218 protein-coding genes, 1 tRNA gene, 3 rRNA genes and 1 pseudogene (2 of these 223 running past the window's edge) are annotated in these 227425 nt (G+C 69.4%); 162 read left to right on the forward strand and 61 right to left on the reverse strand.

Annotated elements, in window-relative coordinates:
• The 4 genes from thrC to prfA all read left to right on the forward strand — a co-directional run.
• On the forward strand, window positions 1-49 hold the final stretch of the coding sequence (gene thrC, locus FBY40_RS07955; RefSeq protein WP_141937823.1) for a threonine synthase. The gene continues 1040 nt to the left of window position 1, outside the view; the window shows 49 of its 1089 coding nt (coding positions 1041-1089); the start codon falls outside the window, past its left edge; the stop codon is at window positions 47-49.
• Complete coding sequence (gene thrB, locus FBY40_RS07960) at window positions 46-984, forward strand: homoserine kinase (RefSeq protein WP_141937825.1); 939 nt, start codon at window positions 46-48, stop codon at window positions 982-984. The genes thrC and thrB overlap by 4 nt, the downstream gene beginning before the upstream one ends.
• Before the next feature lie 178 nt (window positions 985-1162).
• Window positions 1163-3331: a transcription termination factor Rho gene (rho, locus tag FBY40_RS07965; protein ID WP_200829953.1), complete on the forward strand. Its 2169-nt coding sequence runs from the start codon at window positions 1163-1165 to the stop codon at window positions 3329-3331.
• Window positions 3332-3357: 26 nt separating this feature from the next.
• On the forward strand, window positions 3358-4437 hold the full coding sequence (prfA, locus tag FBY40_RS07970; protein ID WP_141940087.1) for a peptide chain release factor 1: 1080 nt from the start codon (window positions 3358-3360) through the stop codon (window positions 4435-4437).
• A gap of 7 nt (window positions 4438-4444) precedes the next feature.
• On the opposite strand, the gene FBY40_RS07975 is transcribed toward prfA, so the two are convergent.
• Window positions 4445-5842 carry an amidase gene (locus tag FBY40_RS07975; RefSeq protein WP_141937827.1) on the reverse strand — a complete coding sequence of 466 codons (1398 nt, stop codon included), beginning with the start codon at window positions 5840-5842 and terminating at the stop codon, window positions 4445-4447.
• Between the two features lie 94 nt (window positions 5843-5936).
• Here FBY40_RS07975 and FBY40_RS07980 point away from each other — a divergent pair, with 94 nt between their 5' ends.
• The gene (locus FBY40_RS07980) at window positions 5937-6368 is read left to right on the forward strand and encodes a hypothetical protein (RefSeq protein ID WP_141937829.1); all 432 of its coding nucleotides are present in this window, start codon (window positions 5937-5939) and stop codon (window positions 6366-6368) included.
• 6 nt (window positions 6369-6374) lie between these two features.
• Here FBY40_RS07980 and epsC read toward each other — a convergent pair whose 3' ends face one another.
• The 3 genes from epsC to cysK (FBY40_RS07995) are packed head-to-tail and all read right to left on the reverse strand — an operon-like array spanning window position 6375 to window position 8873.
• Window positions 6375-6953: a serine O-acetyltransferase EpsC gene (gene epsC / locus FBY40_RS07985; RefSeq protein WP_141937830.1), complete on the reverse strand. Its 579-nt coding sequence runs from the start codon at window positions 6951-6953 to the stop codon at window positions 6375-6377.
• Window positions 6950-7903 carry a cysteine synthase A gene (gene cysK, locus FBY40_RS07990; RefSeq protein WP_141937832.1) on the reverse strand — a complete coding sequence of 318 codons (954 nt, stop codon included), beginning with the start codon at window positions 7901-7903 and terminating at the stop codon, window positions 6950-6952. Before cysK (FBY40_RS07990) ends, epsC begins: the two co-directional genes overlap by 4 nt.
• Before the next feature lie 31 nt (window positions 7904-7934).
• Window positions 7935-8873, reverse strand: a complete 939-nt coding sequence (gene cysK / locus FBY40_RS07995) for a cysteine synthase A (RefSeq protein WP_141937834.1) — start codon at window positions 8871-8873, stop codon at window positions 7935-7937.
• 87 nt (window positions 8874-8960) lie between these two features.
• Between cysK (FBY40_RS07995) and prmC the strand changes: the two genes are divergently transcribed.
• From prmC to yaaA, 13 genes are all read left to right on the forward strand, one after another.
• Complete coding sequence (prmC, locus tag FBY40_RS08000) at window positions 8961-9839, forward strand: peptide chain release factor N(5)-glutamine methyltransferase (protein WP_141940088.1); 879 nt, start codon at window positions 8961-8963, stop codon at window positions 9837-9839.
• A gap of 71 nt (window positions 9840-9910) precedes the next feature.
• Window positions 9911-10606, forward strand: coding sequence for an L-threonylcarbamoyladenylate synthase (locus tag FBY40_RS08005; protein ID WP_141937837.1), 696 nt, complete (start codon window positions 9911-9913; stop codon window positions 10604-10606).
• Window positions 10607-10622: 16 nt separating this feature from the next.
• Window positions 10623-11783, forward strand: a complete 1161-nt coding sequence (locus tag FBY40_RS08010) for an MraY family glycosyltransferase (protein WP_124292834.1) — start codon at window positions 10623-10625, stop codon at window positions 11781-11783.
• Entirely contained in the window at window positions 11780-12295 is a 516-nt protein-coding gene (locus tag FBY40_RS08015) for a hypothetical protein (protein WP_235014696.1), read from the forward strand. Before FBY40_RS08010 ends, FBY40_RS08015 begins: the two co-directional genes overlap by 4 nt.
• 135 nt (window positions 12296-12430) lie before the next feature.
• On the forward strand, window positions 12431-13225 hold the full coding sequence (gene atpB, locus FBY40_RS08020) for a F0F1 ATP synthase subunit A (RefSeq protein WP_179559124.1): 795 nt from the start codon (window positions 12431-12433) through the stop codon (window positions 13223-13225).
• A 46-nt stretch (window positions 13226-13271) separates the two neighbouring features.
• Entirely contained in the window at window positions 13272-13508 is a 237-nt protein-coding gene (gene atpE, locus FBY40_RS08025; protein ID WP_124292836.1) for an ATP synthase F0 subunit C, read from the forward strand.
• 28 nt (window positions 13509-13536) lie between these two features.
• On the forward strand, window positions 13537-14115 hold the full coding sequence (locus FBY40_RS08030) for a F0F1 ATP synthase subunit B (RefSeq protein ID WP_141937839.1): 579 nt from the start codon (window positions 13537-13539) through the stop codon (window positions 14113-14115).
• Window positions 14115-14906 carry a F0F1 ATP synthase subunit delta gene (locus FBY40_RS08035; RefSeq protein WP_124292838.1) on the forward strand — a complete coding sequence of 264 codons (792 nt, stop codon included), beginning with the start codon at window positions 14115-14117 and terminating at the stop codon, window positions 14904-14906. The genes FBY40_RS08030 and FBY40_RS08035 overlap by 1 nt, the downstream gene beginning before the upstream one ends.
• An 84-nt stretch (window positions 14907-14990) precedes the next feature.
• Complete coding sequence (gene atpA / locus FBY40_RS08040; protein ID WP_124292839.1) at window positions 14991-16628, forward strand: F0F1 ATP synthase subunit alpha; 1638 nt, start codon at window positions 14991-14993, stop codon at window positions 16626-16628.
• Window positions 16629-16647: 19 nt separating this feature from the next.
• Entirely contained in the window at window positions 16648-17544 is an 897-nt protein-coding gene (locus FBY40_RS08045; protein WP_141937841.1) for a F0F1 ATP synthase subunit gamma, read from the forward strand.
• Window positions 17545-17567: 23 nt separating this feature from the next.
• Window positions 17568-19031, forward strand: coding sequence for a F0F1 ATP synthase subunit beta (atpD, locus tag FBY40_RS08050; RefSeq protein WP_141937843.1), 1464 nt, complete (start codon window positions 17568-17570; stop codon window positions 19029-19031).
• Between the two features lie 2 nt (window positions 19032-19033).
• On the forward strand, window positions 19034-19294 hold the full coding sequence (locus FBY40_RS08055) for a F0F1 ATP synthase subunit epsilon (RefSeq protein ID WP_124292842.1): 261 nt from the start codon (window positions 19034-19036) through the stop codon (window positions 19292-19294).
• Window positions 19295-19411: 117 nt separating this feature from the next.
• A complete protein-coding gene (gene yaaA, locus FBY40_RS08060; protein ID WP_141937845.1) occupies window positions 19412-20164 on the forward strand; it encodes a peroxide stress protein YaaA in 753 nt (250 codons plus the stop codon).
• A gap of 6 nt (window positions 20165-20170) precedes the next feature.
• On the opposite strand, the gene FBY40_RS08065 is transcribed toward yaaA, so the two are convergent.
• On the reverse strand, window positions 20171-20635 hold the full coding sequence (locus FBY40_RS08065) for a DUF4282 domain-containing protein (RefSeq protein WP_141937847.1): 465 nt from the start codon (window positions 20633-20635) through the stop codon (window positions 20171-20173).
• A gap of 167 nt (window positions 20636-20802) precedes the next feature.
• On the opposite strand from FBY40_RS08065, the gene FBY40_RS17450 reads away from it, so the two are divergent.
• The 7 genes from FBY40_RS17450 (at window position 20803) to FBY40_RS08100 (ending at window position 31890) form a co-directional block, all read left to right on the forward strand.
• Window positions 20803-21552, forward strand: a complete 750-nt coding sequence (locus tag FBY40_RS17450; RefSeq protein WP_200829954.1) for a large exoprotein — start codon at window positions 20803-20805, stop codon at window positions 21550-21552.
• A gap of 69 nt (window positions 21553-21621) precedes the next feature.
• The gene (locus tag FBY40_RS08075; RefSeq protein ID WP_141937851.1) at window positions 21622-22605 is read left to right on the forward strand and encodes an aldo/keto reductase; all 984 of its coding nucleotides are present in this window, start codon (window positions 21622-21624) and stop codon (window positions 22603-22605) included.
• 117 nt (window positions 22606-22722) lie between these two features.
• Window positions 22723-24453 carry an ABC transporter ATP-binding protein gene (locus tag FBY40_RS08080; RefSeq protein WP_141940089.1) on the forward strand — a complete coding sequence of 577 codons (1731 nt, stop codon included), beginning with the start codon at window positions 22723-22725 and terminating at the stop codon, window positions 24451-24453.
• Window positions 24450-26435 (forward strand): ABC transporter ATP-binding protein, encoded by a 1986-nt coding sequence (locus tag FBY40_RS08085; protein WP_141937853.1) that lies wholly within the window; start codon window positions 24450-24452, stop codon window positions 26433-26435. The genes FBY40_RS08080 and FBY40_RS08085 overlap by 4 nt, the downstream gene beginning before the upstream one ends.
• Before the next feature lie 68 nt (window positions 26436-26503).
• Window positions 26504-27322 carry a PP2C family protein-serine/threonine phosphatase gene (locus FBY40_RS08090; protein ID WP_141937855.1) on the forward strand — a complete coding sequence of 273 codons (819 nt, stop codon included), beginning with the start codon at window positions 26504-26506 and terminating at the stop codon, window positions 27320-27322.
• 105 nt (window positions 27323-27427) lie between these two features.
• On the forward strand, window positions 27428-30316 hold the full coding sequence (locus FBY40_RS08095; RefSeq protein WP_160141379.1) for an FtsK/SpoIIIE domain-containing protein: 2889 nt from the start codon (window positions 27428-27430) through the stop codon (window positions 30314-30316).
• A gap of 32 nt (window positions 30317-30348) precedes the next feature.
• Window positions 30349-31890 carry an APC family permease gene (locus FBY40_RS08100; protein WP_141937859.1) on the forward strand — a complete coding sequence of 514 codons (1542 nt, stop codon included), beginning with the start codon at window positions 30349-30351 and terminating at the stop codon, window positions 31888-31890.
• A 9-nt stretch (window positions 31891-31899) separates the two neighbouring features.
• Here the strand turns inward: FBY40_RS08100 and ald are convergent, their stop codons facing one another.
• A complete protein-coding gene (gene ald / locus FBY40_RS08105; protein WP_141937861.1) occupies window positions 31900-33015 on the reverse strand; it encodes an alanine dehydrogenase in 1116 nt (371 codons plus the stop codon).
• A gap of 32 nt (window positions 33016-33047) precedes the next feature.
• Window positions 33048-34037: an asparaginase gene (locus FBY40_RS08110; RefSeq protein ID WP_141937863.1), complete on the reverse strand. Its 990-nt coding sequence runs from the start codon at window positions 34035-34037 to the stop codon at window positions 33048-33050.
• A gap of 59 nt (window positions 34038-34096) precedes the next feature.
• Here FBY40_RS08110 and FBY40_RS08115 point away from each other — a divergent pair, with 59 nt between their 5' ends.
• Window positions 34097-34612 (forward strand): OsmC family protein, encoded by a 516-nt coding sequence (locus tag FBY40_RS08115; RefSeq protein ID WP_141937865.1) that lies wholly within the window; start codon window positions 34097-34099, stop codon window positions 34610-34612.
• Here FBY40_RS08115 and FBY40_RS08120 read toward each other — a convergent pair.
• The gene (locus tag FBY40_RS08120; protein ID WP_141940090.1) at window positions 34581-35291 is read right to left on the reverse strand and encodes a lysophospholipid acyltransferase family protein; all 711 of its coding nucleotides are present in this window, start codon (window positions 35289-35291) and stop codon (window positions 34581-34583) included. The genes FBY40_RS08115 and FBY40_RS08120 overlap by 32 nt on opposite strands.
• Before the next feature lie 216 nt (window positions 35292-35507).
• On the opposite strand from FBY40_RS08120, the gene FBY40_RS08125 reads away from it, so the two are divergent.
• Both FBY40_RS08125 and dxr read left to right on the forward strand, forming a co-directional pair.
• Entirely contained in the window at window positions 35508-36458 is a 951-nt protein-coding gene (locus FBY40_RS08125; RefSeq protein ID WP_141937867.1) for an FKBP-type peptidyl-prolyl cis-trans isomerase, read from the forward strand.
• A gap of 37 nt (window positions 36459-36495) precedes the next feature.
• A complete protein-coding gene (dxr, locus tag FBY40_RS08130) occupies window positions 36496-37584 on the forward strand; it encodes a 1-deoxy-D-xylulose-5-phosphate reductoisomerase (RefSeq protein ID WP_141937869.1) in 1089 nt (362 codons plus the stop codon).
• A 20-nt stretch (window positions 37585-37604) separates the two neighbouring features.
• Here dxr and FBY40_RS08135 read toward each other — a convergent pair whose 3' ends face one another.
• The 3 genes from FBY40_RS08135 to FBY40_RS08145 all read right to left on the reverse strand — a co-directional run bounded on the left by FBY40_RS08135 (window position 37605) and on the right by FBY40_RS08145 (window position 40714).
• Window positions 37605-39260, reverse strand: coding sequence for a Mur ligase family protein (locus FBY40_RS08135; protein WP_200829955.1), 1656 nt, complete (start codon window positions 39258-39260; stop codon window positions 37605-37607).
• 50 nt (window positions 39261-39310) lie between these two features.
• Window positions 39311-40015 carry a DUF1775 domain-containing protein gene (locus FBY40_RS08140; RefSeq protein ID WP_141937871.1) on the reverse strand — a complete coding sequence of 235 codons (705 nt, stop codon included), beginning with the start codon at window positions 40013-40015 and terminating at the stop codon, window positions 39311-39313.
• A 111-nt stretch (window positions 40016-40126) separates the two neighbouring features.
• Window positions 40127-40714 (reverse strand): hypothetical protein, encoded by a 588-nt coding sequence (locus FBY40_RS08145; protein ID WP_141937874.1) that lies wholly within the window; start codon window positions 40712-40714, stop codon window positions 40127-40129.
• 188 nt (window positions 40715-40902) lie between these two features.
• On the opposite strand from FBY40_RS08145, the gene FBY40_RS08150 reads away from it, so the two are divergent.
• Window positions 40903-42303, forward strand: coding sequence for an HNH endonuclease signature motif containing protein (locus tag FBY40_RS08150; protein WP_141937875.1), 1401 nt, complete (start codon window positions 40903-40905; stop codon window positions 42301-42303).
• Between the two features lie 76 nt (window positions 42304-42379).
• Entirely contained in the window at window positions 42380-43708 is a 1329-nt protein-coding gene (locus FBY40_RS08155) for a M50 family metallopeptidase (protein ID WP_141937878.1), read from the forward strand.
• Window positions 43709-43729: 21 nt separating this feature from the next.
• On the opposite strand, the gene FBY40_RS08160 is transcribed toward FBY40_RS08155, so the two are convergent.
• Window positions 43730-45700: an anthranilate synthase family protein gene (locus FBY40_RS08160; protein ID WP_141937880.1), complete on the reverse strand. Its 1971-nt coding sequence runs from the start codon at window positions 45698-45700 to the stop codon at window positions 43730-43732.
• A 196-nt stretch (window positions 45701-45896) separates the two neighbouring features.
• Between FBY40_RS08160 and ispG the strand changes: the two genes are divergently transcribed.
• On the forward strand, window positions 45897-47048 hold the full coding sequence (gene ispG / locus FBY40_RS08165; RefSeq protein ID WP_200829956.1) for a flavodoxin-dependent (E)-4-hydroxy-3-methylbut-2-enyl-diphosphate synthase: 1152 nt from the start codon (window positions 45897-45899) through the stop codon (window positions 47046-47048).
• A 49-nt stretch (window positions 47049-47097) separates the two neighbouring features.
• Here ispG and FBY40_RS08170 read toward each other — a convergent pair whose 3' ends face one another.
• Window positions 47098-48117: a 1-aminocyclopropane-1-carboxylate deaminase gene (locus FBY40_RS08170; protein ID WP_141937882.1), complete on the reverse strand. Its 1020-nt coding sequence runs from the start codon at window positions 48115-48117 to the stop codon at window positions 47098-47100.
• A gap of 101 nt (window positions 48118-48218) precedes the next feature.
• Here FBY40_RS08170 and FBY40_RS08175 point away from each other — a divergent pair, with 101 nt between their 5' ends.
• Window positions 48219-50018: a proline--tRNA ligase gene (locus tag FBY40_RS08175; protein ID WP_141937884.1), complete on the forward strand. Its 1800-nt coding sequence runs from the start codon at window positions 48219-48221 to the stop codon at window positions 50016-50018.
• On the opposite strand, the gene FBY40_RS08180 is transcribed toward FBY40_RS08175, so the two are convergent.
• The gene (locus FBY40_RS08180) at window positions 50005-50832 is read right to left on the reverse strand and encodes a DUF1206 domain-containing protein (RefSeq protein ID WP_141937886.1); all 828 of its coding nucleotides are present in this window, start codon (window positions 50830-50832) and stop codon (window positions 50005-50007) included. The genes FBY40_RS08175 and FBY40_RS08180 overlap by 14 nt on opposite strands.
• Before the next feature lie 52 nt (window positions 50833-50884).
• Window positions 50885-52396 (reverse strand): alanine/glycine:cation symporter family protein, encoded by a 1512-nt coding sequence (locus FBY40_RS08185; protein ID WP_141937888.1) that lies wholly within the window; start codon window positions 52394-52396, stop codon window positions 50885-50887.
• Between the two features lie 99 nt (window positions 52397-52495).
• Here FBY40_RS08185 and FBY40_RS08190 point away from each other — a divergent pair, with 99 nt between their 5' ends.
• From FBY40_RS08190 to rbfA, 5 genes are all read left to right on the forward strand, one after another.
• Complete coding sequence (locus FBY40_RS08190; RefSeq protein ID WP_235014699.1) at window positions 52496-54325, forward strand: lipase family protein; 1830 nt, start codon at window positions 52496-52498, stop codon at window positions 54323-54325.
• Between the two features lie 93 nt (window positions 54326-54418).
• Window positions 54419-55408: a transcription termination factor NusA gene (gene nusA / locus FBY40_RS08195; RefSeq protein WP_141937891.1), complete on the forward strand. Its 990-nt coding sequence runs from the start codon at window positions 54419-54421 to the stop codon at window positions 55406-55408.
• 49 nt (window positions 55409-55457) lie between these two features.
• Window positions 55458-55715 (forward strand): YlxR family protein, encoded by a 258-nt coding sequence (locus FBY40_RS08200; protein WP_257021357.1) that lies wholly within the window; start codon window positions 55458-55460, stop codon window positions 55713-55715.
• Between the two features lie 56 nt (window positions 55716-55771).
• Window positions 55772-58555 (forward strand): translation initiation factor IF-2, encoded by a 2784-nt coding sequence (gene infB, locus FBY40_RS08205; protein WP_235014703.1) that lies wholly within the window; start codon window positions 55772-55774, stop codon window positions 58553-58555.
• 129 nt (window positions 58556-58684) lie between these two features.
• Complete coding sequence (rbfA, locus tag FBY40_RS08210; RefSeq protein ID WP_141937893.1) at window positions 58685-59116, forward strand: 30S ribosome-binding factor RbfA; 432 nt, start codon at window positions 58685-58687, stop codon at window positions 59114-59116.
• On the opposite strand, the gene FBY40_RS08215 is transcribed toward rbfA, so the two are convergent.
• Complete coding sequence (locus FBY40_RS08215; RefSeq protein ID WP_141937896.1) at window positions 59088-59981, reverse strand: A/G-specific adenine glycosylase; 894 nt, start codon at window positions 59979-59981, stop codon at window positions 59088-59090. The genes rbfA and FBY40_RS08215 overlap by 29 nt on opposite strands.
• Window positions 59982-60041: 60 nt before the next feature.
• Between FBY40_RS08215 and FBY40_RS08220 the strand changes: the two genes are divergently transcribed.
• Genes FBY40_RS08220 through FBY40_RS08255 form a run of 8 tightly spaced genes read left to right on the forward strand, consistent with a single transcriptional unit; the run spans window position 60042 to window position 66850 of the window.
• Window positions 60042-60728: a uridine kinase gene (locus FBY40_RS08220; protein WP_141937898.1), complete on the forward strand. Its 687-nt coding sequence runs from the start codon at window positions 60042-60044 to the stop codon at window positions 60726-60728.
• Window positions 60728-61609, forward strand: a complete 882-nt coding sequence (gene truB, locus FBY40_RS08225; RefSeq protein WP_141937900.1) for a tRNA pseudouridine(55) synthase TruB — start codon at window positions 60728-60730, stop codon at window positions 61607-61609. Before FBY40_RS08220 ends, truB begins: the two co-directional genes overlap by 1 nt.
• Entirely contained in the window at window positions 61606-61974 is a 369-nt protein-coding gene (locus FBY40_RS08230) for a hypothetical protein (RefSeq protein ID WP_141937902.1), read from the forward strand. The genes truB and FBY40_RS08230 overlap by 4 nt, the downstream gene beginning before the upstream one ends.
• A 37-nt stretch (window positions 61975-62011) precedes the next feature.
• Window positions 62012-62458: a hypothetical protein gene (locus FBY40_RS08235; protein ID WP_200829957.1), complete on the forward strand. Its 447-nt coding sequence runs from the start codon at window positions 62012-62014 to the stop codon at window positions 62456-62458.
• Window positions 62455-63432, forward strand: a complete 978-nt coding sequence (locus tag FBY40_RS08240; RefSeq protein WP_141937907.1) for a bifunctional riboflavin kinase/FAD synthetase — start codon at window positions 62455-62457, stop codon at window positions 63430-63432. The genes FBY40_RS08235 and FBY40_RS08240 overlap by 4 nt, the downstream gene beginning before the upstream one ends.
• 46 nt (window positions 63433-63478) lie before the next feature.
• Window positions 63479-64486, forward strand: a complete 1008-nt coding sequence (gene deoC, locus FBY40_RS08245; protein ID WP_124292874.1) for a deoxyribose-phosphate aldolase — start codon at window positions 63479-63481, stop codon at window positions 64484-64486.
• Between the two features lie 43 nt (window positions 64487-64529).
• Window positions 64530-65975, forward strand: a complete 1446-nt coding sequence (locus FBY40_RS08250; RefSeq protein ID WP_200830049.1) for an aldehyde dehydrogenase family protein — start codon at window positions 64530-64532, stop codon at window positions 65973-65975.
• Window positions 65976-65986: 11 nt separating this feature from the next.
• Window positions 65987-66850 carry an aldehyde dehydrogenase family protein gene (locus FBY40_RS08255; protein WP_141937911.1) on the forward strand — a complete coding sequence of 288 codons (864 nt, stop codon included), beginning with the start codon at window positions 65987-65989 and terminating at the stop codon, window positions 66848-66850.
• Here the strand turns inward: FBY40_RS08255 and FBY40_RS08260 are convergent.
• The gene (locus tag FBY40_RS08260) at window positions 66843-68225 is read right to left on the reverse strand and encodes an MFS transporter (protein ID WP_200829958.1); all 1383 of its coding nucleotides are present in this window, start codon (window positions 68223-68225) and stop codon (window positions 66843-66845) included. The two genes, FBY40_RS08255 and FBY40_RS08260, sit on opposite strands and share 8 nt — an antisense overlap.
• A 70-nt stretch (window positions 68226-68295) precedes the next feature.
• Here FBY40_RS08260 and FBY40_RS08265 point away from each other — a divergent pair, with 70 nt between their 5' ends.
• The 3 genes and pseudogenes from FBY40_RS08265 to FBY40_RS08280 all read left to right on the forward strand — a co-directional run bounded on the left by FBY40_RS08265 (window position 68296) and on the right by FBY40_RS08280 (window position 72485).
• Window positions 68296-68937, forward strand: coding sequence for a hypothetical protein (locus tag FBY40_RS08265; protein WP_141937912.1), 642 nt, complete (start codon window positions 68296-68298; stop codon window positions 68935-68937).
• Window positions 68938-69169: 232 nt separating this feature from the next.
• Window positions 69170-71352 (forward strand): annotated as a pseudogene (locus FBY40_RS08275) (DEAD/DEAH box helicase).
• Window positions 71353-71456: 104 nt separating this feature from the next.
• Entirely contained in the window at window positions 71457-72485 is a 1029-nt protein-coding gene (locus FBY40_RS08280; RefSeq protein ID WP_141937916.1) for an ATP-dependent 6-phosphofructokinase, read from the forward strand.
• Window positions 72486-72548: 63 nt separating this feature from the next.
• Here FBY40_RS08280 and FBY40_RS08285 read toward each other — a convergent pair whose 3' ends face one another.
• Both FBY40_RS08285 and FBY40_RS08290 read right to left on the reverse strand, forming a co-directional pair.
• Window positions 72549-74663, reverse strand: a complete 2115-nt coding sequence (locus FBY40_RS08285; protein WP_141937918.1) for a S9 family peptidase — start codon at window positions 74661-74663, stop codon at window positions 72549-72551.
• Window positions 74664-74704: 41 nt separating this feature from the next.
• Complete coding sequence (locus FBY40_RS08290) at window positions 74705-76330, reverse strand: MFS transporter (RefSeq protein ID WP_141937920.1); 1626 nt, start codon at window positions 76328-76330, stop codon at window positions 74705-74707.
• A 270-nt stretch (window positions 76331-76600) separates the two neighbouring features.
• Here FBY40_RS08290 and FBY40_RS08295 point away from each other — a divergent pair, with 270 nt between their 5' ends.
• The 5 genes from FBY40_RS08295 (at window position 76601) to FBY40_RS08315 (ending at window position 81286) form a co-directional block, all read left to right on the forward strand.
• Window positions 76601-77863, forward strand: coding sequence for an inorganic phosphate transporter (locus FBY40_RS08295; protein WP_141937922.1), 1263 nt, complete (start codon window positions 76601-76603; stop codon window positions 77861-77863).
• Complete coding sequence (locus tag FBY40_RS08300) at window positions 77860-78192, forward strand: peptidase (RefSeq protein WP_141937924.1); 333 nt, start codon at window positions 77860-77862, stop codon at window positions 78190-78192. The genes FBY40_RS08295 and FBY40_RS08300 overlap by 4 nt, the downstream gene beginning before the upstream one ends.
• Window positions 78193-78258: 66 nt before the next feature.
• Complete coding sequence (locus FBY40_RS08305; RefSeq protein WP_141937926.1) at window positions 78259-79167, forward strand: phosphodiesterase; 909 nt, start codon at window positions 78259-78261, stop codon at window positions 79165-79167.
• Window positions 79168-79291: 124 nt separating this feature from the next.
• A complete protein-coding gene (locus FBY40_RS08310; protein ID WP_141937927.1) occupies window positions 79292-80764 on the forward strand; it encodes an aspartate ammonia-lyase in 1473 nt (490 codons plus the stop codon).
• A 99-nt stretch (window positions 80765-80863) separates the two neighbouring features.
• Entirely contained in the window at window positions 80864-81286 is a 423-nt protein-coding gene (locus FBY40_RS08315; protein WP_235014705.1) for a DUF4190 domain-containing protein, read from the forward strand.
• Window positions 81287-81345: 59 nt separating this feature from the next.
• On the opposite strand, the gene FBY40_RS08320 is transcribed toward FBY40_RS08315, so the two are convergent.
• The gene (locus FBY40_RS08320; protein ID WP_141937930.1) at window positions 81346-82212 is read right to left on the reverse strand and encodes a fumarylacetoacetate hydrolase family protein; all 867 of its coding nucleotides are present in this window, start codon (window positions 82210-82212) and stop codon (window positions 81346-81348) included.
• A 68-nt stretch (window positions 82213-82280) separates the two neighbouring features.
• Between FBY40_RS08320 and FBY40_RS08325 the strand changes: the two genes are divergently transcribed.
• Together FBY40_RS08325 and FBY40_RS08330 are read left to right on the forward strand one after the other, a co-directional pair.
• Window positions 82281-83516: a PrsW family intramembrane metalloprotease gene (locus FBY40_RS08325; RefSeq protein ID WP_141937932.1), complete on the forward strand. Its 1236-nt coding sequence runs from the start codon at window positions 82281-82283 to the stop codon at window positions 83514-83516.
• A gap of 183 nt (window positions 83517-83699) precedes the next feature.
• Complete coding sequence (locus tag FBY40_RS08330; protein WP_141937933.1) at window positions 83700-84068, forward strand: FKBP-type peptidyl-prolyl cis-trans isomerase; 369 nt, start codon at window positions 83700-83702, stop codon at window positions 84066-84068.
• On the opposite strand, the gene FBY40_RS08335 is transcribed toward FBY40_RS08330, so the two are convergent.
• Window positions 84052-85008, reverse strand: coding sequence for a DMT family transporter (locus FBY40_RS08335; protein WP_235014707.1), 957 nt, complete (start codon window positions 85006-85008; stop codon window positions 84052-84054). The genes FBY40_RS08330 and FBY40_RS08335 overlap by 17 nt on opposite strands.
• Window positions 85009-85218: 210 nt before the next feature.
• Here FBY40_RS08335 and rpsO point away from each other — a divergent pair, with 210 nt between their 5' ends.
• Entirely contained in the window at window positions 85219-85488 is a 270-nt protein-coding gene (rpsO, locus tag FBY40_RS08340) for a 30S ribosomal protein S15 (protein ID WP_017830938.1), read from the forward strand.
• Between the two features lie 314 nt (window positions 85489-85802).
• A complete protein-coding gene (locus tag FBY40_RS08345) occupies window positions 85803-87317 on the forward strand; it encodes an asparaginase (RefSeq protein WP_160141380.1) in 1515 nt (504 codons plus the stop codon).
• Window positions 87318-87417: 100 nt separating this feature from the next.
• Here FBY40_RS08345 and FBY40_RS08350 read toward each other — a convergent pair whose 3' ends face one another.
• Window positions 87418-88434, reverse strand: coding sequence for an isopenicillin N synthase family dioxygenase (locus tag FBY40_RS08350; RefSeq protein WP_141937934.1), 1017 nt, complete (start codon window positions 88432-88434; stop codon window positions 87418-87420).
• 88 nt (window positions 88435-88522) lie between these two features.
• Window positions 88523-89710 carry an acyltransferase family protein gene (locus FBY40_RS08355; RefSeq protein WP_141937936.1) on the reverse strand — a complete coding sequence of 396 codons (1188 nt, stop codon included), beginning with the start codon at window positions 89708-89710 and terminating at the stop codon, window positions 88523-88525.
• A 213-nt stretch (window positions 89711-89923) separates the two neighbouring features.
• Between FBY40_RS08355 and FBY40_RS08360 the strand changes: the two genes are divergently transcribed.
• From FBY40_RS08360 to FBY40_RS08370, 3 genes are read left to right on the forward strand one after another with little or no spacing between them, the layout of a single operon-like run.
• A complete protein-coding gene (locus tag FBY40_RS08360; protein WP_141940095.1) occupies window positions 89924-91111 on the forward strand; it encodes an LLM class flavin-dependent oxidoreductase in 1188 nt (395 codons plus the stop codon).
• A 1-nt stretch (window position 91112) separates the two neighbouring features.
• Window positions 91113-91757, forward strand: coding sequence for an FMN reductase (locus tag FBY40_RS08365; protein ID WP_141937937.1), 645 nt, complete (start codon window positions 91113-91115; stop codon window positions 91755-91757).
• The gene (locus FBY40_RS08370) at window positions 91754-92527 is read left to right on the forward strand and encodes a fructosamine kinase family protein (protein WP_141937939.1); all 774 of its coding nucleotides are present in this window, start codon (window positions 91754-91756) and stop codon (window positions 92525-92527) included. Before FBY40_RS08365 ends, FBY40_RS08370 begins: the two co-directional genes overlap by 4 nt.
• A gap of 10 nt (window positions 92528-92537) precedes the next feature.
• Here FBY40_RS08370 and FBY40_RS08375 read toward each other — a convergent pair whose 3' ends face one another.
• Window positions 92538-93134, reverse strand: a complete 597-nt coding sequence (locus FBY40_RS08375) for a DedA family protein (RefSeq protein ID WP_141937940.1) — start codon at window positions 93132-93134, stop codon at window positions 92538-92540.
• A 141-nt stretch (window positions 93135-93275) separates the two neighbouring features.
• Here FBY40_RS08375 and FBY40_RS08380 point away from each other — a divergent pair, with 141 nt between their 5' ends.
• Window positions 93276-95273 (forward strand): glycosyltransferase, encoded by a 1998-nt coding sequence (locus tag FBY40_RS08380; protein ID WP_141937941.1) that lies wholly within the window; start codon window positions 93276-93278, stop codon window positions 95271-95273.
• Here the strand turns inward: FBY40_RS08380 and FBY40_RS08385 are convergent, their stop codons facing one another.
• Together FBY40_RS08385 and FBY40_RS08390 are read right to left on the reverse strand one after the other, a co-directional pair.
• The gene (locus FBY40_RS08385; RefSeq protein WP_141937943.1) at window positions 95274-95954 is read right to left on the reverse strand and encodes a response regulator; all 681 of its coding nucleotides are present in this window, start codon (window positions 95952-95954) and stop codon (window positions 95274-95276) included. It lies immediately after the preceding gene.
• Window positions 95951-97210 carry a sensor histidine kinase gene (locus FBY40_RS08390; protein ID WP_141937944.1) on the reverse strand — a complete coding sequence of 420 codons (1260 nt, stop codon included), beginning with the start codon at window positions 97208-97210 and terminating at the stop codon, window positions 95951-95953. The genes FBY40_RS08385 and FBY40_RS08390 overlap by 4 nt, the downstream gene beginning before the upstream one ends.
• 177 nt (window positions 97211-97387) lie before the next feature.
• Between FBY40_RS08390 and FBY40_RS08395 the strand changes: the two genes are divergently transcribed.
• A complete protein-coding gene (locus tag FBY40_RS08395) occupies window positions 97388-98830 on the forward strand; it encodes a cation:dicarboxylate symporter family transporter (protein ID WP_141937946.1) in 1443 nt (480 codons plus the stop codon).
• Window positions 98831-98894: 64 nt separating this feature from the next.
• Here FBY40_RS08395 and FBY40_RS08400 read toward each other — a convergent pair whose 3' ends face one another.
• Complete coding sequence (locus tag FBY40_RS08400) at window positions 98895-99089, reverse strand: hypothetical protein (RefSeq protein WP_235014709.1); 195 nt, start codon at window positions 99087-99089, stop codon at window positions 98895-98897.
• 333 nt (window positions 99090-99422) lie between these two features.
• On the opposite strand from FBY40_RS08400, the gene FBY40_RS08405 reads away from it, so the two are divergent.
• The 3 genes from FBY40_RS08405 (at window position 99423) to FBY40_RS08415 (ending at window position 103616) form a co-directional block, all read left to right on the forward strand.
• Complete coding sequence (locus FBY40_RS08405) at window positions 99423-101681, forward strand: polyribonucleotide nucleotidyltransferase (protein ID WP_141937947.1); 2259 nt, start codon at window positions 99423-99425, stop codon at window positions 101679-101681.
• 198 nt (window positions 101682-101879) lie between these two features.
• Window positions 101880-102917 carry an aldo/keto reductase gene (locus FBY40_RS08410; RefSeq protein ID WP_141937949.1) on the forward strand — a complete coding sequence of 346 codons (1038 nt, stop codon included), beginning with the start codon at window positions 101880-101882 and terminating at the stop codon, window positions 102915-102917.
• A gap of 96 nt (window positions 102918-103013) precedes the next feature.
• On the forward strand, window positions 103014-103616 hold the full coding sequence (locus FBY40_RS08415; RefSeq protein WP_141937950.1) for a histidine phosphatase family protein: 603 nt from the start codon (window positions 103014-103016) through the stop codon (window positions 103614-103616).
• Between the two features lie 43 nt (window positions 103617-103659).
• Here the strand turns inward: FBY40_RS08415 and FBY40_RS08420 are convergent, their stop codons facing one another.
• Window positions 103660-104130 (reverse strand): GNAT family N-acetyltransferase, encoded by a 471-nt coding sequence (locus FBY40_RS08420; RefSeq protein ID WP_141937952.1) that lies wholly within the window; start codon window positions 104128-104130, stop codon window positions 103660-103662.
• 37 nt (window positions 104131-104167) lie between these two features.
• Here FBY40_RS08420 and dapB point away from each other — a divergent pair, with 37 nt between their 5' ends.
• Both dapB and FBY40_RS08430 read left to right on the forward strand, forming a co-directional pair.
• Window positions 104168-104980: a 4-hydroxy-tetrahydrodipicolinate reductase gene (gene dapB, locus FBY40_RS08425; protein ID WP_141937953.1), complete on the forward strand. Its 813-nt coding sequence runs from the start codon at window positions 104168-104170 to the stop codon at window positions 104978-104980.
• Entirely contained in the window at window positions 104977-105429 is a 453-nt protein-coding gene (locus FBY40_RS08430) for a tetratricopeptide repeat protein (protein ID WP_141937955.1), read from the forward strand. Before dapB ends, FBY40_RS08430 begins: the two co-directional genes overlap by 4 nt.
• 36 nt (window positions 105430-105465) lie before the next feature.
• Here the strand turns inward: FBY40_RS08430 and FBY40_RS08435 are convergent, their stop codons facing one another.
• The 4 genes from FBY40_RS08435 to FBY40_RS08450 form a co-directional block, all read right to left on the reverse strand.
• Window positions 105466-106416: a TIGR01777 family oxidoreductase gene (locus FBY40_RS08435; RefSeq protein WP_141937957.1), complete on the reverse strand. Its 951-nt coding sequence runs from the start codon at window positions 106414-106416 to the stop codon at window positions 105466-105468.
• Window positions 106409-106834, reverse strand: a complete 426-nt coding sequence (locus FBY40_RS08440) for an OsmC family peroxiredoxin (RefSeq protein WP_141937959.1) — start codon at window positions 106832-106834, stop codon at window positions 106409-106411. The genes FBY40_RS08435 and FBY40_RS08440 overlap by 8 nt, the downstream gene beginning before the upstream one ends.
• Window positions 106835-106958: 124 nt before the next feature.
• Entirely contained in the window at window positions 106959-107453 is a 495-nt protein-coding gene (locus FBY40_RS08445; protein WP_141937961.1) for a DUF4395 domain-containing protein, read from the reverse strand.
• On the reverse strand, window positions 107446-107910 hold the full coding sequence (locus FBY40_RS08450; protein ID WP_141937963.1) for a TlpA family protein disulfide reductase: 465 nt from the start codon (window positions 107908-107910) through the stop codon (window positions 107446-107448). The genes FBY40_RS08445 and FBY40_RS08450 overlap by 8 nt, the downstream gene beginning before the upstream one ends.
• Window positions 107911-107985: 75 nt before the next feature.
• Between FBY40_RS08450 and thyX the strand changes: the two genes are divergently transcribed.
• From thyX to dapF, 16 genes are all read left to right on the forward strand, one after another.
• A complete protein-coding gene (gene thyX / locus FBY40_RS08455; RefSeq protein ID WP_141937965.1) occupies window positions 107986-108729 on the forward strand; it encodes an FAD-dependent thymidylate synthase in 744 nt (247 codons plus the stop codon).
• Between the two features lies 1 nt (window position 108730).
• On the forward strand, window positions 108731-109492 hold the full coding sequence (locus FBY40_RS08460; protein WP_141937967.1) for an SDR family NAD(P)-dependent oxidoreductase: 762 nt from the start codon (window positions 108731-108733) through the stop codon (window positions 109490-109492).
• A gap of 221 nt (window positions 109493-109713) precedes the next feature.
• A complete protein-coding gene (dapA, locus tag FBY40_RS08465; protein ID WP_124292911.1) occupies window positions 109714-110691 on the forward strand; it encodes a 4-hydroxy-tetrahydrodipicolinate synthase in 978 nt (325 codons plus the stop codon).
• A 60-nt stretch (window positions 110692-110751) separates the two neighbouring features.
• Window positions 110752-112428 (forward strand): ribonuclease J, encoded by a 1677-nt coding sequence (locus FBY40_RS08470; protein ID WP_141937969.1) that lies wholly within the window; start codon window positions 110752-110754, stop codon window positions 112426-112428.
• A gap of 40 nt (window positions 112429-112468) precedes the next feature.
• A complete protein-coding gene (locus tag FBY40_RS08475) occupies window positions 112469-112963 on the forward strand; it encodes a GNAT family N-acetyltransferase (protein WP_141937971.1) in 495 nt (164 codons plus the stop codon).
• Between the two features lie 78 nt (window positions 112964-113041).
• Complete coding sequence (locus tag FBY40_RS08480; RefSeq protein WP_141937973.1) at window positions 113042-115693, forward strand: FtsK/SpoIIIE family DNA translocase; 2652 nt, start codon at window positions 113042-113044, stop codon at window positions 115691-115693.
• Entirely contained in the window at window positions 115693-116265 is a 573-nt protein-coding gene (gene pgsA, locus FBY40_RS08485; RefSeq protein ID WP_141937975.1) for a CDP-diacylglycerol--glycerol-3-phosphate 3-phosphatidyltransferase, read from the forward strand. Before FBY40_RS08480 ends, pgsA begins: the two co-directional genes overlap by 1 nt.
• Window positions 116262-116774: a CinA family protein gene (locus FBY40_RS08490; RefSeq protein WP_141937977.1), complete on the forward strand. Its 513-nt coding sequence runs from the start codon at window positions 116262-116264 to the stop codon at window positions 116772-116774. The genes pgsA and FBY40_RS08490 overlap by 4 nt, the downstream gene beginning before the upstream one ends.
• Window positions 116775-116924: 150 nt before the next feature.
• The gene (locus FBY40_RS08495; RefSeq protein WP_124292917.1) at window positions 116925-117233 is read left to right on the forward strand and encodes a helix-turn-helix domain-containing protein; all 309 of its coding nucleotides are present in this window, start codon (window positions 116925-116927) and stop codon (window positions 117231-117233) included.
• A 13-nt stretch (window positions 117234-117246) separates the two neighbouring features.
• The gene (locus FBY40_RS08500) at window positions 117247-117471 is read left to right on the forward strand and encodes a DUF3046 domain-containing protein (RefSeq protein WP_141937979.1); all 225 of its coding nucleotides are present in this window, start codon (window positions 117247-117249) and stop codon (window positions 117469-117471) included.
• Between the two features lie 229 nt (window positions 117472-117700).
• On the forward strand, window positions 117701-118747 hold the full coding sequence (recA, locus tag FBY40_RS08505; RefSeq protein WP_124292919.1) for a recombinase RecA: 1047 nt from the start codon (window positions 117701-117703) through the stop codon (window positions 118745-118747).
• Window positions 118747-119451, forward strand: a complete 705-nt coding sequence (locus FBY40_RS08510; RefSeq protein ID WP_235014713.1) for a regulatory protein RecX — start codon at window positions 118747-118749, stop codon at window positions 119449-119451. The genes recA and FBY40_RS08510 overlap by 1 nt, the downstream gene beginning before the upstream one ends.
• A 72-nt stretch (window positions 119452-119523) precedes the next feature.
• The gene (miaB, locus tag FBY40_RS08515) at window positions 119524-121074 is read left to right on the forward strand and encodes a tRNA (N6-isopentenyl adenosine(37)-C2)-methylthiotransferase MiaB (protein ID WP_141937980.1); all 1551 of its coding nucleotides are present in this window, start codon (window positions 119524-119526) and stop codon (window positions 121072-121074) included.
• A 32-nt stretch (window positions 121075-121106) separates the two neighbouring features.
• Window positions 121107-122030, forward strand: a complete 924-nt coding sequence (gene miaA, locus FBY40_RS08520) for a tRNA (adenosine(37)-N6)-dimethylallyltransferase MiaA (protein WP_141940097.1) — start codon at window positions 121107-121109, stop codon at window positions 122028-122030.
• Complete coding sequence (locus tag FBY40_RS08525) at window positions 122027-122452, forward strand: GNAT family acetyltransferase (protein WP_141937982.1); 426 nt, start codon at window positions 122027-122029, stop codon at window positions 122450-122452. The genes miaA and FBY40_RS08525 overlap by 4 nt, the downstream gene beginning before the upstream one ends.
• A 44-nt stretch (window positions 122453-122496) precedes the next feature.
• On the forward strand, window positions 122497-123348 hold the full coding sequence (gene dapF, locus FBY40_RS08530) for a diaminopimelate epimerase (RefSeq protein ID WP_141937984.1): 852 nt from the start codon (window positions 122497-122499) through the stop codon (window positions 123346-123348).
• Between the two features lie 10 nt (window positions 123349-123358).
• Here dapF and FBY40_RS08535 read toward each other — a convergent pair whose 3' ends face one another.
• A complete protein-coding gene (locus tag FBY40_RS08535; RefSeq protein ID WP_141937986.1) occupies window positions 123359-124000 on the reverse strand; it encodes a class I SAM-dependent methyltransferase in 642 nt (213 codons plus the stop codon).
• Between the two features lie 122 nt (window positions 124001-124122).
• Here FBY40_RS08535 and hflX point away from each other — a divergent pair, with 122 nt between their 5' ends.
• Window positions 124123-125658, forward strand: coding sequence for a GTPase HflX (gene hflX, locus FBY40_RS08540; protein ID WP_141937989.1), 1536 nt, complete (start codon window positions 124123-124125; stop codon window positions 125656-125658).
• A 25-nt stretch (window positions 125659-125683) separates the two neighbouring features.
• Here the strand turns inward: hflX and FBY40_RS08545 are convergent, their stop codons facing one another.
• Complete coding sequence (locus tag FBY40_RS08545) at window positions 125684-127663, reverse strand: prolyl oligopeptidase family serine peptidase (RefSeq protein WP_141937991.1); 1980 nt, start codon at window positions 127661-127663, stop codon at window positions 125684-125686.
• A gap of 90 nt (window positions 127664-127753) precedes the next feature.
• Complete coding sequence (lexA, locus tag FBY40_RS08550) at window positions 127754-128428, reverse strand: transcriptional repressor LexA (RefSeq protein WP_141937993.1); 675 nt, start codon at window positions 128426-128428, stop codon at window positions 127754-127756.
• Window positions 128429-128728: 300 nt separating this feature from the next.
• Between lexA and FBY40_RS08555 the strand changes: the two genes are divergently transcribed.
• From FBY40_RS08555 to FBY40_RS08580, 6 genes are read left to right on the forward strand one after another with little or no spacing between them, the layout of a single operon-like run.
• Window positions 128729-129094 (forward strand): LysM peptidoglycan-binding domain-containing protein, encoded by a 366-nt coding sequence (locus tag FBY40_RS08555; RefSeq protein WP_141937995.1) that lies wholly within the window; start codon window positions 128729-128731, stop codon window positions 129092-129094.
• A gap of 31 nt (window positions 129095-129125) precedes the next feature.
• Window positions 129126-130220: a histidinol-phosphate transaminase gene (locus FBY40_RS08560; RefSeq protein ID WP_200829959.1), complete on the forward strand. Its 1095-nt coding sequence runs from the start codon at window positions 129126-129128 to the stop codon at window positions 130218-130220.
• Window positions 130217-130825, forward strand: coding sequence for an imidazoleglycerol-phosphate dehydratase HisB (gene hisB, locus FBY40_RS08565; protein ID WP_141937999.1), 609 nt, complete (start codon window positions 130217-130219; stop codon window positions 130823-130825). The genes FBY40_RS08560 and hisB overlap by 4 nt, the downstream gene beginning before the upstream one ends.
• Window positions 130822-131472, forward strand: coding sequence for an imidazole glycerol phosphate synthase subunit HisH (hisH, locus tag FBY40_RS08570; protein WP_141938001.1), 651 nt, complete (start codon window positions 130822-130824; stop codon window positions 131470-131472). The genes hisB and hisH overlap by 4 nt, the downstream gene beginning before the upstream one ends.
• A 52-nt stretch (window positions 131473-131524) precedes the next feature.
• Window positions 131525-132271 carry a bifunctional 1-(5-phosphoribosyl)-5-((5-phosphoribosylamino)methylideneamino)imidazole-4-carboxamide isomerase/phosphoribosylanthranilate isomerase PriA gene (priA, locus tag FBY40_RS08575; protein ID WP_141938003.1) on the forward strand — a complete coding sequence of 249 codons (747 nt, stop codon included), beginning with the start codon at window positions 131525-131527 and terminating at the stop codon, window positions 132269-132271.
• On the forward strand, window positions 132255-133040 hold the full coding sequence (locus FBY40_RS08580; protein WP_141938004.1) for an SseB family protein: 786 nt from the start codon (window positions 132255-132257) through the stop codon (window positions 133038-133040). The genes priA and FBY40_RS08580 overlap by 17 nt, the downstream gene beginning before the upstream one ends.
• Window positions 133041-133058: 18 nt before the next feature.
• Here the strand turns inward: FBY40_RS08580 and FBY40_RS08585 are convergent, their stop codons facing one another.
• Window positions 133059-133454 carry a DUF1844 domain-containing protein gene (locus FBY40_RS08585; RefSeq protein ID WP_141938006.1) on the reverse strand — a complete coding sequence of 132 codons (396 nt, stop codon included), beginning with the start codon at window positions 133452-133454 and terminating at the stop codon, window positions 133059-133061.
• A gap of 241 nt (window positions 133455-133695) precedes the next feature.
• Here FBY40_RS08585 and infC point away from each other — a divergent pair, with 241 nt between their 5' ends.
• The 11 genes from infC (at window position 133696) to FBY40_RS08640 (ending at window position 144157) form a co-directional block, all read left to right on the forward strand.
• Window positions 133696-134328 carry a translation initiation factor IF-3 gene (gene infC / locus FBY40_RS08590; RefSeq protein WP_124292936.1) on the forward strand — a complete coding sequence of 211 codons (633 nt, stop codon included), beginning with the start codon at window positions 133696-133698 and terminating at the stop codon, window positions 134326-134328.
• Between the two features lie 88 nt (window positions 134329-134416).
• Window positions 134417-134611, forward strand: a complete 195-nt coding sequence (gene rpmI, locus FBY40_RS08595; protein WP_124292937.1) for a 50S ribosomal protein L35 — start codon at window positions 134417-134419, stop codon at window positions 134609-134611.
• A gap of 33 nt (window positions 134612-134644) precedes the next feature.
• Entirely contained in the window at window positions 134645-135028 is a 384-nt protein-coding gene (gene rplT / locus FBY40_RS08600) for a 50S ribosomal protein L20 (RefSeq protein WP_124292938.1), read from the forward strand.
• A gap of 80 nt (window positions 135029-135108) precedes the next feature.
• Entirely contained in the window at window positions 135109-135918 is an 810-nt protein-coding gene (locus FBY40_RS08605) for a TrmH family RNA methyltransferase (RefSeq protein ID WP_141938008.1), read from the forward strand.
• Between the two features lie 184 nt (window positions 135919-136102).
• Window positions 136103-136822: an amino acid ABC transporter ATP-binding protein gene (locus tag FBY40_RS08610; protein WP_235015075.1), complete on the forward strand. Its 720-nt coding sequence runs from the start codon at window positions 136103-136105 to the stop codon at window positions 136820-136822.
• A gap of 124 nt (window positions 136823-136946) precedes the next feature.
• Complete coding sequence (locus FBY40_RS08615; RefSeq protein ID WP_141938012.1) at window positions 136947-137852, forward strand: glutamate ABC transporter substrate-binding protein; 906 nt, start codon at window positions 136947-136949, stop codon at window positions 137850-137852.
• A 63-nt stretch (window positions 137853-137915) separates the two neighbouring features.
• Window positions 137916-138572 carry an amino acid ABC transporter permease gene (locus tag FBY40_RS08620; RefSeq protein ID WP_141938014.1) on the forward strand — a complete coding sequence of 219 codons (657 nt, stop codon included), beginning with the start codon at window positions 137916-137918 and terminating at the stop codon, window positions 138570-138572.
• Window positions 138569-139483: an amino acid ABC transporter permease gene (locus FBY40_RS08625; RefSeq protein ID WP_141938017.1), complete on the forward strand. Its 915-nt coding sequence runs from the start codon at window positions 138569-138571 to the stop codon at window positions 139481-139483. Before FBY40_RS08620 ends, FBY40_RS08625 begins: the two co-directional genes overlap by 4 nt.
• 41 nt (window positions 139484-139524) lie before the next feature.
• Window positions 139525-140574: a phenylalanine--tRNA ligase subunit alpha gene (gene pheS / locus FBY40_RS08630; protein WP_141938019.1), complete on the forward strand. Its 1050-nt coding sequence runs from the start codon at window positions 139525-139527 to the stop codon at window positions 140572-140574.
• Complete coding sequence (pheT, locus tag FBY40_RS08635; protein ID WP_141938021.1) at window positions 140574-143105, forward strand: phenylalanine--tRNA ligase subunit beta; 2532 nt, start codon at window positions 140574-140576, stop codon at window positions 143103-143105. Before pheS ends, pheT begins: the two co-directional genes overlap by 1 nt.
• 65 nt (window positions 143106-143170) lie before the next feature.
• Window positions 143171-144157, forward strand: coding sequence for an NAD-dependent epimerase/dehydratase family protein (locus FBY40_RS08640; RefSeq protein WP_141938022.1), 987 nt, complete (start codon window positions 143171-143173; stop codon window positions 144155-144157).
• 29 nt (window positions 144158-144186) lie between these two features.
• Here the strand turns inward: FBY40_RS08640 and FBY40_RS08645 are convergent, their stop codons facing one another.
• Genes FBY40_RS08645 through FBY40_RS17550 form a run of 4 tightly spaced genes read right to left on the reverse strand, consistent with a single transcriptional unit; the run spans window position 144187 to window position 146789 of the window.
• Window positions 144187-144939, reverse strand: coding sequence for an ABC transporter permease (locus tag FBY40_RS08645; protein WP_141938024.1), 753 nt, complete (start codon window positions 144937-144939; stop codon window positions 144187-144189).
• 13 nt (window positions 144940-144952) lie between these two features.
• On the reverse strand, window positions 144953-145858 hold the full coding sequence (locus FBY40_RS08650; RefSeq protein WP_141938025.1) for an ABC transporter ATP-binding protein: 906 nt from the start codon (window positions 145856-145858) through the stop codon (window positions 144953-144955).
• The gene (locus FBY40_RS17545; protein WP_235014715.1) at window positions 145855-146154 is read right to left on the reverse strand and encodes a transcriptional regulator; all 300 of its coding nucleotides are present in this window, start codon (window positions 146152-146154) and stop codon (window positions 145855-145857) included. The genes FBY40_RS08650 and FBY40_RS17545 overlap by 4 nt, the downstream gene beginning before the upstream one ends.
• A complete protein-coding gene (locus FBY40_RS17550; RefSeq protein WP_235014716.1) occupies window positions 146151-146789 on the reverse strand; it encodes a hypothetical protein in 639 nt (212 codons plus the stop codon). The genes FBY40_RS17545 and FBY40_RS17550 overlap by 4 nt, the downstream gene beginning before the upstream one ends.
• 269 nt (window positions 146790-147058) lie before the next feature.
• Between FBY40_RS17550 and argC the strand changes: the two genes are divergently transcribed.
• The 8 genes from argC to FBY40_RS08695 all read left to right on the forward strand — a co-directional run bounded on the left by argC (window position 147059) and on the right by FBY40_RS08695 (window position 155573).
• On the forward strand, window positions 147059-148111 hold the full coding sequence (gene argC / locus FBY40_RS08660; protein ID WP_141938029.1) for an N-acetyl-gamma-glutamyl-phosphate reductase: 1053 nt from the start codon (window positions 147059-147061) through the stop codon (window positions 148109-148111).
• Window positions 148108-149265 (forward strand): bifunctional glutamate N-acetyltransferase/amino-acid acetyltransferase ArgJ, encoded by a 1158-nt coding sequence (argJ, locus tag FBY40_RS08665; RefSeq protein ID WP_141938031.1) that lies wholly within the window; start codon window positions 148108-148110, stop codon window positions 149263-149265. Before argC ends, argJ begins: the two co-directional genes overlap by 4 nt.
• Window positions 149262-150161 carry an acetylglutamate kinase gene (gene argB, locus FBY40_RS08670; protein ID WP_141938033.1) on the forward strand — a complete coding sequence of 300 codons (900 nt, stop codon included), beginning with the start codon at window positions 149262-149264 and terminating at the stop codon, window positions 150159-150161. The genes argJ and argB overlap by 4 nt, the downstream gene beginning before the upstream one ends.
• The gene (locus FBY40_RS08675) at window positions 150158-151390 is read left to right on the forward strand and encodes an acetylornithine transaminase (protein ID WP_141938034.1); all 1233 of its coding nucleotides are present in this window, start codon (window positions 150158-150160) and stop codon (window positions 151388-151390) included. The genes argB and FBY40_RS08675 overlap by 4 nt, the downstream gene beginning before the upstream one ends.
• Window positions 151387-152310 carry an ornithine carbamoyltransferase gene (argF, locus tag FBY40_RS08680; RefSeq protein ID WP_141938036.1) on the forward strand — a complete coding sequence of 308 codons (924 nt, stop codon included), beginning with the start codon at window positions 151387-151389 and terminating at the stop codon, window positions 152308-152310. The genes FBY40_RS08675 and argF overlap by 4 nt, the downstream gene beginning before the upstream one ends.
• The gene (locus FBY40_RS08685) at window positions 152289-153431 is read left to right on the forward strand and encodes a heparan-alpha-glucosaminide N-acetyltransferase domain-containing protein (RefSeq protein ID WP_141938038.1); all 1143 of its coding nucleotides are present in this window, start codon (window positions 152289-152291) and stop codon (window positions 153429-153431) included. Before argF ends, FBY40_RS08685 begins: the two co-directional genes overlap by 22 nt.
• Complete coding sequence (argH, locus tag FBY40_RS08690) at window positions 153323-154852, forward strand: argininosuccinate lyase (protein WP_141938040.1); 1530 nt, start codon at window positions 153323-153325, stop codon at window positions 154850-154852. Before FBY40_RS08685 ends, argH begins: the two co-directional genes overlap by 109 nt.
• A 76-nt stretch (window positions 154853-154928) precedes the next feature.
• Window positions 154929-155573: a SatD family protein gene (locus FBY40_RS08695; RefSeq protein WP_141938041.1), complete on the forward strand. Its 645-nt coding sequence runs from the start codon at window positions 154929-154931 to the stop codon at window positions 155571-155573.
• Window positions 155574-155576: 3 nt separating this feature from the next.
• On the opposite strand, the gene FBY40_RS08700 is transcribed toward FBY40_RS08695, so the two are convergent.
• Entirely contained in the window at window positions 155577-156170 is a 594-nt protein-coding gene (locus FBY40_RS08700) for a hypothetical protein (RefSeq protein WP_141938043.1), read from the reverse strand.
• Window positions 156171-156279: 109 nt separating this feature from the next.
• Here FBY40_RS08700 and tyrS point away from each other — a divergent pair, with 109 nt between their 5' ends.
• The 6 genes from tyrS (at window position 156280) to FBY40_RS08730 (ending at window position 165771) form a co-directional block, all read left to right on the forward strand.
• Window positions 156280-157584, forward strand: a complete 1305-nt coding sequence (gene tyrS, locus FBY40_RS08705; RefSeq protein ID WP_235014722.1) for a tyrosine--tRNA ligase — start codon at window positions 156280-156282, stop codon at window positions 157582-157584.
• Window positions 157585-158281: 697 nt separating this feature from the next.
• Window positions 158282-159803, forward strand: a 16S ribosomal RNA gene (locus tag FBY40_RS08710).
• Between the two features lie 384 nt (window positions 159804-160187).
• Window positions 160188-163294 (forward strand): 23S ribosomal RNA (locus tag FBY40_RS08715).
• Between the two features lie 101 nt (window positions 163295-163395).
• A 5S ribosomal RNA gene (gene rrf, locus FBY40_RS08720) occupies window positions 163396-163512 on the forward strand.
• The 16S, 23S and 5S rRNA genes sit together here, the layout of an rRNA operon.
• Before the next feature lie 544 nt (window positions 163513-164056).
• On the forward strand, window positions 164057-164734 hold the full coding sequence (locus FBY40_RS08725) for a hypothetical protein (RefSeq protein WP_235014724.1): 678 nt from the start codon (window positions 164057-164059) through the stop codon (window positions 164732-164734).
• Entirely contained in the window at window positions 164734-165771 is a 1038-nt protein-coding gene (locus FBY40_RS08730) for an HAD-IIA family hydrolase (protein WP_141938048.1), read from the forward strand. The genes FBY40_RS08725 and FBY40_RS08730 overlap by 1 nt, the downstream gene beginning before the upstream one ends.
• A gap of 20 nt (window positions 165772-165791) precedes the next feature.
• Here FBY40_RS08730 and FBY40_RS08735 read toward each other — a convergent pair whose 3' ends face one another.
• From FBY40_RS08735 to FBY40_RS08745, 4 genes are all read right to left on the reverse strand, one after another.
• The gene (locus tag FBY40_RS08735; RefSeq protein ID WP_141938050.1) at window positions 165792-165974 is read right to left on the reverse strand and encodes a hypothetical protein; all 183 of its coding nucleotides are present in this window, start codon (window positions 165972-165974) and stop codon (window positions 165792-165794) included.
• A gap of 17 nt (window positions 165975-165991) precedes the next feature.
• On the reverse strand, window positions 165992-166582 hold the full coding sequence (locus tag FBY40_RS17555) for a glycosyltransferase (protein ID WP_235014726.1): 591 nt from the start codon (window positions 166580-166582) through the stop codon (window positions 165992-165994).
• Window positions 166579-166917 carry a glycosyltransferase gene (locus tag FBY40_RS17560; RefSeq protein ID WP_235014727.1) on the reverse strand — a complete coding sequence of 113 codons (339 nt, stop codon included), beginning with the start codon at window positions 166915-166917 and terminating at the stop codon, window positions 166579-166581. Before FBY40_RS17560 ends, FBY40_RS17555 begins: the two co-directional genes overlap by 4 nt.
• Window positions 166918-167134: 217 nt before the next feature.
• Entirely contained in the window at window positions 167135-168688 is a 1554-nt protein-coding gene (locus FBY40_RS08745) for a helix-turn-helix transcriptional regulator (protein ID WP_141938052.1), read from the reverse strand.
• A gap of 148 nt (window positions 168689-168836) precedes the next feature.
• Here FBY40_RS08745 and FBY40_RS17455 point away from each other — a divergent pair, with 148 nt between their 5' ends.
• The 15 genes from FBY40_RS17455 (at window position 168837) to FBY40_RS08815 (ending at window position 183224) form a co-directional block, all read left to right on the forward strand.
• Window positions 168837-169013: a hypothetical protein gene (locus FBY40_RS17455; protein WP_200829960.1), complete on the forward strand. Its 177-nt coding sequence runs from the start codon at window positions 168837-168839 to the stop codon at window positions 169011-169013.
• A complete protein-coding gene (locus FBY40_RS08750; protein ID WP_141938054.1) occupies window positions 169010-169810 on the forward strand; it encodes a TlyA family RNA methyltransferase in 801 nt (266 codons plus the stop codon). The genes FBY40_RS17455 and FBY40_RS08750 overlap by 4 nt, the downstream gene beginning before the upstream one ends.
• Complete coding sequence (locus tag FBY40_RS08755; protein ID WP_141938056.1) at window positions 169807-170775, forward strand: NAD kinase; 969 nt, start codon at window positions 169807-169809, stop codon at window positions 170773-170775. Before FBY40_RS08750 ends, FBY40_RS08755 begins: the two co-directional genes overlap by 4 nt.
• A complete protein-coding gene (recN, locus tag FBY40_RS08760; protein ID WP_141938058.1) occupies window positions 170772-172511 on the forward strand; it encodes a DNA repair protein RecN in 1740 nt (579 codons plus the stop codon). The genes FBY40_RS08755 and recN overlap by 4 nt, the downstream gene beginning before the upstream one ends.
• On the forward strand, window positions 172498-174186 hold the full coding sequence (locus FBY40_RS08765) for a CTP synthase (RefSeq protein ID WP_141940099.1): 1689 nt from the start codon (window positions 172498-172500) through the stop codon (window positions 174184-174186). Before recN ends, FBY40_RS08765 begins: the two co-directional genes overlap by 14 nt.
• Window positions 174179-174775: an NUDIX domain-containing protein gene (locus FBY40_RS08770; RefSeq protein ID WP_141938060.1), complete on the forward strand. Its 597-nt coding sequence runs from the start codon at window positions 174179-174181 to the stop codon at window positions 174773-174775. The genes FBY40_RS08765 and FBY40_RS08770 overlap by 8 nt, the downstream gene beginning before the upstream one ends.
• A 34-nt stretch (window positions 174776-174809) precedes the next feature.
• A complete protein-coding gene (gene xerD, locus FBY40_RS08775) occupies window positions 174810-175733 on the forward strand; it encodes a site-specific tyrosine recombinase XerD (RefSeq protein ID WP_141938062.1) in 924 nt (307 codons plus the stop codon).
• Between the two features lie 57 nt (window positions 175734-175790).
• Window positions 175791-176696, forward strand: a complete 906-nt coding sequence (locus FBY40_RS08780) for a ParA family protein (protein ID WP_124292968.1) — start codon at window positions 175791-175793, stop codon at window positions 176694-176696.
• Window positions 176680-177525, forward strand: coding sequence for a segregation and condensation protein A (locus FBY40_RS08785; protein ID WP_141938064.1), 846 nt, complete (start codon window positions 176680-176682; stop codon window positions 177523-177525). Before FBY40_RS08780 ends, FBY40_RS08785 begins: the two co-directional genes overlap by 17 nt.
• Window positions 177515-178129 (forward strand): SMC-Scp complex subunit ScpB, encoded by a 615-nt coding sequence (gene scpB / locus FBY40_RS08790; RefSeq protein ID WP_141938065.1) that lies wholly within the window; start codon window positions 177515-177517, stop codon window positions 178127-178129. Before FBY40_RS08785 ends, scpB begins: the two co-directional genes overlap by 11 nt.
• Window positions 178126-178890: a pseudouridine synthase gene (locus FBY40_RS08795; RefSeq protein WP_141938067.1), complete on the forward strand. Its 765-nt coding sequence runs from the start codon at window positions 178126-178128 to the stop codon at window positions 178888-178890. The genes scpB and FBY40_RS08795 overlap by 4 nt, the downstream gene beginning before the upstream one ends.
• Complete coding sequence (locus tag FBY40_RS08800; protein ID WP_141938069.1) at window positions 178887-180020, forward strand: prephenate dehydrogenase; 1134 nt, start codon at window positions 178887-178889, stop codon at window positions 180018-180020. The genes FBY40_RS08795 and FBY40_RS08800 overlap by 4 nt, the downstream gene beginning before the upstream one ends.
• Window positions 180013-180702, forward strand: a complete 690-nt coding sequence (cmk, locus tag FBY40_RS08805) for a (d)CMP kinase (protein WP_141938071.1) — start codon at window positions 180013-180015, stop codon at window positions 180700-180702. The genes FBY40_RS08800 and cmk overlap by 8 nt, the downstream gene beginning before the upstream one ends.
• On the forward strand, window positions 180692-182245 hold the full coding sequence (der, locus tag FBY40_RS08810; RefSeq protein ID WP_141938073.1) for a ribosome biogenesis GTPase Der: 1554 nt from the start codon (window positions 180692-180694) through the stop codon (window positions 182243-182245). The genes cmk and der overlap by 11 nt, the downstream gene beginning before the upstream one ends.
• A 64-nt stretch (window positions 182246-182309) precedes the next feature.
• Window positions 182310-183224 (forward strand): NUDIX domain-containing protein, encoded by a 915-nt coding sequence (locus FBY40_RS08815; protein WP_141938075.1) that lies wholly within the window; start codon window positions 182310-182312, stop codon window positions 183222-183224.
• Here the strand turns inward: FBY40_RS08815 and FBY40_RS08820 are convergent, their stop codons facing one another.
• The 3 genes from FBY40_RS08820 to FBY40_RS08830 are packed head-to-tail and all read right to left on the reverse strand — an operon-like array spanning window position 183225 to window position 184920.
• Entirely contained in the window at window positions 183225-183812 is a 588-nt protein-coding gene (locus FBY40_RS08820) for a GNAT family N-acetyltransferase (RefSeq protein WP_141938077.1), read from the reverse strand.
• Between the two features lie 41 nt (window positions 183813-183853).
• Window positions 183854-184222 (reverse strand): RNA-binding S4 domain-containing protein, encoded by a 369-nt coding sequence (locus tag FBY40_RS08825; protein ID WP_124292976.1) that lies wholly within the window; start codon window positions 184220-184222, stop codon window positions 183854-183856.
• Entirely contained in the window at window positions 184219-184920 is a 702-nt protein-coding gene (locus tag FBY40_RS08830; protein WP_141938079.1) for a lysoplasmalogenase, read from the reverse strand. Before FBY40_RS08830 ends, FBY40_RS08825 begins: the two co-directional genes overlap by 4 nt.
• A 97-nt stretch (window positions 184921-185017) precedes the next feature.
• On the opposite strand from FBY40_RS08830, the gene FBY40_RS08835 reads away from it, so the two are divergent.
• Window positions 185018-185091: transfer RNA gene (locus FBY40_RS08835), tRNA-Pro, on the forward strand.
• A 219-nt stretch (window positions 185092-185310) separates the two neighbouring features.
• Here the strand turns inward: FBY40_RS08835 and FBY40_RS08840 are convergent.
• On the reverse strand, window positions 185311-186399 hold the full coding sequence (locus tag FBY40_RS08840; RefSeq protein WP_141938080.1) for an oxidoreductase: 1089 nt from the start codon (window positions 186397-186399) through the stop codon (window positions 185311-185313).
• A gap of 150 nt (window positions 186400-186549) precedes the next feature.
• Between FBY40_RS08840 and FBY40_RS08845 the strand changes: the two genes are divergently transcribed.
• Window positions 186550-186759 carry a multidrug transporter gene (locus FBY40_RS08845; protein WP_141938082.1) on the forward strand — a complete coding sequence of 70 codons (210 nt, stop codon included), beginning with the start codon at window positions 186550-186552 and terminating at the stop codon, window positions 186757-186759.
• A 13-nt stretch (window positions 186760-186772) separates the two neighbouring features.
• Here FBY40_RS08845 and FBY40_RS08850 read toward each other — a convergent pair whose 3' ends face one another.
• Window positions 186773-187627 carry a MerR family transcriptional regulator gene (locus FBY40_RS08850; protein ID WP_235014729.1) on the reverse strand — a complete coding sequence of 285 codons (855 nt, stop codon included), beginning with the start codon at window positions 187625-187627 and terminating at the stop codon, window positions 186773-186775.
• A gap of 67 nt (window positions 187628-187694) precedes the next feature.
• Between FBY40_RS08850 and FBY40_RS08855 the strand changes: the two genes are divergently transcribed.
• Both FBY40_RS08855 and FBY40_RS08860 read left to right on the forward strand, forming a co-directional pair.
• On the forward strand, window positions 187695-187961 hold the full coding sequence (locus tag FBY40_RS08855; RefSeq protein WP_141938083.1) for an ArsR/SmtB family transcription factor: 267 nt from the start codon (window positions 187695-187697) through the stop codon (window positions 187959-187961).
• Window positions 187962-187973: 12 nt separating this feature from the next.
• Complete coding sequence (locus FBY40_RS08860; protein ID WP_141938085.1) at window positions 187974-188369, forward strand: VOC family protein; 396 nt, start codon at window positions 187974-187976, stop codon at window positions 188367-188369.
• A 26-nt stretch (window positions 188370-188395) separates the two neighbouring features.
• On the opposite strand, the gene FBY40_RS08865 is transcribed toward FBY40_RS08860, so the two are convergent.
• A complete protein-coding gene (locus FBY40_RS08865; protein ID WP_141938086.1) occupies window positions 188396-188911 on the reverse strand; it encodes a DUF2231 domain-containing protein in 516 nt (171 codons plus the stop codon).
• A gap of 143 nt (window positions 188912-189054) precedes the next feature.
• Here FBY40_RS08865 and FBY40_RS08870 point away from each other — a divergent pair, with 143 nt between their 5' ends.
• The 7 genes from FBY40_RS08870 to FBY40_RS08900 all read left to right on the forward strand — a co-directional run bounded on the left by FBY40_RS08870 (window position 189055) and on the right by FBY40_RS08900 (window position 194467).
• Entirely contained in the window at window positions 189055-189375 is a 321-nt protein-coding gene (locus FBY40_RS08870) for a YchJ family protein (RefSeq protein WP_235014733.1), read from the forward strand.
• 40 nt (window positions 189376-189415) lie between these two features.
• Complete coding sequence (locus FBY40_RS08875) at window positions 189416-189985, forward strand: mismatch-specific DNA-glycosylase (protein ID WP_141938087.1); 570 nt, start codon at window positions 189416-189418, stop codon at window positions 189983-189985.
• A gap of 41 nt (window positions 189986-190026) precedes the next feature.
• Window positions 190027-190950: a L,D-transpeptidase gene (locus FBY40_RS08880; protein ID WP_235014734.1), complete on the forward strand. Its 924-nt coding sequence runs from the start codon at window positions 190027-190029 to the stop codon at window positions 190948-190950.
• Between the two features lie 74 nt (window positions 190951-191024).
• Complete coding sequence (locus FBY40_RS08885; RefSeq protein WP_141938090.1) at window positions 191025-192017, forward strand: aldo/keto reductase; 993 nt, start codon at window positions 191025-191027, stop codon at window positions 192015-192017.
• Between the two features lie 75 nt (window positions 192018-192092).
• Window positions 192093-192590, forward strand: coding sequence for a prepilin peptidase (locus FBY40_RS08890; protein WP_141938092.1), 498 nt, complete (start codon window positions 192093-192095; stop codon window positions 192588-192590).
• Window positions 192591-192699: 109 nt separating this feature from the next.
• Window positions 192700-193779: a YihY/virulence factor BrkB family protein gene (locus tag FBY40_RS08895; RefSeq protein ID WP_141938093.1), complete on the forward strand. Its 1080-nt coding sequence runs from the start codon at window positions 192700-192702 to the stop codon at window positions 193777-193779.
• On the forward strand, window positions 193751-194467 hold the full coding sequence (locus tag FBY40_RS08900) for an NAD(P)H-hydrate epimerase (RefSeq protein ID WP_141938095.1): 717 nt from the start codon (window positions 193751-193753) through the stop codon (window positions 194465-194467). Before FBY40_RS08895 ends, FBY40_RS08900 begins: the two co-directional genes overlap by 29 nt.
• A 10-nt stretch (window positions 194468-194477) precedes the next feature.
• On the opposite strand, the gene FBY40_RS08905 is transcribed toward FBY40_RS08900, so the two are convergent.
• Both FBY40_RS08905 and glgP read right to left on the reverse strand, forming a co-directional pair.
• Window positions 194478-195218 (reverse strand): glutamine amidotransferase, encoded by a 741-nt coding sequence (locus tag FBY40_RS08905; RefSeq protein ID WP_141938096.1) that lies wholly within the window; start codon window positions 195216-195218, stop codon window positions 194478-194480.
• A complete protein-coding gene (gene glgP, locus FBY40_RS08910) occupies window positions 195215-197776 on the reverse strand; it encodes an alpha-glucan family phosphorylase (protein WP_141938097.1) in 2562 nt (853 codons plus the stop codon). Before glgP ends, FBY40_RS08905 begins: the two co-directional genes overlap by 4 nt.
• A 73-nt stretch (window positions 197777-197849) precedes the next feature.
• Here glgP and FBY40_RS08915 point away from each other — a divergent pair, with 73 nt between their 5' ends.
• The gene (locus FBY40_RS08915; RefSeq protein WP_141938099.1) at window positions 197850-198068 is read left to right on the forward strand and encodes a response regulator; all 219 of its coding nucleotides are present in this window, start codon (window positions 197850-197852) and stop codon (window positions 198066-198068) included.
• Window positions 198040-198678 (forward strand): CYTH domain-containing protein, encoded by a 639-nt coding sequence (locus tag FBY40_RS08920; protein ID WP_141938100.1) that lies wholly within the window; start codon window positions 198040-198042, stop codon window positions 198676-198678. Before FBY40_RS08915 ends, FBY40_RS08920 begins: the two co-directional genes overlap by 29 nt.
• 5 nt (window positions 198679-198683) lie before the next feature.
• Here FBY40_RS08920 and lpdA read toward each other — a convergent pair whose 3' ends face one another.
• Together lpdA and FBY40_RS08930 are read right to left on the reverse strand one after the other, a co-directional pair.
• Window positions 198684-200081: a dihydrolipoyl dehydrogenase gene (gene lpdA / locus FBY40_RS08925; RefSeq protein WP_141938102.1), complete on the reverse strand. Its 1398-nt coding sequence runs from the start codon at window positions 200079-200081 to the stop codon at window positions 198684-198686.
• Window positions 200082-200090: 9 nt separating this feature from the next.
• Complete coding sequence (locus FBY40_RS08930) at window positions 200091-200747, reverse strand: copper resistance CopC family protein (protein ID WP_160141381.1); 657 nt, start codon at window positions 200745-200747, stop codon at window positions 200091-200093.
• A gap of 103 nt (window positions 200748-200850) precedes the next feature.
• On the opposite strand from FBY40_RS08930, the gene FBY40_RS08935 reads away from it, so the two are divergent.
• A complete protein-coding gene (locus FBY40_RS08935) occupies window positions 200851-201249 on the forward strand; it encodes a hypothetical protein (protein WP_124292993.1) in 399 nt (132 codons plus the stop codon).
• 19 nt (window positions 201250-201268) lie between these two features.
• On the opposite strand, the gene FBY40_RS08940 is transcribed toward FBY40_RS08935, so the two are convergent.
• Complete coding sequence (locus FBY40_RS08940; RefSeq protein ID WP_200829961.1) at window positions 201269-201607, reverse strand: hypothetical protein; 339 nt, start codon at window positions 201605-201607, stop codon at window positions 201269-201271.
• Window positions 201608-201787: 180 nt separating this feature from the next.
• On the opposite strand from FBY40_RS08940, the gene FBY40_RS08945 reads away from it, so the two are divergent.
• From FBY40_RS08945 to FBY40_RS08955, 3 genes are all read left to right on the forward strand, one after another.
• Window positions 201788-202279 carry an FHA domain-containing protein gene (locus FBY40_RS08945; protein ID WP_124292994.1) on the forward strand — a complete coding sequence of 164 codons (492 nt, stop codon included), beginning with the start codon at window positions 201788-201790 and terminating at the stop codon, window positions 202277-202279.
• On the forward strand, window positions 202279-202974 hold the full coding sequence (gene ftsR / locus FBY40_RS08950) for a transcriptional regulator FtsR (RefSeq protein WP_141938106.1): 696 nt from the start codon (window positions 202279-202281) through the stop codon (window positions 202972-202974). Before FBY40_RS08945 ends, ftsR begins: the two co-directional genes overlap by 1 nt.
• Window positions 202975-203089: 115 nt before the next feature.
• Entirely contained in the window at window positions 203090-203635 is a 546-nt protein-coding gene (locus FBY40_RS08955) for a MerR family transcriptional regulator (protein ID WP_141938108.1), read from the forward strand.
• Window positions 203636-203679: 44 nt separating this feature from the next.
• On the opposite strand, the gene FBY40_RS08960 is transcribed toward FBY40_RS08955, so the two are convergent.
• Window positions 203680-204489: a ParA family protein gene (locus FBY40_RS08960; protein ID WP_124292997.1), complete on the reverse strand. Its 810-nt coding sequence runs from the start codon at window positions 204487-204489 to the stop codon at window positions 203680-203682.
• A gap of 74 nt (window positions 204490-204563) precedes the next feature.
• Between FBY40_RS08960 and FBY40_RS08965 the strand changes: the two genes are divergently transcribed.
• The 3 genes from FBY40_RS08965 to FBY40_RS08975 are packed head-to-tail and all read left to right on the forward strand — an operon-like array spanning window position 204564 to window position 210181.
• Window positions 204564-207971 carry a pyruvate carboxylase gene (locus tag FBY40_RS08965; RefSeq protein WP_141938110.1) on the forward strand — a complete coding sequence of 1136 codons (3408 nt, stop codon included), beginning with the start codon at window positions 204564-204566 and terminating at the stop codon, window positions 207969-207971.
• A gap of 58 nt (window positions 207972-208029) precedes the next feature.
• Window positions 208030-209679, forward strand: coding sequence for a MinD/ParA family ATP-binding protein (locus tag FBY40_RS08970; RefSeq protein WP_200829962.1), 1650 nt, complete (start codon window positions 208030-208032; stop codon window positions 209677-209679).
• A 10-nt stretch (window positions 209680-209689) separates the two neighbouring features.
• Window positions 209690-210181, forward strand: a complete 492-nt coding sequence (locus FBY40_RS08975; protein ID WP_141938113.1) for a peptide deformylase — start codon at window positions 209690-209692, stop codon at window positions 210179-210181.
• A gap of 57 nt (window positions 210182-210238) precedes the next feature.
• Here the strand turns inward: FBY40_RS08975 and FBY40_RS08980 are convergent, their stop codons facing one another.
• The gene (locus FBY40_RS08980) at window positions 210239-212065 is read right to left on the reverse strand and encodes an AMP-dependent synthetase/ligase (RefSeq protein WP_141938115.1); all 1827 of its coding nucleotides are present in this window, start codon (window positions 212063-212065) and stop codon (window positions 210239-210241) included.
• Between the two features lie 134 nt (window positions 212066-212199).
• Here FBY40_RS08980 and FBY40_RS08985 point away from each other — a divergent pair, with 134 nt between their 5' ends.
• The 3 genes from FBY40_RS08985 to FBY40_RS08995 are packed head-to-tail and all read left to right on the forward strand — an operon-like array spanning window position 212200 to window position 215227.
• A complete protein-coding gene (locus FBY40_RS08985) occupies window positions 212200-213135 on the forward strand; it encodes an ROK family glucokinase (RefSeq protein WP_141940104.1) in 936 nt (311 codons plus the stop codon).
• Between the two features lie 6 nt (window positions 213136-213141).
• On the forward strand, window positions 213142-213885 hold the full coding sequence (locus FBY40_RS08990; protein WP_141938117.1) for a lysophospholipid acyltransferase family protein: 744 nt from the start codon (window positions 213142-213144) through the stop codon (window positions 213883-213885).
• Window positions 213886-213889: 4 nt separating this feature from the next.
• Window positions 213890-215227, forward strand: a complete 1338-nt coding sequence (locus FBY40_RS08995) for a class II 3-deoxy-7-phosphoheptulonate synthase (protein WP_141938119.1) — start codon at window positions 213890-213892, stop codon at window positions 215225-215227.
• Window positions 215228-215284: 57 nt separating this feature from the next.
• On the opposite strand, the gene pknB is transcribed toward FBY40_RS08995, so the two are convergent.
• Together pknB and FBY40_RS09005 are read right to left on the reverse strand one after the other, a co-directional pair.
• Window positions 215285-217225, reverse strand: a complete 1941-nt coding sequence (gene pknB / locus FBY40_RS09000) for a Stk1 family PASTA domain-containing Ser/Thr kinase (protein ID WP_141938121.1) — start codon at window positions 217223-217225, stop codon at window positions 215285-215287.
• 64 nt (window positions 217226-217289) lie between these two features.
• Entirely contained in the window at window positions 217290-218321 is a 1032-nt protein-coding gene (locus FBY40_RS09005; RefSeq protein ID WP_141938124.1) for a lytic transglycosylase, read from the reverse strand.
• A gap of 126 nt (window positions 218322-218447) precedes the next feature.
• Between FBY40_RS09005 and FBY40_RS09010 the strand changes: the two genes are divergently transcribed.
• Window positions 218448-218795, forward strand: a complete 348-nt coding sequence (locus FBY40_RS09010) for an Rv2175c family DNA-binding protein (protein ID WP_124293005.1) — start codon at window positions 218448-218450, stop codon at window positions 218793-218795.
• A 10-nt stretch (window positions 218796-218805) separates the two neighbouring features.
• Here FBY40_RS09010 and FBY40_RS09015 read toward each other — a convergent pair whose 3' ends face one another.
• Window positions 218806-219909 carry a polyprenyl synthetase family protein gene (locus FBY40_RS09015; RefSeq protein ID WP_141938126.1) on the reverse strand — a complete coding sequence of 368 codons (1104 nt, stop codon included), beginning with the start codon at window positions 219907-219909 and terminating at the stop codon, window positions 218806-218808.
• A gap of 62 nt (window positions 219910-219971) precedes the next feature.
• Between FBY40_RS09015 and FBY40_RS09020 the strand changes: the two genes are divergently transcribed.
• From FBY40_RS09020 to murD, 8 genes are all read left to right on the forward strand, one after another.
• Entirely contained in the window at window positions 219972-220340 is a 369-nt protein-coding gene (locus FBY40_RS09020) for a DUF3040 domain-containing protein (RefSeq protein WP_141938128.1), read from the forward strand.
• 212 nt (window positions 220341-220552) lie between these two features.
• A complete protein-coding gene (gene mraZ, locus FBY40_RS09025) occupies window positions 220553-220984 on the forward strand; it encodes a division/cell wall cluster transcriptional repressor MraZ (RefSeq protein WP_141940105.1) in 432 nt (143 codons plus the stop codon).
• A gap of 101 nt (window positions 220985-221085) precedes the next feature.
• The gene (gene rsmH / locus FBY40_RS09030) at window positions 221086-222042 is read left to right on the forward strand and encodes a 16S rRNA (cytosine(1402)-N(4))-methyltransferase RsmH (RefSeq protein ID WP_141938130.1); all 957 of its coding nucleotides are present in this window, start codon (window positions 221086-221088) and stop codon (window positions 222040-222042) included.
• The gene (locus FBY40_RS09035) at window positions 222039-222647 is read left to right on the forward strand and encodes a hypothetical protein (protein WP_235014737.1); all 609 of its coding nucleotides are present in this window, start codon (window positions 222039-222041) and stop codon (window positions 222645-222647) included. Before rsmH ends, FBY40_RS09035 begins: the two co-directional genes overlap by 4 nt.
• A gap of 5 nt (window positions 222648-222652) precedes the next feature.
• Window positions 222653-224440: a peptidoglycan D,D-transpeptidase FtsI family protein gene (locus tag FBY40_RS09040; protein WP_141938132.1), complete on the forward strand. Its 1788-nt coding sequence runs from the start codon at window positions 222653-222655 to the stop codon at window positions 224438-224440.
• A gap of 18 nt (window positions 224441-224458) precedes the next feature.
• A complete protein-coding gene (locus FBY40_RS09045) occupies window positions 224459-225871 on the forward strand; it encodes a UDP-N-acetylmuramoyl-tripeptide--D-alanyl-D-alanine ligase (protein ID WP_141938134.1) in 1413 nt (470 codons plus the stop codon).
• Window positions 225868-226980 carry a phospho-N-acetylmuramoyl-pentapeptide-transferase gene (gene mraY / locus FBY40_RS09050; RefSeq protein ID WP_141938136.1) on the forward strand — a complete coding sequence of 371 codons (1113 nt, stop codon included), beginning with the start codon at window positions 225868-225870 and terminating at the stop codon, window positions 226978-226980. Before FBY40_RS09045 ends, mraY begins: the two co-directional genes overlap by 4 nt.
• Window positions 226962-227425, forward strand: the start of a protein-coding gene (gene murD, locus FBY40_RS09055) for a UDP-N-acetylmuramoyl-L-alanine--D-glutamate ligase (protein WP_141938138.1). It continues 1099 nt past the right edge of the window; the window shows 464 of its 1563 coding nt (coding positions 1-464); its start codon is at window positions 226962-226964; the stop codon falls past the right edge of the window. The genes mraY and murD overlap by 19 nt, the downstream gene beginning before the upstream one ends.

A 227425-nucleotide genomic window follows, 5' to 3' on the forward strand; every position in this document is an offset into this window, starting at 1 on the left:
CGAGGTCGCTTCGGTGCTCGAGCTCGCCCCCGTCGCGGCGCCGGCGTGAGCGGGGTGCCCGTGGGGCGAGAAGTCGTCGTGCGGGTGCCGGCGACGAGCGCGAATCTCGGTCCGGGATTCGACACTCTCGGCCTCGCCCTGAGCGTCTACGACGAGTTGACGGTCACCGCCCTCGAACCGGGCCGCCTCGAGATCGAGGTCGAGGGGGAGGGCGCCGAGGGTGTCCCGCGGGATGCCTCGCACCTCGTGGTGACCGCCATCCGCTACGCGTTCGACGCGGTCGGGCGCGAGATGCCGGGGCTGCGTCTTCGCGCCGTCAACGTCATCCCGCACGGGCGTGGACTCGGTTCCTCGGGAGCGGCGGTCGTGTCGGGCCTGCTCGCGGCGAAGGGGCTGCTCGCCGGCGACGTCGACCTCGACGACGACACCCTGCTGCGCCTGGCCACCGAGATGGAGGGCCACCCCGACAACGTCGCCCCGGCCCTCTTCGGCGGGCTCACGATCGCCTGGGTCGACGACGGGCGTCCGCAGCACAAGAAGCTGCTCGTGCACCGCGGGGTCGCGCCGCTGGTGTTCGTCCCCGAGTTCACGATGTCGACCTCCGTCGCGCGGAGCCTGCAGCCGCTTCAGGTGCCGCGGGAAGACGCCGTGTTCAACGTTTCGCGGTCGGCGCTGCTGATCGCGGCGCTCACCCAGAGCCCTGAGCTGCTCCTGGCGGCCACCGAGGACAAGCTGCACCAGAACTATCGCGCGCAGGCGATGCCCGACACCGACAAGCTGGTGCGGGCGCTGCGCGCGGTGGGGTTCGCCGCGGTCGTCTCCGGGGCCGGTCCCAGCGTCCTCGTGCTCGCCGACGGGCCCGGTCGGCGCCTCGAAGCGGTGGCCGTCGCCGAACGCGCCACCGACACCCCGTGGGAGGCCCTCATGCTGGCCGTCGACGTCAAGGGTGGTACAGTGAAGGAGTACGCGGAGGGTTCCACGTGATACGTGAATCTGGCCTCCGTCGCAATTCTGCGAAACCACCGCACACCTCTCGTCCTGACGAAGCGCTCTAGCCACGCCAGGTCGCCGGGATCCGGACGAGATTCTGCTTTGCCGCGCGTGCGGTCATCGTGCACCGTCTGACATTCATCTGCCTGCAATCTGCTGACAAGGAGAACTCGTGGAGTCCATCTCCGAGGTCCACACCCCTGACGACACCACCGACGAGCGCGCCGACGCGCCCGAGGCGGTCGCCACGGACCCGAACACCACCCCCGACAACCCCGCCGAGGCCGCCGAGGCCGAGGGCGCCGCTCCGGCGGACGCCGAGGAGAGCGCGGATGCCGTCGCTGAAGCGACGCCGGCCGACGCCCCCGCTGCGGAGCCCGCCGATGCCGCTGCCGAGGCGCCGGCCGCCGACGCCGCGGAGGCGCCCGCCGACGCTTCTGCCGAGGAGGCGCCTGCCGAGACCGCGCCGCGCAAGCGTGCGCCCCGCCGGGCCAAGACCGAGGGCGCAACGGCGACCACCCGCCCCAAGCGCACTCGCGCCACCAAGGCCGAGAAGACCGCCGCGGCGGACGACGCGCCGGCCGCGGACCAGCCGACCGTCGAGCAGTCCGCCGTCGAAGAGGTCGCTGCCGCGGCGCCCGAGACGGTGGCTCCCGCCGACGACGCCGACGCGGCGCCCAGCGAGAGCACCGCCGACGCCGCGCCCAGCGAGAGCGCCGCCGACACCACGACCTCCCCGGCCGAGACGCCGGCCGCCGACAGCACGTCCGAGGGCGACACCGCAGCGCCTGCCGCCGAGCAGTCCGATGATGCGTCGTCCTCGTCCGAGGGTGACGCCGACGCGGGCACGCGAGACGACGCCGACGAGACCCCGTCGCGTGGCCGGAGCCGCAGCCGCAACCGCAACCGCAACCGCGGTGGCCAGAACCCGAACGCACAGGAGGCCGGCAACGGCCAGGGCGGCCAGAACCAGGGCGGCCAGAACCAGGGCGGCAACGGTCGCGGCGCGCAGAACCAGAACACCGCGACGAACGTCGGCCCCGAAGCATCCGATGACGACACCTCCGCGGCGGGCGGCCGTGGGCGCCAGCGCAACAAGCGTCGTGGCCAGGGGCCGGTCGACGAGTTCGAGACCGAGATCAGCGAGGATGACGTCCTCATCCCGATCGCGGGCATCCTCGACGTGCTCGACAACTACGCGTTCGTGCGCACCACCGGCTACCTTCCCGGACCGCAGGACGTCTACGTCTCGCTGGGGCAGGTGAAGAAGTACAACCTGCGCAAGGGCGACGCCGTCGTCGGCTCGATCAAGCAGCCGCGCGAGGGCGAGCAGTCCAGCCGCCAGAAGTACAACGCGCTCGTGAAGGTCGACGCGGTCAACGGCCTGTCGGTCGACGATGCCGCCGAGCGCGTCGAGTTCGGCAAGCTCACCCCGCTCTACCCGCAGGAGCGCCTGCGCCTGGAAACGGCGCCCGAGAAGCTCACGCAGCGCATCATCGACCTCGTCGCCCCCATCGGCAAGGGTCAGCGCGGTCTCATCGTCGCCCCGCCGAAGGCGGGCAAGACGATCGTGCTGCAGCAGATCGCCAACGCCATCGCGATCAACAACCCCGAGGTGCACCTGATGGTCGTGCTCGTCGACGAGCGCCCCGAAGAAGTGACCGACATGCAGCGGACGGTCCGCGGCGAGGTCATCGCCTCGACCTTCGACCGGCCGGCCGAGGACCACACCACGGTCGCCGAGCTCGCCATCGAGCGGGCCAAGCGCCTGGTGGAGCTCGGTCGCGACGTCGTCGTGCTGCTGGACTCGATCACGCGCCTGGGTCGTGCCTACAACATCTCCGCGCCCACCTCGGGTCGCGTGCTCACCGGCGGGGTCGACGCCTCGGCCCTGTACCCGCCCAAGCGGTTCTTCGGCGCAGCGCGCAACATCGAGAACGGCGGCTCGCTGACGATCCTCGCCACCGCGCTGGTCGAGACCGGCTCGAAGATGGACGAGGTGATCTTCGAGGAGTTCAAGGGCACCGGCAACAGCGAGCTGCGTCTGAACCGCCAGCTCGCCGACAAGCGGATCTTCCCGGCCGTGGACGTCAATGCGTCGTCGACGCGTCGCGAAGAGATGCTGATGTCGGCCGACGAGGTCAAGATCACCTGGAAGCTCCGGCGGGCCCTCGCGGGTCTTGACCCCCAGCAGGCGCTGGAGGTCGTGCTCGGAAAGCTCAAGGAGACCGGCTCGAACGTCGAGTTCCTCGTGCAGATGCAGAAGTCGATGCCCGCTCCAGCGCAGGGCGGTCACGGCGGCCACGGCAGCAGCCACGGTCACGACAACAGCATCCGCTGAGCGCGACGCCCGTGGCTGAGCCCGCGATGTGGGAGTCCGTCCGCACGCTGATCGACGAGCACGCGGCGGTGCAGCACGAGCTGTCCGATCCGGCCGTGCACGCCGACGCGGCGCGCGCCAAGCACGTCAACCGGCGGTACGCCGAGCTGTCGCGCATCGTCGCGGCTCACGAGGCCGTTCTCGCGGCATCCGAGGATCTGGATGCCGCGCGCGACCTCGCACGCGAGGACGCCTCGTTCGCCGAGGAGGTCCCGTCGCTCGAGGCTCGGCTCGCGGAGGCGCAGGAGAAGCTGCGGCGCCTGCTGATCCCTCGGGATCCGGACGACGCCCGCGACGTGATCATGGAGATCAAGGCCGGCGAGGGCGGCGCCGAAAGCGCACTGTTCGCCGCGGACCTGCTGCGGATGTACGTGCAGTACGCCGCTGCGAAGGGCTGGAAGACCGAGCTCCTCGAGCGCACGGAGTCCGACCTCGGCGGCTTCAAAGACGTCCAGGTGGCGATCAAGGGATCGTCGACCGATCCTGCGCAGGGCGTGTGGGCCCACCTGAAGTACGAGGGCGGCGTTCATCGCGTGCAGCGGGTTCCCGCCACGGAGTCGCAGGGGCGGATCCACACCTCGACCACCGGCGTGCTCGTCTTCCCCGAGGTCGACGAGCCCGAGGAGGTGCAGATCGACCCCAACGACCTCAAGGTCGACGTGTTCCGGTCGTCGGGTCCGGGGGGCCAGTCGGTCAACACCACCGACTCGGCGGTGCGCATCACCCACCTCCCCACCGGCATCGTCGTGTCGATGCAGAACGAGAAGTCGCAGCTGCAGAACCGCGAGGCGGGCATGCGGGTGCTGCGCGCCCGACTCCTCGCGCGTCAGCAGGAGGAACGGGATGCCGCGGCATCCGATGCCCGGAAGTCGCAGATCCGGGGGATGGATCGCTCCGAGCGGATCCGCACGTACAACTTCCCCGAGAACCGCATCGCCGACCACCGCACCGGATACAAGGCGTACAACCTCGACCAGGTGATGGACGGCGCTCTGGAGCCTCTCGTCGCGTCGTGCATCGCCGCCGACGAAGAGGAGCGGCTCGCCGCCCTCGGCGGCGACGCCTGACGGCTGCTCAGGGCGCCGGGGGACGGGGGAGCGGCCCGCGAAGACGCTCGAGCTGCGCGGCGGCGGCGAGGATCGTCCGCTCGCCGCCCGGGCGGCCGATGAGCTGCACGCTGACCGGGTGCCCGGCGGCCATCACCAGGGGGAGCACGAGTGCCGGAAGGCCGGCGACGTTGACGAAGCTGCTGAAGGGCGCGTACTCCACCTGCTGGGCGAAGCCCCGCTCGGGGTCGTCGCGGTCGTACCAGCCGATGGGACGCGGCGTCTGCGCGAGCGCCGGGGTGAGGACGACGTCGTAGGGCGCGAACGCGGCGATCGTCTCCCGCTCGAAGACGCGTGCCTCGGCGAGGGCGCCGAGCAGACCCCGGGCGTCGAGGGCGCGTCCCTCGCGCACGAGCCAGGCGGTGAGCGGTTCGACCATCCGCAGGTCGTCATCGGTGAGAGGGATGCGGGCAGCGCTTGCGCGCCACAGCACCCGGAAGAGCGGTCCGTAGCCGTGCGGTCGCCACGCGGCATCCTCCACCACGTGTCCTTCGGACGCGAGGCTTCTCGCGGCCTCATCGAGCGCGGCGATCGCCGCGGGGTCCACAGCGATCTCGAGGTCGTCATCCCACGGCGACACGGTGGTGACGCCCACGCGAAGGCGAGGCGGGTCTGCGGCCGTCGCCGGTAGGAACGGCGGCGAATCGGCCGCACGCACCGAGAAGTCGTAGGGAGCGAGTGCGCACAGCGCGTCGAGGAAGAACGCCGCATCCTCGACCGTCCGGGCGATGGGCCCCGTGACCGCGAGTCCGTCCGGTGCGTCCAGGCCCGACCCGAGGGGGAGGCGACCCCGCGACGGCTTCAGTCCCACCACACCCACGGTGGCCGCCGGGATCCGGATCGATCCGCCGCCGTCCGACCCCGGCGCGATCGCCAGCACGCCCGCCGCCACCGCCACCGCGGCGCCGCCGCTCGAACCGCCCGCTCCGTGGGCGGGGTTCCACGGGTCGCGCGCCCAGGCTCCGCCTCCGAGCGGCTCGGTGTACCCCGTCAGACCGAACTCCGAGGTGCTGGTCTTCCCGATGCTCACGGCGTCCGCCCGATCCAGGGCGGCGGCGAGCGGGTCCGATGCGGTCGGTACGAAGTCCGCGCGGGTGCGGGAGCCATACCGGGTGGGGACCCCGGCGCGTGCCACCAGATCCTTGTCGGCGATCGGGATGCCCCAGAGCGGCCCGTCCGGCACGGCCGCGTCGCGGCGCGCAGCCTGTTCGAGGGCCCGTTCGGCGGTCACCTCGACGAAGGCCCCCAGCTCGCGCGTCGCCGCGGCCCGCGCGAGGGCGGCCCGGACGACCTCGACCGCGCCGAGCTCGCGGCGTCGCAGCGCTGCGGCCAGATCGACCGCCGACATCCCGAGGAGATCACTCACCCTCCGACCCTAGTCAGCCGGGCCGTCCCCGCCCCGCGGCGTGGCGGTGCCGGACCGGCCCGCCACGAGCGGACGCGAGGCGTACCCTGAGCGCGTGATCATCTTTCTCATCCGTGCGCTCATCTTCCTCGTCTCCGCCGCGCTCGGGCTGATCGTGGCAGATCTCCTCCTGCCCGGATTCCGCATCGACTGGGCGAATTGGTGGGGATTCGTCCTGGCCATCGTCATCTTCGCGGTGCTGCAGAGCATCCTCACCCCGTGGATCGCGAGCGTCGCCCGCAGGAACGCCCCCGCCCTCCTCGGCGGCATCGGCATCATCTCCACGCTGGTGGCCCTGATCGTCGTGGTGCTCATCCCCGGGGCCGGCATCACGATCGGCCAGCCGTTCGTGCTCACCTGGATCCTGGCGCCGGTGATCGTCTGGCTCGTCACGGCGCTCGCGACGCTGTTCCTGCCGATGATCTTCCTCAAGCGCCGGATCGAGGATCGTCGCGACAGCGCCAACGGGGGCGGGAAGCGGGCCTGAGCCTGCTCAGATCACATACTCCGGGGCGGTCAGGACGGCGCGGGTGTCCATTCCCTCGCGCCGCGCCCGGGGCTTGGCGGGTACCCCCACCAGCACGCTGTCGGCGGGGGCGTCCTTGGTCACCACCGCGTTCGCGCCGACGACCGACCGGGCTCCGATCGTGATCGGTCCGAGGATCTTCGCGCCCGCACCGACGGCCACGCCGTCGAGCAGCGTGGGGTGACGCTTCCCCCCCTCGCGCTGCCGCCCGCCGAGGGTGACCCCGTGGTAGAGCATCACGTCGTCGCCCACCTCGGCGGTCTCGCCGATGACGACCCCCATGCCGTGGTCGATGAAGAAGCGGCGGCCGATGACCGCTCCCGGGTGGATCTCGATTCCCGTGACCCAGCGGGTCACCTGCGAGCCGAGCCGCGCGGCGAAACGCAGGCGTCGCCGCCAGAGCGCGTGCCAGACGCGGTGCGCCCAGATCGCGTGAAGGCCCGGGTAGAGCAGAGCGATCTCGAGCGCGCCGCGCGCGGCGGGGTCGCGCAGCTTCGCCGCGGCGAGGTCTTCGCGCACGCGTGCGAGGGCTCGGGTGAGGATCATGCCGGTACCGCCTGTTCTTCGCGGAGGTCCGCGTACATCGCGGTGGAGAGGTAGCGCTCGCCCGAGTCCGGCACGATGACGACGATCCGCTTCCCGGACGCTTCGGGACGACGGGCGATCTGCAGCGCCGCGCTCACCGCGGCGCCCGCCGACATTCCGGCGAGGATGCCCTCGCGGGTGGCCAGGTCGCGGGCGACCCGGATCGCGTCGTCGAAGTCGGCGTCGACGATCTCGTCGACGACGCTGCGATCGAGCACGTCGGGAACGAAGTTGGGGCCGATGCCCTGGATGCGGTGCCCGCCCGCTCGCCCCTCGGTGAGAACGGGGGAGTCCTTCGGCTGCACGAGGACGACCCTGACGTCGGGGTTCCGCTCCTTCAGCACGCGACCGACGCCGGTGACCGTGCCGCCGGTGCCCGATCCTGCGACGAAGTAGTCCACGCGACCGTCGGTGTCGCGCCAGATCTCCTCCGCGGTCGTGCGACGGTGGATCTCCGGATTGGCCGGATGCTCGAACTGGCGGGCGAGCACCGCGCCGGGGGTGTCGGCGGCGATCTGCTTAGCCGTGCGGACGGCCTCCGTCATCCCCTTGTACGGATCGGTGAGGACCAGTTCGGCCCCGTAGGCCTTCAGGAGCGTCCGACGCTCCTTCGACATCGACGCGGGCATCGTGAGGATGACGCGATAGCCGCGAGCGGCGCCGACGAGCGCGAGGGCGATGCCGGTGTTCCCGCTCGTGGACTCCACGATCGTGCCGCCGGGCCGGAGTTCCCCCGACGCCTCCGCGGCGTCGATGAGCGCGATGCCGAGGCGGCATTTGACGCTCGCGCCGGGGTTGTAGAACTCCAGCTTGGTGACGACCTCGGCCTCGAGGCCCTCGGTGAGGGCGTTCAGCCGTACGAGCGGCGTGCCGCCGAACGCGGTGGTGATGTCGGAATGGATGGCGGACACGGGAACGCTCTTCGCCGCCGGGGGGCCCGGCTCAGTCCTCTCGGAGATCGGCGTACAGCGGCGTGGAGAGGTAGCGCTCGCCGAACGACGGGATGATGACGACGATGTTCTTTCCCGCCGCCTCGGGGCGGGCCGCGAGCTGCAGCGCAGCCCACACCGCGGCGCCCGACGAGATCCCGACGAGGATGCCCTCGCGGGCGCCCACGTCACGCGCCGTGGCGACGGCGTCATCGAACTCGACGTCGAACACCTCGTCGATGACGCCCCGGTCGAGGATGGCGGGGATGAAGTTCGGGCCGATCCCCTGGATCTTGTGGGGCCCGGGGGTGCCCGTGGTCAGCAGAGGCGAATCAGCCGGCTCGACCGCGACGATCTTCACGCCGGGGACGCGCTCCTTCAGCACCTGCCCGACGCCGGTGATGGTGCCGCCGGTGCCGATTCCGGCGACGAGGTAGTCGACGGCACCGTCGGTGTCGCGAAGGATCTCCTCGGCGGTGGTCTTTCGGTGGATGGCCGGGTTGGCCTCGTTCTCGAACTGGCGGGCGAGGACCGCGCCGGGAGTCTCGGCCACGATCTCCTGCGCCTTCGCGACCGCGCCCTTCATGCCACCGGCGGGATCGGTCAAGACGACCTCGGCCCCGTATGCGCGCAGCAGAATACGGCGCTCGATCGACATCGACGACGGCATCGCCAGGATGACCCGGTAGCCGCGCGCGGCTCCGACCATCGCCAGCGCGATGCCGGTGTTGCCGCTCGTGGCCTCGACGATCGTGCCGCCGGGTGCGAGCTCACCGGAGGCCTCCGCCGCGTCGACGATCGCGATCCCGAGGCGGTCCTTGACGCTGGACGCCGGGTTGTAGAACTCCAGCTTCGCGATGACCGTGCCGGGGAGCCCCTCGGTGACCCGGTTCAGTCGGACGAGCGGCGTGTCGCCGAAGGCGGACGTGATGTCGGGGTGGATGCCGGGCATGGCTGACCTTTCGGGCGGTGGGGTGACCCTGAAAGCCTACGGGAGGAGGGGGGAGGCGGCCCGAATGTGACAGTCTGGACGGCGGTCATGAACAGCTCCTCCGCCGCGATCCCCCTCGCCGACGCGCTTCGCGACGCCCGAGCACGGCTCGAGCGCGCCGGCGTCGGCGGTGCCGACGTCGATGCCGAACTGCTCGCCGGACACGTCCTGGGACTCGGTCGGGGCGAGGTGCAGGCGTCCGCCATCCGCGGTGCACGCCTGGACGCCGCCCAGCGCTCCCGGTTCGACGCCCTCGTCGATCAACGGGCGACGCGTGTGCCGCTGCAGCATCTGACCGGACGCGCCCCCTTCCGTCATCTGGAGCTGCGCGTGGGCCCGGGGGTCTTCGTCCCCCGCCCCGAGACCGAGATGGTCGCCCAACTGGCGATCGACGCCCTCCGCGCGGCTGCATCACCCGAGCCGATCGCCGTCGATCTCGGCACCGGCAGCGGCGCGATCGCTCTCGCCGTGGCGACCGAGGTTCCCCACGCCCGGGTGCACGCTGCCGAGAACGACGTCGAGGCGTTCCTCTGGGCCAAGGAGAACTTCGCCGCCGTGGGCGCTCCGAACGCGCGTGTCGCGTTCGCCGACCTCGCTACCGCGTTCGGTGAGCTCGACGGAACCGTCTCCGTGCTGGTCTCCAACCCGCCCTACGTTCCCGACGACGCGGTGCCCCGCGACCCGGAGGTGCGGTTCTTCGATCCGCCCGCCGCGCTCTACGGCGGTCCCGACGGACTCGATGTCGTCCGCGTGCTCAGCGGCGTCGGACGCCGACTGCTGCATCCGGGTGGGGTGCTCATCGTCGAGCACGGGGAGTGGCAGGGTGCCGACATCCGCGCGCTGCTGACGGCGGACGGATGGCGCGCTGCGGCCACCCACCGGGATCTCACCCTCCGGGATCGCGCGACCACCGCGCTGCGTCCCTGAACCGGCCCGCGGGCCGGCGACGGAGGGGAGCCGGGGGCAGGAGGAGGTCGGGGCCGTAGACTCGTCGCGTCATGTCTACCCTCTTCGACTGCCGTGACGACGAGCAGCTCCTTCCCGGAATGCGGCAGGCCCGACAGGCCATCAGCCGCGGCGACCTCGTCGTGATGCCCACCGACACCGTCTACGGCGTGGCCGCCGATGCGTTCAACGCCCGTGCCGTGCAGCGGCTGCTCGACGCCAAGGGCCGGGGCCGCCAGTCGCCGCCGCCGGTGCTCGTGGCGGGACAGGCGACGCTGCGGGCACTGGTGGCGGAAGTCCCCGAGCCGGTCGAACGCCTGGTCGCGGAGTTCTGGCCGGGCGGTCTGACCATCGTCCTGCCCTCTCAGCCGTCGCTGTCGTGGGACCTCGGCGAGACCCACGGCACCGTCGCGGTGCGCATGCCCGCGCACCGCATCGCGCTGGAACTGCTGGAGGAGGCCGGCCCCCTGGCCGTCTCCAGCGCCAACCTCACCGGACAGCCGGCGGCCGTGCGGATCGATGAGGCCCAGGCCATGCTCGGCGACAGCATCGCGGTCTACCTCGACGGCGGACCCGCCGACGTCGGGGTCGCCTCGACCATCGTCGACGCCACGCCCCTGGTGGTGCGCGGCGCCGAGCCTCGGGTGCGGATCCTCCGCGACGGCGCGATCGGTCGCGATCGTCTGCGCGAGGTGCTGGGCGAGCTGCTGGAGGATCCGGAGCCGGCGCCGGCGGGCGACGACGAGTGAGAGCGGACGGCAGAGGGTGAAGCAGTATGTCTTCACGGTCCTCTTCACCGCCACGGTCACCTTCGTGCTGACCTGGGTGGTCTGGCGACTGAGTCTGCGCTTCAAGCTGTATCCCGGCATCCGCGAGCGCGATGTGCACAAGACCCCCACCCCGCGCCTCGGGGGAGTGGCGATGTTCCTGGGGGTGGTCGCCGCCTTCCTGGTGTCGTCGCAGAACCCCTTCTTCTCCATCGTCTGGCTCGAGCCGCGCACCGTCATCGCGATCCTCGTCGCGACCGCTCTCATCGTCATCGTCGGGGTCGCGGACGACCTGTTCGATCTGGATTGGATGGTCAAGCTCGGTGCGCAGTTCGTCGCGGCGGGCATCATCGCGTGGTTCGGCGGGCTGCAGATCTACACACTGCCGATCGGCGACCTCATCATCGGCTCCGGCTGGCAGAGCTTCCTCCTCACCGTCCTGTCGATCGTGATCGTCATGAACGCGGTCAACTTCATCGACGGTCTGGACGGTCTGGTCGCCGGAGTCTGCCTCATCGCGAATGTCGTGTTCTTCGCGTACTCCTACCTGCTCGCCCGCGACACGGGGCAGAACACCTACTTCAACCTCGCCACCCTGATCGCGGCCGTGCTGATCGGGGCGTGCATCGGCTTCCTGCCGCTGAACTGGAGCCCGGCGAAACTGTTCATGGGCGATTCCGGAGCCCTGATGCTCGGTCTCCTCATGGCCTGCTCGGCGATCTCGATCACCGGGCAGCTCTCGCCCGAGCTGCTCGACCCCGAGCGCTTCGGCCGCTCCCAGCTGCTGGGTGCCTTCATCCCGATCATCCTGCCCATCGTGGTCGTGCTGCTGCCGCTGCTCGATTTCGGCCTGGCCGTCATCCGGCGCATGCGTGCCGGAAAATCGCCGTTCTCGCCCGACCGAAAGCACCTGCACCACCGCATGCTCGACATGGGGCACAGCGATCGCGACGCGGTGCTCATCTTCTATTCGTGGACCGCCGTGGTCAGTCTCGCGGTGCTGCTGATGTACGTCGGCACCCAGGAGGAATGGCCGGGAGACTATCTCCTGGGCGTCGCCCTGGGTGCTGTCGGCGTCGTCGCCTGCCTCGTGGTCACCCTTCTCCCCGCTCGCCAGCGCGGCCGCAGCGCCGCCGACGTCCCCCAGGAAGCCTCATGACCTCCGATGTGTCCAGCAACCCGATCCTTCGCACGACCCTCCTGTGGTCGGGGGTGGTCACCGTGGTGCTCGCCGTCGCCGCGGCCATCATCGGCGGCCTCGTGGCGGGCACGGACGGGGTGTGGAGCGCCCTGTCCGGCGTCATCCTGGCCGCAGTCTTCCTCGGCATCACCGGCGCCAGCATCCTCATCGCCAACCGCTGGTTCGGCGACCCGCTCTATGTGCCGGTGTTCTTCGGGATCGTCATGGGCGGCTGGATCCTCAAGCTCATCGTCTTCATCGTCGCCCTGATCATCTTGCGCGGGCAGCCGTGGCTGAACGGCCCGGTCTTCTTCGTCGCCGTGGTGGTGAGCGTTCTGGCATCGCTCGCGATCGACGTGGTCGTGCTCACCCGGATGCGCATGCCCCACGTCAGCGACGTGTCGCTCCCTACCACGGACCCGGAGGAGGACCGCAACCGGCCTCTCGACGACGAGAAGGACCCGGACACCCGGAAAAACGACGCTCCCTGAGTTTGATAGGGTGGACACTGCGCCCGCCCGCCGCTCTGCGCGCGTCTGCGGAACGACTCTCACCGACCATCGTCGCAACGGTCCTCGACCGGTGCCCCGAAGCTGGAGCCCGCGCTGTCTACTCAAGCTGCGACCCTGATCGCGAATGCCTCGTCGTCCGACGGTGAGTTCCACCCGCCCTCGATCTCGGACTTCTTCCCGCCGAACATCCTCGAGGGCCTCGGGCTTCCGATCGAGTTCACGCGCATCAACCTCGTGCAGGTGCTCGCGACGATCGTGCTCATCCTCGTCTTCGTCATCGGCACGCGCCGCATGCGGATCGTCCCGACCCGCTTCCAGAGCGTGGTCGAGATGGGCCTGGACTTCGTCCGGGTCAACATCGCGCACGACCTGCTCGGGCGCAAGGACGGCGACCGCTTCCTGCCGCTGCTGACCACGATGTTCTTCATGATCCTGTTCATGAACATCACCGGGATCATCCCGGGGCTGAACATCGCAGGAACGAGCGTCATCGCGGTACCGCTGCTGCTGGCGATCGTGTCGTACGTGACCTTCATCTACGCGGGGCTCCGCAAGAGCCCGAAGAACTTCATCAAGAACTCGCTCTTCCCCTCGGGCGTCCCGCCGTTCCTCTACATCATCGTCACGCCGCTGGAGTTCCTCTCCACCTTCATCATCCGGCCGGTCACGCTGACGCTGCGACTGCTGATGAACATGATCGTCGGGCACCTCATGCTCGTGCTGTTCTTCTCGGCGACGCAGTTCTTCCTCTTCACCGCCGACGGCTTGTGGAAGGCCTTCGGCGTCGGCACCCTCGCCTTCGGGCTGGCGTTCACTCTCTTCGAGATGCTGGTCGCCTTCCTGCAGGCCTACGTCTTCACGATCCTCACCGCGGTCTACATCCAGCTCGCGGTCGCGGAAGAGCACTGAGCGGGCAGGCTCCGGCCTACCCACCCAACCGAAAGGAAACACACCCGTGGATGCAACTACGGTTCTCGCCCAGGTCACCGGTTCGATCGCGACCGTCGGCTACGGCCTCGCCGCCATCGGCCCCGCCATCGGCGTGGGCATCGTCGTCGGCAAGACCATCGAGGGCGTCGCTCGTCAGCCCGAGCTGGCCGGTCGCCTCCAGGTCCTGATGTGGATCGGTATCGCGTTCACCGAGGCGCTCGCGTTCATCGGCATCGCCACCGGCTTCATCTTCGGCGCCTGATCCCCTTCCTCACGTTTAAGGAGACGAGATGCTGAACGCTCTTGTCACTCTCGCTGCGGAAGAGGGTGAGTCGCAGAACCCGCTGCTGCCGGCGTACTACGACATCATCTGGTCCGCGGTGTGCTTCATCGTCATCCTGGCGGTGTTCTGGCGCATCGTTCTGCCGCGCATGCAGAAGCTGCTCGACGAGCGCGCTGCCGCGATCGAGGGCAACATCGCCAAGGCCGACGAGGCCCAGCGCAAGGCCGAGGCCGCGCTCGAGGAGTACACCGCACAGCTCGCCGACGCCCGGCGTGAAGCCGGCGAGATCCGCGATGCCGCCCGCGAGGACGGCAAGAAGATCGTCGCCGAGGCGAAGGACGCCGCAGCCTCCGAGGCCGCGCGCATCACCGCCACCGCGCACGCTCAGATCGAGGCGGAGCGGCAGTCGGCTCTGGTGTCGCTGCGGAGCGAGGTGGGCACGCTCGCCCTCGACCTCGCCGGTGGTGTGATCGGTGAGACCCTCTCCGACGACGCCAAGGCGCAGGCGGTCGTGGACCGCTTCCTCGCCGAGCTCGAGGCCGACGAGGCCGCCAAGGCCGCAACCGGTCAGAAGCAGGGCCTCTGATGGGAAGCGCGACCACGCAGGCCCGGGTGTCGGGCATCGCTGCACTGGATGCCGCGGCGATCACCGACCTCGCCGTGGCGCGTGAGCTCTTCGGGGTCGCTCGTGCCGTGGGTCAGACCCCGCAGCTGGCATCGGCCCTCGCCGACGCGGCGGCGCCTGCGCCGGCCCGACAGAAGGTCGTCGACGACGTCTTCGGGCGTCAGGTGTCGGCCATCACGCGCACCCTGCTGGGCGCCGTGGTCGCAGAGCGCTGGTCGTCGGCCGCCGACCTCGTGGAGGGCATCGAGGAGCTGGCGGTGCGTGCCGCCGCCGTGGCGGAACCGCAGGCCGACGTCGAGGCCGACCTGTTCGCTTTCTCCCGCGTCGTCGCCGACAACGGCGAGCTCGAGCTCGCGCTCGGCAGCCGTCTGGGCGACCCGGCGGCGAAGGGCCGGCTCGTGTCCTCCCTGCTCGCAGGCCGCGCAAGCGCGTCGGCGATCGTCATCGCCGACGCCCTCGTGCAGCAGCCCCGCGAGCGCCGCGTGCGTCAGCTCCTGACCTGGGCGATGCGCATCGTCGCCGACCAGCGCGGCCGCAAGGTCGCCACGGTCGTCACCGCCGTCGCTCTCAGCGACGCGCAGATCGAGCGTCTGGCACGGACGCTCTCGGCCCGCTACGGCACCGAGGTATCGATCAACACCGTCGTCGACCCGACCGTGGTCGGCGGGCTGCGCGTGCAGATCGCCGACGACGTGATCGACGCCAGTGTGTCGTCGCGCCTCGCCGACCTCCGCCAGCGGCTGGCCGGCTAACAGACTTCCCGTGCGCTTCCCAGGAAGCGCCGGAGCATTCGGGGTCACACTCGACGGTGAGGCCCCACCGAACGAAGGAAGATCATGACAGACCTCTCTATCAGCCCCGACGTCATCCGTGACGCGCTGAAGGACTTCGTCGCGGCCTACGAACCCACCGGCGCTGCCGCGACCGAGGTCGGCACGGTCATCGACGCCGCCGACGGCATCGCCCACGTCGAGGGCCTGCCCGGCGTCATGGCGAACGAACTGGTGATGTTCGCCGACGGCACCCAGGGACTCGCGCTGAACCTCGACGAGCACGAGATCGGCGTCGTCGTCCTCGGTGAGTTCTCCGGCATCGAGGCCGGTATGCAGGTGACCCGCACCGGCGAGGTTCTCTCGGTCGCCGTCGGCGACGGGTACCTCGGTCGCGTCGTCGACCCGCTCGGCAACCCGATCGACGGACTGGGCGAGGTCGCCACCACCGGCCGCCGCGCCCTCGAGCTCCAGGCGCCCGGCGTCATGCAGCGCAAGTCGGTGCACGAGCCGATGCAGACCGGCATCAAGGCCATCGACGCGATGATCCCGATCGGTCGCGGTCAGCGTCAGCTGATCATCGGCGACCGTCAGACGGGCAAGACCGCCATCGCGATCGACACGATCATCAACCAGAAGGCCAACTGGGAGTCGGGCGACCCGACCAAGCAGGTGCGCTGCATCTACGTCGCGATCGGTCAGAAGGGCTCCACCATCGCCGCGGTGAAGGGTGCGCTCGAGGACGCCGGCGCGATGGAGTACACCACCATCGTCGCGGCCCCCGCCTCCGACCCCGCCGGTTTCAAGTACCTCGCCCCCTACACCGGCTCGGCCATCGGCCAGCACTGGATGTACGACGGCAAGCACGTGCTGATCGTCTTCGACGACCTCACCAAGCAGGCCGAGGCCTACCGTGCCGTGTCACTGCTGCTGCGTCGTCCCCCGGGCCGCGAGGCCTACCCCGGCGACGTCTTCTACCTGCACTCGCGTCTGCTCGAGCGCTGTGCGAAGCTCTCCGACGAGCTCGGCGCCGGTTCGATGACGGGTCTGCCCCTCATCGAGACCAAGGCCAACGACGTCTCGGCGTACATTCCGACCAACGTGATCTCGATCACCGACGGTCAGATCTTCCTGCAGTCCGATCTCTTCAACGCCAACCAGCGTCCGGCGGTCGACGTGGGCATCTCGGTGTCCCGCGTCGGTGGTGACGCCCAGGTGAAGTCGATCAAGAAGGTCTCGGGAACCCTGAAGCTCGAGCTCGCGCAGTACCGCTCGCTCGAGGCGTTCGCGATGTTCGCCTCCGACCTCGACGCCGCCTCTCGTCGCCAGCTCGCGCGCGGTGCGCGCCTGACCGAGCTGCTGAAGCAGCCGCAGTACTCGCCGTACCCGGTCGAGGAGCAGGTCGTGTCGATCTGGGCGGGCACCAACGGAAAGCTCGACTCGATCGACGTCGAGGACGTGCTGCCGTTCGAGCGCGAGCTGCTGGACTACCTGCGCCGCAACACGACGATCCTCGATCGCCTCCGCGACTCCAACGTCCTCGACGACGACACCGTCGCCGAGCTGGACAAGAAGGTCGACGAGTTCATCCTGGAGTTCCGCTCCGGCAAGGGGCAGTCGATCAACCGTCCCGGCAGCGACGAGGTCGCGGCTGCCGAGGCTGAGGACGTCAACCAGGAGAAGATCGTCAAGGGCCGTCGCTGAGCGGAACCGGTAAAGGATCATGGGCGCACAACTGAGGGTCTACAAGCAGAAGATCAATTCTGCTCAGACCACGAAGAAGATCACGAAGGCGATGGAGCTCATCGCTGCTTCGCGGATCCAGAAGGCGATGGCACGCGTGCGCGCGTCCTCACCCTTCGCCCGAGCGGTGACCCGCGCGGTGTCCGCGGTGGCGACGCACTCCAACGTCGATCACCCCCTGACGCAGGAACGGTCGACCATCCGCCGTTCGGCCGTGGTCATCTTCGCGTCGGACCGGGGGCTGGCGGGTGCGTTCAACTCCCAGATCCTTCGCGAGGGCATGGAGCTGGCGGCACTGCTGCGGTCGGAGGGCCGCGAGCCGGTGTTCTACCTGATCGGTCGCAAGGCCGTCGGGTACTTCCAGTTCCGACGCATGGAGGCCGCCGCCGAGTGGACGGGTGACACCGACACGCCGCAGTTCCACACCGCCGAGGAGATCTCGGCCACCCTTCTCGACGCGTACAACCGCGGTGGAGAGCAGGGCGGGGTGGATGAGATCCACCTGGTGTACAACCGGTTCGTCAGCATGATGACGCAGAGCCCCGAGACCGTGCGTCTCCTGCCGCTGGAGGTCGTCGAGGCCGAGGAGGAAGCGTCGGCCCAGGTTTACCCGCTCTACGAATTCGAGCCGGACGCCGAGACGGTTCTCGACGCGCTCCTGCCCGTCTACATCCAGAGCCGCGTCTTCAACGCCCTCCTCCAGTCGTCGGCGGCCAAGCACGCCGCGACCCAGAAGGCGATGAAGTCGGCCAGCGACAACGCAGACAAGCTCATCACCGACTACACCCGGCTGCGCAACAACGCGCGTCAGGCCGAGATCACGCAGCAGATCGCCGAGATCGTCGGCGGCGCCGACGCTCTCGCGTCGGGCAAATAGACCCACACGAAAGAGAAGAAGCCATGAGCCTCACCGCTGAGAAGACGGATGCCACGACGGCCGCAGCGCCCGCCGTCGGCCGGGTCGCCCGCGTCACCGGTCCGGTCGTCGACATCGAGTTCCCCCACGATGCGATTCCCGACATCTACAACGCGCTGAAGACGACGATCGTCATCGGCGATTCGTCGTCCGAGATCACCCTCGAGGTCGCGCAGCACCTCGGCGACGATCTCGTCCGCGCCATCGCCCTGAAGCCCACTGACGGCATCGTCCGCGGCCAGGAGGTGCGCGACACCGGCGAGCAGATCACCGTTCCCGTCGGGGACGTGACCAAGGGCAAGGTGTTCAACGTCACCGGCGAGGTGCTCAACGGCGCCCCCGGCGAGACCATCGAGGTTACCGAGCGCTGGCCGATCCACCGTCAGGCGCCGAACTTCGACCAGCTGGAGTCCAAGACCCAGATGTTCGAGACCGGCATCAAGGTCATCGACCTCCTCACCCCGTACGTGCTCGGTGGGAAGATCGGCCTCTTCGGTGGTGCGGGCGTCGGCAAGACCGTCCTCATCCAGGAGATGATCCAGCGCGTCGCGCAGGACCACGGTGGTGTGTCGGTGTTCGCCGGTGTGGGCGAGCGCACCCGTGAGGGCAACGACCTCATCGGCGAGATGGAGGAGGCGGGTGTCTTCGACAAGACCGCCCTCGTCTTCGGCCAGATGGACGAGCCGCCGGGCACGCGACTTCGCGTGGCCCTGTCGGCGCTGACGATGGCGGAGTACTTCCGCGACGTGCAGAAGCAGGACGTGCTGCTGTTCATCGACAACATCTTCCGGTTCACGCAGGCCGGCTCCGAGGTCTCGACGCTCCTCGGCCGCATGCCGTCCGCCGTGGGATACCAGCCGAACCTGGCCGACGAGATGGGTGTGCTCCAGGAGCGCATCACCTCGACGCGTGGTCACTCCATCACCTCGCTCCAGGCGATCTACGTCCCCGCCGACGACTACACCGACCCGGCGCCGGCGACCACCTTCGCCCACCTCGACGCCACCACCGAGCTCTCGCGCGAGATCGCGTCGAAGGGTCTGTACCCCGCGGTCGACCCGCTGACCTCGACCAGCCGCATCCTCGACCCGCGCTACATCGGTGAGGACCACTACCGCGTCGCGACCGCCGTGAAGCAGATCCTGCAGAAGAACAAGGAGCTGCAGGAGATCATCGCGATCCTCGGTGTGGACGAGCTCTCCGAAGAGGACAAGGTCGTCGTCGCCCGCGCGCGTCGCATCCAGCAGTTCCTCTCGCAGAACACGTACATGGCCAAGAAGTTCACCGGTGTCGAGGGCTCCACGGTCCCGATCAAGGAGACCATCGAGTCGTTCGACGCCATCGTCAAGGGTGACTTCGACCACGTCGCCGAGCAGGCGTTCTTCAACGTCGGTGGCATCTCCGACGTCGAAGAGGCGTGGGCCCGCATCCAGAAGGAGAACGGCTGATCATGCCTCTCAAAGTCAGCCTGGTCTCCGCCGACGCGGAGGTCTGGTCCGGTGAGGCATCGCTGGTGGTCGCCAAGACGGTCGAGGGAGAGATCGGCTTCATGGCCGGCCACGAGCCGGTGCTGGCGATCCTCGCCGAGGGCCAGGTGCGCATCACCCGCACCGACGGATCCAAGATCGTCGCCAACGCTCAGGACGGCTTCCTGTCGATGGAACGCGACGAGGTCACGGTCGTGGCAGGAAACGCCGCACTGATCTCCTGAGCGCCTGATCTCCGCCTCCGCTTTCCTGCGAGAGTGCAACTGGCCGCCGAGAGCACGGGTGAACCCCGCGCCCTCAGCGGCCAGTGGTATCCTCACCGTCCTTCATCGTGGTGCCGCATGCTGATCCTCCTCCCGCCCTCCGAGACGAAGCAGACCGGCGGGCGCCGTCGGGCGCTCGACCTCGACAGCCTCGCGCTGCCCTCCCTCGGACCGCAGCGCGCGGAGGTTCTCGCGGCGCTGATCGCGCTGTCGAACGATGCGGACGAGGCCGCGCGCGTGCTGAAGCTCGGACCGCGCCAGCGCGACGAGGTCGCGGTCAACGCGCTGCTGCGCACCGGCCCGACCCTTCCCGCCGTCGACCGCTATACCGGGGTGCTCTTCGATGCGCTCGATGCTCCGAGCCTCGATGCGCCCGCGCGGCGCTGGCTGAAGACGCACGTGCTCATCCACTCCGCACCGTTCGGCCCCGTGGGTGCGCTGGATCCCCTCCCCAACTACCGGCTGGGAGCGGGCGTGCGCCTTCCCGGGCTCGCGTCACCCGCCCGGCACTGGGCCGATGCCGTCGCCGCCGCCCTCGCGACCGCAGCGCCGCCGTTCATCCTCGACCTCCGCTCCCACGCGTACGTCGCTCTCGGACCGGTGCCCGGCTCCGTCCCCGCGGTCTCGCTGCGCGTCGTCACCGACGCCCCGGGTGGCGCGGTGCGGGCTCTCAACCACTTCAACAAGCAGGCCAAGGGAGAGCTCGTCCGGCTGCTCGCCGTCGAGCGACCGCGCATCCGCAGCGTCGCCGGGTTCCGGCAATGGGCGGATGACGCGGGGCTGCGAGTGGTCGGTGAGTCCGGCTCCGCGGCACTCGACCTGATCGTCTGACGCCGGCTACCGCCGGGTGTGCGCTGCGGTGCGTTCGGTGTTCTCCGCGATCGCGATGAGAGCGACGACGGCTTCGATGACGAACCGGAGAGCGATCACGGCCAGGAACGAGAAGAGCGGGACCAGGATGACGGTGGCCACGATCAGCGAGATGCCGGCGCCCGGGTTGAACCAGAGAGCGCCGATGCCCTCGACGATCCCGGTCACGAGGTAGACGACGAAGGCGATGCCGATCGCCATCAGACCCACGACGTAGAACACGGCGGCCAGCCGTCGCGTGATGAAGGTGCGGAACGACAGATCGAACAGCGCGCGGAAGAATCCCCGCCCGACGTCGACCGTCTCCCTGTCGCCGACGGAGGGGACGCCGGTGTCGTCGACGCCGGCGATTCCGGGCGCCGCAGGCTCGGTGGCGCGGGCCGCCTCGGCGGCGGGCTGACGGGGCAGCGGGGGAGGGGTGTCGGTGCTCATGGGTCCTCGTCCTTCGTCGGCGTCTCTCGGCCACGTTACCGATCGCGACGCGCCCGACCTCGTGTTTCTGGGAATTTCCTCACAACGACGGTGCCGCGTCGATACCATGACCTCGCGGGCAGACCATCCCGCCGTGCTTGCACGCTGGGGAACACTCTGGAGGTCTCATGGATTCTACGTACGACGGATACGGCGCGATGCTGGCGTTCCTGCTGATCCTGCTGCCGCTCCTGCTCATCTTCGCGCTCGCGGGGTATCTGATCAGTGCCTTCTTCCTGATGAAGATCTTCGAGAAGGCCGGTGTCGAGGGGAAGTGGCGGGCATGGGTGCCGGTGTACAACACCCTGGTCCTCGCCAAACTCGGCGACCTCTCTCCCTGGGTCATGCTGGGCGCCGTGGTGGGCTCGGCCATTCTCAGCCAGGTACCCGTCATCGGCTGGATCCTGTCCCTGGTGGCCATCGCGGTCGGCGTCATCGTCGGCTGGCGCGTCGGACTGAAGCTCGGGAAGGACTGGCCCTACCTCCTCCTGTGGCTCATCCCCGGTGTCGGACCCCTGATCTGGCTGGGCATCCTCGCCTTCTCCTCCGACCGCTGGAACCCCAACATCCCGCCGGCGCCGTGGGCGAACTCGTTCCTCAAGGACACCACGGTGTGGCCTGGCATCCCGCAGCAGCCGAGTGCCGTCGCCGCGCCCGGCTACGGCTACCCGCCGGCCGCATCCGGCGGTCCTGCCGCGCCGCCCGCCGGGTACGAGCCCGCGCCGGGCTACCAGGCCCCGTCGGCGCCTGCTGCCGCACCGCCGGCGACGCCCCCGGCACCGCCGGCGGCCGCGCCCTCGGCCAACCCCACTCCGCCGCCTGCCAACGAGCCGCCTGCGACCGAGCCGCCCGCGGGTCCGGACGCTCCGCGGGCGTAGCCCCGCCACGATAGCCCCCGGCCCCGCCGCCGGGGGCTGTCGTCGTTCGTGCGCGGGTAGCGTGGAGCCATGAATGCTGTGCCGCTTCGTCGTCTCGGATCATCCGGTCTGCTCGTCTCCGCCGTCGGGCTGGGCTGCAACAACTTCGGCCGGCCGGGGACCCGCACCGAGACCATCGAGGGCACCCGCGCCGTCCTGGACGCTGCGATCGATGCGGGCGTGACCTTCCTCGACACCGCGGACATGTACGGGGGCGACCCCGGCCAGTCCGAGCTCCTCATGGGCGAGGCTCTCGCGGGGCGCCGCGACCAGGTCGTGCTCGCGACCAAATTCGGTCATTCCGGCCGCGACATGGGGTACGGGCTGGCCGGCGCCAAGGCGTCTCGCGCATACATCCGGCGTGCGGTCGACGCCTCCCTGACCCGGCTGCGGACCGACTGGATCGACCTCTACCAGTTGCACACGCCCGACCCGGGAACTCCGATCGAGGAGACCCTCGATGCCCTCGACGACCTCGTGCGGGAGGGGAAGGTGCGCTACCTCGGGCATTCCAACCTCAGCGGGTGGCAGATCGCCGAGGCGCACTTCGTCGCCGAGCGGCGCGGCGGCGCGCCGTTCGTGTCCTCGCAGGACCATTACAGCCTGCTGGCACGGGGCGTGGAACGAGAGCGGCTCCCCGCCGCAGAGCATTTCGGACTCGGGTTCCTCCCGTACTTCCCGCTCCACAACGGACTCCTCACGGGCAAGTTCTCGCGCACCGAGGCTCCTTCCGACACCCGCATCATGCGGCAGCGTCCCCACCTGTGGGAGGACGCACCGTGGGACGCGCTCGAGGCCTACGCGTCGTTCTGCAGCGATCAGGGGATCACGATGCTCGAGGCCACCTTCGGGTGGCTGCTGGCGCGGTCGTCGATCTCGAGTGTGATCGCAGGCGCGACGAGCCCCGAGCAGGTACGCGCCAACGCGGCGGCGGCGACAGCGTGGACGCCCACCGTCGCGGACGTCGCCGAGATCGACGCCATCTTCCCGCTCCCCGACGATCCGGCGGCCTGAGTCCGGGGGCCGGTTCGCTCAGAGCGCACCGGCGAAGGAGGTTGACCTGGCGCAACGGATGTAGCGTTCACGGAGGTGCGGATGCCGTGACGGGCCCGCGTCGTGGAAGGGAACCCTGTGCTCGGCAAGCTCCTCGCCCGCTACCTCCGACCCGGCTGGGCGCTCATCATCGCCGTGGTCGTCTTCCAACTCGCACAGTCGATCGCGTCGCTCCTGCTACCGACCCTCAACGCCGACATCATCGACAACGGCGTGGTCACCGGCGACATCCCCTACATCTGGTCGACGGGGGCGGTGATGCTCGGGATCAGCCTGGTGCAGATCGTGTGCGCCATCGTCGCGGTGTACTTCGGCTCCCGCTTGGCGATGGGTGTCGGCCGTCAGATGCGGGCCGACCTGTTCCACCGGGTCGTCGCCTTCTCGCAGCGCGAGGTCGGTCATTTCGGTGCCGCGTCGCTCATCACCCGCAACACCAACGACGTGCAGCAGGTGCAGATGCTGGTGCAGGTGTCGGCGACGCTCATGGTGTCGGCGCCGATCCTCGCCGTCGGCGGCGTCGTCCTCGCCATCAGCCAGGATGTGGGTCTGTCGTGGCTGATGGCGGTGTCGATCCCGGCCCTTCTCATCATCGTCGGCGTGATCGTGTGGCGCATGGTGCCCGCCTTCACCGTCATGCAGAAGCGGATCGACCGGGTGAACCAGATCCTGCGCGAGCAGCTCAGCGGCATCCGCGTCATCCGCGCCTTCGTCCGCGAGCCTCAGGAACGCGCGCGATTCTCGGTGGCGAGCGCGGAGGTCATGGCCACCGGCCTTCGCGCCGGCAACCTCATGGCACTGATGTTCCCGGCGGTCATGCTGGTGCTGAACGTCTCGAGCGTCGCGGTGATCTGGTTCGGCGCGTTCCAGGTGCAGCAGAACGAGGTGCAGATCGGCACGCTCTTCGCGTTCCTGACATACATCATGCAGATCCTCATGGGCGTCATGATGGCGACCTTCATGTTCGTGATGATCCCCCGGGCCGCGGTCTGCGCCGATCGCATCGGCGAGGTGCTCGCCACCGACCCCTCGGTGGCGCCCCCCGCCGTGCCGGCAACCCCGCCGGCCCCCGGGGGTGCGGTGCGCTTCGACGGGGTGGCCTTCGCCTACCCCGGCGCCGCCGACCCCGTGCTCAGCGACATCTCGTTCGAGGTGGCGCCCGGGACCACGACCGCCGTCATCGGGTCGACCGGGTCGGGCAAGACCACCCTCATCGGACTCGTGCCGAGGCTCTTCGACGCGACAGCGGGATCGGTGCGGGTGGATGGAACGGATGTCCGCGACTTCGATCCCGATGAGCTGTGGCGCCGTGTGGGACTGATCCCGCAGCGCGCGTTCCTGTTCTCGGGGACGGTGGCCTCGAACCTGCGGTACGGCGATCCGGACGCCGGAGACGCCGAGCTGTGGCACGCGCTCGAACTCGCGCAGGCGGCCGACTTCGTCCGCGCCATGCCGGAGCAACTCGACGCACCGATCGCGCAGGGCGGCACCAACGTCTCGGGTGGGCAGCGTCAGCGACTCGCGATCGCTCGGGCGCTGGTGAAGAAGCCCGAGATCTACCTCTTCGACGACGCCTTCTCGGCACTGGACCTCGCCACCGATGCCGCGCTCCGACAGGCGCTGGACACGCACCTTCCGCACGCGACGCGGATCGTGGTGGCCCAGCGGGTCTCGACCGTCCAGAACGCCGATCAGATCGTCGTGCTCGACCACGGCCGCGTGGTCGGCATCGGCACCCACGATGAGCTGGTGGAATTCAGCCAGACGTACCGCGAGATCGTCGAGTCGCAGCTCTCGGCGGAGGCGGCATGAGCGGGCCGGGGCACGGGCGCATGCAGACCGCGCCGGTGGTGAAGGCGAAGAGCTTCGGTCCGAGCGCGCGACGTCTGCTGGGCACACTGAGTTCGGACAGGCCTCGGCTGGTGGTCGTGCTCGTGCTCGGCGTCCTGAGCGTGGGGCTGTCGGTGCTCGGCCCGAAACTGCTCGGTGACGCCACGAACATCGTGTTCGCCGGGTTCCTCTCCCTCCAGGCGCCGGCAGGGGCGACCAAGCAGCAGGTCGTCGACCAGCTCGTCGCTTCGGGGCAGGGGCAGCAGGCAGACCTCGTCCGGGCCGTCGACTTCACTCCCGGCGCGGGTATCGCCTTCGACGCGCTCGCCGCGGTCATCCTCGCCGTGCTCGCCGTCTACGTGTTCTCCAGCATCTTCGGCTGGCTCCAGGCGCGGTTGCTCAACGGCATCGTGCAGCGGGCGATGAACCGGCTGCGCATGCAGGTGGAGGACAAGATCCATCGCCTGCCGCTGTCGTACTTCGACCGGGTGCAGCGGGGGGAGCTGCTCAGCCGGGTCACCAACGACGTCGACAACATCGGCCAGTCGATGCAGCAGACGCTGTCGCAGGTGATCATCTCACTGCTGACCGTCATCGGCGTCATGGTGATGATGTTCCTCATCTCGCCGCTTCTCGCGGTGATCGCCCTCGTGACCGTGCCGTTGACGCTGGTCATCACCGCCGTGGTCGCGAGCCGTTCGCAGAAGCTCTTCGTCGCGCAGTGGAAGGCGACGGGGGTTCTCAACGCACGGGTCGAGGAGACGTTCTCCGGCCACGCGATCGTGAAGGTGTTCGGCCACCAGCGCGAGGTCGAGGCCGACTTCCTGGCCGAGAACGAAGAGGTCTACCGTGCGAGCTTCGGCGCGCAGTTCCTCTCGGGGATCATCCAGCCCGCGATGATGTTCGTCGGCAACCTCGTATACGTCGCCATCGCCGTCGTGGGCGGTATCCAGGTGGCATCCGGTCTCCTGTCCATCGGCAGCGTGCAGGCCTTCATCCAGTACTCGAGGCAGTTCACCCAGCCCCTGGCGCAGCTCGGCTCGATGGCCAACCTGCTGCAGTCCGGTGTCGCCAGCGCCGAGCGCGTGTTCGAGCTCCTCGACAAGGCCGAGCAGACACCCGACCCCGCGCCCGCCCAGACCGTGCCGTCGTCGGCGCGCCGACTGGCATTCGAAGACGTGTCGTTCCGGTACAGCCCCGACACGCCCCTCATCGACGACCTGGACCTCACCGTGGAACCGGGCAGCACGATCGCGATCGTCGGTCCGACCGGGGCGGGCAAGACCACCTTGGTGAACCTCATCATGCGCTTCTACGACGTCGACGCGGGCCGGATCACCCTCGACGGGATCGACATCCGCCGGATGACCCGCGACGACCTCCGGTCGCGCACGGGCATGGTGCTCCAGGACACGTGGCTGTTCTCCGGCACCATTCGCGAGAACATCGCCTACGGGCGGCCGGACGCCGACGAGTCCGCCATCCTCGCCGCGGCGCGCGCGGCGTACGTCGACCGGTTCGTCCACGCCCTGCCGGAGGGCTACGACACCGTCCTCGACGATGAGGCGGGGAACCTGAGCGTGGGCGAACGGCAGCTCATCACCATCGCCCGCGCGTTCCTCGCCGACCCGCGCATCCTCATCCTCGACGAAGCGACCTCGTCGGTCGACACCCGCACCGAGCTCCTGATCCAGAGGGCGATGTCGCAGTTGCGGCAGGATCGCACGGCGTTCGTCATCGCTCACCGGCTCTCCACGATCCGCGATGCGGACCTGATCCTGGTGATGGAGGACGGCCGGATCGTGGAGCGCGGGACGCACGACCAGCTGCTCGCGGCCGGCGGTGCCTACCGTCGTCTGTCGGATGCGCAGTTCCGCGCAGCCGTGACCGATGAGGAGGAATCGGATGCTGCGGACGCGGCGGGGGAGTCCGCGGGGGCGTCCCGGGTGTCCACTAGGATGTGAGGACGCCACCGCCGGCGGTCGTGCCGATCCGGTGGCGAATGCGAGCCGACGTGGGGAGAGGAGAGCAGGTGCCTGAGATCTCCTCCGGAGACCGCGTGATCGAGCTCCCGGATGCCACGCTGGCTCTGCGCTGGGCCGCCACCACGCACACCGGACGCCGACGCGAGGTGAACCAGGACGCCGTGCTCGCCTCGTTCCCCCTGTTCGCCGTGGCCGACGGCATGGGCGGGCACATCGGCGGCGAGATCGCCAGCGCCAGCACCGTCGATCGGCTCCGCGCCGTCGTCGAGACGGGCCCGGTGAGCGCGAAGACGATCGAGAAGGCGCTCGGCCGCGCCGTCAAGGACATCGCTTCGCATCCGGAGACCACCGACGACGGCACGGGGACGACCCTCACGGGCGTCTACCTGGATCCGACGACCGATCCGGCGACATGGGTCACGCTGAACATCGGCGATTCGCGGGTCTACGTGCTTCGCGACGACGACGTCGTGCAGGTCACGACCGATCACTCGGTCGTGCAGGAGCTCGTCGCTTCGGGGCGGCTCAGCCCCGAAGAGGCCGAGAATCACCCCTACGGCAACGTCATCACCCGCGCGGTCGGACCGAGCGAGAGCGTGACACCCGACTACGTGCGCCTCGACATCGTCGACGGCGACCGTTTCGTGGTGTGCTCCGACGGCCTCACCAAGGAGCTGACCGACTTCGGCATCCGTCACTTCCTCGCGCAGCACGACGACCCCGCCGGTGCGGTGGGTGCGATGCTCGATGCGGCCCTCGAGAACGGCGGTCGCGACAACATCACGATCATCGTGGTGAACGTGTCCCTCCGCGAGAAGACCGCCGGTGCGGCGGCCGGCGTCGATTCCTCCACAGCCTCGGCCTGAGGCGAGTTCTCCACCGATCGAGCGTGACGAAGACGCTCACGGTCGCCCGGTGTCCAGGGTGGGTGGGTGTCGTCGTTCACTCCGCGTCCCCCGACTCATCCCCCGATGTCGTCACCGGGGGCCCGATCGTCGGGCCGCGCCGGGGTGGCTGAGACCGCTCCTGCGCTCGCGTCGACCCCGGTCGACGACCCGGCACCGGACGAACTGCTCCACCTCGAGGACGGGTGGGAGCGTCCGCCCCGGCCTCCGCTGCCGATCGTCGCCTCGACGGTTCCGATCCTCGGAGCCGGCGCGCTGTGGCTGGTCACCGGGTCCATCCTCGCGCTGTGGCTCGCCGCCCTCGGGCCCCTCATCGCCATCGCGTCGATCGCCGACGCCGCCCGCACCGCACGGCGGGACCGACGTGCGGCCGAGCGAGAGGGCGCGAGGACGCGCGCCGAGGTGATGCGCGCAGTGGCGTCGCGGCACCGGAGGGAACGCGAACGGTGGTGGGGCGTGCATCCCGACGTCGCGCGGCTCGTGGAGTCCGACGTCGAGGTGTGGCGGACTCACCACGATCGCGGTGACACCGTGGTGGTCGGCCGAGGACGCATCCCCAGCGCTGTCCGGGTCACCGGTGGGCGTCGCGACCCGCGTGCCGGTGAGCTGCGCCGCCGCGCCGCCGTCCTCGAGGATGCGCCGATCGCGGTGCCGCTGGACGCCGGGATCGCCGTCATCGGGCCGCCGGTCGTCAGCGCGGCGGTGGCTCGCGCGCTCGTCCTGCAGGCCTGCCTGGCGCATCCGCCCGGGTCGTTCTCGCTCCTCGCGTCGGACTCCGACGATGAGGTCTGGCTCGAACGGCTGCCGCATCGCCGGGTCGCCGCCGGGCGCACGCTCGCGTTCCGGGTGGGGGGAGCGGACGGCGCGGACGCCGCCGACATCCGGATCGTCCGCGTCGGTCCTGGAGAACCGCCGCCGCCCGGTTGCGCGGTCGTGCTGCGTGTCGACGGTCCCGACCGGGCGCAGGTCGACATCGGAGGAGAGACGTACGAGATCAGGCCTGAAGCGGTCGGGCGGGCACAGGCGGCATCGATCGCCGATGACCTGGCCCTCCGCGCCGCGCGCTCATTCGGCGACCTGGGCGGGGACGACCGTCCCGTTCTCCTGGCCGAGCTCTTCGCCGATGCCGGCCGGTCACCCGTCGCCGACGGCGGACTCGCCGTGACGATCGGACGCGATCGCGCTCCGGTGTCGGTGGACCTCGTGGAGGACGGTCCTCACGCCGTCGTCACCGGGATGACCGGGTCGGGCAAGAGCGAACTCCTCGTCACCTGGGTGCTGGCCCTGTGCGCCCGCTACTCCACGCGCGAGGTCACCTTCCTCCTGGCCGACTTCAAGGGCGGCACCGCATTCCAGCGCCTCGCGGGCCTCCCGCACGTCACGGGGGTCATCACCGACCTCGATCCCGGAGGAGCCCGCCGGGCGATCGAGAGCCTTCGGGCCGAGATCCGGTGGCGGGAGTCCGAGCTCGCCCGCACGGGGGCCCGCGACATCCGCGATGACAGAGCCGAGCTGCCGCGGCTCGTCGTGGTCGTCGACGAGTTCGCTGCGCTCCTGGCCGATCATCCCGAGCTCCAGGCGCTGTTCACCGACCTCGCGGCGCGCGGACGGGCGCTCGGGATGCACCTCATCCTCGGCACGCAGCGCACGACGGGGGTCATCCGAGAGGGACTGTGGGCGAACCTGCCGCTGCGGCTGAGCCTGCGGGTCGCCGACGCCGCCGACAGCCGGGCCGTGCTGGGGACGGATGACGCGGCAGGGCCCGTGTCGACGGGAACCGAGCGCGGCACCGCCTGGTTGCGCCGGAGCATCGACGCCGCGCCCCGGCGGTTCCGGGTGGCTCTCGCCCGCACCGAGGACGTCACCGCCGTCGGTCGCTCCGCTCAGGGCCCGACGCCGCGACGCTCCTGGCTGCCCGCCCTGCCGGCGCGCGTCGACCTCGCCGACCTGCGGATGCCGGCCGAGGGGGTCGGGACCGCGCCCCTGGTCGTGGGGCTCCTCGACGAACCCGACGAGCAACGGCAGCGGCCGGCGGTGCTCGAGCGCCACGCACCCGGAGTGGTGTTCCTGGGGCGAAGCGGCAGCGGCCGGACGACCGCGTTGCAGACGCTCAGCGCTCAGCGTGCCGATTCGGCGACGTGGGTGCCGGCTGATCCGGAGGCGGCGTGGGATCGCGTCGCTGAACTCGTCCGGGCGCCGCTCCCGGCGCCGGCCTCGCCGGGACTGATTCTCATCGACGACGTGGATGCGCTGGTCGGGCGCTACCCGATGGACTATGCCGGGGAGTTCCTCCAGCGGCTCGAGGATCTTCTCCGCGGCGCCGGAGGTGACGGCGCCGTCGTCGCACTCACCGCGCAGCGGCTGACCGGCGGCGTGGCGCGGCTGGTGGATCTGGCCCCTCGCCGCATCCTGCTCGCCACGGCTTCGCGTGCCGATCACGTCGCACTCGGCGGCGACCCGGCGGGGTGGGATGCCCGTGCCGTGCCGGGTCGCGGAACGATGGACGGCATCGCCCTGCAGGTGGCGACAGCGTGGGACGCAGCGGTTCCGGGTCCGGCGGATCCGCCGGAGATGTGGCACCCGCGAGCGCTCACGGGGTTCGTGACGCGGCGCTCGCCGCAGGCGCGGGCGGCGCTGCGCGCCTGGGAGGCTGCAGGGGCCGCGCTCATCGACCTCGACGCCTTCGACGCCGGAGTGGAGCGCGGCAGCCGCACGGGGCGCGTCGTGGTCGTCGGCGAACCCGACGAGTGGCAGCGGCACTGGCGGACCCTCGCGCTCATCCGGTCGGACCACGACCTCGTCATCGATGCGTCCTGCGGACCCGAGTATCGGATGCTGACGGCCGACCGCGACCTGCCGCCCTACTGCCTGACCGGACGCGGTCGCGCCTGGGTGCGCCACGCAGCAGGCGAGCCCCGTCGCGTCCTTCTTCCCGACACTCCCGCGCATGCTTGACCGCTGTCGCCCGCTGGCCATAACGTCAGCGCATGGCAACCTCCCCTGTGACCCTGGGCCGACCCGAAGGCAAGGGACTCGCAGCGGGGACGCTGGGGCTGTGGGGCTCGACCGTGATCGGTCTGGCGTCGACGGCACCGGTGTACTCGCTGGTCGCAACCCTCGGATTCGTGGTCCTCGCCGTCGGTGCGCAGGCGCCGATCGCGTTCATCATCGCCTTCGTGCCGATGCTGTTCATCGCCTTCGCCTACCGCGAGCTGAACAACGCCGTACCCGACTGCGGCACGACGTTCACCTGGAGCACGAAGGCCTTCGGCCCCTGGATCGGCTGGCTCGGCGGGTGGGGTGTGGCCGTCGCCGGCACGATCGTGCTCGCGAACCTCGCGCAGATCGCCGGCATCTACTTCTGGTCCCTCTTCGGAGACGGCTCGCTGGCCGACAACGTGCCGCTGGTCACCGCCACCGGTGTCTTCTTCATCGCCCTGATGACCTGGGTGAGCTGGCGGGGTGTGGAGATCGGCGAACGGATCCAGAACGTCCTCCTCGCCATCCAGTACCTCCTGCTGGCGGTCTTCATCGTCGCCGCACTCTGGCAGTTCTTCACCGGCACCGCGCCGAACCCCACGCCGTTCGATCTGTCGTGGTTCTACCCGCTCGGGTTCACCGATTGGAGTGCGTTCACAGAGGCGATCCTCCTGGCGATCTTCATCTACTGGGGGTGGGACACCTGTCTCGCGCTGAACGAGGAGACGAAGGACCCCAAGCGCATCCCGGGTCGGGCAGCGCTCCTGACCACGCTCATCCTCGTCTTCACCTACGTCGGCGTGACCGTGGCGGCGATGATGTACGCCGGTCTCGGATCGACGGGTGTGGGTCTGGGCAACGAGGCCAACGCCGACGACATCTTCCTGGCGCTCAAAGACGACCTGCTCGGCCCGCTGGCCCCGCTCCTGCTGATCGCGGTCCTGATCTCGGCGGTGTCGTCGACGCAGACGACGATCCTCCCCACGGCGCGTGGCACCCTGTCGATGGCGGTGTACAAGGCGCTGCCGCAGCGGTTCCGCACGGTGCACCCCGTGTACAAGACCCCCTCGTTCTCCACGATCGTCATGGGGATCGTCGCGAGCCTGTACTACATCGGGATGACGCTGATCAGCGACGACATCCTGCAGGATTCGATCCTGTCGCTCGGTCTCGCGATCGCGTTCTACTACGCCCTCACGGGGTACGCCTGCGTCTGGTACTTCCGACGCGACCTGTTCACCTCGGCGCGGAACCTGGTGTACCGCGGCATCCTGCCCCTGCTCGGAGCCCTGATGCTGACCTACGCCTTCATCCAGTCCGCGATCGACATGTACGACGTCGACTACGGGTACACCGTGCTGCTCGGCGTCGGCGGCACCTTCGTCGTCGGCGTCGGTTCGCTGGCGATCGGCGTGGTGCTGATGTTCATCTGGTACGCCTTCCCCGCGTCCAAGCCCTTCTTCCGCGGGGAGCGGCTCAACCGCGACACGCCGGTGCTCGTGCCCGATGAGGGGGCCTACCAGCGATCGGTCGACGGTGGGCTGAGCTGACCCCGGCGCTCAGCCGAGGACATCGGCGACCGGCGTGTGCGCCAGACCGTGCGCGGCGGCGACGCCCGCGCTCGTGACGGCACCGCCGACGACATTGAGGCCTGCGGCCAGTGCGGCGTCCTGCGCGAGCGCCGGCCGCCATCCTCGCCCGGCGATCTGGCGGATGTAGGGCAGGGTCGCGTTCGTCAGCGCCGAGGTCGAGGTGTTCGGCACGGCGCCGGGCATGTTCGCCACGCAGTAGAAGACGGTGTCGTGCACGGTGAACGTGGGATCGGCGTGGGTGGTCGGCCTCGTGTCGGCGAAGCAGCCGCCCTGATCCACGGCGATGTCGACGAGGACGCTGCCCGGTCGCATCCGGGACACCGTGTCGTTGCTGACGAGCTTGGGCGCCTTCGCTCCCGGGATCAGCACCGAACCGATGACGAGGTCGGAGTCCACGACGGCGCGATCGAGGTCGAGAGGGTTCGACGACGCCGTCTTGACCCGCCCCTGGAAGTGATCGTCGAGGTAGCGCAGGCGTTGGATATTGGTGTCGAACACCGTGACATCCGCCCCGAGGCCGACGGCGATGACGGCGGCGTTCGCCCCGGCGACCCCGCCCCCGATCACGGTGACCCGCGCGGGGCGGGTGCCGGGGACACCCGACATGAGCAGGCCCCGTCCGCCCTCGGAGCGCAGCATCGTGTGCGCGCCGACCATGGGTGCCAAGCGCCCCGCGACCTCGCTCATCGGGGCGAGAAGCGGCAGCCCGCCCCCGGGCAGCTGCACGGTCTCGTAGGCGATCGCGGTGACCCCGTCGGCGACGAGGCGCTCGGTCAGCGGGCGGTCTGCGGCGAGGTGCAGGTAGGTGAAGAGGACGAGGTCGTCGCGTAAGTACCGGTACTCCTGGGCGACCGGCTCCTTCACCTTCAGCAGGAGTTCGGCGCGCCCCCACACCTCGGCGGCGTCGTCGACCAGGACCGCCCCGGCCTCGTCGTACTCGTCGTCGGGCATCGATGATCCCGCGCCGGCACCGCGCTGCACGACGACCTCGTGTCCCGCGACGACGAGGTCGTGCACTCCCGACGGGGTCAGCGCGACCCGGTATTCGTTGTTCTTCACCTCGGTGGGAACTGAGATCCTCATCGTTGCGGTCCTCTCCGCTCCTGGTGGAAGCGTCACATGACGGGGCGGATCACCCCGACGTCTCGATCGCCGCCGGTGACTGACAGCGGAAGCTCGGCGAGGGTCGCGGCGACGTCGGCCGCGCGCAGCGCCCCATGGCGCTCGAGCAGACGCAGGGCGACCGCGGTCGCCGCGCGCGACGACCCGTCGAGCATCTTCAGAGCCACGGTCATGCCGCCCGGGGCGGTCATCACGAGCACACCCTCGGCGCCGGTCTTGGCGAAGACGCCCAGGCGCTCGATGGCGACGGTGTCGGGGCGACCGGGTCCTTCGATGGTCCAGGGGTGCTCGCGCACCGTGCGGACGAGTGTTCCGGACTGGCGGTGCAGGGCGAAGGGCGACCGCTCGGACGACACGCCGATGCGGTGGACGGCGCGGGCGAGCCCCAGCAGGGTGACCGCGAAGACAGGGGCTCCGCAGCCGTCGACAGCGGTCGCGGCGACGCGTTCGCCGGTGAGACGTTCGATCACCTCGCGGATGCGGGTCTGCAGGGGATGCTCGGGGTCGAGGTAGGTCGCGGTGTCCCAGCCGTTCGCGGTGGTGGTCAGGAGCATCGCGGCGTGCTTGCCCGAGCAGTTCATCCGCTCGCGGGTGGGCTCGCCGCCGGCGCGGACGAGCGCATCGCGCGTGGGCTGGTCGGACGGCCAGGCCGGAGGGCAGCCGAGCGCGCGTTCGTCGAGGCCGGCACGATCCAGGATGCCGCGGACGACGGCCACGTGCCGGTCGGTGCCGGTGTGGCTCGCGGTGGACAGACCCAGCTCCTCGCCGGCGAGGTCGGCTCCGGCCGTGAGGAGGGCCAGCGCCTGGAGAGGTTTGAGGCTGGAACGGGGGAGGATCAGCGCCTCGACGGCGCCGAGACGCTCGGAGACCACGCCGTCGGCGTCGAGCACCACGGCGACTCCGCTGTGACGGGACTCCACGAACCCACTGCGTTCGACGACGGCGAGCTCGACGGCCTCTGCGGCGGCGATGGTCTGCGGCACGCCCGTCAGCCTACCCTCGACCCCGGAGGCTCCCGGATCCCTCGTGCGAGACTGGGGCCATGTGGGGTGAGCATCGATACGCGCTGCGCGCGACGTGGACCGGCAACCGGGGGACTGGCACCAGCGGGTACCGGGATTACGACCGTTCGGTCACCATCGAGGTCGACGGCAAGCCCACGCTGCTGGCCTCGGCCGACAAGCCGTTCCGCGGAGATCCGGCGCGATGGAACCCCGAGGACCTCCTCCTCGCCGCGCTCAGCGAATGCCACCTGCTGTCCTACCTGCACGCATGCGTCATGGCCGGGGTCGTCGTCGTCGACTACGACGACGAGGCGACCGGTCTCATGGTCGAAGACGGTGCGGGCAGCGGAGCATTCCGCGAGGTGGTGCTGCACCCGCGCGTCACCGTGGCGTCGGAGGAGATGCGGGATGCTGCGATCGCCGCACACGAGAAGGCCCACGCCCTGTGCTTCATCGCCAACTCGGTCAACTTCCCGGTGCGCCATGAGCCGACCATCCTGGTGGCCGGCGCCGCGGTGCGAGCTACAGGCGCTCGTGCGGAAGAACCTGCTTGATGCGCTCGATCGGATTCTGAGCGGGAACCTCGTTGTAGGCGCCGGCGAGCTCCTGCTCGCTGAGGGCGTGGATCGCCGCCATGATCTCGTCGGTCGCCCCTCGGCGCGCACGCCCCGAGGATGCCGCGCCGTGGTGTGACAGATCCAGCGGTGTGCCGAACCGCACGGTGATGCGCTCGGAGAGCGAGGGACGCTTCGCACCGACCGGCATCACGCGGTCGGTGCCGATGAGACCCACCGGCACGACGGGGGCGCCGGTCTCCAACGCGAGGAAGGCGACGCCGGTACGGCCTTTGTAGAGCCGTCCGTCGAGGGAACGCGTGCCCTCGGGGTACAGGGCGACCGCGCGCCCCTCCGCCAGGAGCAGGCGCTGCTGCTCGAGGGCGTCGAGCGCCGCCTGGCCCGCTCCGCGCTGGACGGGGATCGCGCCGATCGCCCGGAAGAACTCCCGCGACATCCAGCCCTTCATCCCCGAGCCCTCGAAGTAGCTGGCCTTGGCCAGGAAGTGCACCGGGCGGGGGGCGGCGACCGGGATGGCGATCGAGTCGATGAACGACAGGTGGTTGCTGGCGAAGATGACGGGTCCCTGGCGCGGAACGTTCGCCTTGCCCTCGACCTTCGGGCGGTAGATCAGCCGCCCCAGCGGAGCGATCACCATCCGCCCCAGTGCATAGGTCATGCCGATGGAGTGCGAAGAGGCGTCGGGGGCCCCTGGGGGGAGATCGCTGGCTGCCTCGGACGTCACCAGACGAGGGTACTCTCGCTCTCATTCCGTCGTCGGCATCACCGCCGTCCGACCCCTGTGCGCAACCGACCATCTCGACCTCTCAGCCCAGACAGAGGAAAGGTAGGCCAGGATGGGGAGGTCCTTCCGTCCCTCGACCCTGAGGTTTTTGTGCGTATTCGTCCGCTCGCCGCCCTGTCCGTTGCCGCCGTATCGGTCTTGCTGTTGACGTCGTGCTCCGCTGGTGCGCCCGACGCGACCCAGTCGCCGTCGGCCCAGGTCGCCGATCTGTGCGACGCGGTCGCCCCGTCGGGCGACGCGTCCGAAGCGGTCACGGTCGAAGGTGAGCCCGGCGCCGCCTCGCAGGCGGTCTTCACCGCGCCGCTGGAGATCTCCGAGCTGCAGAGCACCGTCGTCACGGAGGGCGAGGGTGACGCGGTCGAGGCCGGCGAGCTCGTCAACATCGCCTTCACCGCCTTCAGCGCCGAGACCGGCGAAGAGCTGGGATCGCTGAACTACGAGCCTGGGCAGTTCCTGCCGCAACAGATCTCCGCTGACAACCCCATCGGCCAGGTCCTCGGGTGCGCCACGCCCGGCACACGGGTGGTCGCCACCTTCCCCGCGACCGAGACCAACGGCGGCGAGGTCTACGTCTTCGACTTCCTCGAGACCGTCCCCGATGCCGCGTGGGGCACCGAGCAGCCGGCGCCCGAAGGGCTTCCCGAGGTGGAGCTGGCGGATGACGGTGAGCCGACCATCACGGTGCCCGACGCCGATGCCCCCACCGAGGTCGAGCTCGCGACGTTGAAGCAGGGTGACGGCGAGACCGTCGAGCCCGGTGACACCGTGCTCGTGCAGTACACCGGCGTCAAGTGGTCGGACAACGAGGTGTTCGACTCCAGCTGGGAGGCCGGGACGCCGACGTCGTTCCAGACGACCGGCGTGGTCGACGGGTTCCGCCAGGCGCTGGAAGGTCAGACCGTCGGTTCGCAGGTGCTCGTGGTGATCCCGCCGGAGTTCGGATATGGCGCCGTCGAGGGCAATGAGCTCCAGGAGGAGACCCTCGTCTTCGTCGTCGACATCCTCGGTGTCCAGCACGCCGCACCCACGACCGTTCCCTGACGCCGCTGCGCGGGAGGAGCGCGGATAGGCTGACCGGATGCGACGCATCCTCGTCCTCGGCTCCACCGGCTCCATCGGCACGCAGGCCCTCGAGGTCATCGCAGCCAATCCCGACCGCTTCGAGGTGGCGGGTCTCGCGGCGGGGAGCCGCCGCGACGAGCTGACTGCGCAAGCGGCGCGGTTCGGGGTCTCCGAGACTGCGTGCGCGCTCGGTGCCGTCGAGGCGGAGCAGCTCGTCCGTGACGTCGAGGCGGATGTCGTGCTCAACGGCATCACGGGGTCGGTGGGGCTCGGGCCGACTCTCGCCGCGCTCGAGACCGGTCGTACCCTGGCGCTGGCGAACAAGGAATCGCTGATCGTGGGCGGTGAGCTCGTCACCGCGCTCGCTGCACCGGGGCAGATCGTCCCTGTGGACTCCGAGCACTCCGCGATCGCCCAGGCGCTTCGCGCCGGCACCCACGAGGAAGTGCGCCGCCTGGTGCTCACCGCTTCGGGTGGACCCTTCCGCGGGCACTCCCGATCGGAGCTCGCCGACGTCACTCCGGCGCAGGCCCTGGCCCATCCCACGTGGGACATGGGCCGGGTCGTGACGACGAATTCCGCCACGCTGGTGAACAAGGGGCTCGAGGTCATCGAGGCGCACCTGCTGTTCGGTGTGCCCTACGACGCGATCGACGTCGTCGTCCACCCCCAGTCGGTGGTGCACTCCATGGTCGAATTTGTCGACGGGTCGACCATCGCACAGGCGTCACCCCCCGACATGCGCCTTCCGATCTCGCTGGGCCTGGACTGGCCGCAGCGCGTGGCCGGTGTCGGCGCGCCGATCGACTGGACCCGGGCGACTCAGTGGACCTTCGAGCCGCTCGACGAGGATGCCTTCCCTGCGGTGCGTCTGGCCAAGCGGGTCGGGAAGGCGGGGGCCACCTACCCCGCCGTGTTCAACGCGGCGAACGAGCAGGCCGTCGACGCCTTCCACGAGGGTCGACTCCGGTTCCTCGACATCGTCGACCTCGTCGCCGACGTCGTCGACCGTCATGAGGCCCCCGCCGCTCTCACACGGGCATCACTGGCCGACGCCGAGAGCTGGGCACGGCGCGTCGCCGACGAGCGGATCGCCGCGCGCTGAGGGCCTTCGCGCGGCCTGTCTCAGGCCGGGCGAAGGGGATCGGATGACGGTGTGCTGTCCTCCGGGTACGGCACCGGCCACCGGGGCTCGGGAACGGGCCAGCCGCGGGCGGCGAGAGCCCGCCGGGCGAGTTCCCGCGCGGAATAGGGAGTGCGCACGCCGCGGATGTCACGGTAGTCCTGGTGCCCGGGGCCGGCCCACAGGATGGCATCACCCTCCCCGACCAGCGCGACGGCCTCGCGGATGGCCCGCTCCGGTGGGGAGTACTCGTGGATCTCGGCGTCGGGCTTCGCCCGGCGCGCTCCCTCGATGAGGATGGCCCGGATCGAGTCGGGGTCCTCGTGACGCGGGTGGTGGTCGGTGACGACCAGGATGTCGCTGCCCTCGGCGGCGGTGCGTCCCATGTCCAGCCGCTTCGTGGCGTCGCGGTCGCCGTCCGCGCCGACGAGCATCAGCACGCGGCCCGGAGTGACGTGCCGCACCGCGGCGAGGGTCTTCTCGAAGGCGTCGGGGGAGTGGCCGAAGTCGACGAAGACCGCCGGTCCGCGCTCACCCGAGACGAGTTCGGTGCGTCCGGGCAGATACGCCCGGATTCCGCCGTCGCGGGTGAACGCCGCGACGAGGTCGTCCCACGCGTAGCCACCCTCGAGGAGCATGACGATGGCGAGACCGGCATTGGCGGCCATGTGCTGGCCGATGACCGGGACGACGGTCTCCAGCATCCGTCCGTCTTTCGACGACAGTCGGAACCGCGTGCCCTGCTGGCGCTCCTTGACGATCTCGACGACCCAGTCGGCCCGCGCCGCGGCCTCGGGGTCCACGGCGATCGCGGGGGTCCCGACGGTGAGGGTCGGTACCTCCGATCGCGCGACGACGTCCACACCGGCGGATGAATCGAGGGAGACCACGGCGCGGCGGGCGCGCTCGGCGGTGAAGAGCGGCAGCTTCGCCTCGAGGTACTCGGCCATGTCGGCGTAGTCGTCGAGGTGGTCGTGGCTGAGGTTGGTGAACCCGGCGACATCGAAGACGATGCCGTCGACGCGGCGACGACTCAGCGCCTGCGCGCTCACCTCGACCGCCACGGCCTGCACGCCTCGTTCGCGCATGAGCGCCAGCAATGCGTGCATCTCGTAGGCCTCGGGGGTGGTCAGGCGGGAAACCACCACCTGCCCGGCGATGTGCCGCTCCGCCGTCGAGGAGAGCCCCGTGACGACGCCGAGCTGATCGAGCATGCCCTCCAGTAGGTGCGACACACTCGTCTTGCCGTTCGTGCCGGTGGTGCCGAACAGCAGGGGCAGGTCGTCGTCGCGCCCGGTGCCGTAGACCCACGCCGAGATGGCGCCGAGCAGGGCGCGCGGGTCGTCGACGACGAGGACGGGGAGACCGGATGCCGCGGCGAGTGCTTCACCGGCCTCGTCGGTCACGACCGCCACCGCGCCGCGTTCTGCGGCATCGCCGGCGAACTCGGCGCCGTGACGATTCACCCCGCGGACGGCGACGAAGACATCGCCCGGTCGCAGATCTGCGGTCGCCAGGGTCACCCCGGTGAGGGTCAGCTCGGCGGGGTCGCCGCTGATGCGGCGAGCGAAGCGGTGAGCGAGGTCGCCCACACGGTGCACGGGCGGGTGGTCCGGCCGAAGCACGGGGGGCAGGTGGGGAGCGTCATCCGTCGGCATGGCGCCTCCATCCTCTCACCCGGCTTCGGCCGAACCGTGACCCCGCCGGCTCAGGCCCGCGCGCGTCGGCGCCAGAACGCGACGACGAGGGCCCCGACACCGGTCGCGAGACTCGCGGCAGCGAGACCGCGGGCGACGGGATCGTCCCCGCCGGCGGACTCCGCCGCCGCCGAGGTCGACGGGGCGTCCGAGTCGGAATGGCTGTGCGCGTCGCCGTGCCCGCCACTCGCCGTCACCGCCTCGTGTGCGTCGGCAGCCGATATCGCAACGATGGGAGCGGGATGCGCCGGCTCCTCTGCGCCGGCTTCGGTCACCTCGTTCCAGGCGGTCGAGCCGACGATGCATCGCTGCTCGACGGGGAAGGCGACAGAGGTACCGACCGAGCTTTCCGCGAAGGTCACATCGAGGGCGATCGTGGCGCGCAGCCCGCTCTCGACGGGCGCGTCGGCGGTGAACGTCACGCGGGTCGGAACGCCGTCGGCGCCCAGGTCCCGAGCGATCACCCACTCGCCGGTCGTTACCGGCGTGACGGTCGTGACCTCATCGGGGATGTCCACGGCCAGGGCCGTGGTGGGAGAGTCGTCGCAGCCGTGGGAGAACGAGAACTGCAGCGTTGTTCGGGTGCCGGCCGGGGCGACGTCGGGGGATACTCCGACGTGCGCCGAAGCGGCGAGGGGCACCGCGAGAGCGAGTGCGATGCCGACGAGGGAGCCGGCTGTCGCCAGGTGGGTGCGGCGGGAAACGGGAGTGGCCATGCGTTTTTCTTCCTTCACAGATCGGGGTCGACGGCGTACCGCCGGGATCGGCGGGCACGCTCGGATCACCGGCGCTCGAACCGAGCGCCGGTGTGCAGGGTCGGCGCGGCTTCAGACGGCCGCGACGAGTGCCGGGGGACCCCGGGAGGAACAGCCCGATGCCGGTCGGGGGCGCACCGTCCATGCCGGCCCGTCGATGGCGAAGTGAGGCATCGCGGCGCGAAGCGGAGGCAGCGCCGGACGCGCCCTGGCGAGGAGGGCGCGCACCCCGCAGCCCAGGGCGTGCAGCATCCGCTCCCCGCGGTGGAGCAGGAGGGCGGTGATGATGGCCGCGAGGGCGTGCGCGCCGAGCATCGGGGCGTCAGGAACGGCTGCTACGGCGCCTTCGGCGAGAGGGAGCGGCACGTGGTGGAGGTGCCCCGCAGCGGAGACGGACCCCGAAGTGGCGCCTGGCGCGACGAGTGCGAAGGCGAGGTGATAGATCGCCTGCGCGGCCGCGACGGTGGCGAGTGTCCGCCCGAAGCTCAGTCGGCGGCCGATCAGGAGCAGGGTGACCGGCGTCGCGAGCACGGTCGCCGCCAGGAGCAGGATGATCGGTGGCGGTCCCTCCGCGGCGAGCGTGTGCGAGGTGCCCGCGATCACCGTCGCCGTCGTGGCGGCTGCGACGGCTCGGCCGGCGCGAAGGTGACGGGGGCTCACGGGCGTCCTTCGGGAAGCAGGATCATGCAGGCGATCTCAGGCTACGACGTGCGAGAAGCGACCTCGTGACGGCAGGCCGCCCTCGACTGCGGCAGGGGAACAAAGATTCGGTAGAAGGATGTCGATGTTATCGTCAATGTCGGAACCCCCTGCGATGATGTGGGTAGGTCATCGAGACGGGGATTGCAGTGGACGCGAACGAGAAGCGGCGGCGGGCGGAGGACAAGCGCGCCGGGCTGTTCGCGGATGAGCTGATCAAGCTGCAGCGGGCGGAGGCGAAGCTTGCGGCGAAAAAGGCCCGGCTGCTGGCGGACGCGTACGCGTTGACGCTCGAGCAGCGGTCACGAATCGGGTCGGTGTCATCGCGGGAACGCGACATGCCGCTGCGGTCGATGGCCCTGGAACTGGGGATGGCGGTCAGGGTGAACGACCGGTCGATGCAGACCCAGATGCACGACGCGCACGAGCTGGTCGCGTTGTTCCCGCAGACGATGGAAGCACTCGTGGAGGGGCGGGTGACGCGGGCGCATGCGCAGGTGATCCAAGACGCGGGGCGGGTGATCGAGGATGCCACAGACCGGGCGGCGTACGAACGCATCGTGCTCGTCGAAGCCGAACGGCAGACCGTACCGCGGACGAAGAAGTACGCCATCCAACGTGCGGCGGCAATGGATCCACGGCCGTTGCAGGAGCGACATGACCGGGCTGTGCGGGAACGGCGGGTGTGGGTGACGGACCTGGATGATGCGATGTCGGCCCTCACGATCCTCGGTACGAACGTCTATATCCACGGTGCGTACAACCGACTGACCGGGCAGGGCACCACGATTAAGAACGTGGATTGGGAGAAGCGGCGTGCGTACGCGGCCGCACAGGCCGAGAGGGAGAAGGCGGCTGACGGCAGCGGCGGCGGTGGTGGTGGTGGAGATGGCACCAGTGCCGCAGATGGTGACGCCGAGCCGTGGTTCGATGACCGGATCCTCGATGAGATCCGCTGCGACCTCGCCCTGGACATGCTCCTCACCGGATCCCCGGTGATCGACCCCACCGACCCCACCACCGGCGGGCTCGGCGCCATCACCGCCGAGGTGCAGATCACCCTCCCGATCACCACCCTCACCGGGGTCACCGGGTCGGGGGCGGAGTTGAACGGAGTCACCCCGGTCGACCCGGAAACGGCCCGCCGGATGGCGGGGACGGCGAGGGTGTGGGACCGGGTCATGACCGACCCCATCACCGGGGTCGTGACCGCGGTCGACAGGTACACCCCTCATCCAGCCCAGACCCGCTTCCTCAACGCTAGGGACGTCACCTGCCGAACACCCGGCTGCCGAAGGCCCGCGAAACACTGCGACAAAGACCACTCCAGGGACTTCGCGTTAGGCGGACCAACCTCCAACGACAACCTCTGCAACGAATGCGTCAGACACCACACGCTCAAGCACGCCACGAACTGGCACGTAGAGCAACTTCCCGGCGGCATCCTCACCTTCACCAGCCCCGGCGGGAAGACCTACGACAGCCACCCACCCTCACGCGTCGCCTTCGTCCCCACCGACGACGGCGGACTCACCGTCGCCCCCTTCTGACCGCGCGCCGCGATGATCAGGGCTGCTTCCGTGCACCCACGGCGGACTCAAAGAACCCGGGTATAGCGTGAGTGGCGTGGAGGTCCTTGCATTCGTCATCGGCATCGCCCTGATGGTCGTCGGGCTCGCCGTTTCCATCGCCCTCCATGAGCTCGGGCACCTCTGGCCCGCCAAACGCTTCGGGGTTCGCGTCGGTCAGTACATGATCGGCTTCGGGCCGACTTTGTGGTCGCGCCGGATCGGCGAGACCGAATACGGTGTCAAGGCCATCCCGCTCGGCGGATACATCTCGATGGCGGGCATGTACCCGCCCTCGCCCAAGAGCGCTGAGCGCGGCGGCCGGGCCGGCGGCGGATTCTTCGCCACCATGGTGCAGGACGCGCGCGCGGCCAATGACGAGACCCTCGACGGCGACGACGACCGCCGGGTGTTCTACAAACTGCCGGTGTGGAAGCGCATCGTCGTCATGCTGGGCGGACCGATCATGAACTTCCTGTTCGCGATCGTGCTCTTCGCGATTCTGCTCTCGGGCATCGGCGTGCAGACCTCGACCACCACGGTCCAGACCGTCAACGAGTGCGTCATCCCCGCCTCGGCGGAGCGCACGGTGTGCGAACCCTCCGATCCGGCCGCACCCGCGGCCGCGGCCGGTTTCGAGCCGGGGGATGAGATCGTCTCGATCGACGGAACCTCGATCTCGACCTTCGCCGAAGCGTCGGAGATCATCCGTTCGTCCCCGGGCGAGACGCTGTCGGTGGTGGTGGAGCGCGGCGAGGAAGAGCGGACGCTTCAGCTCGTCCCCACCATCGCCGAACGCGACGTCTACGACGACACCGGAAGGCCGGTCACGGATGCCGCGGGCAACCCTGTCACCGAGCAGGTGGGCTTCGCCGGCATCGCCCCATCCACGGCCTACGTCCAGCAGCCGATCTGGGCCGGTCCGCAGTTCGCATTCGAGAACGTCGGCGCCGTCGCCACAGTGATCTGGCAGCTTCCGGTGCGCATCTACGACACCGCCACGACCCTCTTCACGGGCGAGGAGCGCGACCCCAACGGGCCCCTCAGTGTCGTCGGCGTCGGCGTGCTGGCCGGAGAAGTCGCCGCCGCCGAGGCGCCGATCCTCAACCGGGTGGCGGGGTTCCTGTCGCTGCTGGCATCGCTGAACGTCGCGCTGTTCGCCTTCAACCTGCTTCCGTTGCTCCCTCTCGACGGCGGCCACGTGGTGGTGGCCCTCTGGGATGGCATCAAGCGGGCATGGGCGAAACTGTTCCGTCGTCCGCCGCCGAAGCCGGTCGACGCGACCAAGCTCGTCCCGGTTACCTTCGTGGTGTTCATCGCCCTCCTGGTGATGGGCGGCACGCTGATCCTCGCCGACATCCTGAACCCGATCTCGCTCTTCGGCTGACCGGGCGCCGTCAGGCGGTGCTCAGGCGGTGACGGGCGACAGCGCGGCGGCGACCAGACGCTCGAGCGTCAGCATCCCGTCTCTGGACAGGATCGACTCGAGGTGCCCCTGGATGGAGGCGAAGCCGGGCCCGCGAAGGGCGAAGACGTCGCCGGTGGTGGGGTCGGCGGCCACCTCGGCCTCGACCGCCCCGGCCGCGTCGAGCCGGGTGGTCCCGGCGGGGACCCGCGCGGTGAAGGTGTTGTAGAACCCGATGGATGCGGGCTCGCCGAACACGTCTACCGTCTTCTGCAGCCCCTGATGGGGCTGATCGAGCGGAACGAGGTCGATGCCCAGGCCGTCGGCGAGGATCTGGTGGCTCAGGCACACCGCCACCAGGGGGCGGCCGTGAGCGCGTCGTCGGGCGACGACCTCGCGCATCCGCCGCATCCGCGGCGTCGACGGGTCGCGCGGATCTCCCGGACCTGGGCCCGAGATGACCAGCTCGGCGGCATCGACCTGCTCGTCCGTGACCCGGTCCCACGGCACGATCTCGACGTCGAGACCGAGGTGGCGCAGCTGATGGGCCAGCATCGTGGTGAACCGATCCTCGGCATCGACGACGATCGCCGAGCGGCTCGCGAAAGGCCCCCCGCCCTCGGGGGCCGCCTGCGGGTTCAGCCAGAAGGCGGCCAGACGGGCGTTGCGCGAGGACAGGAGCGAGGCGATCTCCGGGTCGGATCCCAGCGGTCGCGCAGCGGCCGCGGGGGCATCCTCATCGATCGTCTCCTCGATCGCGGCGGCGACCGGCAGCACGGCCGGGGCCGGGCGATCGCGCGGGATCGCCCCGATCGCGCCGAGAACCCCGGCGGCCTTGCCGTGGGTCTCGCCCACCTCGCCGTACGGATCGGAGTGACGCACCAGCGTCGCACCGACCGGGACGCGCAGGCGCCCGCCGGCGAGGTAGGCCGTACGGATGAGGATCGGCGCGTCGAGGTCGTGCGTGGACTCCCCCTCGAGGACGACGTCGGTCCGCGGGGTGAAGAGCGCGGCGACCCCGGAGTAGTAGCCGCGGGGCGAGGTCTCGTGGCGGGTGATCACGGTGCAGGCGTTCTGCATGGGGGAGCCGGTCACCGTGGGCGCGAACATGGTCTCGCGGAGGATCTCCCGCGGATCCAGCCGGCTGCGTCCGCGCAGAACGTACTCGGTGTGGGTGAGGCGCGACATCTCCTTCAGGTGCGGGCCCGTGATGCGTCCCCCGTCGGAGCACACCGCGCTCATCATCTTCAGCTCCTCGTCCACGACCATGAAGAGCTCCTCGGTCTCCTTGGTCGATCTCAGGAACTCGGTGAGCGTCTCGACGGTGGCACCGCCCTCGGGGTGGCGGAACGTCCCGGAGATGGGATTCATCGTCACCACGCCGTCGCGGGCGCTGACATGGGCCTCGGGGCTCGCGCCGACGGCGACGTGGCCGGGGGTCACCACGGCGAAGGTCCAATAGGCGCCGCGCTCGTATTCGAGGAGGGCCCGGAACCATGTCAGTGCGGCGGTGATCGGGTCGGCGTCGACGGCGGCGGTGAAGTCGCGCCGGATGACGAAGTTCGCTCCCTCGCCGCGGCCGATCTCATCGGCGATCACGCGGCGGACGATGTCGGCATACGCCTCGTCGTCGATGTCGAAGCGGGCGTCCCGCAGAGCGACGGGCGCACTCGGCAGCTCGGCGAGCGCCTCCGCTCGAGAGATCACGGTGCGGTCCGAGACGACGAGGCACCTCAGGGGAGCGCCGTCGTCGTGGCACGCGAAGCCGCGCTCGCGAACCTGGCGGAAGGGCACGAGGGCGAGCACCTCGTGAGGGATGCCTGAGGCGTCGGTCAGCGGAATGTCGGCGAGGAGGTCGACGTCGACGACGTCGCCGGTCAGCAGCTCCACGGTCTCGGCGTCGCGGGCGATGAGGGCGAAGGGCAGGGCGCCCTGGGCGAGCTCGGCGAACAGGTCGTGGGGGAAGCCGGTCATCTCGGTCTTTCGTCAGGGGGCGGTCACCCTACGAAGAAGACCGCCCGGAGGCGGTCGGATGTCGCGCGAACACCACCGCCTACGCGGTGAGCCACCAGTGCGCCAACATGCGGCGAACCTACCACACCGGCATCCCGACACCGCGGGAGGGCGGCTTTTCCCGCCCGGGCGCACGCGCGCGGCGTAGGCTGAATCCGTGCCTGCTGTGAACATCGGTATGCCTCGTGTGCCCGAGGTCCTCGCCCCCCGCCGCAAGACTCGGCAGATCCGCGTCGGAAAAGTGCTGGTCGGCGGGGATGCCCCCGTGAGCGTCCAGTCCATGACGACGACGCCGACGACCAACATCAACGCCACACTCCAGCAGATCGCCGAACTGACGGCATCCGGCTGCGAGATCGTGCGTGTGGCGGTGCCGTCGCAGGACGACGCCGATGTGCTGCACATCATCGCCAAGAAGAGTCAGATCCCGGTCATCGCCGACATCCACTTCCAGCCGAAGTACGTCTTCCAGGCGATCGACGCGGGCTGCGGCGCTGTTCGGGTCAACCCCGGCAACATCCGGAAGTTCGACGACCAGGTCGGCGCGATCGCCAAGGCGGCGAAAGACGCCGGAGTGTCGCTGCGCATCGGCGTGAACGCGGGGTCGCTCGACCCCCGCCTGCTGGAGAAGTACGGCAAGGCGACGCCGGAGGCGCTCGTGGAGAGCGCCGTCTGGGAGGCGTCGCTGTTCGAAGAGCACGACTTCCACGACTTCAAGATCTCGGTCAAGCACAACGACCCCGTCGTCATGGTGAAGGCCTACCGCCTGCTCGCCGAGCGGGGCGACTGGCCCTTGCACCTCGGCGTGACCGAGGCCGGCCCTGCCTTCCAGGGCACGATCAAGAGCGCGACGGCCTTCGGCATCCTGCTGGGGGAGGGGATCGGCGACACGATCCGCGTCTCGCTCTCGGCGCCTCCGGCCGAAGAGGTCAAGGTGGGGCACCAGATCCTGCAGTCGCTCAACCTCCGCGAGCGCAAGCTCGAGATCGTCTCCTGCCCGTCGTGCGGACGCGCGCAGGTTGACGTCTACTCCCTCGCCGACAACGTCACCGAGGGCCTGAAGGACATGACCGTGCCGCTGCGCGTCGCCGTCATGGGCTGCGTCGTCAACGGTCCGGGCGAGGCCCGCGAGGCCGACCTCGGCGTCGCGTCCGGCAACGGGAAGGGTCAGATCTTCGTCAAGGGCCAGGTCATCAAGACCGTCCCCGAGTCCGAGATCGTCGCCACCCTGATCGAGGAGGCCAACCGCATCGCCGACGAGATGGGTCCCGACGCCCCCCTCGGGACCGCGCAGGTCGTCACGAGCTGACGCGGGCGGCGTGCGCGGCGGTGCCGGGGGCGGGAGCAGCCCGGCAGTCTCAGCTCCAGAGCGCGTGGTAAGCGTTGATCGCCGGCTGGCCGCCGAGGTGGGCGTAGAGAACGGTGGATGACGCGGGGATGTCGCCGCTCTTCACGAGATCGATGAGCCCTGCGAGAGATTTCCCCTCGTAGACCGGGTCGGTGATCATCGCTTCGAGCTGGGCCCCGAGAGACATGGCCTCCATGGTCGAGTCGACCGGGATGCCGTACAGGTCGCCGGCCCAGCCCTCGAGCACCTGGATCTCGTCGTCCCGGAGGTCGCGGCCGAGTTCGATCAGTTCTGCGGTGTTCCGGGCGATCCGCGTCACCTGGTCGCGCGTCTTCTCGATCGTCGCGGAAGCGTCGATGCCGATGACCCGTCGGCGGACGCCGGTCAGCTCCTCCAGAGCCGCGAACCCGGCGATCATCCCCGCGTGGGTGGACCCCGTGACCGTGCAGACGATGATCGTGTCGAAGAACACCCCGAGCGCCTTCTCCTGCTCGGCGACCTCGAAGGCCCAGTTCGCGAAACCGAGCCCGCCGAGCCGATGTTCGGACGCGCCCGCCGGGATCGGGTAGGGGGTGCCGCCGCCGGCCTCCACCTCGGCCAGCGCCTGCTTCCACGAGTCGCGAATGCCGATGTCGAACCCCGCGTCGTCCAGGCGCGAGTCGGCGCCCATCATGCGGGAGAGCAGGATGTTCCCGACCTTGTCGTTCACCGAGTCATCCCACGGGACCCACTTCTCCTGGACCAGCCGGGCCTTCAGGCCCAGGTGCGCGGCGACCGCGGCGACCTGCCGGGTGTGATTGGACTGGTACCCGCCGATCGAGACGAGGGTGTCGGCGCCCGAGGCCAGCACGTCGGGGACGATGTACTCGAGCTTCCGGATCTTGTTGCCGCCGAACGCCAAGCCGCTGGAGACGTCCTCGCGTTTGGCCCAGATCTCCGCACCGCCGAGGTGCTTCGTCAGTCGTTTCAGGGGCTGGAGCGGGCTCGGTCCGAAGGTGAGCGGATGCCGGGGGAATTCGTGAAGCTTCACGGTGCGCCTTTCGTCAGGACGTCCACGGGGACTGCTCGCAATATATTGCATTCTCGCATCCGAGCTCGGACGATCGCCCTCCCGCCCTAGACTTGTCGCTCGTGGTCACCCGTCTCTCGCACTTCTTCCTCCGCACGCTCCGCGAAGACCCCGCCGACGCTGAGGTGACCAGTCACCGCCTGCTCGTCCGCGCCGGGTACATCCGGCGGCAGGCGCCCGGGATCTTCGCCTGGCTGCCCCTGGGCCTGCGCGTGAAGGCCCGCATCGAGAACATCATCCGCGAGGAGATGTCTGCGATCGGGGCCTACGAGGTGCACTTCCCCGCCCTGGTCCCCGCCGATCCGTACCGGGACTCCGGTCGCTGGGAGGCGTACGGCGACGGGATCTTCCGTCTGAAGGACCGGAAGGACGCCGACTACCTGCTGGCGCCCACGCACGAGGAACTCTTCACGCTGCTGGTGAAGGACCTCTACTCCTCGTACAAGGACCTTCCGCTGTCGATCTACCAGATCCAGGACAAGTACCGCGACGAGGCCCGCCCGCGCGCCGGCCTCCTGCGCGGCCGCGAGTTCACCATGAAGGACGCCTACTCCTTCGACTACACCGACGAGGGTCTCGACGTCTCGTATCAGGCCCAGCGCGACGCGTACGAGCGGATCTTCCAGCGCCTGGGGCTGGAGTACGTCATCGTGCAGGCCGACAACGGGCTGATGGGCGGCGCCCGCAGCGAGGAGTTCCTGCACCCCACCGCGGTCGGCGAGGACACCTTCGTGCGCTCGGAGGGCGGATACGCCGCCAACGTCGAGGCATTCGAGACGATCCCGCCGGCGCCGCTGCCGATCGATGGGCTCTCCGCCCCGGTGATCTTCGACTCACCCGACACCCCGACGATCCAGACGCTCGTCGACCACGCCAACGCCCATCTCGCCGCGCCGGTGCCGGGAATCGCGGGGCCGGCGACCGCCGACGCGACCCAGTGGACCGCGGCGCACACGCTGAAGAACGTGGTGCTCGCCCTCACTCACCTCGACGGAACGCGAGAGCTCGTCGTGGTGGGGGTGCCGGGCGACCGGGACATCGACGACAAGCGCGTCGAGGTCGCCTTCGCCCCTGCAGAGGTCGAGGCCGCCACCGACGCCGACTTCGAGCGGAACCCGCAGCTCGTCCGCGGGTACATCGGACCGTGGTCCGAGACCGGGCCGATCCTGGGTGAGGAGTCGGCCAGCGGCATCCGATACCTGCTGGATCCCCGCGTCGTGGACGGCACCAGCTGGATCACCGGGGCCAACATCCATGAGAAGCACGTGCACTCGCTTGTCGCGGGTCGCGATTTCGTCGGCGACGGTGTGGTGGATGTCGCCTCGGTGCGCGCCGGTGACCCCGCCCCCGACGGGTCTGGACCGGTGTCGCTGGCGCGGGGCATGGAGATCGGCCACGTCTTCCAGCTCGGCCGGTTCTTCGCCGAGACCCTCGGATTGAAAGTGCTCGACGAGAACGGCAAGCTCGTCACCGTCACGATGGGCTCGTACGGCATCGGCGTCACGCGGATCCTCGCCATCCTCGCCGAGCTGAACAACGACGACAGGGGCCTGATCTGGCCCGCGTCGGTCTCGCCGTTCGACGTGCACGTGGTGGCGACGGGGAAGGATGCCGCGGCGTACGCGCTCGCCGAGGACATCGCCGCACGCCTGGAGGCCACGGGTCGCGACGTGCTCTACGACGACCGGCCGAAGGTCTCTCCCGGGGTGAAGTTCGCCGATGCCGAGCTCGTCGGCGTGCCCCGCATCGTCATCGCGGGACGCGACGCCGCTTCCGGCGATGTCGAGCTGTGGGATCGCGCGACGGGCGAGCGCCAGGTCATGGGCGTCGAGGCCGCGATCGAGCGGCTCACCGCCAGGTGAGTCGCGCGTACCGCGCGCGGAACATGCTGAACACGCCGTAGCAGAGCAGCCCGACACCGACGGCGGCCACGAGCGACGGACCGAGGGCGAGGCGGAAGAGTGCCTGCACCGCGCCGTCCAGACCACCCGCGACGTCCGCGTCGGCGGTCACGGTCGCGACGAGCAGCAGGATCCCGACGGTCGCGAGCGCGACCCCCTTGGCGACGAACCCGACGATCCCGAGCACCCGGATCGTGGTGCCGAGCCGTCCGTCCGGCAGCGTCATCCGGTTCTCGAAGCTCCGTCGTACGCCCATCACGATGAACGCGATGCCGCCGATTCCGACGCCGAGGCCGGTGAGTCCGAGCACCACTGCGCCGCCCCAGATGTCCAGGAGCACCGAGCTGAGGTCCTCGGCGGCCTCCTCGGCGTCGGGGCGGGCGCCGAGCGCGACAGCCGCGGCGATCAGTCCCAGAGCAAGGAAGATCACGGCCTGTCCCCACGCGCCGAGGCGACGGCCCCACACGGCCAGGAGCATCTCATCACCTCGGCGGCGCATCAGAACGCTCTGCACGAGCTGCCACAGGCCCAGGGCGGACAGTCCCACCGTCAGCGCCCACAGCGCGGCGAAACCGAGCGGCGCCGCCGCGATGGCTTTGAAGACCACCGTCTGGTCACTGGCGCCATCCGAGCCCACGGCGACCGCCAGCGTCAGCACGCCCAGGATGAGATGCACGACCCCGTTCGCGACGTAGCCCGAGCGCGCGAGAACCCGGAACCACTCGGCGTCCTCGACGGCGCGTGCTGCGTTCCGGGCTCCGGTCGCCGCCCCCATCACCCCAGCGTAGCCACGCGGGAGGCGCCGACGTGACCGGGTCGAGGAGTCATCAGGGCCGTGGCGCGGGGGTGTGGAGGTGGTCGCGGTGCTTGCGGCTCTGCCGGGTACGGGTGGGGAGGTCGATGGGGCCGGTGACCGAGAGCTCGTCCTCCCACACCGAGATGCCGGTGACCTCCGGGAGGCGGTCGCGGGTGAAGACGGGGTCGCGGCCCTCCCTGCGCTGCTGGGTGTAGTCCTTCAGGAGCTTGAAGGCGATGCCTGACAGCAGACCGATGGCGATGAGGTTGGTGAGGGCCATGAGGCCCATGACGCCGTCGGCGAAGTTCCACACGAGGTCGGCCCCGACGACCGATCCCACCAGGACGGCGACGACGACGAGGGTGCGATAGCAGGCGAGCAGCCACGGCGCCGGATTGATGAACTCGATGTTCGATTCGCCGTAGTAGTAGTTGCCGAGGATCGACGAGAACGCCAGCAGGAAGATGACCACGCTCAACACCACGCTCGACCAGGAGCCCAGGGTGGACACCAGCGCGCCCTGCGTGAGATCGATGCCGCGCTGCGCGCCGGCGAGATCGGGCACGGAGACGAGGATGATGAACGCCGTGATCGAGCACACCAGGAAGGTGTCGAAGTAGACGCCGAGGGTCTGCACGAGTCCCTGCTTGACGGGGTGCGTCACCGCGGCGCTCGCGCCGGCGTTGGGAGCCGATCCGAGGCCCGCCTCGTTGGAGAACATGCCCCGCTTCACCCCGGTCAGCACGATGTAGCCGAAGGCGGCGCCGACCACCTCGTTGAAGCCGAAGGCCTGGGTGAAGATCTGCGCGAACACCTCCGGCACCCGCTCGATGTTGACCGCCACGACGATCAGGCCGAGCAGCAGGTAGGTCAGCGCCATGATGGGCACGAGGAGCTGCGTCACCGAAGCGATACGGCGGACGCCCCCGAACACCACCAGCCCCGTCAGCACCGCGACCACGCCGCCGACGAGCCAGGGGAGCCACCCGGGGGAGCCGTCGCCGATCGTGGCGACGAGGGTGGCGGAGATGGTGTTGGCCTGCAGGGAGCTGAAGGCGAACGGGAAGCACACGATGAGGATGACCGCGAACCAGATGCCCAGCCATCGCGCCTTGAGGCCGCGCTCCATGTAGTAGGCGGGCCCGCCGCGGAACCCGTCCTTGTCGCGCACCTTGAACAGCTGCGCGAGCGAGGATTCGATGAAGCTCAAGGCGCCGCCCACGAACGCCATGAGCCACATCCAGAACACCGCCCCGGGTCCGCCGATCGCGATCGCGGTGCCGACGCCGGCGATGTTGCCCACTCCCACACGCGAGGCAGCCGAGATCGTGAACGCCTGGAAAGCCGACACCGACTGCGGGGCGCCGCTCTCGGTGCGAGGCGTGCGATCGGTGAGAGTGCGGAACATCTCGGGGATGAGACGGAACTGCACCACCCCCGACCGGAGTGTGAAGTAGAGCCCGAGCAGCACCACCACGGGCAGCACGACCCAGGTCCACAGGTGGTCGCCCCAGGTGAGGAGCCAGGCGTTGACATCATCCATCCGCAAAGTATGGCGGGCGACGTCGTGGTCGTGCGACCACGCCCGCTCCGCCGCCGACGTCCGAGGCTCCTCCCATCGGAGGCGAATAGGCTGGCCCGGGTGAGCGCACACCCGAACCCGCGCCGCGTCCGGTGGCGAACGCTCGCGCATTTCGCCACCCACGCGCCGCCGTGGGTGTCGGTGGTGATCGGGGCGGGCGCCCTGCTGCTGGGCCTCCTCGTCGTCACGCGGCCGCTCACCTCCCTCGTGCTCCTGGCGATCTACGTCGCGCTCAGCGCCGTCGCCACCGGCATCGCCGAGATCGTCCGCCCGAGGGAACCGCGATGGCTCTCGCGCGTACTGGCGATCGTCTGGGTGGCCCTCGGGCTCGGCATCCTTCTCGGCCTCCGCGGCGCCCTGCAGATCCTTCCTGCGGCGATCGCCGTGCTGCTGTTCGTGGGGGGCCTGACGTCCCTCGCCGACGCCGTGATGCGCGGCCGCGCGAGCGAGCGTGTGCTCTCGGCGACGTGGGGCGCGAGCCAGATCGTCTTCGCCATCCTCTCGGTCACCTGGCCTGACGTCACCGTCCTCGTCGTCGCCGTGGTCTTCGGCCTGCGCACCATCGTCTTCGGGGCGACCCAGCTCCTGCGGGTCGTCCGCCAGGCGGCGCTGACCTCGCGTGCGCGCGCGTCCGCCGACGGCTCGGCCCGGGAGTCGCGACGGCTGCGCGGGTGGCAGGCGGTCGGGCGGTACGCCCTCTCGCTGCTTCTCGTGGCGGTCAGCGCCGGCGGCTGGTGGGTCAACGAGTGGCTGCAGGACGGTGCCCCCGTCGTCGACGCGTTCTACACCCCACCCGAGGTCGTGCCCTACGAACACGGGCGGCTGATCCGCGCGGACGATTACTCCGGTCGTGCCCCCGCGGGCGGGGAGGTCACGCGGATCCTGTACACCACGAGGGATGCCGCGGGGCAGCCGGCCGTCGCGAGCGGCCTCGTGATCTCACCGGTGGACCCGCCGCGGGGTGCCCGACCGGTCGTGATGTGGCATCACGGCACGACCGGCGTCGCGCGCGGGTGCGCGCCCAGCCTCCGCGACGACGCCGCCACGCGGTGGGCGATCCCGGCTCTGGAGGACGCCCTGGCGAAGGGCTGGGTGGTGGTCTCCACCGATTACTCCGGACAGGGCGCCCCCGGTGTCTTTCCGTATCTCATCGGCACCGGCGAGGCGAGGTCGTCGCTGGACGCGGTTCTGGCTGCGCGCGAGATCGACGGGCTGATCCTGTCCAAGCGGACGATGGCGTGGGGGCATTCCCAGGGCGGCCACGCCGCCCTCTGGGCGGCTCAGATCGCCGACGACTACGCCCCCGACGTCGACGTCCTGGGCGTGGCGGCCCTCGCCCCGGCGGCGGAGCCGGCCGAGCTGGCCGAAGAGCTCATCTCCGGCGAGCCGAACGCTCTTCTGGCGATCCTCATCTCCTGGGTCCTCGTGCCCTATTCCGACACCTACGATGACGTGGAGCTGTCGCGGTACCTCGCTCCGGGCGCCGCGCCCATCGTCCGCGAGATGACGCAGCGCTGCCCGAGCGAACCCGGGGTGGTGGTCTCGGTCGCCACCGCTCTGGGGGTCTCGGCCGACAATCCGCTGTACGCCAGCGACCTCACCGCGGGGCCGCTCGGCGAGCGCCTGCGGGCCAATGCCGCATCCGGCCCGTGGGAGGTGCCGGTCCTGCTGGCGTGGGGGAGCGCCGACGAGGTGATCCCCCCTGCCCTCCAGGAGGACTTCGTCGCGCGTTCCTGCGCCGCCGACAACCGCGTGCGGACACTGGTGTACGACGACTACGAGCACCTTCAGATCCTGTTGCCCGGCTCGCGGTTCCTGCCGGTGCTCGTTCGGTGGAGCGATGAGCGGTTCCAGCTGCGCGAGCTCGATCGCGACGACTGCGCGCGGTGACGGACCGACACCCGCGGGCGGCCCATCGGGTACCGTAGGAAGGATTCCGGAGCGGCTGGACGCCGGAGAGAGCTGAATAGAGGAGAGGGCATCGTGGACATCGATCTCGGATTGCTGCGCACCATCGAGCGGGAGAAGGAGATTCCCTTCGACGAACTGCTGCGCATCATCGAGCAGGCGATTCTGACCGCCTACGCCAAGCACTCCTCGGCCACCGGCGAGCTGCCGCAGGGGGCTCGCGCGCAGATCGACCGTAAGACCGGTCACGTGGCGATCTACCTTCCTCTCACCGACGATGAGGGCGCGATCATCGGCGAGGAGGAGACCACTCCCGACGACTTCGGCCGCATCGCGGCCTTTGCCGCGAAGCAGGTCATCAGTCAGCGCCTGCGCGACATCGCCGACGACGCGGTGCTGGGGGAGTTCCGCGGCAAGGAGGGCGACATCGTCGCGGGCGTCGTGCAGCAGGGGCCGAATCCGCGCATGGTGCACGTCGACCTCGGCACCGTCGAGGCGATCCTGCCTCCTGAGGAGCAGGTTCCCGGCGAGGACTACGCCCACGGCGCGCGTCTTCGCGTCTACGTCACCTCGGTGTCGAAGGGCACCAAGGGGCCCTCGATCACGGTGTCGCGGACCCACCCGGGGCTCGTCCGCAAGCTCTTCGCCCTCGAGGTGCCCGAGATCGCCGACGGACTGGTCGAGATCGTCTCCCTCGCGCGGGAGGCGGGACACCGCACGAAGATCGCGGTCAAAGCCATCGACCCGACGGTCAACGCCAAAGGCGCGTGCATCGGCGAACTCGGTCGACGTGTGCGGGCCGTGACCGAAGAACTCGGCGGCGAGAAGATCGACATCGTCGACTGGGACGGCGAGCTGGCGAAGTTCGTCGCGAACGCCCTCTCACCGGCGAAGGTGACCTCCAGCTTCATCCTCGATTCGAACAGCAAGGCCGTCCGCGCGCTCGTTCCCGACTACCAGCTGTCGCTGGCCATCGGCAAGGAGGGTCAGAACGCACGTCTCGCGGCGAAGCTGACGGGCGCGAAAATCGACATCCAGCCGGACTCGATCCTGGAAGAGGGCTGATCCCGCACCGGGCCGAGGCCCGGCGAGGTGTACCATGGAACCCGTACGAATGTGCGTCGGATGCCGCGCGCGTGCTCCCCGGGCCACCCTTTTGAGAGTGGTGGCGGTCGATTCTGTTCTCGTCTTCGATGAGCGCGCGTCGATGCCGGGGCGGGGCGCGTGGGTTCACGACACACAGGAGTGCGTGGATGCCGCGGTGCGGCGCCGTGCATTCATTCGCGCATTGCGGGTGTCAGGTGCGCCTGACACGAAAGCCCTCGAGAAACGGCTGAACGGCTATGGAAAAAAAGTGAACGGCTCGAAATGAGACCCGTCCGCGACTAACGGCCTGCCCTGTCTGGGTGGGCCCAGACAGGAGAATTTGTGGCTGCCAAACCACGCGTGCACGAGATCGCTTCCGAACTCGGCGTCGACAGCAAGGTCGCTCTGGCCAAGCTGAAGGAACTCGGCGAGTTCGTCAAGAGCCCCTCGTCGACCATCGAGCCCCCCGTGGCTCGCAAGCTCCGCGCTGCTCTGCAGGCGGACGGTGCCCCGGCCCCCGCGGCCGGCGACACCAAGACCGCGCCCGCCCGCCCGGCGGGTCGGCCCGGCCCCTCACGTCCCGCGACCTCGGCCAAGCCGTCGGCGCCCGCGCCTGCCGCTCCGGCGCCCGCGGCCCCCGCTGCTCCGCAGTCGTCGCCGCGTCCTGCGGCTCCGGGTGCCCCGGCCCCCGCGGCCGAGCGTCCCGCCGCCGCCGCGCCGGAGGCTCCGGCCTCTTCCGCTCCCGCGCCTTCCCCGGCGGCACCGACCCCGCCCGCGCCTCGGCCGGGTGGCAGTGCCCCGCGTCCGGGTGCACCGCGTCCGGGCAACAACCCCTTCTCCTCGCAGCAGGGGATGGGTCAGCGCCCTGCCGGTCCGCGTCCGGGCAACAACCCCTTCTCCTCGCAGCAGGGGATGGGTCAGCGCCCGACCCCCGGTAACATTCCGCGGCCGCAGGCCCCGCGTCCGGGTGCGCCCCGCCCCGGCGCGCCGCGCCCCGGTGGCGCCGGTCGTCCGGGTGGTGGCGGCCGTCCCGGTGCGCCCTTCCAGCAGCGTCCCGGTGGCGCCGGTCGTCCCGGCGGTGCCGGTGGCGGCGGGTTCCGTCCCGGTGCTCCCGCCGGCGGCGGATTCGCCGGTCGGCCCGGTGGCGGCGGTGGTCGCGGTCGAGGCCCCGGTGGTGGTACCGCCGGCGCCTTCGGCAAGGGCGGCGGGAAGTCCAAGCAGCGCAAGTCGCGTCGGGCGAAGCGGCAGGAATTCGAGATGCGGTCGGCGCCGGTCGTCGGCGGCATCAACGTCCAGAAGGGCAACGGCGAGATCATCCGCCTGCGCCGCGGCGCTTCGATCGCCGACTTCGCGGACAAGCTCGAGGCCCTGCGCGGTTACACCGTCCAGCCCGGAACGCTCGTGACGATCCTGTTCAACCTCGGTGAGATGGCCACGGCCACCGAGTCGCTCGACGAAGCCACCTTCGAGGTGCTCGGCGAGGAGCTGGGCTACAAGATCCAGATGGTCTCGCCCGAGGACGAGGACAAGGAGCTCCTGGAGGGCTTCGGTCTCGACCTCGATGCGGAACTCGAGGCCGAGAGCGAAGAGGACCTGGAGATCCGTCCCCCGGTCGTGACCGTCATGGGTCACGTCGACCACGGTAAGACGCGACTGCTCGACGCCATCCGTCAGACCAATGTGGTCGCCGGTGAGGCCGGTGGCATCACCCAGCACATCGGTGCCTACCAGGTGTGGACCGAGCACGACGGCATCGAGCGCGCCGTCACCTTCATCGACACGCCGGGTCACGAGGCGTTCACCGCCATGCGTGCCCGTGGTGCGCAGGTGACCGACCTCGCGATCCTCGTGGTCGCCGCCGACGACGGCATCATGCCGCAGACGGTGGAGGCCCTGAACCACGCGCAGGCGGCGAACGTGCCGATCGTGGTCGCGGTGAACAAGATCGACAAGCCCGAGGCGAACCCGGCCAAGGTCCGTCAGCAGCTCACCGAGTACGGTCTGGTGGCCGAGGAGTACGGCGGCGACGTGATGTTCGTCGACGTGTCGGCGCGCAACAACATCGGCATCCAGGACCTCCTGGACGCGGTGCTGCTGACCGCCGATGCGGGGCTCGACCTCACGGCCAACCCCAACAAGGCCGCCCGCGGTGTCGCCATCGAAGCCAAGCTCGACAAGGGCCGCGGTTCGGTTGCGACGGTGCTGATCCAGTCCGGGACCCTCCGGGTCGGCGACGCGATCGTGGCGGGCACCGCCTACGGCCGTGTCCGCGCGATGATCGACGAGAACGGTGAGCCGGTCGAGGAGGCCTATCCCTCGCGACCCGTCCAGGTTCAGGGACTCAACTCCGTTCCCCGCGCCGGCGATGTCTTCATCGTCACCGAGGAAGACCGCACCGCCCGTCAGATCGCCGAGAAGCGTGAAGCTGCGGAGCGCAACGCCGCCCTGGCGAAGGCCCGCAAGCGCATCTCGCTCGAGGACTTCACCCGTGCTCTGGAAGAGGGCAAGGTCGAGTCGCTCAACCTCATCATCAAGGGTGACGTCTCCGGTGCCGTCGAGGCGCTGGAAGAGTCGCTGCTGAAGATCGAGGTCGACGACAGCGTCCAGCTGCGCATCATCCACCGCGGCGTCGGAGCGATCACCGAGTCGGACATCAACCTGGCCACGATCGACAACGCGATCGTGATCGGCTTCAACGTCCGTCCCGACACCAAGGCGCGCGAGCGCGCCGCGCGTGAGGGTGTCGACGTGCGGTTCTACTCGGTCATCTACAACGCCATCGACGACGTCGAGCAGTCGCTGAAGGGCATGCTCAAGCCGGAGTACGAAGAGGTCCAGTCGGGTGTGGCCGAGATCCGCGAGGTGTTCCGCTCCTCGAAGTTCGGCAACATCGCCGGTGTGATCGTCCGCTCCGGCACGATCACGCGCAACGCCAAGGCGCGGGTCATCCGCGACGGCGTCGTGATCGCCGACGGCCTGGCGATCGAGTCGCTGCGCCGGTTCAAGGACGACGTCACCGAGGTCCGCACGGACTTCGAGGCCGGTATCGGACTGGGCAAGTACAACGACATCCAGATCGGCGACGAGATCGAGACCACGGAGATGGTGGAGAAGCCGCGCGGCTGATCCGCCACGCTGCGGCGAGGGATGCCTCGTCGACAACGGGAACCCCGAGGCCCCGACTGTCGACAAGGCATCCCTCGCCTTCGCTCCCACCGATCATCGCGGGGGAGCGGGAAGAGAAAGAGGAACGGAATGGCTGGGGAACGACAGGCTCGACTGGCGGACCGCATCAAGGTGCTGATCGCCGAGCGACTGGAGAAGGGTCTGCGCGATCCGCGGTTGGGATTCGTCACGATCACCGATGTGAAGGTGACGGGCGACCTCCAGCACGCCTCGGTGTTCTACACCGTCCTCGGCGACGAGGAGGCGCGTCTGGCTTCGGGTGAGGCGCTGCGTCGGGCCACCGGCTTGCTGCGCAGCGAAGTCGGCCGGGGCCTGGGCGTGCGTCTCACCCCGACGTTGGAGTTCATTCCCGATGCCCTCCCCGAGAACGCCGGTCACATCGAAGACCTCCTCCGTCAGGCGCGCGAGCGCGATCAGGCGGTGGCGGGGCTCGCGTCCTCGGCGACCTACGCCGGCGAGGCCGACCCGTACGTCAAGCCCCGCGATGAGGACGAGGACTGACCCGGCCCGGGAGACGCAGCATCCCACCGGCGGCCTCGACGAGGCCGTCCGACACGAGCGAGTCGATCGCACGGTCGCGCTGCAGGGCGTCGGGCCAGTCCGCGAGGACCGACTGCTGAGGCAGGTCGTGGGCGGCATCCCGCAGCTCTTTGAGCACCGCTCCGCGCGCCTGCCGGTCGCTGCCCTCGTAGCGCGCCTGGCGTCGGCGCGCGTCACCCGTGTCGGGGTACCCCGCCGCTCGCCACGCGCACCGCGCTGACAGCGGGCAGGCCGGGCACCGAGGCGTCCGCGCGGTGCAGACCGTCGCACCGAGTTCCATCGCCGCGGCGTTGACGATCGCGGCGGCGGCGTCGTCGGGCGGGAGGATCGCCTCCATCGCGGAGAGATCACGACGGGCAGGCGCTCCCGGCAGGGAACGCCCCTCGACGGCCCGGGCCAGCACCCGACGAGTGTTGGTGTCCACCACCGGGTGCCGCCGGCCGTACGCGAACACCGCCACGGCGCGGGCGGTGTAGTCCCCGATCCCGGTCAGCGCGAGGAGCGCGTCGACATCCTGCGGCACGACCCCGCCATGCCGGTCGCGAATCTCGGTGGCAGCGCGGTGCAGCCAGAGCGCCCGCCGCGGGTACCCGAGGTTCGCCCACTGGCGTACCGCCTCCGCCGGAGGATCGGCGGCGAGGTCCGCCGGGGCGGGCCATCGCGCGAGCCACGCTTCCAGATGCGGGATGACGCGGTTCACCGGCGTCTGCTGGAGCATGAACTCCGACACCAGCGTGCCCCAGGCCGGGAAGCCGGGGCGTCGCCACGGCAGGTCTCGCGCGTTGTCGCGGTACCACGCGGAGAGCGGCGCGGCGAGGTCGGGCATGGCGATCAGCCTAGACAGCCCCGCGCGGTACGCGGGCCGCGCGGTCGTAGGCTGAGAGGCATGCAGTTGCCCGTCACACCGGCCACCACACTGTGGCGGTCGCTTCGCGATGAGGTGCGCCAGCACTACCGCGCGGGGCGCATCATCCTCGCCGTCGACGGCATCGACGGCGCCGGCAAGACCACGTTCGCCGACCATCTCGCCACCGTCTTCGCCGAGGACGGCTCCGCGGTCTTCCGGGCATCGATCGACGGCTTCCACCGTCCCCGCACCGAGCGGTACGCCCGCGGACGCACGTCGCCGGAGGGGTTCTACCGCGACTCCTTCGACTACGCCACCTTCCGGCGAGTGCTCATCGAACCGTTCCGTGACGGCGCCCAGACCGGCGGCGCGACGGGATTCCAGCTGGCGGCGTTCGACCACCGCCGTGACGCACCGGTCGAGGCCGAGTGGGTCACCGCGCCGCGCGACGCCGTGCTCATCGTCGACGGGGTGTTCCTCCTGCGCCCCGAGCTCCGAGGCATCTGGCACTGGTCGGTCTGGCTCGACGTGCCGATCGACGTCGCCGCCGCCCGCGTGTCGGAGCGGGACGGCACCGATCCCGACCCGTGGGCGCCCTCGAATGCCCGCTACCGCGAGGGGCAGGAGCTGTACCTGAAGGACGCCGATCCGCGCGCCGAGGCCTCGGCGATCGTCGACAACACCGATCCCGGGCATCCCCGGCGCGTCTGGGCGGATTCCTGCTGATGGCGGGCATCCTCCTGGTCGACAAGCCCACCGGCATCACCAGCCACGACGTCGTCGCCCGTGCTCGACGCGCGCGGGGGACGCGGAAGGTCGGCCATGCCGGGACGCTCGATCCCCTGGCGACGGGATTGCTCGTGCTGGGCGTCGACGCCGCCACGCGGCTGCTCACCTTCGTCGTCGGGCTCGACAAGACATACGAAGCGACGATCCGGCTCGGCGAGACGACCACGACCGATGACGCCGACGGCGAGACCACGCAGATGGCGGATGCCTCAGGGGTGACCGCCGACGCGATCGAGACGCACCTCGCGGCGCTTCGAGGCACGATCTCCCAGATTCCGAGCACCTACTCCGCCATCAAGGTCGACGGACGGCGGGCGTACGACCTCGCCCGAGCCGGGCAGGAGGTTCAGCTGGCGGCGCGGACGGTGACGGTGAGCCGTCTCGAGGTCACCGACGAGCGCCGCACGGGCTCCGTGATCGATCTCGATGTGACGGTGGACTGCTCCAGCGGCACCTACATCCGCTCCCTCGCCCGCGACCTCGGAGCGGCCCTGGGTGTCGGTGGGCACCTCACAGCACTGCGCCGCACACGCATCGGTCCCTTCCACATCGCCGACGCCGTCGGCATCGATGACCTGGTGGAGGCCTCACCGTGGCCTCCGGCTGAGGCCGCTGCCGCCGTGCTCGGCGCTCTCGGCGTCACCGCCGCGCAAGCCCGAGACCTGCGTCACGGCAAGCGGCTGACCGGGATCGCCTCCGCCCTTCCCGGCCCCCGCGCGGCGGCGATCGACCCCGACGGGGCTCTCGTGGGCATCGTCGAGCGCCGAGGAGATGACATCAAGAGCGTCGTCAACATGCCCGAGGAGGTTGCGGGATGATCCTGTGGTTCACTCTGATCCAGGTCGCCGTCGCCGTGGCGGCGGGGCTGCTCGGCGTCATCCTGGGTCTTGCCGGACGTCGGCCGAGCGACCTCACCGTCGGGGCGATGGCCCTGGTCGAAGTGCTGCTGATCGTGCAGATCGTCGTCGCGATCGTCGCGCCGTTCGCCGGCAACCCACCCAGCGGCAGCCTGCTGGAGTTCTGGGTCTACCTGGTGTCGGCGGCCCTTCTTCCGCCCGCGGGGGTCGCGTGGGCTCTGGTGGAACGCAGCCGGTGGAGCACGGTGATCATGGGCGTCGCAGCTCTCGCCGTCGCGGTCATGGTGTGGCGGATGCAGGTGATCTGGACCGTCCAGCTCGCCTGAGCGTCCGGGAGACGGCGAACGTAGGATGGGGTACGCCATGATCTCGACCCCCCGCCCCCGCATGACCGGCATCGGCCGCGTCCTCGTCATCGTCTACGGCATCATGGCGCTGGCCGCGACCGGTCGCTCCTTCGTGCAGATCGTCCGGGAGTTCGACGAGGCCCCCCTGGCCTACGCGCTCTCGGCGCTCGCGGCGGTCGTCTACATCCTCGCCACGCTCGCGCTGATCTTCTCCGGGTCGCGCTCCTGGTACCGCGTGGCGTGGATCGCGATCTGCTTCGAGCTCGCGGGGGTCCTCATCATCGGGACGCTCAGCTTCGTCCTGCCCGCCCTCTTCGCTCACCCCACCGTGTGGTCGTGGTTCGGAGCGGGGTATCTGCTCATTCCTCTCGTGCTTCCCTTCCTCGGTCTGTGGTGGCTGATCCTGCATCGCCCCGCGGCACGCCCGGCTGCGGCGGCTCCCGCCGACGCGGTGGCGCGATGATCGTCTTCCGCCGTCCGGAGGACATCCCCCCCGGCTTCGGTCCCTCAGTCGTCGCCATCGGGAAGTTCGACGGCGTGCACGCCGGTCACCGCGCACTCATCGAGCGGGCCAGAGTCAACGCCGCCACGATGGGCACTCCGGTCGTCGCGGTGACGTTCGACCGCAATCCGCTCGCACTCCTGCGCCCCGACCTCTGTCCGGTGAGCCTCGTCGGTCCCGATCAGAAGCTCCGGCTGTTGGCGGAGGCGGGCGTGGACGCCACGCTGATGTTGACCTTCGACCGCGGGCTCGCCGACCTCGAGCCGCGGCAGTTCGTCCGCACGCTCCTGGTCGACGCCCTCGGAGTGGCGATGCTGCTCGTCGGTCGTGACTTCCGATTCGGCCGGGGCGGAGCCGGAGATGTGGCGCTCCTCGAGGAGCTCGCCGCCGAGTACGGCTTCTCCCTCCAGGTCGTCGACGACGTCCGAGCCGTGGAGGGCGAGCGCCGCGTGTCGTCGACGTGGATCCGCGAACTGCTCGAAGTCGGCGACGTCGACACCGCTGCGAAGCTTCTCGGACGAGCCCCATCGGTGCGGGGGGAGGTCGTGCACGGACTCAAGCGGGGGAGGGAGCTCGGCTACCCCACCGCCAACCTGTCCGCGGATCGCGAAGGGTACGTCCCCGCCGATGGCGTCTACGCCGGCTGGCTCGTGGACGAGGGGCCGGTGGCGGCGAATCTGACGGACGGCCCGCGCAGCAGCATCCGCTATCCCGCCGCCATCAGCATCGGAACCAATCCCACTTTCGACGATGTCACCGGTCGGCAGGTCGAGGCCTATGTCCTCGACGAGACCGACCTCGACCTCTACGGTCACCGGGTCGAGGTGCAGTTCCGTCATCGCATCCGAGCCATGGGGGCTTTCGAGGGGATCCCGCAGCTGATCGCGCAGATGGCCGACGACGTCGACCGTGTGCGCGATGCGCTGACCGTCTAGGCTTGAGGTTTGCCCGACCGCAGGCAAACCGGGAAAGGGAAGGGCCATGAGCCGCACCGAACTGCAGACGCTCGCCGAGCGCGCCGTCGATCTCCTCGGCGGGGAGCCGGATGACACCACCCTCCGGCGCTACCTCCACGGACTGCCCGGCGTCGACGCCGTCGGACTCGAACAGCGCGCCGCGGCCCTCGGGACCCGTTCGATCAAGACGACGTCCAAGGCCTGGGCGCTGGACCGCATCATCGAACTCATCGACCTCACGACCCTCGAGGGTGCCGACACCCCGGGCAAGGTCCGCTCCCTCGTCGCCAAAGCGCTCACCCCTGATCCGTCCGACCCCACCTGTCCGCGGGTGGCGGCCGTCTGCGTGTACGGCGACATGGTTCCCGATGCCGTCGCCGCCCTCGGCGGCGCGCACGGCGATCCCGACGACGGCCTCATCAGCGTCGCCGCCGTGGCCACCGCGTTCCCCAGCGGCCGCTCGTCGCTGGCCATCAAGCTCGCCGACACCGCAGAGGCGGTAGCAGCCGGCGCCGACGAGATCGACATGGTGATCGATCGCGGGGCGTTCCTGTCGGGCCGCTACGGGTTGGTGTTCGACCAGATCGTCCAGGTCAAACAGGCGTGCCGCCGCGCGGACGGCTCCTTCGCATCGCTGAAGGTCATCCTCGAGACCGGCGAGTTGAACACCTACGACAACATCAAGCGCGCCTCGTGGCTGGCGATCCTCGCCGGCGCCGACTTCATCAAGACCTCCACCGGCAAGGTGCAGCCCGCAGCCACGCGTCCGACGACCCTCCTCATGCTCGAGGTGGTGCGCGACTGGTATCGCGCCACGGGGCAGCGCGTCGGGGTCAAGCCCGCCGGCGGCATCCGCACCGCCAAGGACGCCATCGCCTACCTGGTGCTCGTGGCCGAGACGGTGGGGGAGGAGTGGCTTCAGCCGCACCTGTTCCGCTACGGCGCGTCGTCCCTGCTGAACGACGTCCTCCGCCAGAGGCAGAAGCTGCGCACCGGCCACTACACCGGCGCCGACTACGTCACGATCGACTGAGGAGACCCGGATGACCCGCGAGCTCGACACCACGAAAGAATCCATGTCCTTCCTCGACTACGCCCCGGCGCCCGAGTCCCGGTCGATCCTCACCCTGCAGGACGAGTACGGCCTCTTCGTCGACGGTGAGTTCCGTCCCGGATCAGGGCCGGCGTTCGACACCGTGTCGCCGGCGGATGAGAAGCGCATCGCCACGGTGGCCCACGCCGACGACGCCGACGTCGACGCCGCCGTCGCCGCCGCGCGGCGCGCCTTCGACAAGACCTGGTCGACCATGTCGGGGCGCGATCGCGGAAAGTACCTCTTCCGGATCGCCCGCCTGATCCAGGAGCGCGCCCGCGAGCTCGCGGTCGCGGAGAGTCTCGACAACGGCAAGCCCATCAAGGAGAGCCGCGACGTCGACATCCCTCAGGTCGCCGCATGGTTCTTCTACTACGCGGGATGGGCCGACAAGCTCGACTACGCCGGCGCCGGCGCGAACCCCCGCCCGCTCGGGGTGGCCGCCCAGGTGATCCCGTGGAACTTCCCGCTGCTGATGCTCGCGTGGAAGGTCGCTCCGGCCCTGGCCGCGGGGAACACGGTGGTGCTCAAGCCCGCCGAGACCACCCCGCTCTCGGCGCTCCTGTTCGCCGAGATCCTGCAGCAGGCCGACCTTCCGCCGGGCGTCGTCAACATCATCACCGGTGCGGGCGCCACGGGTGCGGCTCTCGTGCGCCATCCCGATGTCGACAAGGTGGCCTTCACCGGTTCGACCGCCGTCGGCCGCGAGATCGCCCGCGCCGTCGCCGGTACCCCCAAGAAGCTCACCCTCGAACTCGGCGGCAAGGCGGCGAACATCGTCTTCGAGGACGCGCCGATCGACCAGGCCATCGAGGGGATCGTCAACGGGATCTTCTTCAACCAGGGCCACGTCTGCTGCGCCGGCAGCCGGCTGCTCGTGCAGGAGTCGATCCATGACGAGGTCGTCGACCGGCTGAAGTCGCGCCTGTCCACCCTGCGTCTGGGTGACCCGCTCGACAAGAACACCGACATCGGCGCGATCAACTCCCGGGAGCAGCTGGACCGCATCCGCGAACTCAGCCGGATCGGCGAAGAGGAGGGCGCGGAGCGCTGGAGCGCCGACTGCGTCATCCCCGACAACGGCTTCTGGTTCCCGCCGACGATCTTCACCGGTGTGCAGACCAGCCACCGCATCGCGCGAGACGAGATCTTCGGGCCGGTACTCTCGGTGCTGACCTTCCGCACCCCCGCGGAGGCCATCGAGAAGGCCAACAACACCCCGTACGGTCTCTCGGCCGGCATCTGGAGCGACAAGGGGTCGCGCATCCTCGCGGTCGCGGATCGCCTGCGCGCCGGAGTGGTGTGGGCCAACACCTTCAACCGCTTCGACCCGTCGAGTCCGTTCGGCGGCTACAAGGAATCCGGCTACGGACGCGAAGGCGGCCGCCACGGGCTGCTGGCGTACCTCAAGAGCACCGCGAACAGCTGAGGACCGAGGACATGACACAGCGTTTGACCGTTCCCAAGACCTACAAGCTCTTCATCGGCGGGGCGTTCCCCCGCAGCGAATCCGGGCGCACCTTCGAGGTCCGCTCACCCGGCGGCGCCTTCCTCGCCAATGCGGCGCAGGCCTCGCGCAAGGATGCTCGCGACGCCGTGGGTGCCGCCGTCGGAGCCGTCAAGACCTGGTCGGGCGCCACCGCCTACAACCGCGGTCAGGTCCTCTACCGCGTCGCCGAGGTGCTCGAGGGCCGCCGCGGCCAGTTCATCGACGAGATCGTCGCCCAGACGGGGCTGTCGCAGTCCAAGGCGGCCGCTGAGGTCGACGAAGCCATCGATCGGTGGGTCTGGTACGCCGGCTGGTGCGACAAGTTCGCGCAGGTGACCGGCAACGCCAACCCGGTGGCGGGGCCGTACTTCAACCTGTCGGTGCCCGAGCCCACGGGCGTGGTGGCGATCATCGCGCCGCAGGACACCGCCCTCGTCGGGCTGGTCTCCGCAATCGCGCCGGCCCTCGTCGCCGGCAACAGCGTAGTCGTCGTCGCCTCCGAGTCCTTCCCCCTCTCAGCCATCAGCCTCGCCGAGGTGCTCGCCACCTCGGATGTGCCCGGCGGCGTGGTCAACGTCCTGACCGGGTCGCCTGCCGAGATCGCGCCGTGGCTCGCGGGTCATCCCGACGTGCACGCGCTCGACCTCGTCGGCGCCGGAGGCATCGACTGGGTCGACCTGCAGGTGAAGGCGGCCGAGACGCTGACGCGCGTGCTTCCGCCCGAGCAGGGCCCCGACGCCGCGGCGCCGAGCCTTCAGCGCATCAGCGCGTTCACCGAGGTGAAGACGGTCTGGCACACCAAGAGCCTCATCTGAGGTCGGAGGGCTGAGTCAGCGGCGCGGGATTGCGGATCCCCAGCCACGACACGAGCCCGCCGATGGCGAGGAACGCCGCGGTCACGATCGCCGCCCGGTGGAATCCCTCCAGATCCAGGGAACCGCCGACGATCGTGCCGAGCGCGGCGATCACCAGCAGACCCGCCACGCGGGCGACGGCGTTGTTCACCGCTGAGGCGATGCCCGAGCGCGAGCTGTCGATCGCGCCGAGGATCGCCGAGGTGAGGGGCGACACGGTCACCGCGAGCCCCAGGCCGAAGACCACCACGCTCGGAAACACCTGCCACCAGTAATCGAAACTCTCCGACACGGTCAGCAGCAGCAGGGCGCCCGCGGCCATGAGCAGTGGTCCGACGGTCATGAACAGGCGCGGGCCGATCCTGCCCGCCAGCGCACCGACGCGCGAGCTCAGCAGGATCAGCAGCACGGTGCTGGGGAGCATCGCCAACCCCGCGAGCGTCGCGGGGAGCCCGGCACCCTGCTGCAGGTACACCCCGACCACGAACCCGTTCAACGACAGCGCGCCGTAGATGAAGGCGGTGGCGATGTTGCCGGTCCAGAAGTTGCGGACGCGGAAGAGCCCGAGCGGCATCATGGGGCTTCGAGCCAGGCGCTGGCGGAGGAGGAAGCCGGCGAAAGAGAGGACGCCGACGACCAGCGTCGCCCAGATGAGCGGGGAGGACCATCCGAGGTTCGGCTGTTCGATGAGGGCGAACACCACCCCGCCGAGCCCGACGGCGCACATCACCGCGCCCGCCCAATCCACGCTGCGAGTGGGGTCGCGTTTCTCGGCCAGTCCCATCTTCGGAAGGAGGAAGAGCGTCACCGCGATGGGGACGACGTTGATCAGAAAGGCCAGGCGCCAGGACAGCAGGTCGACGAAGACACCGCCGAGGAGGGGGCCGACGAGCATCGCCGCCGTCGTCGCGCCCGTCCACGTGCCGATGGCACGCGCCTGCGCGGGACCGCGGAAGGTCGCGGTGATGAGCGCGAGCGAGCTGGGCACGAGCAGGGCGCCGGCGACCCCCTGGAGCCCGCGTGCGACGATGAGGAACTCCGCCGTGGGGGCCGCGGCGATCGCGATGGAGGTCACTCCGAACCCGATGAGGCCCCACACCAGCACCACGACACGGCCGAACACGTCGCTGAGAGAACCGGCGACGAGGATGAGCGCACCCAGAGTGATGAGGTAGGCGTCGACCACCCACTGCTGGGTGGCAAGTCCTCCGCCGAGCTCCTCGGCGATGGCGGGGAGGGCGACGGTGACGACGGTGCTGTCGAGGAAAGCGACGAACGATGCCAGAATCGCAACAAGGAGAACGACACGCTCACGCACCGCGGGCCGATCGGTCACGCGCTCACCCTACTCCCGCGGGTAGGGTCGAGAGCCCGACGCCGCGGACGCCGGCCGGGGAGGAGCAGCCATGACGAACATCCGACGAGCCCTCGCTGCCGGAGCGGGCGTGGCAGTGGTCCTCGCCGTGGCCGCCGGCTGCGTCCCCGAGCCGGGGGGAAGCCCCTCTCCGACGGCGTCGACGACGTCGCCGTCGCCGAGCGTCACGCCGGTCACGCCCGTGCCGACCCCGTCCCCCATCGAGACCATGCTGCCGGACACGCTGCAGCTGCCCGAACGCTGCGAGGACATCTACTCGGCCGACATGCTGGCGTCGCTGAACGCCCAGAACCCGCCGCTGAACGATCCGGGCGTGACGATGTACTCCACGGAGAACGCCGTCGGGCTCGAGATCCTCGCCGCCGGCCCTCCGTCGATCCGCTGCTCGTGGGGCACTCCGAGCGAGTCGGGCCTGGCCACCACCGTCACGGTGATCGATGCCGCCCAGGCGGCGGCGTTGCGCACCGCCCTGCTCGAGGCGGGATTCGGGTGCGAGGAGGCGCTCGGCGGGACCGTCTGCCGGATCGAGCAGCGCGGTGTCTCGCTGGATGACGTGCCGTATCTCCGAGGCGAGACCCACGTCGTCCGTGACAACGGCTGGGTGGCCACCGCCTACATCAATTTCACCCCCGAGGGGTACAGCGAGGACATCGTCCAAACGCTGTGGGGGTGACCCGACGCCTCGCTCGGCGCGCCCGGAGTGGGCGCGCGGCCCGGTGGCGCGCTAGAATCGTTGCCGGAGATCTCATCGGCGTCGCCGCAGCTCGCTGAAGCGAGTGCCCGCAGCCGCCCGGCCGAGAACTCCGACCCGCGTCGTGACGGACCGCCGCCCGCGGACCCCGTCGCTCTCACCGGCCTCGCCGGACACCCGCCGGTCTCCACCGGCACTCACGCTCAGGAGGAGCATGCCGACCACGGCACCCGCCCAGGATTCGCGCTCACGCTCGGCGTCGGGCCGCAGAAGGTCGTCGTCCCGCCGTGACGACGACGCCCCCGTCATCCCGATCCTCGCCCGCAAGGTCCGCGAGGTCGAAGCCAAGGCCCAGCGCGGCAAGCTCGGCCCCACCAATCGCGTCAAGTTCCAGGTGATCGCGTTCCTCGTCCGCGAGGAGCGGGCGCGGGTGAAAGCCGACACCGAGATCACCGACGCCACCCGTTCGGAGCTGCTGAAGCGGCTCGACGGCGTGGCGACGATCCTCGCCAAGACCGCAGCACGCGACACCTCGCTGATCCAGCTGCTCGAAGTCGACCAGGCCACCTCGCCGGTCGCCCGACGCATGCGGCGCGACTGGCTGCTGGAGTCCGGCGCCGAACTGCCGCCGGACGAGCTGATCATCACCGACAGCGCCCCGGCGCCCGCGCAGGTCGTTCCCGCGGCGCTCGCCGAGCGCCAGGTCGTGCCCGCCACCGTCGAAGCCCGCCAGATGGCGAACCCGTTCCTCGCCCCGGACCTGTCACGCCTGGCGCCCAAGGACAACATCCGCCGGCGCCTCGACGGCTGGGAGCTCATGGGTCCGCTGTACAAGGCCTTCGAGACCGGGGCCGGCGGCGGAGCGGCATCCATGGATCTTCCCCCGTCCCCGAGTTCGACCGTCTCTCGCCCAAGGGCCTGGAGGTCATGCCGCACCAGTCGCGTTTCCTCGAGGCGGTCCGTCAGGGACACCGATCCTTCCTCCTGGCCGACGAGCCGGGCCTGGGCAAGACCGCCGAATCGGTGCTCGCCGCCTCGGTCGCCGACGCCTATCCGCTTCTGGCCGTCGTTCCGAACGTGGTGAAGATGAACTGGGCACGCGAGGTCGCGCGCTGGACACCGCAGCGTCGGGCCACCGTCATCCACGGCGACGGCGAAGCGATGGACGCCTTCGCCGACGTGTTCATCGTCAACTACGAGATCCTCGACCGGCACCTGTCGTGGCTGAGCTCCATCGGCCTGAAGGGCATGGTCGTCGACGAGGCCCACTTCATCAAGAACCTCACCTCGCTCCGCTCGCAGAACGTCCTCGCCCTGGCAAGTCGCATCCGTCAGCAGGTGCGCGATCCCCTCATGCTCGCCCTCACCGGAACGCCGCTGATCAACGACGTCGAGGACTTCGACGCCATCTGGCGCTTCCTCGGCTGGACCAACGGCGAGAAGCCCGGGCCGGAGCTGATGGAGAAGCTCGACGAGTCGGGGCTCACACCGGCCGACAAGGCGTTCTACCCCGCTGCCCGTGAGGCGGTCATCTCGATGGGGATCGTCCGGCGGCTGAAGACGGATGTCGCGGCCGACCTGCCCGACAAGCTCATCGCCGACCTGCCCGTCGAGCTCGATGACGAGTTCGGTCGATCGATCCGCCAGGCGGAGCGCGAACTCGGCGAGCGTCTCGCCGCGCGCTACCGCCGGATCATCGAGGCCCGCGGCACCGCGCGCCAGGGGCAGGCGACCCTGCACCTGCCCGGAGAGCTCGACGACGACATCGTGCGTCTGGTCGCGCAGAACGAGCTCGACGAGTCCAAGGCGCAGGGGACCGGGGCCGAGAACGTCTTCACCATGGTGCGCCGCATCGGTCAGGCGAAGGCCCATCTCGCGGCCGATTACGCCGTGCAGCTGCAGCGCTCGGTCGGCAAGGTGGTGTTCTTCGCCAAGCACATCGACGTCATGGATGCCGCCGAGGCGCATTTCCGCGCTTCGGGTCTGCGATCGGTGTCGCTTCGCGGAGACCAGACCTCCACCGCACGCCAGGAGGCCATCGACGCCTTCAACAACGACCCCGAGGTCGGTGTCGCGGTGTGTTCGCTGACGGCTGCGGGCGTCGGTGTCAACATGCAGGCGGCCTCCAACGTCGTGCTGGCGGAGCTGTCGTGGACGGCCGCCGAGCAGACGCAGGCCATCGACCGGGTGCACCGCATCGGCCAGGCCGAGCCGGTGACGGCGTGGCGCATCATCGCCGCGCACACGATCGACACCAAGATCGCCGAGCTGATCGACTCCAAGCAGGGGCTGGCGCAGCGCGCGCTCGACGGCATCGCCGTCGACCCCGAGTCCAGTGATTCGGTGCAGCTGTCGGCGCTCATGCATCTCACCCGGCGGGCGCTGGGCGAGGTCTGAGCGGCGCCGGGCGCACCGGGTTGGTGTGCCCCGGGCATCCGGCAGTACTCTCGGGGTGAGGCAGCGTCGCCGATAGCCCCACCCCGAGAGCACCAAGGACACACATGAAGATCGGCATCCTGACCAGCGGCGGCGACTGCCCCGGCCTGAACGCCGTCATCCGCGGCGTCGTGCTGAAGGGCACGACGAATTACGACCTCGAGTTCGTCGGCATCCGCGACGGCTGGCGCGGCGTGGTGGACGCGGACTTCTTCCCCCTCACCCGCCACGAGGTAAAGGGTCTGTCCAAGGTCGGTGGCACGATCCTCGGCACCAGCCGCACGAACCCGTACGAGGGGTCGCGCGGGGGAGCGGAGAACATCGCCAAGACGCTCTACGGTCATCGCATCGACGGGATCATCGCGATCGGCGGGGAGGGGACCCTCGCCGCCGCCGACCGCCTGTCGAAGGACGGCATCAACGTCATCGGCGTCCCGAAGACCATCGACAACGACCTGCGGGCCACCGATTACTCGTTCGGCTTCGACACCGCCGTCAACATCGCCTCGGAGGCGATGGACCGCCTCCGCACCACGGGCGATTCGCACCAGCGCTGCATGGTCGCCGAGGTCATGGGGCGCCACGTCGGCTGGATCGCGCTGCACGCCGGTATCGCCGCAGGTGCGCACGCGATCCTCATCCCCGAGGTGCCGCTGACGATCGACGACATCTGCGAGTTGGTGACCAAGGCTCACGATCGTGGCCGCGCTCCGCTGGTGGTCGTGTCGGAAGGCTTCAAGCTCAAGGGCATGGACGAGGCGTTCAGCGACAAGGGCCTCGACGCCTTCAACCGTCCGCGCCTGGGCGGCATCAGCGAGGTGCTCGCCCCCGAGATCGAGCGCATCACCGGGATCGAGACCCGCGCCACGGTGCTCGGGCACATCCAGCGGGGCGGATCGCCCTCGGGATTCGACCGGGTGCTCGCCACCCGGCTGGGGCTTCACACCGCCGACGCGGTGATGGACGCGGAGTGGGGCAAGATGGTGGCGCTTCGCGGCACCGACATCGTGCGCGTGCCCTTCGCCGAGGCGCTGGGCGAGCTCAACACCGTTCCGCGTTACCGCTACGACGAAGCCGCCGCGCTCTTCGGCTGAACCGCGGGCCACCGATCGTCGAGGTGTGCCTCGGCAACGCCGCGAGGTCGGCTCTCTGCCAGGTCAGTCCGCGACGCCGAGCACGTCCAGCAGCCACGCGAGCTCGAAAGCCCGCTCCCGCCACGCGTTGTACCGCCCCGACACGCCGCCGTGACCGGCGACCATCTCGCACTTCAGCAGCGCGTCGGCGCCGACCTCCCTCAGCCGCGCGACCCACTTCGCCGGCTCGACGTAGAGCACGCGGGTGTCGTTGAGCGAGGTCACCGCGAGCACACGGGGATACCGCACCCCCTCCCGAACATTCTCGTAGGGCGTGTACGACTTCATGTAGGCGTAGACGTCGGCGTCGTGGAGCGGGTCGCCCCACTCGTCCCACTCGATGACGGTCAGGGGCAGCGACGGGTCGAGGATCGTCGTCAGCGCGTCGACGAAGGGCACATCGGCGAGGATCCCGGCGAAGCTCTCGGGTGCGAGGTTGGCCACCGCGCCCATGAGCAGTCCGCCCGCGCTTCCACCCTCTGCGACCATCCGGTCGGACGTGGTGTATCCGCCGTCGATGAGGTGCTGAGCGGCGGCGACGAAGTCGGTGAACGTGTTGCGCTTGGCCAGGAGCTTCCCGTCCTCGTACCACTGCCGACCCATCTCCCCGCCTCCGCGCACGTGGGCGACGGCGAAGACCACCCCGCGGTCGAGCTCCGACAGGCGCGGCACCGAGAACCCGGGCTCGATGGAGTGCTCGTACGAGCCGTAGCCGTAGAGGTGGACGGGGCGGGGCGCTGCACCGGGCTCGCCGAACGACCGCTTCCACACCAGCGACACCGGCACCTGCGTGCCGTCGTCGGCGCGGGCCCAGACACGGGCCTGTCCGTACTCGGCCGGGTCGTAGCCGCCGAGCACCGGCTGCCGCTTGCGCAGCAGCAGGTCGCCGGTGGCGATCTCGTAGTCGAACACGGTGCCGGGGGTGACGAAGGAGCCGTACGACAGCCGCAGCATCGGCGGAGCCCACTCGGGGTTCCCGCCGGTGCCCACCGAGTACAGCGGCTCGTCGAACTCGATCTCCGACACCGTCGATGTGGCGTAATCGAGCATCCCGAGTCGTGCCAGGCCTTCCCTGCGGTAGCCGATGACACCCCAGTCGCGGAAGGTCGACAGACCGAGCAGACGGATGCCGGGGCGGTGGGGGATGACGCTGCGGCGGGCGCCCTGCGGGTCGGCCGCCGACACGCGGACGAGTTCGAAGTCGAGCGCGCCGTCGTTGTGGAGGATGAACAGCACGTCCTCCCCGTCGACGACGGCGTGTGAGACGTCGTACTCCACGCCCTCGCGGCGCGGCCAGATCACCCGTGGCTCGGCCGTCAGGTCGGTCGCGTCGACGAGCCACTCCTCGGAGGTGATGGAGGAGCCCAGGCTGATGACGAGGTAGCGCTCGCTGCGCGTGAATCCGGCACCCACCCAGTACCGCTCGTCGGGCTCGTGGAAGAGCTTGGCGTCATCGGTGACGGGCGTGCCGATCTCGTGGAGCCAGACGGTGTCGGGGCGCCAGGCGTCGTCGACCGTGGTGTAGACGATGAATCGGCCGTCGGGTGAGAAGCTCGCACCGGCGAAGGTGCCGGGGATCTCATCGGGGAGCTGACGGCCGGTCGCGAGGTCTCGGACACGGATGGTGTACCGCTCGTCGCCGGCGACATCGACGCCGAACAGCATGCGCGAGCCGTCGGTCGAGACGTCGAAGCTGCCCAGGGAGAAGAACTCCTGGCCCTCGGCCTCGACGTTGCTGTCGAGCAGGATCTCCTCGCCGGGGACCTCGGCATCGGGCGAGAGCACCGGCGGGGTCCAGTCGTCCGAAGACGCCAGGGGAGCGCGGCACTGGATGCCGTACTGCTTGCCCGCGATGGTCCGGCCGTAGTACCACCACTCGCCGTGGCGGCTGGGGACGGAGAGGTCGGTCTCCAGGGTGCGGGACGTGATCTCCTCGAACACCCGCTCCCGCAGGCCTGCCAGGTGCGCGGTGCGCGCAGCGGTGTAGGCGTTCTCGGCCTCGAGGTGAGCGATGACCGCCGGATCCTCCTTCGCCCGGAGCCACTCGTAGGAGTCTTCGACGTCGTCACCATGGTGACTGCGCACGATCGGCGTGCGTGCGGCGACGGGCGGCGTGGGGGATGCGGCGGGGGTGGTCACCGTCCCACGCTAGTCGACTCCTCCCGGCGTGAGCGGGCTGGCTAGGAGGTCGTGTGCCGTGCCGTGACGCGTTTCCGCCGCGGCGGAGGGACGTCGTCCGGGATGCCGCGCGAGAGGAGCAGCGATGCCAGCGCGAGCAGGATGAGACCGAACAGGGCGGTGCGCAGCGACGCGAGCTGGGACTGCACGTACACCGTCTGCAGTTCTGCCGCCTCCTGGTCGCTGAGGCCGGCGTCGGTCGCGATCTGCGGCACGCTGTCGGCGGGGACGATCTGGACACCGCCCGCCGTTCGTTCGGCGACGATGGTCTGCGTCTCGGGCGGCAATGTGCTCTGCGCGACGCCGCTCGCGAAGGAGGTGGCGAGTGTGCTGATCAGGATCGATCCGATCAGGGCTGTGCCGAGGGACGAGCCGAGGTTCTGAAAGACGCCCTGGAGGCCCCCGACCTCGCTCGTCTCCTTCTCGGTGACCGACGACATGTTCACATTGCCCAGCTGAGAGGCCAGGAGTCCGAGGCCGGCACCCGCGCAGAACATCCCGAGCCCGAAAGCGGGGCTGGACAGCTCGGGGTCGACCGCGGTGAGCAGCACGAGACAGCTTGCTGCGAGGGTCCACTGACCGACGCGCACGATGCGCTTGGGTGACCAGCGCGTGGACAGGCGGGTGCCGAAGATCGAGAACAGGATCAGCGAGACAGAGAGGGGGAAGATGCGGATGCCGGTTTCGAGGGCGTCGAAGCCGAGCGTCATCTGGAGGTAGACCGGGACCATGAAGAACAGCCCCGCCGTGATCGCGTACTGACCGCCGAGCACGCTCAGGCCGCTGCGCAGCCGGCGGATGGAGAGCAGCTCGGCGTGCAGCAACGGGTCGCGTCCTCGGGCGACCAAGCGACGCTGCCGCGCGAAGAAGAGCGTCAGGAGCACGCTTCCGGCGACGATCAGCCACGCCGTGAGCGAGATGCCCAGCGGTGCGATCTCCACGCCGCCGATCTCGGGGGAGTGCAGCGGGATGATCCATCCCCAGACCTTGCTCTGCAGCATCCCGTACACGACCGCGACGAGGCCGGACGCCGACAGCAGCACGCTCAGTGCATCGATGCCGACGCGTTGGCGCGCAGCCTTCTCGCCGATACGCCCGGCGAAGAGAACGACCACCGCCATGATGACGACCTCGCCCGCGAACACATAGCGCCAGCTGAGATAGGTGGTCATGAATCCGCCGATGAGAGGGCCTGCGGCGACGGCGGCCCCCGAGACGGCGCCGATGGCCGCGAAGGCCTTCACGCGATCGCTTCCGTCGTAGTTGTCGGCGATGAGGGCTGCGATGGCGGGGATGACGAGAACCGCACCGAGGCCCTCGATGACCGACCATCCGAGGAAGAGCGTCAGCATGTTCGGACTCAGGGCCGTCAGGAGCGACCCCGCTGCGTACACGATCGACCCGATGACGAGTGCGCGGCGCCGGCCCCAGATGTCCCCCAGCTTCGCGCCGAGCAGCATCGTGGCGGCCATCGTCAGCGTGTAGAACGTGATCGCGGTCTGCATCGCGGTCACGCTGCTGTCGAGGTCTGCCACCACGGTGGAGATCGAGACGTTCATGACGGTGCTGTCGAGCACCATCACGAACTGTGCCGCGCCCAGGATCAGCACGACGGACCACTTCTTCATCCGGCCACCTGCCTCCGCCCCGAGCCGATCCGGGCCCGTGCGGCAACATCCAACACCTTCGTCGCAGACTTCGCATCACCCGATGCGGAGGACCCCGGGTGCGTCGAGCATCATCCGGTCCTCTCGGATCGCTGAGTTGACCGAGCGTGGGGCCGATGCGAGGATTCTGTCTGGCCGGTTGCCGGTTCCTTAACTCCCGGTGAACTCTTCGTTCGCACACGCCGATCCCGTCGGCACCTTCCCTTCTTTCACACTCTCGGAAAGCGAACGGTGGAGACCGCAGCCCTGATCATCGTGCTCGTCATCGTGCTGGCACTGTTCTTCGACTTCACGAACGGGTTCCACGACACGGCCAACGCCATGGCGACGCCGATCGCGACCGGCGCGCTCAAGCCCAAGGTCGCCGTCCTGCTCGCGGCGGTGCTGAACCTGGTCGGGGCCTTCCTTTCGACGGAGGTGGCCAAGACGATCTCGGGGGGCATGATCCGGGAGGACGAGCTCTCCGCGGCGATCTTCCCCGCCATCATCTTCGCGGGACTCATCGGCGCCATCTCCTGGAACATGCTCACCTGGCTCCTGGGATTGCCCTCCAGCTCCTCGCACGCCCTCTTCGGCGGGCTGATCGGTGCCACGATCGTGGGTGCCGGGTTCGCGGCGATCGACCTCGGCGTCGTGATGTCGAAGGTGATCCTGCCGGCGCTGATCGCGCCCGTCACCGCAGGGCTGATCGCCTTCGCCACCACGAAGATCGCCTACGCCGTCACGCGGCGACACGACGGCAGGCCCGACGGCCGTGACGGGTTCCGATGGGGACAGATCTTCACGTCGTCTCTCGTCGCGCTCGCGCACGGCACGAACGACGCGCAGAAGACGATGGGCGTCATCACCCTGGCCCTCATCACCGTGGGATGGCAGTCCAGCTCGAATCCCGACCCGCAGCTCTGGGTGATCGTCGCCTGCGCCGTCACGATCGCGCTGGGGACCTATATGGGCGGGTGGCGCATCATCCGCACCCTCGGCAAGGGGCTCACCGACGTCAAACCCGCGCAGGGATTCGCCGCGGAGTCGTCCACGGCCTCCACGATCCTCGCATCCAGCGCCCTCGGATTCGCACTGTCGACCACGCAGGTCGCGTCGGGCTCGGTGATCGGCTCGGGTCTCGGCCGGCGGGGATCCATCGTGCGCTGGCGCACGGTCGGGCGGATCATGGTCGGCTGGCTCCTCACCCTTCCTGCCGCGGGTGCCGTGGGCGCCGCCGCGGCGTACGTGGTGGTGCTCTTGGGGACGTGGGGGATTCTGATCGACGCGGTCGCCGCCGGCCTGGTGGTGCTGGCGATCTATCTGCGTTCGCGTCGCAACGCGGTCACCGCGGCGAACGCGATGAGCGAGGTCGCCGACTCGGGTGCGGCGATCAAGGTCCCGCGCAACCCGCCGCCCACTCGTCGGCAACGTGCCCTCGGCCGCGAACAGGAACAGCGTGCGTCGGCGGATGCCGAGCGCGAGCGTACCGGGACGAAGGGAGAGCGGTCGTGATCTCGATCGACTGGTTCGCCTTCGTCCAGGTCTTCCTGGCGGCGTTGATCGCGGCGGCGACGGTGGTGCTGTTCTACGCCCTCGGGCTCCGACTCCTCGTCCGCAGCGGGCGTTCCCCCGTCGTGACGCCGGCCGAGTTCACCGACGCGATCACGGTGATCTCTGCGAAAGAGGCGCGCCGGGCGGCGAAGGCCGCAGAGAAGGCCGCCCGCAAGAGCCCCCTGACGGAGCGCCAGAAGCAGGTGGCGTACGTCGGGGCGTACGGGTGCTTCGCCGTCTGCGCCGCCGCGGTGATCGGCGGCATCCTGCTCATCGTCGTCAACCACTGAGTCCTCGACCACCCTCGTTCCCGCATCGGTGGGAGCTGCGGGGGTGGGGCTGATTAGGCTCAGGGCATGGACGCGGCATCCCTCCGATTCGGACAGTACCCTCCGCCCGAACGCACGCTCCTGCACCTGAGCGACACCCACCTGCTGGCCGGGGGAGCCCTGCACGGCCCGGGGATCGACACAGAGGAGCATCTGGCGGTGACGCTCCGGCTGATCGAGCGGATGCGCCCGCGACCAGACGCCCTCGTCGTCACCGGCGACCTGACCGACCTCGGGGAGCCGGATGCATACCGTCGCCTCCGGGAGCTGGTCGAGCCGGTCGCCGCGACCCTGGGCGCCCCCATCGTCTGGGTGGCCGGAAATCACGACGAACGGCCGGCGATGCGCCGGCACCTGCTCGACGAGCCGCCCAGTGAGGCGCCCCTCGACCGGGTGTGGGACCTCGACGGCCTCCGCGTCATCGGAATCGACACCACGGTGCCCGGCTGGCACCACGGCGACCTGGACGATGCGCAGCTGGCCTGGTTGTCCGACGTACTCGCCGAGGCGGCGCCTCTCGGCACCATCCTCGCCATGCATCATCCCCCGATCCCGTCGCCGCTCCCGCTCTTCGACATCCTCGAACTGCGCGATCAGGGCCGTCTCGCCGGCGTTGTCGAGGGAACGGACGTCCGCGCGATCCTCGCGGGCCACCTGCACTACTCGACGAGCGCGACGTTCGCGGGGATTCCCGTCTCGGTCGCGTCGTCCACGTGCTACGGGATGAACCTCGGTCTGCCGGCGCTGGAGGTCAACGGCTTCGACGCCGGTCAGTCGTTCCACGTCGTCCGCGTCTACCCGACGACGATCACGCACGACGTCGTCCCGGTCGTGGACGCACCGACGGGGGACTACTTCACACCGGAGTGGGCCGAGCGGATGGCGCGTCTGAGCCCGCAGGAGAGACTCGAGGCCTTCTCGCGCAAGCGGCGCTGACGGGCGGAGCGGACGTAGCGGACAGTGCACCCGCTTCGCCTGTACGCCAGGGCCACCGGGGAGACGGTGACCGGTGGCTAGGCTCGGGGGGATCACCGACCGCCGCGACCCAAAAGGACTATCGATGGCTCCGGACGCAACGACGCGCACCCGCACCGAATCCGATTCGCTGGGATCCCTGGAGATCCCCGCCGACGCCTACTGGGGCATCCACACCGCCCGAGCGCTGGAGAACTTCCCCGTCAGCAAGCGCCCCATCTCGGTGTACCGCGACCTGGTGCGGGCGCTGGCGATGGTCAAGCAGGCCTCCGCGCGGGCGAATCGCGACATCGGCGTCCTCGACCCGATGAAGGCCGACCTCATCGACCGCGCCGCGCAGCTGGTCATCGACGGCCAGTACCACGACCAGTTCGTCGTCGGAGTGGTCCAGGGTGGTGCCGGCACCTCGACGAACATGAACGCCAACGAGGTCATCACCAACATCGCCCTCGAGCTCGCCGGACGGCAGAAGGGCGACTACGCCTTCCTCTCGCCGATCGACGACACCAACCGCAGCCAGTCCACGAACGACGTCTATCCGACGGCGGTCAAGGTGGGCCTCAGCCTCGACCTGAAGACGCTCCTGGACGAGCTCGACCTGCTCCGCCACTCGTTCCTGGCGAAGGCGCGGGAGTTCCACGACATCCTCAAGGTCGGTCGCACACAGCTGCAGGACGCCGTGCCGATGACACTCGGGCAGGAGTTCCACGGGTTCGCTACCACCCTCGGCGAGGATTACAACCGGCTCACCGAGAACGCCTACCTCCTCTACGAGATCAACATGGGTGCGACGGCCATCGGCACGGGCATCACCGCGTCGCCCGGGTACAGCACCGCGGTGCTCGCCCACCTGCGGGCGATCACGGGTCTGGACCTGGAGCTGGCCACCGACCTCGTCGAGTCCACGAGCGATACCGGCGCCTTCATGTCGTTCTCGGCATCGCTCAAGCGCAACGCCATCAAGCTGTCGAAGATCTGCAACGACCTCCGGCTTCTCTCCTCCGGCCCGCAGGCGGGTTTCGGCGAGATCAACCTCCCCCCGCGCCAGGCGGGCTCCAGCATCATGCCGGGGAAGGTGAACCCCGTCATCCCCGAGGTGGTCAACCAGGTGGCCTTCGCCGTGGCGGGCGCCGATCTCACCGTCACGATGGCCGTCGAGGCCGGTCAGCTGCAGCTGAACGCCTTCGAGCCGATCATCGCGCACTCGATCTTCCAGTCGATCACCTGGATGCGTCGCGGAATGCACACCCTGCGCGTCAACTGCATCGACGGCATCACCGCCAATCGAGAGCGACTGGGCGCCATGGTCGGCACCTCCGTCGGCGTCGTGACGGCTCTCACGCCCTTCATCGGCTACGCCGCCGCCGCTGCGCTGGCCAAGACAGCCCTGCTGACCGGTCACAACATCGCCGACCTCGTCGTGGAGGCCGGGCTGATGTCACGCGAGGAGGTCACCAAGCAGCTCTCGCCCGCACGGCTGTCGGGACTGGAAGCGACCACCGCCGCGATCCCGCTCGTCCTGCCGGCCGAGAACCTCGTGACAGAGTCGGCGGACTGACCGCGTCGCGAGGCGGCGCGTCAGGCTGGCGCTCCCGGGCGCGGACCGATAGCGTTCGTTCGCAACCCTGAACCGCTCTCCCTCCACCAAGGAGCCATCGTGACCGACCCGCAGAACCCGAGCGCCGTTCCGCCGAGCGCTCCGGAGAACCCGCCCGCCTACAGCGCCGCGCCGCCGCCCGCCTACAGCTCGGCGCCTCCGCCGGCATACAACGCTCAGCCCGCTCCGGGCGCGCCCGTCCCCGGCAAGACGCTGGGCATCGTCGCATTCGTGCTGTCGTTCTTCGCACAGCTGATCGCCCTGATCCTCGGCATCGTCGCTCTCGTGCAAAGCCGCAAGGCCGGGGTCAAGAACGGCTGGGCCCTGGCGGCCATCATCATCAGCGCCGTGCTGATGGTCATCGGCATCATCGTGATCATCCTCGTGGCCGTCGCCGTCGGCGGAGGCCTCGCCGCCGCCTGTGCCGAACTCGGCCCGGGCGTCCACAACCTCGAGGGTGGCGGCACCATCACCTGCAACTGATCGCCGGTCGGAAACCCCGACCAGGAAGCGCCGGTCCCGTCGGGGCCGGCGCTTCGGCGTTAATCGAGGATCCGGCAGTGCGTCGTGAGCTCGCCGATGCCGTCGATCCCGACGGTCACCGTCGAGCGGTCGCGGAGGAAGACCTGGGGGTCGCGGGAATACCCCGCACCACCCGGGCTGCCGGTGGAGATCAGGGTGCCCGGCAACAGGGTCGCCGACTGCGACAGCGAGGTGATGAGGGTCGCCACCGACCGCACCATCTGCCCCGTCGACGCGTCCTGCAGGATCCGACCGTCCAGCACGGTCCAGATGTGGAGGTCCTGAGGGTCGGGCACCTCATCGGCGGTCACGACGAACGGGCCGGTCGGGGTGAAGCCGTCGAACGACTTGCAGCGCGACCACTGCGCCTCGGAGAACTGGATGTCGCGGGCGGTGATGTCGTTGACGACCGTGTAGCCCCACACGTGATCGAGGGCGTCTTCGACGGGCACGTCCTTCGCGGGCCGACCGATGATCACGCCGAGCTCGGCCTCGTAGTCGACCGATTCGCTGAGGCTCCGGGGCCATGATGTGGTGGCCTCGTGACCGGTGAGCGAGTTCGGCCACAGCACGAACACCGTCGGCGTCGCATCCGTCTTCAGCCCCAGCTCACCCGAGTGGGCGGCGTAGTTCAGGCCCACGGCGAGGATGGCCGGGGGACGGAGGACGGCCGAGGCGAATCCGAAGGCGGTGAGAGGATGCCGCGGCGCGTCGTCCGTGGCCTCCGCGACCGCCGACAGCAGGTCGTCGCCACCCTCGATCAGTGCCTGGAGTGTGGCGGGCGCCCCGGCGAAGAGCTCTTCGACGAAGACGGCCTCGTCATCGCGGGGGACGAGCACGAGGCGGGGCCGCGCGTGGTCCGACGAGGTCACGTGGGCGAAGCGCATCCTTCCACGGTATACGCAAACGGGCGGGCTCCCCTCGGCGCGGTGCGCGCCCGCATAGGCTGTTCGCCATGACGAACTCGGCCGGTCCCGGGGGCGGACGCCCCTCGCTCCTTCCCCCGGCATTCCCCTCGGTCTTGGCTCAGCCGCAGGTCGCCTACGGGGCCTCGATCCCACAGGCGCGGGTCTCACCCGAACCGGTGCCGATCCCCACCACCGGCGCGGCCCTGCCCCGCACCGGGCGCACCGCGCCGCTGTGGATTGCCGCGCTGCTGGCGCTGATCCTCATCGCGCTCGTCGGCTACTTCCTCAACGCCCTCGGACCCGCGGCGTCCCTCATCGGCGGGGCCGCGGCACTGATCCCGCTCGTGGGCGTCCTGTTCGCCATCCGGCTGATCGACCGGTGGGAGCCCGAGCCCCGCGGCCTCATGGTGCTCGCGGTCGCTTGGGGCGCGATCGCATCGGTCGGGATCGCCCTGGGCGTCGACCTGCTGCTGGGCCTGGTGTTCGGGTTCGGCTCGACGCCGCTCGGCGACGTGCTGTCGACGGTGGTCCAGGCGCCGGTCGTCGAGGAGGTCGCCAAGGGCCTCGGGGTGCTCCTGATCTTCCTCACCGCCCGCCGGGCCTTCGACGGCCCTGTCGACGGCATCGTCTATGGCGCGCTCGTCGGTGCGGGATTCGCCTTCACCGAGAACATCCAGTACTTCGGCATCGGGTTCATCGAGGGGGGCGTCGCCGACGTCTCGCAGATCTTCTTCCTCCGCGGCATCCTGTCCCCGTTCGCGCACGTGATGTTCACCAGCGTCATCGGGTTCGCCCTGGGCCTCGCGGCCCGCCGGAGCGGCCGGGTGCGCGACGCGATGGGTCCCTTCCTCATGGGGCTCGCCGGCGCCATCCTGCTTCATGCGTTCTGGAACGGTTCGGCGGTCTTCGGAGACTTCTTCGGCCTCTACCTGACCCTCCAGGTGCCACTGTTCATCCTCTTCATCGTGGGAATCCTGGGGCTCCGTCGGGAGGAGGCCCGCCTCACCCGGGAACGACTGTCCGATTACGCCACGGCGGGATGGTTCACCTCCCAGGAGGTCGACATGCTCGCCACCGGTGCGGGTCGCCGCGCCGCACTGGCGTGGGCGGCGGGGCTTCGGGGCGATCGCACGGCGACGATGAAGGGCTTCATCCACGACGCCACCGCGCTCGCAGCCGCCCGTCAGCGTTCGATCACCGGGCGCGACCCACGTGCCGCCGAGGACGAGCACGTCCTCCTCGCGCGGGTCAGCGCCGCGCGCGCCGCGCTGTTCGCCCCCTGATCGGGGGAGGCCGGCGGCGGCCCGGACAGAACTCAGCGCCCGGTGCCGCGGCGATGCCTGCGTGTCTACCGGGCGCTGAGTCGGCCTGCCATCAGGATGCCGAGCCGCGCCTGCGGCTGTCAAGACCCCGTCCGCCACGCCGGTCGCGTTGACCGGGAGCGGCGCCTCGGCTTGGATGGAGCCATGACGGATGACCGCACCAAGCCCGAGATCGACGCCCCCGCCGGACCCGCCCCCAGTGAGCTGGAGATCCGCGATCTGATCGTGGGGGAGGGCGCGGAGGCCCGCCCCGGCGACCAGGTGACCGTCCACTACGTCGGTGTCGAGTTCGACTCCGGTGAGGAATTCGACTCGTCGTGGAACCGGGGCGAGAGCATCCAGTTCCCGCTTCGCGGTCTCATCCAGGGGTGGCAGGACGGCATCCCCGGCATGCGGGTCGGCGGACGGCGCGAGCTCGTCATCCCCCCGCGACTGGCCTACGGCGAGGGTGGCGGACACTTCCTGGGCGGGAAGACCCTCATCTTCGTGATCGATCTCATCGCCGTCGGCTGAGCCGGTTCCGCGCGCCGACCAGGCGCACGCGGCCCTGCGCGAGGAGGATGCCCGCGAACACGACGAGCGCGCCTACCGGCTCGTTCCAGCTCAGACGCTCCCCGAGGATGAGGATGCCGAGGGCGACGCCGATGACGGGGGTGATGTAGGTCACCGTCGACGCGCGCGTCGGGCCCCAGGCCCGGACGACGTTCTGGTTCCAGATGTACGCCAGGCCCGTCCCGAAGGCGCCGAGGAGGATCAGACTCAGCACGATCGCCGGCGTCAGCTGCACCGGAGCCCACGCGATCGCCGGTGTCAGCACGATCATGATCACCGCGGCGATGCCGATGTTGAGGAACGAGAACGTCAGCGCCGACATCCCGGTGTGGGCGACGAATCGCCGCATGTAGGCGAGGCTGAATCCGTAGCACGCGGTCGCCCCGAGGATCGCCAGCTGCGCCACGACGCTCTGCGAGAGATCCAGGCCCTGCCAGGGTCCGATGATGACGACCACGCCCACGATGCCCACCGCGATCCCGGTGACCTGCTCGCGGTTGAGTCGCTCGACGCGCAGGAGGAGTCCCGCCATGATCGCCGTCATGATGGGTGTCGTGGCGTTGTAGATGCTGGCGAGCCCCGACGTGACGTGCTGCTGCGCCCACGAGAACAGCAGGAACGGGATGACGCAGAACGTCAGCGCCAGGACCGTCATGTGTCCCCAGATCCGGAGCGAACGAGGCAGCCGCTCGCGTCGGACCGCGACGAGGACTCCGAGCGCGAGCGCGCCGAGGACCAGGCGTGCCCACGCGACCTGACCCGGCCCGACGCCTTCGAGGGCGACTTTCATGAAGAGGAAGCTCGAACCCCACACGACCCCGGCGAGAGTGAACTGCAGCACGATCATCCCCGGCAGTCGCGAGATCTTCGCGGACTCGGTCGCGAGCTCATCGGTGGTCATGTCGCGACCCTACGGCGCGCGTCGGCGCCGAGACAGCGCGGCCGAGCGCATCGTCCGTTTTCCGCCGGTAGCCGACCGTTCGGCTACGCGTCGTCACGGCGGGGGAGGACTGGTAGACTCGTGCAGTTGCCGTTGGATCGGCCGCGGATAAAGAGAGCTCACGCATCAGGCGTCGGGCACCGCGCAATGAGGAGAAAGGGGATCCCATCTATGGCACTCGAAGCAGACGTCAAGAAGGCGATCATCGAAGAGTACGCGACGCACCCCGGTGACACCGGATCCCCCGAGGTGCAGGTCGCGATGCTGACGCAGCGCATCAAGGACCTCACCGAGCACCTCAAGGAGCACAAGCACGACCACCACTCGCGTCGTGGGCTGTTCCTGCTCGTCGGTCAGCGCCGCCGTCTGCTCGGCTACCTCCAGGACATCGACATCGCGCGCTACCGCTCGCTGATCGAGCGCCTGGGGCTGCGCCGCTAATCGCGTCCCGCGTTCAATCGCGCAAAACGTTCTTGTGAGAGCCGCCCGAGGTGTCGGGCGGCTCTCTTCTTTTGTGCGTGGCGGTCCTGCGCACGACGTGTCATCGGGTCGTTCGTTCTCGGAAACATCCCTGACATTCGCCTGAATAGGCTGTGAAGCACCGGACACCCCCTCCGGCACGGCTCCACCCCTCATCGCTCCTGCGTCCCCCACGCCGTCCCGGATGCGCCTTCCCGGGCTGGGCGTGAGCCTGCCCTCCGACGTCGCGGCGATGTCGTCGTGGTGCCGTCAGGTCCCCTGGAAGGAACGCTTCGTTGACCACCCTCGCCTCCCCCGCAGCATCCCGCTGGCGGCGCGTCCTCGCGCTCGCCGTCGCAGGCGTGCTCGCCGCCTCCGGAGCGGTCATCGCGACCGCCGCACCCACCCCCGCCCGCGCCGTGACGGCCGGCGACAAGCCCAAGGTCGTCGTCGTGGCGACCGGGGGAACGATCGCAGGTCGTGCCGATGGCCGCGACACCTACACCGACTACCGGGCCGGCACGTATCCGATGGCCGACCTCCTCGGCGTCATCCAGCCGGAAGTCTCGGCATTCGCCGACGTGGAGGTCGTGCAGTTCGGCAACTCCGGGTCCGGCGGCTACACCATCCCGCAGTACCGCGAGCTGAGCCTGACGGTGCAGGGCGCGCTCGCCGACGCCGACGCGGTGGTCGTCACCACGGGAACGGACACGATGGAGGAGTTCGCGTACTGGCTCGATCTGACGGTGCAGAACAAGAAGCCCGTCGTGATCACCGGTGCGATGCGGCCGTGGGCCGCCGGCGCGACGGCGAGTGAGTCGATGGTGCTCGGGGCCGACGGTCCGGCCAACCTCCTCCAGGCGATCCGACTCGCCGCCAGCCAGGCCACGTTCTGCTTCGGCACCGTCCTGATGCTCAACGACGAGATCCACGCCGCCCGGGACGTCACCAAGGGCAACTCCACTCGCAACGACACCTTCGTCACGCGGATGTCCGGTGTTCTGGGGTGGATCGACGGATCGTCCGTGATCGTCAACCGGGCCCCCGCCCGGGTGCTGGACTGCGCCAGCGAGGAGTGGTTCACCCCGTTCGACCTCGAGACCGTCTCAGCGGCGGACCTTCCCCGTGTCGAGATCTTCTACAACTATCAGCAGGCCGGTGGAGAGGCGATCAGCGCCTTCGCGGCGGCGGGCGTGAAGGGCATCGTCACCGCGGGGACCGGGGCGGGCGGCATCGCGTCGGCCGCAGGGCAGGCCCGCACCGCGGCGGTCAACAACCAGGGAGTCTGGTTCGTCAGCACCACGCGCACCGGCAGCGGCACCGTGGACAGCGGTACGGGCAACATCATCCCCGGGGGCGATCTGCTGCCGCAGAAGGCACGTCTGCTTCTGCTGCTCAGCCGGACGTTCACCGAGGACGTCTCCGTCGCCCGCGAATGGTTCGCGACCCTCGGCGCGCCCTCGTTCGACTCCTCGGCCCTGGCCGCGTCGGTCGATCCGACCCCCGGCGGCGCCGAGCCCGAGCCGACCGAGGAGCCCACGCCCGAGCCGACCGGTGAGCCGACGGGTGAGCCCACCGGTGAACCGTCGGATGAGCCGAGTGAAGAGCCCACGGCGGAGCCGACACCGGATGCCACCGAGACGCCCGCAGCGGGCGCCGTCGCCGGCGCCGGAGGCGGCGACGGCCTGGCCAACACGGGCCTTGCGGGGATCGGTGGTCTCTCCCTCGCAGCCCTCCTGCTCATCGCGGTCGGCGCGATCACCTACCTGCGGCGTCGCCGCCGGCTGGCGGAGCACATGCTGACCCACTGATCGCAGACCCGAGAGTGCGACTGCGCGCCGAGAGTGCGGGGTGACCCCGGATTCTCGGCGCGCAGATGCATTCTCGCGGCCACAGGCGCGAGAGGGTGGGTCAGGAGGAGGAGCGGGCTTCGAGCAGGTCGGCGTGCCACCGCTCGGCGACATCGGGATGCGCCCGCAGCCGCGACTTCAGCGCGTTCTCGCCGAACAGCGAGTGGATCGGGTTCGAGGGGTCTTCGGTGACGCCCTTGGCCTGAGCGGCCAGTTCCGCGGGCAGCTCGACGAGCGGCAGCGCGGCGTCCAGGGCGGGGTTGAAGAAGAAGGGCACCGAGATGCGGTCGTCGGGGAAGCGCGGCGAGATCACCCGGTGATTGGTGGCGACGAGGTAGCCCTGCGTGGCGTACTCCATCATCTCGCCGATGTTCACCACGAAGGCCCCCGGCACAGCCGGAGCGTCCACCCATTCGCCCTCGCGCTCCACCTGCAGGCCGCCCTTGCCGGGCTCGACCCACAGCAGCGTCAGCACGCCGGAGTCCTTATGCGCGCCCACGCCCTGCTGCGGCTCCGGCTCGGTGGTGCCGGGGTAACGCACGATCTTGATCAGGCTCGCCGGTTCGCCGAAGTGCCGTTCGAAGTGGTCGGCCTCGGCGCCGAGAGCCAGTGCCCACTGCTGGAGCAGCACGCGGGAGATCTCGGTGAGCTTGTCGTGCCACTCGGTGACGACCTCGCGCAGCTCCGGCTGCGCCGCCGGCCAGAGGTTGGGTCCCGTCAGCCGGTGGAAGGCCGCCGCATCCGGATCGGTGACGGGTTCCCGCTCGGGTCCGATGTCGATCTGCTCACGCCAGTCGACCTTGCCCTGCGTGCGCTCGCCGCCGATGCGGGTGTAGCCGCGGAAGTGCGGGCTGTTGAGATTCTCGATCGCCAGCTTGTCGGCCTCGGGCAGATCGAAGAACGCCCGCGCCGCGGTGTGCAGACGGTCCTCGAGCTCAGGACCGACCCCTGTGCCGGTGAGGTAGAAGAAGCCGACGCGGTGAGTGGCCTCGCGGAGCTCGTCGCGGAAGGCGGCGGCTTCGTCGGGTCCGGCGTCGAGACGGGAGAGGTCGAGGATCGGCAGCGACAGGTCGGTCATGGCGACAGGCTACGTCGACGGAACAGGTGCCTCGCGCCGTATTACGCCGACGTCGTCACACTGTGACAGCCGCACCGCCCCGGAGCGTTCAGAGCGGCCCGCGAGCATCGTGCGGCGGGGCGACGGGGCCTGCCCGCGGCGGCTCCGGTGGTCGGCGCGACCCGGTGGGGTCGGACCGTCGTCCCTCCGACGCCGCGAGCGAGGGATCGGCGAAGAGCCAGCGAGGTCGCGGTTCGATCAGGGGGCGGAAGATCCGCCGCACCGGCTTCGTGGCAAGTCCCAGCGCGATGCCGACCGACAGCAGGCACACCAGCGGCAGCCACAGCCAGGTCGGCTCGAGGCCGCGGAGCACCCCCGACTCGCGGAACGGGTAGAGCACGAAGGAGTGGAGCAGATAGACGTACATGGTGTACTGCCCGAAGTGGGTCCACCACTTCTGTCCGCGGGGAACGAGGATGAATAGGGCTGTGGAGAGGACCAGGGCGACCACCATCAGAGCGATCCGCACGCCCCCCGCCCACCACTGGGTTCCGCCCAGGTCGGCGTAGGAGTCGTCGTAGAAGAACCATGTCGCGAGGTTCATCTGCTTCCACTCGTCGACGAAGAACCACGCCGCCCAACCGGCCACGGCGAAGCTCGCGACGGCGGCGGGGAAGGTCCACCAGGGTCGACGGTCCAGCAGCTGCAGCCGTTCGATGATCCGGCGCTCGCGGAGCCACCAACCGAGGGTGAAGAACGGCAGGAGTCCGAGCGTGCGGGACAGGGAGAAGGTGGAGTCGATGTTCGGCAGATATCCCGCGCCGATCGAGATCAGGACGGTCCACGCCAGCGGCCACTTCAGGAGTGCGAGGTAGGGGAGCACGAGGCGGAAGATGCCGAGCGCGAGGAGGAACCACAGCGTCCAGGACGGGCGGGTGAGGTTCGGGTCGGCCTGACCTTCCACGATCCACTTCGTGAGGACCCAGAGGCCCTCGAAGATCACGTAGGGCACGACGATGTCGGTGAGCACGCGCGCCATCTGGCGCTTCCCCGGCGCATCCGACTTCGAGAAGTACCCCGAGATCAGCGCGAACGCCGGCATGTGGAAGGCGTAGATGAGCAGGTACATCGACAGGGCGATGTCGGAGTCGTAGGTGAGTCGCTGAATCGCGTGCCCGAGGACGACCAGGACGATGCAGACGAATCGCGCATTGTCGAAGAAGGGCGTGCGACGCTTCGTGCGCGTCGTACCGGTCGTCGGGGTGGCTGCCGTGGGTGGCGCGCTGTTGCCGGACATGGTCACCTCCCCGGGACGAGATCAGACTAGCCCTCCCCGGCCCGCGAACCGGCCCCGGTCCCGCGCGGCTCGGTGACCCCGGATGTGTCGGGAATAGCCTGGGACGGCCGGCGTTGTAGCAGATACATTCAATTGCATGTACTCAACGGGAGCGGATGACCGCGCGCGGCGAGAGAGCGGAGAAGAGACGTGAACACCTCCACCTGGTCGGGAATGCAGTTCGGCATCTTCACGGTGAGCGACATCACCGAGGATCCGACGACCGGGCGCACCCCGAGCGAATCCGAGCGCATCCAGGCGACCATCGCGATCGCCCGCCACGCCGAGGAGGTCGGGCTGGACGTCTTCGCCCTCGGCGAGCACCACAATCCTCCGTTCTGGTCATCGTCGCCGACCACGACGCTGGCCTACATCGCCGCCCAGACCGAACGGCTCATCCTCTCCACGGCGACCACGCTGATCACCACGAACGACCCCGTGAAGATCGCCGAGGACTACGCGATGCTGCAGCACGTGGCCCAGGGGCGGGTCGACCTGACCCTCGGCCGCGGGAACACGGGCCCGGTCTATCCGTGGTTCGGCAAGGACATCCGTCAGGGCCTGCCCCTGGCGATCGAGAACTACGCCCTCCTCCACAAGCTCTGGCGCGAGGACGTCGTGGACTGGGAGGGGCGCTTCCGGACTCCCCTGCAGGGCTTCACCTCGACCCCGCGACCTCTCGACGGCGTGGCTCCGTTCGTCTGGCACGGGTCGATCCGCACCCCCGAGATCGCCGAGCAAGCCGCCTACTACGGTGACGGCTTCTTCGCCAACAACATCTTCTGGCCGAAGGAGCACTACCAGCGCCTCATCTCGCTGTACCGTCAGCGCTTCGCCCACTACGGCCACGGCGCCCCCGAGCAGGCGATCGTGGGTCTGGGCGGCCAGGTGTTCATGGCGAAGAATTCCCAAGACGCCGTCAAGGAGTTCCGCCCGTACTTCGACAACGCCCCGGTCTACGGTCACGGACCGAGCCTGGAGGACTTCAGCGAGATGACGCCCCTCACCGTCGGCTCACCGCAGCAGATCATCGACCGCTACGCGGGGATGCGCGAGCACTACGGCGATTATCAGCGTCAGCTCTTCCTCATCGACCACGCCGGCCTGCCGCTGAAGACGGTGCTCGAGCAGCTCGACATCCTCGGCGGCGAGGTGGTTCCGGCGCTCCGGCGCGAGCTGGCCGCCGGCCGCCCGGCGAACGTCCCCGACGCGCCCACTCATGCCGCACGCGTCGCCGCGGCCTACGCCGGGGCCCCGGCGCCGCAGGCGGTTCCCCACGCGAACCGCGGCGACAACCTCGCCGGCGGACCGAGCCCCTACCGCCAGCCCGCCGCAGCCGGCGCCTCCCGGACGGGGGAGTGAGATGACTTCCCGCCGCATCGCCGTGATCTCCGCCGGTCTGTCCAGTCCCTCCTCCACACGCCTCCTGGCCGATCGCCTCGCGACGGCCGCGGTGCGCGAACTCGGCGGAGCGGGCGACGAGGCGGTCACCGACGTCTTCGAACTCCGCGACCACGCCCACGCCATCACCGACAACCTCCTCACCGGCTTCGCACCCCCGAAGCTGGAGACGATGATCAACGCCGTCGCCTCGGCCGACGGACTCATCGCCGTGACGCCGATCTTCTCCACCAGTTACTCGGGTCTGTTCAAGTCGTTCATCGATGTGCTCGACCCCGATGCGCTCACCGGGAAGCCGGTGCTCCTCGGGGCGAACGCCGGCACCGCGCGGCATTCGCTCGCGATCGACTACGCCATCCGGCCGCTGTTCACCTACCTCCACGCCGCACCCGTTCCCACCGGGGTCTTCGCCGCATCCAGCGACTGGGGCGGTGCCGGCGATCAGGTCTCGCCGCTCGGGGAGCGCATCGACCGCGCCGCGCAGGAGTTCGCCGCCGCGGTCGCCGCCCGGCCCGCGGCCTCCGCGTCGGATCCCTTCGATCCCGCGAATTTCCTCGGAGAGGGGCGCTCCTTCGGGCACCTGCTCGGCGGGCTCGCGGGAGAGTGAGCCCGGACGGGCGGTCGATCTTCCGCAAGGAGCGCCACGGCGCTCCGGACGGCTTCTTCGCCGCTGAGGCCGCGGGCCTGGCGTGGCTCGCCGATGCGGGCGGTGTACGCACCGCCCGCGTCGTGAACGTGGCGGCGGAGGCCATCGAACTCGAGCGTCTCGAGACCGTGGATCCCGATCGTGCCACGGCGAGAGCCTTCGGCGCGGCACTCGCAATCACCCACGACGCCGGGGCTCCCGCCTTCGGGTCGCCACCCCCGGGAATCATCGCGCTCTTCATCGGGGTACGGCCGCAGCCCGCGGCTGCCGAGGAATCGTGGGGGACGTTCTACGCGCGTGACCGGGTTCTGCCGTTCCTGCCGCTGGCGCTGGCCGCGGGCTCGGTCACCGAGGCCGAGGCCGACATCGTCCGCGAGGCGTGCGCGGCGATCGCGGCGGGCGTGTTCGACGACGACGACGCGCCGGCGCGGCTGCACGGCGACCTGTGGCACGGCAACGTGCTGTGGACTCCGGGCGGCGTCGTCCTCATCGACCCGGCAGCCCACGGCGGACACCGTGAGACCGATCTGGCGATGCTCGACCTCTTCGGCTGCCCGTTCTTCGACGAGATCATCGCCGGCTACGAAGAACGTCGCCGCCTCGCGCCCGGGTGGCGCGACCGCCTCCCCCTCCACCAGCTCCATCCGCTGGCCGTTCACGCCGCGGGGCACGGTCGCCACTACGGCCGGGCACTGACGGATGCCGCGCAGCACACGCTCGCGCTGGCGTGACGTCTGCCTCTCACCGATCTGTCGGGAGTGCCCGACGCGCGAAGAGCCGGTCGATGACGAGGCCGAGAAGGAGCGCGACCACCACCGACACCACGACCGCCACCACCGGCCCCCCGGGGACGACGGCTGCCACGATGGCACCGACGAGAGACTGGTAGACGGCCCAGCCGAGGGCGGCGAGGCCCGCCACCACGAGGTACCGGGGCGCAGGCACACGGGAGGCTCCGGCGGTCAGATTCACCGCGAGGCGGGCGAACGGCACGAAACGGGCGGTGAAGAGCACCACCGCCGTCCGGCGACGAAGGCGTTCCCCGACCGCGTGCAGCGCCCCGCGGACGCGCCGACCGCGCATCCACCGCCATCGCTCGAGGCCGATGGTGCGCCCGATGAGGTAGCAGAGGGCGTCGCCGGCGAGCGCGGCAATCGCCGCCACTGCGATGACCGCGAGGAGCGGCGGGGCACCGTGGACCACCGCCAAGGCCCCGAGTGCGGTCACAGCGACCTCGCCGGGGATGACCACGAGGAAAGCGTCGCCGAGGACCAGCGCCGCCATCACCACGAGCGACCATGGGTTCTCCGAGATGCCGGCCAGCAGATCGTCGATCACATTTTCGTGGGTACCAGCGGCCGGTGAACGGCGACCGAACGGAGGACGACCGGTGACGCACCGCCGTGCGGACGGTGAATTCTCGACGACAGGGTGCGGCGCGGCATCCCCCGGAACGACCGTCCGCGCGATGGTGGATGCGTGAGAGTCGCGGTCATCGCCGAGTCCTTCCTTCCCCATATGAACGGGGTCACCGGTTCCGTGCTGCAGGTCCTCCGTCATCTGTCGGAGGCCGGGCACGAGATCCTCGTCATCGCCCCGCGGGCCGGGGGCGCCCCCGATGACGCAGTGGTCGCGGGTCTGCAGGGCGCCGACGCTCGGCTGCTGCGCTCGGTGCCGCTGCCGTCCTATCCCGAGGTGCGGGTGGTCTTCGCGCGCGCCGCCCGCCTCGCCGGCATCCTTCGGGCATTCCGCCCCGATGTGGTGCATCTCGCCTCGCCCTTCGTGCTGGGGTGGCAGGGTGTGGTCGCCGCCGATGCCCTGCGGGTGCCGACCGTGGCGGTCTACCAGACCGATGTGGTCGCCTACGCCGAGAAATACGGGATGCCGCGGGCCACGGCTCTGGTCCGTTCCCACGTCGCCCGGCTGCACCGACGTGCGACATTGACCCTCGCCCCGTCGACGGCGTCGATGGCCCAGCTCGGCGACCTCGGGGTGGATCGCGTGCGTCGGTGGGGGAGGGGCGTCGACACCGAGCTGTTCCACCCGGCGCAGCGGAACGACCACTGGCGTGCCCGGATCGCGCCGGGTCGGCGCATCGTCGGCTACGTCGGTCGGCTCGCGCCCGAGAAGCAGGTGGTCGATCTCCGCGCACTCCGCGACCTGCCGGACACCACCCTCGTCATCGTCGGCGACGGTCCGTCTCGGCCCGCGCTGGAGGCAATGCTGCCCGACGCCGTCTTCACCGGGCACCTCCGGGGCGCCGCCCTCGCCAGGGCGCTGGCGAGCTTCGACGTGTTCGTCCATCCCGGCGAGAGCGAGACCTTCGGCCAGACGATCCAGGAGGCTCTCGCCAGCGGCGTGCCCGTCGTCGCCACCGGCACCGGTGGCCCGGTCGACCTCGTGCGCTCGAGCGTGGACGGTTGGCTGTACCGGCCCGGTGATCTCGACGACCTCCGCGTCCGCGTGGCCGACCTCCTCGGCGACGAGGCCAAGCGGTCGGCCTTCGCCGCCGCCGCGGCGGACGCGGTGCGCGCGCGCAGCTGGGCTGCCGTGTGCGACCAGCTTCTCGAGCACTACGAGGAGGCCCGCAGGCTGCGCCCGATCGACGATGCCCAGTTCGTCCGGGGGGTCGGTCGTCTCGCCGCCGCTCCGGCGCCCGTGATCGCGGCGCCCCGCTGGACCCGATTCGTCGCCCTGGGGGATTCGCTGACCGAAGGCCTCTGCGACTCCTCGCGCATGCCGTCCGGAGAGTTCCGAGGGTGGGCCGACCGCCTCGCCGAGCTTCTGGCCCGCTCCCGGGGAGCGGAGGAGACCACCCCGCTGCAGTATGCCAACCTGGCCGTCCGCAGCCGCCGGGTCCGCGATGTCACCGCCGAGCAGGTGCCGCGCGCGCTGGCGATGAAGCCCGACCTGGTGTCGATCCTCATCGGCGCGAACGACCTGGTCGGCTCCCGCACCGATCCGGCCGCTCTCGCCGACGATGTCGCCGACGCGGTGCGCCGCCTGCGTGAGAAGGACATCGACGTCCTCCTGGTGACCCCGTTCCTTCCGCGGCGCCCGGGTGCGCGACTGTTCTCCCGGCGTTTCGCCCGCTACGCCGACCAGCTGCGACGCGTGGCGTCGGAGACCGGGGCGGTGCTCCTCGACCTCGATGCCCATCCCGCGATCGGCGAGGTCGGCTTCTGGGCCGACGACAGGGTGCACCTGCGCTCCCGCGGACATCGTTTCCTCGCCTACCGGGCCGCCGAGGCACTCGGGGTCCCCGATGCCGAGGCCCTCGGGCGGCTCGACGAGGCGCTCCACGCCGACGACGAACCGCCCGCCGTCGGCAGTTGGCTTCGTCGCGATGCGCTGCCGTGGGTCTGGCGGAGGCTGCGCGGGAAGACCGCCGGTGACGGGCTCAGCGCCAAACACGCCGACTATGTGCAGGTCGGAGGTGGGGGGACCGCGCAAGCGCGCCTGATCGGACGCTTCTGATCAGCTGCGCCAGCGGTACTCCGACTCGGGCCGCCCCCGCCCGTGGTAGCGGGGGAGCCGCTCGACGCGTCCGGCTTCGGCGAGGTGCTCCAGGTACCGACGAGCCGACACACGCGACAAACCCGTCTGCTCGGCGGCTTCCACCGCCGAGAGCGGACCGTCGTGGCGCACGGCCCGCGCGACCCGTTCGAGGCTCTCCGCCGACAGCCCCTTGGGCAGGACGGTCATCGCCGGGGGCCGGAGGGCCCCCAGAAGCCCGTCGATCTCCTCCTGCGTGGCCGTTCCGGCAGCATCCGATGCCCTTCGCCGGAAATCGAGGTACTGCCGGAGGCGCTCGGCGAGCATGGCGAAGGTGAAGGGCTTCACCAGGTACTGGGCGACCCCGAGAGCGACCATCTGCCGCACGATGTCGGCGTCGCGGACGCCCGTGACGGCGATCACATCGACCGCGACGCCGCGGGCGCGCACGTGCCGCAGCACATCGACCCCGGTGCCGTCGGGCATCGTGACATCCAGGAGCACGAGATCGATGACGCCCGGAGCCGCGTCGAGGATCGCCGACACCGCCGATCTCGCGTCATGGCACTCGCCGATGACCTCGAACCCGTCGATCCGCTCCAGGTGACGTCGGTGCACGTCGATGGTCAGCGGGTCGTCGTCCACCAGCAGGACGCCGATCATCGCGGCCTCGCCGGCAGGACGACGTCGAACGTCGTCGGGTCGTCGGTGATGCGGATGCTGCCGCCCGCGCCGTCCACGATGGCGCGCACCAGCGCGAGGCCCACGCCTCGGCCCTCGGCGCCGGCGGGTTTGGTGGAGAAGCCGTGCGCGAAGATGCGCTCGCGGTCGGCCGGATCGATGCCGGCTCCGCTGTCGGCGACCCGGATCCGCAGCGAACCGCCGGGCACGGGGTCGAACTCGACGCGCACCCAGCGGGGCGAGGGCCCGGTGGCCGCGGCGTCGACGGCGTTGTCGATGAGGTTGCCGACCACCGACACGGCGTCGATCGGGGTCAGCGTGCTGCGCGGGGCGTCGGGCGCGATCCGGGCGTCCCACGCGACGTTGCGCTCGCGCGCCTGGGCGGCCTTGCCCAGCAGGAGCGCCCCGACGGTGGGGTCGCCGTCGCGGCGGGCGGTGACCTGGTCGACGAGCGACTGGCTCTGCCGCGAGGTCTCGGTGAGGATCTCCACCGCCTCCTGGGTGCGGCCGAGCTCGAGCAGCGACACCGCGGTGTGCATGCGGTTGCCGTGCTCATGGGTCTGGGCGCGCAGTGCCTCGCCGAGGGTGCGCACCGATTCGTACGACGCCACCGCGTCGCGGATCGTTCCGGCCGGGAGGTCGCCTGCGACCCGTCGCAGCTGACGCCGGGCGATGACGGCTCCGACGAGCCCGGCAGCCAGCAGCAGCAGCGCGATGCCGGCCACGAACGGCAGTCGGGACAGGATCTCCGCGGAGATGCTCCCGAGGGTGAGTCCGACCGCGACCCAGCCCACCAGGCGTCCGTCGGAGAGGATCGGCGCGATCGTGCGCACCGACGGTCCGAGCGTGCCGACGAACTCCTCGGTCAGCGTCGCCGGCTCCGCGGGGATGGTGCCGAGGTAGGCGCGGCCGATCTCGGCCGGATCCGGGTGGGTGACCCGAGTGCCGTCGGGCGTCATGATCACGACGAAGTCGAGCTCGGACTCCCTGGTGACGCGCTCGGCCACCGGTTGCAGGGAGGAGGTCGCGGCGGCGTCGCCGACGGCGGTCTCGACCTCGGGGAGTGCGGCGAGGGTCGCAGCCACGGTGCGGGTGACCTCCTCGGCCTCCGAGCGCTCCGATCCCTGCGCGTCCACGACGAGGACTCCGACGAGGATGAGCACGATCGCCACGACCGACGCCGCGACCGTCGCGAACACGCGTGACGCCGCGCTCGCCGGGGCTGGCAGCCGGGCCATGGCACTCCTCATCGATCGCCGTGTGCGTCCATCCTGCCCCCGATTCCACGTCTGTCCGTTGCTCGCGCGGCGACCAATACGACCACAAATCGACCGCGCGACCCGACGGGGGGACGCTGACTCAGGACGCGGACGATTCGCGTCGATGTGGACAACGACCGTTCCCTGGAGGCGATGATGGCTCTCTCACCACGCACGACGACGTTCCTTCTCCCGCGGTTCTCCGCCCGCCGCGGCAAGCAGGCATGGGACAAGCACACGTGGCTTTACGTCTCCGTCATCTCCGCCGTCGTCCTCGGCGCGATCGTGGGGCTCGTCTGGCCCGAATTCGGCATGGCGCTCAAGCCCCTGGGCGCGGCGTTCGTGTCGCTGATCAAGATGATGATCGCCCCGATCATCTTCTGCACGATCGTGGTGGGGGTCGGCGCCATCGCCAAGGCGGCGACCGTCGGCAAGATCGGCGGCCTCGCGCTTGTGTACTTCATGGTGATGTCTACCTTCGCCCTGGCGATCGGTCTCGTCGTCGGAAACCTCATCCACCCCGGCGCGGGTCTGGACATGGCCGGCGCCAGCTATGAGTCCACCGCCGAGGCGAAGACCACCGAGGAGTTCATCCTCGGCATCATCCCGACGACGTTCTTCTCCGCGTTCACCGGTGAGAACGTCCTCCAGGTGCTGTTCATCGCGCTCCTGGTCGGTTTCGCGCTCCAGCAGATGGGCGAGAAGGCGGCGCCGATCATGTCCGCAGTGAAGAACCTGCAGGCGCTGGTCTTCCGGATCCTCGGCATGATCCTCTGGCTCGCACCGATCGGCGCCTTCGGCGCGATCGCGGCGGTCGTCGGAGCGACGGGAGTGGGCGCCATCATCGCGCTCGGCACGCTCATGGTCGCCTTCTACATCACCTGCGCGATCTTCATCATCGCCATCCTCGGAACGCTCCTGTGGGTCGTGACGCGGGTGAACCTTTTCAGCCTGATGAAGTACCTCGGGCGCGAGTACCTCCTGATCGTCGGCACCTCCTCGTCGGAGTCGGCGCTGCCGCGCCTCATCGCCAAGATGGAGCACCTCGGCGTCTCCAAGCCCGTGGTCGGCATCACGGTCCCGACCGGCTATTCCTTCAACCTGGACGGCACTGCGATCTACCTCACCATGGCCTCCCTGTTCATCGCCACCGGCATGGGCGCCCCGATGTCGATCGCCGAGCAGATCGGCCTCCTGGTCTTCATGATCATCGCCTCCAAGGGTGCTGCGGGCGTGACCGGAGCGGGGCTCGCGACCCTCGCCGCCGGCCTCCAGGCCTACCGCCCCGACCTCGTCAACGGCGTCGGCGTCATCGTCGGCATCGACCGGTTCATGTCGGAGGGTCGCGCGGTGACGAATTTCACCGGCAACGCCGTCGCCACCGTGCTGATCGGTGCGTGGACGAAGGAGTTCGACGCCGCCAAGGCCCGCCGCGTCCTGGCGGGCGAGGTGCCCTTCGACGAGTCCACCCTCGCGGGACACGACCACGACGGGCTCTCCGACGCCCCCGACGCCGTCGGAGTGGCAGAGCTAAAGGAGGCCGTGATCGATCAGGCCTCAGCCCAGGAGCGGGAGCGCCGGGCCCTGGTCGGTCGCTGAGTCCGCCCGCAACACGCGAAGCCCCACCGGTCGCCCGGTGGGGCTTCGTCGCGTGTTCGGAGAGTCAGGGCTCCAGGTGACCGCTCTCGATCGCCGCCTCGCGCTCCTCGGCGATGAGGTCGTCGGTGTCGTCTTCGACCCGCTCGAGAGGATCGATCGTGGGCGGCGGAAGCTCGAGGTCGGCGTCGTCGTCGAGAGGGACGGGCCGCTCGTCGTCGGAGTGGGTCTCGCGGAAGTCGCCGATGCCGTGGGTCTCCATGTCGGCATCGTAGGCACGTCCGGTCGGGCCGCGCCAGGGGTGTGCGGCGCCCGACGCTGATAGGATCGGGAGGGTTGCCCCCGGGCATCCGCTCAATTCCATACGAGCACCGTGCTGCACAGCACACCGGAGCAGGCCGGCAGGAAGCTGGTCCCCTGAGGTGGAATCCCCGTCGCGACGATGAAGATCATCCCGCCGGGTGCTCTTCTTCTGGTGACCAGCGCTGGCGAGAATCGCGGCTCTGCCGCGCGCTGAGATCTGCCTGTTCCTGCTCCTTCGCATGCACTCGTGCGCCGCTCGGCGCGCGAGCCTAAACAAAGAAGGAGAGACCTCTTGGAAGGTCCTGAAATCACCGCCGCTGAAGCCGTTCTCGACAACGGCCGCTTCGGCACCCGTACCGTCCGGTTCGAGACCGGTCGACTCGCGCAGCAGGCGCAGGGCGCCGTCGCCGCGTACCTCGATGAGGAGACGATGCTCCTCTCGGCCACCAGCGCCGGCAAGCACCCCCGGGAAGGGTTCGACTTCTTCCCGTTGACCGTCGACGTCGAGGAGCGCTCCTACGCCGCCGGCAAGATCCCCGGCTCGTTCTTCCGCCGGGAAGGTCGCCCCTCCACCGAGGCGATCCTCGTCTGCCGTCTGATCGACCGGCCCCTGCGTCCCTCGTTCGTCGAGGGGCTGCGCAACGAGGTCCAGATCGTCGTCACGGTGCTCTCCATCGCACCCGGTGAGTTCTACGACGCCCTCGCGATCAACGCCGCGTCGGCGTCGACGCAGATCTCGGGTCTGCCCTTCTCGGGCCCCATCGCCGGCGTGCGCCTCGCGCTCGTCCCCGGCCAGGGTGAGCACCCCGACCAGTGGGTGGCGTTCCCGAACACCCGTGTGCTCGAGCAGGCCGTCTTCGACCTCGTCGTCGCCGGGCGTGTGCTCGATGACGGCGACGTCGCCATCATGATGGTCGAGGCCGAGGCCACCGAGCACTCGTGGAACCTGATCCAGGGCGGTGCCACCAAGCCCAGCGAGGAGATCGTCGCGCAGGGTCTCGAGGCCGCCAAGCCCTTCATCAAGGAGCTCGTCGCCGCACAGACGAAGCTCGCCAGCACCGCCGCCAAGGAGATCCAGCCCTACCCGGTGTTCCTGCCCTACTCGCAGGAGACGTACGACTTCGTCGCCGCTCGTGCGTACGACGAGCTCAAGGGCATCTACCAGGTCGCCGACAAGCAGGAGCGCCAGAGCGCCGACGACGCGCTGAAGGAGCGGGTGCGCGGCGAGCTCATCGCCGCCGTCGAGGCGGGGGAGCTCCCGGCCGTCGCGACGATCGAGTTCTCCGCCGCCTACAAGTCGGTCACGAAGCTCATCGTCCGCAGCCGGATCCTCACCGACGGTGTCCGCATCGACGGACGCGGCCTGGCCGACATCCGTCCCCTGGATGCCGAGGTGCAGGTCATTCCGCGCGTGCACGGCTCCGCGGTTTTCCAGCGCGGTGAGACCCAAATCCTGGGTGTCACGACGCTGAACATGCTGAAGATGGAGCAGCAGATCGACTCGCTGTCGCCGGTCACCCACAAGCGGTACATGCACCACTACAACTTCCCGCCCTACTCGACCGGCGAGACCGGTCGCGTCGGATCGCCCAAGCGTCGCGAGATCGGGCACGGCTTCCTCGCCGAGCGCGCGCTCGTGCCGGTGCTGCCGGCCCGCGAGGAGTTCCCGTACGCCATCCGCCAGGTCTCCGAGGCGCTGAGCTCCAACGGATCGACCTCGATGGGCTCGGTCTGCGCGTCGACCCTCTCGCTGCTCAACGCCGGTGTGCCGCTGCGCGCACCGGTCGCGGGCATCGCGATGGGCCTCGTCTCGGACGTGGTCGACGGCCAGACCCGCTATGCCGCGCTCACCGACATCCTCGGCGCCGAAGACGCTCTCGGCGACATGGACTTCAAGGTCGCCGGCACCCGTGAGTTCGTCACCGCGATCCAGCTCGACACCAAGCTCGACGGCATCCCGTCGTCGGTGCTGTCGGCTGCCCTGCAGCAGGCGCGCGATGCGCGTCTGACGATCCTCGACGTGCTGAACCAGGCGATCGACGCGCCCGACGAGATGGCGCCCACCGCGCCCCGCGTCATCAGCGTGCAGATCCCCGTCGACAAGATCGGTGAGCTGATCGGCCCCAAGGGCAAGACGATCAACGCCATCCAGGACGAGACCGGCGCCGACATCTCCATCGAGGAGGACGGCACCGTCTACATCGGTGCCGTCGACGGGCCGTCCGCCGAGGCCGCCCGCGCGCAGGTCAATGCGATCGCGAACCCGACCAACCCCGAGATCGGTGACCAGTTCCTGGGCACCGTGGTGAAGATCGCGACCTTCGGCGCGTTCATCTCGCTGCTCCCGGGCAAGGACGGCCTGCTCCACGTCAGCGAGGTCCGCAAGCTCGCCGGCGGCAAGCGCGTCGAGAACGTCGAAGACGTGCTCGGCGTCGGTCAGAAGCTCCTGGTGCGCATCACCAAGGTCGATGACCGCGGGAAGCTCTCGCTCGAGCCGGTGCTCGAGGAGACCGAAGCGGCCGAGGCCGCACCGGTCACCGCCGACGCCTGAGCGACACACCCCTGACGGATGCCCGTCCCTCGTCATGAGGGGCGGGCATCCGTGTCTTCCGGATCTTTCGTGATGAAACCGTTACGTGAAGTTCACCGACAGGGCACCGCAATGGCGGGCGGGGTCGGAGGCACCCCCTACCCTCGAAGTACGCGTCGGGGGGCGCGTCACGCGACAGGACGTCGTGAGGGGGTGCGTATGTCGAACCGGGGCACCGAGCTTGTCTCGTCGCGACGACAGCGCCGTAAAGAGCTGCCGGCTTCCGCGCTGCATCCGTCCGCACCGATTCCCGTTCAGGGCCCGGGCGTGGGTGCCGGCGTCCGCGTCCCGCTCGGCGACGCCGGCGCGCAGATCTTCCCCCTCATCCTCGGTGCTGCCGAATTCGGCTGGAACGTCGATCTCGAATCCAGTCACGCCATCCTCGACACCTACGCCGAGCTCGGCGGAAACGCCGTGCACACCGCCGACACCTACTCCAGCGGTCGCAGCGAGCACATCGTCGGCCAGTGGGTGCATTCCCGGGGTCTGCGCGATGAGGTCGTGCTCATGGTGCGGGTCGGAGGACACCCCGACAATCCCGGTCTCGGACCCGTCGATCTCGTCCGCAGCGTCGAGGCCTCGCTCAGTCGGCTGCGCACCGATCGGATCGATGTGCTCACCCTCGACGCCGCGGCCGACAGCGTGACAGCTCTGGAAGACACGCTGGCCACGGCCGAGTGGCTCGCCGAGGCCGGCAAGATCCGCGCTCTGGGCGGTGTCGGCTATACCGCGGCGCAACTGGTCGAGGCCCGCATCCTCTCGTCCGCGGGCTACCCGCGCATCACGGTGCTCGACGTCCCGTTCAACATCCTGAGACGGCACGAGTTCGACGCTGATCTCCGCCTCGTCGCCAGCGCGCAGGGGATGTCGGTGACCGCGTCGCACGCGCTGGAGCACGGCTTCCTCGCCGGTCGATACCGCAGCCGCTCCCGCGGTGGGCTGTCGGCCCGGGGTGCACAGCTCGCGGCGAGCCTGAATCGGCGCGGCACGCGGGTGCTCCGAGCGCTCGACGAGGTGGGAGCAGACCTCGGTCTGCCCGATGCTGCGGTCGCGGTGGCGTGGCTGCTGGCGCAGCGGCTGGTGACCGCGCCGGTCGTCAACGCCTACGCCCCCGAGCACGTCGAGGAGCTGGTGCAGGGTGTCGGCGTCCATCTCAGTCGCGCCCAACTCGCCGAGATCGCCCGCGCGGCCGAGTGATGCGGTGACGCGCGGCCGCGATCGACCGCAACGCGATGCGCTGACGTAGGCTGGGAGAGCGCCGTCCGGCGCCCAGCCCCGACGAAGTGAGCGAGCGTGACGCACTACCTCTACCTCGTGCGCCACGGCGAACATCTGGACGCCGAGCACGGACTCGTCGACGGGCCGCTGTCGCCGCGCGGGCGCCGCCAGGCCGCTCTCCTGGCCGACCGACTCTCGGGTGTGCCGTTCGACGCGGTCTGGCACTCGCCGTTGGAGCGCGCCGCGCAGACGGCGCGTGCGGTCTCGGAGCGGATGCCGTCGCTGTCTCCCGAGCCCTCGGCGCTGCTGTTCGACTGCGTTCCCACGGGCCTGTGCGAGGACACTCCCGCGGTGTACGAGCCCTTCTTCGGAGGAGTGACCGAGGCGGAGGTCGAAGCGGGCCGCGCACAGATGGCCGACGCCGTCAGCGAGTTCCTGGCCCGCAAGAGCGGCGAGGTGCATGAGCTCCTCATCACCCACAACGCCGTCATCGCCTGGTTCGTCCGCGAGGTGCTTCAGACGCCGGAGTGGCGATGGATGACGCTCAATCAGGCTCACTGCGGGCTGACGGTGCTCGCCCAGAAGCAGGGCAGACCGTGGACGGTGCTGTCGCACAACGACATGGCGCACCTGCCCTTCGAACTGCGGACCGGCCTTCCCGAGGTGTACCCGGTCTGAGTGCCGGGCGCCCCCGCCGATGGAGGTGGGGCACGCGCGATCCTCAGGCGAGGGGCTTCCCCAGCCAGACCGTCGCGTTCGGGTTGTCGTTGTAGGCCTCGATCGGGGCGTACCCCGCGGCGGCATAGAGACGCGCGGCCGGTCGCAGGGTGTGATGGGTGTCGAGAACGACCTCCGCCGCGCCGAAGGCGGCCGCGCGGTGTTCGAGGTCGGCCAGCAGCATCCGCCCCCACCCGCGCCCGCGGGTCGCGGGCGCGAGGTAGAGGTGCTTGACCTCGAAGCGCGGGCCGAGAGGCCCGGGGTCGATCGCTCGGACACCGCCGCAGCCGACGGCGGTGCCGGCGTCGTCCGTGACGATCACGAACACACCGCGGGGCGGCTCGAACACCTCCGACGCCGGAAACACGGTGGTGTAGGTGTTGCCGGGGAAGGTGTCGGCCCGGGTGCGGAAGTAGTCGGTCAGGAGGGACCGGGCGACGGGGTCGTCGACGGATGTCGCGATGAGCTCGACCATCCCCCGAGCCTACGACCGGCGCACCTAGGCTTGAGTCATGACAACGCGCGTGGCCATCGTGGGGCACACCGGCAGACTCGGCTCCATCATCGAAGCGGTCGTCGAGGGTGAACCCGACGTCGAGATCGTCGGCCGGCTGACCTCGCGCTCGGATCTCGCAGAGCTCGACGGCGCCGATCTGGTCGTCGACGCCTCGACGCCTGCGGTGTCGATCGACGTGGTGCGGGCCGCCGTCGAGCGCGGCATGAATGTGCTCGTGGGTACGTCGGGGTGGTCGGCGGAGCGCATCGCGCTCATCCGACCGCTGGTCGATCAGGCGGGCACCGGCGCGGTGTTCATCCCCAACTTCTCACTCGGTTCGGTTCTGGGCTCAGCCCTCGCCGCCGCGGCGGCACCCTTCTTCCCTTCGATCGAGATCGTCGAGTCCCACCGCGAGACGAAGGTGGATTCGCCCAGCGGCACAGCCGTGCGCACGGCCGAGCTCATCGCGGCGGCGCGCACCGAGGTGGGGCCGGTGGAATCCCCGCACGTCGACCAGCGCGCCCGCGGGCAGCAGGTTGCGAGTGTTCCCATCCACTCCCTGCGTCGGCCGGGCGTGATCGCACGGCAGGAGGTCATCCTCTCGGGCCCCGGCGAGTCGGTGACGGTCAGCCACGACACGGTCGACCCGGCCGCTGCCTACGCCCCCGGCATCCGCCTGGCTCTTCAGGCCGCTCGCGACGCGCGCGGCGTTCTCGTGGGCCTGGACAGCTTCGTCGACATCGGCATCAGGGTGCCGCGGCCGCACGCCGCGCACGACGTGGCGGAGCGCGGAGTGCCCGGTCAGGTCGCGCGCGTCACCGGCGCATGACGACGCGGATCGGCGTCGCCGTGATGGCGGTGCTCCTGGCGCTCTACATCGCGCTGGTCGCCCAGCGCGCCTGGCTCCTGCTGACGAGCGGGGATCCCGTCGGAATCGCGCTCGGAGCGGGACTCCTCCTGCTGCCGGTGATCGCCGCCTGGGCGCTCTGGCGAGAGCTCGCCTTCGGCATCGGCGCCGAGAGGTTGGGCCGGCGCCTCGAGACCGAGGGCGGGTTGCCGGTCGAGTCCGTGACGATCAGACCCAGTGGGCGACCGATCCGCGAGGACGGGGAGGCGGTCTTCCCGACCTACCGCGACGCGGTGGAGCAGAACCCGTCCGACTGGCAGGCGTGGTACCGGCTCGGGCTGGCCTACGACGCGGCCGGGGACCGACGCCGCGCACGGCAGGCCGTGCGTGAGGCGATCCGTCGCGAGCGTCAGGGGCGCGCGGGGAGCTGAGCGGCCCGTCCTGCCGTCGCCGTCACGGTCGACGGGTCACTCCGCCTCGGAGACGGCGGCGTCGATCGCCTGCTCGACGGTGGGATGACGGAAGGTGTATCCCGCCCGCTGAAGGACCTCGGGGACGATGTCCTGGTCGTTGGTGAGGAGCGCCTCGGTGGCGTCCTTGCCCAGGAGCAGCTTCAGACCCCACTCGGGTGCACGGAGGACGAAGGGACGTCGCAGGCGCCGGGCGAGGGCGAATCCGATGTCGTTGGCCGTGGCACGGGAGGGCCCGGCAAGATTCACGGGGCCGTCGATGTCGGCGGTGAGGAGGAAGCGGATCGCCTCGATCTCGTCCTCCAGCGAGATCCAGGGCCACACCTGGGTTCCTCGTCCGATCGGACCGCTCAGGCCGAGCTTGGTCAGGGGAATGAGCGGCTTCAGGAACGCCCGGCGGTCGACGATCGCGGTGGTGCGCAGCAGCACCAGCCGGGTGTGCTCGCCGGCGGAGCGGGCCGCCCCCTCCCATTCGCCGCAGATGTCGGCCAAGAAGCTCTCGCCGCGGCCGGTGGCCTCGGTGATGCGCTCGCCGGGACGGCTTCCGTAGTAGCCCGACGCCGACGCGGAGAGGAAGGCCGGGGCGCCGTCGCCGAGCTCGCGCAGGGCGCGGGCGAGGGCGCGAGTGGGCGTGACCCGTGACCACAGCAGCGTGCTGCGGTACGACGGGGTCCACGGAAAGCGGGCGATGCTCGCTCCGTTCAGGCCCACCACCGCGTCTGCCCCCTCGAGTACGCCCGGGTCGAGGGGGGCGGGAGAGGTGAGCCACTCCACCTCGTCGGGACCCGTCGGGGGGCGCCGGACGAGATGGGTCACCCGGACGCCCTCGGCGCGCAGACGCTCGGTGAGCGCGTGTCCGATGAGACCCGATGCGCCGGAGATGACGACGTGGCGCGGGGCGGCGGCGCTGGCACCGCCGCCCGCGCCGGCGTCACGGGTGTCAGGCAAGCGTGGCCTCGAGGGTGATCTCGATGCCCGCGAGCGCCTGCGAGACCGGGCAGCCGACCTTGGCCTCCTCGGCGATGCGCTCGAAGTCCTCGGCCGACAGGCCCGGCACCACCGCGTTGACGTTGAGATGACTGCCGGTAATGCCCGTGCCCGGCTTGAAGGTCACCGACGCGGTCGTGTCGATCGACTCCGGCGGGGTGCCGTTCTCGCCCAGGGCGTGCGAGAGCGCCATGCTGAAACACGACGAGTGAGCGGCGGCGATGAGCTCCTCGGGCGTCGTGGTCGACGTCGAGCCCTCGCTGCGGGCGCGCCAGTTGACGTCGAACGTTCCGGTGTTCGATGACACGAGGGTCACCGCCCCCGATCCGTCGGCGAGTCCGCCCTTCCAGGCGGTGCTGGCTTCGCTCGTGATGGTCATGGGAACCTCCTCGGTCGACGATCGGGACCCCTGGTCCCGCGGTCAGCCTAACGGCGAGGCGCAGGGTGGGCGACCGCTTGCGCGAGGTTTCTTGCGTGTGCGTGCGGCTCGCACGGGCGTGCGCTCAGGCGGCGCGTCGGCGCCCGATCAGGCCGCCGCGCTGGAGCAGCAGATACAGCTGACAGCCCAGGCACAGCCCGAACGCGGCGTTCAGGAACGCGGCGACGAATGCCATGGCCACGGCGATCGGGAGGGCCCACGGGACGCCCGCCAGGTGGAGGAGGAGGCCCACGCCGGTGACGAGAAGGCCGACACCCTGCGCGAACCGGGGCGGACGCGGATCCTCACGCTCCCGTACCGGAGAAAGGCGGGGTGCGACCAACCGACGGAAGAGGACGCCCCACGGCGCGGTCGCGGGGGAGAGGACCCCCCACAGGAAGAGCAGTGCGATGACCGCGGTGAGGAGGAAGGCCGGGTCGGTGAACCGCGCGGGCGAGCCCACCGCGTCGGCGTTCAGGAGGCTCAGGAGGAAGGCGACGGCCAGCAGCCCGGCGGTGATGCCGGCGGCGAACCGCGGGGCGCGGACGTCGATGCCCCCGGGGGTGGAGGTCTCAGACATCCGCGGTCTCCTCCGTGCGTGCCCGGCCCCCGGCATCCTCAGCCAGACGAGCCAGCTCGAGGTCGAGCACATCCCGGCTCGGAACCCCGCCGATGCGGGACTGGATCGCCCCGTTCCGATCGAGGATCAGGGTGGTCGGGGTCTGCAGCACGTGGAAGTGCTGCGCGATGTCGGGACGGTGGGTCAGATCCACATCGAGGTGCCGGACGCCGTCGTGGCGATCGGCGACCTCGGCCAGCATCCGGTGCACGTGGGGGCACCGAGCGCACATCTCGGTGCTGAACTGCAGCAGTGTCGCCTGTTCGCCCAGGCCGTCCGCCCCCAGGCGCAGCGGGTCGACGATCTCGTGGGGGACGTGGTGCCGAGGACGGCCCTCTCGCCACCGCAGCAGCAAGCCGACGCCGATGGTCAGGGCCAGGAGCGCCGTGAGGGTGAGCACCGCGGGAAGAAGATCCACAGCAGACCAGGCTAATCGTTCTGGAGCCGGCCGGCGTTTCCCTGCGGATATATGACGCGGCGATAGGGTTTCCCCGTGACCGAAGCCGAAGCCAGCCCCGAGATCGAGTTCCGCAGCGATGTGACCGTCGAGCTCGTCCGATCCAGCGCCTCCGACGCCGATGTGCTCTTCGCCGCGCGCGTGTCGACGCAGGGTGAGCAGACCCTCGACGCCGCCGCGGCCGGAACCGAGGCCACCGCGAGGGACAAGGGCCTCATCAACTACCTCATGCGCGATCGGCACGGGTCGCCCTTCGAGCACAACTCGATGACGTTCTACGTCCAGGCGCCGATCTTCGTCTTCCGCGAATTCATGCGGCACCGGATCGCCTCGTACAACGAGGAGTCCGGCCGATACCGGGAGCTGCGGCCGGTCTTCTACGTCCCGGCGGCGGACCGCAACCTGGTGCAGGTCGGCAAGCCCGGAGCCTACGAGTTCCTTCCCGGCACCCCCGAGCAGCACGCGGTCGTGGACGAGGGGGTTCGGCGGGTCGCCACCGACGCGTTCGAGACCTACCAGCGGATGCTGGCGGCGGGCGTTGCGCGAGAGGTGGCCCGTATCGTGCTGCCGCTGAACATCTACTCCTCGATGTACGTCACCATGAACGCGCGATCGCTGATGAACTTCCTGTCCCTGCGCACCAAAGCCGAGGGAAGCCACTTCCCCTCCTTCCCGCAGCGCGAGATCGAGATGTGCGCCGAGAAGATGGAAGCCTTCTGGGCCGAGCTCATGCCCCTGACCCACGCGGCCTTCACCGCGGGTGGTCGGGTGGCCCCCTGAGATGGCGCGAACCGCTCTGATCACGGGCGCGAGCTCCGGGCTCGGCGCCGAGTACGCCCGGCAGCTCGCGTCGCGCGGAATGGACCTCGTGCTGGTCGCCCGCGATGCCGCGGCACTGGAGCGGGTCGCCGGCGAGGCGCGTTCTTCGGGCGTGCACGTCGAGGTGGTCGTCGCGGACCTCCTCGACGCCGACGACCGGAGTCGTGTCGAGGGGCGCGCGGCCGATCCGAGGCATCCGATCGATCTCCTCGTCAACAACGCCGGGTTCGGTCTTCCGCTCGCCTTCGAGCGGAACGACCCCGACGATGAGGCTCGCCATCTGACCCTCCACGTCGAGGTGGCGATGCGACTCATGCGCGCGGTTCTGCCCGGAATGCTGGAGCGGGGAAGCGGGCGCATCGTGAACATCGCCTCGGTGGCGGGCTTCGTGCCGCGCGGCACCTACGGCGCGGCGAAGGGGTGGCTCATCAGCTTCAGCCGCTGGGCGAACGTGGCCTACCGCGCCCGCGGCGTCACCGTCACGGCGGTGTGCCCCGGCTTCGTGCACACCAACTTCCACGAGCGGATGGGGCTGCCGCCGGGCGAGGAAGGTGTACCCGCCGCGCTGTGGCTGCACGCGCCCGCCGTGGTCAGGGAATCGCTGCGCGACGTCGCCCGAGGTCGGGCGGTCTCGGTTCCGTCGCTGCGGTACAAGGCGCTCGTCGCGCTCTCGCGGGCGATGCCCGACGCCCTGGTGGCCGCTGCCGCGGCCCGCGGCCGCTGACCCCGCGCCTCTCGCCCCCGCGCCTCTCGCCGCCGCGCGGTCGCGACCTTCGCCTGCCACATCTCGCCGATGCCGGTCGCCGATCGTGACAGGCGGACACGCTGTCATCCGGTTCGCCTGACGCAACGTGCGGTCGCGGCCGCGCATCGTGACGGGCGAACCGAGGCCGCATCGGGCGCCGGCCGCTGATCACGCGCACCCGCGGACGATAGCCTGAGGACATGACGCACACGGGCAACCCCTTCGGACAGGTGCTCGTCGCGCTGGTCACTCCGATGACCGCCGACGGCGAGGTCGACTGGCCCGCCGTGGAGAAGCACATCGACTCGTGCATCGCCGCCGGAGCCGACGGCATCGTCGTCACGGGAACGACGGGCGAGACCAGCACCCTCACCGACGCCGAGAAGATCCGACTGGTCGAAGTGGGCAAGGATGTCGCGGCCGGCCGCGCCCGCATCATCACCGGCGGCGGTTCCAACGAGACGGCGCACGCGATCGAGCTGTACAAGGCCAGCGAGCGAGCCGGCGCCGACGGGATCATGATCGTCACGCCGTACTACAACAAGCCCACCCAGGCGGGGATCCTGACGCACTTCCGGCTCGTCGCCGATGCCACCGACCTCCCGGTCATCCTCTACGACATCCCCGGTCGCACCGGGGTGCCGATCCGCTACGAGACCATCCTGCGTCTGGCGAAGCACCCGAACATCCTGGCGATCAAGGATGCCAAGGGCGACTTCAGTGAGGTCAGCCGCGTGCTGAACCAGACCGACCTGATGTACTTCTCCGGCGACGACGCCAATGTGCTGCCGCATCTGTCGATCGGTGCCACCGGGCTCATCGGGGTCACTGCCAACATCGCCGCTCAGCCCTACCGGGTGATCGTCGACGCGGTCAACAGCGGTGACCTTGGCGCGGCCACGGCGGCGCACAAGAAGCTCGAGCCGCTCGTTCGCGCCGTGATGACGCACGTGCCGGGCACCGTCGCGGCGAAGTACATCCTCCACGGGCTGGGACGCATCTCCAGCCCGCGGGTCCGCCTGCCGCTGGTCGGCCCCGAAGAATGGGAGGCCGCGCGCATCGAAGACGAGCTGGCCCTCGTCTCCGAGGTGCCCGGCGCCGACTTCTCCAACTTCCGACCCGACCGCAACGCCGCCGCCGGCGGCGCGCTGCCCAAGGTGTCGGGTACCACGCGATAACCCCCCGCGGCTCTCGACGAGCCCGCGACCGCCGCGCACCGCGCGGCAGGAAGGCGAGAGATGCCCACCACCCCCTTCGATCCCCCCGCCCTGTCCGCAGGCACCCTCCGCGTCACGCCTCTCGGCGGCCTCGGTGAGGTCGGCAGGAACATGACCGTCTTCGAATTCGACGGCAAGCTCCTGGTCGTGGACTGCGGCGTGCTCTTCCCCGAGGAGCACCAGCCGGGTGTCGACCTGATCCTTCCCGACTTCGAGCCGATCCGGCAGCGCCTCGACGACATCGTCGGCGTCGTGCTCACCCACGGGCACGAGGACCACATCGGCGCCGTGCCCTACCTGCTGCGGCTGAAGAGCGACATCCCCCTGATCGGGTCGTCGCTGACTCTCGCTCTCGTCGAGGCGAAGCTCAAGGAACACCGCATCAAGCCCTACAGCCTGACCGTGGCCGAGGGGCGCGAAGAGAAGGTCGGGCCTTTCGACCTCGAGTTCGTCGCGGTCAATCACTCCATCCCCGACGCGCTCGCCGTGGCCATCCGCACTCCCGCCGGAACGGTCCTGGCCACCGGCGACTTCAAGATGGACCAGCTGCCTCTCGACGGTCGCCTCACCGACCTCCGCGCCTTCGCCCGGCTGGGGGAGGAGGGCGTGGATCTGTTCCTGGTCGACTCCACCAATGCGGATGTCCCGGGCTTCACGCCGCTGGAGCGCTCGATCGGTCCCGTGCTCGACCAGGTCATCGCCCGGGCACCCCGGCGGGTGATCGTGGCGAGCTTCTCCAGCCACGTCCACCGCGTTCAGCAGGTCCTCGACGCCGCGGCGGCGCACGGCCGACGGGTGGCACTCCTCGGGCGCAGCATGCTGCGCAACATGACGATCGCGTCCGACCTCGGCTACCTCCACGTGCCGGAGGGCGTGCTGATCGACTACAAGAAGGCCCGCGACCTCCCGGACGACAAGATCGTCTACATGTCGACCGGGTCGCAGGGCGAGCCCATGGCGGTCCTGAGCCGCATGGCGAACCTTGACCACGAGATCGAGCCGGGCGAGGGCGACACCGTGATCCTCGCCTCGAGTCTCATCCCCGGCAACGAGAACGCCGTCTACCGCGTGATCGACGGTCTCACCAAGCTCGGTGCGAACGTGGTGCACAAGGGCAACGCCCAGGTGCACGTCTCCGGTCACGCCGCCGCCGGCGAACTGCTGTACTGCTACAACATCCTCAAGCCCCGCAATGTGCTGCCCGTGCACGGCGAGTACCGCCATCTGATGGCGAACGCACGGCTCGCCCAGGACACCGGCATCGCGCCCGAGCGGACGATCATCGGCGAGAACGGCACCGTCGTCGACCTCCGCGACGGCGTCGCCGACGTCGTCGGGCAGCTGGATCTCGGCTTCGTCTACGTCGACGGCTCGACCGTCGGAGAGATCACCGAGGCCGACCTCAAGGACCGTCGGATCCTCGGCGAGGAGGGGTTCATCTCGGTCATCATCGTGGTCGACGCCGCGACCGGGAAGATCATCAGCGGGCCCGAGATCCATGCGCGCGGATTCGCCGAGGACGACAAGGTCTTCGAGGGGGTCAAGCCGAAGATCGCCGCCGCCCTGACCGAAGCGGCGCAGTCGGGCGTGCGCGACAGCCACGCGCTCTCCCAGGTCGTGCGCCGCACCATCGGGCGGTGGGTGAACCAGTCGCTGCGTCGACGGCCGATGATCGTGCCGCTGGTCATCGAGGCCTGACCGCGAGCGCACCGCCGCACCTGCGTCCTACAATCGCCGCATGCCCGCCGCCGTCCGCCTTCGCCCGGCCGCGCAGGCGGACGGCGGGTTCCTGGCCGACATGGTCGTGGAGGCGGCGAACTGGCGGCAGGGAGGGGCTCGTCCCCGGCACCAGATCCTCGCCAGTGACGAGTACAGCAGGTATGTGGCGGGTTGGATGCGACCGGGTGACGAGGGTTTCGTCGCGCTCACCGATCACGACGAGGCCATCGGCGCCGCCTGGTACCGGGTGTTCCCGCGCAGCGATCCGGGTTTCGGCTACGTGGGCACCGGCGTCCCCGAGCTGATCATCGGCGTGAAGCCGATGTGGCGGGCGCGGGGCGTGGGGCGGGAGCTGTTGCGTCGCCTCGCCGACCAGGCGCGCAGCAGAGGCCTGTCGAGACTCAGTCTGAGCGTCGAACGGGGCAACTACGCCACGACGCTGTACCGATCCGAGGGATTCGCCGTGACCCAGTCGGGCATGGGGCGCGACACGATGGTCAAGCGCCTGCGCTGAGCTGCGACCCGCTGTCGAACGCCGCCGTTCGGGGGGTCGCTCCGGGCGAAGGCGGGTCTCGGCGCCTACGCTCGAACCATGGCCAGGAGTACCAGCCCGACCAAGAGCGGTCGAGCGCCCGCGAAGGGCGCCCCGACGCGCGCTCGCAAAGCCGCGCCCGCTCCCAAGGCCTACGTCGACGACGCCGAGCGTCCCCCCGTGGTCGTGCGTGCGTGGCTCGGTCTCGCCCACGGGGTCGGTGGCCTCTTCCGCGCCTTCGGACTCGAGTCGCTCGAAAAGGATCAGCGCCGTGATGGCTTCCCGTTCCTGCTGGTGCTGCTGGCGGTCGCCGGCGCGATCGTGGAGTGGTTCTTCATCGGGTCCGAGGTCGCCCGTACCATCAGCGCCTACACCGCCGGCGGGCTGATCGGCCGCGAGGCGTTCCTCCTGCCGGTCTTCCTCATCCTGCTGGCCGGCTGGCTGTTCCGCCATCCTCCTTCCGTGCATGACAACGGGCGCATCGGGATCGGCTTCGCGCTGTTCGTCCTGACCGTCGCGGGGTTCTGTCACGTCCTGGGTGGCCGCCCCGAACCGCGGCAGGGGCTTCCGGCCCTCAGCGAGGCCGGCGGCGTGCTCGGCTGGATGGTGGGCGAGCCGCTCGCGCTGCTGCTGACGGATGTCGGCGGATGCATCGCCCTCGCCCTGCTGGCGATCCTCAGCATCCTCATCCTGACCAAGACTCCGCCGAACCGGATCGGACGTCGACTGGGAGAGCTCTACGCCTGGATGTTCGGTGCCGAACCCGCACCGGAGCGTGCGCCCGGGGCATCGGGTGCCGAGGGCGACGGTGACGGCGACGGCGACGAGCGCACCGATTCGCTGCCGTGGTGGCGTCGCAATCGCACCGGCCGGGAGAAAGACGTCGAGAGCGACCTTTCCTCCGACGATCTGACCGCCCTCTTGACCCCGGGTGCGGCCGAAGGCGGGTTCGAACAGGCGATCACCCCCGTCGCGCCCGCCCCCGACGCCGTCACCGAGATCATCCCCGCCCGTCCGCCTCTTCCGGCGGCATCCCGCGGCGGTGAGCCGACAGCCCTGCGCGACGACGCCGCTCCGGACGATGCCGGCGACGACCTCCCCGGGCTCTCGGGCCTCGGAACGGAGGGCGGGCTCACCTCGTCCGACGCTCCCTACCGGCTCCCGTCCGTCGCCGCGCTCGCGGCCGGCACCCCTCACCGCGAACGCTCCGCCGCCAACGACGCCGTCGTCGCTGCCATCACCGGCGTGCTCGAGCAGTTCGCGGTCGACGCACGCGTCACCGGCTTCTCGCGCGGACCGACGGTCACGCAGTACGAGATCGCCCTCGGCCCGGGGGTCAAGGTCGAGCGCATCACCGCCCTCACCAACAACATCGCCTACGCCGTCGCGTCCAACGAGGTGCGCATCCTCGCGCCGATTCCCGGCAAGAGCGCCATCGGCGTGGAGATCCCCAACACCGACCGCGAGATCGTCACACTCGGCGACGTCCTCCGCTCGGGCGCGGCCACCCAATCGACCCATCCCATGACCATCGGCGTCGGCAAAGACGTCGGTGGCGGATACGTCGTGGCGAACCTCGCGAAGATGCCCCACCTGCTGGTGGCCGGTTCCACCGGGTCGGGCAAGTCGAGCTTCGTCAACTCGATGATCACAAGCCTGCTGATGCGCGCCAAACCGGCCGACGTCCGCATGGTCCTGATCGACCCCAAGCGTGTCGAGCTGACCTCGTATGCCGGCGTCCCGCACCTGATCACGCCCATCATCACCAACCCCAAGAAGGCCGCCGAGGCGCTGCAGTGGGTGGTGAAGGAGATGGACATGCGGTACGACGACCTCGCGTCGTTCGGGTTCCGACACATCGACGACTTCAACCGTGCCGTCCGCGCGGGGGAGGTGCAGCTGCCGGCCGGCAGCGAGCGCGTCCTCAAGCCCTACCCTTACCTGCTCGTCGTCGTCGATGAGCTCGCAGACCTCATGATGGTCGCGCCCCGCGACGTCGAGGACTCGATCGTGCGCATCACCCAGCTGGCGCGCGCCAGCGGCATCCATCTGGTGCTGGCGACCCAGCGCCCCTCCGTGGATGTCGTCACGGGTCTGATCAAGGCCAATGTGCCCTCACGGCTCGCGTTCGCCGTCACGAGCGTCACAGACTCCCGCGTCATCCTCGACCAGCCCGGTGCCGACCGCCTCATCGGGCAGGGAGACGGCCTCTTCCTGCCGATGGGCACCTCGAAGGCCATCCGCGTGCAGGGCGCGTGGGTCAGCGAGGCCGAGATCGAGAAGGTCGTCAAGCACGTCACGCAGCAGGCGCGTCCGGAGTATCGACCGGATGTCGCCGCAGCCGCGGAGAAGAAGGAGATCGACGCCGACATCGGCGACGATCTCGAGCTCCTCCTGGCCGCCGCGGAGCTCGTGGTCTCGACCCAGTTCGGCTCGACCTCGATGCTGCAGCGCAAGCTCCGCGTCGGTTTCGCCAAGGCGGGTCGATTGATGGACCTGCTCGAGTCGCGTGAGATCGTCGGTCCGTCCGAGGGGTCGAAGGCCCGCGACGTCCTCGTCACCGCCGAACAGCTGCCCGGGGTGCTCGCGCGGCTGCGTGGGGACGACGTACCCGAGGGTGACGTCGATCCCGTCGACGCCCAGTTCGAAGGCCTTCCCGTGGTCGACGCCGACGCCGGCGAAGATGCGTGGGATCTGACGGGACGCGACTGATGGCCGTGCCGAGGCAGCTGCCGAACATCATCACCGTCGTGCGGATCCTCGTCGCACCCGTCTTCCTCGCGATGCTTCTCATCGACGACGGTGCAGACGGGGCGCTGCGGTGGTGGGCGGCGGCGCTGTTCATCGTCGCGATCGCCACCGACGGCGTCGACGGGTGGATCGCTCGGCGTCATGACATCGTCACCGACCTCGGCAAGCTCCTCGACCCCATCGCGGACAAGGTGCTCACCGGGTTCGCCTTCATCGGCCTGTCGATCCTCGGCGAACTGCCCTGGTGGATCACCATCGTCGTGCTGATCCGAGAGATCGGCATCACGGTGTACCGGTTCATGGTCGTCAGCGACCATGTTCTCGCCGCGGCATGGATGGGCAAGCTCAAGACCGTCGCGCAGTCGGTGGCCCTGTCGCTGGCCCTGCTGCCCCTCGCGCCGCTGGTCGGCGAGTGGATCTGGTGGGCGAACGGCGTGACGATGACGATCGCGGTCATCCTCACCATCGCCAGCGGCATCGACTACGTCATCAGCGAGGTGCGCGGCGCGCGCCGCGCCCGGGGGGGCTCGTGACCGGCCCGGACGTCGACCTCCCAGGCGGCCGCGACGGAGGGGAGGGGGATGCAGCGGCATCCGCTCTTCTGCACGCGCTCGCGCACCGCGGGTGGACCATCGCCGTCGCCGAGTCCCTCACCGGTGGACTGCTCGTCGCCGCGCTGGTCTCCGTGCCGGGGGCATCCTCGCTCGTGCGCGGGGGAGTCACCGCATACGCCACGGATCTGAAGCATCATCTGCTCGGCGTGGACGACTCCCTCCTCGACGCCCGCGGTGCAGTGGATCCCGAAGTCGCGCTCCAGATGGCCGGCGGGGTGCGCGATCGGCTGGGGGCGGACGTCGGAGTCTCGACGACCGGCGTCGCCGGGCCCGACCCGCAGGACGGTCAGCCGGTGGGTACCGTCTTCATCGGGATCCGCACCCCGGAGACGTCGGTGGTGGTGCCTCTCGAACTGCATGGGACGCGGGCGGAGATACGCGCGGAGACGGTTCGCCGGGCCCTGGACGAGGTACGGGCGCGGACGTGATCGACGGATCGGGAACATGTCGTGTTTCCGCTCGGTTACATTCGGTGATTCCCACCCATCACCCAGCGCACGGGATTAGTGTGACTGCATCGGTGTTGTACCGTTGTTCACCCGGACAGCGGCGGAATCAACGGTAAGGAGGGGACCCACATGATCCTGGTACGTCACGAGATCGGCGAAGTCCTGCGTGACCTCCGCCAGCAGAAGGGCCGCACCCTCCGCCAGGTCGCCAGTCGTGCGAGCGTCGCCCTCGGATACCTCAGCGAGGTCGAGCGCGGGCAGAAGGAGGCCTCGAGCGAGATCCTCGCCTCGGTTGCCGAAGCGCTGGACGTTCCGATCTCCACGATCATGCGCGAAGTAGGCGATCGCATCGCCGTCCTCGAGGGCCTGCAGACCTTCCCCGACGTCGTGCCCGACGACCTGGTCGCGTCCGTGGACGCCGAGCTCTCGCTGCGCTGACGCGCGGTCACCCATGCGTCGCAGCGAGTTCCAGCGCGCCGTCGAAGCAGAGTTCGGACCTCGAGGCCCCTCGCTGACAGCCGACCTGGTGCTGTCCGATCTCGGCGACCGCACCGCCGCCGAGGCTCTCGAGGCCGGCACCGCGCCCCGTGAGGTGTGGCGTGCCCTGTGCGCGGCGGCTGATGTGCCCCCCGAGCGCTGGTACGGCGTCGGACGGCTGGAGCCGCGGCGCGGCTGATTCCCGCGGCGTGTCGTCGAAGATGCGTTCGAGATCGGCGTAGGCTCCTGCACAGCAGGTGTCGCACGGTGGTTATCCACGGAACGGCGCGGGTCGACGGTCGATGTCGGAGGCCCCTCGTACCGTGAATCGCGTCGAACGACACCTCCGCCTTGCCGCAGCATCCGCATCGTCCGGTGCAGAGCGCGGCAGCCTACAGGCGACGGAACGCGAGCAGAAGGAGCACGCCATGCCATCACCCGCCGACCGCGAGAAAGCCCTCGAAACGGCTCTCGCCCAGATCGACCGGCAGTTCGGAAAGGGCTCGGTGATGCGCCTCGGCGGTGACGAGCGCGCTCCCGTCGAGGTCATCTCGACCGGCTCCATCGCGCTGGACGTCGCCCTCGGCGTCGGCGGGCTTCCCCGCGGCCGGATCATCGAGATCTACGGTCCGGAATCCTCGGGTAAGACCACGCTCACTCTGCATGCGATCGCCAACGTGCAGCGCTCCGGCGGCATCGCCGCGTTCATCGACGCCGAGCACGCCCTCGACCCCGATTACGCCAAGAAGCTCGGAGTCGACATCGATTCGCTGCTGGTGTCGCAGCCCGACACCGGTGAGCAGGCGCTCGAGATCGCCGACATGCTCGTCCGCTCGGGAGCGATCGACCTCGTGGTCATCGACTCCGTCGCGGCGCTCGTGCCGAAGGCGGAGATCGAGGGTGAGATGGGTGATTCCCACGTCGGTCTCCAAGCACGGCTCATGTCGCAGGCGCTTCGCAAGCTGACCGGTGGACTCAATCAGACGAACACCACGATGATCTTCATCAACCAGCTGCGCGAGAAGATCGGCGTGTTCTTCGGGTCTCCCGAGACCACCGCCGGTGGAAAGGCGCTGAAGTTCTACGCGTCGGTGCGCCTGGACATCCGTCGTATCGAGACGCTCAAGGACGGTACCGAGGCTGTCGGCAACCGCACCCGCGTCAAGGTGGTCAAGAACAAGATGGCTCCGCCGTTCAAGCAGGCCGAGTTCGACATCCTCTACGGCGTCGGCATCTCGCGAGAGGGAAGCCTCATCGATTTCGGCGTTGAACACGGGATCGTGAAGAAGTCGGGCGCGTGGTACACGTACGACGGGGAGCAGCTCGGCCAGGGCAAGGAGAACGCCCGGAACTTCCTCCTCAAGAACGATGACATCGCCGCTGACATCGAGACGAAGATCAAGGACAAGCTCGGCATCGGCCAGCCCCGCGGGGGCGCGGTCGCCGACGAGCTCGCGGCGCGTCGCCCGGCCTGATGGTCCGCTTCGTCGAGAGCGGGGGCGAGGAAGACCTCGCCCCCGTCATCCCGCTCTTCACGGGGTCGACGCCTGATGCCCTCCCTGTCCACCCGTCCGGCGGGCGCGCAGCTCGTGGCCGCTCGGCCGGCACGACGACGAGGTCTGATCGCGCGGAGCCCCCCTCGGCGGGACGACGTGGTGGGAGCAACGCGGCGGACCTCGAGAGCGGTGCCGACACCGACACCGATGTCGTCGACGTGGCGGTGGTGGAAAGGGCGCTGCTGCGGCGACTCGGCGCCCGGGGCCTGTCCATCCGTGAGGCGGAGGCCTTCGTCGTCTCACGCGGACTGAGTCGCGAGGCGGCGGCCGAGCTCGTTGCGACCTTCTGCGAGCGCGGTTACCTCGACGACGGCCGCCTCGCAGAGCAGGTCGTGTGGAGTGGCGTGGCCCGCAAGAGCGAAGGTCGCCGGGCCATCGCCCGCCGTCTGGCGCAGCGCGGGGTCGAGCGCGATGTCGCCGACGCCGCGCTGGCGGAGCTGCCCGATGACGACGACGAACGGGCGCTGGAGTTCGCCCGGGGGAAGGCGCGGAGTCTGGCCAGGCTCGATCACGACGTGGCTCTGCGACGACTTGCCGGTCAGCTCGCCCGCCGCGGATTCGGAGGCTCCTCGGCGCTCATCGCGGCGCGCACGGCCCTCCAGGAGGCGCGCGAGCTCTCCTGAGCGTCGCCGCGGTGAATGGCGGCCCCGCAGATTCCGGCTTGGAGAATGCGGGCTCTTAGAATTGCAGGCACCATGTCTACTCCCTCCGCCGCGCCCACCCTGGTCGCCCCTTCGCCCGCCGCCGTGGCTCGAGACGGCAGCGTGCGCACCTACGAGGTGCGCACCTTCGGCTGCCAGATGAACGTGCATGACTCCGAGCGCCTGTCGGGCTCGCTCGAGAGTGCGGGGTACCTGCCCGCGCGACCCGGCGAGGAAGCCGACGTGGTGGTGATCAACACGTGTGCCGTGCGCGACAACGCCGCGGGAAAGCTGTACGGCACGCTCGGGCATCTGAAGTCGCGCAAAGACGCTCGCGAGGGCATGCAGATCGCGGTCGGCGGGTGCCTGGCTCAGATGGACAAGCAGACCGTGCTCGACAAGGCGCCGTGGGTGGACGTCGTCTTCGGCACCCACAACATGGGCTCGCTCCCGCGTCTGCTCGAGCGTGCGCGCCACAACGACGAGGCGGAGCTCGAGATCCTCGAGGCGCTCGAAGTCTTTCCGTCGACGCTTCCCACGAAGCGCGACCACATCCACAGCGGCTGGGTCTCGATCTCCGTCGGGTGCAACAACACTTGCACGTTCTGCATCGTCCCCCATCTCCGCGGCAAGGAGAAGGATCGGCGTCCGGGCGACATCCTCAGTGAGATCCGGATGCTGGTCGACGACGGTGCGATCGAGGTCACCCTCCTCGGGCAGAACGTCAACAGCTATGGCGTCGAGTTCGGCGACCGGCAGGCCTTCGGCAAACTCCTTCGGGCCGCCGGCGGCATCGACGGCCTCGAGCGGATCCGCTTCACCAGCCCGCATCCCGCAGCCTTCACCGACGATGTCATCGACGCGATGGCGGAGACCCCCGCGGTCATGCCGCAGCTGCACATGCCCTTGCAGTCCGGCAGCGACCGGATCCTCAAGGCGATGCGACGGTCCTACCGCAGCGAGCGGTTCCTCGGCATCCTCGATCGGGTGCGCGCCCGCATCCCGCACGCCGCCATCACCACCGACATCATCGTCGGCTTCCCCGGCGAGACCGACGAGGATTTCGAAGACACCCTCCGCGTCGTCGAGCAGTCGCGTTTCGCCAGTGCCTTCACCTTCCAGTACTCCATCCGCGAGGGCACCCCGGCTGCGACGATGCCGGATCAGGTGCCCAAGTCGGTCGTGCAGGAGCGATACGAGCGCCTCATCGCCCTCCAGGAGCGGATCAGTCTCGAGGAGAACCGACGCCAGCTCGGTCGCGAGGTGGAGGTGCTGGTCTCCAGCGGTGAGGGCAAGAAGGATGCGGCCACCCACCGGCTGACCGGGCGCGCCGAGGACAACCGACTCGTCCACTTCGAGGTTCCGGCCGATTCTGCGCTCCCACGTCCCGGAGATATGGTGACGGCGATCATCACCCACGCTGCCCCCTTCCACCTCCTCGCCGACGCGCCGGCGGGCGATCGGCTCCGCATCCGGCGCACGCGCGCGGGCGATGCGTGGGACAGGGCGCAGGCGGAATCGTGCGCCGTGCCCACACCCGGTGCCGACGCGGGCGCACCTCGAGCTGTGTCCCTCGGCCTTCCCACGCTGCGCATCGGCGAGTGAAGACCCCGTCCGACGACTCCCCGTCCGACCGGATGACCGCGGAGGGCCCTCGTCTCTGGAGTGTCATCGGTGCGACGGGCACCGGCAAGTCGGCGTTCGCGCTCGACCTCGTAGAGGCGCTGCGCGCCGCGGGTCGTGACGCGGAGATCGTCGGAGCCGACGCCATGCAGCTGTACCGGGGGATGGACATCGGAACCGCCAAGATCCCCGTCGGCGAGCGCCGCGGCATCCCGCATCACCTTCTCGACGTTCTCGAGGTCACCGACGATGCAGCCGTGGCCTGGTACCAGTCCGCCGCACGCGACGTCATCGATTCCCTTCACGCCCGGGGCGTGGACGCCGTCCTCGTCGGCGGATCGGGCCTCTACGTCTCGGCGGTCCTGTTCGACTTCCGGTTCCCGCCGCGCGATGAGGCGCTGAGACACGCCCTCGAGGCCGAGCTCGACCGGATCGGTCCTGCCGCACTGTACGAGCGGCTGCGCACCGCGGACCCGGCAGCGGCCACCCGCATAGACTCCCGGAACACGCGCCGGATCATCAGAGCCCTCGAGGTGATCGCCCAGGGGGACCGCACGCACGGCGGCGCCCTTCCCGCGGCCCAGACCCTGTGGTACCCGCGCACCAGGCTCTTCGGTCTCGAGCGCGACCGTCGCGAACTCGTCGACACCCTCGATCGCCGTGTCGAGCGGATGTGGGATGAGGGGCTGCTCGACGAGGTGAGGGAGCTTCGGCACATCGGACTCGAGCAGGGCACCACCGCGCCACGGGCCATCGGCTACGCACAGGCGCTGGCCCAGGTGCGGGGTGAGATCGACGGCCCGGAGGCGATCGCGCAGACGCAGGCGCTCACGCGTCGCTACGCCCGGCGCCAGGTGTCGTGGTTCCGACGATACGAGGGCGTCACATGGATGGACGGCGCGACGGCAGGGGAGAGTCTGGCAGGCTCGATGGCATGAGCCTGCAGATCCGGTCCTTCGCCCCCGGCGACACCGACGCGGTCGTCCTCCTCTGGCAGACCACCGGTCTCACACGGCCCTGGAACAACCCCTACCAGGACATCGCCCGCAAGCTCCGGGTCCAGCCGGAGCTCTTCCTCGTGGCCGCGGACGATGACGGTCACATCGTCGGGACGGTCATGGCCGGCTACGACGGTCATCGCGGCTGGCTGTACTACCTGGCGAGCGACCCGCACCACCGCGGTCAGGGCATCGCCCGGAGCCTGGTCGAACATGCCGAGGAGCTCCTTCTCGAGATGGGCTGCCCCAAGGTGCAGCTGATGGTCAGGCCCGAGAACGGCGTCGCGCAGGGCTTCTACGAGGCCCTCGGTTTCGAGCACTTCGACACCTGGGCGACGGGCAAGCGCCTCATCGAAGACTGACCCCCGCGCGGTGTCTCCCGGGGCTGGCGCCTAGGCTGGGGTGCATGCCTCACGCGGTGCCGTTCACGAAGGGCCACGGCACGGGAAACGACTTCGTCATTGTCGAAGATCCCGACGGCCGGCTCGAGCTCTCGAATGACCAGGTCGCCGTTCTGTGCGACCGCCGTTTCGGTATCGGCGCCGACGGCATCCTGCGCGTCGTCCGCAGCGCGTCCCTTCCCGAGGGGGCAGCGACCACCGATGCCGAATGGTTCATGGACTATCGCAACGCCGACGGTTCGGCGGCGGAGATGTGCGGCAACGGCATCCGCGTGTTCGCCCGCTACCTCGAAGACGCCGGGCTGGCGCGCTTCGACGGGCCCGTGCCCATCGGCACCCGGGCGGGGGTGAAGACCCTCACCCGCAGCGAACTCGGCTACGAGGTCGACCTCGGAGCGTGGTCGGTGGAGCCCGAGGAGACCCTCGTCCGTGCGCGGGGACTGGACATCCCGCGGCCGGGGCTCGGCATCGACGTCGGCAATCCGCACGTCGTGGTGGCGCTGCAGTCCGAAGGCGAGCTCGAACGACTGGATCTCGCGGTTCGCCCGATGCTCCATCCCGACCCGCCGGCCGGCGCGAACATCGAGTTCGTCGTCCCCGCCGACCCTCTCGTGCGCGATGGGGTGGGGGTCATCCGGATGCGGGTGTTCGAACGGGGAGTGGGCGAGACCCTCAGCTGCGGCACGGGGGTCGCTGCGGCGGCGCTCGCGGTACGGCATTGGGCCGGCCGGGGGGCACCTGATCACTGGAGCGTGCAGGTGCCAGGCGGCACGCTCGCGGTGCGCGTCGTCGAGGGGCGGGTCCTGCTGTCGGGTCCGGCTGCGCTGGTCTTCACCGGCGAGATCACCCTCGCCTGATCACGACGGGTCAAGGGAGCGCGATCGGTCCGGTGGGCGGCATGCCGTGGCGGCGTACCCGAATGACCCGGAAACCCCGCCCGGTGGCGGCGCGATGCACCGAGAATCCGGACTCGAGCGTCGCAGCCAGCCATCGTTGCAGCGAATCCGAACCCAGGTTCCGCTGCACGACGAGCCAGGCATCGGACCGCTCGTCCAGCCGAGGGATCCATCGCTCCAGCAGACCGTGGAGCTCAGATTTCCCGACCCGGATCGGGGGGTTGGATCGGATGGTGCGGAACCCGATGTCATCGGGAACATCGTCGGGCGTCGCGGCGTTGACATTGTCGAGCCCCAGGGACTGGGCGTTGCGACGCACCAGGTCCAGGGCCCGTTCGTTGACGTCGACCGCCCACACGGTGGCGTGCGGCGAGGTCATTGCGAGAGACAACGCGATCGGTCCCCACCCGCACCCGAGGTCGAGCAGATTGCCGCCCGGCGGTGAGGGCGGCGTGTTGGCGAGCAGAACCGCGGTCCCACCATCCAACCGGTCGGGGCTGAACACCCCGCCCGCGGTGGTGACCTCCACCTCCCGGCCGGCGAGCACTACGCGTATCCGACGCAGATTCTCGGGGCTGGCGGGCGACGCGCTGAAATAGTGGTCGCTCCCCATGGCTGTCGAGCGTAGCGGAGGTGGTCTCCGGCGCGGGAGGCTAGAGTCGACGAATCCCTTTCCGCAGACGGATGTCCCGCCCGACGCCTGCACCATATACGCGGATCATCCGGAAGGACCCCATGACAGAACAGATCCACACCGACGACGCCGTCGACCCGGTCGACCGTGTGCTCGCTCGCGCGGAAACCCGCAACGGCGCGCGGGCCACCACCTTCCCCGACGCCGGATCGCGCACGCTCGCGCCCGCCCAGGCCCTCCAGGATGCCTCGACGGTCGTCTCCGACGATTCGGACGGCGACCAGTGGGATCGCGAGGAGCGAGCCGCGCTGCGCCGCGTACCAGGGCTCTCGACCGAGCTCGAGGACGTCACCGAGGTCGAGTACCGACAGCTGCGACTGGAGAACGTCGTGCTGGTGGGCGTGCATCCCCAGGGTGAACAGGAGGAGGCGGAGAACTCGCTGCGCGAACTGGCCGCCCTCGCCGAGACGGCCGGTGCCGTCGTGCTCGACGGCGTGCTCCAGCGTCGCCCGAATCCCGACCCGGCGACCTACGTCGGGCGCGGGAAGGCCGAAGAGCTGCGCGACATCGTCGCCGCCGCCGGTGCCGACACCGTCGTGGCCGACGCCGAGCTGGCCCCGAGCCAGCGGCGCGCGCTCGAGGACGTCGTGAAGGTGAAGGTGATCGATCGCACCGCCGTCATCCTCGACATCTTCAGCCAGCACGCCAAGAGCCGCGAGGGCAAGGCCCAGGTCGAGCTCGCCCAGCTCGAGTACCTGCTCCCGCGACTGCGCGGGTGGGGTGAGTCGATGAGCCGACAGGCGGGTGGCCAGGTCGGTGCCGCCGGTGCAGGAATGGGGTCACGCGGTCCGGGTGAGACCAAGATCGAACTCGACCGGCGTCGCATCCGCACGCGAATGGCGCACCTCCGGCGGCAGATCCGTCAGTTCGCCCCGGCGCGCGACGCCAAGCGAGCCGAGCGCAAGCGGAACACGATCCCGTCGGTGGCCATCGCGGGGTACACCAACGCCGGGAAGTCCAGCCTGCTCAACAGGCTGACGCGCGCAGGCGTCCTCGTGGAGAACGCGCTGTTCGCGACGCTGGATGCCACGGTGCGCCGCTCCGAGACATCCGACGGACGGGTCTACACGATCTCCGACACCGTCGGATTCGTCCGAAACCTTCCGCACCAGCTCGTCGAGGCGTTCCGCTCCACCCTGGAGGAGGTCGGTGGCGCCGATGTGATCGTGCACGTCGTCGACGGTGCCCACCCCGATCCGGGCGCACAGCTGCAGACGGTGCGGGATGTGATCGGTGATGTCGGTGCGCGCGACACCCGCGAGATCGTGGTGTTCAACAAGGCCGACCTCGTCGATGCCGACACCCGGCTGGTGTTGCGCGGACTCGTGCCGAACGCGCACTTCGTGTCCTCGCGCACCGGCGAGGGAATCGAAGAGCTGCGCACAGCCATCGAAGACGCCCTGCCGCTGCCCGCGGTGGAGGTGCAGGCGGTGGTCCCCTACGACCGCGGCGACCTGGTGTCGGCTGCGCACGACTCCGGTCTCATCCTCACCGAGGAGCACCGGGCGGAGGGAACCTACCTCCACGCTCACGTCGGTGAGCGGCTCGCGGCCGAGCTCGCGCCGTTCCGGATCTGACGTCTCGCCGAACCGCTGCGACCACTCAGCCGGTCGGGTCGAGGTCGAGCGGCGGGACGTCCGCCGGGGTGAACCCGAAGGCGGCTCCCAAGAACGCGAGCTCTGTGCGCACCATGTCGACGACGGTCTCGCTCCGGCGGAATCCGTGCCCTTCACCCGGGTAGAGAACGTAGGCGTGGGGCACACCGCCGGCGCGCAGCGCGTCGCGGATGGCCTCCGACTGCGAGGGCGGAACCACGGCGTCCTCCTCTCCCTGCAGAAGCAGCACCGGAGCCTGGATGCGGTGGGCGTGGGTCAGCGGTGACCGCTCGAGGTAGACCGTCTCGCTGGCGGGAAGCGGCCCGATGAGGCCATCGAGGTAGCGCGCTTCGAAGTCGTGCGTCTCGGCCGCGAGGAGCCGGGCGTCGGCCACGCCGTATCGCGAGATGCCGGCGCCGAAGGCGTCGGAGGCGACCAGTGCTCCGAGCACCGTCCAGCCTCCTGCCGATCCGCCCGCGATCGCGATGCGGGCGGGGTCGGCGGTTCCGTCCGCGGCGAGGGAACGTGCGACGTCGATGACGTCGTCGACATCGACGACGCCCCACCGGCCCCGCAGACGTTCGCGGTATTCGCGGCCGAAGCCGCTGGAGCCTCCGTAGTTGACCTCGACCACGCCGATCCCCCGAGAGGTCAGGAAGAGCGTCTTCGGGCTGACAACGCCGGGCGCATGAGCGGTCGGGCCGCCGTGGACGAGCACGACGTACGGCGGAAGGGCGTCGTCGGGTCCCTGCACCTCCGGGTGGGTCGGGGGGAAGTCGACCGCGTGGACGACGCCGTGGCGTCCGTCGACGGTGAATCGCCGGGGGAGCGGCACCCAGGGGGAGACTCCTTCGTCGTGCCAGCGTCCGCCCGTCAGAAGGTGAACGCTCGGCCGCGACGGCTCGCGCAGATCGATGCGCCACAGCCCCGTGGGGGCGTCTTCCGGGCTTCCCGACACGAGGACGTCGGTGCCTGCTGCGTCCTCCACCAGGAGGTTGCCGACCGCGGGAACAGGGATGACGGTCACCACGCCGCCCGAGGAGAGGTGGACGAGTTCGTCGCGACCGCGTGTGCGCACGGCGACGACACCGTCGGTGAGCGGCGCGAACCACCGTGATCCGAGCACCCACAGCGGACCTCCGGTGTCGCGTTCATCCGGGGCGATCACCTCAGCCCGGTCGTCCGCGGGGTCGAGGCGGTGCAGGTTCCAGAACCCGCTCACGTCATCGGCGTACAGAAGGGCGCCGTCGGCGGTCCATTCGGGCTGGAGAGCGGCGGAGGCGCCTCCGGCCACGCGTCGGCCCGCGGGTTCTCCGTCGTCGAGTCGGCGCACTCGCACCTCAGCCCGGTCCCAGGGCATGTGGGGGTGATCCCACGCGAGCCACGCGAGCAGGGATCCGTCGGGGGAGAGCGCAGGCTGCGCGACGAAATCGCTCCCCGCTGTCAACGAGGTCACGCGATCGATGTCGTCGGCGGCCGACCCGTCGAGGGGTATCTCGACGATGTCATGGGTGACGGGCTCTCCGAGGACCTCGCGGACGGCGAGGACCCGCCCCCGGGTCACACACAGACCCCCGAGCGCCTGCCCCGACACGGCAGGTGTCAGTGGGGTCGGAGTCGACCCCGGAGACAGCAGCCACACCCGCTGATCCGACTTCTCCACGAAGACCAGCCCGCCGTCTGGGGTGGCGCCCCACGCGCCACCGCCGTACTCGTGGACACGCGAGCGGACGCTCCACGGAGCAGGCAGCAGCGTGTCGACCTGTGAGCCCGGCACCGACGCTCGCGGTGCACGTCGCACGGTCGTTCGCCCCTGCTCTTCAGGGACCGTCTCGGCCCACCAGATCTCATCCCCGACGAAGCGGGCGCCGTCCAGCCGCGGCGAAGCGGCAGCCACCGCGTCCGCCGTGATGCGCGACGGCCAGGTGCCGAACGGGAGCGTGCGGGCGGGAGCGGATGCGGAGTTCCGGGGAAGGGGCGCGACCATACCTCCACGTTACGGGCCTCCACGTTACGGGCCTCCACGTTACGGGCCTCCACGTCGAGGGGCCCGCGGCGTCGGGGGAGCCGACCGCTGTCAGACCGCGCGAAGGATCGCGACGACCTTGCCCAGGATGATCGCCTCGTCGCCCAGAATGGGCTCGAAAGCGGTGTTGCGGGGGAGCAGCCACGTGTGGCCGTCACGCTGACGGAACGTTTTGACGGTCGCCTCTCCGTCGAGCATGGCAGCGACGATCTCGCCGTTCTCGGCCGTGCCCTGCGCACGCACCACGACCCAGTCGCCGTCGCAGATGGCCGCGTCGATCATCGAATCGCCGGCGACCTTCAGCATGAACAGCTCGCCCTTGCCGACCAGCTGGCGGGGAAGGGGGAAGACCTCCTCGACCTGCTGATCCGCCGTGATGGGGACACCTGCGGCGATCCGTCCGACCAGCGGCACGAGGGCGGCGTCGCCCACCGCGGGGGTGCGGTCGGCGGGGTTCTCCGCGGCGCTGCCGGGAAGGTCGATGAGCACCTCCATGGCCCGGGTCTTGCCGGGGTCGCGCCGCAGGTACCCGCTCAACTCGAGCTGATTGAGCTGGTGGGTGACGCTGGACAGCGACTTCAGGCCCACGGCGTCGCCGATCTCGCGCATGCTCGGGGGATAACCGTGGCGGGCGATCGAGCGCTGGATCACCTCGAGGATGGCCATCTGCTTGTCGCTCAGGCTCTTGCGCCGCCGTGTCTGCGGCTTGGTGTTCGGCTCGCTCATGTCTGCTCCTGTCTCCCCGGAAACCCCGCCCCGGGCCCCGTGGCGCGATCGTCGCGTCTTCGAATGTCGGAGGTCGGTGGTGAGGTGTCCTCGTCGAAACCGTATCCGGTTCCGATCGGTGTCCACCGGACCTCGCTCGCGTGTCGCGTTCGATCGTTCGACGGATTCCGACCCGCTTGACAGCATTTCACATCGAAGATAGATTCGGAAGAGAGGTTCGCATCCGCCCGTCCCGGCCGACGGGTGGATGCGAACCCAGACCCGAAACGACACCGGCCGAGCCGGGAACGGGAGCACACGATGAGCGCGATCACGATTTCGACGGGAACCATGACCGGTGCCGCCGCCGCGACCCGACTGCGGCTGACCGCACGCGGACGCCGTGTCCTCGCCACGCTCGCCGCGCTGCCCGCCGTCGTCGCGCTGAGTGTGGCGATGATCAGCGGGGGATCGGCGCTCGCCACCCGCGCCGACGGTGCCCCTTCGGGCGCGTTCGACACCGTCACCGTGCAGGCGGGTGACTCACTCTGGGCGATCGCCGAGCGCGTGGCCCCTGCGGCCGACCCGCGCGATGTGGTGGCGGCGTTCAGCCGTCTCAACGGCCTCGATGCGGGACTCGTGTCGGCCGGGCAGGAACTGGCGATCCCTGCGGAGTACGCCGACTGATCCGCAGGCCCGGCGGGCATGGCGCCGTACGATGGGAAGGGTGAGTGCGACGCTCGATGACCTTCCCATCCGCGACGACCTGAGGGGCCAGATCCCGTACGGAGCGCCGCAGGCTCAACTGCCGGTGGCGTTGAACGTCAACGAGAACACCCACCCCGTCCCTGCGGAGGTGGCCGACGACATCCTCGACGCCGTGGCCATCGCGCTGCGCGAGGTGAATCGCTACCCCGACCGCGAGTTCACCGCGCTGCGCGAGCACCTGGCGGACTACCTCGGTCACGGCCTCGTCCGGGAGCAGATCTGGGCGGCCAACGGATCGAACGAAGTCCTCCAGCATCTGCTGCAGGCGTTCGCCGGCCCGGGACGGACCGCGTTCGGGTTCGCCCCGACGTATTCGATGTACCCCCTGTTGACGCGGGGAACCGGAGCGACATGGCACGCGGGCACCCGCGCGCACGACTTCACCGTGTCCGCGGACTCGGCCGCTGCCCAGGTGGCCGCGGCCGAACCCGACGTGGTGTTCCTGTGCGCTCCGAACAACCCGACGGGCACACCGCTGCCGCTCGACGTCGTCGACGCCGTCTACCGTGCGACGCGAGGCATCGTCATCGTCGACGAGGCCTACGTGGAGTTCGCGCCCCACGACGCCCCGTCGGCGGTGACGCTCCTGCCCGATCGGCCGCGACTGGTGGTCTCACGCACGATGAGCAAGGCCTTCGCCTTCGCCGGAGCGCGGGTGGGTTACCTCGCCGCGGATCCGGCCGTCATCGACGCGCTTCGCCTGGTGCGCCTGCCGTACCACCTGAGCGCCCTGACCCAGGCAGCCGCGACCGCCGCCCTTCGGCACGCCCCCACGATGCTTTCGATGGTGGATGAGATCGTCGCGCAGCGCGACAGGATCTCGGCCACGGTGTCCGCCCTCGGGTACGAACCGTACGAGTCGTGGACCAATTTCGTCCTCTTCGGGGGAGTGTCAGACCCTGCGGCGACATGGCAGGCGCTCTACGACCGGGGCGTGCTGATCCGTGACGTCGGCATCCCGCACCACCTGCGTGTGACGGCCGGCACCGACAAGGAGACCACCGCCTTCTTGGACGCGCTGGCGTCGATAGACTCGGGCGCATGACCCGTCCTGCGCGTACCGCATCGCTTCGCCGTGCGACAAGCGAGTCCACCGTCGAGCTCGAGCTCGATCTGGACGGGACCGGTCGGAGCAGCATTCAGACCACGGTGCCGTTCTTCGACCACATGCTCACCGCCTTCGCGAAGCACTCCCTGACCGACCTCACCGTCCGCGCCCACGGCGACACCGACATCGACGCGCACCACACGGTGGAGGACACCGCGATCGTCCTCGGCCAGGCGATCCGCCAGGCTCTCGGCGACAAGGCCGGGATCTCCCGGTACGGCGACGCCATGGTGCCGCTGGATGAGGCGCTCGCCCGCGCGGTCGTCGACATCAGCGGGCGACCCTACCTCGTGCACGGCGGCGAGCCGGCAGGGTTCGAGTTCCACTTGATCGGCGGCCACTTCACCGGTTCGCTGGTCCGGCACACCTTCGAAGCGCTCGCCGTCCACGGTGGACTCACCGTCCACGTCGAGGTGCTGAGCGGCCGTGACCCCCACCACATCGCCGAGGCGGAGTACAAGGCGTTCGCCCGGGCGTTCCGGGCGGCCAAGGCGTGGGACGCCCTGGTCGACGGCGTTCCCAGCACCAAGGGAGCTCTGTGAGCGACCGTCCGCTCGTCGCCGTCCTCGACTACGGATCGGGCAACGTCCACAGCGCCGTCAAGGCCCTCGTCGAAGCCGGTGCCGATGCCCGCCTGACCGCCGACCCGGGACTGGTGCGCGATGCCGATGGACTCGTGGTGCCGGGTGTCGGCGCCTACCGGGCCGTGATGGAGGCGCTTCGGGCCCGACGTGGAGACGAGCTCATCGAACGTCGGCTCGCGGGGGGCCTTCCCGTCCTCGGCATCTGCGTGGGCATGCAGGTCCTCTTCGAGTGGGGGCGTGAGCGCGGCGTCGACACCGCGGGGCTCGGCGAGTGGCCCGGCGAGGTGACGCAGCTCGACGCGCCGGTTCTTCCGCACATCGGGTGGAACACCGTCACTCCCGATCCGCAGAGCCGGTTGTTCGCCGGGCTCGCTGACGAGCGCTTCTACTTCGTGCACTCGTTCGCCGCGAAAACCTGGGAGCTCGAGGTCCATGATCCCTTCCCCCAGCCGGCGCTGACGTGGACGACCTACGGCGAGCCTTTCCTGGCCGCCGTCGAGAACGGGCCGCTGTCGGCCACGCAGTTCCACCCCGAGAAGTCGGGGGAGGCCGGCATCCGGCTGCTTTCCAATTGGATCACGGGCCTTCGCAGGGCTACCCTCTGAAACCGTGCCTTCGCGCGGCGATCGTCCGCGCCCCACGACCCCTCAGGGAGCCATGAACGATTTTGCGTCCACGCCCGCTTTGACCCTTCTTCCCGCCGTCGATGTGGCGGGCGGCAAAGCGGTGCGACTGACCCAGGGTGAGGCCGGCAGCGAGACCAATTACGGCGACCCCGTGGAGGCGGCGCTCGACTGGGCCCGCCAGGGGGCCGAGTGGATCCACCTCGTCGACCTCGACGCCGCTTTCGGGCGCGGCAGCAACGCCGCGGTGCTGCGGAAGGTCATCAAGCAGGTCCGTGGTGTGCAGGTCGAGGTCTCCGGCGGCATTCGCGACGATGCCTCGCTCGAGGCCGCGCTCGAATCCGGTGCCGCCCGGGTGAACCTCGGGACGGCAGCCCTGGAGAACCCCGAGTGGGCGGCCGACGTGATCGGGCGCTATGGCGACCTCGTCGCGGTCGGGCTCGACGTCCGCGGCACGACCCTCGCCGCGCGCGGGTGGACGCGCGACGGAGGCGACCTGTGGACGGTGCTGACGCGCCTCGAGAGCGCGGGCTGCAGCCGCTACGTCGTCACCGACGTCACCAAGGACGGGACCCTCCGCGGTCCGAACCTCGAACTGCTGCGCGAGATGACGGCGCGCACCCCGAAGCCGGTCGTGGCGTCGGGAGGAGTCTCGAGCCTCGATGACATCGCCGCCCTCCGCGAGCTGGTGCCCCTCGGCGTCGAAGGTGCGATCGTCGGGAAGGCGCTGTACGCCGGGGCCTTCACCCTGGGTGAGGCTCTGGATGTCGCCGGACACTGATCCTTCGCACGATCACGCCCACGCCGACTCGGCGGGGGTGCCCTGGGAGGGTCGCGCCTTCCAACCCAACCCGCACGCCGGCGACGACGGCCGTGCGGACCCGCAGCTGCTGGCGGCCCTCGAGGCGTTCGGGCGGGGCGAAGGTGATGAGCGGACGGTCGTCGACGCCTACCGGTCCGCGCGACTTCTCATTCCGCTTATCGCGGAGAAGGGCGACGAGGGGGTGGGTCCGCACGGTCTCGCCGTGGACAAGACCCAGGAGCTGTCGATCGTGTCGGTGGCCGCCCCCGACGGTCGCCGCGTCCTCCCCGTCTTCACCTCCGTCGAAACCATGACGCGATGGGATGCCGGCGCACGACCCGTGCCGGCGGACGGGGTGCGCACCGCTCTGGCCGTGGCCGCCGAGGACACCGAGCTCATCGTGATCGACCCGGGTTCGCCGACGGAGTTCGTGCTGCGTCGGCCTGCCGTCTGGGCGATCGCGCAGCGTGAGGGCTGGGAACCCAGCTACACCTCACCGGAGGTGTACGCCGGTCTTCGCGAGAGCGTGGGGAGCGAGCTGGCCGTCATCGACTTCTCCCTCGCGCCGGGGGACCCCACAGCGCGGCTGCGCGGACCCGAGCTCGTCGTCGAGCTCCAGCTCGTCCAGGGCCTGGATCGCGGCCAGCTCGACGCCGTGCTGGCCCGCCTTGCCAAGCGGTGGGCCGCCGATGATCGCATCGCGGTACTCGTCGACTCCCTGACGATCAAGCTCCGTCGCGGCGCCTGATCCGCCGGCCGGACCGGGTCAGGTCACGGGGCCCGTCCACTTCTCGCCAGGTCCTTTGCCGATGGGGTCGGGGATGACGGATGCCTCGCGGAAGGCCAGCTGCAACGAGCGAAGGCCGTCGCGGAGCGACCGGGCGTGCATGTCGCTGATCTCGGGAGCCCCGGCGGTGATGAGTCCCGCGAGGGCATTGATGAGCTTGCGGGCCTCGTCGAGGTCGAGCTGCCTCGCGGGGTCGTCGGCGAGCCCCACCTTTACGGCTGCCGCGCTCATGAGGTGCACCGCCGTGGTGGTGATGACCTCCACCGCCGGCACGTCGGCGATGTCTCGCGTGGCCGCCGATGCCGCGGCCTCCTGCTCCTCCCATTGGGTGGGGCGCACATCGCCCGCGGGCGCGGAATCGTCTCGGGTATCCATGTCGATGCTGGCCGCTCGCACTCTCTGGTAGACTTCAGCGGGCTCGGAGCAATCTGCTCCGGTTCGAAAGAGGATCACATCCCACCCGCGCTTGCCGCTCCAGGCTACCGGGTCAAGCACTCCGCCTCGGCCGCACTGCGGTCGGGGTAGCCGGAAACGGACCGGGTGCGGAAAGTCGGCGCTCCCGCGCCGTCGCTGGTGGGTGGTTCTTCGATCGCCCCGCGTCGCACCGCGTCGCGGGATGCCAACCGCCACCGAAGAGGAGTTCCGCATCAGCGATCCCCGCACCAATGAGCGCATCCGCGTTCCCGAGGTCCGACTCGTCGGCCCCAACGGCGAACAGGTCGGCGTCGTCCGCATCGAGGTTGCGCAGCGTCTGGCTCAGGAGGCCGATCTCGATCTGGTCGAGGTCGCCCCCAACTCCAAGCCCCCCGTGGTCAAGATCATGGACTACGGGAAGTTCAAGTACGAGAACGCGCAGAAGGCCAAAGAGGCCCGTCGCAATCAGGCCAACACCGTCCTCAAAGAGGTGCGGTTCCGCCTGAAGATCGAGGCTCACGACTACCAGACCAAGCTCAAGCGCGCCGAAGGCTTCCTGAAGGCCGGAGACAAGGTCAAGGCCATGATCCTGTTCCGCGGCCGGGAGCAGTCCCGCCCTGAGCAGGGCGTGCGTCTGCTGCGCAAATTCGCCGAGGATGTCGCGGAGTTCGGGACCGTCGAGTCCAACCCCACGATCGACGGACGCAACATGACCATGGTGGTCGCACCGCACAAGAACAAGTCCGAGGCCAAGGCCGAGCAGAACGCGCAGCGCGCCGCCAACAAGGAAGCCGCCCGCGCACCGCGCAGCGACGCCGAGGCACCGGCCGAATAACCCGACTTCCCGCACGCCGTGCGGGATCAGACTCCCGCTCCGGCGGGATCCCACCCCGCCTCCGGGCGAGACCAGAAGGAACGAGAAGATGCCGAAGCAGAAGACCCATTCGGGTGCCAAGAAGCGCTTCAAGATCACCGGCACCGGCAAGCTCATGAAGCAGCAGGCGAACCTGCGCCACAACTTCGAGGGGAAGCCCACCAAGCGCACCCGTCGCCTCTCGCAGGACCAGGTCCTCGCCCCGGGCGACGCCAAGGTCGCCAAGAAGCTGCTCGGTCGCTGAGCACCCGGACTCGAAGGTTAGGAACGAAACGAAATGGCCAGAGTAAAGCGGGCTGTCAACGCCCAGAAGAAGCGTCGCGTCATCCTCGAGCGCGCGTCCGGTTACCGCGGACAGCGTTCGCGGCTGTACCGCAAGGCGAAGGAGCAGGTCACCCACTCGCTCGTCTACGCCTACCGCGACCGCCGTAAGCGCAAGGGCGACTTCCGCCGCCTGTGGATCCAGCGCATCAACGCCGCTGCCCGTCAGAACGGCATCACCTACAATCGGTTCATCCAGGGCCTTGGCCTTGCGGGCGTGCAGGTCGACCGCCGCATGCTCGCCGAGCTGGCGGTGAACGAGCCGGCCGTCTTCGCCTCGCTCGTCGCGACGGCCAAGCAGGCTCTGCCCGAGAACGTCAACGCTCCCAAGAGCGCCTGACTCCCGGCAGCCATAACAGGGCACCCCTCCGAACGGAGGGGTGCCCTGTTGCTTGCTCTTCTCGCCCGTATGCTGGGGCTGTGCTGGAGAATCCGCGGTCGCCGCGCGTGCGCGCCGTGGCGAAGCTCACCAAGCGCAGTGCTCGTCAGGAGACGGGGCTCTTCCTGCTCGAGGGGCCGCAGGCCGCCCGGGAGGTGCTGGCGTACCGGCCGGACACAGTCGTCGATCTCTACGCCACGCCGACTGCGCTGGAGAAGCACGCCGAGATCCGGGATGCCGCGCGTGAGGCCGGCATCGAGGTGTCTTTCGCCAGCGAAGCCGTTCTCGACGCGATGGCCGACACGGTCACTCCGCAGGGGATCGTCGCCGTCGCCCGGCAGACCCCCACCTCGGTGCGCGATGTCTTCGCCGCGGGACCCCGACTGCTCGCCATCTGCGAGGAGGTGCGCGATCCGGGCAACCTCGGCACGATCATCCGCGCCGCCGACGCGGTCGGAGCCGATGCGGTCATCCTCACCGGTCGCACCGTCGACCCCTACAACCCGAAAGTGGTCCGGGCGAGCACCGGATCGCTGTTCCACCTTCCCGTGGCCGTGGGCGTCGACCTCGTCTCCACCGTCGAACGCGCGCGGGCGGCGGGGGTTCGCGTGGTCGCGGCGGATGTCGGGGGAGAGGACTTCCTCGCCCATCGCCCATCGCTGGCAGAGCCCACGGCATGGCTGTTCGGCAACGAGGCGAGGGGGCTCGAACCCGACGCCCTCGCCCTCGCGGACCTGTCGCTGCGTCTGCCGATCTACGGTGCCGCGGAGTCGCTGAACCTCGCCACGGCCGCGAGCGTATGCCTGTACGAGACCGCGTTCGCGCAGCGCGCCGTGCTCGCGCAGGGCTGAGAACTCCGCCGCGCACCGTCAGCCGGTGTGAAACAGCTGCTGTTACAACTCGGTTAAGGTCTGCTCACATGACCGGCGTCGGCGGGGCCGTCGGCCTAGGGTGGCAGGCATGGCATCTGATGCACCAACGGCGGCGCCGCGGACGTCCAACATCGCGGTTCGTCGCGGCGAGCCCCTCGTGGTGATGACGGACGTGCAGAAGCACTACGGCGACTTCCAGGCGCTGCGCGACATCGACCTCTCGGTGAACCGTGGAGAGGTCGTCGTCGTGATCGGCCCGTCAGGATCAGGCAAGTCGACCCTGTGCCGCACCATCAACCGACTCGAGACGATCACGAGCGGATCGATCACCATCGACGGCGAAGAGCTGCCGAAGGAGGGCAAGGCCCTGGCGGCGTTGCGAGCGGACGTCGGCATGGTCTTCCAGTCGTTCAACCTCTTCGCGCATCTGTCGATCCTCGACAACGTCACGCTCGGCCCGATCAAGGTCAAGGGCATGAAGAAGGCGGACGCCGAGAAGCAGGCCCGCGAGCTTTTGGAACGCGTGGGTGTGGCCCAGCAGGCGGATAAGCTCCCCGCCCAGCTCTCGGGCGGACAGCAGCAGCGTGTGGCGATCGCCCGCGCGCTGGCGATGCAGCCGAAGGTGATGCTCTTCGATGAGCCCACCAGCGCGTTGGACCCCGAAATGATCAACGAAGTCCTCGACGTCATGGTCGGTCTCGCGGAGAGCGGAATGACGATGATCGTCGTCACCCACGAGATGGGCTTCGCTCGCAAGGCCGGTGACCGGGTGGTCTTCATGTCTGACGGCATGATCGTGGAAGAGGCGGCCCCTGAGCAGTTCTTCACTGCCCCGCGCAGCGACCGCGCAAAGGATTTCCTGTCCAAGCTCATCACCCACTGACCCTTCGAGAAAGGAGCGACGAACCGCGCCAAGATCGCTGCCCGCACGAACCCGACGTCGGACATACGTAACCCGAACCCTCGCAGAACACCAGCACAGCCGCACGAAACCAAGGAGCACTCACATGCGTACGTCACGTTTGATCGCAGGCATCGGCCTCGCCGCCGTCGCCGCCCTCACCCTCTCCGGCTGCAACAGCGGCTCGCCGACCGGCACGACAGGAGACGACGAGACAGGTGGTGGAGACACTGCCGCCCTGTGGGAGGTCGCCGGCGACGTCGATCTCGCCGACAGCCCCACATACGACCGGATGGTTGAGCGCGACGGTGTCATCATCGGTGTGAAGAACGATCAGCCTGGTCTGGGCTTCGAGGACGTCACCACCGGAGAACGCACCGGGTTCGACGTCGACATCGCGCGGTGGATCGCCGCCTCGCTCGGATTCGACGAGGATCAGATCACGTACGAGACGATCCCGTCCGCAAACCGTGAGCAGGCCATCGTCAACGGCGACATCGACTACTACGTCGGTACCTACTCGATCACCGACTCTCGCAAAGAGCAGATCGATTTCGCTGGACCGTACTTCATCACCGGGCAGGGGCTCCTCGTCGCCGCGGACAATGAGGACATCAACGGTCCGGACGACCTGGCCGGAAAGATCGTCTGCTCCGTGACCGGCTCGACGCCGCTGCAGCGCATCCGTGATGAGTACAGCCCCGGTGACACCGTCGAGTACGACACCTACTCGCAGTGCGTCGAGCAGCTGAAAGCCGGTTCGGTGGACGCGATCACGACGGACGAGGCGATCCTCGCCGGTTACGTGGCGCTCGAGCCCGACGAGCTGAAGATCGCGGGTGATCCCTTCAGCGAGGAGCGCTACGGCGTGGGACTCGAAAAGGGTGACACGGCCCTGAAGGACCACATTAACGCCCTCTTCAACGACGGCGGGGATGTCTGGACCGCGCTGTTCGAGGAGCACCTCGCTCCCGCCGGCATCGAAGGCGAACAGCCGACGTCCGACGAGTGATCCTTTCCCGGGGGCGACGAGTTCGTCGTCCCCGGGAAGTCGTTCGCGAGCGCTAGGGGAGACATGGGAGTCGTCACCGACAATCTTGACCTGTGGGGGGAGACCCTCCTGGGGACCCTCATCCTGTTCTTCGGCGGAGGACTGGTCGCGCTGATCCTGGGGACGATCGTCGCGGCCATGCGGGTCTCGCCGATCCCGATCGCCCGCGGTGTCGGGAGCCTGTACGTCAACACGATTCGCAACACCCCCCTCACGCTGGTGTTCTTCGCGTTCGCCTTCGCGCTCCCCCCGCTTCTCGGGCTGCGGCTGACCGCCCAGGTCTCCCTCACGCTGGCGATCTCGGCGCTCGGCATCTACACCGCGACGTACGTCGCCGAGACGATCCGCTCAGGGATCAACACCGTTCCCGTCGGTCAAGCCGAGGCCGCGCGTGCGCTGGGTCTGACCTTCGGGCAGGTGATGTCTCTGGTCGTCCTGCCGCAGGCCTTCCGGTCGGTGATTCCGCCGATGATGAGCGTCTTCATCGCTCTGCTGAAGAACACCACGGTGGCCGCCGGATTCTCGGTGGTCAATCTCGGATCGATCCGCAGTTACCTCAGTGAGCGCGGCGAGAACCAGTTCGTGGTCATCCTGTGGGTGATGGTGATCTTCGTCGCGCTCGTCCTTCTGCTGTCCTGGGGTCAGCGCAGTCTGGAGAATCGATGGAAGGTGGCGCGATGAGTTCCGTCCTGTACGACGTTCCCGGTCCCCGCGCCATCGCACGCAATCGCATCCTGGGTGTCCTCACCGTCATCGTCGTCGCGGCCGTCGTCGGCTACTTCGTGTGGCGTCTCGCCGCGACCGGACAATTCACCGCCGAGAAGTGGTCGGCATTCACCTACACCAACGTCTGGATCCAGATCGCGGAGGCCACCGGCCGCACTCTGGCGGCTTTCGCCGCTGCGGGGGTCGGGGCGCTCGTGCTCGGCTTCATCCTGGCCATCGGGCGGATGTCGGATCACGCCTGGGTCCGTATTCCGGTCGGAGCCGTCGTGGAGGTTCTCCGCGCCATCCCGGTCCTGGTCTTCATGTTCTTGCTCTACTACGGACTGCCGGTCATCGGAATCAGGATGGAGCCCTACTGGGCCGTGGTCATCGCCTTGATCGCGTACAACGGCTCCGTCCTGGCGGAGGTGATCCGCGCCGGCGTGGAGTCCCTGCCCCGCGGCCAACGAGAGGCCGGTTACGCCATTGGACTCCGCAAGGCTGGCGTCATGCGCCTGGTCCTTCTCCCGCAGGCCATCCGAGCGATGATGCCGGTGATCATCGCACAGCTGGTCGTCACGCTGAAGGACACCGCCCTCGGATTCATCATCACCTATCCGGAGCTGCTCTTCTTCGCTCGCACAATCGGCTCTCAAGCCACGCTCGACTCGCCCATCGTGCCCGCCACGATCATCGTCGCTGCCATCTACATCGGGCTGTGCATCCTGCTGTCACTCATCGCGAACACCGTCGAGAAACGACTTCGTCGATCGGCGAAGACCGGACGTGTCGCCGGTGCGAATCAGCCGACGCAGGAGGTCACCGACACGGAACTCATCGTCGCCCAGAGAACGTCGGGAAACGCGGCCGATCGGGCCATGCCCTGACGCGTCGGAGCCCGCCCGCCGCGTCGGTAGACTCGGTCTTCGTGTCCGACGCCCCCGAAAAGCCCGAGATCACCCCCGAGGCGGTCGCTGCTGCCGTCGACGCAGCCCTGCTCGCCGTCGATGCCGCGGCCGACTCCGCCTCGCTGAAGGCGGCTCGCGCCGCGCACGCGGGCGAAGGATCGCCTCTGTCGCGGCTGAACGCGCGCCTTCGCGACGTGGCACCCGAGCGCAAGGCCGAGTTCGGCAAGCTCATCGGGCAGGCCCGCGGCCGGGTCGCCCAGGCTCTCACCGCCCGTGAGGCAGAGGTGGCGGCAGTCGAGACGGCTGCACGCCTCGAAGCCGAGAGGATCGATGTCACGGCGCTCCCCGCCCGTGCCCGGGTGGGCGCGCGGCATCCGATCTCCCTCCTCCAGGAGCAGGTCGCCGACATCTTCGTCGGCATGGGGTGGGAGATCGCGGAGGGGCCCGAGCTCGAGCACGAGTGGTTCAACTTCGACGCACTGAACTTCGACGCCGACCACCCGGCGCGACAGATGCAGGACACGTTCTTCATCGACCCGGTCGACCGGCACCTCGTCATGCGCACGCACACCAGCCCCGTGCAGGTGCGCTCGATGCTCGAGCGCGACCTGCCGATCTACGTTCTCTGCCCCGGCCGGGTCTACCGCACGGATGAGTTCGATGCGACCCATCTGCCGGTCTTCACCCAGTTCGAGGGGCTCGTCATCGACAGGTGCATCACGATGGCGCACCTGAAGGGCACGCTCGATCACGCCGCCCGCGTGCTGTTCGGACCCGAAGCCAAGACGCGCTTTCGCGCCAACTACTTCCCGTTCACCGAGCCGTCGGCCGAGCTCGACCTCTGGCACCCGACCTTCAAGGGCGGCGCACGCTGGATCGAGTGGGGCGGATGCGGCATGGTCAACCCCAACGTGCTGCGCGCGGCAGGAATCGACCCCGAGGTGTACTCGGGTTTCGCGTTCGGAATGGGGATCGAGCGGACACTGATGTTCCGCAGTGATGTGCAGGACATGCGCGACATGGCCGAGGGTGATGTGCGCTTCAGCGAGCAGTTCGGGATGGTGGTCTGATGCGCGTCCCGCTTTCGTGGCTGCGTGAGTATGTCGATGTTCCGGCGGACGCCGCCCCCGAGGATGTGCTCGCCGCGCTCGTGCGCGTCGGGTTCGAAGAGGAGGATGTGCACCGCTTCGAGCTGCAGGGTCCGATCGTCGTCGGCGAGGTGCTCGAGTTCGTCGAGGAGCCGCAGTCCAACGGCAAGACGATCCGCTGGTGCCAGGTGCAGGTCGCGCCCGATGGGCAGCCGGCCGCTGACGGCGGACCCGCCGTGCACGGCATCGTGTGCGGTGCACGTAACTTCTTCGTCGGAGACAAGGTGCCGGTCACACTTCCCGGTGCCGTCCTGCCCGGCCCCTTCCCGATCGCGGCGCGCAAGACGTACGGTCATGTCTCCGACGGCATGATCGCCTCGGCGAAGGAGCTCGGTCTGGGCGATGAGCACGACGGCATCCTCCGCCTGGTGGAGCTCGGCATCGACGCCCCCGTCGGCTCGGACGCGATCGCCCTGCTCGGGCTGGACGACGTCGCCGTCGACATCAACGTCACGCCCGACCGCGGGTATGCGCTGTCGGTGCGCGGTGTCGCGCGTGAGTACTCCCACGCGACGGGCGCGGCCTTCCGCGACCCGGGTTCGCGCGAATGGGGAGAGGTCAACCTCCACGACGACACGGCCTTCGCGGTCGCCGTCGACGATCGGGCACCGATCCGCGGCCGGGTCGGCGCGTCGGAGTTCGTGGCGCGCATCGTCCGCGACGTGGACCCCACCAAGCCCACTCCGGCGTGGATGATCGCGCGGCTTTCGCTCGCCGGCATCCGCTCGCTCGGCATCCTCATCGACATCACCAACTACGTCATGGTCGAGCTCGGACAGCCGATCCACGGGTACGACCTCGACACCCTGCGCGGAGGCATCACGGTCCGTCGCGCGGTCGCGGGTGAGAAGCTCGAGACCCTCGACGGCAAGGTGCGGGAACTCAGCCCCGAGGATCTGCTCATCACCGACGAGTCGGGACCGATCGGCCTCGCCGGCGTCATGGGCGGCGGCACGACCGAGATGACCTCGGCGACGCGCAACGTGCTCATCGAGGCCGCGACCTTCGACCCCGTCTCGATCGCCCGCACGGCCCGCCGTCACAAGCTGCCCTCCGAAGCGTCACGCCGCTTCGAGCGCGGCGTCGACCCGGCGATCGCCTTCGTCGCCGCCGCGCGCGTCGCCGAGCTGATGGTGCAGTACGCCGGCGGCACCGACACCCGCGCCGGCGGCGCGCTCCACGCGGTGATCGAAACACCCGGCGTCGAGCTCCCGCGCCCGTTCGTGCCCGCGCTGATCGGCGTCGACTACACCGAAGCCGAGATCATCCGCGCCCTGGAGATCATCGGGTGCGAGGTGCGCGAGAACGACCGCAACTGGGTCGTCTTCCCGCCCTCGTGGCGGCCCGACCTCACCGACAAGTGGACCCTGGCGGAAGAGGTCGCCCGCATCGAGGGCTACGACCGCATCCCGTCGGTGCTGCCAACCCCGCCGTCCGGACGCGGTCTGACCCAGGCGCAGCAGGGACGGCGCCGCGTGGCGAACGCGCTCGCCGCCGCGGGTTACGTGGAGACACCGTCCTTCCCCTTCACGACCGAAGAGCAGAACGATCTGCACGGATCGGCGTCGGGGGCGCACCTGCCGAGCGTCAAGCTCGCCAATCCGCTCGACGGGCAGGCGCCGTTCCTCCGCCGCAGCCTCGTGCCGGGGCTGGTCCGCGTGGCGCACCGGAACGTGGCGCGAGGTCTCATCGATCTGGCGCTGTTCGAGACCGGCGTCGTCTTCCTTCCGAAGCCGGGAGTCGCCTACGGCACCGAGGTCGTTCCGCCCCTGGCGGTGCGGCCGGATGCCGCGACGTTGACGGCCCTCGATGCGTCGATCCCGCCGCAGCACCGCCATGTCGCGGTGCTTCTCACCGGGTCGATCACGTCGAAGCAGCCCGGCCTCGCCGCGGAACAGGCCGGTCTCGCCGATGCGCTCGATGCCGTTCGCACGATTGCCGCGGCGGCGGGCGTGACGATCGAGGTCGCGCAGGGAGAGCGCGCGGCGCTGCACCCCGGACGCACCGGCGTCCTCTCCGTCGGCGCGACGGCGGTCGGCTACGTCGGGGAGCTGCTTCCGGCCGTTGCGGAGGATGCCGACCTCCCCGGTCGTGTCGTCGTGGCCGAACTCGATCTCGACCTCGTGCTCTCGCTCGCGGGCGAGAAAGTCGTTGCGGCATCGCTGTCGGGCTACCCGGCGGCCACGCAGGACGTCTCGCTCGTGGTGGACGCCGCCGTGCCGGCATCCGATGTCCGCACGGCGCTCGTCGACGGCGCGGGCGACCTGCTGGAGTCGCTGCGACTCGTCGACGACTACCGGGGGGCAGGGGTTGCCGAGGGCTCGAAGAGTCTGACGTTCGCCCTCCGTTTCCGTGCGCCCGACCGCACGCTCACCGCGGCAGAGGCGACGGAGGCCAAGCTCGCCGGCGTCGCCGTCGCCGCGGAGCGCTTCGGAGCGAGCCTGCGCGAGTAATCTCCGCACTCTGCCCGCAGCGGAACACGGTGTCGTCCGGCTCGATGCTCTGATGGGATGGCGGCATGACGAATGTGCTCATCCTCGGTGGGACCGGCTGGCTGAGCGGTCGAGTCGCCCGCGCGTGGGCGGACGCGGGTGCTCGCGTGACATGCCTCGCGCGCGGCGCACGACCCGCAACGGACGGAGCGGAGTTCGTCACCGCCGACCGGGCGGCGCCGGGAGCCTACGACACCGTGTCCGAGCGCGAGTGGGACGAGGTGGTCGAGATCTCCTCGACGCCCGAGCACGTCGCGTCGGCGGTCGCCGCGCTCGCGCCGGTCGCCCGTCACCTGACGTACGTGTCGTCGCTGTCGGTGTACTCGGCGAACGATGTCATCGGCGCCGATGAGGGTGCCGAGGTCAGTGCGCCGCTTCAGCCGGGGGAGGAGTACGACTACTCGCGCGCGAAGGCCGCGGCCGAGGCATCCGTCCGCGACGCGTTCGGCGACCGGGCGGCGATCGTGCGCCCAGGCCTCATCGTCGGCCCCGACGACCCCACCGATCGGTTCGGCTACTGGGTCGCACGCCTCGCGCTCGCCGGTCGGGAACCCGTCCTCACACCGACTCTCGAGGGCCGCGTGTCCCAGGTGATCGACGTCGATGACCTCGCGGCCTTTCTCGTGGCGTGCGGGGCGGAGCAGCTCCCGATCGTGGCGAATGCGATCGGTGATCCGATGCCGTTCCGCATGCTCATCGATGCGGCCCGAGAGGTGGCGGGCCACAGCGGCGATGTCGTAGAGGCTGACGACGAGTGGCTGCTCTCACATGACGTGCAGTACTGGATGGGGCCGCGTTCGCTTCCGCTGTGGCTGCCGAGCGACATGCCGGGATTCGCGACGCGTTCGAACGCCGCGTATCGCGCGGCCAGTGGCCCCCTGCGAGATCTCGGCGACACCCTGCGGCGCACCCTCGCAGACGAAGCTGCGCGCGGGCTCGACCGCGAGCGGCGCAGCGGGCTGACGCGGGCGGAGGAGAGCGAGCTCATCACCGCGCGGCGCCGCGCGGACTGAGCCGAGCGGACCCGTCGCGGCGACGTCGGTCAGCGGTATCGGCGGCCCTCGTCGCGCCGATAGGCGATGACGGCGACGAGGGAGAGCGCCAGCGTCCAGGCCACGATGCCGATGACCGCCCAGAGGGGGACCGCGGTGCCCAGGGCGACGTTCACCACGATCTCGCGCGCCTGGCGGACGGGGAGGAATGCCGAGGCGACGTCGAGCCACTGCGGGAACAGTTGCGGGGGAAGGAAGAGCCCGCCGCCGAAGGCGAGGAGGAACATCGCCACCTGCGTGACCGCGATCGCGGCCTTCGGGCCGGTCAGGGTGCCGATGAGGATGCCGATGAGCCCGGACGGGGCCGCGGTCACGACCGCGAGGGCCATCGCTCCGAGAGCATCGAGAGGTTCGGGGCGAGCCTGGGTGAAAAGACCACCGATCACGAGAAGCGGCACCATCGCCATCACGGAGATCACCAGGGTGGCCGACAGCAGACCCAGGATGCGGGCGCTCGCCGCTCCGGGAAGGGTTCGCAGGTACGGGGCCCAGGGTTTCGCCCGCTGTTCGGCCAGCTCGATGCCGAGGGAGAACAGGCCTGCCGACATGAACGCGAACACCACCATCGAGCACAGCGCCGCGGTGGCGAACTCCGCTGAACCGCGCACCGCGGGCTGCGGAAGCACGAACAGGCAGAAGGCGAGACTCGGGAAGACCAGCGACCCGAGGATGGCGATGGGCACCCGAGAGGTCTCCACCAGGTTGTAGCGGGCATGGGTTGCGGCCAGCGCGAGCGTGGACATGGGTCTCCGATCGTCAGCGGGAGGAGGGCGAAGTGAGCGAGAGGAAGGCTTCTTCGAGCGTGGCGCCGCGCACCTGCAGATCGAAGAAGGGCAGCTCGTGTGCGACGAGCTTCCGCACGAACGCGTCGGCGTCGGAGACGACCGCGCTGACCAGCGCGGAAGGGCCGGGGGATGCGCCGTCGACGACGGTGATGGCGGCGTCGGGCTCGAGGGCGCGAAGGTGCGCCGGCTCGACGCCGCGCAGCGTGACCCGACGGCGGCCGACACCGGCCATGATCGACGAGAGCGTGTCATCCGCTCGGATGCGCCCGTCGTCGATGACGATCACACGCTCGGCGAGCTGCTCGATCTCCTCCAGATGGTGGCTGGTGACGATGACCGTGCAGCCCGCCGCGTGGCGGGCGCGCACGGCCTGCCACAGCGCACGCCGCCCCTCCACGTCGAGCCCGGTGGTCGGTTCGTCCAGGAGCACGAGGCGGGGGTCGCCGACGAACGCCATCGCGACAGCGACGCGGCGCTGCTGGCCGCCCGAGAGCCCGCCGCACAGCGCGTCGACGAGGTCGTCCAGACCGAACTCCGAAACGATCCGGTCTCGCGGCGCCGGGGCCGGATAGTGCGCCGCGACGAGCTCGAGCACCTCTCGCACCCGCAGCGAGTCGGGAAGCGCCGTCGCCTGCGGGGTGCTGCCCAGCGTTCGCCGGGCCGCGGGGTTGCGAGGGTCGGCGCCGAAGAGGCGGACGGTTCCCGTTGTCGGCTGCCGGACGCCCGTGAGGAGGGAGAGCGCGGTGGTCTTGCCGGCGCCGTTCGGCCCGAGCAGACCCACGCACTCCCCGGCATCGACCTCGAACGAGACGTCGTCGAGGGCGGTCACGTCGCCGAATCGCTTGGTGACGCCGAGAAGCTGGACGGGGCCGGTCATGATGATCCTCCGAGAAGGTCGAGCAGGTGAGCGCGGTAGGTGCGGAATGCCGTGCGCCCGGCGGGGGTGAGCGTGATGAAGGTGGTGGGCTTGCGGCCGGCGAAGGCTTTGGCGATGCCGACGTAGCCGGCGGCCTCGAGCTTGGCCAGGTGCGTGGTGAGGTTTCCCGCGGTCATGTCGAGGAGTTTCTGCAGGGCGGGGAAGGTGATGTCATCGCCGTCGGCCAGTGCCTCGGTCAGTGCCGTCATGATGCGGAGCCGCGCCGGAGCGTGGATGACCGGATCGAGATCGTTCACGCGGTGTCCCGTCGCGGCTCGAGCGGCAGGACACCACGGCCGAGGAGCACCGCGACCACGAGCATCGCGATCGGACCCACGACCGCGTAGACGAGGTAGTGCACGGGTGTGCCGAGGAAGGTGGCGATCCCGGCGACGGCGATGAAGACGACCCCGAGCGCATACTGCGGAAGGGAGCGCCAGAGTGCGCCTCCGCCGAGGTAGAGGATTCCGACGACGAGGGCGAACATCCCGGGGTAGAGCACGGCGGCGGTGTCGGCGGGAAGGCCGACGCGCTGCGCGCCCGCGAGAAGGATGGATGCGCCCACCATCGCCACCGTCCATGACCAGCCGTACAGCATCCCCTGGACGCGCGAGGCTCCGCGGATGCCGGATGAGGCGCTTCGCACCCCGGTCGTGATCGACCAGACGATGGCGACCACGATGCAGGCGGCGAAGACCGGCCACGCCGCAGCTGCGGGAACGAGCGGGTCGGGCGTGGCGGACAGGTAGAGGACGCCGAACCCGATCGCCCAGGCCGCTGCCCACACCACCAACAGCACGACGTAGCTGCGCACCAGGCGGCTCTGGGTCATCCGCTGCTGGGACTGCATGACCCGCAGCATCCGCTCCGCCTGATCTCTATCAGAGCTCATTTCATCACTCACGCAAACAACTTTGCATTGCAAACTTAAATTGTCAAGCCTCCGCGCATCTGCGGGTTTGCATGGTGCGGGCGAGCGCCGCTAAGGTCGGCGCATGCCTTCGGCCGCGCTCGACTCCGCCACGCTCGCTCCGAGCGTCGCTCCCGCGCGCCGACGTCTGGACGGACGCCGACTCTAGGCGACCCCGCGCACATCCCCTGGAGGGGAGTCACGGGCGTCGCCGTCGGCAGCCCACGACCCCAGACTCTAAGGTGGAATCCATGACATATTCGGTCGCCGTCTCCGGCGCATCCGGCTATGCGGGCGGCGAGATCCTCCGGATCCTCGCCGCACATCCCGACGTCGAGATCCGCACGGTCACCGCGCACTCCAACGCCGGGCAGCCGCTCATCGAGCATCAGCCCCATCTGCGCTCGCTCGCGCACCTGACCCTCCAGGAGACCACCCCCGAGGTGCTCTCCGGCCACGACGTCGTCTTCCTCGCGCTCCCGCACGGACAGTCGGGGCAGTACACCGAGGCGCTGGGTGACACGCCGCTCGTCATCGATGCCGGCGCCGACCACCGGCTGGAGTCGATGACCGAGTGGGATCGTTTCTACGGCGGCGTCTTCCACGATCCGTGGGCTTACGGGGTTCCCGAGCTCCTCGTCGGTAACGGCAAGCAGCGTGCCCTGCTGCGGGGTGCGACCCGCATCGCGGCTCCTGGATGCAATGCCTCCACCGTCAGCCTGAGCCTCGCGCCCGGGGTCGCGGCCGGCGTCATCGACCCGGGCGACATCGTCACGGTGCTCGCGGTCGGGCCGTCGGGCGCCGGCAAGAGCCTCAAGCCGCACCTCCTCGGCAGCGAGATCCTCGGCACCGCGAACCCCTACGCGGTGGGCGGCAGTCATCGCCACATTCCCGAGATCCGCCAGGCGCTCGCTGCCGCGGCGCCCGGCGTCGCATCCGCCATCCGCGTCTCCTTCACCCCCGTGATCGTGCCAATGGCGCGCGGAATCCTCGCCACCTCGACCGCTCCCATCGCGCCCGGTACCACCGACGACGAGATCCGGGCGGCGTGGGAGGAAGCCTACGGCGACGAGACCTTCGTCCAGCTCCTTCCCGGGGGGCATTTCCCCCGCACAGCCGACGTGCTGGGAGCCAACACGGCGCTGATGGGCCTCGCGATCGACCGCGACGCGAATCGCGTGGTCGTCGTCACCGCGGTCGACAACCTCGTCAAGGGCACCGCGGGCGCCGCGGTGCAGTCCATGAATATCGCGCTCGGACTCCCCGAGGGTCGGGCGCTCACCGTGAACGGAGTCGCCCCGTGAGCGTCACCGCGCCCCAGGGCTTCGAGGCGGCCGGCGTCGCCGTGGGCCTGAAGTCCACCGGCAAGCCGGATGTCGCCGTGGTCGTGAACCGCGGCCCGCTCAAGGTCGGCGCCGCCGTCTTCACCAGCAACCGTGCGAAGGCCAACCCGATTCTGTGGTCGGAGCAGGTGATCCGGGACGGCGTGGTCGAGGCGATCGTGCTCAACTCCGGTGGGGCCAACTGCTTCACGGGGTCTTTCGGCTTCCAGACGACGCACCAGACCGCCGAGAGGGCCGCTGAACTCCTCGGCGTGGGCGCCGGCGACATCCTCGTCTGCTCGACCGGCCTCATCGGCGTCGGTGACGAGGTGTTTCGACAGAAAGTGCTCGACGGGACCGAGAAGGCGATCGGGACTCTCCGTCCGCACGGCGGTGACGACGCGTCGCTGGCGATCATGACCACCGACTCGCGCCCGAAACGGGCCGTCCAGGCCAGCCACGGATGGACGATCGGCGGAATGGCCAAGGGCGCCGGGATGCTGGCGCCCGGCCTTGCGACAATGCTCGTCGTCCTCACCACCGACGCCGTCCTCACCGCGGAGGAGGCCGACGCGCATCTGCGCGCGGCGACTCGTGTCACCTTCGACCGCCTGGACTCGGACGGCTGTATGTCGACCAACGACCAGGTGACGCTGATGGTCAGCGGCGCGTCCGGCGTCACTCCGGATCCTGACGAGTTCCGGCAACGGCTCACCGCGGTGTGCGACGACCTCGCAAGCCAGCTTCAGGCCGACGCCGAGGGCGCCAGTCACGACATCAGCATCCAGGTCACCAACGCGGCATCCGAAGACGATGCGGTGGTCGTCGGGCGTTCGGTCGCCCGCAACAACCTCTTCAAGGCCGCGATCTTCGGCAACGACCCCAACTGGGGACGCGTGCTCGCAGCGATCGGAACCACCGACGCCGAGTTCGACCCCTATGACGTCGACGTGTGGATGAACGGGGTGCGGGTGTGCACCCGGGGTGCCCCTGATCGCCCGCGCGAGGAGGTCGATCTCACTCCGCGTGCAACGATCGTGCGCATCGACCTCAAGTCGGGCGACGCTCATGCGCTCATTCGCACCAATGACCTCACCCACGACTACGTCCACGAGAACAGCGCGTACTCCTCATGACCGACATCCAGACGACCGACCCGGGTGAGGCGAGCGCGAGAGCCGCGGTCCTCATCGACTCGCTTCCGTGGCTCCGGCGCTTCCGCGACCAGGTCATCGTGATCAAGTACGGCGGCAACGCCATGGTCAGCGAAGAGCTGCAAGACGCCTTCGCCGCAGACATGGCCTACCTCCGCTACGCGGGCGTGAAGCCGGTCGTCGTACACGGCGGCGGCCCTCAGATCTCGTCCATGCTCGACCGGCTCGAGATCCCGAGCGAGTTCAAAGGCGGCTATCGCGTCACGAGCACCGAGGCGATCTCCGTCGTGCGGATGGTGCTCACCGGCCAGATCAACCCGCAGCTGGTGGGCAAGATCAACACCCACGGCCCGCTCGCGACGGGTCTGAGCGGCGAGGACGCCGGGCTCTTCGGCGGTCGCCGACGCGGCGTCACCATCGACGGCATCGAGCACGACCTGGGCCGAGTGGGCGATGTGGTCGAGGTCGATCCGCAGCCGGTCCTCGACCATCTCGCCGCCGGACGCATTCCGGTGGTCTCCAGCATCGCGCCCGACCTCGATCGGCCCGGTGCATCACTGAACGTCAATGCCGACGCCGCGGCGTCGGCGCTCGCGGTCGCGCTCAAGGCGGTGAAGCTCGTCGTCCTGACCGACGTGCCGGGCCTGTACGCCGACTGGCCGAATCGCGACTCCCTCGTCTCGCACCTGACCTCGTCGGCTCTGCGGGACATGCTCCCGACGCTGGAGTCGGGCATGATCCCGAAGATGCAGGCCTGCCTCGAGGCGGTCGAGGGGGGCGTCGAGACGGCGGCGATCATCGATGGGCGGGTGCCGCACTCGGTGCTCGTGGAGATCTTCACCAGCAACGGAATCGGAACAGAGGTGGTGCGAGGATGACCTGGCAGGATGACGCGGGGCGCGACCTCGTTCGCAGCTTCGGCGACCGGATGGCGATGTTCGTCCGAGGGGAAGGTGCGTACCTCTGGGATGACGCGGGGACCCGGTATCTCGACTTCCTCGGCGGCATCGCGGTGAACTCCCTCGGGCACGCCCACCCCGTATTCGTCGATGCGGTGGCACGACAGGCCGCGACCCTCGCACACGTGTCGAACTACTTCGCCACGCCCCCGCAGCTGCAGCTCGCCGCCCAGTTGAAGCGACTGGCCGGCACGGGCGAGCGCGGACGGGTGTACTTCGGCAACTCCGGCGCCGAGGCCAACGAGGCCGCGTTCAAGCTGGCGAGGCTCCACGGCGGCGCCGATCGACCCCGCATTCTGGCCCTGCGCGACGCCTTCCACGGACGCACGATGGGAACGCTGGCACTGACCGGCAAGTCCTGGATGCAGGAACCCTTCCTGCCGATGGTGCCCGGCGTCGAATTCATCGACTCGACGGTGGAGGCGCTCGAGGCCGCCATCGGCGACGACGTGGCAGCGCTGTTCGTCGAGCCGATCAAGGGCGAAGCCGGCGTGGTGGAACTGCCCACCGGATACCTCGCGGCAGCGCGCGAACTCACCGAGCGGCACGGCTCGCTGCTCATCGTCGACGAGATCCAGACGGGGGCCGGCCGGACGGGGGAGTGGTTCGCCTTCCAGCACGCAGGCATCACCCCCGACGCCATCACGGTGGCCAAGGGCATCGGCGGCGGGTTTCCGATCGGAGCGCTCATCACCTTCGGGGCGGCCAGCGAGCTGTTCTACCCCGGCACGCACGGCTCCACCTTCGGCGGCAATGCCCTCGGCACCGCCGTCGCCGCCGCGGTCCTCGCGGAGATCGAAAGGGCAGACCTCCTCACCAACGCTCGGGACCGGGGCCGGCAGCTGCGCGATGCGATCACGGCGATCGACTCGGACCTGATCGAAGGATGCCGCGGCCAGGGTCTGCTGATCGGTGTCGCGTTGCGTCATCCGCTCGCCAAAGCCCTCGTCGCGGCGGCTCAGCAGCACGGTCTGATCATCAATGCTCCCAACGACGCCACCATTCGGCTCGCACCGGCGCTGACCATCGGCGACGTCGAGGTCGACGACTTCCTCGATCTCTTCACCGCCGCGATCCGTTCGGTGGAGGACGCGCTCGTTCTCGACGGCGCGGGCGCGGGCTCCGGCGAGGGGGAAGGATCGAGATGACGCGTCATCTTCTTCGCGACGACGATCTCACCGCCGCTGAACAGCGAGAGATCCTCGACCTCGCGGTCGAGCTCAAGAGCGACCGATGGAAGCTCCGACCTCTCGAGGGCCCGCAGACGGTCGCGGTGATCTTCGACAAGTCCTCCACGCGCACTCGGGTGTCGTTCGCTGTGGGCATCGCCGATCTCGGCGGCTCGCCGCTGATCATCTCCACCGCCAACAGTCAGTTGGGCGGCAAGGAGACACCGTCGGACACCGCAAGGGTCCTCGAGCGTCAGGTCGCCGCGATCGTCTGGCGCACCTATGCACAGGCGGGTCTGGAGGAGATGGCCGAGGGAACCCGGGTTCCCGTCGTCAACGCCCTCTCCGACGACTTCCACCCGTGTCAGCTGTTGGCCGACCTTCTCACAATCCGCGAGCATAAGGGCGAACTCGCAGGCCTCACGCTCTCGTTCTTCGGAGACGGGCGCTCGAACATGGCGCACTCCTACCTCCTCGCGGGGGTGACGGCGGGCATGCACGTCCGCGTCGCCTCGCCCGAAGACTACGCACCGCGTGATGACGTCGTCGCTGCAGCGGACCGTCGAGCCGCGGAGACCGGTGGCAGTGTGGTCCTCTACACCGATCCGAATGAGGCGGCTGCTGGCGCCGACGTCATCGTCACCGACACCTGGGTGTCGATGGGCAAGGAGGAGGAGAAGCTCGCGCGGCTCCGCGACCTCGGGTCCTACAAGGTCACCACCGAACTCATGTCGCTCGCCGCCGACGACGCCATCTTCATCCACTGCCTCCCCGCAGATCGCGGGTACGAGGTGGACGCGGAGGTCATCGATGGCCCGCAGAGCGTCGTGTGGGATGAGGCGGAGAACCGCCTGCACGCACAGAAGGCGCTGTTGGTGTGGCTGCTCCGTCAGCAGTGACCGACCGCAGCGCCGGTGGTGCGCTCGCCCGCAATTGGGGCCGGCTGAACGGGAAGGGGAGGCTCGCCGGGATCGATCTGGCTCGGGGGCTGGCCGTGCTGGGGATGTTCGCCGCACACCTGCTGGTGACACCCGAGCTGCTGTGGACGGCCCCCGCGACGTGGCTGGGAATCGCGGACGGTCGATCCTCCATCCTGTTCGCAACGCTCGCCGGAGTCTCGATCGGGCTGGTGACCGGCGGCCCTCGCCCGGTCGGACGCGAGGCGATGGCGGTCGCGCGAATGCGTCTCGGCGTCCGCGCGGGCCTCCTCTGGGGACTCGGCGTGCTGCTCATCGCCACCGGGGTGCCGGTTTACGTCATCCTCCCCGCCTACGCGATCATGTTCGTCCTCGCCCTCCCGTTCACACGGCTCGCGGCGCCTCCTCTCCTCGTCATCGCGGCAGGCCTGGCGGTGGTGATGCCGTGGATCCAGGTGCTCCTCGACGAGGCGCCGCTGTGGTCGACTCCGCTCGGCGATGAACTGTCGGCCGCCGTCGGCTGGCACTATCCGTTCCCTGTGTGGATGGCCTTCGTCCTCGCGGGTCTCGGGCTCGCGCGCGCGGACCTCACCCGGCTGCGGGTGCAGCTGATCGCCCTCTCGGCCGGCGTCGTCCTGGCCGCTGTCGGGTACGGACTCGACGCGGCCGCGCGGGGGAGCGGCGATCCGGTGATGCCCACGCTGTGGAGCGAGGTGTGGACGGCCGAACCCCACTCGAGCGGACTCCTCGAAGTCGTCGGATCCGGCGGTTTCGCGATCGCAGCCATCGCCGCCTCGCTCCTGCTCTGCCGCACGGCCGTCATCTGGCTCGTCCTCCCGCTGCGTGCCGTCGGCGCCATGCCGCTCACCGCCTACACGGCGCAGATCATCGTCTGGGCGGTCATCGCCCTGGCGGTGTTCGGCAACACGAGTCTCCTCACACCGTTCCGCGAACTCGAACCCTTCTGGCCACTGACGCTCGGCATCGTCGCGGGATGCACGGCCTGGGCGCTGCTGGTCGGACGAGGTCCGTTCGAGTGGGCGTTCGACCGGGTGTCGAAGCTGATCGTGCCGAGTTCGTTGACGAAGAGGAGCAATCCGTGACCAAGGACGAACAGACCAACGAGGGTGCTCTCTGGGGTGCGCGTTTCGCCTCCGGCCCGTCGCCTGAGCTTGCGGCGCTGAGCGTGTCGACGCATTTCGACTGGGCGTTGGCACCCTATGACATCGCCGGTTCGCACGCTCATGCGAAGGCCTTGGCGGCGGCGGGTTACCTCACCGCGGACGAGGAACGGCGGATGCATGACGGTCTGGACCGCCTCCTGGACGCGGTGCGCGACGGCACCCTTCGTCCCCGGCCGTCGGATGAGGATGTGCACGGCGCGTTGGAGGCGGCGCTCATCGCCGCGGTCGGACCGGAGCTCGGTGGCAAGCTGCGGGCCGGTCGAAGCCGGAACGATCAGATCGCGACGCTCGTGCGGATGTACCTGGTCGATCACGCTGCGGTGGTCGCTCGTGATGTGCTGCGTCTCATCGACGCGATCGTCGCGCAGGCCGAGGCGCACGCCGACGCGATCATGCCCGGACGCACGCATCTGCAGCACGCCCAGCCCGTGCTGCTCGCCCACCACCTCCAAGCGCACGCCTGGCCGCTCGTGCGCGACCTCGAGCGCTTGCGAGACTGGCGTGTGCGAGCCGACGCGTCACCGTACGGGGCCGGCGCACTCGCGGGATCGACACTGGGACTGGACCCGGCGCTGGTCGCCCGCGAGGTCGGCCTCGGGCGGCCCACCGAGAATTCGATGGACGGCACCGCCGCCCGCGACGTCGTGGCGGAGTTCGCCTACGTCGCGGCGCAGATCGGTGTCGACCTCAGCCGCTTCGCCGAAGACATCATCGTGTGGAACACGCGCGAATTCTCCTTCGTGATCCTCGATGATGGTTTCTCCACGGGCTCGAGCATCATGCCGCAGAAGAAGAACCCCGACATCGCGGAGCTGGCTCGCGGGAAGACGGGCCGGCTCATCGGCAATCTGACCGGATTGCTGACGATGCTGAAGGGCCTACCGCTGGCCTACAACCGTGACCTGCAGGAAGACAAAGAGCCGGTCTTCGACAGTGTGCAGACGCTGGAGGTCGTCCTTCCCGCCTTCGCGGGTATGGTCGCCACTCTTCGGTTCGACGTCGATCGCATGCGTCAGCTCGCTCCCGCGGGATTCTCACTGGCGACGGACGTCGCGGAGTGGCTGGTCATGCGCGGCGTGCCGTTCCGCGACGCGCATGAGATCTCCGGTGCGCTGGTCCGGGCTTGCGAGGATCGGGGGATCGGCCTGGAAGACGTCGACGACGAGCTGCTCGCGATGGTCTCGCCCCACCTCACGCCCGACGTGCGGTCGGTACTGACGGTCGAGGGCTCGGTGGCCAGTCGCTCCGGGGTCGGCGGCACGGCACCGCACCGCGTTGCCGAGCAGCGTGCCGAGCTCATCGCCCGAGCGCAGGCGGCAGCGGCACCGTTCCTCCGTTAGCAGTGATTCAGTGATAGCGGCGGCAATATCGACGAAAAGTTGATATTTCGTCCCTTATCAGCCCTATGCTGATCCCATGCCGACCGTGGTGATCGCCGACATCGTCTCGTCTCGCGAGCTCGCGGACAGGAGGGCGGCGCAGCGCGACCTGGAGGCCGCGCTCGCGCAGGTCGCCGCGGACGGGCCGCCCTTCGAACGAGCCCTCCTCCCCGTCGTCGGCGACGAGATGCAGGGGGTGTATCCCCGTCTCTCGTCGGCGTTGGCGGCGACCATGCTGCTTCAGCTGGCCCTCCCCGAAGGTGTCGAGCTTCGATTCGGGATCGGGTTGGGCGAGATCGAGGAGATCCCCTCTGTCGGCGGCGCACTGTCGGAGGGAGAAGCGTGGTGGGCGGCGCGGGCTGCGATCGAGGAAGTCGAACACCTCGCGCGCCGAGTCGCGCCGTCGGCGCGTACCCGGGTGGCGGCGACGGGAGCGGCTTCCCCGGAGGTCAGCGAGATGGTCCGCGTGGCCAACAGCGGACTGCTCTCGCGTGATCGCGCGATCTCCCAGCTGAGCCCGCGCACCCGGCGCCTCGTCTACGGGCGATGGCTCGGCCGCACCCAGAGCGATCTCGCCGCGGCGGAAGGGGTCGTCCAGTCCGCGGTGTCGCAGGCGCTCGCGTCCGCCGAGGCCGGGGCCCTCATCGAGGGGCTCCGGGCGCTCATCGGCGACCGGCGGTGAGCGTCACCAGATCGCCAGCCACACGGCTGCTGCCACGGCGGACGCCCAGAGCAGACTGGCCAACGTGCCGACGATGAATCGCTCGCGAGCAGCGGGTGTCGCCAGCTCCGAGAAGCGGCCGACGCCCTTCAGTGCGACGACCACGGCGATGACGGCCGGGAACCCGGCGAGGATCCCCAGCGCGACCGAGGCCCGCTCGAGGAAACCGATCGTGGTCCCGCCTCGCAGGATCTCCTCCTGGCGGGACTCGGAGTGCTCCGCGGCGAGCTCGACCAGGATCCCTCCGCGGGGCCCTTCGGTGGTGCGACCGTCCGCGGCGACGAGGACCCAACGGGTGAAAGGGTTGCCACCGAGCACGGCCAAGGCCACGCCCAGGAACGCGAGGATCGCGCCGAGGAGGGCGGGGACGTTGTAGGGGAGCACCGCGACGACGACGAGGGCGAGCAGGACGAGTCCGGCAGCGACGGACAGCAGGGATGCGTGCGGGCGGCGTTGGGCGACGGTGACCAGGACGAGCGCGGCGCACAGGCAGAGGAACAGGAAGATCACGACGATCGCGACCGCCAGGGGATCGGTGGCGTCGAGGACATCCGTCATGCCGCAAGTGTCCCATGCGGCTCGGACAGCCCGCGAAGGCGGATCCGCCGGGGTCGGCGGCGCGGGACCGCGCACAGGGAGCGCTGAGCGCGCTGATAACCTGGCAGGCGTGTCATCCGCCGTCGTCGTGAACACGACCGCCCCCGCGAACGATCCGTCCTTCGACAACGTCTGGGACGAATTGGTGTGGCGCGGACTGATCCACGTCTCCACCGATGCCGAGGAGCTGCGCACGCTCCTCGGCGGTGAGCCGATCACCTTCTACTGCGGGTTCGACCCGACGGCGCCCAGTCTTCACCTGGGCAACCTGGTGCAGCTGCTGACCATGCGCCGACTCCAGCTCGCCGGACATCGTCCGCTCGGGCTGGTCGGGGGATCCACCGGACTCATCGGCGATCCGCGCCCCTCGAGTGAGCGGACCTTGAACACCAAGGAGACCGTTGCGGAATGGGTCGGGTACCTCCGTGCGCAGGTCGAGCGCTTCCTCAGCTTCGACGGTGACAACGCTGCCCGCATCGTCAACAACCTCGACTGGACGGCGCCGCTGTCGGCAATCGACTTCCTCCGCGAGATCGGCAAGCACTACCGCGTCGGCAAGATGCTGAGCAAGGACGCCGTCAGCGCGCGCCTGAATTCCGAAGCCGGCATCAGCTACACCGAGTTCAGCTACCAGATCCTGCAGGGGCTGGACTACCTCGAGCTCTACCGCACGTACGGCTGCGTCCTGCAGACCGGCGGATCCGATCAGTGGGGCAACCTCACCAGCGGGGTCGACCTGATCCACTACGTCGAGCACACATCGGTGCACGCGATCGGCACGCCGCTGATCACCAACAGCGACGGCACGAAGTTCGGCAAGAGCGAGGGCAACGCCGTCTGGCTCGACCCCGCGATGTGCAGCCCCTACCGGATGTACCAGTTCTGGCTCAACACCGACGACGCCGACGTCATCGCCCGTCTGAAGATCTTCACCTTCCTCTCGCGTGAGGAGATCGAGCGATTCGAACGGCTCGTGGAGGCGGAGCCGTTCCGGCGAGCCGCGCAGAAGCGTCTGGCCGCCGAAGTGACCTCTCTCGTGCACGGGGAGGCGGCCACGGCCTCGGTCATCGCCGCCTCCGACGCCCTCTTCGGGCAGGGCGACCTTCGCGCGCTCGATGCCGACACGTTGGCGCAGGCACTGCGCGAGCTGCCTCACGCCGAGATGGATCGTGGCGCATCCGTGGTGCAGGCGCTCGTGCAGACCGGACTGGTCGCAAGCCTCTCCGAGGCCAGACGTGCCATCGCGCAGGGCGGGGTCGCCATCGACGGCGTTCGCGTCAGTGACGACGCGGCCACTGTCGACGGATCTTTGCCAGGTGGGGTCTCGGTACTCCGTCGCGGCAAGAAGACGCTCGCCGGCGTCTTCGTCCGCTGAGCTCCGTCCGGTCACGAGCGGACTCCCGAAGGCTCCCGGCGTCGATCCTCCCGGGGAGCGATGAGCTCCCCGCCACTGGAGGCGCCGGGTCGCTCGCCGCGATCAGCGATCCCTCGTACGCATGCGCCCTGCGTCGGCATGGGACGAACCCGCGTGTTTCCGCGGATCTCAGCCGCGACACGCCCGGGATGCGGGCACGATTTGCCAGTCCTGCAGGGCGCACGTAAATTATTACTTGTTCGCCCCAAAGGGAAGCGAGAGAGGCCGAGAGCCTCACCCCCCTCAAGCGGAGAACATCCCCCCTCGAATAAGAGCTGAAGCTCGGACTTGAGACTCGTCGGCCGGAAGGTCTACGATGGGGAGCCCCCCGACGATCGATCTGATCGAACGTCATCCGAAACCCTTTTCGGTTCCGAATGACACGATTTGACGGAGTCGAACACGGGGGCTAAGCTAGAGAAGTTGCCCTGCGGAGATGGTCGAGAGGCCAGAAAGCAGGAGCATCCGATCCTTGAGAACTCAACAGCGTGCACTTGTCAAATGCCAAAAAACCTCGTTCCGGCGTAAGCCGGATAGAGATTCCTTTGGATCAAATACCGACCTTCGGGTCGGCAACGGATAGTCAGCAATGACATCCCTTTGGTCAGATCAAACTCGCTGCTGTCGGTCTATTCCGACCGGCTCGCAGCAACATTTCTTTACGGAGAGTTTGATCCTGGCTCAGGATGAACGCTGGCGGCGTGCTTAACACATGCAAGTCGAACGGTGAAAGAGAGCTTGCTCTCTGGATCAGTGGCGAACGGGTGAGTAACACGTGAGCAACCTGCCCCGGACTCTGGGATAACAGCTGGAAACAGCTGCTAATACCGGATACGAGCTGCGAAGGCATCTTCAGCAGCTGGAAAGAATTTCGGTCCGGGATGGGCTCGCGGCCTATCAGCTAGTTGGTGAGGTAATGGCTCACCAAGGCGTCGACGGGTAGCCGGCCTGAGAGGGTGACCGGCCACACTGGGACTGAGACACGGCCCAGACTCCTACGGGAGGCAGCAGTGGGGAATATTGCACAATGGGCGAAAGCCTGATGCAGCAACGCCGCGTGAGGGATGACGGCCTTCGGGTTGTAAACCTCTTTTAGCAGGGAAGAAGCGAAAGTGACGGTACCTGCAGAAAAAGCGCCGGCTAACTACGTGCCAGCAGCCGCGGTAATACGTAGGGCGCAAGCGTTATCCGGAATTATTGGGCGTAAAGAGCTCGTAGGCGGTTTGTCGCGTCTGCTGTGAAAACCCGAGGCTCAACCTCGGGCCTGCAGTGGGTACGGGCAGACTAGAGTGCGGTAGGGGAGATTGGAATTCCTGGTGTAGCGGTGGAATGCGCAGATATCAGGAGGAACACCGATGGCGAAGGCAGATCTCTGGGCCGTAACTGACGCTGAGGAGCGAAAGGGTGGGGAGCAAACAGGCTTAGATACCCTGGTAGTCCACCCCGTAAACGTTGGGAACTAGTTGTGGGGTCCATTCCACGGATTCCGTGACGCAGCTAACGCATTAAGTTCCCCGCCTGGGGAGTACGGCCGCAAGGCTAAAACTCAAAGGAATTGACGGGGACCCGCACAAGCGGCGGAGCATGCGGATTAATTCGATGCAACGCGAAGAACCTTACCAAGGCTTGACATATACGAGAACGGGCCAGAAATGGTCAACTCTTTGGACACTCGTAAACAGGTGGTGCATGGTTGTCGTCAGCTCGTGTCGTGAGATGTTGGGTTAAGTCCCGCAACGAGCGCAACCCTCGTTCTATGTTGCCAGCACGTAATGGTGGGAACTCATGGGATACTGCCGGGGTCAACTCGGAGGAAGGTGGGGATGACGTCAAATCATCATGCCCCTTATGTCTTGGGCTTCACGCATGCTACAATGGCCGGTACAAAGGGCTGCAATACCGCAAGGTGGAGCGAATCCCAAAAAGCCGGTCCCAGTTCGGATTGAGGTCTGCAACTCGACCTCATGAAGTCGGAGTCGCTAGTAATCGCAGATCAGCAACGCTGCGGTGAATACGTTCCCGGGTCTTGTACACACCGCCCGTCAAGTCATGAAAGTCGGTAACACCTGAAGCCGGTGGCCCAACCCTTGTGGAGGGAGCCGTCGAAGGTGGGATCGGTAATTAGGACTAAGTCGTAACAAGGTAGCCGTACCGGAAGGTGCGGCTGGATCACCTCCTTTCTAAGGAGCATCTGGATGCCTCGGCATCCCAGAGCCCGCTTCGAGCGAATGTCTCGGAGGGGTCAGCTCATGGGTGGAACATTTGACGAGGTGCCTCACGGATCGGGCTGATCTCAGTACGCTGCTTGCAGCTGGAAAGGAACGGCTCGCCCCGAGAGGCACATGCACGCTGTTGGGTCCTGAGGGACCGGATGCGGGTAACGCGGCGCTGATGCGCTTCGTGACCCACTCTGAACCTCAGGACCCTTCTTCGATGCCGCAACGCGGCATGCGGGAAGGGTACCGCCCGTACTTTGAGAACTACACAGTGGACGCGAGCATCTTAGAGACGCGTCGTTTACGACGCGCCTCACAAACGAATGATCGATAGATCAGCTCATGTGATTTCAAGTCTTTAAGAGCAAACGGTGGATGCCTTGGCATCTGGAGCCGAAGAAGGACGTAGCAATCTGCGATAAGCCTCGGGGAGTGGATAAGCACACTTTGATCCGAGGATCTCCGAATGGGGAAACCCCGCTGGGCGGCGTGCCGACCCAGTGACTCCCGCCTGAATATATAGGGCGGGTAGAGGGAACGTGGGGAAGTGAAACATCTCAGTACCCACAGGAAGAGAAAGCAACCGCGATTCCGTTAGTAGTGGCGAGCGAAACCGGAACAGGCTAAACCGAGTACGTGTGATATCCGGCAGGAGTTGCGTATTCGGGGTTGTGGGACTTTTCAGATTGCTCTGCCGAGCAGTCAGCGTTACAAGAAGGTATAGACGAACGGCATTGAAAGGCCGGTCATAGAGGGTGCCAACCCCGTAGTCGAAATGCCTCCCTTGACGCGAGAAGTATCCCAAGTAGCACGGGGCCCGAGAAATCCCGTGTGAATCTGTCAGGACCACCTGATAAGCCTAAATACTCCCAGATGACCGATAGCGGACAAGTACCGTGAGGGAAAGGTGAAAAGTACCCCGGGAGGGGAGTGAAATAGTACCTGAAACCGTTTGCTTACAAACCGTTGGAGCAGCCATAGCAGCTGTGACAGCGTGCCTTTTGAAGAATGAGCCTGCGAGTTAGCGATACGTGGCGAGGTTAACCCGAGTGGGGTAGCCGTAGCGAAAGCGAGTCTGAATAGGGCGATTCAGTCGCGTGTCCTAGACCCGAAGCGAAGTGATCTATCCATGGCCAGGCTGAAGCGACGGTAAGACGTCGTGGAGGGCCGAACCCACTTAGGTTGAAAACTGAGGGGATGAGCTGTGGATAGGGGTGAAAGGCCAATCAAACTTCGTGATAGCTGGTTCTCTCCGAAATGCATTTAGGTGCAGCGTTGCGTGTTTCTTGCCGGAGGTAGAGCTACTGGATGGCCGATGGGCCCTACAAGGTTACTGACGTCAGCCAAACTCCGAATGCCGGTAAGTGAGAGCGCAGCAGTGAGACTGTGGGGGATAAGCTTCATAGTCGAGAGGGAAACAACCCAGACCACCAACTAAGGTCCCTAAGCGCGTGCTAAGTGGGAAAGGATGTGGAGTTGCTCAGACAACCAGGAGGTTGGCTTAGAAGCAGCCACCCTTGAAAGAGTGCGTAATAGCTCACTGGTCAAGTGATTCCGCGCCGACAATGTAACGGGGCTCAAGCACGCCACCGAAGTTGTGGCATTGACATTATTGGTAGGCCTTCGTGGTCCAGCCGTGTTGATGGGTAGGAGAGCGTCGTGTGGCCAGCGAAGCGGCGGTGTGAACCAGCCGTGGAGGCTACACGAGTGAGAATGCAGGCATGAGTAGCGAAAGACGTGTGAGAAACACGTCCCCCGAATGACCAAGGGTTCCAGGGTCAAGCTAATCTTCCCTGGGTAAGTCGGGACCTAAGGCGAGGCCGACAGGCGTAGTCGATGGACAACGGGTTGATATTCCCGTACCGGCGAAGAACCGCCCCAGTCAATCCAGTGGTGCTAAGAGTCCTAGCCAGGAATGTACGGATCCCTTCGGGGTGAAGACGTCTTGGTGAACGCTCGACCCCATGCTGGTGCGGCTAGCGTATTAACAGGTGTGACGCAGGAAGGTAGCCCAAGCCAGGCGATGGTTGTCCTGGTGCAAGTGCGTAGGCCGAGTGATAGGCAAATCCGTCACTCATACAGGCTGAGACACGATGCGGATAAAAAGTGGGTGATCCTATGCTGCCAAGAAAAGCATCGACGCGAGGTTCAAGCCGCCCGTACCCCAAACCGACTCAGGTGGTCAGGTAGAGAATACCAAGGGGATCGAGAGAATCGTGGTTAAGGAACTCGGCAAAATACCCCCGTAACTTCGGGAGAAGGGGGGCCTTCGACGTATTAGGACTTGCTCCGAAAGCGTTTGGGGGCCGCAGAGACTAGTGGGTAGCGACTGTTTACTAAAAACACAGGTCCGTGCCAAGTCGCAAGACGATGTATACGGACTGACGCCTGCCCGGTGCTGGAAGGTTAAGAGGACGGGTTAGCCGCAAGGCGAAGCTCAGAATTTAAGCCCCAGTAAACGGCGGTGGTAACTATAACCATCCTAAGGTAGCGAAATTCCTTGTCGGGTAAGTTCCGACCTGCACGAATGGCGTAACGACTTCCCAACTGTCTCAACCACGAACTCGGCGAAATTGCATTACGAGTAAAGATGCTCGTTACGCGCAGCAGGACGGAAAGACCCCGTGACCTTTACTACAGCTTGGTATTGGTGTTCGGTGTGGCTTGTGTAGGATAGGTGGGAGACTTTGAAGCATGGACGCCAGTTCATGTGGAGTCATTGTTGAAATACCACTCTGGTCACTCTGGATATCTAACTTCGAACCGTAATCCGGTTCAGGGACAGTGCCTGGTGGGTAGTTTAACTGGGGCGGTTGCCTCCCAAAAAGTAACGGAGGCGCCCAAAGGTTCCCTCAACCTGGTTGGCAATCAGGTGGCGAGTGTAAGTGCACAAGGGAGCTTGACTGTGAGACTGACAGGTCGAGCAGGGACGAAAGTCGGGACTAGTGATCCGGCAGTGGCTTGTGGAAGCGCTGTCGCTCAACGGATAAAAGGTACCTCGGGGATAACAGGCTGATCTTGCCCAAGAGTCCATATCGACGGCATGGTTTGGCACCTCGATGTCGGCTCGTCGCATCCTGGGGCTGGAGTAGGTCCCAAGGGTTGGGCTGTTCGCCCATTAAAGCGGTACGCGAGCTGGGTTTAGAACGTCGTGAGACAGTTCGGTCCCTATCCGCTGCGCGCGTAGGAAGTTTGAGAGGATCTGACCCTAGTACGAGAGGACCGGGTTGGACGAACCTCTGGTGTGTCAGTTGTTCCGCCAGGAGCACCGCTGATTAGCTACGTTCGGGATGGATAACCGCTGAAAGCATCTAAGCGGGAAGCCGGCCTCAAGATGAGACTTCCATGCCTTCGGGCGAGAGGCTCCCAGCCAGACTACTGGGTTGATAGGCCAGATGTGGAAGTGCAGTAATGCATGCAGCTGACTGGTACTAATAAGCCGATGACTTGATAACACTTCGTTTGTGTTGCCCGCGTCCACTGAGTGGTTCTCGATGTACGGTCGAGAACCGCATGACAATGACTTTTGTTGTGCAGACTGAAACATCAATAGTGTTTCGGCGGCCATAGCGAGAGGGAAACGCCCGGTCCCATTCCGAACCCGGAAGCTAAGCCTCTCAGCGCCGATGGTACTGCAGGGGGGACCCTGTGGGAGAGTAGGACACCGCCGGACTTCTTTCGAGAAATGGCCACCCAATGTTGGGTGGCCATTTCGCGTTAACGGCCCATGCAGGGTCGGAGGGGAGTGCGTCATGACCGAGGATCGACGCGGAAGATCGGATGATCGTAGGGATCGTCCGTCCCGCGACAGTCGCGGAAAGGATGCGGCGGGGCGCGACAGTCGCGCCGACCGACCTCGACAGGCTCCCGGGGACCGCACGCCATCCACCGATCGCGGAAAGCCTCCGCGGAGCGGCGCTGACCGGCGAGAGGGCGGCCGCCCCTCATCGTCGCGGCGCGACGATGAGCGGCGCTCCGCGCCTCGCCGAGACGGCGACGCCCGACGCGACGGCGACCGCCGAACGGCGTCTCGTCGTGAGGGCGAGCGCAGCGGTGGACCGCGCCGTGACGGAGACCGCGGGTCAAGGCCTCGCCGCGACGATTCCTCCCGTCACGACGAACGTCGTTCCCGCCCCCCGCAGTCCGAGCGGATCCCCGAGCCGGATCTTCCTGAGGACGTCACTCCACGGTCGCTCGATGCCGCGGCGCGAAATCAGTTGAAGACGCTGAGTAAGGAGAATGCCGAGGCGGTCGCGCGGCACCTCGCCATGGCCGCCCTGCTCATCGACGAAGACCCGACGCGAGCTCACGAGCATGCCCTCGCCGCCACGCGCCGTGCAGGCCGCGTGGCCGTGGTGCGCGAGACGGCGGCGATCACCGCGTATGCCGTCGGGGATTTCGCTCTGGCGCTGCGGGAGCTGCGTACCTATCGGCGCATCTCCGGTCGCGACGATCAGATCGCGCTCATGGTCGACAGTGAACGGGGGGTCGGTCGCCCGGACCGCGCTCTGGAGGTCGGTCGGGCGGTCGACCGCACGGTGCTCCCGACGGATGTGCGGGTGCATCTGGCGATCGCGATGTCGGGTGCGCGGCTGGACCTCGGTGAAACCGAGCGGGCGTTGCAGGAACTGGACATCCCCGAACTCGATCCTGATCGCGCCTTCGCCTGGAGCTCCGACCTCTTCGCCGCGCGTGCGACCGTGCTCGAAGAGCTCGGCCGTCACGAGGAGGCTGCGTCGTGGCGTGCGCGCGCCGACGTGGCCGCCGATGTGATCGCCGGTGCCAACGGTGACGACCAGTGGGAGACGGTCGAGATCGCCGAGGTGATCGAGGAGATGGGCGATGGCGATGCCGTCTCGCCCTCCGCCGGCGACGATGCAGGCGAACGCAGCTGATGGCCCTGTTCGGGAGACGGGGCACAGGGCCGACCCCGCTCGACGGTGTGGACGTGATCCTGGCGGATCTCGACGGTGTCGTCTATGCGGGGGCCGGTGCGCTGCCGCACGCGGTGACATCGCTCCAACAGGCACGAGATGGGAGGCGCCTGGCGTACATCACCAACAACGCCTCGCGCCCGGACACCGCGGTCGCGGAGCACCTCACGTCGCTGGGGCTCCCCACGGCGGCAGACGAGGTGGTGACGAGCCCCCAGGCTGCCATGCGGCTTCTCTCCACACGGGTCGAACCCGGTTCGACGATTCTCGTCGTGGGCGGGGAGGGCTTGACGCGGGAGGTCGAGAAGGCCGGCTTCGTCGTGACTCGCAGCGCAGCGGATGAACCGGCGGCAGTCGTGCAGGGTTTCGCGCCGGAGGTCGGATGGCTGCAGCTGGCCGAAGCGGCGTACGCGTTGAAGATCCCTGAAGAAGATGGCGGGATCCCGTGGATCGCCACCAACACCGACTGGACGATCCCGCAGGCGCGCGGTGTCGCGCCCGGAAACGGCACGCTCGTATCCGCTGTGCACACCGCGGTCGGCCGACTGGCGACGGTCGCCGGTAAGCCGGAGACCCCGATCTTCGAGGAGGCGGTGTCCCGGTTCGGTGCGCGACGTCCGCTGTTCATCGGTGATCGGCTCGACACCGACATTCTCGGTGCCCGACGGGCGGGCATCGATTCCGCGCTCGTCCTGACCGGCATAGACCGGCCCAAGCAAGTGCTCGCCGCACCGCCCGGGTCGCGGCCCACGTACCTTCTCGGCGATCTGCGGGAGCTCCATGAGCCGTATCCTGCCGTCCGCGTGTCGGGCGACACCGTCACGGTGGGCCGGGCGCGTGTGCGGATCGACGGCGGTGACGTGCTCATCGACAGCGACGGCGACCGGCCGATCGACCTGCTTCGTGCCGGCGCGACGGCGATCTGGAACACGGGACGGGCGATCTTCGGATTCCGTGTGCCCGAGCGGCTCTACGCCGACCCGTTCCACCGGCCCTGAAGGCCGCGAGCCGCCGCCTCTCACTCACTCGACGGCGTATTCGCCAGCGCACGACGACGACGCGGGACGATGCGCATCACCGCCATCCCCGCCGCGATCAAGGCGAAAGCCGCGAGGCCGAGCCAGAGCGAATCGAACCCGGTGGCCGCGAGCGCTCCCGCGCCCGCGCCGGCTCCCATCGACGAAACGGCGTCGTTGTACATGAACGTCTCCTTTCCTCTCACCATGCGCGTTGACGTCGGGTCAACGCATCGAAGTAAGCCTTGGTGTGGACGAGCTGGAGGAACACATCGAGCAGCAGCTCGTACATGAGCGCCGCCGGCAGCATGTAGCGCCAGCCGCGATCGCGCAGCGTGACGACGCGCTCGACCACGAAGATGGCCGTGACGAAGAGCCAGAAGGGTTGCAGGCCCCACTGGCCCGTGGCCACGGCGAACACGATCGTGGCGAGGTAGAGGTACGTCACCAGGCATCCGACCATCGTCAGAAGCTGCCGGCCCCAGTACGGCCACGTCACCCGCGTCAGTCCGTACTGCACGCAGTTCTCCACCGCTCCGCGCTTCCATCGCAAACGCTGGCGCCAGAGCTCCGTCCAGCTGGGCATCACTTCCGTCACGAGTGTGCAGCCGGCGGGACTGAGCACCTCGTAGCCGAGATGCTTGATGGCGAAGGTCAGTTCGTTGTCCTCGGTGAGAACGGTCGTGTCGTACACGCCGCCGTGGCCATCTCCGGAGGGAAGAGCGCCGCTCTCGCGGGCGCGGCTGATCTCGCGGAGCACGGCGGCTCGCATCACCGCGGCGGTTCCCGTCACGACAAGGCATCTCCCATCGAGCCGTCGCACATCGCGTCCGTAACGGGCGTATTCGTTGCGGAGTCGGCGTCTTGAACCAGGATGAGGTCGTCATCGTCCAACTCGCTCAGCATCACGGCGAGCACCTGGTTGAGGGCACCCGCCTTCTTCGCGGTGTTGCCCGTCGTCGGCCAGACGTCGGCACCGAGATCCGCCGCGACAGCGGCGGTGTCGTCGGTGCAGTTGTCGGGGACCACCACGATGTGATCGGGGGGTGCGCTCTGCTGTCGCAGCCCTTGGATGGCAGCGCCGATCCCCGCCTCCTCGTTGTGGGCCGGGATGACCGCGACAAGCATGCCCGCTCCTTTCGACCGTGACAGTCGAACGTGGACGATGGAGTGAGGGCGGTGCGGAAAACGCCTGATCGGAGGATGTTCTCGGGTCAGGCGGGCGATAACGGCGTGGGCGCGAGGGGTGAAGGGAGGGTGAAACCGACAGCCCTCGGACGGGAGGACACACGAACAGGACCGACGGGATGCGCCCCGTCGGTCCTGTTCGTCTGTTGCGGGTGCGTCAGGCGGTCAGAACACCGAGACTTCGGGCGCGTTCGAGCGCGCCGTCACGCGTGGACGCGCCCAGCTTGCGATACACGTTCCGCAGCTGCGTCTTCACGGTGTTGAGGGAGACGTGAAGGGACTGCGCGATCGTGCGCGGTGACTCTCCCGCAGCGAGCCGCCCCAGGACCATCCGTTCGCGCGGGCTGAGCGCAATGCCTTCGTCGGCGACGTCGCCCGCGGTATCGACGCTCGATACCAAGACGTCGAGCAATGCGCGCTCCGCCGGGTCGAGATCACTGTGCATCGCTCGATCGATGAGCAGGGTGAGGACCCTGCCGGGCATCTTCCGGAAGGCGCGCAGGGCTCCGCTCCGGGCGCATTCGCGAAGGAGGAATCGGAAGGAGGCGTCCGCGGAGCGAAGGTCGCCCAGGAGCGCCCGCGCCTGCGCGTCGATCGCAGCGGCGTAGGCCAATGACCGGACCGGGTGGTCCTCGTCGAGGAAGCAGTTCCGGATCTCCTCCACCGCCCTGCGCGGTTCACCGATCGCCAATGCTGCCCGAGCCGTGAGGGCTGCGCCGCACACCAGGTGTGCCGGATCCGATTCGTCTCGCAGCACGACCGCAGCCCGCGCGAGGTCGCCGGCGTGCATGAGCGCCTGAGCGCGATCCCCCATGCGCAGAACGCGAAGGAGTCCCGCCGCGGTGCTTTCGCGTTCGATTACTCGCATCCGGCGGATCGCCTCGAAACGACCTTCGAGGTCATCGCACTCCTCCGCCAGGAGCACCTGCAGGTGCTGCGCCAGGAACTCGAATTCCGATCCGTCCACCTCGCACATGAGGCGACGCAGCGCGGGAGCGTGGTGTGCGAGCTCGTCGCGCTCCGCGGCGATGAGCATCTCGGAGATCTCCAGCGGCGCCGTCCACAATCCTCCCGGCATACGGTCCGCGAGGGGTCGAGCTGTCTGCATGACCCTGTCCGCCTGCGTGACGCTTCCGGTGAAGACCTCGACGATCGCGAGGAATCCGAGGGCTTCGATGCGCTTGTGCGGATTCAGGGTGGGCTCCGCATCGCGCAGACCGCGCTCGAGGTCGCCGCGCGCGCGGAACAGATCGCCCATGAGGACGCGGATCGTCCCCCGGTTGAGCAGCGCGGCCGGCCGCAGGTCGAGCCGATCGCGGATATCGCTGTGCGACGACGAGAGGATGTCGAGTGCGGCATCGGCGTAATCGAGGGCGGCGAACAGGTCGCCGCGCGAGCGCTCTACGAGGCAGCGCAGAAGGGCAGCGGAAGCGCGCACCCGGCCGCTCGTCTCCGGCCCGGCGTCGATGAGGATCTCGGCCTTCTCGAGATAGGGCAGCGCCCGCCACGCGCCGGCGGCTCCTTCCCAACGATAGGTCGCGGCCATGGCGAGCAGGAGACCGATGTCCTCGGACCACAGATGTGTGGGATGGGACATCACCCAGGCGCGCAGCGCGGCGTCTCCCTCACTCCAGGCCTGATTCCAGCCTTCGTCTGCCTCGGTGGGATTCATCGCCTCGGGCATGGGCGACGACGGATCGTAGACCGTCAAGGTTCGGGTTCCTTCCAGTCATCCACTGCCGACATCGCCGACACGGGTGCCCACCCCCGCTGTTCGGATCGACGCCATCGGCCGTAGAGTTCTCTGACTCTAAGTGTTCGGAGCGGGTGCGGGATCCGATTCGAAGTATTCTGTGAGCATGTCAGGTGGCCACCGTGAAGCCGACGGCCAGGCTCCATCGGAGCTGCTGTCGGCGCTGGAGATCATCGAATCCCAGCCGTTGGCCGAGCGTGCCGAGGCCTTCACCGCGATCCACGATGATCTCGCCCGACGCCTGGATCAGACCCTCGGCGCCGGCGATCCGGCGCACCGATGACCGATCGTCTCGACGCGGCTCTGGCTGCCCGAGGCCTGGCGCGCTCCCGCACGCACGCCGCCTCGCTGATCTCGGCGGGTGCGGTGCGAGTCGGGGGCATCGAGATCCGCAAGGCCTCCCATCGCGTCGCTGACGACGCGGTCATCGACGTCGCGGCGACCGATCATTACGTCAGCCGCGGTGCGGTCAAGCTCGTCGCGGCCCTCGACGCCTTCGACGTCGATCCCCGGGGGTCCATCGCGCTCGATCTCGGAGCGTCCACGGGCGGGTTCACGCAGGTGCTCCTCGAGCGAGGCGCCCGCACGGTGATCGCGGTCGACGTGGGTCACGGTCAGCTCGATGCGCGCATCCGCGCCGACACCGCAGTCGTCGTCGTGGAAGGCTTCAACGCGCGCGAGATGACCCGGGAGGACTGGGAGGCGTGGTCGGCGGGCACAACGGGCCCGGAGATCGTCGTCGGGGACCTGTCCTTCATCTCGCTGCGCCACATCCTTCCGGCGATCGCCCGTGTTGCGCCGACGTCGGCCGATGTCGTGCTGCTGGTCAAGCCACAGTTCGAGGTCGGGAGGACCGGGGTGAGGGAGGGGCTGGTGACGGACCCCTCCGCGCGTGCCGACGCGGTCGCCGGTGTGCTGTGGAGCGCCTGGGACAGCGGGTTCGGCACGGCAGGCGTCATCGCCTCACCCCTCCTCGGCGCGCGTGGCAACAGGGAGTTCCTCATCCACCTGCGACCGGGGGCGGGGCAAAACCCGACAGAATGGCTCGGGACCGTGAACGACGTGGCAGGGGAGCGATGACCGAGCCGGAGCGCAACATCCTCGTCGTCGCGCACGCACACCGGCCAGCGACGATCGACGCGGCGACCCGGGTGATCACGGCGCTCAACGCTGCCGGAGCCCGTCCCGTTCTTCCCGCCGACGACACGGCCGAGATGCGTCTGCTGACCGAGCGCCTCTTCCGCGCCGAGGAACCGGGGGCATCGCCCGCCCGGATCGGCCGGCTCGGCGATGACGTCGCGATCGACGACATCGAGCTGGCGATCGTCCTCGGCGGCGACGGTACGATCCTCCGCGCGGCCGAACTCGTCCGCGACGGCGGTGCACCGGTCCTCGGGATCAACATGGGCCACGTCGGCTTCCTCGCTGAGATCGAGCCGGATGACATGGACGATGCGGTCCGCATGGTCATCGCCCGCGACTATGAGGTCGAGGAGCGCCTCACCCTCTCCGTTCGGGTGAAGGACGCCTCGGGCGCTGTGGTCTACGACACGTGGGCGTTGAACGAGGCGACGGTGGAGAAGGCCAGCCGCCAGCGGATGCTCGAGGTCGTGATCGAAGTCGACGGGCGACCGCTGTCGAGTTTCGGATGCGACGGGGTGGTCGTGTCCACGCCGACCGGGTCGACGGCGTACAACTTCTCCGCCGGCGGCCCGATCATCTGGCCGACCGTGCAGGCGATCTCGGTCGTGCCGCTCTCGGCGCACGCTCTGTTCGCGCGGCCTCTCGTGGTCGGACCCGAGCACGCCGTGGCGATCGAGGTGCTCGACCGCACCGATGACACCGGCATCCTGTGGTGCGACGGACGTCGCTCCCACGACTTGCCCCCCGGGGCCCGTGTCGTGGTGCGACGCGCCACGCATCCGGTTCGGTTGGCTCGCCTTCATCCGGCAGCCTTCACCGACCGCCTGGTGCGCAAGTTCCGTCTGCCGGTCGAGGGCTGGCGGGGCCCGACCACCGCATCCGACCGCGAGCGATCATCATGATCGAGGAGATGCGCCTGCGCGGTCTCGGCGTCATCGCCGAGGCCACCCTGCCTCTCGGCCCCGGATTCACGGCGATCACCGGCGAGACCGGCGCCGGGAAGACCATGGTCGTCACCGGGCTCGGTCTGCTGCTCGGTCAGCGCGCCGATTCCTCGGTGGTGCGCGCGGGAAGCGGTCAGGCCGCAGTCGACGGGGTCTGGACGGTGCCGGCACGCGGCCCGGTCGCCGCCCGCGTCGAAGAGGCCGGGGGAGAGGTCGAACCTCTGGAGGACGATCGGGCCGAGCTGTTCCTCGGCCGCACCGTCACCAGCGAGGGGCGCAGCCGCGCGAGTGTCGGCGGCCGATCGGCCCCCGCCGGGGTCCTCGCCGACGTCGCCGACCATCTCGTCGTCGTGCACGGTCAGTCCGATCAGCTCCGCTTGCGCTCGACCGCGGCTCAGCGGGATGCCCTCGACCGCTTCGGCGGCGAGCCGGTGCGCTCCGCTCTCGCGGCGTACCGGGAGCTCTTCCACCGCCACCGGGCGCTCGATGAGGAGCTTCGTGCCCTTCTCGAGGCGCGCGAGACCCGCGCTCGGGAGGCCGACGACCTGAGGGCCGCCGTCGCCGAGATCGAGGAGGCCGATCCACACCCGGGGGAGGACGTCGAGCTCGCTGCGCGTGCGGAGCGCCTGGCCAACGCCGAGGAACTGCGGGTGGCGGCCGCCGCCGCGCACGACGCCCTCTCGAGCGATCTCGACGTGCCTGACGCCGCGACGCTGGTCGCGGAGGCCCGACAGGCGCTGGAGCGGGTGGATGATCCGGCGCTGCGCCCCCATGCCGACGAACTGGCCGACATCGGGTACCGGATCGTCGACGCCGCGACGGCGCTCTCGGCCTATCTCGCTGATCTCGACGAGTCCGGGCCTCGTGAGCTCGAGCAGGTGGAGGAGCGCCGAGCCGTTCTCGGGGCGCTCGTCCGTCGCCACGGCGCCCTCGACGAGGCGATCGCGTTCCTGGCGTCGGGATCGGCGCGGCTGATGGAGCTCGACGACGATGCCGACCGGGTCGCGCGCCTGTCACAGGATCGCGACGAGGCGGCCGCGGAGCTCGATGCCGCTGCGAGGACGCTGTCGGCGGCTCGGAGGGACGCCGCAGAGCGGCTGGGGCAGGCGGTGACGGCAGAGGTCCGCGCCCTGGCGATGCCGGACGCGCTGGTGCGGGTCGACGTCGCGGAGTCGTCGGCGACCGCCTCCGGCCGCGATGAGGTCACCTTCCTCCTTGCCGCCCACCCCGGGGCCGAGCCGCGGCCGGTGGCGCGCGGGGCCTCGGGGGGCGAGCTCAGTCGGGTGATGCTCGCGATCGAAGTGGTCATCGCAGGGACGGATCCCGTGCCCACCTTCGTCTTCGACGAGGTCGACGCGGGCATCGGCGGCGCCGCCGCCATCGAGGTCGGCCGTCGCCTCGCGGTGCTCGCCCGGTCGGCGCAGGTGATCGCGGTCACCCATCTCGCCCAGGTGGCGGCTTTCGCGGGCAACCATCTGACGGTGGAGAAGGCCAGCGACGGCTCGGTCACCGCCTCGAGCGTGCGGCGGCTGTCGGGCGCAGACCGGGAAGCCGAGATGGCGCGCCTGCTCTCGGGCATGCCCGATTCCGATGCGGCGTTGACCCACGCCAGAGAACTCCTCGAACTCGGCGCTGCGACCGCAGCGTCGCCACAACCGGCTGATAGGATCGAAGCCCGTGATGCAGACTCCTGAGGCGGGACCGAACGACGACACCACCAGACACATTTTCGTGACGGGCGGTGTCGTCTCTTCATTGGGCAAGGGGCTGACCGCCGCCAGTCTGGGAAACCTCCTCACCGCCCGAGGTCTGCGTGTGGTGATGCAGAAACTCGATCCGTATCTGAACGTCGATCCGGGCACGATGAACCCCTTCCAGCACGGTGAGGTGTTCGTGACGGATGACGGTGCCGAGACCGATCTGGATATCGGGCACTACGAGCGTTTCCTCGACATCGATCTCAGCCAGGCGGCCAACGTCACGACCGGGCAGATCTACTCCCAGGTCATCGCCCGCGAGCGCCGCGGGGAGTACCTCGGCGACACCGTGCAGGTGATCCCGCACATCACCGACGAGATCAAGCGCCGGATGCGTCTGCAGGCCAGTGAGGAGCCCCGACCCGACGTCATCATCACGGAGATCGGAGGAACCGTCGGCGACATCGAGTCGCAGCCGTTCATCGAATCGGCTCGGCAGATTCGACACGAGCTGGGGCGAGGCAATGTCTTCTTCGTGCACGTGTCGCTGGTGCCCTTCATGGGAGCCTCGGGAGAGCAGAAGACCAAGCCCACGCAGCACTCGGTGGCGGCACTGCGCTCCATCGGCATCCAGCCCGACGCCCTCGTCCTTCGAAGCGACCGCCCCGTCACCGAGGGCAACAAGCGCAAGATCGCGCTGATGTGCGACGTCGACGAGGACGCGGTCGTGAACGCCGTCGATGTGCCGAGCATCTACGACATCCCGACGATGCTGCACGAGCAGGGGCTGGACGCCTACATCGTCCGAGCCCTGGGCCTGGAGACCGCAGCCGACGTGGACTGGTCCCGGTGGGACAAGGTGCTGCAGGCGGTGCACAATCCCAAGCACGAGGTGACGATCGGCCTGGTCGGAAAGTACATCGACCTTCCCGACGCCTACCTCAGCGTCACCGAGGCGCTGAAGGCCGGCGGCTTCGCGCACGAGACGGATGTGACCATCCGATGGATCCCCTCCGACGACTGCCAGACGCCCGAGGGCGCGGCCAAGGCGCTCGGCGACCTCGACGGGATCATCGTTCCCGGCGGATTCGGCATCCGGGGGATCGAGGGCAAGCTCGGCGCGCTGCGGTTCGCCCGCGAACAGGGCATCCCGACGCTCGGACTCTGCCTGGGCCTGCAGTGCATGGTGATCGAGTACGCGCGCAACATCGCCGGTCTCGATGACGCCTCCTCGAGCGAGTTCGACCCTGAGACACCCCACCCCGTGATCGCGACGATGGCCGAGCAGGTCGACATCCTCGATCGCGGCGATCTCGGCGGAACCATGCGCCTGGGGCTGTACCCCGCGCAGCTGGCCGAGGGCTCCGTGGCCGCCGAGGTCTACCAGTCCGACCGCGTGCTCGAGCGGCACCGTCATCGCTACGAGGTCAACAACGCCTATCGCGCGCAGCTCGCCGAAGCGGGTCTGGTGTTCTCGGGGCTCTCGCCCGACCGCAACCTCGTCGAATACGTCGAGCTGCCTCGCGAGGTCCACCCGTACTACATCGCCACGCAGGCCCATCCGGAGCTGCGCTCCCGCCCCACAGAGCCGCATCCGCTCTTCCGTGGTCTCATCGGCGCCGCCCTCGACCGTCACCGCGCCAGCGAGCTGTTCGATGTCGACAATGGCTGAACCTGCGACCTCGGAGCGCCTCGGCGACGAACCGGTGACGCCTCACGTCGCCTCGGCAGAGCGGGTCTACACCGGCCGGGTGTGGAACGTGCAGCGCGACGTCGTCCGGTACGCAGGCGACGAGCTCGTCCGTGAGTACGTCGCGCACCCGGGCGCGGCCGCCGTGGTCGCGCTCGACGCCGAGGGCCGCATCATCGTCATCCAGCAGTACCGCCATCCCATCCGTCATCGCGACTGGGAGATCCCGGCAGGGCTCCTCGACGTCGAGGGTGAGCCGCCGCTGCAGACCGCGAAGCGAGAGCTCGCCGAGGAGGTCGACCTCGTCGCCGAGCGGTGGGAGCCGCTGGTGAGCATCTTCACCACCCCCGGCGGGAACGACGAGGTCGTGCACCTCTTCCTCGCCCGCGGGCTCTCCGCCGCCCCTGAGGTGCACGCCCGCGGTGAGGAGGAGGCCGACATCCGCGTGGAGTGGATCGCGCTCGCGGATGTCGTCGACGCCGTGATCGCCGGGCGGTTCCGCAACGGCATCCTCGCGACCGGCGCGCTCGCCGCCGCGGAGGTTCTCCGGCGCGAGCGCGCGGCAGGCTGAACGGCACGATGATCCTCACCGGCTGGCCGATACGATGACGCCGGATCGGGCGGTGAACGCCTACCTTCGCCATATCACCGTCGAGCGGGGGCTTTCCGAGCACACCGTCGCGGCGTATCGCCGTGATCTCGGCATCTACGGGGAGTGGCTCGGCCGGCGCGGCATCCGTGATCTCGGCGAGGTGACCCCCCAGCTGCTCGAGGACTTCGCGGCCGAGCGCGCACGCGATGTCCCCGCGCCGGCGCCAACCAGTCTCGCCCGGCTGCAGTCGTCGGTACGGGGTCTGCACCGCTTCCTCGTGCAGGAGGGACTCCAGGATGTCGACCCCGCCGGAACGCTGCGCCCACCGAAAGCCCCCCAGCGGTTGCCCAAGGCGCTGACCGTCGCGCAGGTGGAGCAGCTGCTGGATGCGGCGGGGCCGGCGCCCGGTGCCGCGCAGCCCGGTGACGAAGTGGGCCTCAGAGACCGCGCGCTCCTCGAACTGCTCTATGCCACCGGAGCGCGGGTGTCGGAGGCGGTCCAGCTCGATCTCGACGACGTCTCCCACCCGGCGGTGCTCCGCCTGCGAGGCAAAGGGGCCAAGGAACGCATCGTGCCGGTGGGGTCGTACGCTCAGGCGGCGCTCGGTGCGTACCTCACCCGCGCCCGCCCGGAGCTCTCGCGGCGCGGCCGGGCGACACCCCGGCTCTTCCTCGGTGTGCGCGGCGCGCCGCTGTCGCGTCAGAGCGCGTGGCTGGTGATCCAGCAGGCGGCGGAGCGGGCGAGACTGACCGCCCACGTCTCGCCCCACACTCTTCGGCACTCCTTCGCCACGCACCTGCTGCAGGGCGGTGCCGATGTGCGAGTGGTGCAGGAGCTCCTGGGTCACGCGTCGGTCACGACGACCCAGATCTACACCCATGTGAGCGTCGAGGCGCTGCGCGATGTCTACGCGACCAGCCATCCGCGCGCGCGGTGAGCCGTGATGGGTGAGCCTCCCGGGCACGGTGGCGCGCGTCGTTAGAATCGATCAGACATGTCGGAAGTCAGGAGAGTCGTGGCCGGTAGCACGCGGAGCGCGAAGAAGGCCGCTGTCAGCGACGTCCCGATCGGTCCCACCGGTCGGCCCTATCGCGGATTCCCGACCCCGCCCAAGCTCGACGGCCACGGGCCGGCGCGCATCATCTCGCTGTGCAACCAGAAGGGCGGGGTGGGAAAGACCACCACCACCATCAACCTCGCCGCGGCACTGGCCGGGTACGGTCGTCGCGTCCTGGCTGTGGACTTCGACCCCCAGGGTGCGCTGTCGGCGGGTCTCGGCATCCAGACCCACGAGATCCCGACGATCTACGACCTGCTCCTGGACACCAAGCGCGATCCCGCCGAGGTGATCGTGACCACCCGGGTCGAGAATCTCGATGTCCTCCCCGCCAACATCGACCTCTCGGCCGCCGAGGTCCACCTCGTCAACGAGGTCGCGCGCGAGACGACGCTGGCCCGCGTGCTGCGCAAGGTGTCGGCCGACTACGACGTCATCCTCGTGGACTGCCAGCCGTCCCTCGGCCTCCTCACGGTCAATGCGCTCACGGCGAGCCACGGCGTGCTCATCCCCCTCGAGTGCGAGTTCTTCGCCCTTCGCGGTGTGGCCCTCCTCATCGAAACCATCGACAAGGTGCGCGACCGGCTGAATCCGACGATCACGCTCGACGGAGTGCTCGCCACGATGTACGACTCCCGCACCCTCCACTCCCGCGAGGTGCTCGAGCGCGTCGTCGACGCCTTCGGCGACGAGGTGCTGGAGACGGTCATCGGACGCACCGTGAAATTCCCCGACGCCTCCGTCTCGGGAATGCCCATCACCGAGTTCGCGCCCGAGCACGCCGCGGCGCAGGCCTACCTGCGGCTCGCGCGGGAGCTGGTCGCGCGTGGCGCCGTCGCCTGACACCCCCGACGGGTCGCCCGCGGCGTCGGACGCGCCCGCCCGACAGGGAGACGGATTCCGCGTCTCGCTCAGCGTCTTCGACGGTCCTTTCGATCTTCTGCTCACCCTCATCTCCCAGCGGGAGCTCGACATCACCGAGGTCTCGCTCAGTGCGGTCACCGACGAATTCATCGCCTACCTGCGGCGGCTGGACCCCGATGAAGAGCTCGAGGAGGCCTCGGAGTTCCTCGTCGTCGCGGCGACCCTCCTGGACATGAAGGTCGCGGGACTCCTCCCGCAGGGAGAGCTCGTCGACGCCGAGTCGGTGGCGCTGCTGGAGGCCCGTGACCTCCTGTTCGCCCGGCTGCTGCAATACCGCGCGTTCAAGCAGGTGTCGAGCTGGTTCGCCGAGCGCCTGCACGCCGAGGATCACCGTCACGCTCGGGCCGTACGACTGGACGAACGCCACCGCGCGTCGACGCCCGAACTCGTCTGGACGCTCAGCGCCGCCGACTTCGCCGCGCTCGCCCTCCTCGCGCTGACCCCGAAGGAGATCCCCCAGGTGCGCCTGGATCATCTGCATGCGCCACTGGTCAGCATCCGCGAACAGGCGGCCGTCGTGGTGGCGCTCCTTCGCGGAGCGGGATCGCTGTCGTTCCGCGAGCTGATCGCGGGCGTCGATCAGCCCGGCGTGGTCGTCGCCCGATTCCTCTCCGTCCTCGAGCTGTTCCGCCACGCCGCTGTGTCATTCGAGCAGCTCGAACCGCTCGGCGAATTGACCCTGCGGTGGACCGCTGATCGCTGGAGCGACGAGAGTCTCGCCAGCTTGGGAGCCGACTATGACCGATGAGCAGACCCCGACCGATCCACTCCCGCCGGCCGAGACCCCACCGACGCCGACGCCGGCGTCGGTGGCACGGCAACTGGAAGCCATCCTGCTGGTGGTGGAGGAGCCGCAGAGCCTGGTGAGCCTCGCGACGGCGGTGGGTGCGCCTGTCGCCGCCGTCCGCCAGGCCGTCGAGGCGCTCGTCGCCGACTACGACGGTGACACGGGCGGTCCCCGCCGAGGCTTCGAGCTCCGCGAGGTCGGCGGCGGGTGGCGCCTGTACGTCCGCGCCGAGCACGATGACCTCGTGAGCGAGTTCGTCGGCGGCCAGGCGCCGGCACGACTGTCGCAGGCAGCCCTCGAGACCCTGGCGGTGATCGCCTACAAGCAGCCCGTCACCCGCGGCCAGGTCGCTGCGATCCGTGCGGTGAACGTCGACTCGGTCGTCCGCACCCTGCTCGCCCGCGGCCTCATCACCGAGGCCTTCACCGACCCCGACACCGGGGCGATCCACTACGAGACGACCGACGCGCTGCTGGTGAACCTGGGCATCAACACCCTCGACGACCTGCCGCCGATCTCCCCTCTGCTCGATGACGGCGCGGACGGTTTCGAGGACATCCGATGAGCGAGACCACCGAACCGGGAACCGAGGGCGTGCGCCTGCAGAAGGCGCTGGCGAACGCCGGCGTCGCATCGCGGCGCGTCGCCGAGCAGATGATCGTCGACGGGCGGGTGCGGGTCAACGGGCAGCCGGTGACCGAACTGGGCTCGCGCGTCGACCCCGACACCGACCTCATCGATGTCGACGGTGTCGCGGTGCAGCTGGATCAGTCCAAGCGGTACGTCATGCTCAACAAGCCGCGCGGGGTGGTGAGCTCTCTGAAGGACGACCGGGGGAGGCCCGACCTGCGGACCTTCACCGCGGCGTGGCCGGAGCGGCTGTACAACGTCGGCCGGCTCGACGCCGACACCAGCGGACTGCTCGTGCTGACGAACGACGGCGCACTCGCCCACGTTCTGGCGCATCCCTCCTTCGGCGTGACAAAGGTCTACGTCGCCAAGGTCGAAGGTCGCGTCACCGCGCAGACGGTCGCCCGACTCACCCGCGGAGTCGAGCTGGACGACGGCCCCATCGCCGCCGACAAGGCCCGTCTGCTGTCATCTTCTCCCGCGGAAGACGAATCCCTCGTCGAGCTCACCCTGCACTCGGGGCGCAACCGCATCGTCCGGCGCATGATGGCCGAGGTGGGGCATCCGGTCGTCGAGCTGGTCCGGCGGCAGTTCGGGCCCCTGCACCTGGGAACCCTCGCCGTGGGACAGGCGCGGGAGTTGACTACAGTGGAACGCGGTGCGCTTCTGACCCTGTCGCGCCAGGAGAACCCGTGACCCTCGAGAACAGCTCTGCCGCGCGCCCGGCCCCGCCGCTCGCGCCGCGGGTTCAGGGGACCGTCCGCATCGTCGGTTCGGGCCTGCTGGGGGCGAGCATCGGGCATGCTCTGAGCGCCATCGGCGTCGACGTCGCCCTCGACGACACCTCACCCTCGCAGTTGCGCCTGGCGATCGACTACGGCGCGGGGCGTGCGGCCCGCGACGACGATGATCCTGCGCTCATCGTCGTCGCCGTGCCCCCCGACGTGACGGCCGACGTCATCGAGCGGGAGCTGCGTCGCCACCCGCAGGCTGTGGTGACCGATGTCGCGAGCGTCAAGCTGCAGCCGCTTCGCACCCTTCGTGAGCGCGGTGTGGATCTGACCCACTACATCGGGTCGCACCCGCTGGCCGGACGAGAACGCGGGGGCGCGATCGCTGCTCGCGCCGACATCTTCGTGGGCAGGCCCTGGGTGGTCTGCCGGGACGAGGAGACCCCCTCCCGCGACCTCGCCGTCGTCGAGGCCCTTGCGCTGGATCTCGGTGCCACACCGCTGGAGATGACGCCCGAAGAGCACGACGCCGCCGTCGCGCTCATGTCGCACGTGCCGCAGCTGGTGGCGAGCCTGCTGGCCGCGCGCTTCGTCGATGCCCCCGACGGCTTCCTGCGCCTCGCCGGCCAGGGCGTCCGCGACACCACCCGCATCGCCGCCTCCGCCCCGGAGCTGTGGGTGCAGATCCTCGGCGCGAACGCCGCGCCCGTGGCATCCGTTCTCGACGCTGTCGCCGCCGACCTCGCCGACGTCGCCGGTGCCCTTCGCGCGCCCGAAGCGCCCGGCGCTCGCCGCTCGATCGCCGACACGATCCGTCGCGGCAACGAGGGCGTCGAGCGCCTGCCCGGCAAGCACGGCCAGAACCGACGGTTCGAGACCGTCGTCGTCATGGTCGATGACCGACCGGGCCAGCTCGGCCGACTCTTCGGCGACCTCGGAGAACTGCATGTGAACGTCGAAGACCTGCGGCTGGAGCATTCGCCGGGAGCGCTGTTCGGTCTCGCCGAAATCAGCGTCGTGCCCAGCGCCGTCCGCCCTGCGATCGCGGGGCTGGAGTCCCGCGGCTGGAAGATTGCGAGCACCACCCATGACTGATCCCCTCGTCGTCGCCATCGACGGCCCCGCGGGAAGCGGGAAATCCAGCGTCTCGAAGGAGGTGGCACGCCGCCTCGGCTTCGGCTACCTCGACACCGGCGCCGCCTATCGAGCGCTGGCCTGGCATGCGCTCGAGCATGGGGCCGATACGTCCGACGCAACCGCGGTGCTCGAGCTCGCCGGCGACTTCGACTACGACATCTCCCTCGACCCCGAGGACTACTGGGTCCGTGTTGGCGCGGTCGATGTCACCGCCGCGATCCGTGAGCAGCGCGTCACAGACGCCGTGAGCGGCGTCGCGCGGGTGGCGCCGGTCCGACGGTCCATCAACTCGCTCTTCCGCGCCCTCATCGCCTCGTCCGGCAGACCGGGGGTGGTCGTCGAAGGTCGCGACATCACCACGGTGGTCGCGCCTGATGCCCGGGTGCGCATCCTTCTCACCGCCGCGCCCGCGGTGCGCGCCGCACGCCGGTCAGCCGAGCTGCACACCGACGACACCGCGGCCGTCGCGGCGGCGCTCGAGCGGCGCGACACCTCCGACAGCACGGTCGTCGACTTCCTCACCGCCGCCCCCGGGGTGACGGTGGTCGATTCGACCGACCTCGATTTCTCACAGACCGTCGACGCCGTCCTCGGTGTCGTGCACTCGCTCGTGGAGACGGGAGTTCCCGATGTCCGATGACCTGCGTCCCACCGACGCCCCTTCCGACGACCAGGAGTACGCCGGGGGAGAGGACCACCTCGCCGAGACCCTCGCCGACCTCGACGACGACCTCGCCGAGCAGCGCGCGGCGACGCTCCGGGCGAGCCTGTCGGACTACGACCTCGAGGATGAGGATGCGGCGCTTCTGGCCGGCCTTCTCGACGATGGCGATGGGGTGGAATACCTCCCGGCCCTGCCGGTCGTGGCGATCGTCGGCCGGCCGAACGTCGGCAAGTCCGCGCTCGTGAACCGGATCCTCGGACGCCGCGAGGCCGTCGTCGAGGACACACCGGGGGTGACCCGCGACCGGGTGACCTACAAGGCGGAATGGATGGACCGACGCTTCTCGATCGTCGACACCGGTGGGTGGGAACCCGACGCCCGTGGCATCGATGCGTCTGTCGCCGCTCAGGCGGAGATCGCCATCGACCTCTGCGACGTCGTGATGTTCGTCGTCGACGCGATGGTGGGGGCGACCTCCACGGATGAGCACGTCGTGAAGCTGCTACGCAAGAGCGGGAAGCCCGTCTTCCTCGTCGCCAACAAGATCGATGATGCCCGGCAGGAGCCCGAGGCTGCAGCCCTGTGGAACCTCGGTCTGGGCGAGCCGCACCCCGTCTCGGCCATTCACGGCCGCGGCGTGGCGGACCTGCTCGACGAGATGATGAAGGTGCTGCCGGAGGTCTCCGCCGTCGCCAAGCAGGAGATCGGCGGTCCGCGCCGCGTGGCGATCCTCGGTCGACCGAACGTCGGCAAGTCGTCGCTGCTGAACAAGGCCGCCGGCGAGGAACGGGTCGTCGTCAACGAACTGGCGGGTACCACCCGTGACCCTGTCGACGAGGTCGTCGAGCTGGGCGGCAAGCTGTGGCGGTTCGTCGACACCGCCGGCATCCGTCGCCGAGTCCACCTCCAGCAGGGGGCGGACTTCTACGCGTCGCTGCGCACGTCGGCGGCGCTGGAGAAGGCCGAGGTCGCCGTCGTCGTGCTCGACGTCTCGGAGTCGCTCAGCGAGCAGGACGTCCGCATCATCGACCTCGTGCTCGAATCCGGACGGGCGCTCGTGCTCGCGTTCAACAAGTGGGATCGGCTGAACGATGCCGATCTCGAGAACGCCGATCGTCGCCGCTACCTCGAGCGCGAGATCGAGCAGGACCTCGCCCACGTCGCCTGGGCGCCGCGCGTGAACATCTCCGCGCGCACCGGGCGGCATCTGGACAAGCTCGTCCCGGCGCTGGAGACGGCGCTGGCGTCGTGGGACCAGCGCATCTCCACCGGAAAGTTCAACGCGTTCCTCTCCGAGCTCGTCGCCGAGCACCCGCATCCGCTTCGCGGGGGCAAGCAGCCTCGCATCCTGTTCGGCACGCAGGCGTCGACGCGTCCGCCGACCTTCGTCCTGTTCACCACCGGGTTCCTCGATCCCGGGTATCGCCGCTTCATCCAGCGCCGCCTCCGAGAGCTGTACGGCTTCGAGGGCACGCCGATCGTCCTCAACATGCGTGTGCGGGAGCGCCGCCAGCGCTGATGCGCCGTGACATCCGATGACGCGGCCGAGGCCCGGAGCTCCAGCGCTGTGACAGGCTGAATGCGTGACCATCGAACCCCCGGCCCCTGGTGAGCCGCGTCGCCCGAGCGGGCCGCGCGATCCGGGTGACGCGTGGGTCGTGGCGGAGTCCGGTGAGCGGTACTGGGGTCGTTTCGGCGCCGCCGGGCTGCTCGCGGTCGATCCGAAGCGTGGCGTGCTCCTGCAACATCGTGTCGGATGGAGTCATTTCGGCGGCACGTGGGGACTGCCCGGCGGAGCGAGGCACCAGGGGGAGGGAGCCACCGATGCTGCGCTGCGCGAAGCGCGAGAGGAAGCCGGTGTCCCTGCCGGGGCCGTCCGCCCCCGTTTCGTCAGCGTGCTCGACGTGGAGATCTGGACCTACACGACCGTCGTCGCCGAGGTGGTGGTGCCCTTCGAGCCCGTGATCGCCGATCCGGAGAGCCTGGAGCTCGGATGGGTCGGGGTGGATGAGGTCGAGGACTATCCGCTGCATCCCGGCTTCGGAGCGGCCTGGCCGTCGTTGCGGGAGAGCCTGCGGATACACCCCACCGTGATCGTCGACGTGGCCAACGTCGTGGGTGCGCTCGCCGACGGGTGGTGGCGCGATCGGGCGGGCGCGACGGATCGGATGCTCCGCCGCCTGCGCGATCTCGCCGACACCGGCGTCGACGCGCAGGCCCTCGGGCTCCGGGGCGACCTGTGGTTCCCGCGCATCGTCGGCGTGGTGGAGGGCGAGGCGCGGCGGGCGGAGGTGCCGGAGGGTCTGGAGGTCGTCCTCGCTCCTGCGGTGGGGGACGACGAGATCGTCACGACGGCGGCGACGGCGGTGGCTCGAGGAGAAGCGGTGACGGTCATCACGAGTGATCGCCAGCTCGCTGCGCGCGTGGGTGCGCTCGGTGCGACGACCCACGGTGCACGATGGCTGCTCGACCGTCTGCCGGATGGCGTGGGCGCGTAGTCAGCCGGTCGTATCGCGAACGGTGAGCGCGACGATCGCCGTGTCGGGTCGGGGGCGGGCGATCACCTCGAACCCCGCACCCTCGAAGACCGAGACGGTGCCGTGATACAGATCGTTGGCGCCGCGCCTCTTCACCTTCGGATCGAGGGGATAGCCCTCGATCACCCGCGCGCCCTGCGCCCGGGCGTGGGCGACGGCGGCATCGAGGAGATCCCGCATGAGGCCCTCGCCGCGATGCTCGCGTCGGATCGCGAAGCAGGTGACCGCCCAGACGGAGGAGTCATCGAGGGGCTCGCGGGAATGCGCGACGATCGCCCGGGTGCGTGCGATGCGCGTCTGGGCGGGGCGAGGGCCGACTCTGACCCAGCCCGCCGCCTCGCCGTCCCGATAGGCGATGAGGCCCGGCGCCACCGTGGCCGACAGGTCGTCGCGCAGCATCCGCTGTTTGTCCTGCGTGGTCAACGCGGCGAAATCCGAGGGACGGACCATCCACCACTGGCACAGGCAGCTCGGCCCGTCGCCGTGCGCGATGGCGTGCACGGCATCGTCGTGGCGGTCGGATGTGGCGGGCAGGATCTCGACGCTCATGGGGCGACGGTAGCGGCAGCCGTCGACATCCGCATCAGCGGTCAGCGCCCGCGCAGCCGATCGAGGTCGCGTCGTTCGCGCTTGGTCGGCCGTCCGGCGCCACGGTCGCGCACCGGAACCGAGCCGGCGAGCTCCCGCGGCGGCGGAGGCGGTGTGCGATCCTCGAAGGCGGATGCGGCGACCGCGGCGCCGACGCGCTTGGAGATCGTCTGGCGCACCACCAGGATCCGATCGAACCCTTGGATGCGCACACGCAGCTCGTCGCCGGGTTTGACCTGCACCGCGGCCTTGGCCCGCTCCCCGTTGACCCGGACATGCCCCGCACGACACGCCGTCGTCGCAGCGGAACGCGTCTTGTAGACGCGGATCGCCCAGAGCCAGGCATCGACGCGCGTGGAGCCCTCGGTCATCGTCGACCTCCGCGGGCGCCGGAGGTGAGGGCTCGCACCACGCCGAGCGCGATGAGACCCTGCCCGATCGTGTAGGTGAGCATGACCAGCGGGCCGGTGACGGCCGTCGGCGCACCGGGCCAGAACAGGTCGAAGGCGAGAATCGAGTCGGATGCGAGGAAGAACGCCCCGCCCACGGCGATCATCGTTCCCGCGCGGGAGGCGGCGACCGCGGTGCCGCCGAGGACGAGGCCGTAGACCGCCACGGGGAGCAGCAGCGCGCCCAGGTGCGGCCAGAGCGTCGCGAGAAGGGCTCCCCACCAGATGGCGTACACGACGGCCCACGGCGGCACCGGACTCCGCGCGAGAAAGCGCCAGAACAGCACGATGTAGGCCACGTGCGCCAGGCCGAAGCACAGCAGCATCATCGGGACGGTCGGGGCGAAGGGGAAGAACGTGCCCGCGCCGTCTCCGAGCCACGAGAGGCCGAGCGCGGTCAGGAGCAGGATGACGGGGGTGCGGGCGAGCGCTCCGCGGAGGGCCCAGGCGACGCCGACCGCCAGAAGAGGCATCAGGAGGAGCTTCGTCGGCGCGGCGACCGCGGAGGCGCCGAATGCCAGGGCTATGACGTGGACGGCCGCGACCAGGGCATACGGGGCGAACGGGAGCAGGAGGTGGCCGAGGGTCGTCGGGGGCGGGGGAGTCCGCGTCGAGGCCATGGAGGGAGAGTACCGGCCGCACCGGGCTCACGCGCGTTCGCGAGCGCTCCGACGAGCCGGTAGGATGGGGGAGTTGTCCGCGTTTCGGCGGGGACATCGGGATGTGGCGCAGCTTGGTAGCGCACTTGACTGGGGGTCAAGGGGTCGCAGGTTCAAATCCTGTCATCCCGACCGGAATGCGAAAGGGTCGGCCGGAAGGCCGGCCCTTTCGCGTTCCTCGGCGTGGTGTCTGGCGGGGTCCCCGCCGCCGGAGCGCGCGACCCGTCGATTTGTGCGGTCCGGATGCGGAGGGACCCGCACTTTCTGACGGGTCGGCGCACAAACGGGGGAGCGCACGCGCCCTCCCGGGCGCCGCCTCGCCGACGAGGGCCGCCTCGCCGACGAGTGCCGTTACGCCGCGCGATCAGCCTCGAGCGTCGGATAGTCGGTGTAGCCGCGCTCGTCGGGGCCGTAGACGGTGGCCTGGTCCACGGGGTTCTCCTCGGCGCCGCGTTCCCATCGCTCCACGATGTCGGGGTTCGCGATCGCCGGGCGGCCGACGGCCACGAGATCGGCGACGCCCTCCCCGACGGTGCGGATGGCCTCGTCGCGGGTCGTCACGCGACCGAAGCCGGTGTTGGCGATGAAGGTGCCGCCGAAGACCCGACGAAGCTCCTGCGGGAGATCGTCGGCGGGATTCTCGTGGAGGATGCTGAGGTACGCCAGCCCCAGGGGAGCGAGGCCCTCGACCAGAGCCAGGTAGGTGGCCCGGGTCTCCTCGGCGTCACGCTCCCACACGTCCTGGATGTTGTGCGCGGGCGAGATGCGGATGCCGACGCGCTCGCCGCCCACCTCCGCCGCAACGGCCCGCGCGACCTCGATCACGAACCGCGCGCGTGCCTCGGGCGAGCCGCCGTAGCCGTCCCGGCGTCGGTTCGACGCGGGGGAGAGGAACTCGTGGAGCAGATACCCGTTGGCGGCGTGCAGCTCGACCCCGTCGATCCCGGCGTCGACGGCGCGGCGCGCGGCGGCGACGAACTCGTCGCGCACCGTCTCGAGCTCGCCGGACTCGAGGGCGTGCGGCACCGGGAAGTCCACTTTCGATCCGTCGGCCAGTCGGGTCTGGCCCTCGATCGCGACCGCCGAGGGCGCGACGATGCGGGCGGTGCCGGTGATGCCGGTATGGGAGACGCGGCCCCCGTGCATCACCTGCATGAAGACGACGCCACCGGCGGCATGCACCGCCGCGGCCACGTTCGCCCACCCCTCGGACTGGGCGGTGGTGGCGATGCCCGGCTGACCCGGATAGGCCTTGGACTCCGCGCTCGGGAACACCCCCTCGGTGACCAGCAGTCCGAGACCGGCGCGCTGGGCGTAGTACTCGGCGGCCAGGTCGCCGGGCACACCGTTCTCGTCGGCCCGCAGACGTGTCATCGGCGCCAGCGAGAGGCGGTTCTGCACGGTGAAGGAGCCGACGGTGGTGGGTGAGAAGAGAGTCACGGGGGGATCGTCCTTTCGTCGACGGTGTTCCGGATGGACACCGTTCCGGGCGACCCAACCCTGTCCGCCCGCTCGCTATTCCCGAGTGGCGTCTTCCTGGTGGGATGTCAAGCCCGCGGCATCCGTCTGCCGCCGTCTTACGGTGGGGTCATGGGGACCCCGACCGAGGATGACGCGCAGCGCGCGAAGGACCGGCACGACCAGCTCACGCGAGCGCCTGAGGCGACGGAGGCGGATGCCGCCCCCCGCATCCGTGTCAGCGAACACGACGGCGTCCGCCGCATCGACATCGATCCCGACGCCCCCGTGCGCCCGGGAATGGGACAGACCGGACTCGACGACGGCAGCGACGCGGACTGACCGTCCGGTGCGTTCAGTCGCCGATGGGACGTCTGGCGACAGGCGCCTGCAGCTCGGTGACCCAATCCGGTCCCGGATCGTGGCCCTCGGCGACGAGGTAGACCTCTCGGGTAGGGCCGATGATGCGGTACCCGTCGGCGACCACCTGTTCCATCAGCGTGGCCCAGCTCTCACCGATGGAGGTCATGTCGCCGAGGTGGATCAGGGTGGCGGCCTCGGCCACCTCGGGAAGATCGACGACCTCGTACCCCGCACCGGGCGTCGGATCGTCCTCGGCGATGTAGGACACGTGGACGGTGAGGCGGTCGTCGGTGGGTTCGTACCAGAAGATCCCCGGTTCCATCCGCGGGCGCCCCGCAGAGGCCAAGGCGTCATCCAGGCGAGAGACGAGAGAACCGACGACGGGACCGACGTGTTCCGGCCCGCTTCCGGGTGAGACCGCTCGGGCCGCGTAGACGGTCACGGGCTCGATGGGCCTGTAGGCGACTTTGGACATGGTCTCTCCGTTCAGTTGTCGGAGTCGTCGCTCGATCCGGTCGAGACGTGCGCGATCATGGGCCACGGATGCTTCGAGCTCGACACGACGCTCGACGAGCACCCTTCGCAGTTCAGCAGCCGGATCGCTCGATCCGGCCAGGGTGGCGATGCGGTCCAGCCCGACACCGAGATCCCGTAGCTCGACGATCCGGATCAAGAGAGGCAATTGCTCCGCGGCATAACGGCGATACCCGGTGCGCGCATCCACGCTCGCAGGCACGAGCAGACCGACGGCGTCGTAGTGGCGCAGCATCCGCGCGCTGACCCGGCCCAGGGCGGCGAACTCTCCGATCGAGTAATGCATGACGGAGTCCACACTCGACCATGACACAGTGTGAGGGTCAAACCGAGACCCCGAGACCTTGACGCGCAAGTGAATACTTGCCTATTGTGACGGTGTGGCCGACGTGTACCGGGCGATCGCCGATCCGACCCGCCGTCAGATCCTCGACCTGCTGGCTGCAGGCGGGGAGATGACGCTCTTCGAGATCTGCTCCCGGCTCGTCGCCGCCGGCACGACCTCGTCTCGGCAGGCGGTGTCGCAGCACCTGGCCGTTCTCGAGGAGTGCGACCTCGTGCGCACGGCACGTGTCGGCCGGACGAAGATCCACCGGATGCACCGCGAGCCGCTGCGCGAGATCGCCGCGCGATGGCCTCTCGACTGACAGGAGACAGTGATGGTGAACGCACGGCTGCACGTGATGAGCGTGTTCGTCGACGACCAGGAGAAGGCGCTGCGGTTCTACACCGACAGGCTCGGATTCGTCGTCAAGAACGACATTCCGCTCGGGGAGTACCGCTGGCTGACCGTCGTGGGCAGCGATGCGCCCGACGGGGTCGAGCTGCTTCTGGAGCCTGACGAGAATCCTGCGGCGCAGGAGTACACGCGCGCGCTCGCCGAGCAGGGGATCCCCGCGGCATCGTTCACCGTGGACGATGTCGATGCCGCGTATGACGAGCTCGTCGCCGCAGGCGTGACCTTCCTGCAGGCGCCGACCACGGGAGGGCCCGTGCGGACGGCGGTGCTGGATGACACCTGCGGCAACCTCGTGCAGCTGGTGAGCCCCGCCTGAGGAGCGACGACACCACCACTCGGCGGTCACCGGGACTGCTGGAAGCCTTGTGCCTGCCTCGGGTCGTCAGCGACACGCACGCCGTACGTGTAGGCGAGTTTGCCGCCGAGCCATCCTGACATCGACAGCGCCGCCAGAGCGATCACGGTCAGGATCAACCCCGCGACGCTCAGCTCGTCGTCGTCGCCGACGAGGAACCGCACGATGAGGTTCACCGCGAACAGCACCGTGGCCCCGAGATTCAGGAGCATGTGCACGAAGCCTGTTTTCTGCGCCCGCGTTCCGCGCTCGAGTTGCAGGTAGTCGAGGAATCCCCACACCGCGGCCAGGACCGCTCCGACCAATCCGACGACGATGAGGACGCGTGCGCCGACGACGTACGGCGTCGGATCGTCGACGAAGATCGCAATCAGGTCGAACACGAGGCTCGCCGTCCACGCGCCGATGGGGATCGTCACGAGAATCGGGTGGAACGGGTGCCCGTACGGACCGGCAAGAGCAGTCCGCGGCCTTTTTGCGCGGTCTCGCGGGGACGAGGTCATGGTCAGAGAACCCTTTCGTTTGACGGATCGTCGGGCGACCCGCGCGCCCTGTCTAGCCTTCGCGGGCCCGGACGGCCGAGGGGCTTGACATCTCAGTGCCGGCAACTCTCCCGCGCAGCCGGCACCCGTGTCACACTCGTTCGGTGACCGACGAACCTCAGACCGCCGAGCAACTGATGCGGTCGCGGTTCCGGGCGTTCCGCGACGGTGACGCGGCATGGCTGCTGCGGACCTGGCACCCCTCGACGCGGCCGGCGACGTTGGACCTCGATGACAGCCCTGTCTGGCGTGGCCTGCAGATCGTCGACACCGTCGGGGGCCGGATCGATGACACCGACGGGATCGTCGAGTTCCGCGCCACTTACCGCATCGACGGCGGCGTCGGGATCCTCCACGAGCGGTCGCGGTTCGTCCGCGAAAACGGCCGGTGGTACTACGTCGACGGTGACATCCGCGACACCTGACCACGGCCCCCGTGTCGGCGCGAGGATCCACACTGGACGAATGGGATTCCGCGCCTCAGACCTCGAACGGTTCCGCGACGAGACGGTGCCCGACCTCCTTCCCGAGCGTCTGCGGCTTCTCTTCGTCGGAATCAACCCGGGGTTGTGGACGGCCGCGACCGGAGCCCACTTCGCCCGCCCCGGCAACAGGTTCTACCCCGCGCTCGTCGCAGCAGGCGTCCTGCCGCATCCGCCGACGATCACCGAGGAGGGGATGTCGCCTGCCGACCGAGATCTGCTCGTGCAGCGGGGCATCGGGGTCACCAACCTGGTGCGCCGCGCCACAGCCCGGGCTGACGAGCTGTCGCGTGAGGAGCTCCGTGCCGGTGCGCAGGCTCTGGCAGCGCTGGTGGCGGATCGGCGCCCGCCCGTCGTCGCCGTCGTCGGGCTCACCGCCTATCGGCAGGGCTTCGACCGCCCGCGAGCCGTCAGCGGAGAGCAGGCTGAAGCCCTCGCCGGCGCCCGCCTGTGGGTGGTGCCCAATCCGAGCGGGCTCAACGCCCACGACACCGTCGACTCCCTCGCCCGGGCCTACGCCGAGCCTGCCCGCGCTGCCGGGGTGATCGAATGAGCGCGGTTGCACCACCGCCGCCGCCGACGGAACATGGGGTTGTGCGCGCATCCCAGAGTCACGCAACCACGTCTCCACGGGCATGGATCGCGGTGGTCGTCGGCGTCGTCGTCGTCGTTGCGGGGTTCACGGGAGCCTGGCTGCTGCGACCCGACGCCGCCGCCGAACCGGCCGCCGTCCCGACGCCCACGGTGGTGACGCCCTCGGCGACGCCGACGCCCGAGGCGACGCCGCCGCCCGCGCCGGTGGGCTTCGCCGCCAACACCGCCGCGTACGAGCTGGCATCGCTGCCCCAGGTCGACGTGTTCGCCGTCCTCCCGCAGCTTCCCGTCGACACCGACCCCGCGAGCGCGCCCACCGGCGAGGTCGTGACCGCAGCGGGCTCCGGCGCCCCGGTCTTCGCCGACCCGACCGCGGATCCCGTCGCGGTCCTCCCCGCCGAGTACGTTTACGGGGGCACCACGGTCCCCGTGGTCGAGCGCCAGGAGCACTGGGTGCGGGTGCTCCTCACGGGACGGCAGGCGACGCCGTCGACCGGTGACCCGGGTCAGCTCACGGGGTGGCTGCGCGCCCAGGATGTCGTCTTCGCGGCCGTGGACGCGCGGGTCGAGGTCTCCCTCTCCGCGCGCACGATCGACATCGTGCGCCCCGACGGCAGCGAACGCATCGCCACCGACTTCGGATCGGGTGTGGAGGGGACCCCCACCCCCACCGGGCGCTCCTTCATCATGACGACCCGCGTCGAGCCCTCCTTCGGCTACACGCGCGGCTATCCACTGGTTTACCTCTCGGTGCAGTCGCCGACTCTCGACGGGTTCGGCGGAGCGGATGTCGCGATCACCGCCTTCCACTATCACGATGCCCGTTCGGGTGCCATCTCCAACGGGTGCATCCGGCTCGACCCGGCCGCGATCGAGAAGCTCGCCGAGCTGCCGATGGGGACCCCCGTCCAGATCCTGCCCTGAACACCGATCGCGTCCACCCCGTCGCCCTGCCGCTACGCTGGCCGTTGCCCCGCTCTCCCGAAAGGTCGTCCCCCATGCAGCACCGTCCCCTCGGCCGCACCGGCCGCGACGTCTCGGCCATCGGTCTCGGCACCTGGCAGCTCGGCGCAGACTGGGGCGATGTCTCCGAGGACGACGCGCTCGCCGTCCTGGAGGCGTCCGTCGACCGGGGGGTGACCCTCTTCGACACCGCAGACGTCTACGGCGACGGGCGGAGCGAATCGCTCATCGGACGATTCCTGGCCGCACGCCCCGGCCATGAGATCACCGTGGCGACCAAGATGGGGCGTCGCGTGGAGCAGAGGGCGGAGAACTACACGTCCGAGGCCTTCCGCGCCTGGAACGACCGCTCTCGAGCTAACCTGGGCGTCGACACCCTCGACCTGGTGCAGCTGCACTGCCCGCCGTCCGAGGTCATCGAATCCGACGCGGTCTACGACGCCCTGGACGCGCTCGTCGCCGACGGCCGCATCGCCGCCTACGGGGTCTCCGTCGAGACCGTCGCCCAGGCGCTCGCCGCCATCGCGCGACCGCACGTGACCAACATCCAGATCATCTTCAACCCGTTCCGTCTGAAGCCCCTCGACGAGGTGCTGCCGGCGGCGGCGGCGGCACAGGTGGCCGTCTTCGCGCGCGTGCCCCTGGCCTCGGGCCTCCTGTCGGGGAAGTACACCGCCGACACGACGTTCGCCGAGAACGACCATCGCAGTTACAACCGCAACGGTGAGGCGTTCGACCGGGGTGAGACGTTCTCGGGCGTGGACTACGAGGCCGGGCTCGCCGCGGCATCCGAGCTCGCGCGTGCCGTTCCCGACGGTGTGAGCCTTCCCGCCGCGACGCTCGCGTGGATCGCTTCGCAGCCCGGGGTCACCACCGTCATCCCGGGCGCGCGCAACGTCGCACAGGCGACGTCCAATGCCGAGGCGGGCGCACTGCTCGACGGCGGCGCCGACCTCCGTGGCTTCGATGCCGCCGTGCACGAGGTCTACGACCGCCACCTGCGCGCAGCCATCCACCCGCTCTGGTGACCCGCGGCGGACGATCGGGCGAGTTGTCCACAGCCCCCTCGGGACGGCAGCAGCGGTTCTGTTAGCTTCGCTCCCGTGTCGACGGCTCTGGAGATCACGGCGTTCGCCTACCTGGGTGTGATCAGCGTCGTGCTCGCCGTCATCGATGTGCGCCACCATCGCCTGCCGAATCGGATCGTGCTGCCCAGCTACGGCGTCGGCGGAGCGCTCCTCCTGGGTGCGGTGCTCTTCGGCGCGCCGGCGGCCGCTCTCGGACGCGCCCTGGTCGGGATGATCGTCCTTTTCGGCTTCTACCTGGTGCTTCGCGTGCTCTCCCGCCGAGGCCTCGGCGGCGGAGACGTCAAACTCGCCGGCGTCCTCGGCCTGTACCTCGGCTGGCTGGGGTGGGAGGCCCTCGCGATCGGTGCCCTCGCCGGTTTCGTCGTCGGCGGTGCGACCGGCATCTGCCTGGTCCTCGCGCGGCGCGCCGACCGCCGCACCCGCATCGCCTTCGGACCGGCGATGCTCGTCGGGGCATGGCTCGTCATCGGTGCGAGCGCGGCCGGCTGGGGGACCGGAGCCGTGGTCGCCTGACCTCTACCGTGCGCCCGATCATTTCTCAACGGCACCGACGTCGCGGGCCTCACCCCCTAGTTTGGCGGTGGGACACCAGTTATCGACCGTCGACGGGGAGAGTTCGCCCATGCCGAATCTGATCGCGCGTGTCATCGCACGCGCCCTCACGCTGAAGCCCGTGCGCGCGCTCCTGCTCTACAGCGAACGGCAGGGTCCGATGCTCGCCGACAGCGTGACGTACCGCACGCTGTTCAGCCTGTTCGCCGCCGTGCTGCTCGGGTTCTCGCTCGCCGCGCTCTGGCTCGCCGGCAACCCGGTCGCCTGGCAGGCGCTGATCGACGCCGTCGACGCGGCCATCCCCGGCCTCGTCGGAGAAGGCGGCCTGATCGACCTCGATGACGTCCAGGCGCCCGCAGGACTCACGGTGGCGGGAGTGATCGCGTCCATCGGTCTCGTCGGCGCCGCCATCGGCGCCATCGGATCGCTGCGTACCGCGATCCGGCGGCTCGGAAACGAACTGACCGACGACTCCTTCTGGCTGTGGGTGCTGCTGCGGAATCTGCTTCTCGCGATCGGGATCGGCACCGCTCTCGGCGCGTCGGCCGTGGCGACCGTCATCGGCAGCGCCGGGATCTCCCTCGTCGGCGGGTGGCTCGGGCTCGCCGAGGACGACCTGCTGCTGCAGATCGCCACGCGGGCGACGACGATCGTCGTGGTCTTCCTCCTCGATGCCGCCGTCATCGCTGTGGCGTTCCGCGCGCTGTCGGGCACCAAGCCCTCGCCGCGCTCGCTCATCAGCGGGTCCCTCATCGGCGCCGCGGGGCTCACCGTTCTGCAGCAGCTGTCGAGCCTGTTCGTCGGAGGCGCCGGGTCGAACCCGCTGCTGGCGACCTTCGCCTCGCTCATCGCGCTGCTTCTCTGGCTGAACCTGTCGGCGCAGGTGATCCTCATCGCCTCGGCCTACATCATCACCGGCATCGAGGAGGAACGCGATCGGGTCCGCGCCCGCTTCGGTGCGACGACCTTCCTCCAGCGCCGTGTCAAGCGCGCCGAGATGTCGGTGCAGGCCGCCGCCGATGAGTTGGACGCGGCCCGCGCCGCCGAGGCGGAGGAGTGGCGGGGCCGGGCCGTTGCGGCAGCGAAGGCGAAACCAAAGACGGACGAGACGACGACATCGGATGCCGGAGCGCGGCGTGGTGATCGCTGACACCCCTTCGGACGCCCTCCCGCGCGTTCGGACCTACCGGGCCGCCGACATCCGCGCCGCCGAGGCCCCCCTCCTCGCTGCCGGGGTGCCCCTCATGGCCCGCGCCGCCCACGCGCTGGCGGGGATCGCCGCGGCGCGGCTCGCCGCGGCATCCGTTCCCGGCGTCCTCGTGCTCGCCGGGCGGGGCGACAACGGCGGGGACGCCCTGTTCGCAGGCGCCGAGCTCGCCGCCGCCGGGGCGCGTGTGGATGTCCTGCTCGTCGGCGACGACGCCCACGACGCCGGCCTCGCCGCCGCGGTCGATGCCGGGGCCCGCATGGTCGACCCGGCCGGGCTCGACCCTCGCGAGTACGGCATCGTCCTCGACGGGATGATCGGGCTCGGCGGACGAGGATCGCTGCGCGGCGGCGCGCGCGACGCGGCGATCGTCCTCGCCCCGAGCCTGGCGGCGGGTCCGCGGATCCTCGCCGTCGACCTGCCGAGCGGTCTGGATCCCGACACCGGGGAGGGCGATGAGCTCGTGCTGCCCGCTCACGAGACCATTACCTTCGGCGCAGCGAAGGCGGGTCTGGCCTTGGGGCGCGGGCCCGCGTTGTCGGGGCGCGTCACGCTCGTCGACATCGGCCTGGAGCTCGTCGGCGCCGAACCGGTCGGCGAGACCGAGATCGCGGAGATCGTCCGAGCCTGAGTCGTGCGCTCTAGCGGGCGTGATGTTCCACGAAGGTCCGCAGCAGACGCGGCGGGTGGGTCACCGGCGCCCGCCGCACAGCGGCGAGTGTGAGCTCGAGCTCGTCGGCGCCGAAGTATCCGTAGCCGGCGTAGGCGTGCACCCGCGTCTGCATGCCGTCGAGGTCGAGCTCGGGGTGAAACTGGGTGGCGTAGACGTTGCGGCCGACCCGGAACATCTGAACCGGACAGGTCGGGGACGACGCCAGCAGCACCGCCGAGTCGGGGAGGACCGACACCGCTTCCTTGTGGCCGACGTAGGCGTCGAAGGTGCGTGGGAAACCCGCGAGCAGCGGATCGACGGCGCCGGCGTCGGTGAGGCTCACCGGCACCACGCTGATCGGCTCGGAGTAGGTGCGGTCGATGATGGCGCGCTGGTGGCTCCCGAGGGTCCCGATCCCGTAGCAGGCGCCCAGAAATGGGAAGTCGCGCGCGACCACCTCGTCGAGCAGACGGGCGAACTCCGCCTCGACGCGCCGCTGCACCGGCGACTTCTTCTCCGGCGGATCGGAGGCGTTGAACGGACCGCCGCCGACGAAGATCCCCGACAGTGCGTCGAGCTCCAGCTCGGGGAGGGGGCCTGCCTCCATGCGGACGCGGAGGAGGTCGCGCTCCTCGAGCCCGGTGAAGCGCAGGAAGAGCTCGTACTCCTCGTCGGCGGGAACGTCCTCCGCGCGGGTGGCGAGGAGGACGAAGGGTTTGGCCCCGGTCATCCCGCGTACGTCACAAGGCCCAGCTCCACCGGGGACACCAGGAACGGATGCCGCGGCACGACCCGCACCGTGTACCCGAAGGTGCCGGTGATCTGCAGCGGCAGCGAGCCCCGATAGGGGGTGACCCCGTCCACGGCGGGCCCCTGCGCCTTGAGCGGCACGGCGGTGCGGTCGAGGCCGATGACATCGTCCTCGTCGGTGCGTCCGTAGACCAGTTCCACCGCGACATCGTCGGGGGAGAGACCGTCCAGGCGCACGGAGGCCTCGATCTCGAGGGTTTCGCCGGTCGACGCCCGAGTGGTGGCGTCGGAACCCTCCACATGCGCGATCGCCACGGCCTCCCAGGCGCTGCGCACCCGGCCGACGAACGCGGCGAGCGAGCGGGCCTGGGCGAAATCATCGGCACGGAGCGCCCGCTCGTTCACCGCCGAGGGCACGTACAGTCGTGTGACGTAGTCGCGCACCATCCGGTCGCTGGTGACCTTCTTGCCGAGGTCCGTCATGGTGTGGCGCACCATGTCGAGCCACCCGGCCGGCACACCGCCCGTGCGCTCGTAGAACCGCGGCACGAGCTGGTGCTCGATGAGGTCGTAGAGCGCGGCCGCCTCGGCATCGTCCCGCTCCTCGTCGGTCGCCGCCGTGTCGGCGGTCGGGATGGCCCAGCCGTTGCGGCCGTCGTACCACTCGTCCCACCAGCCGTCGAGGATCGACAGATTCAGCACCCCGTTCAACGCGGCCTTCATGCCCGACGTGCCGCACGCCTCGAGGGGGCGCAGCGGGTTGTTCAGCCACACGTCGCAGCCGGGGTACAGGGTCTTCGCCAGCGTGATGTCGTAGTCGGGGAGGAACACGATGCGGCCGCGCACCCGAGGATCGCGGCTGAACCGCACGAGCTGCTGGATCAGGATTTTCCCGGAATCGTCGGCCGGATGGGACTTGCCGCCGATCACCAGCTGAACCGGTCGCTCGGGATCGGTGAGGATGCGGGTGAGGCGCTCGGGGTCGCGGAGCATCAGCGTCAGACGCTTGTAGGTCGGCACGCGCCGGGCGAAGCCGATGGTCAGCACACCCGGGTCGAGGATCTCGTCGATCCACGCCGGAACAGCGGCATTGCCCGCCGAACGGGCGGCTGCGGTCAGGCGCCGCCGAGCCTCGGCGACGAGCTCCTGCTTCATCTGGGTGCGCACCCCCCACAGCTCCTGGTCGCTGACGACCTCGCGCGAGCGCCAGTCGTGGCGATCGGTGTGCGCATCGCCGAAGACGCGCTCGCTCAGGCCGGTGAGGGCGGGGTGGACCCAGGTCGGGGCGTGGACGCCGTTGGTGATCGAGGTGATCGGTACCTCGTCGGTGTCGACACTCGGCCAGAGGGGCCCGAACATCCGTCGGCTGACCGCCCCGTGGAGGAGCGACACCCCGTTGGCGTGCTGTCCGAGGTGGAGCCCGAGAACGGCCATGTTGAACACCTGGGGATCGCCGCCCGGGTAGGACTCGCGGCCCAGGTCGAGGGCGGGCTCGGCGGGGAGCGACGTGAACAGCGGGCTCTGCAGGTAGGTCGCGACCAGGTCGCGGGGGAAGCGGTCGATACCGGCGGGAACCGGTGTGTGGGTGGTGAAGACGGTGGAGGCCCGCACCTGAGCGAGCGCCTGGTCGAAGCTCAAGCCCTCTTCGACGATGAGTTCCGACATCCGCTCCAAGCCCTGGAAACCCGCGTGGCCCTCATTGGTGTGATACACCTCGGGGCTGGGCGTGCCGGTCTGCGCGCACCACGCCCGCACCGCGCGGACGCCGCCCACGCCGAGGAGGAGCTCCTGCAGGAGGCGGTGCTCGCCGCCTCCGCCGTAGAGCCGGTCGGTCACCTGGCGGAGGTCGTCGGGGTTGCTGGGGGTGTCGGCGTCGAGCAGCAGGAGCGGGACCCGGCCGATCTGGGCCACCCAGATGCGAGCGGCCAGGAGCCGGCCGGCGGGAAGGTCGAGTCCGATCTCGACGGGGGCCCCGTCGCCGTCGCGGAGCAGGGTCAGGCCGAGACCGTAGGGGTCGAGCAGCGGGTAGCTCTCCCGCTGCCAGCCGTCGTCGCCGATCGACTGACGGAAGTACCCCGCACGGTAGAACAGCCCGACGCCGGTGAGGGGGACGCCGAGGTCGGACGCGCTCTTGAGGTGGTCGCCGGCGAGGATGCCGAGGCCGCCCGAGTACTGCGGAAGGGTGCCGTCCACGCCGAACTCGGGGGAGAAGTAGGCGATGTGGACCGGCTTGTCGCCGTCGAGCTCCTGGTACCACCGGTCGTCGCGGAGGTAGGCGTCGAGGCGCTCGGCCTCGGCATGGACGCGGGCCACGAACTGCGTGTCCTGCGACAGGGCGTCGAGCCGTTCCTGCCCGAGCGCACCGAGGAGCTGCTCGGGGTTGCCGCCGACCTCCTCCCACCGCGCGGGATCCATCGAGGCGAACAGTGCCTTCGTCTCGGCCGACCAGGCCCAGCGCCAGTTGGTGGCGAGGCGGTCGAGCGGGGCGAGCTGCTCGGAGAGAACGGGACGAACGGCGAACGTGCGGATGGCCTTCACGCTGTGAAGTGTAGGCGAGCACGATGAAGCGCAACCCCCTCACCGAGCTGATCGCCGTCGATACACTCGGAGAATGGCTATTGCACGACTGCACGGCGGTCCCCTCGACGGGCAGCTCCTGCCCCTGGAGGCTCCCGACCTCGATTCGCTCATCGTCCCCTACGGCGAAGGACAGGTCGTTTACCGCCGCAAGGGAGAAGCGCAGCACACCGGCGAGCACGACGGTCCGACCGAGGCGGAATTCTGGTTCGTGGAGGCGACCGATGAGATCGGACCCTCGAACGACGACTGATCCGGACGAGCCGATCCGTTCGCTGGAGATCGAGATCAAGCTCGACGTGGATGCCGATACGGCGCCACCGGACTGGCGCGTCCTTCCGGAGGTGGCTGAGCTGACCCGAGCCGACGTCCGCGAACTCGACGCCCGGTACTTCGACACCGTCGATTTCGCCCTCGGGCGTGCGGGCTACGCGCTGCGCCGACGCACCGGCGGCCCCGACGCCGGATGGCATCTGAAGGGACCGCGTCACGGAGCCGGCCGGGTGGAGCTCGGGTGGCCGCTCGAGGAGGGCGAGTCGCTTCCCGCGGCGGTGCAGGCCGAGATCAGACCCCTCACAGCCGATCCCGTGCGCCCCATCGCCCGCGTGCGCAATCGCAGGCTGGCCGTGCAGATGAAGGATGCCGCGGGCGAGGTCGTCGCGGAATTCCTCGACGACCACGTGCAGACCCGCGACGAGGCGACCGGGACGGAGCGCTCCTGGCGTGAGTGGGAGATCGAACTCGGCCCCGCCGCGCCCGACGACGCCGAGCGTTTCCTGAGCGAGATCGCCGATCTCGCCCGAAACGCCGGCGCCCGCCCTGCATCCTCGGAATCGAAGATCGGGCGGGCGCTCGGGCGGTAGGTCAGCTACAGGTTGATCATGTGGCCCACGAGACCGTGGAAGCCCTCCTGAAGAGCCTCCGACAGCGTCGGGTGCGTGTGGACGTTGCGCGCGGCCTCGAGCGCGGTGAGGTCCCACTTCTGGGCGAGCGTGAGTTCGGGGAGGAGCTCGGAGACATCGGGGCCGATGAGGTGACCGCCGAGCAGCTCGAGGTGCTCGCCGTCGGCGATGAGCTTGACGAAACCGACCGGCTCGCCCAGGCCGTTCGCCTTGCCGTTCGCGCTGAAGGGGAACTTCGCGACCTTCACGTCGTAGCCGGCGTCACGGGCCTGCTGCTCGGTCAGACCGAACGACGCGACCTGCGGGGTGCAGAACGTCGCGCGGGGCATCATCCGGTAGTCGCCGAGTGGCATGGTCTCGGCCTTGCCGATCGTCTCGGCGGCCACCACACCCTGCGCCTCGGCCACGTGCGCCAGCTGCAGCTTCGCGGTGACATCGCCGATGGCGTAGATGTGCGGCATGTTGGTGCGCATGTAGTCGTCGATGCCGATCGCGCCGCGCTCGGTGAGCTCGACGCCGGTCTTGTCCAGCCCGTAGCCCTCGACGTTCGGAATCCAGCCGATCGAGACCATCACCTTGTCGGCGTCGATGGATCCGCTGGTGCCGTCCTTGCCGGTGTAGGCGACGGTGACCTTGTCGCCGTGATCGGTGACGGTGTCGACCTTGGTGGAGGTGAGGATGTCGATGCCGTACTTCTTGTACTGGCGCGCGATCTCCTTGGAGACGTCGACGTCCTCGTTCGGCAGCGCACGATCGAGGAACTCGACGATGGTGACCTTCACGCCGTAGTTCGACATCACGAAGGCGAACTCCATGCCGATCGCACCGGCACCGACGATGACGATCGAGGAGGGCAGATCGCGGGAGAGGATCTGCTCCTCGTAGGTGACGATGTTCCCGCCGATCTCGACGCCGGGCAGCTGGCGGACCTTGGCGCCGGTGGCGATGATCGCATTGTCGAACGTGACCGTCTCGGTCCCGCCGTCCGATTTCTGCACCTGGATGGTGTTCGCATCGACGAAGGTTCCGCGGCCGTCGTACTCGGTGACCTTGTTCTTCTTCATCAGGAAGTGGATGCCCTTGACGTGGGTCTCGGCCACCTTGCGGCTGCGGTCCCACGCCACTCCGAAGTCGAAGTGCACGTCGCCCGAGATGCCGAAGAGGTCTGCCTTGTGGAGCACCTGGTGCGCGAGGTCGGCGTTCTTCAGCAGAGCCTTCGAGGGGATGCACCCGACATTCAGGCAGACGCCCCCCCAGTACTTCTCTTCGATGATGGCGACGGAAAGACCGAGCTGGGCGCTCCGGACGGCCGCGACGTACCCGCCGGGGCCGGCGCCGAGGATGACGACGTCGTAGTGAGGCATGCTCCCAGCCTATCGGTCGGCATCGCCGCCGGTGCCCGGGGTGCGGCCCTGCGCGCGGGCGAGCAGGAGGTAGACGATGGCCCCGCCGGCGCCGACGGCGACGATCCCCACGATGATCCACGGCAGAATCGCAGCGGTGGACGATGCGGGTTCACCTGCGGTGGTCGGCGATGGCGTGGCCGAGGCGGACTCGGACGTCGAGGCGGAGGGGGAGGCGGAGGCGTCGGGCGCCGTCGGCGCCACCGTGGCGTCGGCGGTCGGCGTGGAAGAGGCTCCCTCCGCAACCGTGAACGACAGCTCCCCGGAGATGGGGTGGCCGTCGCTGGAGACCACCTTCCAGAGCACCGTGACGGGGCCGGGCGCGGCCGCGGTCAGCGGCTGCGACACGACGTTGTCGGCGATGGTCGGTGATCCGTCGACGAGCGCCGTGCCCGCGGCATCCGTCACCTCGATCACGGTGGCGCCGGGTTCCTGCGAGATGAGACCACTGAAGGTGAGGGTGATCGCCGTCGGGGCCTGGTCGAGCGTGCTGCCGGGTGCGGGGTCGGAGCCGAGCAGCTCGTCGTGCGCGGAGGCGGCGACGGGAAGGGCGAAGACCGCCGTCAGCGCCACGACGACGCCGAGGAACGCGTCAGCGGGGGAGAAGCGAAGACCGGAACGACTCACGGATCCCACGCTACGGGGGTCTTCATCAACGAAGCCTGGGCGCCTAACCTGGGCTCAGGCGGGTGCACCTGCCCCGTCGCGCGAGACGAGAGCGAGGTACGGGATGGACCGCATGATGATGGATGCGATGGGCTCGACGTCGATGATGGGCGGCGACACCCGCATGGACATGGACCTCATGCAGGCGTGTATGGACGCCTGCGCCGCCTGCGAACAGGCCTGCACGGTGTGCGCCGCGCAGATGATGGACTGCGCGCCGGCGTGCATGAACTGCGCCGACATGTGCAACACGATGCTGCGGGCGATGCTGCGCATGTCGGGCATGACGCCCGCCGTCATGGTGTCGATGCTCGACGCGTGCATCGCGATGTGCCAGCTCTGCATGGACGAGTGCATGCGGCACGCCGACATGAGCGAGGTCTGCCGCATGTGCGCGCAGTCCTGTCAGGCCTGCATGGATGCGTGCATGGCGATGCGGGAGTCGGTGCTCGCGCAGGCCTGACCTCCCGGCGCCGGTCGGGTCACAGGACGGCGATGTTGGCGCGGGTGCGCCCCACCGCCAGAGCGTGGTGACGCGCGTGCAGGGCGACGGGCGCGCCGGGTTCGAGGCCCTCGATCGGCGACGCCGACCACACGTCGACGCGCGTTCCGTCGAGGGTGTGGAGCACGGTGACCTCGCCGGCGACCGAGGCGACGATCGCGTCGGTCCATTCGCGGGGGGTGGCGGCGATCAGCCGCGCCTGGATGAGGTGCATCGCGTGCCCGGGGGCGACCGAGGTGCAGGCGCGTCCGTGCGTGCACATGCAGGCCGCGCGGCCCTTCACCTCGACGGGTGTGGGGAAGCGGTGCGGACTCGACACGTCGGACTCCTGTGGGTAGGTTCGGATGTCGGCCAGATTAGGTCGCGGCACGGCCGCGGTCATCCTCGCCGACACAGGCCGAAACAATCGCCCTGCGGCATCGTCGTCGTCAGGTGCGCCGAGCCGGTCGTCAGGGCGTGAACGCGTCGGATAGGCTGGCTCACCGAAGGAGGGCACGACGTGGACGACAATCGGCGACCAGATTCTGGTGACATCCGACGCCTGCCGGGCGATGACGGCGCCGATCGCGGTTCGGACACGACGCAGACGTTCGGCCACGACGCCGACCTGTCGTTCGTCCCCTTCGGCAGCGCTCTGAACACCGCGGAGCTCGAGTCGATCGATGCGCTGCCTTCGGGGGCGGCGCTGCTGCTGGTGCGCTCGGGCCCGACGGCGGGTGCGCGCTATCTGCTCGACACCGACGTCACCACGGTCGGCCGCCACCCCGAAGCCGACATCTTCTTCGACGACGTCACCGTCTCGCGTCGGCACGCGGAGATCACCCGGCAGGGAACGGCGTTCGAGCTCGTGGATCAGCGATCGCTGAACGGCACCTACGTCAACGGCGAGCGGGTCGACCGCGCGGTGCTCACCAACGGCTCGGAGCTTCGCATCGGCAAGTTCCGCCTCAACTTCTTCGTCTCTCCCGCAGATCTGCCGCAGGCGGGCTGATGGCTCCGGCCTCCTCCGCCCGCCAGCGATCATCGTCAGCGGGCCTTCTCAGCATCGGTCAGGTGCTCGCGAGGCTGTCGCCGGAGTTCCCGAGTCTGACCTCCAGCAAGCTGCGTTTCCTCGAGGTGCAGGGGATCGTCACCCCGGTTCGGACCGATTCGGGGTATCGCAAGTTCTCGCCGGCCGACCTCGACCGCCTGCGACTGGCGCTGACCCTCCAGCGCGACCACTACCTTCCTCTCAGCGTCATCCGCGACTACCTCGCCGACGTCGACGCCGGGCGCGACCCCGCGCCGCCGACCTCCGCGCCGCCGCCCTCGATCGTCCCGGCGCCGCGCCGGTACCGTCGGGAGGAGCTTCTGGCCGCGGCCGGTGCGGCGCCGCAGCTGCTCAACGACGCCATCAGCACCGGGATCATCACCGCCGCCGAGAGCTACACCGATCAGTCGGTCACGCTCCTGCGGGCTCTCGTCGCGCTGGACCGTCACGGCATCGAGCCGCGTCACGTCCGCAGCGTCAAGCAGAGCGCGGAGCGCGACGCCTCCCTCATCGAGTCGTCGCTCGCGCCGCTGCTGCGTCGGACGGACGCCGCTTCTCGGGGACGAGCGGGAGAGGCCGCACCCGAGCTCGCGCGCAAACTCGAAGAGGTGCGTGCGATCCTGCTGCGCTCCGCCCTCGATCGCCTTCTCGGATGACGCGCCCCAGCCTCGATCCTCCGCGACACGCCGACGCGTTCAGGCGGATGTCGTTGCCCGGGGGGCGGGGCTCATCTAGCGTGGAGTGCGCACCCCGTTCCGTGAGGAGGATCGCATGACCGCTCGTGAAGCGGCCGACGAACCCGGCTTCGTCGCCGACCTCCTGTTCACCGACGGGCTCCCGCAGATGGACGATGAAGTGGGCTACCGCGGCGCGGTCGCCGCCCGCGCCGCAGGGATCACCTACCGGCAGCTGGATTACTGGGCCCGCACGCAACTGGTCGAACCGACCGTGCGAGGAGCGAACGGCTCCGGCTCGCAACGGCTGTACGGCTTCCGCGACATCCTGGTCCTCAAACTCGTCAAACGACTGCTCGACACCGGAATCTCGCTCCAGCAGATCCGCACCGCCGTGGAGCAGCTTCGTGCCGCCGGCATCCGCGACCTCGCCGGCACCACCCTCATGAGCGATGGTGCCTCGGTCTACCTCTGCACCTCGAACGACGAGGTCATCGACCTGGTCAGCCGTGGGCAGGGTGTGTTCGGCATCGCCGTGGGCAAGGTCCTGCGCGAGGTCGAGTCGACTCTCGTGGAGTTCGACCCGCAGGCTCCCGACCCCGTCGACGAGCTCGCTGCACGTCGCACCGCGCGCTCGGCCTAAGCCCGACGCTCGTCGGCCTCGCCGACGCCGGCGGACGCGGCGGATCAGACGCGGGTCTCGCCCGGAGTGGGGATGCGACCGGTGCGGATGACCCGGTCCAGCAGCGCGTCGAAGTCGGCGGCGAGCTCCTGCGCGGAGTCTCCCGGCCAGATGTGGAGCGGCTTCGCGGCGCCCTGAGCCTGCTGGAGCGACGTCCGCTCGGGAAGCTGCGGGCTCAGCACGAGCGGACCGAACATGTCGCGCAGCTCCTTGATCCGGAACTGGTGCTCGATCGACTGGGGACGCACGCGGTTCACCACGAGGCCGAGCGGCTGCAGCCGGGGGGAGAGGCCGCGACGGATCTCCTCGATGGCGCGCAGCGCGCGGTCGGCGGCCGCGACGGAGAACAGACCGGGCTCGGTGACGACGATGACACGGTCGCTCGCAGCCCACGCGGTGCGCGTGAGGGCGTTGAGGGAGGGTGCGCAGTCGATGAGGACGAGATCGTAATCGGCCTCGATCGTGGCGAGGGCCTCCTCGAGCTTCCACACGTCGCGAACGCTCGGGTGCGGACCGTCGAAGTTGATCGCGGACGGGCTCCCGATCATCACGTCGATCGTCCCGGGGTGCACCTTCGCCCAGCCGGAGGAGGTGATCGCCTGACGGACGACCTTCTCCTTGGGATTGGCCAGGACATCGGCGATGTTGAGGCGACCGGCGACCTGGATGTCCATCCCCGTCGACACGTCGGACTGCGGGTCCAGGTCGACGACCAACGTCCGGACGCCGCGCGCGAAAGCGGCGGAAGCGAGTCCGAGCGTCACGGTCGTCTTGCCGACCCCGCCCTTGAGCGAGCTGACGGAGAGTACGTGCACGAGGCACTACGTTACCGTCCCCTAGGCTGAGAGCACACTCAGCCCAGACCACACGGCCCAACCGCGAGGTGTGCATGTTCGAGAAGATCCTGGTCGCCAATCGCGGTGAAATCGCGATCCGCGCCTTCCGCGCCGCGTATGAGCTGGGAGCCCGCACGGTCGCGGTCTTCCCCTTCGAAGATCGCGGATCGCTGCATCGGCAGAAGGCCGACGAGTCGTATGTGATCGGCGAAGCGGGTCATCCGGTGCGCGCCTATCTCGACGTCGACGAGATCATCCGGGTCGCCCTCGAGTCCGGCGCCGACGCCATCTACCCGGGCTACGGATTCCTGTCGGAGAACCCCGAGCTCGCCTCCCGGGCCGCCGAGAACGGCATCACCTTCATCGGACCTCCCGCCCGGGCGCTCGCGATGGCGGGGAACAAGGTGACCGCGAAGGAGCACGCCATCGCCGCGGGTGTTCCGGTGCTGCGCTCGACCGAGGCCTCCGACGACGTCGACGCCCTCGTCGCGGCGGCCCCCGACATCGGGTTCCCGATCTTCGTCAAGGCCGTCGCCGGCGGCGGCGGTCGCGGCATGCGCCGCGTGGAGACGCCGGGAGAGCTGCCGCCCGCGATCGCCGAGGCGATGCGCGAGGCGGGTGCGGCCTTCGGCGACCCGCGCGTGTTCCTCGAGCAGGCTGTCGTCCGGCCTCGGCACATCGAGGTGCAGATCCTCGCCGATGCCACGGGCAACACTGTTCACCTCTTCGAGCGCGACTGCTCGGTGCAGCGCCGCCATCAGAAGGTCATCGAGATCGCGCCCGCCCCCAACCTCGACGACGAGCTGCGTCAGCGCATCCACCGCGACGCGGTCGCCTTCGCCGAGTCGATCGGGTACGTCAACGCCGGCACCGTCGAGTTCCTCGTCGACACGGCGGGCGAGCGCGCGGGTCAGCACGTCTTCATCGAGATGAACCCCCGCATCCAGGTCGAGCACACCGTCACCGAGGAAGTGACCGACGTCGACCTCGTCCAGTCGCAGATGCGCATCGCGGCGGGGGAGAGCCTCGACGACCTCGGACTGTCGCAGGACCGGATCGTGCTCCGCGGCGCCGCTCTGCAGTGCCGCATCACCACGGAGGACCCCGCGCAGGGATTCCGGCCCGACACCGGCCGCATCACCACCTATCGCTCGCCCGGCGGCGCCGGCATCCGCCTCGACGGCGGGACGACGGCCGCGGGCTCGCAGATCAGTCCCCACTTCGACTCGATGCTCGCCAAGCTCACCTGTCGAGGACGTGACTACCCGGCCGCCGTCGCCCGGGCCAAGCGCGCGCTGGCGGAGTTCCGCATCCGCGGCGTCGCGACCAACATCCCGTTCCTTCGTGCCGTCCTGGACGATCCCTCCTTCGTCGAGGGAGACCTCAGCACCGCGTTCATCGAAGAGCGCCCGCGCCTGCTCACCAGCCACCCGTCGCGCGACCGAGCGACCAAGCTGCTGAACTGGCTGGCCGATGTCACCGTGAACCGCCCCTACGGCGAGAAGCCGGTCTCGGTGTCGCCCGGCAGCAAGCTCCCGGACATCGACCTCCTCGCCCCGGCCCCTGAGGGGAACCTCCAGCGACTGCGGGAGCTCGGTCCCGCCGGTTTCGCCCGCGCGCTCCGGGAGCAGACGCCGCTGGCGGTGACCGAGACCACCTACCGCGACGCCCACCAGTCGCTTCTCGCCACCCGGGTGCGCACGCGCGACCTGGTCCGCTGCGCGCCGCACGTGGCGCGGATGACCCCCGAGCTGCTGTCCATCGAGGCCTGGGGCGGTGCGACCTACGACGTGGCGCTGCGGTTCCTCGCCGAAGACCCCTGGGAGCGGCTCGCAGCCATCCGCGACGCCGTTCCCAACATCCCCATCCAGATGCTGCTGCGCGGCCGGAACACCGTCGGCTACACACCCAGACCGGTCGAGGTCACCGACGCCTTCGTCCGTGAAGCCGCGTCGACGGGCGTCGACATCTTCCGCATCTTCGACGCCCTCAACGACGTGGATCAGATGGTCCCCGCCATCCGCTCGGTCCTCGAGACCGGCACTGCCGTCGCCGAGGTCGCCGTCTGCTACACCGGCGACCTCCTCGATCCGGCCGAGCAGCTGTACACGCTGGACTACTACCTGCGCCTGGCCGAGCAGATCGTCGCGTCGGGGGCTCACATCCTCGCGATCAAGGACATGGCGGGACTCCTGCGTCCCGCCGCGGCCGCACGTCTGGTCGCGGCCCTGCGCGAGGGCTTCGACCTCCCGGTGCACCTGCACACGCACGACACCGCAGGCGGCCAGCTGGCGACTCTCCTCGCCGCGAGCGCCGCGGGTGTCGACGCCGTCGACGCCGCAGCGGCCCCGCTGGCCGGCACGACCAGTCAGCCGTCGCTGTCCGCGCTGGTCGCGGCCCTCGCGCACACCGACCGCGACACCGGGATCGACCTGCAGGCGGTGAGCGATCTCGAACCCTACTGGGAGGGCGTGCGGCACCTGTACCGTCCGTTCGAGTCGGGACTGGACGGTCCCACCGGCCGGGTGTATCACCACGAGATCCCGGGTGGTCAGCTCTCGAACCTCCGCCAGCAGGCGATCGCGCTGGGCCTCGCCGACGATTTCGAACTCATCGAGAACATGTACGCCGCCGCCGACCGCATCCTCGGACGTATCCCGAAGGTGACGCCCTCGTCGAAGGTGGTCGGCGATCTCGCCCTGGCCCTGGTCGCGGCCAAGGCCGATCCGGCCGACTTCGCCGAGAATCCGCAGAACTACGACATCCCCGACTCCGTCGTCGGGTTCATGGCCGGTGAGCTGGGCGACCTTCCCGGCGGCTGGCCCGAGCCCTTCCGCACGAAGGTGCTGGCCGGTCGCACGGTGTCCATCGAGATCCCGCCGCTCACATCCGAGGCGAAGGAAGGGCTCGACGGCGACGCCGCCTCCCGGCGCCGGACCCTCAATCGCCTGCTCTTCCCCGGTCCCGCGCGCGAGTTCGAGAAGGCGCGCGAGGCGTACGGCGACCTCTCGAGCCTCGGCACCCCCGACTATCTGTACGGACTCAAGCCGGGCGAGGAGCACGTCGCGGAGATCGATCCGGGCGTGCAGCTCTACGTGGGGCTCGAGGCCATCGGCGAAGCTGACGCCAAAGGCATGCGCACGGTCATGACCACGCTGAACGGACAGCTCCGCCCCGTCTACGTGCGGGACCGCAGCATCAGCGTCGAGACCCGTCAGGCCGAGCGGGCCGACACGTCTCGACCCGGACAGGTCGCCGCGCCGTTCGCAGGCGTCGTCACCGTCAAGACCGAGGTCGGCGCCACCGTGACCGCGGGAGCGCCCATCGCCTCGATCGAGGCGATGAAGATGGAGGCGGCGATCACCGCCCCCGTCGACGGCGTCGTCGAGCGCATCGCGATCGCCGCGACCGCCCAGGTCGAGGCGGGCGACCTTTTGGTCGTCATCCGTCCCGCGCACTAGCCTGGAATGGCGCCTCACCGTGAGTGCGCAGTGATGTGCCTGTTCCAGGAGACCCGCAGTGACGCCCGACGCCTTCGATGAAACGCCCGAGGACGACGATGAGAACGGCGTCCTCCCCGACACCGTGAGCATCGATACGACCGCTCTGGGAGTGCTGAGCGGCCAGACCGCCCAAGTCAGTGTCATCCTCCCTTCCTCGACCGACGATGACGCCCTCGACGACGAGGACGTCGTCGGCGATGAGATGCCGCCGGCCACCGACGACGCGGAGACCCCCGAGCGCGGGGCTCCGGGCGCCGCGGACACGGGCTCGCCGGTGAGCGGGCCGGTCGCCATCGAGCCCCCGGCCGAGACCGCCGAGGCCGAGATCGTCGAGGACGACGCTCACCCTGAGCACGCCGTCGACGACAGCGACGCCCCTCACCCTGATCACGTGGACGCCGAGATCGTCGAGGACGCGCTCGTGCCCGACACCGCGGTCGTCGCCGCCGTGGACGAGCCCCGTGAGGAGACGCCAGCGTCCGATCCGGTCCCCGCCACCACGGCGTCATCGGACGTCGTATCGACCCCGACGAGTGCCGCGCCCGCGTCGGGCATCAGCGCGCGGACCACGCGCACCGGTTCCGTCCCCGCGACGCGGTGGGAGCTGCAGCACCCCGATCAGCCCGAGCGCCCGCAGCGCGCCCGTTCCGCCGAGCGCGTGACGACGCGCAACGAGGTCGCCCTGTCTTCGAAGCGGCTCGGCGAGTTCGAGGGAGGCCGGGAGACCGCCGACCTCCTCACCGCCGACCGGCTGCTCGATCAGCGCCACCTCGTCCGGGCCGAGCCCGAAGGAGTATGGCGCCACCTGGTCTATTCACTGACCGGCCGGCGGGTGAACCTCGGAGACAGCAAGCGCGCGCGAGCCCGCAAGGAGCTCGACCGTCGCATCGGCGCGCCCCTCACCGGCGGGGCACGCTTCGTTCCCGTCCTGTCGAGGAAGGGCGGTGTCGGCAAGACCACCGTCACCACGCTTCTCGGGATGGCGCTGGCCGACGCCCGCGACGATCGCGTCATCGCCGTGGACGCCAACCCCGACCGGGGGACGCTGGCCGAGCGCATCGCCAGAGCCAACGGCAAGACGGTCCGCGACCTCGCGCGTGCCCGTGCGGAGGTCAGCGGATACAACGACATCTCGCAGATCGTCGCGCGCGACGAGACCCGACTGGACGTCCTCGCCTCCGACGCCGACCCGCGGGTGTCCGAAGCCTTCAGCGACCGCGACTACCACGACGTCGCCACGCTCGCGGCGCACTACTACTCGATCGTGCTGACCGACACCGGGACCGGGATCGTCCACTCGGTGATGGGCGCCACGCTCGAGCTGGCCGACCAGCTCGTCGTCGTGGCCGGCCTGAGCGTCGACGAGGCGCGCCTGGCATCGGAGACCCTGACGTGGCTGGAGACCAACGGGTATGCCGAGCACGTGAAGAACGCCGTGGTCGTGCTGAACAACTCCCGCCCCGGTCCGCCCGTCGTGCGCCCCGACGAGCTGGAGATCCACTTCCGAAGCCGCGTCCGCGCCGTGGTCAGGATGCCCTTCGACCCGCAGATCGCCGCGGGGAGCGCCATCACGTTCCGCGACCTCCAGCCGGCCACGCGCCTCGCAGCGCGCGAGCTGGCGGCGACCGTCGTCGAGGGGCTGCGGACCCTCGCCCCGGCCGCGTGAGCGCGATCCGATGACGGTTCGGCCCATCCGCCTCTTCGGCGACCCGGTGCTGCGCGCCCCGAGCGCACCCATCACCACGATCGACGACGGCGTCCGCGCCCTCGTGCAGGATCTGCTCGACACCGTCGAGCTGCCCGGGCGCGCGGGCGTCGCCGCACCGCAGATCGGCGTGCCGCTGCGGGCGTTCAGCTACAACATCGACGGCGACATCGGGTACATCCTCAACCCCGTCCTCGAAGAGGTCTCGGGCGAGCCTGTGCCCACGGGGGAGGGATGCCTGTCGGTTCCCGGTCTCTGGCACGACGCGCTGCGTCATCCCTACGCGCGGGTCCGCGGTATCGACCTCGACGGAGCGGAGCTCGTCATCGAGGGCGAAGGCCTTCTCGCTCAGGCGCTCCAGCACGAGACCGACCACCTCGACGGCATGCTCTATCTGTCGCGGCTGCGCCCCGAGGATCGCAAGACCGCGATGCGCGAGGTGCGCGAGTCCGACTGGTTCTGACACGAGCCGGGTCGATGCCGTGAAGCGGCGTCGACCCGGCTCGTGTCAGCCGTCCGGTCAGGGAATCGAGACGTTCGTGGTGTTGACCGGCGCAGCGTAGATCTCGTCGATCTCCGCGGCGAAGTCGTTCACGATCGTGTGCCGCTTGATGCTCATCTTCGGGGTGAGGTGGCCGCTGGCCTCGGTCCACTCCGACGGAAGGATCGTGAACTTGCGGATGGATTCCGCGCGGGAGACCGTCGTGTTGGCGTTGTCGACGGCGCGCTGGACCTCGGCGCGGACCTTCTCGTTCTTCGCCGCGTCGGCCAGCGACATGTCGCCCGGCAGCCCGTTGTTGGCAAGCCACGTCGGCAGCATCTCGGGGTCGAGCGTGACCAGGGCCGAGATGAACGGCTTCTGATCGCCCACGACCACCACCTGGCCGACGATCGGGTTGGCGCGGATCGGATCCTCCAGCGCCGCGGGAGCGACGTTCTTGCCGCCGGCGGTGACGATGATCTCCTTCTTGCGTCCCGTGATCTTCAGGAAACCCTCGGCGTCGAACGAGCCGATGTCGCCGGTCTTGAACCAGTCGCCGTCGAACGCCGCCGCGGTGGCCTCGGGGTTGCGCCAGTACTCTTTGAAGACGTTGATGCCGCGCACCTCGATCTCGCCGTCGTCGGCGAGCCGCACACTGACCCCGGGAAGTGCCGGACCGACCGTGCCGATCTTCGACTTGGTGGCGAGGTTCACCGTGGCCGGCGCGGTGGTCTCGGTCAGGCCGTAGCCCTCGAGGATCACGACACCCAGGCTGTGGAAGAAGTGTCCGAGACGCTCGCCCAGGGGCGCGGAGCCCGACACCGCGTAGGTCACCCGTCCGCCCATCGCCGCGCGGAGCTTGCTGTAGACCAGGCGGTCGAACAGGCGGAATTTCAGGCGCAGGCCCAGCGGGATCTTCTTGCCGTCCTGCAGCAGGGCGGAGTGCTCGATCGCCGCGTGGGCGGCCGCGCGGAAGATCCTCCCCTTGCCGCCGGCCTCGGCCTTCTGCTCGGCGGAGTTGTAGACCTTCTCGAACACCCGCGGCACCGCCAGCAGGAACGTCGGCTGGAAGGACCCGAGCGCGGGCAGCAGCTGCTTGGTGTCGGGCTGGTGCCCGGTCTTCACGCCCGCGTGGACGTTGAGGATCGAGATGAACCGGGCGAAGACGTGGGCCGTGGTGATGAACAGCAGAGTGGATGCTCCGGGGGTCTGCACCACCTCGTTCAACGCGACCGCCGAGTTCCGTGCCAGCTCGACGAAGTTGCTGTGGGTGAGGACGCAACCCTTCGGGCGGCCCGTCGACCCGGACGTGTAGATGAGGGTGGCGATGTCGGCGCCGACCGCGAGGTTGCGACGACGTTCGATCTCGTCCTCGGTGACGTCCTTGCCCTGGGCGACGAGGGTGTCCAGATCGCCGGACTGCATCTGCCAGACCGAGCGGACGAGCGGGAGCTCTGCCCTGACCTCCGCGACGCGGCCCGCGTGCTCGGCGGATTCGGCGATCACGGCCACGGCGCCGGAGTCGGCGAGGATCCAGGAGATCTGCGCCGCGGAGCTCGTCTCGTAGATCGGCACCATGACGGCCCCGGCGAAGAAGATCGCGAAGTCGACGAGGGTCCAGTCGTAGGTCGTGCGAGCGATGAAGGCGACCTTGTCGCCGGGCTCCACGCCGGCGGCCACGAGGCCCTTGGCCAGGGCGACGACCTGGGACTGGAACTGGGCGCCCGTGATGTCGCGCCAGCCGTCTCCTTCGGGGACGGCGAACAGCGGGCGCTCGGGGGTCGCCTTGACGCGCTCCACGAGGAGGTCGCTGATGTTGGCTTGGGGGTCGGCGGGGACCACGGCCGGAACATCGAATTGGATCACGGCAACTCCTTCGGTACCGATTGGGTCGGATGTCCTCAGATTCTAGTCGAGGCATATCCGGCCACGCAGTCCGCGGGGCCGCGACTAGACTCGATCCGCCTCCTCGGGCGGGGCCCAGGACGGAAGGGATGCGCGTGCTCACAGTCGGGATCGACATCGGTGGGACGAAGATCGCCGGCGGTGTCGTCGATCAGCAGGGCCGCATCCTCGACAAGGGACGGGTGGACACGCCCACCGATACCGCCGAGCTCGCTGCCGCCGTCGTCGGGATGGCCCGGTCCTACATCGATCGCTACGACGCGGTCGCCGTCGGCGTCGCCGCGGCGGGCTTCATCGACAAGGCGCAGGCCACCGTCATCCACGCTCCCAACATCGCGTGGCGCAACGAACCCCTCAAGGCGGTGCTCGAGGCCGGGATCGGCCGACCGGTCACCATCGAGAACGACGCCAACGCCGCCGGATGGGCGGAGTTCCGCTTCGGCGCGGGCGCCGCGGTCGACGACATGGTGATGCTGACCATGGGAACGGGCGTCGGGGGAGCGGTCATCATCGGTGGCCGGATGTTCCACGGCGGTCACGGAATCGCCGGCGAGCTCGGCCATATCCGCTTCACCCGCAACGGTCTGCCGTGTGGGTGCGGCCAGAACGGGTGCCTCGAACAGTACGCCTCGGGTCGTGCGCTGCAGCGCGAGGCGAACACCATCGCCGATTCCGGCGGCATCGGGGAGGCTCTCGCCGAGGCGCGCGCCTCGCACGGCACACTCACCGGTCACGCGATCTCCGACCTGATCCTGGCCGGAGACCCCGGCGCGCTCGAGGCGCTGCGGCGGGTCGCCACGGCCCTCGGCGAGGCCTGCGGCGGCTTCCAAGCCGTCCTCGATCCCGAGCTCTTCGTCATCGGCGGGGGAGTGGCTCAGCTCGGCGACATCCTTCTCGAGCCTGTGCGTCTGGCCTACGAGACGTCGCTCCCGGGGTACGGCGAACGACCCGTGGCGGATTTCGCGATCGCCCGACTCGGCAACGACGCCGGACTCATCGGCGTCGCCGACCTCGCCGGCCGGGAGGCATGAGCGTCGATGTTCTACTGGCTGATGAAGTACGTGGTCATCGGACCCATCCTCAAGGCCATCTTCCGGCCCTGGGTCGTCGGTCGGCGCAACGTGCCGGCGGATGGTGCCGCGATCCTCGCGAGCAACCACCTGTCGTTCGCGGACTCGATCTTCCTGCCGCTCATGATCGACCGGCCGGTGTCGTTCCTGGCCAAGAGCGACTACTTCACGGGCAGGGGTGTGAAGGGCTGGGCGACCCGCGTCTTCTTCAAGGCCACCGGGCAGCTCCCGATCGACAGATCCGGCGGCAAGGCCTCCGAGGCATCGCTGAACACCGGCCTCCAGGTCCTCGGCCGAGGCGACCTGCTCGGGATCTATCCCGAGGGCACGCGCAGCCCTGACGGCAAGCTGTACCGCGGTCGCACCGGCATCGCGCGGATGGCGCTGGAGGCGCGCGTCCCCGTCGTCCCCGTCGTGATGGTCGACACCGACACGATGATGCCCATCGGCACACGCGTCCCGCGCGTCGCGCGCGTCGGCGTCGTCATCGGCGAGCCGCTGGACTTCTCGCGCTTCGCGGGAATGGAGGGCGACCGGTACATCCTGCGTTCGATCACCGACGAGATCATGGTGGCCCTCCAGCGACTCGGAGAGCAGGAGTACGAGGACGTCTACGCCTCGACCGTCAAGGACCGTCTCACACCCCGTGGGAAGGCCGCGTCACACCGCCGGCAGACGGCGTCGATCGGGTCTGCGGCGTCGCTAGACTGAGCGGATGCTCGCTCCCCTCGACGGTCTCGATCACTGGCGCTCCCTGCCCATCAAACAGCAGCCGCAGTGGTATGACCTCGACGCCGCCGCGGCGGCCTCCGCCGAGCTCGCGACCCTCCCGCCGCTCGTCTTCGCCGGCGAGGTCGACATGCTGCGCGACCGGCTCGGTCGCGCAGCGGCCGGACAGGCCTTCCTCCTCCAGGGAGGCGACTGCGCCGAGACCTTCGCGGGTGCGACCGCGGAGCAGATCCGCAACCGCATCAAGACGGTGCTGCAGATGGCGGTCGTGCTCACGTACGGCGCATCGATGCCGGTCGTGAAGATGGGCCGCATGGCAGGGCAGTTCGCCAAGCCCCGCTCGAGCGACACCGAGACCCGCGGCGAGGTGACGCTGCCGGCCTACCGCGGCGACATCGTCAACGGGTACGACTTCACCGAGGAGTCCCGCAAAGCCGACCCGGCACGGCTGCTGAAGGGGTACCACACCGCCGCGTCGACGATCAACCTCATCCGGGCCTTCACCCAGGGTGGCTTCGCCGATCTCCGCGAGGTGCACAGCTGGAATCAGGGATTCGCCAAGAACCCCGCCAACCAGCAGTACGAGCGTCTTGCGACCGAGATCGACCGGGCCATCAAGTTCATGGAGGCGGCCGGCGCCGACTTCGACGAACTCAAGCGCGTGGAGTTCTACACCGGGCACGAGGGTCTGCTCATGGACTACGAGCGCCCGATGACCCGCATCGATTCGCGCACCGGCACTCCCTACAACACCTCGGCGCACTTCGTCTGGATCGGGGAGCGCACGCGCGACCTCGACGGCGCACACATCGACTACTTCTCGCGCATCCGCAACCCCATCGGTGTGAAGCTCGGGCCCACCACGACGCCGGAGACGGCTCTCGCCCTCATCGACAAGCTCGATCCGGAGCGCGAGCCCGGCCGGCTGACGTTCATCACCCGCATGGGCGCCGGAAAGATCCGCGACGCGCTGCCGCCCCTCCTGGAGGCCGTCCGCGACTCCGGGGCGATGCCGCTGTGGGTCACCGATCCGATGCACGGCAACGGCATCACGACGCCCACGGGCTACAAGACGCGTCGGTTCGACGATGTCGTGGACGAAGTGCGCGGGTTCTTCGAGGCGCACCGCGCCGTCGGCACGTTCCCCGGCGGCATCCACGTGGAGCTCACCGGCGACGACGTGACCGAGTGCCTCGGCGGCTCCGAGATGATCGACGAGGCGACGCTCGCGACACGCTACGAGTCGCTGTGCGACCCGCGCCTGAACCACATGCAGAGCCTGGAACTGGCGTTCCTGGTGGCGGAGGAGCTCGAGACGCGCTGACCCGGCGGCATCGGTCGGTGCAGCATCGACCGGTCAAGACGCCGACCGTCGGCGGGCTCAGCCGGTGACGGTGAGCTGGATGTAGATCCGCGTGCCGCGCACGACGAATTCCCCGGCACCGGGGTCCATGCTGACCACCTCGGTCAGGGAGTCGGGGATCGCTGCGAAGAAGACCGCGTAGTCGACCTGGAATCCCGCATCCTCCAGGGCGGCGATGGCCCCGTCGCGGGTCTGCCCGACGACGTTCGGGATCTCGAAGAGGGGAGGCCCGGTGGAGACGATGAGGGTGACCGTGTCTCCGGGTTGCCACCAGCCGCCGCCCTCGCGGTCGGCGATGCCGATGACCTCGCCGGAGGCGTAGGTGTCGCTGCTCTGCTCGATGACCTGATCGGCGACCTGGAGCTGCACGCCGCCGAGTTCCGACCGAGCAGCGTCGACGGAGTCGCCCGACACGTCCGGCACGGGGCCGCGGGAGATGAACAGTGTCGCCTCGTCGGCCTGCCGCGCGGTGCAGCCTTCGCCGCAGTCGATGTCATCGCCGCCGGCGCGGGGGTGGATGCGCATGCCGACCACCGTGCCCTCCGGTGCGTCGGTGAAGAACTCCGCGTCTTCGCGCGTCGTGATGACGTTCTGCGCCAGGAGGTCGCGCACCTGTTCGGCGGGGAGGTCGACCACCCGACCGAGGGCGACCTCGGCGGGGCCGAGGGAGACGATGACGGTGACGAGCGCCTCCTTGTCCAGCCGCGTCCCCGGCGGGGGATCGGTCTCGATCACTAGACCCGTCTCCACGTCAACGCTGTACTCGCCGCGTTCCTCCGCTCGTAGAGACTCCGCTGCGAGCGTGGTCTGGGCTTCGGCGAAGGTGGCACCGCGGACATCCGGAACGGCCACGAGCGACCCGGGACCAGACCCGAACCACCAGCCCGTCCCCGCGGCGAGGGCTGCGAGGATCACGACCAGTGCGATCAGCCATCCACCCCGCACGGCACGACGGCGGGTCACCTGGCGCAGACGCGCGGCGTTGTCGGTGTCGCTGACGATGGCAGCGGGCCCGGTCACCGAGGCGGGCAGCACCTGGGTGAGCTCGCCCGAGGGGAGGCCGTCGTCATCGGGGATGCCACGACCGGCGGTCCTCGTGACCTGCGGCGCGACGCCCAGCTGCCGTTCGATCTCGCGCAGTCTGTCGAGCATCTCCCGCGCGTCGACCGGACGCTCATCGGGGTTCTTCTCGGTCGACCACAGGACGAGCTCGTCCAGCTGCTCGGGCACGCCGGGGTTCTTCGCGCTCGGGCGGGGCACGGAGTCGGTGGCGTGCTGGAAGGCGATCTGCATCGGCTGCTCGCCCTTGTAGGGCTGCTCGCCCACGAGCATCTCGTAGAGCATGATGCCGAGGGCGTAGATGTCGGATCGCGCGTCGGCGACCCCACGCGTGACCAGCTCGGGGGCGAGGTAGGCGATCGTGCCGAGGAGCTGAGCCCCGCTGGCGGTGTTCGCCGTCGCGGCACGCGCGAGTCCGAAATCGCCGATCTTGATGCGACCGTCCTCGGCGAGGAGCACGTTCTCGGGCTTGACGTCGCGATGGATGATGCCGGCGCGGTGCGCCGCGGCCAGGCCCGAGAGCACGGCGTCCATGATCGTGATGGTCTGCGGGATCGTCAGGCGGCGCTGCTCGCGCATCAGCTCGCGTAGCGTGATCCCCGGCAGGTACTCCATGACGAGGTAGGCCATGTCGCCGTCCTGGCCCTGGTCGAAGACGTTGACCACGTGCGGATCGGCGAGCCGCGCGGCGGCACGGGCCTCCTGGATGAAGCGGCTCTGGAAGACGGAGTCGTCGCTCAGGTGGCCGTGCATCACCTTCAGGGCGATGCGGCGCTCCAGCCTCAGGTCGGTGGCCACGTACACGGTCGCCATGCCACCGCGCGCGATGCGCGCGCGGACCCGGTATCGGCCGTCGACGAGACGTCCGATCAGCGGGTCGGCCTGCTGACTCGTGCTCACGGTCAGAGTCTACGGACGGCGGGGTGGGAGCCCGGGCAGCGGCTCACCCCGGCATCCACACGGATCACCCGTAGGTCGCGAGCCACGCGTAGGCGGGCGCCTCCCACTTCGCGTAACGATCCGGGAACGCTGAGATCTGCACGGCCTGCGCGGCGCCGGCGAAGGACATCGACTCCCAGCCGGGGATGTCGAGCAGACCACGGGTGCGTGACCCGTTGGGATCGGCGGGGCCCCCGAAGAACGCCGCGGTCGCCCGGACCGGGTCGCGGACCTCGTCGGCGCTTCCCCACCCTGTGCTGGGCCGCTGCTGGAACAGGCCCAGGGAATCCCGGTCGCCCCAGTCGAGGTTGCGCAGCCACGATTCGACCATCGCGGTCCCCAGCGCGATGGCGATACCGCGATCGGAGACGCCCCGTTCGCGCCCCACGGCGATGATGGTCCGCACATTGCCGATCTGCTCGTCGTCCAGCGTCACGGTCTCGGCCGCCGGGACGGGCGCAGGCGAGGGGGCGGCGGCCGGCGCCGGCGCGGTCGAGGACGGGATCGCGATCGCCTGGCCGGGGTAGATGATGGATGACGTCTGCAGGCTGTTCGCGTCAAGCACCGCCTGGGTGGACACCCCGTGACGGCGTGCGATCGCGCTGATCGTGTCGCCCGCCACGACGGTGTACGCCGTCGCCGCGGCGGGCGCCGCCGGAGCCGCGGGCGCGGCCGCAGCTGCGGGCGCGGCGGACGCTCCGGTCAGTCGGATCACCTGACCCGGATGGATGACGCTGCTCCAGCCCAGTCCGTTCAGAGCCAGCACGTCGGTCGTCCGCAGGCCGTGTCGGGCCGCGATCGCACTGATCGTGTCTCCGGGTTGGACCACGACGCTCTCCGGTCCGGCGCTGTGGGCGGGCAACACCACGGGTGCGCGACCCGTCGACGACGCGGCTTCGCCGAGCGAGGTCCGCCCCGCGCTTTCGCGGGCCAGGGGTGCGGCCTCGTCCGCAGAGGCGGCGGGTGCTGGCAGCATCGCGACCGCGAGGGCTCCCAGGGCGGTTGCGGGAAGGCCGAGGCGGGCCGTGGTGAGCCGGACGGTGCGTGAGCGAGACATGGCGGTCCTCCCTGCGGGGATTCTCCCCGCGAGCTACCGTGTCACGCGTGTAAACCACTGTCAACGGAAGTGACGGATGTGAAACATGAGGATGTCCTCATGTGTCCGAGATGAGATAGTTGCTGCGTGGCGGAGAAAGACGCACCTGTACCCACCGAGTGGCTCACCCTTCCCGAACTGGTCGAGGCGCTCGACCTTCCCCTCGGGCGCGTTCGTCGTCTGCTCGACGACCGCGCGCTCATCGGTTCTCGGCGACACGGGGCACTCTCGGTGCCGGCCGTGTTCATCGTCGACGGGAAGCCGCTGGGATCCCTGCGGGGGACGGTCATCGTGCTCGGCGATGCCGGCTTCAGCGACGACGAGGCCATCGACTGGCTGCTGAACCCGGAGGAGTCCATCGGCGTCGCGCCGATCGAGGCGCTGCGCGCCGGCCGCAAGAGCGAAGTGCGTCGGGTCGCTCAGACCCTCGCCTGAACGCGCGCGATCAGGCCACGCGAACGGTCGCCGCGCGTGCGAGCTCGCGCAGGTCGTTGACGGCCGCGTGACCGAGCTCCGCCCCCGACAGCGCCCGGCCGGCCTCCGAGGAGTACTCCTCGATGAGGGTCTCGACACGGCCCAGCGCCCCACTGTCGATGATGGTGCGCTGCAGCGATCCGATCTGCTCGTCGTCCAGATCGGGGTCGCCGATGAGTTCATCGACGATCTGTCGTGCCGAGGTGCCGATGCCCTCGCGGGCGTAGGCGATGAGCACCGTGCGCTTCCCCTCGCGCAGGTCGTCACCGGCGGGCTTGCCGGTCTCGGCGGAGTCGCCGAAGACGCCGAGCACGTCGTCGCGCAGCTGGAACGCCATGCCGAGGGGGTGGCCGAAGGCGGCGAGGGCGGCGCGCTGCGCGTCGGAGCCCCCCGCGAGCGCGGCGCCGATGACGAGCGGCTGCTGGATGCTGTAGCGCGCCGACTTGAACGACGCCACCCGCAGGGCACGCTCGGCGTGCTCTTCATCGGGTGCGACACGGAAGGCGGACTCCTCGGCGATGTCGAGGAACTGTCCGACCGTGACCTCACGACGCATGCGGGCGTATTCCTCCCGCGCTGTCGCGGCCGCGACGTCCTGCGCGCGATCCATCTCAGCGAGGGATTCCTCGAAGAGGTCATCGCTCCACGCGACCAACAGGTCACCGAGGAGGATGGCGCCGGAACGGCCGAACGCGGCGGCGTCACCGCGCCAGCCCGACGCGCGATGCCTCGCCTCGAGGGCCCGATGCGCGGAGGGGCGACCGCGGCGGGTGTCGGAGTTGTCGATGACGTCGTCGTGCACGAGGGCCGCGGCATGGAAGACCTCCAGCGCCGCAGCGGCGCCGATCACGGGCCCAGGTGGGTCTCCGGCGCGCGACTGCGCCTCGTGGACCGCCCGCCAACCGGCGATGAGGAAGCGCCCCCGTAAGCGCTTGCCGCCGGTCAGGGCATCGGCGGCGGCGTCGATGATCATCGCCGCCTCGTCGCCGAGCTCCTTCGCCTGGGCACGCTGACGTGCAAGGAAGTTGTTCAGTCGCTGAGAAACAGCCTCTACGGCGCCCGCGGAAGATGACACGGCCCTAGCCTAGTAATCAGCGGGACGCGTAGAATCGTCCAACCGGATCCAGAGGGGGACCCATGCCACTCTCCGAACAGGAGCAGCGTCTGCTGGATGAGATGGAACGTCATCTCATGCGCAACGACGCCGACGTGGTCAGCGCGCGTGAAGGGCGCGCCCTCAGCTATCGCAACATCGTGTACGGCACGATCCTCGTGCTGCTGGGCCTGGGTGGCCTGATCGCCGGTGTGGCGCTGAAGCTCATCGTCGTCGGGGTGATCGCGTTCGTCGTGATGCTGGGTGGGGTCATCCTCGCCGTGACGCCCGCGCGGGGCGCCCCGAAGACCGCGCCTCGTCCGGTGAAGACGAACCCGGGGCGCGCCGCCGCCGGTGGTTCCTTCATGGACCGCATGAACGATCGTTGGGATCGCCGGCAGGGCGAGCGATGATCACCGGCTGACCGCCGGCATCCACTTCCAGAGCACCGACCTTCGGGTCGGTGCTCTTTTTTGTGCTCAGTGGAGGAGAGGGGCCGTCACGGGCGAGCTCAGATCCGCAGAAAATCACGGGTGGACAGGCGCTCGGGGTATCGAAGTGGAGGAAAGTGGAGTAAAGTGGCGACCATCTTCGAAGGCCGGACGAAGAAGGGGGTGGTGTGCCGATGCTGCTGGGTACGCACACTCCCAAGCTCGACGACAAGGGCCGGGTCATCCTCCCCGCCAAATTCCGCGACGACCTCGGCGCCGGCATCGTCATCACCCGTGGTCAGGAGCGGTGCCTCTACGTCTTCAGCGAGCGCGAGTTCGAGCGGGTCCACGACCGCATCCGCGAGGCGCCGCTGAGCAACAAGCAGGCGCGTGACTTCCTCCGGATGTTCCTCTCGGGGGCGAGCGCCGAGAAGCCGGACGGGCAGAACAGGATCACCATCCCGCCGCCGCTGCGCGCCTACGCGGGGCTGGGCAAGGACCTCGTGGTCACCGGTGTCGGCGCGCACGCGGAGATCTGGGACGCCGAGGCCTGGAACGCCTACGCCCTCGCCAACGAAGACAGCTACTCGGAGATGGAGCAGGAGGTGATCCCCGGCCTCTTCTGACGCCCCCGGCTGTGACTCCCAGCCGCTGCCGCCCTGTCGCACTTCCCCGGCGCCAGGTCGAAGCGGATGGGGATCAGAGCCGGGGGACCGGCCCCACGATCATGAACCTTCGCGACATCCACACCCCGGTCCTGCTCGAGCGCTGTCTCGAGCTGCTCGGCCCTGCACTCGACGCGCCCGGAGCGGTCTTCGTCGATGCCACGCTCGGCATGGGAGGACACAGCGAGGCGTTCCTCGAACGGTTCCCCCACCTCCACCTCATCGGACTCGATCGCGACCGCGACGCCCTTCGGATCGCCGAGGAGCGCCTGGCGCCCTTCGGTGATCGGGTCGACCTGGTCCACACGGTCTACGACGGCATCGACGCCGCCCTCAGGAGCCTCGGGATCGACGCCGTTCACGGCATCCTGTTCGACCTCGGCGTCTCCTCGCTCCAACTGGACGAGGTCGACCGCGGGTTCGCATATTCGCGCGACGCCCCGCTCGACATGAGGATGGACCAGTCCACCGGGGTCACCGCCGCCGATGTGGTCGCCACCTTCAGCGAAGGTCAGCTGCGGCGGATCTTCGAGCGCTACGGCGAGGAGAAGCTCGCCGGCCGCTACGCCCGTGCCATCGTGGCCGCGCGGGCGGATGCACCCATCGAACGCTCCGGACAGCTCGTCGACATCCTCACCCGCGCCACCCCGTATGCCGCGCAGCGGACCGGCCACCCGGCCAAGCGGGTGTTCCAGGCGCTGCGGATCGAGGTGAACGGCGAACTGGCCGCGCTCGAAGCGGCCATCCCCGCCGCTCTCGATCAGCTGGTCGTCGGCGGGCGCATGGTGGTGCTGTCGTACCAGTCACTGGAGGACCGGCTGGTCAAACGCGTCTTCGCCGACGCCGTGGCATCCACCTCCCCGCGCGGGCTGCCGGTCGAGCTCCCCGAGCACGCCCCACGCTTCCGGCTCCTGGTCCGCGGAGCCGAGCAGGCGGATGCCGACGAGAAGGCGCACAACCCCCGCGCCACCCCCGTACGGCTGCGTGCCGTCGAACGAGTGAGAGAGGCCGCGGCATGAGCGCACCCCTGATCGCCGCATCGCCGACTTCTCCCGCCGGGCCGCGCTCGACGCGCCTGGGAGCCCCCGACCGGGCGACGGAACGCCGGCTGCGTCCGGTCGAGCAGGCCGCTCCCGGCGCGCGACGCCGGCCCCGGCTGGCCTACGGGATCGTGGCCGTGGTGGCCGCCCTCGCCATCGCCGGGGTGCAGATGATGCTGTCGATCCTCACCACGCAGAGCTCCTACGAGATCTCCTCCCTGACCCAGCAGCAGAGCGAGCTGCAGTGGCAGCGGCAGATGCTCTCCGACGATGTCGCGGGCCTCAGCTCGCCCCAGTACCTCGCGGCCAACGCGGCGGCGCTCGGCATGGTCATCGAGGAGTCGCCGAACTACCTGCGTCTGAGCGACGGCGCCGTGCTCGGTCCGGGGATCGCTGCGGAGGGGGGTGTCTCGATCGACGCGCTCGGACGCGGCTCGGTCGCGAACAACCTCATCGCCGACCGACCGCTGGTGACCGAACCGGACGCGACCATCCAGGGGGCCCCGGTGGCCACCACGGGGGCCGGGCTCACCGACACGCCGCCGCCGGTGGCCGACACTCTGCCGACCCCCGCCACACACTGAGAGCAATGACCACCCGAGCAAGCCGCAGTCCTCGCCGCCGCACGGTGGTCGCGCTGGCCGTCGTGCTGGCGGTCCTCGTCGGCTTCATCGTCCGCCTCGTCGACATCCAGGTGGTCAACGCCGACGAGCACATCGAAGACTCGCTGGAGTGGGCGTTCAGCGGGTCCCGCGACCTCCACGGCTCGCGAGGAGCGATCGTCGACACCGCCGGCAACACCCTCGCCGGCAGCATCCTGCGCTACGACGTCGTGATCGATCCCAAGAACACCGGCGACATCACCCGGACGGACGACGACGATGTCGAATCCACCCTGACGTGGCCCGAGGCGTCGGGTCTCATCGGCTCCGTCACCGGACAGGAGGCCGACGACATCCAGCGGATCGTCGCCTCGGCCCTCGCCGCGGATCCCGCCGACCAGTACGAGTTCGTCCAGCGCGGGATCTCCACCGAGCAGTACCGGGCACTGGCCGATCTGAAGCTGCCCTACCTGACCTTCGAGCAGCATCCCGCTCGGACCTACCCGGACGGCGCGGTCGCGGGAAACCTCATCGGATTCATGGGGACGGACGAGGTGCCCCTCGCGGGACTGGAGCTCAGCCAGGACGGCTGCCTGACGGCCACGGACGGGCAGCTCCGCTTCCAGCGCGGCAAGGACGGGGTGATCATCCCCGGCACAGAGGTCGAGGATCCCGCGGTCGACGGCGGCACCCTGGAGTTGACCATCGACCGCGACCTGCAGTGGTACCTCATGCAGCTGATCGCCGAGCAGGTGCAGGACATGGGGGCTCTGAGCGGGTCGATCATGGTCACCGAGGTCGGCACCGGCAAGATCCGCGCGGCGGCGGAGTTCCCCGCCGTCGACCCCAACAACGTCGAGGCCTCTGCGGACGACGACCGCAGGAGCCGCATCTTCACCGACTGGTTCGAACCCGGGTCGACGTTCAAAGCCCTCACGGCCGCCACGGTGATCGACGCCGGGGGACAGAACGCCCAGTCGACGGTGGTCGCTGCCAGCACCGAGACTTTCGCCAACGGCGCGCGCGTGCGGGACTCCTTCGTCCACCCGGCCTACAACTACACCCTCACCGGCGTCCTCATCGACTCCTCCAACGCCGCCATCTCCCGCATCAGCGAGACCGTCGACTCCCAGACGCGCTACGAGTACCTGCAGCGCTTCGGCGTCGGCGAGGGGAGTGCGGTGGACTTCCCCGGCGAGCAGACGGGTCTGCTGCGACCGGCCTCCGAGTGGGACAACCAGACGGTCTACAACACCACCTACGGCCAGGGTCTCACCACGACCCTCCCCGAACTCGTCGGGGCGTACGGGGCGATCGCCAACGACGGCGAGCGCGTCCCGCTGACACTGGTGGAGAGCTGCACCGCGGCCGACGGATCCGTGACCACCCCCGACGTGCCCGAGCCCACCCGCGTGGTGAGCGAAGGCACCGCGACCCAGGTGCAGCAGATCCTCGAGAACGTGGCGTTGCAGGCCAACTACGCCGAGGAGATCGCGGTGCCGGGGTATCGCATCGCCGTCAAGACCGGTACCGGTGAGAAGTCCGACCCGGTGACGCGCGGATACAAGAGCGGCGCCTACTTCACCACGATGATCGGGTTCGCACCCGCGGACGACCCGCAGTACGTCGTCGCCGTGACGCTCGACGAGCCCACCAAGGTAAAGTCTTCTGTGGCCAACGCCGCGGCATTCCAGCAGGCGATGACGCAGGTGCTCAAGACCTACCGGGTCATGCCGTCCACGACGGAAGCGCCTGTCCTGCCGAAGTTCGGCTGACGATCACCCTTTTGACACATGATCTCCCTCTCCCTGCACCACATCGCCCTGACCCTCGGCGGAGACCTCCTGCTCGTCGGTGACGACACCGTCGACACCGAGGTCTCCGGGGCTGTCGACACCGACTCCCGCGCCATCGGGCCGGGCGACATCTTCGTCGCCAAGCCCGGTGGGACCACCGACGGTCACCTGTTCGTCCCGGCGGCCCATCAGGCCGGTGCGGCGCTCGCGATCGTCGAGCGGCCGGTCGATGAGCCCATCACCCAGATCGTCGTGCCCGACGTGGTGCAGGCCCTCGCCGATCTCGCGCGCGAGGTCGTCGCGCGGGTGCGGTCCCGTGGCGCGCTGAAGGTCGTCGGGATCACCGGCTCCAACGGCAAGACCACCACGAAGAACCTCCTGGCGCGCATCCTCCAGGACGAGGGCGAGACCATCGCGCCCCGCGCCTCGTACAACAACGAGGTCGGGGCACCGCTGACGATGCTCCGCGTGACCGAGGACACCCGCTATCTCGTGAGCGAGTTCGGTGCGAGCGGTCCGGGAGCGATCGCGGCACTCGCCGGCCTCGTCCACCCCGACATCTCGGTCGTGCTCATGGTCGGCATGGCCCACGCCGGCGGTTTCGGCGGGATCGAGGGCACGTTCCGCGCCAAGTCGGAACTCGTCCAGGCCCTGCGGCCCGGCGGCGTGGCCGTGCTGAACGCCGACGATCCGCGGGTGGTCCAGATGGCCCCGATCGCGGCGGAGAGACCCGGCGCGGTGCGCTGGTTCGGCCGAGGGGCCGCCGCCGAGGTGCGGGCCGAAGATGTCGAAGTGACCGCCGACGGCACCTCGTGCACGGTCTTCGTCGACGACGCGTCCGCATCGCTGCGGCTGCGCGTGCTCGGCGAGCACCACGTCATGAACGCCCTCGCCGCCATCGCCGCGGCCACCGCGCTCGGTGTGTCTCTCGCGGATGCCGTCGCCCGCCTGGAGACGGTGGAACTCGCCGAGCGGTGGCGCATGCAGCCCCTGGGGTCCCCGCGTGTCCGCATCATCAACGACGCCTACAACGCCAGCCCCGACTCGATGTCCGCGGCCCTGCGGACGCTCGCCCAGATCACCGGACCCGGTGAGCGCATGGTCGCCGTCCTCGGTGCGATGAGCGAGCTGGGGGAGTATGCCGGCGAGGAGCACGACCGCATCGGACTCCAGGCCGTGCGACTGGGCATCCAGCGCATCGTCGTCATCGGCCCCGAGGCTCGTCGGCTCTTCCTCGCCGCCGTCGGTGAGGGATCGTGGGACGGCGAGGCGGTGTTCTTCGCCACCGCCGACGAGGCCTACGACTATCTCACCGGCGAGCTCCGCGCCGGCGACCGTGTGCTGGTGAAGTCGTCCAACTCCGCGGGCCTGAGGTTCCTCGGCGACCGACTGGGAGAATTCTTCTCGTGAGATCCCTCCTGACCGCGGCGGCGATCTCGCTGGCCTTCACGCTCTTCCTCACCCCCGTCTTCCTGCGCCTGTTCCGGCGGTGGGGGTGGGGTCAGGTGATCCGCACTCCCGACGACATCCGCAATCCGAGCCACGGCGAGAAGCGCGGGACGCCCACGATGGGCGGGACGATCTTCATCGCCGGCACCATCATCGGCTATCTCGTCGGCGGGGTGGCGGGGAACAACCCGCCCACCGTGTCGGGTCTGCTGGTGCTGTGGATGATGGTCGGGTTCGGCACCGTGGGCTTCATCGACGACTTCATGAAGGTCCGCAGTCAGCGCAGTCTCGGCCTGAGTGGATGGCGGAAAATCGTTGGTCAGGTGATCGTCGCGGTGCCGTTCGGCATCGTCGCGCTGAACTTCCCCAACATCTACAACGAAACGCCCGCGTCGCCCTACATCTCGGTGTTCCGCGACGTCCAGGTGCTGTGGTTCTTCGCCCTTGGCCCCATCCTCGGCTGGTTGCTGTACCTGGCCTGGATCTCCTTCATCGGCGTCGCCGCATCCAACTCGGTGAATGTCAGCGACGGACTGGACGGTCTCGCCGCGGGAGCCGGCATCTTCGTCGTGGGCGCCTACAGCCTCATCGCCTTCTGGCAGTTCAATCAGGCCTGCTTCGGCGGCGGGGAGTTGAGTCCGGGCGGGCTGTCGGCCTGTTATGCCACGCGCGACCCGTTCGACCTCGCGATCGTCTCCGCTGCCTTCGTGGGGGCGCTGGTCGGATTCCTCTGGTGGAATGCGCCGAAGGCGCAGGTCTTCATGGGTGACGTCGGATCGATGGCGATCGGTGGCGTCCTTGCGGCGATGGCGATTCTGACCCGCACCGAACTGCTCATGGTGCTCGTCGCCGGCGTCTACGTGATCGCCTCGGGCTCGGTCATCCTCCAGCGGGTGTACTTCAAGGTGACGCGCGGCAAGCGGTTGTTCCTCATGAGTCCCCTGCACCACCATCTCGAGATGCGCGGGTGGTCGGAGATCACCATCGTGGTGCGGATGTGGATCATCGCCGGGCTCCTCGCGGTCTCGGGCGTCGGGTTCTTCTACGTCGAATGGCTCTCGCAGACATGACGCGTCTGGACGCACTCACGAGCTGGCACGCGGACTGGTCAGGACTGCGCGTGGCAGTCCTGGGCCTGTCGGTCACGGGGTTCGCCGCGGCCGACACCCTCGCCGAACTCGGCGCGGAGGTGCGGGTGTTCTCGGAGGCTGCCGAGCCCGAATACGAAAAGCTCCTGCCCGTCATCGGCGTCGACGCCGTCATCGGGCCCCTCGGCACGGTTCCGGAATCGCTGGGCGCCTTCGCGCCCGAGGTCGTCATCGCCTCGCCGGGCTTCTCTCCGAACCACCCCGTCATCGCGTGGTGCGCAGAGGAAGGCGTCGCCCTGTGGGGCGACATCGAACTGGCGTGGCGCGTGCGAGACAAGGTGGTCCGCCAGGACGGCAGGCCCGCCGACTGGGTGCTGGTGACCGGCACCAACGGCAAGACGACCACGACCCGCCTCGTCGCCGAGAT

This window comes from Microbacterium sp. SLBN-154 (genome assembly GCF_006715565.1).
GTDB lineage: Bacteria > Actinomycetota > Actinomycetes > Actinomycetales > Microbacteriaceae > Microbacterium.

What these genes read in the sequence shown, in the direction of transcription:
- prfA (WP_141940087.1), top strand. Translation starts at nt 3,358, where the DNA reads ATGTGGGAGTCCGTCCGCACGCTGATCGACGAGCACGCGGCGGTGCAG.
- epsC (WP_141937830.1), bottom strand. Translation starts at nt 6,953, where the DNA reads ATGATCCTCACCCGAGCCCTCGCACGCGTGCGCGAAGACCTCGCCGCG.
- cysK (WP_141937834.1), bottom strand. Translation starts at nt 8,873, where the DNA reads ATGCCCGGCATCCACCCCGACATCACGTCCGCCTTCGGCGACACGCCG.
- prmC (WP_141940088.1), top strand. Translation starts at nt 8,961, where the DNA reads ATGAACAGCTCCTCCGCCGCGATCCCCCTCGCCGACGCGCTTCGCGAC.
- FBY40_RS08005 (WP_141937837.1), top strand. Translation starts at nt 9,911, where the DNA reads ATGTCTACCCTCTTCGACTGCCGTGACGACGAGCAGCTCCTTCCCGGA.
- FBY40_RS08015 (WP_235014696.1), top strand. Translation starts at nt 11,780, where the DNA reads ATGACCTCCGATGTGTCCAGCAACCCGATCCTTCGCACGACCCTCCTG.
- FBY40_RS08030 (WP_141937839.1), top strand. Translation starts at nt 13,537, where the DNA reads ATGCTGAACGCTCTTGTCACTCTCGCTGCGGAAGAGGGTGAGTCGCAG.
- FBY40_RS08035 (WP_124292838.1), top strand. Translation starts at nt 14,115, where the DNA reads ATGGGAAGCGCGACCACGCAGGCCCGGGTGTCGGGCATCGCTGCACTG.
- atpA (WP_124292839.1), top strand. Translation starts at nt 14,991, where the DNA reads ATGACAGACCTCTCTATCAGCCCCGACGTCATCCGTGACGCGCTGAAG.
- FBY40_RS08045 (WP_141937841.1), top strand. Translation starts at nt 16,648, where the DNA reads ATGGGCGCACAACTGAGGGTCTACAAGCAGAAGATCAATTCTGCTCAG.
- atpD (WP_141937843.1), top strand. Translation starts at nt 17,568, where the DNA reads ATGAGCCTCACCGCTGAGAAGACGGATGCCACGACGGCCGCAGCGCCC.
- FBY40_RS08055 (WP_124292842.1), top strand. Translation starts at nt 19,034, where the DNA reads ATGCCTCTCAAAGTCAGCCTGGTCTCCGCCGACGCGGAGGTCTGGTCC.
- yaaA (WP_141937845.1), top strand. Translation starts at nt 19,412, where the DNA reads ATGCTGATCCTCCTCCCGCCCTCCGAGACGAAGCAGACCGGCGGGCGC.
- FBY40_RS08065 (WP_141937847.1), bottom strand. Translation starts at nt 20,635, where the DNA reads ATGAGCACCGACACCCCTCCCCCGCTGCCCCGTCAGCCCGCCGCCGAG.
- FBY40_RS17450 (WP_200829954.1), top strand. Translation starts at nt 20,803, where the DNA reads ATGGATTCTACGTACGACGGATACGGCGCGATGCTGGCGTTCCTGCTG.
- FBY40_RS08075 (WP_141937851.1), top strand. Translation starts at nt 21,622, where the DNA reads ATGAATGCTGTGCCGCTTCGTCGTCTCGGATCATCCGGTCTGCTCGTC.
- FBY40_RS08085 (WP_141937853.1), top strand. Translation starts at nt 24,450, where the DNA reads ATGAGCGGGCCGGGGCACGGGCGCATGCAGACCGCGCCGGTGGTGAAG.
- FBY40_RS08095 (WP_160141379.1), top strand. Translation starts at nt 27,428, where the DNA reads ATGTCGTCACCGGGGGCCCGATCGTCGGGCCGCGCCGGGGTGGCTGAG.
- FBY40_RS08100 (WP_141937859.1), top strand. Translation starts at nt 30,349, where the DNA reads ATGGCAACCTCCCCTGTGACCCTGGGCCGACCCGAAGGCAAGGGACTC.
- ald (WP_141937861.1), bottom strand. Translation starts at nt 33,015, where the DNA reads ATGAGGATCTCAGTTCCCACCGAGGTGAAGAACAACGAATACCGGGTC.
- FBY40_RS08115 (WP_141937865.1), top strand. Translation starts at nt 34,097, where the DNA reads ATGTGGGGTGAGCATCGATACGCGCTGCGCGCGACGTGGACCGGCAAC.
- FBY40_RS08120 (WP_141940090.1), bottom strand. Translation starts at nt 35,291, where the DNA reads ATGACCTATGCACTGGGGCGGATGGTGATCGCTCCGCTGGGGCGGCTG.
- dxr (WP_141937869.1), top strand. Translation starts at nt 36,496, where the DNA reads ATGCGACGCATCCTCGTCCTCGGCTCCACCGGCTCCATCGGCACGCAG.
- FBY40_RS08135 (WP_200829955.1), bottom strand. Translation starts at nt 39,260, where the DNA reads ATGCCGACGGATGACGCTCCCCACCTGCCCCCCGTGCTTCGGCCGGAC.
- FBY40_RS08140 (WP_141937871.1), bottom strand. Translation starts at nt 40,015, where the DNA reads ATGGCCACTCCCGTTTCCCGCCGCACCCACCTGGCGACAGCCGGCTCC.
- FBY40_RS08160 (WP_141937880.1), bottom strand. Translation starts at nt 45,700, where the DNA reads ATGACCGGCTTCCCCCACGACCTGTTCGCCGAGCTCGCCCAGGGCGCC.
- FBY40_RS08180 (WP_141937886.1), bottom strand. Translation starts at nt 50,832, where the DNA reads ATGGGGGCGGCGACCGGAGCCCGGAACGCAGCACGCGCCGTCGAGGAC.
- FBY40_RS08185 (WP_141937888.1), bottom strand. Translation starts at nt 52,396, where the DNA reads ATGGATGATGTCAACGCCTGGCTCCTCACCTGGGGCGACCACCTGTGG.
- FBY40_RS08200 (WP_257021357.1), top strand. Translation starts at nt 55,458, where the DNA reads ATGTGCGTCGGATGCCGCGCGCGTGCTCCCCGGGCCACCCTTTTGAGA.
- rbfA (WP_141937893.1), top strand. Translation starts at nt 58,685, where the DNA reads ATGGCTGGGGAACGACAGGCTCGACTGGCGGACCGCATCAAGGTGCTG.
- FBY40_RS08215 (WP_141937896.1), bottom strand. Translation starts at nt 59,981, where the DNA reads ATGCCCGACCTCGCCGCGCCGCTCTCCGCGTGGTACCGCGACAACGCG.
- FBY40_RS08220 (WP_141937898.1), top strand. Translation starts at nt 60,042, where the DNA reads ATGCAGTTGCCCGTCACACCGGCCACCACACTGTGGCGGTCGCTTCGC.
- truB (WP_141937900.1), top strand. Translation starts at nt 60,728, where the DNA reads ATGGCGGGCATCCTCCTGGTCGACAAGCCCACCGGCATCACCAGCCAC.
- FBY40_RS08230 (WP_141937902.1), top strand. Translation starts at nt 61,606, where the DNA reads ATGATCCTGTGGTTCACTCTGATCCAGGTCGCCGTCGCCGTGGCGGCG.
- FBY40_RS08235 (WP_200829957.1), top strand. Translation starts at nt 62,012, where the DNA reads ATGATCTCGACCCCCCGCCCCCGCATGACCGGCATCGGCCGCGTCCTC.
- FBY40_RS08240 (WP_141937907.1), top strand. Translation starts at nt 62,455, where the DNA reads ATGATCGTCTTCCGCCGTCCGGAGGACATCCCCCCCGGCTTCGGTCCC.
- deoC (WP_124292874.1), top strand. Translation starts at nt 63,479, where the DNA reads ATGAGCCGCACCGAACTGCAGACGCTCGCCGAGCGCGCCGTCGATCTC.
- FBY40_RS08250 (WP_200830049.1), top strand. Translation starts at nt 64,530, where the DNA reads ATGTCCTTCCTCGACTACGCCCCGGCGCCCGAGTCCCGGTCGATCCTC.
- FBY40_RS08255 (WP_141937911.1), top strand. Translation starts at nt 65,987, where the DNA reads ATGACACAGCGTTTGACCGTTCCCAAGACCTACAAGCTCTTCATCGGC.
- FBY40_RS08265 (WP_141937912.1), top strand. Translation starts at nt 68,296, where the DNA reads ATGACGAACATCCGACGAGCCCTCGCTGCCGGAGCGGGCGTGGCAGTG.
- FBY40_RS08280 (WP_141937916.1), top strand. Translation starts at nt 71,457, where the DNA reads ATGAAGATCGGCATCCTGACCAGCGGCGGCGACTGCCCCGGCCTGAAC.
- FBY40_RS08290 (WP_141937920.1), bottom strand. Translation starts at nt 76,330, where the DNA reads ATGAAGAAGTGGTCCGTCGTGCTGATCCTGGGCGCGGCACAGTTCGTG.
- FBY40_RS08305 (WP_141937926.1), top strand. Translation starts at nt 78,259, where the DNA reads ATGGACGCGGCATCCCTCCGATTCGGACAGTACCCTCCGCCCGAACGC.
- FBY40_RS08310 (WP_141937927.1), top strand. Translation starts at nt 79,292, where the DNA reads ATGGCTCCGGACGCAACGACGCGCACCCGCACCGAATCCGATTCGCTG.
- FBY40_RS08320 (WP_141937930.1), bottom strand. Translation starts at nt 82,212, where the DNA reads ATGCGCTTCGCCCACGTGACCTCGTCGGACCACGCGCGGCCCCGCCTC.
- FBY40_RS08325 (WP_141937932.1), top strand. Translation starts at nt 82,281, where the DNA reads ATGACGAACTCGGCCGGTCCCGGGGGCGGACGCCCCTCGCTCCTTCCC.
- FBY40_RS08330 (WP_141937933.1), top strand. Translation starts at nt 83,700, where the DNA reads ATGACGGATGACCGCACCAAGCCCGAGATCGACGCCCCCGCCGGACCC.
- FBY40_RS08335 (WP_235014707.1), bottom strand. Translation starts at nt 85,008, where the DNA reads ATGACCACCGATGAGCTCGCGACCGAGTCCGCGAAGATCTCGCGACTG.
- rpsO (WP_017830938.1), top strand. Translation starts at nt 85,219, where the DNA reads ATGGCACTCGAAGCAGACGTCAAGAAGGCGATCATCGAAGAGTACGCG.
- FBY40_RS08350 (WP_141937934.1), bottom strand. Translation starts at nt 88,434, where the DNA reads ATGACCGACCTGTCGCTGCCGATCCTCGACCTCTCCCGTCTCGACGCC.
- FBY40_RS08355 (WP_141937936.1), bottom strand. Translation starts at nt 89,710, where the DNA reads ATGTCCGGCAACAGCGCGCCACCCACGGCAGCCACCCCGACGACCGGT.
- FBY40_RS08360 (WP_141940095.1), top strand. Translation starts at nt 89,924, where the DNA reads ATGCAGTTCGGCATCTTCACGGTGAGCGACATCACCGAGGATCCGACG.
- FBY40_RS08365 (WP_141937937.1), top strand. Translation starts at nt 91,113, where the DNA reads ATGACTTCCCGCCGCATCGCCGTGATCTCCGCCGGTCTGTCCAGTCCC.
- FBY40_RS08385 (WP_141937943.1), bottom strand. Translation starts at nt 95,954, where the DNA reads ATGATCGGCGTCCTGCTGGTGGACGACGACCCGCTGACCATCGACGTG.
- FBY40_RS08390 (WP_141937944.1), bottom strand. Translation starts at nt 97,210, where the DNA reads ATGGCCCGGCTGCCAGCCCCGGCGAGCGCGGCGTCACGCGTGTTCGCG.
- FBY40_RS08395 (WP_141937946.1), top strand. Translation starts at nt 97,388, where the DNA reads ATGGCTCTCTCACCACGCACGACGACGTTCCTTCTCCCGCGGTTCTCC.
- FBY40_RS08400 (WP_235014709.1), bottom strand. Translation starts at nt 99,089, where the DNA reads ATGGAGACCCACGGCATCGGCGACTTCCGCGAGACCCACTCCGACGAC.
- FBY40_RS08410 (WP_141937949.1), top strand. Translation starts at nt 101,880, where the DNA reads ATGTCGAACCGGGGCACCGAGCTTGTCTCGTCGCGACGACAGCGCCGT.
- FBY40_RS08420 (WP_141937952.1), bottom strand. Translation starts at nt 104,130, where the DNA reads ATGGTCGAGCTCATCGCGACATCCGTCGACGACCCCGTCGCCCGGTCC.
- dapB (WP_141937953.1), top strand. Translation starts at nt 104,168, where the DNA reads ATGACAACGCGCGTGGCCATCGTGGGGCACACCGGCAGACTCGGCTCC.
- FBY40_RS08430 (WP_141937955.1), top strand. Translation starts at nt 104,977, where the DNA reads ATGACGACGCGGATCGGCGTCGCCGTGATGGCGGTGCTCCTGGCGCTC.
- FBY40_RS08440 (WP_141937959.1), bottom strand. Translation starts at nt 106,834, where the DNA reads ATGACCATCACGAGCGAAGCCAGCACCGCCTGGAAGGGCGGACTCGCC.
- FBY40_RS08445 (WP_141937961.1), bottom strand. Translation starts at nt 107,453, where the DNA reads ATGTCTGAGACCTCCACCCCCGGGGGCATCGACGTCCGCGCCCCGCGG.
- FBY40_RS08460 (WP_141937967.1), top strand. Translation starts at nt 108,731, where the DNA reads ATGGCGCGAACCGCTCTGATCACGGGCGCGAGCTCCGGGCTCGGCGCC.
- dapA (WP_124292911.1), top strand. Translation starts at nt 109,714, where the DNA reads ATGACGCACACGGGCAACCCCTTCGGACAGGTGCTCGTCGCGCTGGTC.
- FBY40_RS08470 (WP_141937969.1), top strand. Translation starts at nt 110,752, where the DNA reads ATGCCCACCACCCCCTTCGATCCCCCCGCCCTGTCCGCAGGCACCCTC.
- FBY40_RS08475 (WP_141937971.1), top strand. Translation starts at nt 112,469, where the DNA reads ATGCCCGCCGCCGTCCGCCTTCGCCCGGCCGCGCAGGCGGACGGCGGG.
- FBY40_RS08480 (WP_141937973.1), top strand. Translation starts at nt 113,042, where the DNA reads ATGGCCAGGAGTACCAGCCCGACCAAGAGCGGTCGAGCGCCCGCGAAG.
- pgsA (WP_141937975.1), top strand. Translation starts at nt 115,693, where the DNA reads ATGGCCGTGCCGAGGCAGCTGCCGAACATCATCACCGTCGTGCGGATC.
- FBY40_RS08495 (WP_124292917.1), top strand. Translation starts at nt 116,925, where the DNA reads ATGATCCTGGTACGTCACGAGATCGGCGAAGTCCTGCGTGACCTCCGC.
- FBY40_RS08500 (WP_141937979.1), top strand. Translation starts at nt 117,247, where the DNA reads ATGCGTCGCAGCGAGTTCCAGCGCGCCGTCGAAGCAGAGTTCGGACCT.
- recA (WP_124292919.1), top strand. Translation starts at nt 117,701, where the DNA reads ATGCCATCACCCGCCGACCGCGAGAAAGCCCTCGAAACGGCTCTCGCC.
- FBY40_RS08510 (WP_235014713.1), top strand. Translation starts at nt 118,747, where the DNA reads ATGGTCCGCTTCGTCGAGAGCGGGGGCGAGGAAGACCTCGCCCCCGTC.
- miaB (WP_141937980.1), top strand. Translation starts at nt 119,524, where the DNA reads ATGTCTACTCCCTCCGCCGCGCCCACCCTGGTCGCCCCTTCGCCCGCC.
- miaA (WP_141940097.1), top strand. Translation starts at nt 121,107, where the DNA reads ATGACCGCGGAGGGCCCTCGTCTCTGGAGTGTCATCGGTGCGACGGGC.
- FBY40_RS08525 (WP_141937982.1), top strand. Translation starts at nt 122,027, where the DNA reads ATGAGCCTGCAGATCCGGTCCTTCGCCCCCGGCGACACCGACGCGGTC.
- dapF (WP_141937984.1), top strand. Translation starts at nt 122,497, where the DNA reads ATGCCTCACGCGGTGCCGTTCACGAAGGGCCACGGCACGGGAAACGAC.
- FBY40_RS08535 (WP_141937986.1), bottom strand. Translation starts at nt 124,000, where the DNA reads ATGGGGAGCGACCACTATTTCAGCGCGTCGCCCGCCAGCCCCGAGAAT.
- hflX (WP_141937989.1), top strand. Translation starts at nt 124,123, where the DNA reads ATGACAGAACAGATCCACACCGACGACGCCGTCGACCCGGTCGACCGT.
- FBY40_RS08545 (WP_141937991.1), bottom strand. Translation starts at nt 127,663, where the DNA reads ATGGTCGCGCCCCTTCCCCGGAACTCCGCATCCGCTCCCGCCCGCACG.
- lexA (WP_141937993.1), bottom strand. Translation starts at nt 128,428, where the DNA reads ATGAGCGAGCCGAACACCAAGCCGCAGACACGGCGGCGCAAGAGCCTG.
- FBY40_RS08555 (WP_141937995.1), top strand. Translation starts at nt 128,729, where the DNA reads ATGAGCGCGATCACGATTTCGACGGGAACCATGACCGGTGCCGCCGCC.
- FBY40_RS08560 (WP_200829959.1), top strand. Translation starts at nt 129,126, where the DNA reads ATGGGAAGGGTGAGTGCGACGCTCGATGACCTTCCCATCCGCGACGAC.
- hisB (WP_141937999.1), top strand. Translation starts at nt 130,217, where the DNA reads ATGACCCGTCCTGCGCGTACCGCATCGCTTCGCCGTGCGACAAGCGAG.
- priA (WP_141938003.1), top strand. Translation starts at nt 131,525, where the DNA reads ATGAACGATTTTGCGTCCACGCCCGCTTTGACCCTTCTTCCCGCCGTC.
- FBY40_RS08580 (WP_141938004.1), top strand. Translation starts at nt 132,255, where the DNA reads ATGTCGCCGGACACTGATCCTTCGCACGATCACGCCCACGCCGACTCG.
- FBY40_RS08585 (WP_141938006.1), bottom strand. Translation starts at nt 133,454, where the DNA reads ATGGATACCCGAGACGATTCCGCGCCCGCGGGCGATGTGCGCCCCACC.
- infC (WP_124292936.1), top strand. Translation starts at nt 133,696, where the DNA reads ATGCCAACCGCCACCGAAGAGGAGTTCCGCATCAGCGATCCCCGCACC.
- rpmI (WP_124292937.1), top strand. Translation starts at nt 134,417, where the DNA reads ATGCCGAAGCAGAAGACCCATTCGGGTGCCAAGAAGCGCTTCAAGATC.
- rplT (WP_124292938.1), top strand. Translation starts at nt 134,645, where the DNA reads ATGGCCAGAGTAAAGCGGGCTGTCAACGCCCAGAAGAAGCGTCGCGTC.
- FBY40_RS08610 (WP_235015075.1), top strand. Translation starts at nt 136,103, where the DNA reads ATGACGGACGTGCAGAAGCACTACGGCGACTTCCAGGCGCTGCGCGAC.
- FBY40_RS08615 (WP_141938012.1), top strand. Translation starts at nt 136,947, where the DNA reads ATGCGTACGTCACGTTTGATCGCAGGCATCGGCCTCGCCGCCGTCGCC.
- FBY40_RS08620 (WP_141938014.1), top strand. Translation starts at nt 137,916, where the DNA reads ATGGGAGTCGTCACCGACAATCTTGACCTGTGGGGGGAGACCCTCCTG.
- FBY40_RS08625 (WP_141938017.1), top strand. Translation starts at nt 138,569, where the DNA reads ATGAGTTCCGTCCTGTACGACGTTCCCGGTCCCCGCGCCATCGCACGC.
- pheT (WP_141938021.1), top strand. Translation starts at nt 140,574, where the DNA reads ATGCGCGTCCCGCTTTCGTGGCTGCGTGAGTATGTCGATGTTCCGGCG.
- FBY40_RS08640 (WP_141938022.1), top strand. Translation starts at nt 143,171, where the DNA reads ATGACGAATGTGCTCATCCTCGGTGGGACCGGCTGGCTGAGCGGTCGA.
- FBY40_RS08645 (WP_141938024.1), bottom strand. Translation starts at nt 144,939, where the DNA reads ATGTCCACGCTCGCGCTGGCCGCAACCCATGCCCGCTACAACCTGGTG.
- FBY40_RS08650 (WP_141938025.1), bottom strand. Translation starts at nt 145,858, where the DNA reads ATGACCGGCCCCGTCCAGCTTCTCGGCGTCACCAAGCGATTCGGCGAC.
- FBY40_RS17550 (WP_235014716.1), bottom strand. Translation starts at nt 146,789, where the DNA reads ATGAGCTCTGATAGAGATCAGGCGGAGCGGATGCTGCGGGTCATGCAG.
- argC (WP_141938029.1), top strand. Translation starts at nt 147,059, where the DNA reads ATGACATATTCGGTCGCCGTCTCCGGCGCATCCGGCTATGCGGGCGGC.
- argB (WP_141938033.1), top strand. Translation starts at nt 149,262, where the DNA reads ATGACCGACATCCAGACGACCGACCCGGGTGAGGCGAGCGCGAGAGCC.
- FBY40_RS08675 (WP_141938034.1), top strand. Translation starts at nt 150,158, where the DNA reads ATGACCTGGCAGGATGACGCGGGGCGCGACCTCGTTCGCAGCTTCGGC.
- argF (WP_141938036.1), top strand. Translation starts at nt 151,387, where the DNA reads ATGACGCGTCATCTTCTTCGCGACGACGATCTCACCGCCGCTGAACAG.
- argH (WP_141938040.1), top strand. Translation starts at nt 153,323, where the DNA reads ATGCACGGCCTGGGCGCTGCTGGTCGGACGAGGTCCGTTCGAGTGGGC.
- FBY40_RS08695 (WP_141938041.1), top strand. Translation starts at nt 154,929, where the DNA reads ATGCCGACCGTGGTGATCGCCGACATCGTCTCGTCTCGCGAGCTCGCG.
- FBY40_RS08700 (WP_141938043.1), bottom strand. Translation starts at nt 156,170, where the DNA reads ATGACGGATGTCCTCGACGCCACCGATCCCCTGGCGGTCGCGATCGTC.
- FBY40_RS08730 (WP_141938048.1), top strand. Translation starts at nt 164,734, where the DNA reads ATGGCCCTGTTCGGGAGACGGGGCACAGGGCCGACCCCGCTCGACGGT.
- FBY40_RS08735 (WP_141938050.1), bottom strand. Translation starts at nt 165,974, where the DNA reads ATGTACAACGACGCCGTTTCGTCGATGGGAGCCGGCGCGGGCGCGGGA.
- FBY40_RS17560 (WP_235014727.1), bottom strand. Translation starts at nt 166,917, where the DNA reads ATGCTTGTCGCGGTCATCCCGGCCCACAACGAGGAGGCGGGGATCGGC.
- FBY40_RS17455 (WP_200829960.1), top strand. Translation starts at nt 168,837, where the DNA reads ATGTCAGGTGGCCACCGTGAAGCCGACGGCCAGGCTCCATCGGAGCTG.
- FBY40_RS08750 (WP_141938054.1), top strand. Translation starts at nt 169,010, where the DNA reads ATGACCGATCGTCTCGACGCGGCTCTGGCTGCCCGAGGCCTGGCGCGC.
- FBY40_RS08755 (WP_141938056.1), top strand. Translation starts at nt 169,807, where the DNA reads ATGACCGAGCCGGAGCGCAACATCCTCGTCGTCGCGCACGCACACCGG.
- recN (WP_141938058.1), top strand. Translation starts at nt 170,772, where the DNA reads ATGATCGAGGAGATGCGCCTGCGCGGTCTCGGCGTCATCGCCGAGGCC.
- FBY40_RS08765 (WP_141940099.1), top strand. Translation starts at nt 172,498, where the DNA reads ATGCAGACTCCTGAGGCGGGACCGAACGACGACACCACCAGACACATT.
- FBY40_RS08770 (WP_141938060.1), top strand. Translation starts at nt 174,179, where the DNA reads ATGGCTGAACCTGCGACCTCGGAGCGCCTCGGCGACGAACCGGTGACG.
- xerD (WP_141938062.1), top strand. Translation starts at nt 174,810, where the DNA reads ATGACGCCGGATCGGGCGGTGAACGCCTACCTTCGCCATATCACCGTC.
- FBY40_RS08780 (WP_124292968.1), top strand. Translation starts at nt 175,791, where the DNA reads ATGTCGGAAGTCAGGAGAGTCGTGGCCGGTAGCACGCGGAGCGCGAAG.
- scpB (WP_141938065.1), top strand. Translation starts at nt 177,515, where the DNA reads ATGACCGATGAGCAGACCCCGACCGATCCACTCCCGCCGGCCGAGACC.
- FBY40_RS08795 (WP_141938067.1), top strand. Translation starts at nt 178,126, where the DNA reads ATGAGCGAGACCACCGAACCGGGAACCGAGGGCGTGCGCCTGCAGAAG.
- cmk (WP_141938071.1), top strand. Translation starts at nt 180,013, where the DNA reads ATGACTGATCCCCTCGTCGTCGCCATCGACGGCCCCGCGGGAAGCGGG.
- der (WP_141938073.1), top strand. Translation starts at nt 180,692, where the DNA reads ATGTCCGATGACCTGCGTCCCACCGACGCCCCTTCCGACGACCAGGAG.
- FBY40_RS08820 (WP_141938077.1), bottom strand. Translation starts at nt 183,812, where the DNA reads ATGAGCGTCGAGATCCTGCCCGCCACATCCGACCGCCACGACGATGCC.
- FBY40_RS08825 (WP_124292976.1), bottom strand. Translation starts at nt 184,222, where the DNA reads ATGACCGAGGGCTCCACGCGCGTCGATGCCTGGCTCTGGGCGATCCGC.
- FBY40_RS08830 (WP_141938079.1), bottom strand. Translation starts at nt 184,920, where the DNA reads ATGGCCTCGACGCGGACTCCCCCGCCCCCGACGACCCTCGGCCACCTC.
- FBY40_RS08845 (WP_141938082.1), top strand. Translation starts at nt 186,550, where the DNA reads ATGGGGACCCCGACCGAGGATGACGCGCAGCGCGCGAAGGACCGGCAC.
- FBY40_RS08860 (WP_141938085.1), top strand. Translation starts at nt 187,974, where the DNA reads ATGGTGAACGCACGGCTGCACGTGATGAGCGTGTTCGTCGACGACCAG.
- FBY40_RS08865 (WP_141938086.1), bottom strand. Translation starts at nt 188,911, where the DNA reads ATGACCTCGTCCCCGCGAGACCGCGCAAAAAGGCCGCGGACTGCTCTT.
- FBY40_RS08875 (WP_141938087.1), top strand. Translation starts at nt 189,416, where the DNA reads ATGGGATTCCGCGCCTCAGACCTCGAACGGTTCCGCGACGAGACGGTG.
- FBY40_RS08885 (WP_141938090.1), top strand. Translation starts at nt 191,025, where the DNA reads ATGCAGCACCGTCCCCTCGGCCGCACCGGCCGCGACGTCTCGGCCATC.
- FBY40_RS08895 (WP_141938093.1), top strand. Translation starts at nt 192,700, where the DNA reads ATGCCGAATCTGATCGCGCGTGTCATCGCACGCGCCCTCACGCTGAAG.
- FBY40_RS08900 (WP_141938095.1), top strand. Translation starts at nt 193,751, where the DNA reads ATGCCGGAGCGCGGCGTGGTGATCGCTGACACCCCTTCGGACGCCCTC.
- FBY40_RS08905 (WP_141938096.1), bottom strand. Translation starts at nt 195,218, where the DNA reads ATGACCGGGGCCAAACCCTTCGTCCTCCTCGCCACCCGCGCGGAGGAC.
- FBY40_RS08915 (WP_141938099.1), top strand. Translation starts at nt 197,850, where the DNA reads ATGGCTATTGCACGACTGCACGGCGGTCCCCTCGACGGGCAGCTCCTG.
- FBY40_RS08920 (WP_141938100.1), top strand. Translation starts at nt 198,040, where the DNA reads ATGAGATCGGACCCTCGAACGACGACTGATCCGGACGAGCCGATCCGT.
- lpdA (WP_141938102.1), bottom strand. Translation starts at nt 200,081, where the DNA reads ATGCCTCACTACGACGTCGTCATCCTCGGCGCCGGCCCCGGCGGGTAC.
- FBY40_RS08935 (WP_124292993.1), top strand. Translation starts at nt 200,851, where the DNA reads ATGGACCGCATGATGATGGATGCGATGGGCTCGACGTCGATGATGGGC.
- ftsR (WP_141938106.1), top strand. Translation starts at nt 202,279, where the DNA reads ATGGCTCCGGCCTCCTCCGCCCGCCAGCGATCATCGTCAGCGGGCCTT.
- FBY40_RS08955 (WP_141938108.1), top strand. Translation starts at nt 203,090, where the DNA reads ATGACCGCTCGTGAAGCGGCCGACGAACCCGGCTTCGTCGCCGACCTC.
- FBY40_RS08965 (WP_141938110.1), top strand. Translation starts at nt 204,564, where the DNA reads ATGTTCGAGAAGATCCTGGTCGCCAATCGCGGTGAAATCGCGATCCGC.
- FBY40_RS08975 (WP_141938113.1), top strand. Translation starts at nt 209,690, where the DNA reads ATGACGGTTCGGCCCATCCGCCTCTTCGGCGACCCGGTGCTGCGCGCC.
- FBY40_RS08990 (WP_141938117.1), top strand. Translation starts at nt 213,142, where the DNA reads ATGTTCTACTGGCTGATGAAGTACGTGGTCATCGGACCCATCCTCAAG.
- FBY40_RS08995 (WP_141938119.1), top strand. Translation starts at nt 213,890, where the DNA reads ATGCTCGCTCCCCTCGACGGTCTCGATCACTGGCGCTCCCTGCCCATC.
- FBY40_RS09005 (WP_141938124.1), bottom strand. Translation starts at nt 218,321, where the DNA reads ATGTCTCGCTCACGCACCGTCCGGCTCACCACGGCCCGCCTCGGCCTT.
- FBY40_RS09020 (WP_141938128.1), top strand. Translation starts at nt 219,972, where the DNA reads ATGCCACTCTCCGAACAGGAGCAGCGTCTGCTGGATGAGATGGAACGT.
- mraZ (WP_141940105.1), top strand. Translation starts at nt 220,553, where the DNA reads ATGCTGCTGGGTACGCACACTCCCAAGCTCGACGACAAGGGCCGGGTC.
- rsmH (WP_141938130.1), top strand. Translation starts at nt 221,086, where the DNA reads ATGAACCTTCGCGACATCCACACCCCGGTCCTGCTCGAGCGCTGTCTC.
- FBY40_RS09035 (WP_235014737.1), top strand. Translation starts at nt 222,039, where the DNA reads ATGAGCGCACCCCTGATCGCCGCATCGCCGACTTCTCCCGCCGGGCCG.
- FBY40_RS09040 (WP_141938132.1), top strand. Translation starts at nt 222,653, where the DNA reads ATGACCACCCGAGCAAGCCGCAGTCCTCGCCGCCGCACGGTGGTCGCG.
- FBY40_RS09045 (WP_141938134.1), top strand. Translation starts at nt 224,459, where the DNA reads ATGATCTCCCTCTCCCTGCACCACATCGCCCTGACCCTCGGCGGAGAC.